Annotated in this window: 150 protein-coding genes and 2 pseudogenes; 89 read left to right on the plus strand and 63 right to left on the minus strand. The window is 52.6% G+C overall.

The genetic code is table 11. The features are described from left to right. The 3 genes from CRP01_RS27615 to CRP01_RS27625 form a co-directional block, all read left to right on the plus strand. Positions 1 to 912 (plus strand): IS3 family transposase (locus CRP01_RS27615; RefSeq protein ID WP_099153296.1); only part of this gene is annotated, 912 nt, incomplete at its 5' end. A gap of 360 nt (positions 913 to 1,272) precedes the next feature. Next, positions 1,273 to 3,192, plus strand: coding sequence for a threonine--tRNA ligase (gene thrS / locus CRP01_RS27620; protein WP_099153297.1), 1,920 nt, complete (start codon positions 1,273 to 1,275; stop codon positions 3,190 to 3,192). 290 nt (positions 3,193 to 3,482) lie between these two features. Further along, complete coding sequence (locus CRP01_RS27625) at positions 3,483 to 3,815, plus strand: T9SS type A sorting domain-containing protein (protein ID WP_099153298.1); 333 nt, start codon at positions 3,483 to 3,485, stop codon at positions 3,813 to 3,815. A gap of 87 nt (positions 3,816 to 3,902) precedes the next feature. Here CRP01_RS27625 and CRP01_RS27630 read toward each other — a convergent pair whose 3' ends face one another. Together CRP01_RS27630 and CRP01_RS27635 are read right to left on the minus strand one after the other, a co-directional pair. Continuing rightward, positions 3,903 to 4,349: a response regulator gene (locus CRP01_RS27630; protein WP_099153299.1), complete on the minus strand. Its 447-nt coding sequence runs from the start codon at positions 4,347 to 4,349 to the stop codon at positions 3,903 to 3,905. Between the two features lie 21 nt (positions 4,350 to 4,370). Continuing rightward, a complete protein-coding gene (locus CRP01_RS27635) occupies positions 4,371 to 7,064 on the minus strand; it encodes a PAS domain-containing sensor histidine kinase (protein ID WP_099153300.1) in 2,694 nt (897 codons plus the stop codon). A gap of 281 nt (positions 7,065 to 7,345) precedes the next feature. On the opposite strand from CRP01_RS27635, the gene CRP01_RS27640 reads away from it, so the two are divergent. Then, positions 7,346 to 7,789, plus strand: coding sequence for a CBS domain-containing protein (locus tag CRP01_RS27640; protein ID WP_099153301.1), 444 nt, complete (start codon positions 7,346 to 7,348; stop codon positions 7,787 to 7,789). Positions 7,790 to 7,935: 146 nt separating this feature from the next. On the opposite strand, the gene CRP01_RS27645 is transcribed toward CRP01_RS27640, so the two are convergent. The 3 genes from CRP01_RS27645 to CRP01_RS27655 all read right to left on the minus strand — a co-directional run bounded on the left by CRP01_RS27645 (position 7,936) and on the right by CRP01_RS27655 (position 12,772). Next, a complete protein-coding gene (locus CRP01_RS27645; RefSeq protein ID WP_099153302.1) occupies positions 7,936 to 8,868 on the minus strand; it encodes a UDP-3-O-(3-hydroxymyristoyl)glucosamine N-acyltransferase in 933 nt (310 codons plus the stop codon). A gap of 96 nt (positions 8,869 to 8,964) precedes the next feature. Then, positions 8,965 to 11,787, minus strand: a complete 2,823-nt coding sequence (gene carB, locus CRP01_RS27650) for a carbamoyl-phosphate synthase large subunit (RefSeq protein ID WP_099153303.1) — start codon at positions 11,785 to 11,787, stop codon at positions 8,965 to 8,967. A gap of 289 nt (positions 11,788 to 12,076) precedes the next feature. Next, entirely contained in the window at positions 12,077 to 12,772 is a 696-nt protein-coding gene (locus CRP01_RS27655) for a uracil-DNA glycosylase family protein (RefSeq protein ID WP_170110563.1), read from the minus strand. A 121-nt stretch (positions 12,773 to 12,893) separates the two neighbouring features. On the opposite strand from CRP01_RS27655, the gene CRP01_RS27660 reads away from it, so the two are divergent. Together CRP01_RS27660 and CRP01_RS27665 are read left to right on the plus strand one after the other, a co-directional pair. Further along, positions 12,894 to 13,307, plus strand: a complete 414-nt coding sequence (locus tag CRP01_RS27660) for a transposase (protein ID WP_099153305.1) — start codon at positions 12,894 to 12,896, stop codon at positions 13,305 to 13,307. 2 nt (positions 13,308 to 13,309) lie between these two features. Beyond that, on the plus strand, positions 13,310 to 14,179 hold the full coding sequence (locus tag CRP01_RS27665) for an IS3 family transposase (RefSeq protein ID WP_170110564.1): 870 nt from the start codon (positions 13,310 to 13,312) through the stop codon (positions 14,177 to 14,179). Positions 14,180 to 14,348: 169 nt separating this feature from the next. Here the strand turns inward: CRP01_RS27665 and panC are convergent, their stop codons facing one another. Next, complete coding sequence (gene panC / locus CRP01_RS27670; protein ID WP_099153307.1) at positions 14,349 to 15,197, minus strand: pantoate--beta-alanine ligase; 849 nt, start codon at positions 15,195 to 15,197, stop codon at positions 14,349 to 14,351. A gap of 180 nt (positions 15,198 to 15,377) precedes the next feature. Here panC and CRP01_RS27675 point away from each other — a divergent pair, with 180 nt between their 5' ends. The 8 genes from CRP01_RS27675 (at position 15,378) to CRP01_RS27710 (ending at position 24,994) form a co-directional block, all read left to right on the plus strand. Further along, positions 15,378 to 16,205 carry a glycogen/starch synthase gene (locus CRP01_RS27675; protein ID WP_099153308.1) on the plus strand — a complete coding sequence of 276 codons (828 nt, stop codon included), beginning with the start codon at positions 15,378 to 15,380 and terminating at the stop codon, positions 16,203 to 16,205. Positions 16,206 to 16,511: 306 nt separating this feature from the next. Continuing rightward, positions 16,512 to 17,888 carry a DUF4270 family protein gene (locus CRP01_RS27680; protein ID WP_170110565.1) on the plus strand — a complete coding sequence of 459 codons (1,377 nt, stop codon included), beginning with the start codon at positions 16,512 to 16,514 and terminating at the stop codon, positions 17,886 to 17,888. 349 nt (positions 17,889 to 18,237) lie between these two features. After that, on the plus strand, positions 18,238 to 20,076 hold the full coding sequence (gene glmS / locus CRP01_RS27685) for a glutamine--fructose-6-phosphate transaminase (isomerizing) (RefSeq protein ID WP_099153310.1): 1,839 nt from the start codon (positions 18,238 to 18,240) through the stop codon (positions 20,074 to 20,076). Between the two features lie 82 nt (positions 20,077 to 20,158). Further along, positions 20,159 to 20,809 (plus strand): DUF4290 domain-containing protein, encoded by a 651-nt coding sequence (locus tag CRP01_RS27690; RefSeq protein WP_099153311.1) that lies wholly within the window; start codon positions 20,159 to 20,161, stop codon positions 20,807 to 20,809. 35 nt (positions 20,810 to 20,844) lie between these two features. Then, on the plus strand, positions 20,845 to 22,155 hold the full coding sequence (murA, locus tag CRP01_RS27695; RefSeq protein ID WP_099153312.1) for a UDP-N-acetylglucosamine 1-carboxyvinyltransferase: 1,311 nt from the start codon (positions 20,845 to 20,847) through the stop codon (positions 22,153 to 22,155). A 119-nt stretch (positions 22,156 to 22,274) separates the two neighbouring features. Further along, entirely contained in the window at positions 22,275 to 22,589 is a 315-nt protein-coding gene (locus CRP01_RS27700; protein WP_099153313.1) for a DUF4286 family protein, read from the plus strand. 841 nt (positions 22,590 to 23,430) lie between these two features. Beyond that, positions 23,431 to 24,246 carry an EI24 domain-containing protein gene (locus tag CRP01_RS27705; protein WP_143473558.1) on the plus strand — a complete coding sequence of 272 codons (816 nt, stop codon included), beginning with the start codon at positions 23,431 to 23,433 and terminating at the stop codon, positions 24,244 to 24,246. 4 nt (positions 24,247 to 24,250) lie between these two features. Further along, positions 24,251 to 24,994 carry a DUF1963 domain-containing protein gene (locus CRP01_RS27710; RefSeq protein ID WP_099153315.1) on the plus strand — a complete coding sequence of 248 codons (744 nt, stop codon included), beginning with the start codon at positions 24,251 to 24,253 and terminating at the stop codon, positions 24,992 to 24,994. 58 nt (positions 24,995 to 25,052) lie between these two features. On the opposite strand, the gene CRP01_RS27715 is transcribed toward CRP01_RS27710, so the two are convergent. Continuing rightward, positions 25,053 to 26,687 (minus strand): aspartate:alanine exchanger family transporter, encoded by a 1,635-nt coding sequence (locus tag CRP01_RS27715; protein WP_099153316.1) that lies wholly within the window; start codon positions 26,685 to 26,687, stop codon positions 25,053 to 25,055. A gap of 188 nt (positions 26,688 to 26,875) precedes the next feature. Between CRP01_RS27715 and CRP01_RS27720 the strand changes: the two genes are divergently transcribed. From CRP01_RS27720 to CRP01_RS27730, 3 genes are all read left to right on the plus strand, one after another. Then, positions 26,876 to 27,670, plus strand: coding sequence for an inositol monophosphatase family protein (locus CRP01_RS27720; protein WP_099153317.1), 795 nt, complete (start codon positions 26,876 to 26,878; stop codon positions 27,668 to 27,670). 10 nt (positions 27,671 to 27,680) lie between these two features. Next, positions 27,681 to 28,226 (plus strand): cupredoxin domain-containing protein, encoded by a 546-nt coding sequence (locus CRP01_RS27725; RefSeq protein WP_099153318.1) that lies wholly within the window; start codon positions 27,681 to 27,683, stop codon positions 28,224 to 28,226. A 97-nt stretch (positions 28,227 to 28,323) separates the two neighbouring features. Next, positions 28,324 to 28,866 (plus strand): LOG family protein, encoded by a 543-nt coding sequence (locus CRP01_RS27730; protein ID WP_099153319.1) that lies wholly within the window; start codon positions 28,324 to 28,326, stop codon positions 28,864 to 28,866. 398 nt (positions 28,867 to 29,264) lie between these two features. On the opposite strand, the gene CRP01_RS27735 is transcribed toward CRP01_RS27730, so the two are convergent. Continuing rightward, complete coding sequence (locus CRP01_RS27735; RefSeq protein WP_099153320.1) at positions 29,265 to 30,215, minus strand: ring-cleaving dioxygenase; 951 nt, start codon at positions 30,213 to 30,215, stop codon at positions 29,265 to 29,267. 256 nt (positions 30,216 to 30,471) lie between these two features. Between CRP01_RS27735 and CRP01_RS27740 the strand changes: the two genes are divergently transcribed. The 8 genes from CRP01_RS27740 (at position 30,472) to CRP01_RS27775 (ending at position 39,178) form a co-directional block, all read left to right on the plus strand. Then, a complete protein-coding gene (locus CRP01_RS27740) occupies positions 30,472 to 31,821 on the plus strand; it encodes a 3-oxoacid CoA-transferase (protein WP_099153321.1) in 1,350 nt (449 codons plus the stop codon). A gap of 804 nt (positions 31,822 to 32,625) precedes the next feature. Continuing rightward, positions 32,626 to 33,585 (plus strand): pepsin/retropepsin-like aspartic protease family protein, encoded by a 960-nt coding sequence (locus tag CRP01_RS27745; protein WP_143473559.1) that lies wholly within the window; start codon positions 32,626 to 32,628, stop codon positions 33,583 to 33,585. A 130-nt stretch (positions 33,586 to 33,715) separates the two neighbouring features. Continuing rightward, entirely contained in the window at positions 33,716 to 34,585 is an 870-nt protein-coding gene (locus CRP01_RS27750; protein WP_099153323.1) for a hypothetical protein, read from the plus strand. 203 nt (positions 34,586 to 34,788) lie between these two features. Beyond that, positions 34,789 to 35,490 carry a TVP38/TMEM64 family protein gene (locus CRP01_RS27755; protein WP_099153324.1) on the plus strand — a complete coding sequence of 234 codons (702 nt, stop codon included), beginning with the start codon at positions 34,789 to 34,791 and terminating at the stop codon, positions 35,488 to 35,490. Positions 35,491 to 35,539: 49 nt separating this feature from the next. Then, positions 35,540 to 36,652, plus strand: a complete 1,113-nt coding sequence (locus CRP01_RS27760) for a hypothetical protein (protein ID WP_233752773.1) — start codon at positions 35,540 to 35,542, stop codon at positions 36,650 to 36,652. A gap of 142 nt (positions 36,653 to 36,794) precedes the next feature. Beyond that, positions 36,795 to 37,574 (plus strand): alpha/beta fold hydrolase, encoded by a 780-nt coding sequence (locus CRP01_RS27765; protein ID WP_099153325.1) that lies wholly within the window; start codon positions 36,795 to 36,797, stop codon positions 37,572 to 37,574. 8 nt (positions 37,575 to 37,582) lie between these two features. Then, positions 37,583 to 38,122: a pyridoxamine 5'-phosphate oxidase family protein gene (locus CRP01_RS27770; RefSeq protein WP_099153326.1), complete on the plus strand. Its 540-nt coding sequence runs from the start codon at positions 37,583 to 37,585 to the stop codon at positions 38,120 to 38,122. Between the two features lie 177 nt (positions 38,123 to 38,299). Beyond that, positions 38,300 to 39,178 (plus strand): hypothetical protein, encoded by an 879-nt coding sequence (locus CRP01_RS27775; protein WP_099153327.1) that lies wholly within the window; start codon positions 38,300 to 38,302, stop codon positions 39,176 to 39,178. A 47-nt stretch (positions 39,179 to 39,225) separates the two neighbouring features. On the opposite strand, the gene CRP01_RS27780 is transcribed toward CRP01_RS27775, so the two are convergent. From CRP01_RS27780 to CRP01_RS27795, 4 genes are read right to left on the minus strand one after another with little or no spacing between them, the layout of a single operon-like run. Beyond that, the gene (locus CRP01_RS27780; protein ID WP_099153328.1) at positions 39,226 to 39,870 is read right to left on the minus strand and encodes a response regulator; all 645 of its coding nucleotides are present in this window, start codon (positions 39,868 to 39,870) and stop codon (positions 39,226 to 39,228) included. A 10-nt stretch (positions 39,871 to 39,880) separates the two neighbouring features. Next, positions 39,881 to 42,157: an ATP-binding protein gene (locus tag CRP01_RS27785; protein ID WP_099153329.1), complete on the minus strand. Its 2,277-nt coding sequence runs from the start codon at positions 42,155 to 42,157 to the stop codon at positions 39,881 to 39,883. Between the two features lie 11 nt (positions 42,158 to 42,168). Next, positions 42,169 to 43,395, minus strand: coding sequence for a hypothetical protein (locus CRP01_RS27790; protein ID WP_099153330.1), 1,227 nt, complete (start codon positions 43,393 to 43,395; stop codon positions 42,169 to 42,171). Between the two features lie 2 nt (positions 43,396 to 43,397). Further along, positions 43,398 to 44,078, minus strand: a complete 681-nt coding sequence (locus tag CRP01_RS27795; protein WP_099153331.1) for a carboxypeptidase regulatory-like domain-containing protein — start codon at positions 44,076 to 44,078, stop codon at positions 43,398 to 43,400. Positions 44,079 to 44,385: 307 nt separating this feature from the next. Here CRP01_RS27795 and CRP01_RS27800 point away from each other — a divergent pair, with 307 nt between their 5' ends. Beyond that, positions 44,386 to 45,462 (plus strand): PLAT/LH2 domain-containing protein, encoded by a 1,077-nt coding sequence (locus CRP01_RS27800; protein ID WP_099153332.1) that lies wholly within the window; start codon positions 44,386 to 44,388, stop codon positions 45,460 to 45,462. Between the two features lie 144 nt (positions 45,463 to 45,606). Here CRP01_RS27800 and CRP01_RS27805 read toward each other — a convergent pair whose 3' ends face one another. From CRP01_RS27805 to CRP01_RS27835, 7 genes are all read right to left on the minus strand, one after another. Next, positions 45,607 to 46,734 (minus strand): ABC transporter permease, encoded by a 1,128-nt coding sequence (locus tag CRP01_RS27805; protein WP_099153333.1) that lies wholly within the window; start codon positions 46,732 to 46,734, stop codon positions 45,607 to 45,609. A 129-nt stretch (positions 46,735 to 46,863) separates the two neighbouring features. Then, the gene (locus CRP01_RS27810) at positions 46,864 to 47,973 is read right to left on the minus strand and encodes an ABC transporter permease (RefSeq protein ID WP_099153334.1); all 1,110 of its coding nucleotides are present in this window, start codon (positions 47,971 to 47,973) and stop codon (positions 46,864 to 46,866) included. A 23-nt stretch (positions 47,974 to 47,996) separates the two neighbouring features. Then, positions 47,997 to 48,719, minus strand: a complete 723-nt coding sequence (locus CRP01_RS27815) for an ABC transporter ATP-binding protein (protein ID WP_099153335.1) — start codon at positions 48,717 to 48,719, stop codon at positions 47,997 to 47,999. An 81-nt stretch (positions 48,720 to 48,800) separates the two neighbouring features. Next, positions 48,801 to 49,697, minus strand: a complete 897-nt coding sequence (locus CRP01_RS27820; protein ID WP_099153336.1) for an ABC transporter ATP-binding protein — start codon at positions 49,695 to 49,697, stop codon at positions 48,801 to 48,803. Beyond that, positions 49,690 to 50,613, minus strand: coding sequence for an HlyD family secretion protein (locus CRP01_RS27825; protein ID WP_099153337.1), 924 nt, complete (start codon positions 50,611 to 50,613; stop codon positions 49,690 to 49,692). Before CRP01_RS27825 ends, CRP01_RS27820 begins: the two co-directional genes overlap by 8 nt. A gap of 44 nt (positions 50,614 to 50,657) precedes the next feature. Beyond that, entirely contained in the window at positions 50,658 to 51,929 is a 1,272-nt protein-coding gene (locus CRP01_RS27830) for a TolC family protein (RefSeq protein ID WP_099153338.1), read from the minus strand. A 53-nt stretch (positions 51,930 to 51,982) separates the two neighbouring features. After that, positions 51,983 to 52,597, minus strand: coding sequence for a TetR/AcrR family transcriptional regulator (locus tag CRP01_RS27835; protein ID WP_099153339.1), 615 nt, complete (start codon positions 52,595 to 52,597; stop codon positions 51,983 to 51,985). Positions 52,598 to 52,676: 79 nt separating this feature from the next. On the opposite strand from CRP01_RS27835, the gene CRP01_RS43215 reads away from it, so the two are divergent. The 4 genes from CRP01_RS43215 (at position 52,677) to CRP01_RS27850 (ending at position 59,348) form a co-directional block, all read left to right on the plus strand. Continuing rightward, entirely contained in the window at positions 52,677 to 52,811 is a 135-nt protein-coding gene (locus tag CRP01_RS43215; protein WP_143473560.1) for an ephrin type-A/B receptor, read from the plus strand. 96 nt (positions 52,812 to 52,907) lie between these two features. Next, positions 52,908 to 53,972, plus strand: a complete 1,065-nt coding sequence (locus tag CRP01_RS27840) for a Gfo/Idh/MocA family protein (protein ID WP_099153340.1) — start codon at positions 52,908 to 52,910, stop codon at positions 53,970 to 53,972. 79 nt (positions 53,973 to 54,051) lie between these two features. Beyond that, positions 54,052 to 54,786: a class I SAM-dependent methyltransferase gene (locus CRP01_RS27845; RefSeq protein WP_099153341.1), complete on the plus strand. Its 735-nt coding sequence runs from the start codon at positions 54,052 to 54,054 to the stop codon at positions 54,784 to 54,786. Between the two features lie 140 nt (positions 54,787 to 54,926). Continuing rightward, positions 54,927 to 59,348, plus strand: a complete 4,422-nt coding sequence (locus CRP01_RS27850; RefSeq protein ID WP_170110566.1) for a hybrid sensor histidine kinase/response regulator transcription factor — start codon at positions 54,927 to 54,929, stop codon at positions 59,346 to 59,348. Positions 59,349 to 60,102: 754 nt separating this feature from the next. Here CRP01_RS27850 and CRP01_RS27860 read toward each other — a convergent pair. Beyond that, positions 60,103 to 62,736, minus strand: a complete 2,634-nt coding sequence (locus CRP01_RS27860; protein WP_099153344.1) for a DNA gyrase/topoisomerase IV subunit A — start codon at positions 62,734 to 62,736, stop codon at positions 60,103 to 60,105. A gap of 356 nt (positions 62,737 to 63,092) precedes the next feature. On the opposite strand from CRP01_RS27860, the gene CRP01_RS27865 reads away from it, so the two are divergent. The 4 genes from CRP01_RS27865 (at position 63,093) to CRP01_RS27880 (ending at position 67,918) form a co-directional block, all read left to right on the plus strand. Continuing rightward, complete coding sequence (locus CRP01_RS27865) at positions 63,093 to 63,656, plus strand: RNA polymerase sigma factor (protein WP_099153345.1); 564 nt, start codon at positions 63,093 to 63,095, stop codon at positions 63,654 to 63,656. Beyond that, on the plus strand, positions 63,646 to 65,469 hold the full coding sequence (locus CRP01_RS27870) for an outer membrane beta-barrel protein (protein WP_099153346.1): 1,824 nt from the start codon (positions 63,646 to 63,648) through the stop codon (positions 65,467 to 65,469). Before CRP01_RS27865 ends, CRP01_RS27870 begins: the two co-directional genes overlap by 11 nt. 12 nt (positions 65,470 to 65,481) lie before the next feature. Continuing rightward, positions 65,482 to 65,979, plus strand: a complete 498-nt coding sequence (locus tag CRP01_RS27875; protein ID WP_099153347.1) for a GNAT family N-acetyltransferase — start codon at positions 65,482 to 65,484, stop codon at positions 65,977 to 65,979. A gap of 154 nt (positions 65,980 to 66,133) precedes the next feature. Continuing rightward, positions 66,134 to 67,918 (plus strand): serine hydrolase, encoded by a 1,785-nt coding sequence (locus CRP01_RS27880; protein WP_170110567.1) that lies wholly within the window; start codon positions 66,134 to 66,136, stop codon positions 67,916 to 67,918. 83 nt (positions 67,919 to 68,001) lie between these two features. On the opposite strand, the gene CRP01_RS27885 is transcribed toward CRP01_RS27880, so the two are convergent. Beyond that, entirely contained in the window at positions 68,002 to 70,374 is a 2,373-nt protein-coding gene (locus CRP01_RS27885) for a PDZ domain-containing protein (protein ID WP_099153349.1), read from the minus strand. Between the two features lie 237 nt (positions 70,375 to 70,611). Here CRP01_RS27885 and CRP01_RS27890 point away from each other — a divergent pair, with 237 nt between their 5' ends. Further along, complete coding sequence (locus tag CRP01_RS27890; protein WP_099153350.1) at positions 70,612 to 71,649, plus strand: chemotaxis protein CheB; 1,038 nt, start codon at positions 70,612 to 70,614, stop codon at positions 71,647 to 71,649. Positions 71,650 to 71,968: 319 nt separating this feature from the next. On the opposite strand, the gene CRP01_RS27895 is transcribed toward CRP01_RS27890, so the two are convergent. After that, positions 71,969 to 73,519, minus strand: coding sequence for an alpha-N-arabinofuranosidase (locus tag CRP01_RS27895; protein WP_233752774.1), 1,551 nt, complete (start codon positions 73,517 to 73,519; stop codon positions 71,969 to 71,971). An 862-nt stretch (positions 73,520 to 74,381) separates the two neighbouring features. Here CRP01_RS27895 and CRP01_RS27900 point away from each other — a divergent pair. From CRP01_RS27900 to CRP01_RS27935, 8 genes and pseudogenes are all read left to right on the plus strand, one after another. Further along, positions 74,382 to 77,519, plus strand: a complete 3,138-nt coding sequence (locus CRP01_RS27900) for a SusC/RagA family TonB-linked outer membrane protein (protein ID WP_099153352.1) — start codon at positions 74,382 to 74,384, stop codon at positions 77,517 to 77,519. A 59-nt stretch (positions 77,520 to 77,578) separates the two neighbouring features. Continuing rightward, positions 77,579 to 79,075, plus strand: a complete 1,497-nt coding sequence (locus CRP01_RS27905; RefSeq protein ID WP_099153353.1) for a RagB/SusD family nutrient uptake outer membrane protein — start codon at positions 77,579 to 77,581, stop codon at positions 79,073 to 79,075. A 633-nt stretch (positions 79,076 to 79,708) separates the two neighbouring features. After that, entirely contained in the window at positions 79,709 to 80,023 is a 315-nt protein-coding gene (rhaM, locus tag CRP01_RS27915) for an L-rhamnose mutarotase (RefSeq protein ID WP_099153355.1), read from the plus strand. Positions 80,024 to 80,101: 78 nt separating this feature from the next. After that, positions 80,102 to 80,557, plus strand: a pseudogene (locus CRP01_RS43490) (polysaccharide deacetylase family protein); the annotation flags it as partial. 348 nt (positions 80,558 to 80,905) lie between these two features. Next, positions 80,906 to 82,531 (plus strand): GH39 family glycosyl hydrolase, encoded by a 1,626-nt coding sequence (locus CRP01_RS42760; RefSeq protein ID WP_394337773.1) that lies wholly within the window; start codon positions 80,906 to 80,908, stop codon positions 82,529 to 82,531. 72 nt (positions 82,532 to 82,603) lie between these two features. Next, positions 82,604 to 85,579: a glycosyl hydrolase gene (locus CRP01_RS27925; RefSeq protein WP_099153357.1), complete on the plus strand. Its 2,976-nt coding sequence runs from the start codon at positions 82,604 to 82,606 to the stop codon at positions 85,577 to 85,579. A 69-nt stretch (positions 85,580 to 85,648) separates the two neighbouring features. Continuing rightward, the gene (locus CRP01_RS27930; protein WP_222845824.1) at positions 85,649 to 87,802 is read left to right on the plus strand and encodes a hypothetical protein; all 2,154 of its coding nucleotides are present in this window, start codon (positions 85,649 to 85,651) and stop codon (positions 87,800 to 87,802) included. 72 nt (positions 87,803 to 87,874) lie between these two features. Then, entirely contained in the window at positions 87,875 to 88,489 is a 615-nt protein-coding gene (locus CRP01_RS27935; protein ID WP_099153359.1) for a class I SAM-dependent methyltransferase, read from the plus strand. 75 nt (positions 88,490 to 88,564) lie between these two features. Here the strand turns inward: CRP01_RS27935 and CRP01_RS27940 are convergent, their stop codons facing one another. The 5 genes and pseudogenes from CRP01_RS27940 to CRP01_RS42480 form a co-directional block, all read right to left on the minus strand. Further along, positions 88,565 to 93,934, minus strand: coding sequence for a PKD domain-containing protein (locus CRP01_RS27940; protein ID WP_099153360.1), 5,370 nt, complete (start codon positions 93,932 to 93,934; stop codon positions 88,565 to 88,567). Positions 93,935 to 93,942: 8 nt separating this feature from the next. After that, complete coding sequence (locus tag CRP01_RS27945) at positions 93,943 to 95,148, minus strand: type IX secretion system membrane protein PorP/SprF (RefSeq protein ID WP_099153361.1); 1,206 nt, start codon at positions 95,146 to 95,148, stop codon at positions 93,943 to 93,945. Positions 95,149 to 95,282: 134 nt separating this feature from the next. After that, positions 95,283 to 95,768 (minus strand): AlbA family DNA-binding domain-containing protein, encoded by a 486-nt coding sequence (locus CRP01_RS43495; RefSeq protein WP_394337774.1) that lies wholly within the window; start codon positions 95,766 to 95,768, stop codon positions 95,283 to 95,285. 75 nt (positions 95,769 to 95,843) lie between these two features. Further along, positions 95,844 to 96,185, minus strand: a pseudogene (locus CRP01_RS43500) (cyclic nucleotide-binding domain-containing protein); the annotation flags it as partial. A gap of 722 nt (positions 96,186 to 96,907) precedes the next feature. Continuing rightward, a complete protein-coding gene (locus CRP01_RS42480) occupies positions 96,908 to 97,099 on the minus strand; it encodes a LuxR C-terminal-related transcriptional regulator (RefSeq protein WP_170110568.1) in 192 nt (63 codons plus the stop codon). A gap of 236 nt (positions 97,100 to 97,335) precedes the next feature. Here CRP01_RS42480 and CRP01_RS27960 point away from each other — a divergent pair, with 236 nt between their 5' ends. After that, positions 97,336 to 98,859: a hypothetical protein gene (locus tag CRP01_RS27960; RefSeq protein ID WP_099153364.1), complete on the plus strand. Its 1,524-nt coding sequence runs from the start codon at positions 97,336 to 97,338 to the stop codon at positions 98,857 to 98,859. Between the two features lie 36 nt (positions 98,860 to 98,895). Here CRP01_RS27960 and CRP01_RS27965 read toward each other — a convergent pair whose 3' ends face one another. After that, the gene (locus CRP01_RS27965; RefSeq protein WP_099153365.1) at positions 98,896 to 99,183 is read right to left on the minus strand and encodes a hypothetical protein; all 288 of its coding nucleotides are present in this window, start codon (positions 99,181 to 99,183) and stop codon (positions 98,896 to 98,898) included. A 591-nt stretch (positions 99,184 to 99,774) separates the two neighbouring features. Between CRP01_RS27965 and CRP01_RS27970 the strand changes: the two genes are divergently transcribed. Both CRP01_RS27970 and CRP01_RS27975 read left to right on the plus strand, forming a co-directional pair. Further along, positions 99,775 to 100,707, plus strand: a complete 933-nt coding sequence (locus CRP01_RS27970; protein WP_099153366.1) for a hypothetical protein — start codon at positions 99,775 to 99,777, stop codon at positions 100,705 to 100,707. 241 nt (positions 100,708 to 100,948) lie between these two features. Beyond that, positions 100,949 to 102,238 (plus strand): phenylacetate--CoA ligase family protein, encoded by a 1,290-nt coding sequence (locus tag CRP01_RS27975; RefSeq protein WP_099153367.1) that lies wholly within the window; start codon positions 100,949 to 100,951, stop codon positions 102,236 to 102,238. A gap of 240 nt (positions 102,239 to 102,478) precedes the next feature. Here CRP01_RS27975 and CRP01_RS27980 read toward each other — a convergent pair whose 3' ends face one another. From CRP01_RS27980 to CRP01_RS27990, 3 genes are all read right to left on the minus strand, one after another. After that, on the minus strand, positions 102,479 to 104,677 hold the full coding sequence (locus CRP01_RS27980; RefSeq protein WP_099153368.1) for a TonB-dependent receptor: 2,199 nt from the start codon (positions 104,675 to 104,677) through the stop codon (positions 102,479 to 102,481). Between the two features lie 258 nt (positions 104,678 to 104,935). After that, a complete protein-coding gene (locus CRP01_RS27985) occupies positions 104,936 to 105,325 on the minus strand; it encodes a hypothetical protein (protein ID WP_099153369.1) in 390 nt (129 codons plus the stop codon). Positions 105,326 to 105,333: 8 nt separating this feature from the next. Beyond that, positions 105,334 to 105,777: a lipocalin family protein gene (locus tag CRP01_RS27990; protein WP_143473561.1), complete on the minus strand. Its 444-nt coding sequence runs from the start codon at positions 105,775 to 105,777 to the stop codon at positions 105,334 to 105,336. Positions 105,778 to 106,133: 356 nt separating this feature from the next. On the opposite strand from CRP01_RS27990, the gene CRP01_RS27995 reads away from it, so the two are divergent. The 6 genes from CRP01_RS27995 (at position 106,134) to CRP01_RS28020 (ending at position 113,726) form a co-directional block, all read left to right on the plus strand. Next, positions 106,134 to 106,931 carry an endonuclease/exonuclease/phosphatase family protein gene (locus CRP01_RS27995; protein ID WP_099153371.1) on the plus strand — a complete coding sequence of 266 codons (798 nt, stop codon included), beginning with the start codon at positions 106,134 to 106,136 and terminating at the stop codon, positions 106,929 to 106,931. A 397-nt stretch (positions 106,932 to 107,328) separates the two neighbouring features. Then, entirely contained in the window at positions 107,329 to 108,357 is a 1,029-nt protein-coding gene (locus CRP01_RS28000; RefSeq protein WP_099153372.1) for a hypothetical protein, read from the plus strand. Positions 108,358 to 108,645: 288 nt separating this feature from the next. After that, positions 108,646 to 110,244, plus strand: a complete 1,599-nt coding sequence (locus CRP01_RS28005) for a hypothetical protein (RefSeq protein WP_099153373.1) — start codon at positions 108,646 to 108,648, stop codon at positions 110,242 to 110,244. Between the two features lie 61 nt (positions 110,245 to 110,305). Next, positions 110,306 to 110,881, plus strand: coding sequence for a phosphoribosylglycinamide formyltransferase (purN, locus tag CRP01_RS28010; RefSeq protein ID WP_099153374.1), 576 nt, complete (start codon positions 110,306 to 110,308; stop codon positions 110,879 to 110,881). Positions 110,882 to 110,941: 60 nt separating this feature from the next. Further along, positions 110,942 to 112,963, plus strand: a complete 2,022-nt coding sequence (locus CRP01_RS28015; protein ID WP_170110569.1) for a hypothetical protein — start codon at positions 110,942 to 110,944, stop codon at positions 112,961 to 112,963. A gap of 130 nt (positions 112,964 to 113,093) precedes the next feature. Further along, a complete protein-coding gene (locus CRP01_RS28020; RefSeq protein ID WP_099153376.1) occupies positions 113,094 to 113,726 on the plus strand; it encodes a laminin B domain-containing protein in 633 nt (210 codons plus the stop codon). On the opposite strand, the gene CRP01_RS28025 is transcribed toward CRP01_RS28020, so the two are convergent. After that, the gene (locus CRP01_RS28025; protein ID WP_099153377.1) at positions 113,702 to 114,643 is read right to left on the minus strand and encodes a 1-aminocyclopropane-1-carboxylate deaminase/D-cysteine desulfhydrase; all 942 of its coding nucleotides are present in this window, start codon (positions 114,641 to 114,643) and stop codon (positions 113,702 to 113,704) included. The genes CRP01_RS28020 and CRP01_RS28025 overlap by 25 nt on opposite strands. Before the next feature lie 366 nt (positions 114,644 to 115,009). Between CRP01_RS28025 and CRP01_RS28030 the strand changes: the two genes are divergently transcribed. The 3 genes from CRP01_RS28030 to CRP01_RS28040 all read left to right on the plus strand — a co-directional run bounded on the left by CRP01_RS28030 (position 115,010) and on the right by CRP01_RS28040 (position 118,340). After that, positions 115,010 to 116,404, plus strand: a complete 1,395-nt coding sequence (locus tag CRP01_RS28030) for a WGR domain-containing protein (RefSeq protein WP_222845825.1) — start codon at positions 115,010 to 115,012, stop codon at positions 116,402 to 116,404. Between the two features lie 32 nt (positions 116,405 to 116,436). Continuing rightward, positions 116,437 to 117,402 carry a hypothetical protein gene (locus CRP01_RS28035; RefSeq protein ID WP_143473563.1) on the plus strand — a complete coding sequence of 322 codons (966 nt, stop codon included), beginning with the start codon at positions 116,437 to 116,439 and terminating at the stop codon, positions 117,400 to 117,402. A 161-nt stretch (positions 117,403 to 117,563) separates the two neighbouring features. Continuing rightward, positions 117,564 to 118,340: a VOC family protein gene (locus CRP01_RS28040; protein ID WP_099153379.1), complete on the plus strand. Its 777-nt coding sequence runs from the start codon at positions 117,564 to 117,566 to the stop codon at positions 118,338 to 118,340. A gap of 60 nt (positions 118,341 to 118,400) precedes the next feature. On the opposite strand, the gene CRP01_RS28045 is transcribed toward CRP01_RS28040, so the two are convergent. From CRP01_RS28045 to CRP01_RS28070, 6 genes are all read right to left on the minus strand, one after another. Next, complete coding sequence (locus CRP01_RS28045) at positions 118,401 to 119,024, minus strand: SCO family protein (RefSeq protein ID WP_099153380.1); 624 nt, start codon at positions 119,022 to 119,024, stop codon at positions 118,401 to 118,403. A 331-nt stretch (positions 119,025 to 119,355) separates the two neighbouring features. Next, complete coding sequence (locus tag CRP01_RS28050; protein WP_099153381.1) at positions 119,356 to 119,856, minus strand: hypothetical protein; 501 nt, start codon at positions 119,854 to 119,856, stop codon at positions 119,356 to 119,358. Between the two features lie 256 nt (positions 119,857 to 120,112). Continuing rightward, positions 120,113 to 120,478: a hypothetical protein gene (locus CRP01_RS28055; RefSeq protein ID WP_099153382.1), complete on the minus strand. Its 366-nt coding sequence runs from the start codon at positions 120,476 to 120,478 to the stop codon at positions 120,113 to 120,115. Between the two features lie 188 nt (positions 120,479 to 120,666). Then, positions 120,667 to 121,029, minus strand: coding sequence for a T9SS type A sorting domain-containing protein (locus CRP01_RS28060; protein WP_099153383.1), 363 nt, complete (start codon positions 121,027 to 121,029; stop codon positions 120,667 to 120,669). Positions 121,030 to 121,368: 339 nt separating this feature from the next. Then, positions 121,369 to 121,869: a hypothetical protein gene (locus tag CRP01_RS28065; RefSeq protein WP_099153384.1), complete on the minus strand. Its 501-nt coding sequence runs from the start codon at positions 121,867 to 121,869 to the stop codon at positions 121,369 to 121,371. 47 nt (positions 121,870 to 121,916) lie between these two features. Next, positions 121,917 to 122,678, minus strand: coding sequence for a ParA family protein (locus CRP01_RS28070; RefSeq protein ID WP_099153385.1), 762 nt, complete (start codon positions 122,676 to 122,678; stop codon positions 121,917 to 121,919). 190 nt (positions 122,679 to 122,868) lie between these two features. On the opposite strand from CRP01_RS28070, the gene CRP01_RS28075 reads away from it, so the two are divergent. The 7 genes from CRP01_RS28075 to CRP01_RS28105 all read left to right on the plus strand — a co-directional run bounded on the left by CRP01_RS28075 (position 122,869) and on the right by CRP01_RS28105 (position 132,653). Further along, entirely contained in the window at positions 122,869 to 123,801 is a 933-nt protein-coding gene (locus tag CRP01_RS28075) for a TraB/GumN family protein (protein WP_099153386.1), read from the plus strand. 118 nt (positions 123,802 to 123,919) lie between these two features. Beyond that, positions 123,920 to 124,777 carry a methyltransferase domain-containing protein gene (locus tag CRP01_RS28080; RefSeq protein ID WP_170110570.1) on the plus strand — a complete coding sequence of 286 codons (858 nt, stop codon included), beginning with the start codon at positions 123,920 to 123,922 and terminating at the stop codon, positions 124,775 to 124,777. A 64-nt stretch (positions 124,778 to 124,841) separates the two neighbouring features. After that, the gene (locus CRP01_RS28085) at positions 124,842 to 125,465 is read left to right on the plus strand and encodes a hypothetical protein (RefSeq protein ID WP_099153388.1); all 624 of its coding nucleotides are present in this window, start codon (positions 124,842 to 124,844) and stop codon (positions 125,463 to 125,465) included. Positions 125,466 to 125,582: 117 nt separating this feature from the next. After that, complete coding sequence (locus CRP01_RS28090) at positions 125,583 to 125,957, plus strand: hypothetical protein (RefSeq protein ID WP_099153389.1); 375 nt, start codon at positions 125,583 to 125,585, stop codon at positions 125,955 to 125,957. Positions 125,958 to 126,355: 398 nt separating this feature from the next. Beyond that, on the plus strand, positions 126,356 to 129,610 hold the full coding sequence (locus CRP01_RS28095; protein ID WP_099153390.1) for a VPS10 domain-containing protein: 3,255 nt from the start codon (positions 126,356 to 126,358) through the stop codon (positions 129,608 to 129,610). 68 nt (positions 129,611 to 129,678) lie between these two features. After that, positions 129,679 to 131,028, plus strand: a complete 1,350-nt coding sequence (locus tag CRP01_RS28100; protein WP_099153391.1) for a M1 family metallopeptidase — start codon at positions 129,679 to 129,681, stop codon at positions 131,026 to 131,028. 161 nt (positions 131,029 to 131,189) lie between these two features. Continuing rightward, the gene (locus tag CRP01_RS28105) at positions 131,190 to 132,653 is read left to right on the plus strand and encodes an alpha/beta hydrolase-fold protein (RefSeq protein ID WP_099153392.1); all 1,464 of its coding nucleotides are present in this window, start codon (positions 131,190 to 131,192) and stop codon (positions 132,651 to 132,653) included. Positions 132,654 to 132,736: 83 nt separating this feature from the next. Here CRP01_RS28105 and CRP01_RS28110 read toward each other — a convergent pair whose 3' ends face one another. Further along, positions 132,737 to 133,555 carry a cyclase family protein gene (locus tag CRP01_RS28110; RefSeq protein ID WP_099153393.1) on the minus strand — a complete coding sequence of 273 codons (819 nt, stop codon included), beginning with the start codon at positions 133,553 to 133,555 and terminating at the stop codon, positions 132,737 to 132,739. Positions 133,556 to 133,647: 92 nt separating this feature from the next. Then, complete coding sequence (locus tag CRP01_RS28115) at positions 133,648 to 135,312, minus strand: AMP-binding protein (RefSeq protein ID WP_099153394.1); 1,665 nt, start codon at positions 135,310 to 135,312, stop codon at positions 133,648 to 133,650. Positions 135,313 to 135,613: 301 nt separating this feature from the next. Here CRP01_RS28115 and rpsA point away from each other — a divergent pair, with 301 nt between their 5' ends. From rpsA to CRP01_RS28160, 9 genes are all read left to right on the plus strand, one after another. Then, positions 135,614 to 137,890: a 30S ribosomal protein S1 gene (rpsA, locus tag CRP01_RS28120; RefSeq protein ID WP_099153395.1), complete on the plus strand. Its 2,277-nt coding sequence runs from the start codon at positions 135,614 to 135,616 to the stop codon at positions 137,888 to 137,890. 295 nt (positions 137,891 to 138,185) lie between these two features. After that, positions 138,186 to 138,899: a Type 1 glutamine amidotransferase-like domain-containing protein gene (locus tag CRP01_RS28125; protein ID WP_099153396.1), complete on the plus strand. Its 714-nt coding sequence runs from the start codon at positions 138,186 to 138,188 to the stop codon at positions 138,897 to 138,899. Between the two features lie 46 nt (positions 138,900 to 138,945). Further along, positions 138,946 to 139,626, plus strand: a complete 681-nt coding sequence (locus tag CRP01_RS28130) for a TIGR02117 family protein (protein ID WP_099153397.1) — start codon at positions 138,946 to 138,948, stop codon at positions 139,624 to 139,626. Between the two features lie 70 nt (positions 139,627 to 139,696). Then, positions 139,697 to 140,695 carry an RNA ligase, Rnl2 family gene (locus tag CRP01_RS28135; protein ID WP_170110571.1) on the plus strand — a complete coding sequence of 333 codons (999 nt, stop codon included), beginning with the start codon at positions 139,697 to 139,699 and terminating at the stop codon, positions 140,693 to 140,695. A 156-nt stretch (positions 140,696 to 140,851) separates the two neighbouring features. Beyond that, entirely contained in the window at positions 140,852 to 142,024 is a 1,173-nt protein-coding gene (locus tag CRP01_RS28140; RefSeq protein ID WP_099153399.1) for a redoxin domain-containing protein, read from the plus strand. A 209-nt stretch (positions 142,025 to 142,233) separates the two neighbouring features. Continuing rightward, positions 142,234 to 144,003, plus strand: a complete 1,770-nt coding sequence (locus CRP01_RS28145) for a mechanosensitive ion channel family protein (protein WP_099153400.1) — start codon at positions 142,234 to 142,236, stop codon at positions 144,001 to 144,003. A gap of 12 nt (positions 144,004 to 144,015) precedes the next feature. Continuing rightward, positions 144,016 to 145,122 (plus strand): LOG family protein, encoded by a 1,107-nt coding sequence (locus CRP01_RS28150; RefSeq protein ID WP_099153401.1) that lies wholly within the window; start codon positions 144,016 to 144,018, stop codon positions 145,120 to 145,122. 45 nt (positions 145,123 to 145,167) lie between these two features. Further along, on the plus strand, positions 145,168 to 145,680 hold the full coding sequence (locus CRP01_RS28155) for a class IV adenylate cyclase (protein ID WP_099153402.1): 513 nt from the start codon (positions 145,168 to 145,170) through the stop codon (positions 145,678 to 145,680). A 45-nt stretch (positions 145,681 to 145,725) separates the two neighbouring features. Continuing rightward, positions 145,726 to 146,610 carry a mevalonate kinase family protein gene (locus CRP01_RS28160; protein ID WP_099153403.1) on the plus strand — a complete coding sequence of 295 codons (885 nt, stop codon included), beginning with the start codon at positions 145,726 to 145,728 and terminating at the stop codon, positions 146,608 to 146,610. 102 nt (positions 146,611 to 146,712) lie between these two features. Here the strand turns inward: CRP01_RS28160 and CRP01_RS28165 are convergent, their stop codons facing one another. Further along, the gene (locus CRP01_RS28165) at positions 146,713 to 149,457 is read right to left on the minus strand and encodes a M43 family zinc metalloprotease (protein ID WP_099153404.1); all 2,745 of its coding nucleotides are present in this window, start codon (positions 149,455 to 149,457) and stop codon (positions 146,713 to 146,715) included. A gap of 484 nt (positions 149,458 to 149,941) precedes the next feature. Here CRP01_RS28165 and CRP01_RS28170 point away from each other — a divergent pair, with 484 nt between their 5' ends. The 4 genes from CRP01_RS28170 to CRP01_RS28190 all read left to right on the plus strand — a co-directional run bounded on the left by CRP01_RS28170 (position 149,942) and on the right by CRP01_RS28190 (position 155,543). Next, on the plus strand, positions 149,942 to 151,015 hold the full coding sequence (locus CRP01_RS28170; protein ID WP_099153405.1) for a mandelate racemase/muconate lactonizing enzyme family protein: 1,074 nt from the start codon (positions 149,942 to 149,944) through the stop codon (positions 151,013 to 151,015). Between the two features lie 87 nt (positions 151,016 to 151,102). Then, a complete protein-coding gene (locus CRP01_RS28175) occupies positions 151,103 to 152,176 on the plus strand; it encodes a DUF1611 domain-containing protein (protein ID WP_099153406.1) in 1,074 nt (357 codons plus the stop codon). A 427-nt stretch (positions 152,177 to 152,603) separates the two neighbouring features. Then, positions 152,604 to 155,000: an alpha-ketoacid dehydrogenase subunit alpha/beta gene (locus tag CRP01_RS28185; protein ID WP_233752775.1), complete on the plus strand. Its 2,397-nt coding sequence runs from the start codon at positions 152,604 to 152,606 to the stop codon at positions 154,998 to 155,000. Between the two features lie 21 nt (positions 155,001 to 155,021). Next, entirely contained in the window at positions 155,022 to 155,543 is a 522-nt protein-coding gene (locus tag CRP01_RS28190) for an NYN domain-containing protein (RefSeq protein WP_099153408.1), read from the plus strand. A 166-nt stretch (positions 155,544 to 155,709) separates the two neighbouring features. Here CRP01_RS28190 and CRP01_RS28195 read toward each other — a convergent pair whose 3' ends face one another. The 8 genes from CRP01_RS28195 to CRP01_RS28230 form a co-directional block, all read right to left on the minus strand. Then, a complete protein-coding gene (locus tag CRP01_RS28195) occupies positions 155,710 to 156,198 on the minus strand; it encodes a DUF2062 domain-containing protein (protein WP_099153409.1) in 489 nt (162 codons plus the stop codon). A gap of 489 nt (positions 156,199 to 156,687) precedes the next feature. After that, on the minus strand, positions 156,688 to 157,401 hold the full coding sequence (locus tag CRP01_RS28200) for a hypothetical protein (protein ID WP_099153410.1): 714 nt from the start codon (positions 157,399 to 157,401) through the stop codon (positions 156,688 to 156,690). A 317-nt stretch (positions 157,402 to 157,718) separates the two neighbouring features. Then, entirely contained in the window at positions 157,719 to 158,426 is a 708-nt protein-coding gene (locus tag CRP01_RS28205) for a fluoroquinolone export ABC transporter permease subunit (RefSeq protein ID WP_099153411.1), read from the minus strand. Then, a complete protein-coding gene (locus CRP01_RS28210) occupies positions 158,426 to 159,277 on the minus strand; it encodes an ABC transporter ATP-binding protein (protein ID WP_099153447.1) in 852 nt (283 codons plus the stop codon). Before CRP01_RS28210 ends, CRP01_RS28205 begins: the two co-directional genes overlap by 1 nt. Positions 159,278 to 159,355: 78 nt before the next feature. Then, complete coding sequence (locus CRP01_RS28215; RefSeq protein ID WP_099153412.1) at positions 159,356 to 159,994, minus strand: SPOR domain-containing protein; 639 nt, start codon at positions 159,992 to 159,994, stop codon at positions 159,356 to 159,358. Positions 159,995 to 160,287: 293 nt separating this feature from the next. Beyond that, positions 160,288 to 161,061 (minus strand): sulfite exporter TauE/SafE family protein, encoded by a 774-nt coding sequence (locus CRP01_RS28220; protein ID WP_099153413.1) that lies wholly within the window; start codon positions 161,059 to 161,061, stop codon positions 160,288 to 160,290. Positions 161,062 to 161,158: 97 nt separating this feature from the next. Next, positions 161,159 to 161,554, minus strand: a complete 396-nt coding sequence (mce, locus tag CRP01_RS28225) for a methylmalonyl-CoA epimerase (RefSeq protein ID WP_099153414.1) — start codon at positions 161,552 to 161,554, stop codon at positions 161,159 to 161,161. A 130-nt stretch (positions 161,555 to 161,684) separates the two neighbouring features. After that, positions 161,685 to 162,464, minus strand: a complete 780-nt coding sequence (locus CRP01_RS28230) for a glycosyltransferase family 2 protein (RefSeq protein WP_099153415.1) — start codon at positions 162,462 to 162,464, stop codon at positions 161,685 to 161,687. Between the two features lie 287 nt (positions 162,465 to 162,751). Here CRP01_RS28230 and CRP01_RS28235 point away from each other — a divergent pair, with 287 nt between their 5' ends. The 4 genes from CRP01_RS28235 to CRP01_RS28250 all read left to right on the plus strand — a co-directional run bounded on the left by CRP01_RS28235 (position 162,752) and on the right by CRP01_RS28250 (position 165,750). Then, the gene (locus CRP01_RS28235) at positions 162,752 to 163,861 is read left to right on the plus strand and encodes a sensor histidine kinase (RefSeq protein WP_099153416.1); all 1,110 of its coding nucleotides are present in this window, start codon (positions 162,752 to 162,754) and stop codon (positions 163,859 to 163,861) included. Beyond that, positions 163,848 to 164,618 carry a LytR/AlgR family response regulator transcription factor gene (locus CRP01_RS28240; RefSeq protein ID WP_170110572.1) on the plus strand — a complete coding sequence of 257 codons (771 nt, stop codon included), beginning with the start codon at positions 163,848 to 163,850 and terminating at the stop codon, positions 164,616 to 164,618. The genes CRP01_RS28235 and CRP01_RS28240 overlap by 14 nt, the downstream gene beginning before the upstream one ends. A gap of 159 nt (positions 164,619 to 164,777) precedes the next feature. After that, a complete protein-coding gene (locus tag CRP01_RS28245) occupies positions 164,778 to 165,245 on the plus strand; it encodes a lipocalin-like domain-containing protein (RefSeq protein WP_099153418.1) in 468 nt (155 codons plus the stop codon). Between the two features lie 76 nt (positions 165,246 to 165,321). Further along, positions 165,322 to 165,750 carry a nuclear transport factor 2 family protein gene (locus CRP01_RS28250; protein WP_099153419.1) on the plus strand — a complete coding sequence of 143 codons (429 nt, stop codon included), beginning with the start codon at positions 165,322 to 165,324 and terminating at the stop codon, positions 165,748 to 165,750. A 110-nt stretch (positions 165,751 to 165,860) separates the two neighbouring features. On the opposite strand, the gene CRP01_RS28255 is transcribed toward CRP01_RS28250, so the two are convergent. Continuing rightward, the gene (locus CRP01_RS28255) at positions 165,861 to 166,772 is read right to left on the minus strand and encodes an alpha/beta hydrolase family protein (protein WP_170110573.1); all 912 of its coding nucleotides are present in this window, start codon (positions 166,770 to 166,772) and stop codon (positions 165,861 to 165,863) included. 210 nt (positions 166,773 to 166,982) lie between these two features. Here CRP01_RS28255 and CRP01_RS28260 point away from each other — a divergent pair, with 210 nt between their 5' ends. From CRP01_RS28260 to CRP01_RS28275, 4 genes are all read left to right on the plus strand, one after another. Continuing rightward, positions 166,983 to 168,185 (plus strand): alpha/beta fold hydrolase, encoded by a 1,203-nt coding sequence (locus CRP01_RS28260; RefSeq protein ID WP_170110574.1) that lies wholly within the window; start codon positions 166,983 to 166,985, stop codon positions 168,183 to 168,185. Between the two features lie 117 nt (positions 168,186 to 168,302). After that, positions 168,303 to 170,381, plus strand: coding sequence for an alpha-L-fucosidase (locus tag CRP01_RS28265; protein ID WP_099153422.1), 2,079 nt, complete (start codon positions 168,303 to 168,305; stop codon positions 170,379 to 170,381). A 464-nt stretch (positions 170,382 to 170,845) separates the two neighbouring features. Continuing rightward, positions 170,846 to 171,343, plus strand: a complete 498-nt coding sequence (locus CRP01_RS28270) for a hypothetical protein (protein ID WP_099153423.1) — start codon at positions 170,846 to 170,848, stop codon at positions 171,341 to 171,343. A gap of 33 nt (positions 171,344 to 171,376) precedes the next feature. After that, the gene (locus CRP01_RS28275; RefSeq protein WP_099153424.1) at positions 171,377 to 172,774 is read left to right on the plus strand and encodes a vanadium-dependent haloperoxidase; all 1,398 of its coding nucleotides are present in this window, start codon (positions 171,377 to 171,379) and stop codon (positions 172,772 to 172,774) included. 527 nt (positions 172,775 to 173,301) lie between these two features. On the opposite strand, the gene egtD is transcribed toward CRP01_RS28275, so the two are convergent. From egtD to CRP01_RS28335, 12 genes are all read right to left on the minus strand, one after another. Continuing rightward, on the minus strand, positions 173,302 to 174,276 hold the full coding sequence (egtD, locus tag CRP01_RS28280; RefSeq protein WP_099153425.1) for an L-histidine N(alpha)-methyltransferase: 975 nt from the start codon (positions 174,274 to 174,276) through the stop codon (positions 173,302 to 173,304). A gap of 82 nt (positions 174,277 to 174,358) precedes the next feature. Beyond that, positions 174,359 to 175,636 (minus strand): ergothioneine biosynthesis protein EgtB, encoded by a 1,278-nt coding sequence (gene egtB, locus CRP01_RS28285; RefSeq protein WP_099153426.1) that lies wholly within the window; start codon positions 175,634 to 175,636, stop codon positions 174,359 to 174,361. Between the two features lie 38 nt (positions 175,637 to 175,674). Further along, the gene (locus CRP01_RS28290; RefSeq protein WP_099153448.1) at positions 175,675 to 175,965 is read right to left on the minus strand and encodes a DUF427 domain-containing protein; all 291 of its coding nucleotides are present in this window, start codon (positions 175,963 to 175,965) and stop codon (positions 175,675 to 175,677) included. Positions 175,966 to 176,233: 268 nt separating this feature from the next. After that, a complete protein-coding gene (locus CRP01_RS28295) occupies positions 176,234 to 177,091 on the minus strand; it encodes a hypothetical protein (protein WP_099153427.1) in 858 nt (285 codons plus the stop codon). A gap of 153 nt (positions 177,092 to 177,244) precedes the next feature. Next, a complete protein-coding gene (locus CRP01_RS28300) occupies positions 177,245 to 183,079 on the minus strand; it encodes an alpha-2-macroglobulin family protein (RefSeq protein ID WP_099153428.1) in 5,835 nt (1,944 codons plus the stop codon). 228 nt (positions 183,080 to 183,307) lie between these two features. Continuing rightward, positions 183,308 to 183,985: a ubiquinol cytochrome C oxidoreductase gene (locus CRP01_RS28305; RefSeq protein WP_099153429.1), complete on the minus strand. Its 678-nt coding sequence runs from the start codon at positions 183,983 to 183,985 to the stop codon at positions 183,308 to 183,310. An 86-nt stretch (positions 183,986 to 184,071) separates the two neighbouring features. Beyond that, a complete protein-coding gene (locus CRP01_RS28310; RefSeq protein ID WP_099153430.1) occupies positions 184,072 to 184,932 on the minus strand; it encodes a LytR/AlgR family response regulator transcription factor in 861 nt (286 codons plus the stop codon). Between the two features lie 94 nt (positions 184,933 to 185,026). Continuing rightward, positions 185,027 to 186,685: an FAD-dependent oxidoreductase gene (locus tag CRP01_RS28315; protein ID WP_099153431.1), complete on the minus strand. Its 1,659-nt coding sequence runs from the start codon at positions 186,683 to 186,685 to the stop codon at positions 185,027 to 185,029. A 122-nt stretch (positions 186,686 to 186,807) separates the two neighbouring features. Continuing rightward, complete coding sequence (locus CRP01_RS28320; RefSeq protein ID WP_099153432.1) at positions 186,808 to 187,668, minus strand: methyltransferase domain-containing protein; 861 nt, start codon at positions 187,666 to 187,668, stop codon at positions 186,808 to 186,810. A 134-nt stretch (positions 187,669 to 187,802) separates the two neighbouring features. Beyond that, complete coding sequence (locus tag CRP01_RS28325; RefSeq protein ID WP_170110575.1) at positions 187,803 to 188,915, minus strand: serine hydrolase domain-containing protein; 1,113 nt, start codon at positions 188,913 to 188,915, stop codon at positions 187,803 to 187,805. Positions 188,916 to 189,000: 85 nt separating this feature from the next. Then, positions 189,001 to 189,888 (minus strand): alpha/beta fold hydrolase, encoded by an 888-nt coding sequence (locus CRP01_RS28330; protein ID WP_099153434.1) that lies wholly within the window; start codon positions 189,886 to 189,888, stop codon positions 189,001 to 189,003. 386 nt (positions 189,889 to 190,274) lie between these two features. Then, positions 190,275 to 191,522: a T9SS type A sorting domain-containing protein gene (locus CRP01_RS28335; RefSeq protein WP_099153435.1), complete on the minus strand. Its 1,248-nt coding sequence runs from the start codon at positions 191,520 to 191,522 to the stop codon at positions 190,275 to 190,277. 485 nt (positions 191,523 to 192,007) lie between these two features. On the opposite strand from CRP01_RS28335, the gene CRP01_RS28345 reads away from it, so the two are divergent. The 5 genes from CRP01_RS28345 to CRP01_RS28365 all read left to right on the plus strand — a co-directional run bounded on the left by CRP01_RS28345 (position 192,008) and on the right by CRP01_RS28365 (position 195,550). Further along, a complete protein-coding gene (locus tag CRP01_RS28345; protein WP_099153437.1) occupies positions 192,008 to 192,538 on the plus strand; it encodes a hypothetical protein in 531 nt (176 codons plus the stop codon). 170 nt (positions 192,539 to 192,708) lie between these two features. Beyond that, positions 192,709 to 193,452, plus strand: a complete 744-nt coding sequence (locus tag CRP01_RS28350; RefSeq protein ID WP_099153438.1) for a porin family protein — start codon at positions 192,709 to 192,711, stop codon at positions 193,450 to 193,452. A 60-nt stretch (positions 193,453 to 193,512) separates the two neighbouring features. Further along, the gene (locus tag CRP01_RS41980; RefSeq protein ID WP_143473564.1) at positions 193,513 to 193,806 is read left to right on the plus strand and encodes a hypothetical protein; all 294 of its coding nucleotides are present in this window, start codon (positions 193,513 to 193,515) and stop codon (positions 193,804 to 193,806) included. Beyond that, positions 193,806 to 194,672 carry a hypothetical protein gene (locus tag CRP01_RS28360; RefSeq protein WP_099153440.1) on the plus strand — a complete coding sequence of 289 codons (867 nt, stop codon included), beginning with the start codon at positions 193,806 to 193,808 and terminating at the stop codon, positions 194,670 to 194,672. Before CRP01_RS41980 ends, CRP01_RS28360 begins: the two co-directional genes overlap by 1 nt. A gap of 119 nt (positions 194,673 to 194,791) precedes the next feature. Further along, positions 194,792 to 195,550, plus strand: coding sequence for a MotA/TolQ/ExbB proton channel family protein (locus CRP01_RS28365; protein WP_099153441.1), 759 nt, complete (start codon positions 194,792 to 194,794; stop codon positions 195,548 to 195,550). 119 nt (positions 195,551 to 195,669) lie between these two features. On the opposite strand, the gene CRP01_RS28370 is transcribed toward CRP01_RS28365, so the two are convergent. Next, on the minus strand, positions 195,670 to 197,007 hold the full coding sequence (locus tag CRP01_RS28370; RefSeq protein WP_099153442.1) for an alpha-L-fucosidase: 1,338 nt from the start codon (positions 197,005 to 197,007) through the stop codon (positions 195,670 to 195,672). 181 nt (positions 197,008 to 197,188) lie between these two features. Here CRP01_RS28370 and CRP01_RS28375 point away from each other — a divergent pair, with 181 nt between their 5' ends. Further along, on the plus strand, positions 197,189 to 199,603 hold the full coding sequence (locus CRP01_RS28375) for a glycoside hydrolase family 95 protein (protein ID WP_099153443.1): 2,415 nt from the start codon (positions 197,189 to 197,191) through the stop codon (positions 199,601 to 199,603). Positions 199,604 to 199,903: the final 300 nt, after the last annotated feature.

Raw genomic sequence — 199,903 nt, forward strand, 5'->3', positions numbered from 1 at the left:
AAAAAAGGCCATCAGCATCTTCTCCAAGAAAGACAGGACATCTACCGATTTATAATGAATCACGCCACTGAATTTCCTGTTGAGAAGATGTGTAAAGTATTTGGCGTAAGCCGCAGCGGCTATTATTGCTGGCGCAAGTGTGAGCAAACTGGGATGCATAAGCACAAACGTTTAGATAAGCAGATCAGGGAAATATTCAATGAGAGTGACTGCACCTATGGGAGTCCACGCATTGCTCTGGAACTGAAAAGAATGGAGGTGGAGGTGTCCGAAGCAACAGTTGCTCGTCGGATGAATGCACTCAGTATCAGGGCAAAAGCAGCCAAAAAGTATGTTGTAACAACTCAGTCCAAACACGATGAGCCAATAGCCCCTAATATCCTTAATCGTGATTTTGCCGCACAGACTCCAGCCATCAAATGGGTCAGCGATATTACCTATTTTCGAATTAATCGTCAGTGGTATTATCTGACGGTTATTCTGGACCTGGCCGATCGCTATGTAGTGGGGTGGACCATTAGCGATAGGATGAGTTCAAAGAAAACTACTGAAGCTGCTTTTAAGCGGGCAATCGCCAATCGTCCTCCCAGAAAAGGGATGATATTCCACTCCGATCGCGGAGTACAATATGCCTGCGACGATTTTCGTCGCCTGCTTAATAGCTGCGGATGCCAACAAAGCATGTCTCGGAAAGGAAACTGCTGGGATAACGCTGTAGCCGAATCCTTTTTCAAAACTATCAAAACAGAGTGCATCATGAAGCACCACTTTACCAGTAAAGAACAGGCCTTCACTGTCCTTTTTCGTTATATTGAGGGCTGGTACAATACCAAACGTATCCACTCTGGTATAGGAGGTATTTCTCCGAAAGAAATGTATTATCGATTGACTCAACTAAAACAGACAGCCTAGCCCAATTCACTGTCCACTATTCTGAGGAGTTCCATTGCTCCCAGTCTCCCCCTCTCCCAGTCTCCCCGTCACCCAGTCTCCAAATCTCCTGGTCTCCCAATCTCCCATTTCCCAAAAAATCCAATAAATCCATATTTCCCCCACCCCACGGATCCCGGATATCAGTCCGTACAAACCAAATGATCCGCCGATCACCCGCTCCTTTGCTTCCCTGCGTAAATAATCTGATCATCAATCCATTTTAAAGGAGAAAAGTCCTAATTTAGCGGCCGTTTTCAAAGAAGTGACCGTTGCTTTAGCTAATCGGGAACCAAATCCCGCGGTCACTTGTACAAATAGCAAGCGAAAAGAAATTTGACCATGATCAAGATCAGCTTTCCCGACGGAAGGGTACAGGAATACGAAAGTGGCGTATCCGCAATGGATATTGCCAAATCGATCAGTGAGGGCTTAGCCAGAAACGTATTAGCCGCCAAAGTGAACGGCGAAGTATGGGATGCCGGCCGGCCGATAACGGAAGATGCGACCGTACAACTACTCACCTGGAATGACGAAGACGGAAAAGCTACATTTTGGCACTCATCGGCTCACCTGATGGCCGAAGCGCTGGAAGCTCTGTATCCCGGTATCAAACTGGGGATTGGGCCGGCGGTGGAAGGCGGGTTCTATTATGATGTAGATCCCGGAGACCGCACCATCTCTACCGAAGATTTTAAGAAGATCGAAGATAAAATGACGGAACTGGCCCGGCAAAAAAACACCTACGAACGTCGTGAGGTGCCGAAAGCCGAAGCCATCAGCTATTTTAAAGAAAAAGGAGACGAGTATAAACTGGAGCTCCTGGAAGGCCTGAATGACGGCGAGATCACTTTTTACCAGCAGGGCAACTTCGTTGACCTTTGCCGGGGGCCGCACATTCCGAGCACCGAAAAGATCAAGGCCATCAAGCTCATGAAAGTGGGTGGTGCCTACTGGCGTGGTGACGAAAGCCGTAAACAGCTCACGCGGATCTACGGGGTGACCTTCCCGAAACAAAAAGAACTGACCGAGCACCTGGAACTGATCGAGGAAGCCAAGAAGCGTGATCACCGGAAACTGGGTGCCGAACTGGAATTGTTCATGTTCTCCGAAAGGGTAGGGCAGGGCTTACCGATGTGGCTGCCGAAGGGCGCACAGTTGCGGGATCGTCTGCAAAACTACCTGAAATCGGAACAGGAAAAGCGGGGCTACGAAATGGTGATGACGCCGCACATCGGCCACAAGCACCTCTACGAAACTTCCGGACACTGGGAGAAATACGGCGAAGACAGTTTCCGTCCCATCAAGACGCCGCGGGAAGGAGAGGAGTTTCTGCTCAAGCCGATGAACTGTCCGCACCACTGTGAGATCTACGGGGTGCGCCCGCGGTCGTATAAAGAACTGCCGCTACGCATTGCTGAATTCGGAACGGTGTATCGCTACGAGCAGAGCGGAGAATTGCACGGCTTGTCGCGCGTGCGCGGCTTTACCCAGGATGATGCCCACATCTTCTGTACGCCGGATCAGGTGAAGGAGGAATTCCTGAACGTACTGGATCTGACTACGACGGTATTATCCAAAATGGGTTTCGACAAATTTACGGCCCAGATCTCCCTGCGGGATCCGGACAATCCGGAAAAATACATCGGTACCGATGAAAACTGGGATAATGCCGAACGGGCGATCATCGAGGCCACCAGCGAAGTGGACCTGGAAACCGTTACTGCACTCGGTGAGGCGGCTTTCTACGGCCCCAAACTGGACTTTATGATCAAGGACGCCCTGGGGCGCTCCTGGCAGTTGGGAACCATTCAGGTGGACTACAACCTGCCCGACCGTTTCGAACTGGAATATATCGGACCGGACAACCAGCCGCACCGGCCGGTAATGATCCACCGGGCTCCGTTCGGTAGTATGGAGCGTTTCATCAGTATCCTGATCGAGCATACCGGCGGTAAGTTCCCGCTGTGGCTCACGCCGGATCAGTTTGCCGTATTGCCGATCAGCGATCGTTTCAACGATTACGCCGATGATATTAAGCGCAAACTGGCGCTGAAGGATATCCGCGGCTTTGTGGATGACCGCAGCGAGAAGATCGGGCGAAAGATCCGCGATACGGAATTGAAACGCGTACCGCTGATGCTGATCGTGGGGGAAAAAGAGGCCGAAGAAGGGACCGTGTCGGTTCGGAAGCAGGGTGAAGGTGATGTGGGCAGTATGAGCCTGGATGAATTCGTGGAATATTTTGAAAGCCTGCTTTAGGCGGTAAAAAATAGTTTGATCCCAGATTTACCGGTTTCCAGTTGTTCCCGGTGCCATCCGGAAATAGCGGGAAATCGGTAAAACATACCGGAAACGTGCGAACTTCTGTCTTTAAATGGGTGTTCTTATACCAAACATATAAGAATATTGCCTAATTTGTGTTAAAATTTAAATAATTCCTGTGGATGCATATTGATTTATGAGAATATTAATTTATTTTGCATGCGTTCAATATTTGTCATCCCTGGCTACCAAGAAGTAGCTCCCAAATCAGGTTCAAGCACCGATTTATGAAAAAAGCCTTACTCCTCGTATTCTGCACTTTCTGCCTCTACACGGTCACACTTGCTCAAGGAAAGCAGAGTGTAACCCGCCCTGCTTTTTCTAATAAAGTAGAGATTCAGGTGTTTCCGAATCCCGTACTCACCCATTTCAGCATCAACAACAACACGAAAGTAAAGGATATCGTGGTATTCAACCTGGTTGGAAAAGAACTTAAACGTTTCGTGTACAGTGATGACGAACGTTACTTCCTGGGAGATCTTCCCAAAGGTATCTACCTGGTACAATTCCTTGACCGGGAGAAAAATATCCTCATTACCCGTCGGATCAGTAAGCGATAAGTTGTTGGTTGTATTCTAATTCTATGTCCAATAGGTGTTTGAAACTATAAGGTGTGCTGTAGTTTCTGCAGCATCGGAAGAAACAGCTTAGTTATTAGTAGCAGAATTATTATTTAGAAAAGACCAGAACTGGCTCAAAGAGCGGACCATTCCTACAAATTTTTCAAAATCTATCGGTTTTACCACGTAAGCATTGGCGCCAAGGGCGTAACAGGCTTCCACATCTTTCTGCATCTCGGAAGAAGTGATCATGATCACCGGTACGCAGGCCCATTCGGGTTTACTGCGAATGGCTTTCAGTACTTCTATTCCGTTGATCTTCGGCATTTTTATATCGAGTAGAATAGCGGCGGGAACAGTATTCTCCCGGCCTTCGTAGCGCCCCTGATAGTTCAGGTAATCCAGCGCTTCCTGTCCGTCTCTGGCTACGGCAATGGGATGTTGCAACTGAATTTCTTCAAATGCTACCAGAAATAATTCAATATCATAAGGATTGTCATCTGCGCATAAAATCGGAGCTAATTCATCGGTCATTGGTAGTTTGAATTTTGCAGGTTACAGAATCACATAAAAGGTAGCCCCCTTACCGGGTGCAGCGGTAGCACGAATAGAGCCTCCATGTTTTTTCACGATCTGTTGCGCGTGGGCCAGGCCGATGCCCGTACCTTCAAATTCCTCTTCCTTATGCAGGCGTTGAAAAACACCAAACAGATTATCGGCATAGTCCATATCGAAGCCTACACCATTGTCTTTAATATAAATACAGTGATTATGTTCATGGTTTGGGAGGGAATTTATCTCGATGCTCGCTTCAGATTCGTTCCTGGTGTATTTTAAAGCATTGGAGATCAGATTTTCGAATACGATCTTGAGCAGATCCGGATCGCCCTGGATCGTGGGCAGAGCGCTGATATTCCACCTGACCCGGCGGCGTTCAATATCCGGTTTAAAGGTGCGGATCACTTCGGTTACGAGTCGGTTCAGATCAACGGTAGAATGGGTCATCTGCTGCCGGCCCAGCCGGGAAAAATGCAGCAAACCGTCGATCATGGTGCCCATGCGTTTGGAGGAGTTGCTGATCAGGTCGATGTATTCGATCGCACTCTTGGGCGGATCGATCAGTTTACGGCGTAGGATATTGGCAAATCCGTTGATATGCCGCAAGGGCCCCCGGAGGTCATGGGAGATGGAGTAGGCAAATGCTTCCAGGTCTTTGTTGATGTTCTCCAGTTGGACCGTCCGCTCTTTTACCAGGCTCTCCAGGTGTTCCCGGTAGCTGGTCAGTTCCATTTCCACCAGTTTGCGTTCAGTGATGTCCTGCACAATACCTACCGAAGTGAGGGGCTCACCGTCCTTATCATCCTCCTGATGGGATTTAAACCGGAGCCATTTGGTTTGCCCGTCAATAAGGATCCGGTGTTCCACGTCCAGTTTGCCCTTTATGGCCGCCTGTTCCACCGCCTGGAGCAGAATGGGCCGATCCGCTTCCGGCATCATATCGAGAAAACTTCGAAAATCCAGTGGGATCTGATCCGGAGCAAAACCGATCACATGCAGGGCCTGTTCGGACCACTCGTACTGATCGCCTTTGATATGATAGCGGTAGGGGCCGATCGCCGAGATCTCGAAGGCCTTCTGGAGGTTGCTTTCCTTTTCTTTCAGCGCCAGTTCGGCCAGCTTTCTTTCGGTAATATCCTGATTGACGCCGATCGTTTTGTATACGCCTTTATCCGGGTCCTTAATGGTCGCATAATGCGAGCACAGATAGCCGATCTCTCCGTTTTCGAAAAAGACCCTGAATTCCCGGTACCGTTGGTAGCCATCCAGGGATTGGCGACTGTAAAAGGCGGCCGCGAACTCTTCCTGAATAATATTCATATTATCCGGTAAGAGAAACCGCTCGACGTAGGTCTGGGGAGAAAAGGAATATCCGCCCATTTCCTTCGCCGTAGTCCGGTGCAGCAGTAGGAACTGATCATTCACGGTGAGCAAATTGGTGGTCTGGTCGTATTCCCAATAGCCCAGCTTGGCGATCTTGTTGGCCATCAGCAACTGGGTTTCCCGCTCCTGTTGGGCCTGCTCGGCCAGTTTGCGCTGGGTGATGTTCTGATTGGCGCCGTAGGTCCGGATGGTTTTACCTTCTTTATTCTTTACTACAAAGAAATTGACGCTCACGTAGCCGGTCTCGCCGTTCAGGTATTTGATGCGGTGTTCCAGATGTTTATTGAAGTCCGGATCCGGGGTGTCCAGAGCGATCTTGATCTCCCCGGCGATAAGATTCTTATCTTCTTCGTGGAGAAAAAGGTTGGAAAACTTTTGCGCCGACATCCGGTAGCCGCCCATTTCTTCGGCATTGGTGTGGTAAACTTCGTAGAAATGGTCGTTGAAGGTATACAGGTTCTTCTCCACATCGTACTCCCAGTACCCCAGCCCCGCGATCTTACTGGCCATGGAGAGTTGATATTCCTTGATCCTAAGTTTTTCCTCCGCCTCCTTTATGGTATTGATCTCCCGGGAGATGCCCGCCAGGCCGATGATCTCTCCGGCGGGATTGAAGAGGGGGACCTTGGTGGTGAGGGTCCAGTTGGTGTTGCCGTCGTCCAGTTCCCGGCGCTCGATCAGCCCGATGCGCGGCTTGCCGGTACGCATGATCTCCCGGTCAATGGCCATTGTTTTCTGTCCGAAGGACTCGCCGAAAAGGTCAATATCGTTTTTACCGAGCAATTCTTGATCACTGGTAGCGCCGATATCCCGAACCAACTTCTGGTTTACCCGGATCAGCCGGGCAGCCAGGTCCTTGAAATAGATGCTGTCGGGAATGCTTTCCATCAACGCATCCACCAATAGTTTTTCTTCCTGCAATTTTCTTTCGGCTTCCCGGGCCCGTGAGATATTCCGGATGAAGGCCAGCAGGAAGGTCTGTTCATCCCCCTGGAGAAAGGAAAGCTTGGTCTCCGTTTCAAATACGGTACCGTCCTTTTTCATTTTGCTTCCTTCAAAGCAGGGCGTACCGTTGTTCCGGAGATCCTGTAAATAGAGCTTCCCTTTATCGGCTGTAAAACCCACCTCGATCTCATCAAATCTAAGCTGCAGCATTTCTTCCAGGGAGTACCCCAGTTGATTACAGGCCTTATGATTGGCATCGAGCAGACACCACTCCAGATCCATGATGATGATACAATCGGGAGCCTGGTCAATTACGGATCGACACAGGGCGGCCGATAAAAATTGCTGTCTCTGGCTTTTCATGTTGTTGTCAGAATAAGATCACGGGCTTAACAATTTAGGGCCGGTATACGATTCGTTCAGTTGGCTATCCGGCCGGAAATACAGGATTTGTGACAAAACGTTCAAAAAAAGGCAAAGGTGTCAAATGGATTTTTATGGTGGAGGGAATTCCGGGAACGCGACCAGCTTTGGGCTTAGATTAGATTGGTGATCAATATAATCCAAAAGGATGATAAATGTCATATCGATTGGAACGCGATCCCACTAATTTAGTTTTCAATTAAATGATCAAATAAACTGTTATGAACCTTTTATCTCCCATCTCCAGCATTATGACCAAAAATCTGGTCACCGTCACACCTTCCGATCCGCTTACCCGGATCAAGGAAATTTTTGACGAAAAAAATATTCATCATATTCCCGTGGTTCGCTTCAAGAAGATCGTAGGGATTATCAGTAAAAGTGATTTTTCCTATTTCCTCTGGGGCTACACCAATAATGAGATGACGGATAATCTCACCAATAACCGGCTGAAAACCTGGGAAGCAGAAGACATTATGAGTACTAAACTTGCCAAAGTGGAAAGTACCGATGCCATCCGCACTGCCCTGGAAGTATTCAAGATCAACCGGTTCCATGCACTGCCCGTCGTTGACAACGACGAACTGGTTGGGATCATTACACCATTGGACATCGTCATAGCGCTGGCTAATGAGCCCATCCGTTTGCAGGACTACAGTAGTTAATAAAAAATATCGGGCTATAGGCAATCAGTGGCACGAGTGGAATACCACTCATGAACAATGGGCATTATCAGGATATCGTATGTGGGTTTTCTGGTAATAAAGTAAGGGAAGTACCGTTTGGCCCGATAAAAATAAAAAATATTTCCTTATCGGTAATAGTTTGCGAGGAATTCCGGCAGATGACGAAGTGCGGCCATTTCGCGATACATGGTGCGCACTTCTCCGGCCGGGGTGCCGAAATAGGTCTTTCCAGCTTCGAGGTCTTTGGAAACGCCTGATTTGGCCAGAATGATCGCTTTATCGCCGATCTTCAGGTTTTGGGCAATGCCCACCTGACCGTACAGGATGACCCAGTCTCCCAGAACCGTATTGCCCGCGATACCCACCTGCGCTGCGATCAGGCAGTGCTGGCCGATGCGTACATCGTGACCGATATGGATCTGGGCGTCGAGCTTGGTGCCCATTCCGATGATCGTATCGCCGGATACGCCGCGGCATACCGTGCAGCCAACCCCGATATCCACCTGGTCCTCAATGATCACGCGGCCGCAGGAGCGCCATTTCTGGTAGCCGTAGGGCGTGCGCTTGAAGTAGAAGGCGTCGGCTCCGATGCTGCATCCCGACTGGATGGTGACATCGTCGCCGATCTCGGTGTATTCGCCGATGGTCACATTGGCGTGGATATGGCAGTTCCGGCCGATCTTTACATGCTGGCCGATCACTACGTTCGGCTCGATGATGGTACTCTCGTGGATCTGCGCCGTATCGCTGACGGCCTGGGTCTGTATCGGTACCGGGCGGTAGGACAGCACCAGTTCGTTGTAAGCTTCAAAGGGATCGTCACAAACCAGTAAAGCCTTACTGGGCGGACACTTTACCTTCTTGTTGATAATGATGATACTGGCTGCGGAATGCAGCGATTTCTTGTAGTATTTTTCCACATCCACGAAAGAGATGTCACCTTTCTCCACCTGGTGAATTTCGTTGATGCCGGTGGCCATGAGCGTCTCATCGCCGATGAGTTTCGCTCCGATCATTTCGGCCAGCTTACTGACGGATACAGGCTCAGGGAGTTTCATAAGCAGGTATTTAAGCAGGGGGTACTAAGTAATAAGTCGCAAGCCTTACTGCTTGTTCAGTGAAAGACTTACGACTTACCAACTTATGACTTTTGACTATCGGGTCAAATACATATATCTCTGACGATCCAGCTCCCGGAAGAACGGATCGGATAGATCGCGAATGAACTGTATCGCCTCACCGGTAGATTTCATTTCCGGCCCCAGGTTTTTATCCACGTTGGGGAACTTATCGAAACTGAATACCGGTACTTTGATCGCGTAACCGCTGGGCTGAGGTTTGATATCGAAATCACTCAGCTTGTGGGTTCCCAGCATGACCAGCGTAGCGTACTTCAGGTACGGCACCTTGTAAGCCTTGGCGATGAAAGGCGTCGTCCGGCTGGCCCGTGGGTTCGCCTCGATCACATAAACCTTATCGTCCTTGATCGCAAACTGGATATTGATCAGCCCGCGGATGTCCAGGGCTTTGGCCAGTTTCTCGGTGTATTCCACCATGGTCGCCACCGCTTCTACGGAAAGGCTGTAGGTAGGCAGTACCGCAGAACTGTCACCGGAGTGGATACCCGCCGGTTCAATGTGTTCCATGATCCCCATGATGTGAACCTGCTCGCCGTCGCAGATGGCGTCGATCTCGGCTTCTTTGGCCCGGTCGAGGAACTGGTCGATCAGTACCTTGTTCTCCGGCATGTGCTTGAAGATGCTCAGCACGTGGCGTTCCAGCTCCTGATCGTTGATCACGATCCGCATGTTTTGGCCACCGAGTACATAGGAAGGCCGTACCAGCACCGGATAGGTGACTTCGTTGGCGATCCGCAGCGCCTCATCGGCATCGTCGGCCACACCGTAGCGGGGGTAGGGGATACCCTGTTCTTTTAGAAGATCGGAAAATGCACCGCGGTCTTCGGCCAGGTCCATATTTTTGAAGGAAGTACCGATGATCTTGATGCCTTTGTTGTGGAAGATCTCGGCCATTTTCAGCGCCGTCTGACCGCCCAGCTGAACGATCACCCCTTCCGGCTGTTCCAGATCGATGATCTCCTCCACGTGTTCCCAGAAGACCGGTTCGAAGTAGAGTTTATCGGCAACGTCGAAATCGGTAGAAACCGTTTCCGGGTTGCAGTTGATCATGATCGATTCCATACCGGCTTCCTTGATCGCCATCAGGCCGTGCACGCAGCAGTAGTCGAATTCGATACCCTGTCCGATCCGGTTGGGGCCGGATCCCAGTACGATCACTTTCTTTTTATCGGAAGCGGGGATACTTTCGTTTTCCTTATCGAAGGTGGAGTAGAAGTAAGGCGTGTGGGCTTCGAATTCCGCAGCGCAGGTGTCCACCATTTTATACGTACGACGGATACCCAGCTTTTTGCGTTGGGCCGTCACTTCTTCTTCTTCAATCCGCAACAACCAGGCGATCTGGGCGTCGGCATAACCCAGCTCTTTCAGTTCCCGGAAAAATTCTTCGGGAATATCTTCGGCCACGTTGTAACGCATGAGTTGCTGTTCCATCTTCACCAGACGCTTGATCTGCTTGATGAACCAGGGATCGATGTGCGTCAGCTTCTGTACCGTTTTCTCCGGTACGCCGAGCCGAAGGGCATCCTTCAGGCGGAAGATGCGGTCATCACTGGCCGCTTCCAGGCGTTCGAGCACGTCCTGGGTCCGGATCCATTCTTTTTTGTCCGCGCCGAGGCCCATACGGCCGATCTCCAGCGACTGGCAGGCTTTCTGGAGCGCTTCCAGGAAATTCCGGCCGATACCCATCACTTCCCCAACGGCTTTCATCTGCAGACCGAGTTCGTGGTCCGCACCGTGGAATTTATCGAAGTTCCAGCGGGGCATTTTCACGATCACGTAATCCAGGGTCGGTTCGAAATAAGCCGAAGTGGTCTTGGTGATCTGGTTTTTCAGTTCGTCCAGGTTGTAACCGATCGCCAGTTTGGCTGCGATCTTGGCAATGGGATATCCGGTAGCCTTACTGGCCAGGGCCGAAGAACGGGATACCCGCGGGTTGATCTCAATCACGATCAGCTCTTCCGTTTCCGGATTCTGAGAGAACTGGATATTACAACCACCGGCGAAATTACCGAGTGACCGCATGGCCTGGATGGCCTCATCCCGCATCTGCTGGTAAGCCGTATCGGAAAGGGTCATGGACGGCGCTACCGTGATACTGTCCCCGGTGTGGATACCCATGGGGTCGAGGTTTTCCACCGTACAGATGATCACCACGTTGTCATTGGCATCCCGCAGCAATTCCAGCTCGAATTCTTTCCAGCCCAGTACCGCTTTTTCCACCAGTACCTCGTGGGTAGGAGAGAGGTTGAGACCGCGACGGAGCGCTGCGTCAAACTTTTCCGGATCGTGGACGAATCCGCCACCGGTACCTCCAAGGGTATAGGAAGGACGGATCACCAGGGGATAGCCGATCTTCTGAGCGGCTTCCTTACCTTCCAGAAAGGAGTTGGCAATATAGGAAGGGGCCACTTTGAGCCCGATATTGATCATGTGCTGGCGGAAAGCTTCCCGGTTCTCGGTCAGCTCGATCGCGTCCAGATCCACCCCGATGAGGCGAATATCATATTTATCCCAAAGGCCTCTTTTACCGGCATCGATTGCCAGATTCAGGGCCGTTTGGCCGCCCATGGTGGGCAGGACAGCGTCAATCTGAGGCTGCTCTTGTAAAATTTGTTCAATGCTTTCAACGGTCAGCGGCAACAGGTAAATGTTGTCGGCAGTTACCGGGTCGGTCATGATGGTCGCCGGATTGGAATTGATGAGGGTAACCTCGATTCCCTCTTCCCGCAACGAACGGGAAGCCTGGCTTCCGGAGTAATCAAATTCACAAGCTTGACCGATAATAATGGGACCGCTACCTATGATCAGAACGGATTTAATGGATGTGTCTCTAGGCATGATGGATGGTTTCAATTTTGACCTCTTAAAAATGGCTAGGTCCAAATTGGGCGCAAAGTTATAAAATGCGGGGGAAGAAATCCGTGTAAGGCTTATAATTTTTCAAAAAAATTGGATAATCAACATGTTAGGTGATCGATCAGGGAAGGATCAGGTGTTAATCATCCGCTTTGCCTTGTCCCTGAGGGCCAGGTCCTTGGGAATGCTCGATGGTCGGATAAAGGCATCTTCGCTTTTAGTAAAACAGAATGCTGAAACGCCAGCGTACCGGGATGGCCTAGCCGCTCACTCAGGTTGCGGAAGCGGCCGCATCTATAGCGTAGCGAAGTTGGGTAAGGTATTCCTGTACGAATTCCTCCATTCGCTTCCGGCGGTACTGCATTACCCAACGCGGATGGGGAAGGGGAATGACCTCTCCGAAAAATCGGTGGGTGTCATTCAGCTTTCGGAAATACTCGTAATTTTTTCCCCGACCCAGGCAAAGGGCCACGGTATTGCTGACCGGAAAATCCAGCAGGGTATGCAGGTGATCGACAATGTGTGGGGTCACACGTTCCTCCAATTCCCGGTCATCGTAATAATTGTAATTCTTGCCGTCCTTTACAAAACCCAGCGGGCACAGGGAGGTAATGCAAAAATGGGGATAAAAGGCCTCCACACCGCCGAATGCTTCGATAAATTCGTAAACGAAAACGGAGGAAAGTTCGGGTTTCTTGGAAAAGGGATTGTCAATGCCGCAAACGCTTTCCAGCCGGATCGGGTCAGTGAACGGAACCCCGGTAACGGCTGCCCCGAAACGGCCCGGATTGATACCGAACAAACAAATGCGGGAGTTCCGGTCGCCGTAGTATTTCTGGTAAAAGGTAGTCAGTGCCGCCATGGTCTCCGGCCGGTCGTAGGGATAGAGTAATTCTACCGGTTCGGGAATGTCCCAGTCCGGGCTCAGTGATTGATTGAAGGCGATGATCTGGTCGGCGAAGGTCATTTTAGTTTTTTTGGTGGACGGTGGACGGTTGACGGTCGAGGGTGGACGGTCTGTGCGCGCCTGAAATAGGTTGACAAAAAAACGAGTGTACATCCACTCAAAAAACCTTAAATTCAGGCACATGAAAAAGTCAAAGAAAACTCGATCTTACCTTCGGGAACGACGCTACTTCAGCGAAGATTTTCGTCGATCCCGCGTGAAAGAATATGATGAAGGTCAGACAAGTGTCAGCGAAATTTGTCGGGTGTATGGCGTCACTAAATCGGCGGTCTATAAATGGATTAAGAAATATTCGCCTCACTACCAAAAAAGCATTACCAAGGTAGTTGAGGAAAAAAGCGAGACGCAAAAACGCCTGGCTTTAGAGCAAAAAGTCAAAGAATTAGAACAATTTATTGGCCGTCAACAGGTTCAGCTCAGTTATTATGAGAAGTTGTTAGCCACGGCTGAACAACGATACAATATTGAGCTGGAAATAAACTCCGACTGGAAGTCCTCGAATGGTTTTTCACACACCGATCCCAACACCAAATGAGTATGGAATCACTCTATCAGGTTGTGGGGATCAGCCGTCAGGGCTTCCATCAACATCGTCGACGCCTTCAGTGGCAAGAACAGCAAGTGGAGCCCATTATTGAACGGGTGAAGCATTATCGCCAATTCCATCCCCGAATGGGAGCCAGGCCCATCTATCAACTGATGAGTGCCCATAAAAATGACCAACAACTGATCGAGCATTTGGGGAGAGACAAGTTTGAATCGATATTGATTACCAACGGTTTAGGCATAGAACCGATCCGTGTTTTTCATATTACCACCTACAGTGGTGCCTTCAGGTTCCCTAATTTAACCGAAGGGCTGGAAATTAACGATATTAACCGAGTCTGGATTAGTGATCTGACCTATTACCGACTCTTGGACGGATGGGCCTATCTCACTTTTATTCTGGATCTCTATTCCCGGCGTTGCCTGGGATATGCGCTATCTCAAACCCTGGAAACCGAGCAAACCACCATGAAAGCTTTGAAAATGGCTCTAAAAACCAGAGGGGGGCACAACTTTGAACAGCGACTGATCTTTCACTCAGATGGTGGTGGCCAATACTATGATAAAGGCTTCCTGAAACTACTGCGTCAATATCAGATCGTCTCCTCAATGGCTGAGTGTGTTTACGAAAATCCTCATGTGGAGCGATTTCACAGTACCGCAAAAAATCAATATCTCATCCCCTGGGGTGTCAACTCGGTTTGTCAACTCGAAAAACGGATGCCACAGTTCATTAAATTGTATAACCAGATGAAACCACATCGAAGCCTTAAGGGCAAAAGCCCGCTCGATTTTGAACAGTTTATTCAACAAATTCCGCTATGTCAAAGACCGGTGGAGTTATTTAAAAAAATAACCTAATTTTTATTCATCAAGCGAGTGGAATGTACACTCGTTTTGTGTCAACCTATGTTAGGCGCGCACAGTAGACGGTCGACGGTGGGTGGTTGACGGTCGATGGTGGATGGAGTCGTCAACCGTCAACCGTCTACCCCTGACCGTCCACCGTCGACCATCAACCGTCGACCCCCTATCCCCTAACAATCACATTATCAATCAGCCGCACATCACCGGCCCAGGCGGCCACGCAGGCGACAATATATTTAGACTCCTTAAAGGAAGAGACGGGTTGCAGGGTTTTTCCATCTACGATCTCCAGGTACTCGGGGCGGAAGCCGGCCTGTTCCAGTTGGTTGTGGGCCCAGGTTTTCCATTCGGCTACTGACCGTTCCTCGCTATCCTGTTTGATCTGGGACAGTATTTCGTGGATTAGGGGCGCTTTGCTGCGGAACTCCGGACTGAGCCGAACATTCCGTGAACTCATGGCCAGACCGTCGGCCTCACGGACGATGTCGGCCATAACGAGTTCGACGGGCAACTCCAACTGGCGGATCATTTCCTGGATGATGGCCTGTTGCTGAAAGTCCTTCTGCCCCATGTAAAGGCGGTCCGGCAGCACCAGTTGCAGCAGCCGGTGGACCACCTGCATTACGCCCGCAAAATGGCCGGGGCGAAATGCGCCTTCCATGACCTCGGCGAGCTGGCCGAGCGAAACGTCCACTCCGGTATCCAGTCCCTCCGGGTAAACTTCCCCGACGGCGGGCAGAAACAACGCATCACAACCGGAATTAACCAGTAGTTCGATGTCCCGCGCCGGAGTCCGGGGGTACTTTTCCAGGTCCGTATGATCGTTGAATTGAGTGGGATTGACAAATATGCTACAGACCGTAAAGGTGTTGGCGGCCGCGGACTGGTCAATGAGTGACAGATGGCCGGCGTGCAACGCGCCCATGGTGGGCACAAAACCGATCTTTCGGTTGTGTCCGCGCACAGTTTGTAACCAGTTTTGCAGATCTTCGGATCGTTGAAACAAATACATAGATCTAAAACATTCTTCGAAAAGACGGGCTTGAAAAACAATCGCGCTAATATAGATGTTTTTTGTTTGTAGGCTCATTAAGTAGCCAGAATTGCCGAAAGTCGGTGGATTTTCGTAACTTTGCGTCTTGTTCATTGAGATTCAGCGATCTGCTATTAAATAAAACATACTACAAGATCTATGGATAAAAAGAAAGTGCTGATTGTGACGCAGGAGATGGATCCGTATACTAATCTTTCAACCATCTCTGAGATCGCCCGAAAGCTGCCTCAGTACGTTCAGGAAAACGGGATGGAAATCCGCGTGTTGATGCCCAGGTTTGGTACAATCAATGAAAGGCGTCATCGTTTGCATGAAGTGGTTAGATTATCAGGAATGAACATTATCGTTGACGATGATGATTTCCCGTTGATCATAAAAGTAGCCTCCTTGCCGGAAGCGCGCATGCAGGTCTATTTCTTGGATAACGAAGATTTCTTCAAGCGTAAGCAAGTTTTTAAGGACGAGAACGGGGAGCCATTCGAGGACAACCCCGACCGCATGGTCTTTTTCTGCAAAGGCGTTATTGAAACCGTCAAGAAATTTGGCTGGCCGCCCGATATCGTACACTGTCACGGCTGGATGACCAGTCTGATCCCCTTGTATCTGAAAACGGCATACAAGACCGAGCCGCTGTTCCAACAGTCCAAAGTGATCTACTCGATCTACGACAACGATCTGCAGCAGGCCTTCTCCGATCAGTTCGCAGTAAAAGCATCCATCAACAACCTTACGGAGTCCGATCTGGGTGCTTACCAGAACGGTACCGGCGTCAACCTGAATAAGGGCGCGGTGAAGTACGCGGATGCCGTTGTGATCGGAAGCGAAAACCCACCCAGCGGTTTGTCCAAATTACTGGATGAGCAGGATAAACCTGTGCTGAAAGCGCCGGCGAGTGAGGAAGACGATTACCTATCTGCCTACATCGAGTTTTACAATACCTTACTGGAAGAGGAAGTAAATCCTTAAGAAAGACGATTGTTTCCTGCTGAAACGCAATGATCCACCGCCTGACCTCCAAATGGTTGGAGGTCGGTTGGGTGCGATCGGTTTTGCCCGGGGATCCAGAGAGTCTGTGAACAGTGGCCACATGGCCGAAACTGATCACGAACTGCCGGATACCGGGCAAAATGGATTAATAATAGATGTATTGTCGAAGACATAAGTCTGTTCTTTTTTCCAGATACTTATGTCGGAGTACAACCCCGCAGTGCTCATACGGCGTCTTTATCGGAGTTGAAGTATGAGAACCTGCAAATGAATAACAATATGCAAATGAATAATTTTTGGGAACGGTTGTTCCCAGTTACTATAATTTTCGCATTTTTTCTGGGAAGTTGCGCCGATCCCACCTTCGTTGGAGAAGACATCCTGGACGACGACCGGATCAACGCCACTTTTACGGACACGATCACTATTGAGTCCCGGACCGTTCGAGGTGATTCGGTACTGACCTACTCGCCCGGTCCGATCTGGCTGTCTGCCTATCTGCTGGGAGATTATCAGGATCCGATCTTCGGAAATACTTATTCCGAGATCTACGCGCAACCGACGCTCGAACTTTCCCAGCTTTCTTACCTGCGTCCGGATTTCGAAAAAGCTTCTCTGGATTCTGTAGTGTTGGTACTGCCGTACAACGGGGACGGATTCTACGGAAATACCGAGCAGCAATTCAGCATCAACGTATACGAACTGATGGACAGTATGAGCCGGGATTCGCTGTACTATTCCGCGAGCAAGCTGGCTACCGGTACGCTGATCGGCAGCAAGACCTTTACGCCCAGCCTGGACAGTGTAACCTTTATTGACTACCGGACCACCTCACCGGATACCGTCTCTTTATCCCAACTGCGTATTCCGCTGGAAGGGATCTTTGGCCGCAGACTGATCTTTGCCGATACCAGTAATTATCTGACCAATGCCGACTTCCTGCGGTTTTTCCGCGGTGTGTCGATTCAACCGTCGACCCCGACGGACGGGATGATCAGTTTCGATCTGGTACCGACTAACGGTGCTTACGATGCGGGTATCTACGTTTACTTTAAGCGGGATACGATCCCTACTCAATATCGTTTCCCGATCTCCTACAGCTCTCCGGTGTCGGCTTATATGAATAATGACTATACCGGCTCGGTGGTGGAACCGGCGATCGGCAATGCTGATTTCTCCGATTCTCTGGCTTTTGTACAGGGAACGGAGGGACTATTGCTGGAGTTGAATTTCCCGAACCTGGAAGGCCTGCGCGACGTGGTGGTCAACAAGGCTGAACTATTGGTACCCGTCGCCTCCGTATCCGGAGATAATCCGGACCTTTTTCCGTCGGCCGAACGGCTCTATGCATTCTACTACAATGAGGATGCGATCGGCAACTACGTGCCCATCGATGACGTATTGCTTCCGAACTCCGGAGTGATCGATGTGGTATTCGGCGGACTGGTGGAAGAAGGCGCTAACGGCGAACCGGACATTTACCGGCTGAATATTTCCGCCTGGTTCCAGGAAATGCTCAAGGACGATCGCGAATCGGATATTCCGGATGTGATCTATCTGACACCTTCGCCCCGCTCCGAACGGGTTTCCCGTTCTATTCTTTACGGAGCACAGCACCCCCAATATCCGATCAAACTGAATCTGACCTATACCTCGCAGTAAGCGCACCAATACCGGATCCTGGTATCGCCGGAAGCCGGAAATTGCCCCCGCCGTCTAGTGGATGAATATGCAGACGGCGGGGGCAATATGTAATATCCGAACGATTGCAACGTTTGAAACTAGTGCTTCTGCTACCCAAATAAAATATCACCTAATTATCCGGCTACTGTTCCGTCCTCTTGGCACCACCGGGCATTTTTGCCCAAAAAAATGGCGCCGCTCAGAGAACAGTTGACGGAACAGTGAGTTCCTCTACTATAAATAGAATTGATGCCGTTCCGGAACGACAGGTCCCGAACGGCTTCCATCGTTTCATCAGCTAATACTGATAACCTCAAATCGCTAAATTATGTGTGGAATAGTCGCTTATGTAGGTCCACGAGAAGCTTATCCCATTTTAGTCAAAGGATTACACCGGCTGGAATACCGGGGCTACGACAGCGCCGGAGTGGCCATTCTGGATGATGATATCCAGGTTTATAAAAAGAAAGGCAAGGTGAGTGATCTCGAAGATCACGTATCGGAGAAAAAGCACCGCGGGCATGTGGGTATCGGTCACACCCGCTGGGCTACCCACGGCGCCCCGAACGACATAAACGCGCATCCGCACGTATCCGGCAACGGACGTCTGGCGCTGGTACACAACGGCATCATCGAGAATTACGGTTTGTTGAAAACGGCCCTGGAAAAAGTAGGGCATACTTTCGAGACCGAAACCGATACCGAAGTGCTGGTACACCTGATCGAAGAGATCCAGAGCCGGGAATCGCTGCCCCTGGAAGAGGCGGTACGGGTGGCCCTGACCCGCGTAGTAGGTGCGTACGCCATTGCGGTAGTGGACCGCGATGAGCCCGAAAAGATCGTAGCGGCCCGTAAGGCCAGTCCGTTGGTGATCGGTGTCGGGGAGAACGAATTTTTCCTGGGCTCGGACGCAACGCCCATCATTGAATATACCCGGAAGGTAGTCTACCTGAATGACGAAGAGATCGCCCTGATCAGTAAAGACGGTATTCTTTCCATTAAAACGATGGGTAACGAAGAACAGCATCCGGCCATTCAGGAACTGGATATGAAACTGGAGAGCCTGGAAAAAGGCGGTTTCGAATACTTCATGCTGAAGGAGATCCACGAGCAGTCCAAAACGATCTCCGACTGCATGCGGGGCCGGATGAACGCCGAAGAAGGCTGGATCCACCTGGGGGGGCTGGAAGAGTTCAGCAACAAATTGCTGGATGCTCAGCGGTTTATTATTGCGGGATGCGGCACATCCTGGCACGCGGGCCTGATCGGTGAATATCTTTTTGAGGACCTGGCCCGGATCCCGGTGGAAGTGGAGTATGCCTCTGAACTGCGCTATCGCAACCCGATCATTTCCGAAAAGGACGTGGTTATTGCCCTGTCCCAGTCCGGAGAGACTGCGGATACCCTGGCCGCTCTAGAACTGGCCAAGTCGAAGGGGGCGATGATCTACGGCATCGTCAATTCCGTAGGTTCCTCCATCGCCCGGCTCACGGATGCGGGCTCCTACATCCACGCCGGTCCGGAGATCGGAGTGGCCTCTACCAAGGCGTTTACCGGGCAGGTGACACTGCTGAGTATGATGGCCCTGAGCCTCGCCCGGAAGCGGGGTACGATCTCTCAGACTTACTTCCTGCAACTCCTGCACGAACTCAGCTACATCCCGGCCAAAGTGGAACGGGTACTGAAGAATGAAAATAAAATTAAGTTTATCGCTTCAGAAATAAAAGACAGCGCAAATGCACTATATTTGGGGCGGGGTTATAATTTCCCGGTAGCGCTGGAAGGCGCCTTGAAACTCAAGGAAATTTCGTATATTCATGCCGAAGGATATCCGGCTGCTGAAATGAAACACGGGCCGATCGCTCTGATCGATGAGCACATGCCCGTTATCGTGATCGCCACCAACCGAAGTGCCTACGATAAGATCGTTTCCAATATTCAGGAAGTAAAGGCCAGAAACGGATATGTCATTGCCATCGTTACGGAAGGAGATGAGACCATAAGTCAAATGGCCGATAGCGTAATTGAAATTCCGGATACAGAAGAGCCACTGACACCGCTTCTATCAGTTATTCCACTGCAATTGCTATCTTATCATATCGCCCTTATGCGGGGATGTAATGTAGACCAGCCCCGAAATCTGGCAAAATCAGTAACGGTTGAATAACCCCCACAAGCCCGAAGCTTGTCCTTGTAGAATTAACGTAAATTTCGCTGCGCCGCAGCGCCAACAAAAGTAAAACAATCAAATGGGAGAGAGAGAATGGAGTATGGCTTACAACTCCGAAAGAGATAACCTGATCATCCCCGAGTACGGACGCCACGTGCAGAACCTGGTCGAAGAAGCCAAATTGATCGAGAACCCGGCAGAGCGTCAGGTGTTCGTGGAGAAGATCGTAGATCTGATGATGCAGATCCATCCCCAGAGTCGGAATATAGAAGACTATATTGATAAACTGTGGAAACACGTTTTTCGCATCAGCAATTACGACCTGGAAGGTGTGATGCCGCCCAATGGCGTACTCCCTACCTCCGAGGATGCCGCCAAACGTCCGGAAATGATCAATTATCCGGAATCCGAAGCCAAATTTCGCCACTACGGGCATAACGTACAGCATTTGATCAAAAAAGCGATCGAAATGCCCGAAGGCCCCAAAAGAGATGGTTTCGTGGCGGTGATCGCTTCCTATATGAAACTGGCTTACCGCACCTGGAATAAGGAACACTTCGTAAGTGACGAGGTAGTGAAGAGCGATCTGGAATCATTGTCCAATGGCAAATTGGTGCTGAAGGAAGAACTCATGCAGGAAACCAATAACAATAACAATCGCAGACGGAAGCGCCCTTCCAATTCCGGAGGAGGCAAACGCTCCCGCTCTTCTTCACGTAGACGCCGATAGATCTTCCGGCGATCCCCAATGATTAACCTACATACATGACCAACGAATCTTTTGCCGTAACCGGCGGCAGGTCTCTGCGCGGTGATCTGGTCCCTCAGGGCGCCAAGAACGAAGCCCTGCAGGTGCTTTGCGCCGTACTGTTAAGTGCAGAACCTGTAACTATTGCCAACGTTCCGGAAATTCGCGACGTAGCCATGCTGCTCGATCTCCTGCGCGGACTGGGCGTTGAAGTTGAAAAATTAAATTCGGATACCTACCGTTTTACCGCCCGGGAAGTGGATCTGGACTACGTTCAGTCCGATGCCTTCGAAGACAAAGCCCGCCGCATTCGCGGCTCGGTGATGCTGATCGGGCCTCTGCTGGCCCGCTACGGACGGGCCTTCCTGCCCAAACCCGGTGGAGACAAGATCGGTCGCCGCCGCCTGGATACCCACTTTTTGGGATTGCAGCAGTTGGGCGCTCAGTTCGATTATGACGTCGATCGCAACCAGTATTCCGTCACGGCTAAGAAACTGAAGGGAACCTATATCCTGATGGATGAGATCTCCCTGACCGGTACGGCCAATGTGATCATGGCGGCCGTGCTGGCGGAGGGCGTGACGCGGATCTACAACGCCGCCTGCGAGCCTTATATCCAGCAGTTATGCCGGATGCTGACCCGCATGGGCGCCAAAATCGAAGGACTGGGCTCCAACTTACTGGCCATTACCGGCGTGGAAGAATTGGGCGGCACAGAACACCGCATCCTGCCCGATATGATCGAGATCGGTAGTTTCATCGGTCTGGCGGCCATGACCCAGTCGGAGATCACCATCAAAGACGTTCAGGTACACGAACTGGGGATCATCCCCCGGGTATTTGAGAAAATGGGGGTCCAACTTGAGATCAAAGGTGATGATATCCATATTCCCTACCAGGAAGAATACGAGATCCAGACCTTTATCGACGGATCGATCATGACCATTTACGATGCGCCCTGGCCGGGCTTTACGCCGGACCTGATGAGTATCATTCTCGTGATGGCGACTCAGGCCAAAGGCAGTCTGCTGGTGCATCAGAAGATGTTTGAAAGCCGCCTCTTCTTTGTCGATAAGCTGATCGATATGGGTGCTCAGATCATCCTTTGCGATCCGCATCGCGCAACCGTGATCGGCCTCAACCGGAGATTTCAGTTACGGGGTATTGAAATGACCTCACCGGATATTCGCGCCGGAGTAGCCCTCCTGATCGCGGCCCTTTCCGCCAAAGGGACCAGCATCATTCATAACATCAACCAGATCGATCGCGGTTACCAGCGCATCGATGAACGCCTGCGGGCGATCGGTGCCCAGATCGAACGGGTCTAAACCGCTTCGGGACGCAGGATACTGCTGAATAAGGGGGCGACCGGAATTACCCGGACCAGGTGTAGCTCATGCCTGGTCCGGGTAAGCTATTCTCTTTTCTCAATCATCAATTCGCTCGCATGATACTCTACAACATAACCATCAAGGTCGAACAGAGCGTTCACGACGACTGGCTGCAGTGGATGCAGCAAGCCCAGATCCCTGCCTACATCAATACCGGATTGTTTACGGAATATAAGTTTTGCCGCATCATGGGCGATACGGATGAGCACGGTGTGACCTATGCCCTGCAATTCGTCAGTAAGGATGAGAAGACCTTTCAGATCTACCAGCAGTTACATGCCAAACGACTGCAAAATCTACAGGCAGAGCGTTACCCCAATAAATATGTGACTTTCCGGACCTTGATGGAAGTCGTGGGGCAATCGAAATAATAACTTACCGTCAAGGGAATTTCTCCGGCCGCGAAAATATCCCGTTCCCAAAAATACAGCGGCCGGTATCCGTTGCGTAATGCTGGATACCGGCCTGCTAATTGTTTCTCCGGATTTGGTGTGCCGGATATAACCGTTCCAACGAGGGAAAAGTTATCCGTAATTACAGCGGGTGATTTCCGGGTGAGTCCTGCTCACTTCCGTGCCCGGTTGCTTGCACCGGGTCGATAAATTGTTTTCAAAAGGTTTTCCGGGGGATGTCAGTTGGGAAGTGTCCGAAGGCATTTTCCCATTTTAATTTCAGTCGGTTGCTTATAAGATGCAGTTCGGTTCTGATCCCCCTATGTCCGCATCCTTTTTTTCAAAACAAATAGATCCGGCAGTTCCGGAAACTATTCAGAACATCACGTGCCAGCCGGAAAAAAGTAAAAAGGCCCACAAATTGTCGGTGAGCCTTTTTGGGAAATATTGACTAGTACGTGATGTGTTGATGGGATTTGTGCAAACTTCTTGGTCTTGGTTACAGGGGTAGACGTCGCTGTGCAAAGAAAGGGTTGGGCGCATATGCCATTTTTTAGGATCTTTCTTTAGGATATGCAGGGTATTAAGTCAATTTGTGCTACTAATCAGCCAATTAGCAAGAGCGTAATTTTTACAGTTCTATTTGCCAAAAAGCCCTTTTTCGGAGCGATTGATTTCCATCTATCTAAAAAAAAGGGTAGCTTATCTAAAAAGTAGGCTCTGCCGGAGCAAAAATCCTTTTTTAGCAAGCGGTTGGAAAAAGCCGAAAAATACTTAATTTAGTTACCCTACGAACATGACCGTAAAGCCTTCATTCAGCATGCAACTCAGACCTCTTCGCGTATATACCCGCCAATTCGGATTCTCACTGGCCATTTTGCCGCGTACCATATCATTTATTCGCGAGCAAAAGATATGGAAAGGGATGTTGTCTTACGGTTGGGTAGCCCGCCTGTTTATTATTATTGCTTTGCTGGGCGGACTAAAGTTCATATCCCTTTTTGTAAACTGGATCAACAAGGTCTTTGGAGCCAATGATGCGGCAGAAGCCATCGCTACGATGGGACTTTTTGCGAAAGATCTGGCCTTGGGAAGCTACGAAATGCTGTTCTCCTCCGGGTCTAAGTATATCATGTTGATCCTGTTGGAGGTCGTGGTATTTCACTTTGCCCGCCGGACTCTGGAGATACTCACCGGCAATGAAGCTAAGGCCGGTTGGAAAGATTTTGTGGATGCCCAGATCCGGATGATCAAGGTGGCTTTTCGGTGTTGGGTGCTGGAAATGATCGTTTTAACGATCTTGAGCGTAGTATTCGGCATTTTCAGTATCCTCGATTTTATCGAGCCCGTGCTTGCCCTGGCGGTACAATCTTACTTCCTCGGATTTGCGGTGGTCGATAACTATAACGAACAATTCGGGCTCAGCATTAAGGAAAGTGTGGCCTACGCCTGGCAATATCTGGGGGTAGTGATGGCCCTGGGCTTGTTCTTCTATATTATGTTATTAATTCCTTTCATCGGCACGGTTGCCGGTCCCTGTATTGCGGCCGTAGCGGTCTGTATCATTATGTACAAATTGTCGGACCTGCACACCATGAAGGATAAACCGGCCGTTGACCTGGAAGAAATAGTTTAGTACGATGGGGCTTTTTGATTTTTTCCGCAAGAAGACCCCCAAACTGACCGAAACCGAACGTCAGGAGTTGCTAACGCGAACCAAAACGGCTTGCGAAACCCTGGCCCGCCCGGCGGCATTAGCCCAGCTCGGTGGTTTTCGACCGACCGGCGATCCGCTGACTTCCCGTTTTTCCGGAGACTTTGTCATGCTGGAATCCGAAAGCTGGCCGGTATACGAGGAGCAGCCCCTGACCTCCATTTTACAGATCAATCTTTCCGAATTACCCTTTATCCCTCCGGCCCTGGAGGGCTATCAGCTTATTACCATCTTTATTGATACCCAAGAACCACCCCACGCTACGCCGATGGGGGACGGCTGGGTGATACGCTTGTATTCTTCCACCGCGGGGCTCCTTCCCCGTGCGAACCCGGTTCGGAAATCCAGGCTCAAATCCTTTGAGATACAATGGCAGTATAGCCCGACGGAATGCCCGGACTGGGAAGATGCCGATGCCCGGATCGATCTATCCGAACTCCAATTGCTGGATGATGCCGGCGAAGCTTTATTGGAAACTTTCACCAATCACGAACTGACCAAGATCGGTGGCTGGCCCAGCCTGATCCAGCACCAACTGGAAATGGATGCCGATGATTTTGTGATCCAGATCGGTTCCGAACCCAAAGCGAACTGCAATTGGATAGACGGTGGCAATATTTACCTGGGACTGGTCGACGGGCAGTGGCAGATTGAATGTCAGTTCCATTAGTATGCTTTACCAGCTGAACTGCGCTTCTAGCTGTTCGTGGCCTGCCCTGCCATCGAGATCATCCGATCAGCCAACCGAACAGCACCTGCACCAGGATGAGCTTCACGATCATGGAAACCGGAAAGATCATGGTAAAACCCGCATTGGGTAGTTTGTTACCCGCCAGGGTTGTAGAGTACTCCAGCACGGCCGGTTGATTGGACAACATGCCCGAAAGGAGTGAATAGGGGATTTTTAAGAATTTGTAACCCACGAACAGACCGGCAATAGCGGTGAAAAAGCTGATTACCCAACCGGCACCAAAAAGGAAAAGTCCGTCACCCTGCAGCAGGGTATTCAAAAAGGTATGGCCCGAGCGAATGCCGATACCGGCCAGCAGCAGAATGAGCCCCATCTGGCGCAGGGTGAGGTTGGCGCTGTAGGGCAGTGTCCAGACGACCGGGCCGCTGCGACGCAGGGCGCCCAGCAACAAACCGACGATCAGCGGGCCTCCGGCAAAGCCCAGCTTGAAGGAAAAATCGCCGGGCAGTTGGAAACTGATCATGCCGAGCAACAGCCCGAGGGCCATGCCCGAGCCGAAGGACAAGAGATCGATCTGGCTGAGGTCATCGTAAGAATTACCGAAGATCTCGGCGATTGCCGGCAGATCCTTCCGGCGGGCCACCACGAGGACCTGATCTCCCAGTTCCAGAATAGTATCGCCGTTGGCCAGCAGGTCCATGTCGCCCCGTTTTACCCGGGTGATGATGGCCGAGTATTTCTCAGCGAGGTTCAGCGAAGCGATCTTCTGGCCGGCAACGACCGGATTCGATACGAATAAGCGTTGGGCATCAAAAACCGTTCGGTCAAACGACAATTCGGTCTCCAGCTTTTCGCCGATCAATGCGGTGGCTTCTTTCACCGTTTCTTCGTTTCCCACCAGCACCATCTGGTCGTTGATCTGCAGGGTGGTATCCATATTGGGCAGGAAGGAGGATTCGCCCCGCTTCATCCGGCCGAACACCAGATTGCTGGAAAAATGCTGAAACAGATCCCGGATCGTGTGCATGGTGAGTTTGGGGTTCGTTACCTCTACCGACCAGCGGGTAAGGTTCTCATTGACGGGATACAGGCTTTGTAAACGCCATTCTTCCTTTCTGAAATCCACTTTCAGCCAGCGCCGCATCAGCCCGATGGCCATCATGCCGCCGAGTACCCCCATTGGATAGGTAATGGAATAGCCGACTACAGCATTATCCGTAAAAGCATCCCGGTCCACTACATTGGGCGATTTGTTGATGAGGTCCAGCAGACCGGCGAGTGCCGGCGTATTGGTATTGGTACCCGAAAGCATCCCGGAGGAGGTGGCGGCATCCAGATTCCAGAGAAAATGGAAACCCGCCGTGATCAGGCCCGAAAAGCTGATCACACCGAGAATGAAAAGCGAATTGGTGAGGCCGTGTTTTTTAAAAGTATGGAAAAAGCCGGATCCGCTGCTGATCCCGATCGTGTACACAAACATCGACAGGCCCAGCACAATGATGATCTGGGGTACGGATAACTCAGGATCCAGGGCTCCGAAGCCCAGGCCGACGAACAGCACCGCCGCCGAACCCAGCTTGGCACCACCTATGGAGATCTTACCGACCAGGTAACCAATGGCTGAGACGACGAACAGGAGCAACAGTGGACTTTCTTTAAAGGCTTCAATCATAAGCTGGTGTTCTAATGGGTGCAAAGTTAAAAGGAATCGGATAGGGGATTGCTACCGCGGCCCATAAATTGACTAACTTTACCCTCCCATAATGAACCCTGTAAGCGGATTGCCGGTCCTTCGGTCGAACAAATGATCAAATTGTGCCGGATTCGGGATTTACTGCTTACGACTAACGACAGATCTACATGTCTTCAACTTACGCCCGGCTGTGCCGGGAAGCACAACGCATCGTTATCCACACGAGTGAATTTATCCAGGGAGAACTCGGCAAGGTGAAAAACAAACAGATTGAAACCAAAAGCCTGAACAGCCTGGTCAGTTACGTGGATAAAGAAGCCGAGGAGCAATTGGTCACCGGCCTCAGCGAGCTGCTACCCGGTTCCGTCTTTATCACCGAAGAGGATACCATCGACAATCAGGATGGCGAATGGCAATGGATCATCGATCCGCTGGACGGAACGACCAATTTCCTGTATCAGATCCCGATATTCTGCATCAGCGTGGCGCTTCGCTACCAGGACGAACTCGTTCTGGGGGTAGTCTATGAGATCAACCGTAAAGAGTGCTTCTACGGCTGGAAAGGGGGTGGTGTTTTTCTCAATCAGATCCAGGTGAAAGTGCGTAAGAACGACGATCTGGCCGATTCACTGCTGGCTACCGGATTTCCCTATTACGATTACGAACGGACCGATGCGTACCTGCAGTGTCTGAAATATTTCATGCAAAATACCCGGGGCATCCGCCGGATGGGCGCCGCTGCCGTCGACCTGGCCTACGTAGCCGCCGGAAGATTCGACGGATTTTTTGAATACAGTCTGCAACCCTGGGACGTAGCTGCCGGAGCATTCCTGATCCAGGAAGCCGGAGGCGTGATCACGGATTTTAAGGGGGGAGATAACTTCCTGTTCGGCAACGAAACGATCGCCGCCAGTCCGAAGGTCCACGCCGCCATGTTATCGGTGATCGATAAGGCATTCTAGATCCGCAGCTATGCGTCGAAAAACTCTCTGGAAGGGCCTGCTGATCAGTTTACTCCTGCTGGTACTTTTTCGTGGCGTATTGTATCGGGCCTTTATTCAGTACCAGATCGTGGGAACGCGGGAATTTTCGGAGATCACAGATGAAGCGCTCGCAAAAGATATCCGTCGCCGAACCGCCGGAAAAGAGCTGAACACGAAAGAGATCCTGGAAGTCAGCCGTCGTCTGACCGATCGGAGTCTGACCTTTACCACCGGAGAAAGCAGCAACGAAACGAATGCAGTATACCGGGCCGGAGCCGCTAACTGTATCGGGTACGCGGCCCTGTACGCCGCAACGGTAAGCTTTATCGCCGAAGACCAGGGCGTGCCCTTACTGGCGCGTCAGGTAGTGGGGAAACTGGAATTGCTGGGCTGGGATCTGCACGCTGTTTTTGGCAACCATCCTTTCTTCCGGGATCACGATTTTGTGGAGATCCGGGGCGCGCAAAGCGACGAGTACTACTACGTTGATCCAACGGTTAGCGATTACCTGGGCATCCGATTTGTCCGGCATTGATTGATCAATGTAAAATCAATGAACTTCCGCTACATTTTGAGATAGTAGAGATCATAGCAAAACCCGAAATATTTTATTGTAACCCAAACAGATCGTCATGAGCGCAGCGAACACCGTTTGTATCTACTGCGGAGCCCACAGCGGCAATTCCGAAGCTATCGTCACCCAGGCTAGAGAACTCGCTGCCTTGCTGGCCAATCGAGGATTCGACCTCGTTTACGGCGGTGGCAACAGTGGGCTGATGGGGATCGTTGCCAACGAATTTTTACAGGCAGATCGCAAAGTGGTCGGCATTCGCCCTCAGAAGCTGATCAGGGATGAGTTTGCCCACCCGGGGATTACCGAACTGATCGTGGTGCAGGATATGCACGAGCGAAAATTGAAGATGATCGATGCGGCCGACATTCATATTGCGTTGCCCGGAGGAGCCGGCACGCTCGATGAGCTTATCGAAGTATTCACACAAACGAAGATCGGTTTTGTCCGGAAAACCTGCGCGATCCTCAACACGGATCACTACTACGACGAGTTGTTAGCTTTTTTTGATAAGATGGTACGCTTTGCGTTTTTGCGCCCCGAAGACCGCAATTTGCTGGTGGTGGAAAATTCACCGGCCGATCTGGTCAGCCGCTTAGGTTGATGGTAGGTTTTGACTGATTACCTAGTGAGGAACATTAATAATTTAAGACCAGAAATGACAGAATTTCACCGCAACCTGTCCCGCCACAGGGCAACTGCGCAGCGGTCGGGAAGTCGCCGAAATGCTAAGCTTGTTAATGAATTTGCCGTCGGCAAATTCACTAACCTTTGCGTTCTTAACCGTTAATGTCGCAAAAGATCGAAAAATTTGCTGATGCAAATTTTCTCGAAAGAAGTCATTGTAAAACTTCGCGGCTTCGCGGCTTCGCGGCCTTCGCGGTGAAGACAAGCTTTATTAATTTTCAATGTTCGATACTACCTAATCAGTCAGGTCTAAAAGAGAGAGGAGTCCGCATAAGTTACGCCATTGGCCATATACCTCATCCCATTTCCCAGCCGCTAGTTCCGAATATATTTCAGCAAATTGGCTTCAATACGGTCCCGGTTGGGTTCCTGCCAGGCCGGCAATTTGAGTGCGGTACCCAGTTCTTCCCGGGATTCATCCACCATAAAACCCGGACCTTCGGTCGCCACTTCGAAAAGTACACCGCCGGGGATCCGGAAATAGATCGACTGAAAATATTTACGATCCATCACCCGGGTGACCTTCAGCCCAAATTCCTTTTCCATTTTTTCTTTGATCTTCATGGAATCCTCCAACTGCGCGACCCGATGGGCAACATGGTGAACCGTACCGATACCATTGATACCCGGTTCTGCGGCGGGGGCCGCCCGTACGATCAGTGAATTGCCCGGGCCACCGGTTCCGGATTCCAGCAGGGTCAGTTCGCCGTCGGTTTGGACCGTCCGGTAACCAAAGATTTCCAGAAAGCGGATCGTTGTCGGCGCATCCTGGATCAAAAGCGTGACATTGTGCATGCCGCGAATAGCTTGCGCTTTGCTCACTTCCCGGTAGGCCCAGAGTGGTTCACGGTCATCAGCTCCGGCTTCCATCAGGTCGAGTCTCAGTCCGGAAGGATCTTCGAACTCAAGTACGGGCTGACCGAAGCGTTGGGTTTCGGTGGCCGTCACCCCGTGGTCCTGTAGCCGCTTTTTCCAAAAGCTGAGGGTGCCTTCCGGGATGGAAAAGGAAGTCTGGTAAACCTGCCCGCTGCCGATAGTTCCCTGCCGGACCCCCTGCCCCTTGTAGGGGAAAGTGGTGAAAATGGTGGAAGGCGAACCGATCTCATTGCCGTAATAGAAATGGTAGACCTTTTCATTATCGAAGTTAACGGTCTCTTTCACCAGGCGGAGACCGAGCGTCTTGGTATAAAAATCGTAATCTTCCTGGGCATCATTCACCGTGGCGGTAACGTGGTGGATGCCTTTGATCAGTCCTTTAATGTCCATGTTCAAGATTTTGGTTACGGCTTGCAATGGATCCGGACACCGGAACCATCTCTTAATAAAACCGGTCGGGAATCATCCGGTTTAAATTTTCTAGCCATCACCGGTGATGCCCGATCTCTGAATAACAAAATGGATACCCTCTTGTTTATATTGTGAACATTTGTGCGTTATTTGAACAAGGTTTTCGCATATTTATGCTACCGGCGATACTGTGATGTCGGTAGGATCCGAGATGATCTCAAAAATTTATAGGACTATGAAAGACGTTCCCGTAATTTCCATTGAAGCGGCAGTTGCCAAAGTTAAAGACGGCGATACCCTGCTTTGCGGTGGGTTCGGTATGACCGGAAATCCGGTACACCTGCTGAACGCGCTGGCGGAAACAGATAAAAAAGAACTCACTTACGTCGGAAATAATGTGGGCGAACCGAGCCTGGGCGGTGGTCGTCTGCTGCTGAACGGTCAGATCAAAAAGATGATCGGCTCGTACTTTACCAGTAATCCGGATGCGGTAAAGGCGGCCCAAAGCGGGCAGGTGGCTTACGAATTGTTACCCCAGGGGAGCCTGAGTGAGGCCATACGGGCCGGCGGAATGGGGATCGGAGGTTTTTATACGCCGACGGCGGTGGGTACCGTATTGGCCGATGACCGCGAAGTCCGGCGACTGAATGGGGTGGATCAGGTCTTTGTACCGGCCATTCGGGGGAATGTGGCATTTATCCGGGCCTGGAAAGCGGACACGGCCGGCAATCTCACCTACCGCCTGACCGAACAGAATTTCAACACGGCCATGGCTATGGCGGCCGATCTGGTGATTGCCGAAGTGGAGGAGATCGTTCCGGCGGGGGAGCTGGACCCTAATCACATCCACACCCAGGCCTGTTTTGTGGATTTCCTGGTGGAAGCCAAACTGAAAGAAGAGGATCTCGGATCATCCGCATCGGTAAAAAGCAGTCTGAAAAAGGTAAGCGATACACGGATGAATATCGCCCGGCGGGCTTTCCGGGAACTGGAGCATGGCAATGTAGTGAACCTGGGCATCGGCATTCCTACGCTCATAGCCGACCTGATCAAACCGGAGGACGGCATCATCATGCATACGGAAAATGGTATGCTCGGGGTTGGTCCGGAACCGGAAGACGGCAGCGGGGCTATGAAAAACCCGGTAAATGCCGGAAAGATCCCGGTGACGGCCCTGGACGGGGCCAGTTATTTCGACTCGACGACCTCCTTCGGGATGATCCGCGGCCGGCACGTCGATGTGGCGATCATGGGCGGTCTGCAGGTTGACAGCCGGGGCAATCTGGCCAACTGGGCGGTACCGGGCAAACCCCTGCTCGGGGTAGGGGGCGCGATGGATCTGGCATCCGGTGCCCGAAAACTGATCATCACGATGCGCCATCTCAACCGGGACGGCTCGGCCAAGATCGTGGAAGAATGCGATCTGCCGCTGACCGCCCTGCAGGCGGTGGATGTGGTGATCACCGATCTGGCGGTCTTTGTTTTTGAGGACGGGGCACTGGTCCTGCGGGAACTGATGCCGGGGGCGACTTTGGAGCAGGTCAGGGCCGGTACAACGGCTACTTTTCGGGAGGACCTGGTGTAAAAATCGAGGATTTCTGAATTACGGTCGCTGTTAATGAGCGCTCTGCAGGGCATTGCACATTTGATCACCATTCTCCAGGGGAAATAAATGTCATTTTAACAATTAATTAAGTTTAAACTGGTGATTTGTCCAGGGCCTCAGCAGGGTTTTTGATAATTTTCTAAAAATCAAATATTTAAGATTAATAGTGTTTTTAGATATAATAAAATTTTACCGATATTTCTCATTGGGTAATAGACTTCTGGTTAATTAAACAGGAATTTTGGTTAGAATACTGTTAGAAAAGAATGATTTATAAGTGTATCTTGTACCCTTATTAATTCGATCGGTAGCCCCGGCAATTGTTATCTGGCCGGACTTCAGCAAGTAGTACAAAAAAAATTCCAACATACACCGACGAATTAGCAGGGGCTTCCTTCTCTGGAAGTTTCGACCATCCCCCATCCTTCACAAATGTGATCTTGATTATTCCGGACGGCCCCGTGTTGCCCGGAGGGATTGTTTATTGCTCTTTGGATAAGAGCGAATCGGCAAACTTATTCGTCAGGACCATGATCTTCCTGGATCTCCCGGCACCGATAAGTTTGAACCCCTGCAAGTTTAAACTTCACCTTCAACAAGCGGACTAATCTTTCAAGCAAGGCATTAAAAAACGCAGCTTGCCGTAATGCTACTGTCATTTCGGGCAGAAAGACTGACGTGAAACTGGTCTGATCCTGACGAGGCAAACCCCTGCAGGATACGACCACTTTATGTCGGCATAGCATTTGGCAACGGATTGTTCACCCGTTTAATGCCATTATTATGAAACCAAATTTTACTCCGCTTAAGTCTTTTGTTTTACTGCTTATGCTGATCCTGCCCGGGGCAATATCTTCCCAGGATATCGAATTTGCTGTGCTGCCTTTCAATCGCGTCGGTAATCTTATCTACGTGGAAGCGATTGTGGACGAACAGTCCGGCTATTTCCTGATCGATACCGGTTACCGGGGCGTACTGCTGAACAAAACGTACTACGACGGTATGCCGACCGACCTGCATCTGCAGGGATCGAACGGCATCGGTGGGCGACTGGAATACAAGAATGTCGACCTGCGTCTGGGACTGCTGAACGTAGAAAACATCGATGCAAATGTGGCCGACCTGAGTAAGCTGACCCAATCGATCGGTATTCCCCTGCACGGTATGATCGGGAGCACCTTTTTTCAGGATTTTGAACTCATGATCGATTACAGGAATAATAATGTGGTATTGATCAAACTGGATCGGAACGGGGAAAAGACCGTAGAGCTACCCACCATTGTTGCCCCGACGGATACGCTTTCTTTCCATTTTAAGGGACACCTACCGGTGATCTCCGTGCATATCGGGGGACGGGAATTCCACCTCGGGATCGATACCGGCGCCGCTGCCAATCTTTTCCGGTCCGACAGTTGGTCCAAACTGGAGGAATTTGTCTGGGACGAAAGAGAACAATTCCTGCGTGGATTGGGAACAATGCGCCGGAAAACCAAATCCGGAATGCTCTCCGAAGTGCATTTCGAAGACATTCCTTTTCGTTCCATGCGGACCCTGTTCGGCAATATCGGCCACATCAACCGGGATCTGGCCGGACCTAATCTGGACGGCATTGTAGGTTACGAATTTTTGCACCAGTATACGATGGCTTTCAACTACCGGAAACAGGAATTGTACCTGTGGCGGGTTGAGCCGATTGAGGATGCCGCTGAGGTGGATTATACCGCTGACAATCGGGATAAGTAATCCATTGAACGGGGTGTGAGTCGGATCGAACCGCGACCGACTCGTATTCCGGTATTTGCTACTGCGGTAGGGGCATTAGTACGGAAAGCGCATCCTTTGTATATTCGGGAAGGATTTTCCAAAAGAAGGTATGGGAAATAAGTCCACCGGTCCGGCCGCAGACGCTATACCTTCTTCCATCATAACGGCCCTCAGCATGCTCCTTACCAAAAGACTGTTCAATCGGATCCGGCAGATCAACTGGAATATGATCCTGTTGGAATTATTCATCGTGTTTGTCGGGGTTTACCTGGCTTTTCTGCTCGGTAATTACCAGGAAAAAAAGCGGATCGCCTCGGAAGCCGAAAAGATCTACACCAGTCTGAAAGTTGAGCTGGAAGGCATCCGTTTCAATTTTCCCCAGCGGGCAGCTTACCAGCGCAGTCGGAATGTAGAGTGGGATTCGCTCTGGGACCAGGGAGGTTATGCCCCGCTTTACCAATGGCGGTATATACAACCGCAGTACGATTTCACCACTATTGAATACGCCCTGAAAGCCCAGGGAAGTACGATCGTCAACTTCGAACTCTACGAAAGCCTGACCGAACTCTACCAGGGCATTAAACGCCTGGAGCACCAGGAACTGCTCCTGACCGATATCGGCATGGAATACCGGAACGTACCCGCCGATTCGAACATGCCGACGGATGAGCTGGCTATTCGCAATGCCGATAACCGCCTGCTCTTCTATAAATTTATCGATCTGTCGAAACTGAGGGCGGAAGTACTGGGCGAACTGGTCACCCACGCCAACAACAGTCTGCAGATCATCGATAACCGGCTGGGGAAGGACGATCGCCGGCGGATAGAAATGGACCTGATCCGTGAAAATCTGCCCCGATTGATAGCCGGACGCGACCTGCCGGAGGCCATGATCAAAAAGCAGATCGAGCAACAGTTTCCCAGCCTGCGGGAACGGGATATCCGGCAACTGATGGAGGAATTACCGGGTGATAAATAGCCGGCGGCTATGTAGGTCGGTTGGTATCTGCCAACGCCCTGAAGGGAGCTGCGGCCCCGTTTTTTTACCAAAAATGCCGGTCGGGCGTTTGCTCCGCGACAATTCTCCGGATCTTCGGTTTTCAATTTCTGCTCTCCGAACAATCATCGGCTAAACCGATTACAGGTTTAAAGAGCCCTTTCTTATTTGACGATATCCCACACATGGAAAACCAGGAATCAACCGGATCGGTGCAGCAAAGCCGTCTGCCGCTGTATATCAGTGCAGGCATTTTAGTGAGTTTGGTAATACTGTATTTCGCAGTTCCCGGAGTAAAAAGTTTTTTGAATGAAGCCTACAGCGTACTGACCAGCCAAAATGAAGACCGCATCTCCAAGTGGGTGGAACAACTGGGCTTCTGGGGCCCCCTGCTGATCATCGTCGGTATGATCGTACAGATGTTCCTCATCATTGTGCCCTCTCCCTTGCTGATGTTGGTCTCGGTTCTGGCCTACGGAAAGATCTGGGGCGTTTTAATATCGGTAACGGCCGTGCTGGTCGCTTCCTCCATCGGCTACCTGCTGGGTTCGCTGTTGGGGGAGGTCAGCGTGGAAAAAGTGATCGGGGAAAAGAAAAAAAGAAAACTGGAATCCTTTGTGGAGCGGTTCGGGGTCTGGGCGATCATTCTGTTCCGACTGATCCCTTTTCTGTCCAATGACGCCATCAGCTTTGTCGGTGGCCTGCTGGGCATGCGGTACATCAAATTCATTACGGCTACCGCGATCGGTATTGCTCCCCTGGCCATTCTGATCGCCTATTTCGGTGAAAATAATCACCGCCTGAAAAACGGTTTGATCTGGATCGCAGCGATCGGGATTGTGTTTTTTATCGGCTACTACTTTTACCAAAAGCGGCAGCGGGACTAAATAGCATTTTTAAAAAGTTCGTACATTGTTTGAAACGAAACGATCAACAATGAACACCAACCTGCTCAGAAAGATCCTGGCCGGCTTCTTCTTGCTGGCCCTGATCCTGCCCGCCTGCCGGCACTCCTCACCGAAAACCAGCGTTTCCATCGTTGGGGAAGCTTTTCATATCAATGGTCAGCCCACTTACGCCGGCCGCAGCTGGCGGGGAAATAAGATCGAAGGTCTGCTCTTCAATTCCCGGATGGTGCAGGGTATCTTCGACGATCTGAACCCGGAAACGGCCGTCCGCTGGAAATACCCGGATACGGATACCTGGGATCCCGACCGGAATACGGACGAATTTGTCGCGGCCATGGCCGACTGGCAGGCCCACGGGCTCCTGTCCTTTACCATCAATCTGCAGGGAGGCAGCCCGATGGGCTACGGAAATAAAAACTGGTACAACTCGGCCTACGAAGAGGATGGAGCCCTGCGCCCGACCTATATGGCGCGACTCAAAAAGATACTGGACCGGGCGGATGAACTGGGCATGGTGCCCATCGTGGGCTTGTTTTACTTCGGACAGGACCAGTTCCTGGCGGACGATGAAGCGGTGAAACGGGCTGCGGAAAATGCCGTCGACTGGATGCTGGAGCAGGGCTACCGGAACATCCTGATCGAAGTAGCGAACGAATGCGATAACCGCGGCTACGAGCGGGAGATCATCAAGGCCGACCGCATCCACGAGCTGATCGAGCTGATCAAAGGCCGCACGAAAGACGGCTTTCGCTTTCCGGTCAGTACCAGTTACAACGGCGGCCGAATTCCACGGGAGAATGTCGTTCGTTCGGCCGATTTTATCCTGATCCACGGGAACGGCGTCAGCGATCCACAACGGATCACCGAAATGGTGGCCGAGACCAAAGCGGTACCTGGCTTTCGACCGATGCCCATCGTTTTCAATGAGGATGACCACTACGGTTTCGAGGCGGATACCAACAACCTGGTGAACGCAGTGCGGGCCTATGCTTCCTGGGGATATTTTGATTTCAGACGGGACGGAGAAGCTTTTGCCTCCGGCTACCAGAGCGTACCGGTCGACTGGCGGATCAACGCTCCCCGAAAGATCGCTTTCTTCGAAAAGGTCCGGGAAATCACCGCTTATCCCCGGCGACCTTAAGGACCGTTCCGAGCCCGGCGGCAACCGGAACTTTCCCGGTTGATGGTGGCGTTTCCGCTAAAAGGATTTATTTTGCAAGTCGGCGATCGTCAGGGAAAGCGATCGTGCGAAAACAATAAACACAAGATTTTGTTTCCTTCCTGTGCTACACTTTACGACATATAAGCAAGATAAACATACCGAATGGGTGACCTTCGTACACGGTGCGGGCGGCAGTAGCTCGATCTGGTTCCGGCAATTGCGCGATTTTCGCAAGCACTTCAATGTGCTGCTTGTCGATCTACGCGGGCACGGCAAATCCAAAAAGCCGATCTACGAAAAACTGAAGGAGTATACCTTCGATAAGATCGGGGACGAGGTCATTGAAGTGCTGGATCATCTGCAGATCCGGTCCACGCATTTTGTCGGGATCTCTCTGGGGACCATCATCATCCGGGAGATCACCGAGCGGTATCCGGAGCGTACCCGGAGTATGATCATGGGGGGCGCAGTCATGAAACTGAATCTGCGTGGCCAGATCCTGATGCGACTGGGTGTTTTGCTGAAATCGGTAGTGCCTTATCTCCTGCTCTATCGCTTTTTTGCCTTCATCATTATGCCGCGCAAGAAGCACCGCGAATCCCGTAACCTCTTTATCAACGAAGCGAAAAAGCTCTACCAGAAGGAATTTAAACGCTGGTTTACCCTGGTGGCCGAGGTCAATCCGCTGTTGAAATGGTTTCGGATCAAAGACGCGGGTATTCCTACGCTGTACATCATGGGCTCCGAGGATCACATGTTCCTGCCGTCCATTACCAAACTGGTGCAGGATCACGATTCTTCGGAATTGTTCGTCATTCCCGACTGCGGGCACGTCGTCAATGTAGAGCGGCCGGATGTGTTCAACAACAAAGCCATTCATTTTCTCCAACAGTTGGATTAAGCTATCGTATGGATCTTTTTGAATCAGTACAACTGGAATTGTCGCGGAGCAATGCCGATCGTCGACACCCATTCCGTTTTTTCTATCTGGCCACCTTCGGGGATTATCCGGAAGTAAGAACGGTGGTGAAACGGGATTTCTCCGCAGCGGATTGGAGTGTATCCTTCTTTACCGACGCCCGTTCGCCGAAAGTCGGGCAGATGGAGCAGAATGACCGGGTCTCGGCGCTATTCTATCACCCCAAGCGGCAGTTACAGTTACGCATGAAAGGGCAGGCCCAACTGATTACGGCGGAGGATGCGGATTTTGGGGACTATCTGGAACAGGCCCGGCAGACTTCCGGCCTCAAAGATTATCGCTCGCTGCTGGCCCCGGGTACGGAGATCGAGGGGGAGGCCCCCGAAAAATCGGACGAAGCACTGCACTTTCTGGCCATCCGTGTTGTGCCCGTTTCCCTGGATGTACTGCAACTGGGAAAAGAACAGCACCTCCGCCGAGCTTACCGACGGGTGGGGGAGGAGTGGCAGCGTACTGTTCTGGTACCCTGACCTATCTGCGTCCGAAAAGCTAAAGACTGCGGCCGGCCGTGGTAAACTTTCCGGACTGAAAAGCGCATAAACTGGGGACTTTCCGGTAATTTTGGTCGAAATGTAACCGGATTGATAACCCCATTACCTACCTGCTGACCCATAGCCTCAGCTGTAGTTTGGAAAGAAAAGTATTCCATGAGAATTTTGGTTTTAGCGCTCCTGGCAGTCATCGTCCTGTCCTTCCCGGCCTGCCGTTCTGCGGCACCGGATCAAGCTGCAAAAATATCCCTGCTTACCCGTTTTCTGCCCCAAAAGGTCTATCACACCACGGTTGAAATAAATTCTACTTCCACAATCGAATTTGGCGGAGACGAAGAGATCATCGAGCGGATCAAAGCTCTCGGAAGCGGATCGGGCGTGGAAACGGAAGCCATGCAGACCCTTAAAACGATAAGCTATACCGGCGCGGCGGATCAGACGGGAATATTTCCCGTCACCATGGTGTACGAAGATGTTACCACCGTCCAGAAGGTCAACGGAGCGGAGCAAGACAGCAATCCCAGCCCCCTGCAGGGAATGAAGCTGTACGGCCGGATAAAAGACGGCCGGGAAATGAAAATAGATTCCATACCGGGAGATGGGATCAGCGAACAGTTCAAAAATACGCTGAAAACTTCCATCGAAGCGTCGACGGCGCAAACTTTATTACCGGATACTTTACTCGGTATCGGGGAATCCTTTTCCCAGGAAGTGCCCATGAGTATTCCGATCGGTGGAGCCCAGCCGGTCCAATTATTCGTCAACACCAAAAGAACGCTCACCAAAGTGGAGGGCGATCTGGCTTATTTTGATCTCGTCCAGTCGGTTCGCCTGGATATGAGTATGGATCAGGGCAACGTACAGGCCAGTGGCCAGGGTACCGGTTATGCGATCCAGGATCTGAAAAAGTTAAACGTTGTTGATTATATGGGAGAGCTCGCGATCGATATGGTCCTGCAGATCAATGGCCTGGAAATGAACACCAAGGTGGTAAGTATCAGCCGGGTTCGATCGGAGATCGCAGATCGGGACTAAAACCGGAAGTAGATCGTAGAGAGACGGCATTGATCCCGGCGGTGAGGTCAATCTTTCAGCAGGTTGAATTCGAAAGCCTTTTTCACCAGACCAGCCACGTTTTTGGCGTTCAGTTTTCGCAGCAGGGTTTTCCGGTGGGTGGTCACTGTGGTGGGGGAGATGAACAGCTTGTCCGCAATCTCATCGGTGGTGTATTCTTCCACGATCAGTTTTAATACTTCTTTTTCGCGACGGGTCAGTTTTTGAATAAAATCGGAGGTTTTGGGTTTCTTGGGCGCCAGTTTGCCGGCCAGTAGGGCTTCCATAACTTCCTTGCTGAAATAGCGGTCTCCGCCCATAACCGTCCGGACGGCTTCCAGCAGTTCTTCCTGGCCGGTATTTTTCAGCAGGTAACCATCCACTCCGGCATTGATCATTTTATTGATATAACCCGTGTTGCTGTACATGGTGAGCGCAATGATCCTGGGGCTGTCCTCCTGCTTTTTGAGTTCCTGGCAGATATCGAAGCCGCTCTTATCCGGCAGGTTGATATCCAGCAGAATGAGGTCTACCGGATGCTCCCGGACGACAGACAGGGTGCTTTCTCCGCTGTTCGCTTCGTATAGCGTACCGATTTCGGCTTCTCCTTCGAGCAAACCCCGGAGGCCGTCAATAATGATCTGGTGATCGTCTACCAATAATATGTTTGCCATCTGAAAAGATTTATTGTTCCGGTAGCGGTAGCTGCACCGTGAAGGTACTGCCGCTGCCTATGGTCGAATCCACGTCTAGTGTGCCTTGCAAATAATTTATTCTGGACTGAATGTTATCCAGACCGATGCCTTTTTTCGTTTTCGCGATATCAAAACCTTTGCCGTCGTCCTCAACCACGAGAATGACTTCATCATCTTCCACCGTCAACTGTACGATCACTTCGCGGGCATCGGCGTGGTTGACGATATTTTTCAGCATCTCCTGGGTGATCCTCAGCAGGGTGATCTTCAGGATGTCGGGCAGGGCTTCGTCGGAGCCGAAGGACATGAAATGGAATTCCGCGTTGTGGTTCAGAGACAGATTGCGGCACATATCCTCGATCGCAAAGAACAGACCCTGCTGTTCCAGTACGTAGGGCGTCAGGTTGTGGGAGATCTCCCGTACGGTAGTACAGGCCGTATCGATGAGCGACTCCGCTTTCTGGTAGGTCTGGAGCTTCTCCGCTTCCGGCAGTTTCCTTTTGATGCCGTTGATCTGCATTTTTACCGTTGCGAGAATGGCGCCCAGACCGTCGTGAAGTTCCTGGGCAAAACGCTTGCGCTCTTTCTCTTCTCCTTCGATAATGGCTTTCAGCCGCTGGGTCTCTTTTTCCTTTTCGAGGATCGCGATCCGCTGTTGGTTGAGCTGCTTGTTTTTCCAGTAAATAAAGAACAGCAGGAGCGCGAGCAGGGCCAGCAGGGCCAGTCCGGCCGCCAGCATCAGCAATTGATTGTTTTTTTTGAGAATGGCCAGTTGCTGGGCATTGATCCTTTCGTTCTGTTGGGCGATCTCCTTATCCTTTTTTTCGATATTGAAGCGGGCGTCGAGTTCCTTGATCACCCGGGTACGGTCGATGGAGGTAAGGCTGTCTTGGAGCTGATTGAACTCCTGACTAAACGCCAGTGCCTGCCGGTAATCGCCGGCCCGGCCGTAAGCTCCGGCCAGCAGTTCACAGATCTCCTGCAGATGCTTTTTATCGTCCATGATGGAAAACGCCTCGTAGCATTCTTCCGCGTAAGCGATCCCCCGGCTCAGATTGCCCTGCTCAATCTCCAGTCCGGCCAGCGCCTGTTTGATCGAGAGCGAACTCAGCGGATCCCGGGAATGCTTGCGAATATCCAGCGCTTCTAGGAGCAGTTCCCGCGCCTGGTTAAAATCCTGTCCTTCCTCGTATACCTGACTCAGCCGGATCAGTAGATCCGCGGTGTTGGTCTTGTTGTTCAGTTCCTGGTAAATGGCCAGCGCCGCTTCGTAGTTACTAATGGCGTTCTCTTTTTTATTCTGAAGCAAAAAGAAATCTCCCAGTTTTTTATAACAGTTGGCCTCGGCAAATTTCCGGTCCTTCAGGTGGGCCAGATTCAGTGCCTGTTGGTAGTAATTCTCGGCGGTTACCCACAGACTCTGGGCCGCGTGGATGTCGCCGATCTCGGAATAAACGGTGATGATGGAAAAGGTGTCCCGTTCGGTTTCGGAAAGCTGGAGCGCAGACATCAGGTGTTGCTGCGCATTTTCGTAATCGCCGCGTTCGCGGTACAGTTTACCCAGTGCGATGTAATCACTTAGCAGTCCCTCCGTATCCGACATGGCCAGTTTGATCTCCAGCAGCTGGTTAAAATACTGGATCGCGGAATCCAGTTGGCCGAGCGCATGGTGGCTGGTAGCGATCTGATTGATGATCTCTTTGGTCTCGCTTTCGTTGCCGTCCTGCCGGGCGTAGTGCAGGGCCGACTTCAGGTTGACGATGGCACTGTCGGTCTGTTGCCGGAAATTGAGCATATCCGCTTTCTTCTGGTAAGCGGTACTCAGCGGCCGGTAAAAATTACTGCTGCGGGCCAGCGGAATGAATAGATCGTACAGCGAATCGGCCTGGTCAAACTCCTGCTCAAAGTAGAAGTATTCCCCTTCCATGAAGTAAGCCATGGCGAGGCCCGGCTCGTATTCGGCCAGCTCAAACTCCTCAATTGCTTCCTGAAAAGAAGGATAATTACCGGTCTCTTCCGCGATCAACCACCTGGCCGCAGTTTTGTAAAAGACGGCAATGCCCCTGGTCTTCGGATCTCTGGATTTTTCCAGGATCTCGTTACAGCGTTCAAATGTAGTATCGAAGTCTCTTTTTTCCAGAGCTTCCTCAATGACCCGAAAGGCGGCCGGGCTATCTTCCAGAATGAGCAGATTAGTCTGACCGTGGATACGGCCGATAAACGCCAGAAAAATCCCCAAACCGTAAACGAGCCACCTGTTAGTCAAATCATATCTTTTTAGTAATGTGCCGTTAGTGCCAATCGAAAAGTGCGCTGCCGGTTATCCCAGCTTTTCCGGTCGACGTGCTGGGTGGAAACCGCCGCCCTCACCAGCAGGAACGAAGTAATATCATAACCGATGGCCAGAGAATGCCGCAATACATCGTTGTCCCATTCCAGGTCCTGATAGCCGGACGCCCGACTGAAATTCAGATGGTCGATCCGGTAGGCGATGTAGCTTCCGGGCAAGACCGGCGGCTCGTATTTAAGATCGAGATAGACCGCCAGGTTATTCAACTGGCGGGCCGCCTGCCCGGGATCAAATCCGTTGGCATCTTTATCGAATTCGGGTACGGTATAGGAGACCCGCATGAGTTCTCCGGATAATTCGAAAAAACCGCTACCCAGCTTGAAATCCGTTCCGATCACCGTTTGGGTGTAAGCGCTCAGATCAGAGAGTTGCTCATTCAGGACCGCAGATTGCATAAACGCGCCGCGGCTGAAGGAAATACCCTGTTCCCAGAAGTATACGGGACGAAGCTGAAGCCGGGAGACCAGTCCGATCTGCCAGGGATCGGTCAGGTTCGTTTTGGCATTAGCCGCGCCGTTGACGACCGCGATTTTCCAATTTACGACAGCGGGCTTAATATTCCAACTAAACATGGCTCCGGTAGCGTATCCGCCGTAATAAAGGTTCGCGCTGCCCCACTGCACCTGTTCGCCGATCTTGATCTTCTCCACGTCTCCCATGTTGGGTAAAAAGCCGATCCGTTCGGAAATATTCACGTAATAAGAGTAGGCCAGCGGTAACCCGATAAAATTGCGGTCGGTCGATAACTGCTTTTCATTGAACGAACCGAAAGGGTTGACGAACCTGCCCGCCGTCAGGCCGAATTTGCGTTTGTCCGACACCCACTGCACATACAGCTGGGGCACACTGAATTTGTCCAGTTTGCGGCCCAGGTCGCGTTCCAGGGACAAACGCGCATTGAAGGACCAGGTCTGTCCGATATCCATCTTGCCCAGCAGGTTGAGCTGACTGATACCCAGCCGGGCTTCGGTATGCTCGGCGTCGATCTCATTGTAGTAGTAATGGGATTTATCACCCGCCCGGGAAAATTCGAGATCGCCCAGGGCATTGAACTGGAACACGGTCTGAGCGGGCAACAGACCCAATAAAAAGAACAGGCAGCCGAAAAGCAGTAGCGATTTCCGGCCCGAAAGAAGAGGTAGTCTTGATCGCATGCTTAGGGGCGTTTATTTAATTTGAAATCCATTTTGAAGACCTGACCACCCCGTACCTCAATTTCGGATACTTCGTCGTCGCAACTGGGGTGGAATACCTCGACCCGGTAGCGGCCGTCCGGAAGGTTTTTCATTGAAAAGGTCCCGTCTTTACCGACCCGGCAGAAATAGGGGGTATCGAAGGAAAGGATCTTCGCGCTCATGTGGGAGTGTATGTCGCACATGAGATTGATCACGCCCTGCTTTTTGATCTTGATGCTGTACGGTACGTTGGGGGCCCGGCGGCCGATGTTAAAGCGCGAGCCCGGCGTATGGGACTGCACATTGTGGAAGAATTCGTCCTCGTTGAGAAAATGCACTTTGGAGCCGACCACTACGGGCAGAATGAGCGGCAGGAAGGTTTGCTCGGTCTGGGTGACGTACGCGTCTTCGGTCGGTTTAAGCTCCGGTTCAAAATCCAGTGGATGAAAACTGATGATCACATTCCGGTCCGGGGTAGCCATCGGGTCAGCCGAATGCATAATCTCGGTACCATCCTTATTGTATCCTTTCCCTTTGGACCATACCTCGGGGCAATCCATTGACACTACGGTGCCTTCCACCACATTGACGTCGTAGTGGAACGGAGAAAGGGCAAACGCCAGGAAAAGAAGGGCGGCGCCGATTAAAATTAATGATCTCATGTTAGTTTGTTTTAGATGATTGGGTCCAGTGTAGATCCGGTAGTAAAGCGGTCATACATTCTTGTTGATGGAAATTAGAAAAAAAAAGGGACAAAGAAAGTTCCCGGGGCACCAAAAAGCCGATATGAGAGAATAGCACAAGGATTTGCAATAATAACTAAAGTGGAAACCGGCCGCATAGCCTCCCCATAAATGAGGATATTGCTCTAACCCCCAAAAGGGTGGATGTTCGGTCTGGGTATTTCGGGCACCTTTGTAGTATCAGTAATTGAAAAATCCTATTGACTAACTTATAAACCTAAACACCATGAAAATTACGAAGATCCGCTTTACGAAGATCCAGCTTCAGCTTACTATGGCCCTATTGGCGTGTTTCCTGATCGGCACCATGGCCAAGGCGCAGCCCGCAAACCGCTTCCTAAGCAATAATGCCGTACAAACTACCTTTCAGGCGAAGCAGAAACAGGGACCGGCCACCAATTTCCCGGATCGTTATAACCTGCCCGAGAAATACCGTCCGGCGTTTGAAAATATGCCGGTATGGAGACTCCAGTTGCGGGTGCATACCGCCAATAAAGAGAATGCCGGTACCGATGACGAAGTGTATACCCAGCTTACCAGTGCTGCGAGCAGCCTGTACTATCTGGATCGCGCCGGGGACGATCGCGAACGTAACAAAGTGAATACCTACGAGATCGTTGATCCCAACATCCGGACCATTTCCGATATCAAAATGCTTAAACTGACGATCAAAGGCAGCGACGGCTGGTGTGTGGACCGGATCGAACTCCTGGTAAACGGCGTCAGTGCTCCCATTTTTAGAAAATCCATCAGTTCGGGCAAATGGCTGGACCGGGGTTCCGGGAAAACGCCCAGTTTGTACATTTCCGGCTCCGAAATGAGAAGATACCCCGCTTGGAAATACACTTCCGCCAATAGGGCGATCTGGTTGCCGCCGAGCATCATTCGCCGGGCCACGCTGGAAGCGATCGTGGAGTCCTACGTAGGGCACATGATGAACGCCGAACCCGATATGAGAAAACTGGAATTCGGTAAAAAATACGGCCGTGCCTACGTGGAAGCCAAGCCGGCCGGTGGCAACAAACTGCATTTTGACCTGGATCTGGTCTACGATACGACCATCGACCTGGAAACGGACGTTGATTTTGATCTGGTAGTTTCCTGTGATAACAAACAATTGAATCTGCGCGCTCAGAACGTCAAGGCCCAGGTGAACGTACCGCTCATTACAAGGCTGATCCGGATCTTTAAATCGGATTTTGCCAAAATGAAACTCTATGCGATCAATTTCGGTAGCTCAGGAGTGCCGTACTGCCCGAGCCTGCGGGTGACCTCGGCCGGTGATATCACCATTCGCCCGTAATACCGATTAGATACCTGAAATCCCATAGCTAAATGACTGGCAGTTCGTCCCGGTGGCCTTTTTGGTTGCCGGGGTGTTTTTTTTGGACAGGTGTGAGGGGGCAGGTGTCAGGTGTCAGGAGAGAGGGGGGAGGTGTCAGGGGTGTCAGGCTCCTGTTTTTCGGTAGGTCCAGACGGCCAGCGTTCCGAAGAACAGGCTAACGATGGCCATCGCCACGAAGTGTTCCTGGACATCCGCAAAAGTGCTGCCTTTGAGCATGACCTGCCGCATGACCTCCACAAAATGAGCGATGGGATTGGGGTAGGTCAGATACTGCGCCCACTGTGGCATACTGTCGATCGGGGTGAAGAGGCCACCCATCAGAATGAAGATCATCATAAAGAACCAGGCGATGAACATGGCCTGCTGCTGGGTGTCGGCCATGGTGGAGATCAGCATTCCGATGGCCAGTACGGCGAGCAGATTGAGGACACAAAATCCGAAAATGAGCCAGATACTGCCGATAATCGGGATGTTGAAGATCAGTTTGCCCGCTATCAGGCCGATGGCCAGGTCGAACAGTCCGATCAGCAGAAAGGGCAGGAGTTTCCCGAGGATTAGCTGGTATTTCCGAATGGGGGTCACGTTCAGTTGCTCGATGGTGCCGATCTCCCGTTCCCGGACGACGTTCATCGCGGTCAGGACCAGGATCAGGATGGTGACCAGCGTGCCGAGGATGCCGGGTACCATGAAAGTCCGGTAATCGAGCAGGGGGTTGTACCAGTGCTGAAAATTGACTTCAATGCGTCCCTGGCCGGCGGTCATGGCCAGAATCTGTGGGGCGATCTCCGCCCGTACTTCCCGGTTGAAATCCTGGATCACCCGGTTGGCGTAGCCGTTGGCAATACCGCCTTTGGAGCCGTTCACGGCGTTCACCAGCAATTGCATATCGGCCCGCTGCAGCCGGTAAAGGTCGCGCTCCATGCCGGCGGGGATCAGCAGCACGATGTCGGCTTCATCCTTCTGCAGCAGCAATTCTGCGTCCTGCAGGTTTTGCGGTGCCCCGCTGAGCAGGAAATAGGTAGAAGCCGCGAATTTTTGGGTCAGCCGCCGGGAATACGTGGAATGGTCCTGATCGTAAATGGCTACTTTGAGGTCTTTCACCTCATTACTCGCCGCAAAGGACAGCACGATCAACTGTACCACCGGCACAACGGTCAGCAGCGGCAGCATGGCCTTATTGCGGAACACCTGCAACAATTCTTTCCGGATCAGAACGAGTATAGTACGCATTTGCTGATAATTTTAAACTTTGAAAATTCAAGCTTTTGCTTTCGACCTAAAAATTGAATTAGCTAAAATCCAATCCCCCCCTCACCAAGTCACCAAGTCTCCCCTTCACCCAATCTCCCCCTCACAAACTCACCCCCCCAGTCGAATACTAAAATTCTTCCAGCTCAGCAGCAAAAAGAACACCGTCATACCGAGCAAAACGACCATTTCATTCCAGATAAAGGTCAGCGCGCTGCCTTTCAGCATGACGTCCTTCAGCATGATGATGAAATATTTGGCCGGGATAATGTTACTCAAATACTGCAGAATGACCGGCATGCTCTCAATCGGGAAAATGAAACCCGACAGCAGCATGGTCGGCATCATGAGCATGATCAGGGAGATCATCATGGCGGACTGTTGCGTAGTGGTGCGGGTAGAGATCAGGATACCCAGGGCCAGCGCCATCAGGATAAAGACCAGCGAGAGCCCCAGCAACAGCCACAAACTGCCTACGATCGGAACCTTAAAAACGAAATAACTCACCGCGAGAATGATCACGGTATTGATCAAAGACAGCAGGATATACGGCGTTACCTTGCCCAGGATAATGGTCATGGGCGAAAGCGGCGATACCAGGAGAAGTTCCATGGTGCCAAGTTCTTTCTCCCGGGCGATGGTCAGGGAGGTCATCATGGCAGAGACCAGCATCAGGATCAGGGTCATAACGCCCGGTACGAACATGAACACACTCAGCAATTCGGGATTGTAGACCATGCGGGAATCGACGCTGATCTGAAAGGGTAGGGGCCGGTTATCAGTCTGTTCTCTTTGAAAACCCTGAACGATGGCACTGGCGTAGTTGACCAGCGTATTCGCCGTATTGGGGTTGGTGCCGTCCGTGATCAGCTGGATGTCGGCCGTGCGGCCGCTGTAGTAAGTAGCTCCGAAGTCCGCCGGAATGATCACAGCCATTTTGATCTCGGCGTCCTGAAAAGCCCGCTCCACCTGATCGCGACTCTGGTAGGTATACGCCAGGGAAAAATGCCCGCTGGCTTCGAGCCGGGTGATCAGTTCGGTGCTCAGCGCATCTTTTGACTGGTCCCATACGCCGATGTCGGCACCCTTGAATTCATTCGTTACCGCGTAGCCGAACAGAATGATCTGCACCACCGGCATCCCGAACAGGATGAGCAGGGTACGGCGATCCCGCAGGATGTGGTAGAACTCTTTTCGTACGAATGCAAAAAACGATTTCATAGCTCTTGGTTTTGGGCGGGACTTTATCCTCTGGCCAGTTTGACAAAAACTTCATCCATCGATCTCGCCTCAAATGAATCTTTCAAACCGGAGGGCGTATCCAGCGCGGCGATGTTACCATCCACCATAATGGAAACCCGGTCACAGTATTCAGCTTCGTCCATATAGTGGGTGGTCACGAAGATGGTCGTTCCCCGGTCGGCGGCGGCGTAGATCATTTCCCAGAATTCCCGGCGGGTGATCGGGTCGACCCCTCCGGTAGGTTCATCGAGGAAAACGATCTCCGGATTGTGGAAGGAGGCCAGTGCAAAGGCCAGGCGTTGTTTCCAGCCCAGCGGAAGGCTGGCTACCAACTGTTTTTTTACGGATCCGATCTGCAGTTCCTGCAGGAGTTGCTCCGTTTTGGATTTGATCACGGAGCGGGACAAACCGTAGATATTGCCGAAAAACCAGATGTTTTCCCCGACGGTAAGATCCTCGTACAGCGAGAATTTCTGACTCATGTAGCCGATGTGCCTTTTGATCTGCTCAGGCTGGGTGCGCACATCGTAACCGGCTACGGAAGCTTGCCCCGCTGTGGGTTGGGAAAGGCCGGTAAGCATCCGCATGGCGGTGGTTTTCCCGGCACCGTTGGCACCCAGAAAACCGAAGATCTCTCCTTTTTTTACCGAAAAACTGATCGCATTGACGGCGGTGAAACTGCCGAATTTTTTGGTCAGTTGATCGGCCTGTATGACGTATTCCATGGTTGATGGTATTGGATTGGGAATGCCGCTGGGTGCATCCCTGCTTTTTAGGGCTTATCCGGTCTATTTGGGGCCGTAGGCCTACAGGTTCATAAAACAGTCTTCAACGGTGGCCTCCGTTGGGCGGACCACCACTTCGCGGTGTTGCCGTGCGGCCAGAAATTCCCGGATATCCATCGGGTCGACCGGATGCCGGGTACTGAGGTGCAGGAATTCTCCGAAAGGGAAAACCGATCGGGTAGGGGAATATTCCCGCAGATCCTGCAGCAGTTGATAGCGATTTTGGGCCCCCACCTCAAACAACGGGTGCGGATAGGCGGCCGTCAGTTCATCGGGCGGCGCAACGGACAGGATCCGACCCTGGCGGATGAGGCCGATCCGATCACAAAGCTGGGCTTCATCCATATAGGGGGTAGAGACCAGAATGGTGATGTTCTTGGCCTTGAGCCGTTGGAGCATCTCCCAGAATTCCTGCCGGCTGACGGCATCCACGCCGGTGGTCGGTTCGTCGAGAAACAGCACCCGGGGAGCGTGGATCAGCGCGCAGGATAAGGCCAGTTTTTGCTTCATACCGCCGGAAAGCTGTCCGGCCCGCCGTTTGCGAAACGGCTCGATCTGCTGGTAGATATCCTTGATGAGGTCGTAATTCTCTTCGATGGAGGTCCCAAAGATGGTGGCGAAAAACCTGAGGTTTTCCTCCACGGTCAGATCCTGGTACAGCGAAAACCGGCCGGGCATATAGCCCAGGTGCCGGCGGATCTGCCGGAAGTCACGTACGACGTCCCAACCGGCCACCGTTGCGTCACCGGCATCCGCAAGCAGCAAAGTGGCCAGGATGCGGAAGAGAGTGGTTTTTCCGGCTCCGTCCGGACCGATCAGGCCGAACAGTTCACCGCTTTGGATGTCCAGATGAATATCCTGCACAGCCTGCACCTTTCCGTAGGCCTTACTGATCCCGTTGACTTGTATGCTATTCATGGCTGCTGACGATTGGTTTGGACGCCAGCCAGACTTCTCCGGGCATACCGATCTTCAACATGCCGTCAGTATTGGGAACATCGACTTTGGCCGCGTAGACCAGGTTGACGCGTTCTTCCCGGGTCTGGATGGTTTTGGGCGTGAATTCTGCTTCGCTGGCGATCCATTCGATCGTTCCCCGGTAGCTCCGCATCGGAGCCTCTCCCGGCTGGTCGATCAGGACCTCTACTTCCTGCCCAAGCTGGATATTGCTGAGCTGGTTACCACTGAAATAGGCCCGCAGCGTGACCGTATCGAGCGAGGCGATCCGGTACAGCGCCGTGCCGAAATGGGCCATTTCATTGCCTTTGGCCATCTTGGTCAGCACCGTCCCGCCGATCGGATTGTAGATATAGCACTTGCGCATCTGTTCGTCGAGTACCGCCAGTTGGGCGTACAGCGGATCGGCTTCGCTCAGAATGCCTCGGTTGGCATCGTTTACCCGTTGGCGGGCGGATTCGATCTGCTTGGCCACCACATCGATCTGGGCCTGGATATCATCCAGTTGCTTGGGCGTAGCGGCCTTATCGGCCAGCAGGGCTTCCACCCGCGCTTTTTCCCTTTCCAGACTCCGGGTTTGCTCACGGAGCACCTCGATCTCCGGGAGCGGACTGCGGGTTTTGGCGGCCAGGGCCGCAATGGTTGCCTTGATCTGTAACTTTTGGAGATGCAGTTGGGTGGTATCGATCAATCCGACCAGCCTACCGGCCGCCAGTGGCTCGCCTTCTTCCACGTTCAGGTAGAGCAGCCGGCCGTTGGCTTCCGCTCCGATGATGGTGGGATCGGCCTCGAAATTTCCGTAGGCATCGGCTCTTTCTGCTTCCGGCTGGCAGGCTACGAAGCTGAGCAGGATCAATAGGATGGGTATATTTTTCATTGGTTGATTATTGTATTCTGGTTAAAGGTCTGATCAGTGGTGGTTTACAGCAGCCCTTTTTGGGTGAGGTAATCGATCTTGAGTTGCAGCAGTTGCAGCTGATACAGTTCCTGGTTCATTTTAGTCTGGGTAATCGCATTGGACTGGATCAGGTAGTCATTGGTGGTGGCCACGCCGTGCTCCAGTTGGGAAGCAGTTTGCTCCAGTAGTTCTTCCTGCAAAAGTTGGATGGCCTCGCCCTGTTCAATAAGTTGTTGTAGCTTGTTTTCATCGGCGATATACTGGCCATCCAACACATCAAGGTTATGCAGGTAGGTAGCTTTTTGGGTATCGATCCTTTTAGCTTGTAATTCGAGCAATTGATGATCTTTTTCCTTTTTCCCCCAGTCGACGATATTCCAGCGAAACTGAACACCGGCCAGAGCGAACGGACTAAGATCGGTATCAAAAAAGTTCAGGGGGTTGGCGTAGCCGGCTCCGGCCCGGACGAATGCGCTCAATTGCGGTCGCCGCTGCGCATCCAGTATGGCCTGCTGACTGAATACCTGTAATTTTTGTTGCTGGAATAAGGTCAATTCCGGCCGTTCGGCCGCGGCGGGAATGATGGTTCCCGGCAGATCGGGCACGATTAGGCTGGTGCGGCCATCCAGCAGACGGCCGATGAAATAGCTCAGGCTGGCCATTTGCCGGTCGATGCCGGCCGCCAGTTCCTTCCGTTTGCTGTCCAGACGGAGCAGCTCTACCTGCAGCTTGGTGACCTCGCTGGGTAGTACAACGCCTTCACGCTGCCCGGCCTGTAATTGGTTGAGCCGGACTTCGAGGTCGGCCCGCGTCTGGAGTAAAATGCTGTCCTGGGACCGGCCGAGCAGGATACCGAAGAACAGTTGGTTCACCCGCTGTTTTAGTTGCGCCACTTCAACTTCCAGGGATTGCTTTTTGACTCCCAGTTGGGCCAGCTCGATCTGCTTTGCGGCTTCAATCCGTCCACCATCGTAGAGGGTGTAGCTGGCCTCCAGGGTGGTTTGCCCGTTCAGCTTAGGTTGGCTGATCCTTTCGCCGTTGGGCAGGCTGAAAGGTACCTCTACACTTTCCGACTGATAGGTAGCCTGGGCGTTCCAGCTGATCTGGGGACGTCGGCCGAGGTCCAGCTTTTCCAGTTGCAGGCGGGTAATGGCCTCGTCGATCTCTCCTTGTTCGAGTAGGGGATAATTGGTCCGGGCCAGCGACTGACATTCCTCAAGCGTAAGGGATTGTGCGCTGAGCAGTACCGGAATCAGGGCTAATCCGATGAAGATGATCCGTGTGATATTTTTCATTTTATCGAATGGTTTAACTAACTGGTTAACTCAGGGGTAAAAAATTTTACAATTTATTCGACCTCCAAAGCGGCATGGATAAATCGTTTGATCATTTCGGCCCGGTCGTCCATCATCTGGTCCCAGTTAAGGTCGTCCATCTGGGTAACGGATTGGATGATCGGTCTGGCAACGAACGGGAAAACGCACATGGAGAGAATATTCATGAAGAGGTGCATGGGCACAAAGGTCCTGATCTCCTTTCTTTCCATGGCTTCCATGATCTCCATCATCAGTCTGGCAACATTGGGCAACCCCGGATTGGCGGTGACCTTTTGCACAAAGCGATCCGGATTCTGACTCAGTTCGTGGATGACAAAGAGCGGTATATGTGGGTGTCGCCTGATGTTGGAAATGTATTCATCTACGAAGGCGTCGATTTTTTCCAGCACACTTCCCTCCAGGTTGAGCACGGCGTTCAATTTGGGCATGATCTCCTGAAACACCTCTTCAAAGATCTTTTCGAATAGCTGATCCTTGGAACGGAAGTAGTAGTGCAGCAAAGCCTTATTGATGCCCCCGGCTTCTTCGGCAATCTCCTGCATCCGGGCTCCGGCGTATCCTTTTTGCACGAATATCGACTTGGCAGCGTCCTTGATCCGGTCTTCCGTAGATTGGTCTTTTGGCATTGGTCAAATGGTTTAACTAAATGGTTAAAACAAAAGTAGGGGGTTTCCCGGAAAGATGCAAGTGTTAAAATCAAAAAAAATGAAATCACCCTTTCGGGCCTGCCGTTCATACCATAAGAAAACTCGCTCTTTTGCAGCACTCACCCGGGCCGGATTTTATTCGGCCTATTTTTTTTCCGATATTGGCGCGCAAATTCTTTGGAATGAAGAATAAGAAGCAAGGCACGAGGCGCAAAGCGATAATCTGCAACACCCTACCCACTACCTTCTTATCCAACGTTCCTCATTGCTCATTCCTGAAATTAACGATATGTCTAATTCTCCTCTTCGCGTATTAGTAGCCGGTTGCGGTAATATGGGGACCTCCCACGCCCGGGCTTACCACCAGTTAGCCGATTTTGAAATTGTAGGTCTGGTAAGCCGTGGGGAAGCCAGCCGGGAGCGCCTTTCCCAGGAGCTGGGTGGGTATCCCACCTTCGGCGATTACCACGAAGCACTGGCGGCTACCCAGCCGGATGTCGTCTCCATCAACACTTATCCAGAGACCCACGCCGAGTATGCCAAGGCTGCTCTGAAAGCCGGCGCGCATGTTTTTGTAGAAAAACCGTTAGCGAACACGGTGGAAGAATGCGAAGAAATTGTCAGTGCCGCCAAAGCGGCCAACCGCAAGCTGGTGATCGGCTATATCCTGCGGGTACATCCCGCCTGGAAAGCCTTCATCGGTAAGGCCCAAACACTGGGTAAACCCCTGGTCATGCGGATGAACCTCAACCAGCAGAGTAGCGGGAAAACCTGGGGAACCCACAAGCAGTTGATGAAAACGATGTCTCCCATCGTAGACTGCGGTGTACACTACGTGGATGTGATGTGCCAAATGACCGAATCCCGGCCGATCCGCGTAAGCGCCATCGGAGCGCGCCTGACCGATGAGGTGGCGTCGGATATGTACAATTACGGTTGCCTGCAGGTGACTTTTGCGGACGGTTCGGTGGGCTGGTACGAAGCCGGCTGGGGACCGATGATGAGCGAAACGGCCTTTTTCATCAAGGACGTGGTGGGCCCGAAAGGCTGCGTAAGCATCGTGGAAAGAGACAAAGCTTCCGATGATATTGACAGCCACACCAAGACCGGAACACTTCTGCTGCACCACAGCGAACTGGGAAGTGACGGAGAATTCGCCAAAAAAGATGAACTGATCGACACTTCGGACGAGCCGGATCACGACGGACTGTGTCTGCTCGAACAGGAATACCTGCTGCGGGCCATCCGGGAAGACGTCGACCTGACCAGTCATATGGAAGATGCCGTAAACAGCCTGCGCATCGTACTGGCTGCGGATGAATCTTTCAAAACGGGTAAAACGGTCGAACTGTAAGCGCCCGATCGGCACTGCCCAATTCAAGAGCGGGTGGTCTGTGCTGCCGCCGGACCACCCGCCCCAAAATTCCCGCCCCATGAAGGATAACTTTTCCCGTCAATCCGGCGCTTACGCCAAATTCCGGCCGGTTTACCCTCCCGAACTCTATCAGTTTATTTTCGGACAGCTCACCCATTTCGACCGGGCCTGGGACTGCGGTACGGGCAACGGGCAGGTAGCAGCTGCACTGGCCACCCGCTTCGGCGACGTGGAGGCTACGGATATCAGCGCCCAACAGCTGGAGCGGGCGGTTCGGAAGCCGAATATCCACTACAGTTGTCAGGCGGCTGAGACAGCTGATTTTCCGGCAGATCACTTTGATCTGATCACGGTAGGGCAGGCCATCCACTGGTTCGATCACGATCGGTTTTATCCCAAAGTGCAAGAGGTGTTGAAAACCGGCGGAGTACTGGCTGAATTTGGTTACCGCCTGTTCCGGTCCACTCCGGCGATCAATGAGGTGATCGATCATTTTTACCAGGAGATCATCGGCCCGTACTGGGATGAGGAACGCCGGCATATTGATGACGGTTATGCGCGCATTCCCTTTCCGCTCGAGCCTATTCCTGCACCCGTACTTTTCATGGAATACCGCTGGACCTGGGATGAACTTTTGGGATATCTCTCTACCTGGTCGTCGGTGCAGCATTACCTGCGGCAGCGGAAAACAGATCCGGTAGCGCTGATCCGCGCCGAACTGGAAAAAGCATGGGCTGGAGCGGACCACCGGGGTATCCGGTTTGAGATCCTGCTGCGCATTGGGAGAAAGTGAAAATTTAAAAATAGGGCCCTTCCATCTTTCCCGAGCATTTCGTATCTTTATTAGCCAGATTCTCAATGGTATAGGTTGCACTCCTTCATTTTTGAATGGTTGCCCCCATCCATATTTCCTGTAAAAAACTAAATGGGAGTATGCGCCTCAGCTTTTCGATCTTTCTGTTCCTCTGTATGGTTTGTTCATCCTGTTCGGAAAAAAAGCACGCTGACGAAGATTCGGCGACTTTCGTTTCCAGCGCTACCGATGCAGTGGAAACGCCGGAAGAGGCTCCGAAGGCGCGAGCTATTGCCGTAAGTACGAAAACCTTCCAGGCGGAGCGGGCCCAGCAACCCCGCGAAATTCCCCTGCAAAATAATCCCCGCAATGTGCGGGCCCGCGTTAACCGGTATCCGGTACGCAGTAAAACCGAATCACAGAAGACCGAAGCCCTCGTTACCCTTACCCCCGGAAAAAATGGAATGCCGGAGGCTAAATCCAAAACTGCGGGTGTGCACATAGAGCCGGTCCGGCTTACCGAACCCGTCACGGCCCTTCCCCCGCGGATGAAAGACGCGGCCATTTATGACATTCAGTATCTGGATGTGGATCAGGGGTTGATCTCTTCCTATATCCGGACCATCATGTCGGATCGCTTCGGCAATCTGTGGTTCGGCACTTCCTACGGCGTCAGTCGGTACGATGGCAATACCTTTATTCATTTCACCAGCAAATCCGGTCTGACCGATGATTCGGTCATTTCGATCCTGGAAGATAGTAGCGGTGATCTCTGGTTCGGTACCCACAAGGGCGTGACGCGTTACGATGGCAATTACTTTTACCACTATACCGCAGAGCAGGGGTTTGGCGACGTTACCGTACGTGATATTCTGGAAGACGGGCAGGGCAATCTGTGGTTCGGGACCACTGAGGGCGTAATTCGCTACGACCGGAACAGTGACCCGGCTACCTTTACCCGATACACGACCGAACATGGCCTGATCGACAATCACATCCTCTGTATGCTGGAAGATGACCGCGGCTATATCTGGTTCGGTACCTTCGAAGGACTGACGCGCTATGACGGTAACGGGTTTACCAATTATACGACCACTGCCGGGTTGAAAAGCAACAAGATCCTGTCCATGTACAAAGACAGCCACGGTGATCTGTGGTTCGGTATGGACGCCGGGGTAAGCCGTTACGACGGTACTAGTTTTACCCATTACTACAACAGCAGCGGGTTATTTGACGAAGAAGTTGTCGCTATTCTGGAAGACCAGCGCGGCAACCTCTGGTTTGGTACCAGCAAAGGCCTGAGCCAGTATGTATCCAGGTACGACGAAGGGACCATGACCCACTATACCACCGAAGAAGGACTGAGTAATGACCGGGTCCGCTGTTTGTGGGAGGACCGGGAAGGCAATCTCTGGTTCGGTACCGGTGGGGGCGGTATCAACCGACTCAAGGGAGCCGGATTTGCGCATTTTACCACCGAAGAAGGATTGACCGACAACGGCGTGGTATTCATTCACGAAGATCGCAAAGGCTCCCTGTGGCTGGGTACCGATAAAGGGCTTAGCCGCTACCTTGACAATAAGTTCGTCCATTATACTACCCGGGAAGGGCTGATCAGTAATGATGTGCACTGTGCGCTGGAAGATCGAGCGGGCGACATGTGGTTTGGGACGAAGCGCGGGCTTTCCCGCTTCAACGGTAGCAGTTTTAGCAATTATAACCTCCAACAGGGGCTGCCGGACACGAATATCATTTCCCTGCTGCAGGATAGCAAGGGAATGATCTGGATGGGCACCGGCTCGGGCATGTGTCGCTTTGCTCCGGACACTCCCGGCCAGAACAATTTACGGCTGACCGTCGAGGACGGACTGGCGGCCAATAAGGTCGACAAAATGATCGAGGACCGGTCCGGAAAGATCTGGATGGCAACGGAGGAAGGGCTGAATGTTTATGATCCGGCGCAGGGCGGGCAATTGCGACGCTTCACCAAAGCGGACGGATTGCTCAGTGAACACATCGTATCCCTCCTGGAAGATAGCGACGGACAGGTCTGGATCGGTACGGCCGGCGGTCTTAATCTCTATCGCCCGCAGGCGGAGGGGAAGCAGTTCGCGGATTATACTACCCAGGATGGGTTGAGTAACAATTACATCTGGTCTATTCTGGAAGACCGGGAGAAGAATATCTGGGTCAGTACGGAAAAAGGTATTACCCTGTTGAAACCGAACGGTAGAAACCAGACCGGCATTAATAAAGGTGGTCCGCCGACCTTTGACTTTTTCATCTTCGATAAAGGGGACGGTCTCAAGCGGCTGGATTTTCACGCCAACAGTGTGTGTCTGGATCTGCAGAACCGCCTCTGGTGGGGATCGGAAGGGGCAACCATGCTGGATCTGACCCAGTTCAAACTGGCGACCCGGCCGCCGCAAAATCTGATGATCACCCACATCGAGGTCAATCAGCAGTTTGTAGATTTTCGGCGACTGAACGACGACCGGGGCAGCAGTAAGCTCAAGTTCGAAAAGGCACTGGCCACTTCTTTCGATTCGGTGGTAGCCTATTACAACTACCCCGCGTACATGGACCTGCCGCACGATCTTAATCACCTGACTTTTCACTTCTCGGCTATCGACTGGGGGCGTCCGCACCGGATCGAATACCAGTATTACATGGAAGGCCTGGAAGAAACCTGGAGCAATACCGGGATGGAGCCGAGAGTGAACTACCGAAATTTGTCCAGTGGGCACTATGTGTTCAAGGTCCGGGCCCGAGGTGATGCACAGGAATGGAGTGAAGCTTTTGAATATCCTTTTCACATCCGCCCGGTATGGTATGCCAGTGGGTGGGCATTCGCCATTTACATACTATTGGTCCTGGGTGCCTTGTACTCCGTGTTTTATTTCTGGAAAAGACGCTGGCTACTGCGGAACGAACTGCTGCGGGAGCAGGCCGAATCGAGCCGCATGAAAAAGCGGGAGATCTTTCGCAGTCAGTTATATACCAATCTGACCCACGAGTTCCGTACGCCGCTGAACGTCATCCTGGGCATGTCCGAGCAGATCGAAAGCGATCCCGACCGGCATTTGCGGGAAGGCCTGCCGCTTATTCAGCGGAACGGCGAACAATTGCTGCGGCTCATCAATCAACTGCTGGACCTGGCCAAACTGGAAGATCGTTCTTTCCAATTGCACCTCCAGCGGGGAGATATAGTCTCCTACCTGCACTACTATACGGATTCCTTCAGAGCCTACGCCCGCAGCAAAGGCGTGACCCTGCACTTCGAAACGGAGGTGAAAAAGGTGATCATGGATTATGACCCCGAACAGGTTGGGCATATTCTCACCAATCTCATCTCCAATGCGGTAAAGTTTACTTCCTCCGGTGGTCACGTTACCGTACGGGTTGATCGCAGCAATGCCGATCTGAACATCGAGGTAGCGGATACGGGGATCGGGATCGATAAAGCGGATCTTTCCCAGATCTTTGAACGCTTCTATCAGGTGGATTCTTCCAGCACCCGGAGCGGAGAAGGGACGGGCATCGGGCTGGCGCATACCCGCGAGCTGGTCCATCTGATGGAAGGCAAGATCGATGTGAATAGTGCCCCGGGCCAGGGGACCACTTTCCGGATCCATTTGCCGATCCGGATCTCCGAAAATACCGAACTGATCGTACCGGCGCAGGAATCTGCGGCCGAGATCGAGGAAAAGGCCCGGATCATTGCTCCCAGTTTTCCGGTGATCGAAGAGATCAGTGAGATCCGGCATCCCGCCGAACCGGACCGGAAAGCCCTGCCGCGGGTATTGATCGTGGAGGACAATCACGACTCCATGACCTATCTGGTAAGCTGTCTGGCTGACCGCTACGAGATCGACCTGGCCAACAACGGGCAGATGGGGATCGAGAAAGCGCTGCAGCACATCCCGGACCTGATCATCAGCGATGTGATGATGCCGGACAAAAACGGCTATGATCTCTGCCGCTTCCTGAAAAACGACGAGCGCACCAGTCACATACCGGTCATCCTGCTGACGGCAAAAGCAGACCGGGAATCCAAGATCAAAGGACTGGAATACGGCGCCGATGCCTATCTCTACAAACCTTTCCACAAAAGGGAACTGCTGGTACGACTGGAGGCGATGATGGACAAGCAGCGAAAACTCCTGGATCATTTTGCCCAGAAGTTTAAAAACGGTCTGGTGGAGGCACCGGGGGAGCGCGAATCCCAGGAAAAGGTTATGACCAAAGAGGAAATTTTCGTAGAGCGTATCCGGGAGATCGTGGAGCTGAATTATGCCGACGAGAATTTCTCCATGATGGATATTTGTGAGGAGATCAGCATGAGCCGCTCCCAGCTTTATCGCAAAATGAAGGCCATTACCAATATATCTCCGTCCGATTTTCTGCGAACCTACCGCCTGGAAAAGGCCAGGATCCTACTAAAAACGACCGATCTAAATGTCACCCAGGTTGCATATGCTACCGGATACAAGGATCTTTCCCACTTTTCCAAGTCTTTTCAGGAGGTATTTGGGTATCCCCCCAGCGATATCGTTAAATAGCTGGTTTTTAACGGGTTGATGTAGGGGTTTGGGTAGGGCGCCCGGTAGGTTGCAGGCGCGATGCAACCATTTCACAATTTTTTGCACCGAATTGACAAGGATAATTCTGTGAAATGGATCGATCTTTACGGGGTACAATAAACAACGTATATAGCTACAGCCTAAATCCACTTCGAAATTACTGCAAACTCCGGTAAGACTTCACGTCTACAAATCTTTTCCCTAGAGTTAAAAAAGGAATAAAAGGGCGCTCCCTTTGACCTAAAACCCTATTTAAATACCTGAACACCGGTATTGTTTCAATTGCAAATTGGAAAAGCTCAACCTGAGATCCATATTGATCGTACCCCAAAAAACGTAGAGCTTTCCACATTGGTGCGAACTGCCTTCCGTCACTCCCCAGGCATCCGTACGGATGCCGGCGGTAAAGGCACAAGCCACCAGGTAGCGTATATAGAGAATGGAGGTGAAATTTCAAAAGATCAACGTGGAGCCACTACGTTTGGAGATTTTAGCTCGCATTCTCTATGACCTACTTGCTTTTGAAGATCCTTTTTTCCAGAGAAGTATTTCGGAAGTGAAACTAGATCCGGGCAATGCCAACCCGCTAACGTTGGCACTGCACTCAAAAGCTGAAGTAACTTGTGTTATCAGGCTTTTGCTAGACCTCAGTTAGCTTTACTAAACCTCAGTTTTAAATTTTAAAAGGCCGGAAAGTGAGCACTTTCCGGCCTGTTTTTTTGCCTTACCGGTCTTAGTCAAACAGTTTTTTCTGTCCGTTGTCTTCGATGTCGAAATCAACACTATCTCCGGCCTGCAGCTTATCTTTCCCCGTACCGCTTTTCTCGGCCTGGGGCTTTTCCTTTTTAATCTCTTTCACGGTGGTGACCTTATAGTCGCTCAGTTTGTTACCCAGCGCTTTCCAGCCTTTGGTATCCATGAATTCGGCAACATTCAGGCTTTCTTCCACTTTGCCTTCCTTGGTGCGGTAGGCATAGATCAGTTCGTCCACTTCTTCGGTGGAGACATAGAGCAGTTTGGTGCTGCGGTGATCCGTGAGGAAGGCAAATCGCTGATCCAGGGTACTGGTCTCGATCTGGAACCGCTTAACCATGGTCCAGCTTTTACCACCTTCGTAGTAAACGACATTGACGATAGCTTCCGGATCAAATTTTGTGATGTGCATGACCTCTTTGGCATCAAACTTCTTGTTCAGGTCCAGCTCCATCAGTTCGTATTCCCCGCTTTTGTAAATGGCGAGGATATGGTCTCCGGTATCAAAACCGCCGAGGTAAATGCCTCTTTCGTCCGTATTCAGCCGGCCGCTCACTTCATCCATCCAGATCTTGATAGCGCCCAGGGTGGATTTACCCACCTCTTTCAGGGTGATGTTCAGTACCGGATGGCGGGTCAGTATATTTCCGTTAGCACTACGACCTTTGATGCCCAACTCGCCAAAGTCGAAATCAAAGATCTTCTTCTTGGCCTTGGACCCCTGCCGTAGTTTTACGGTAATGATCTCTGCTTCACCATTCGGGTTGGCACTGAAGTAGAGCACTTTGGATCCCTTCGTACCTTTAGTGAGATCGTAAGGACGGTCGCGGGTGATGGCCTTTACATTGAACCTTTTGGCCATGGACCGGCCACTTTTTCCGTCAAGATAGACCATATTATAAGTCGTCCGTTCGTCACCTTTTTTCCAGACGTCCACGTGCATGATATCCTTGCCGATAAAGGTTTTGTCGGCGATCCGGGTGACCATGAACTTACCGTCTTTCAGGAAAACGATGATGTCATCGATATCCGAGCATTCGGTTACAAACTCATCTTTTTTCAGGCTGGTACCGATAAACCCTTCCTTGCGATCAACGTACAGTTTGGCATTGTTAACCACAACCGCTACGCGCTGGATCGTATCGAAAGTAGTGATCTCCGTCTTCCGCTCTTTACCCTTACCGAATTTATCGAGCAGGCGTTCGAAATACGCAATAGCGTAATCGGTCAGGTGAGCGAGGTGGTGTTCCACCTCCTTAAGTTCTTCTTCCAGTTTGGCGATCAGTTCATCGGCCTTGAAGGAATTGAACTTGGAGATGCGCTTGATCTTGATCTCCGTCAGGCGTACGATATCGTCTTCGGTAACGTCGCGCAGCAGGTGGAGTCGTTTGTCACTGGGTTTCGGCTTTTCGCTGGGGCCGACCACGTATTTTTTCAGTTCCCTGTCGATGGTCTCGATAACCGCTTCCCAGGTTTCACACTCTTCGATCTCCCGGTAGATGCGATTCTCGATGAATATTTTTTCCAGACTCGCAAAATGGAGTTTTTCCTCCAGCGCTGCTTTCTGGATCTCGAGTTCCTGCCGCAGCAGATTTTTGGTGTTGAAGGTGGAATGCCGCAGGATCTCTTCTACCGTCAAGAAGTGCGGTTTGTCATCAATGATCACGCAGGCATTCGGCGAAATGGATACCTCGCATTTGGTGAAGGCGTAAAGCGCATCGATCGCAACGTCCGGTGAAACGTCGGGAGCCAGCTCCACGAGTATTTCAACATCGGCGGCCGTATTGTCGATCACCTTTTTGATCTTGATCTTTTTCTTGTCGTTGGCCTTGATGATACTGTCGATCAGGGAAGTAGTCGTTTCCGCGTAAGGCAGTTCGCGGATAGCCAGCGTACTCTTGTCTACCTTGTCGATCCGGGCCCGCACTTTCACGCGGCCGCCCCGTTTGCCGCCATTATAATCGCTGACATCGACAAAGCCACCCGTATCGAAATCCGGGTAGATCTTCACCTTTTTGTCTTCCAGGATCTTGATGGAGGCTTTGATCAGTTCAATAAAGTTGTGGGGAAGTATCTTGGTAGAAAGACCGACGGCAATACCGTCTGCGCCCTGGGCCAGCAGCATGGGGAATTTCATGGGCAGCGCCACGGGTTCCCGTTTCCGGCCGTCGTAGGAAAGCTGCCATTCGGTGGTCAGGCTATTGAAGGCCACTTCCAGCGCAAACTTGGTCAGACGGGCTTCGATGTACCGGGAGGCCGCCGCGCTGTCGCCGGTGCGGTTATCACCCCAGTTCCCCTGGGGGTCGATCATCAGGTCCTTCTGACCCAGATTGACCAGGGCATCGCCGATGGCGGCATCCCCGTGCGGGTGGTACTGCATCGTCTGTCCGATGATATTGGCTACTTTGTGGTAGCGCCCGTCGTCCATCTCCTTCATCGCGTGCAGTATGCGCCGTTGTACCGGCTTCAGACCGTCGTCGATACCGGGCACCGCCCGTTCGAGAATTACGTAGGAGGCATAATCCAGAAAGTAGTCCTTATACATCCCCTTGAGGGTGATGATCTGATCCTGTCCGTCGCCGTTTGGTGGAATGGAGGTTAAGTTATCACTCATACTCGTGCTTCCTTGCTGTCAGTTTTGTGCTAAAAGGGGTGTGAAATTACGGAATAATGCCGTCCCGCGAATGTAAATCTAATTTTAAACATCGTCCCGGTCAATCCGGAAATGACGAAGAAAACCGTAAAATTCCTATCCGGCAAAGGTAAGGATTTTACAACTATTAACAAAAAATTTGGTTTTTGTAATTTTAAAACATTATAAAATTGTTTTTTACCCTCTAAATTTAGGCCGGAAGGCAGCAAATCCGGGGCACGGGACGTTGTCGTATTGGTGTCAAAGTCAGTCGAAAAGCTGTCGTCCCTGGTGGTTTATTCCGGTAAACCATTTAACTTAGTAGCCAACTCAGAACCATGGATATTGCTTTGCAGTATAATTTCGAAGAAAAGGACCTGATAAAGGCCTGTATCCGCAGGGAACGGTGGGCACAAAAAATGCTGTACGAAGAGTTCTACAGCCAGATGATGGGCGTATGCCTGCGCTACTCCAATCATCAGGAAGATGCCCTCGATATTCTGCACGAAGGGTTTATCAAGGTTTTTAAAAACGTTGGTAAGTATCAACCGGGGACCTCATTGTCCGCCTGGATCAGGCGGATCATGGTCAATACAGCTATTGATTATTATCGCAAGACGATACGCAGACGGACCGAAGACATTGAAGAGGCCTACGATCTGAGCTACGACGAAGCTGATGCCATCAGCCAGTGTTCGGAGCAGGAGATCCTGGCGGCCATTCAGGAATTGTCACCTGCCTACCGGGCAGTATTTAACCTTTATGTCATCGAGGGATATTCCCACCGGGAGATCGCTCAGACATTGGATATCACGGAGAGTACATCGAGATCGAACCTGGTAAAAGCCAGAATGAAGTTAAGAGAGATGTTAGGTCCTAGAAATTACGGATATGAAGGATAAGCCAAACAAGTTGGACGACGTCATCCGGGAGAAGATGACCAACTTGGGTTCGTCTTACCGGCCCGAGAACTGGGACCGGCTGAGCGAACGTTTGGATGCAGAGGAGGCCGGGGCCGATCCTTTAGACGATATTGTACGCGGTAAACTGACCAATCTGGCCGCTCCCTACCGGCCCGAGACCTGGGACTGGATGAACGACCGCCTTGATGCCCAGGAGGCTACACCCGATCCGCTGGATGAGGCTGTACGCAGTAAAATGGCCAATCTGGCCGCTCCCTACCGTCCGGAAACCTGGGACTGGATGAACGACCGCCTGGATGAGATTGACGAAGGATCTCCCGCCGGAGCGGAAATGCAGACCATGGACGAGGCAATCTACGACCGGATGCATCGCCTGGAAAAACCCTACGATCCGAACCACTGGCCCATGCTGCTCAAAAAGCTGGAGGCCAATGCCTACGTCGGGGAACGCATCGTGCGCTACAAAGCCATGGAGCTTTCTCTTTTGGTATTGCTGTTGCTCACCTTCATTCGCCTGCCTTTCCCCACTGAAAATAATATACCACAAACAAAACAACCTTTCCATCAGGCCCGGCCGCAGGCCAAAGAAGGCCGTGAAAGTGCCGCTGATCGTACCATAGCGAAAGCCGATACCGATGCTTCCGCCTCGGATGTTGCTGATCGTGCGGCTACCGAAAACGCTGCCGGTACGGCGGTTGCCGGGGCCGAAGCGGCCACGGCGGATAACGCCCGTTCCGAACTGGCCGCTCTTGATCCGGAGCAGTCTCCGACTATCGGCCCGGAGTTCGCTGAGAGCCGGACCCCCGATGGCGATAAACTGGAAGGGGCTGTTTACAAAGAAGTAGCCGATCTGTCCAGACTGCCTTCCGAGACCCGCGAGCTGCCCGTTCCCAATCAAAAGATAACGGCGGATATTTTCCCGAATTCCGATGAGCCCAAGCTGGATCACAACGTGATGGGGATGAACCCGTCGAATGTACTCGGGGTGCTGGCTTATCTGCCTACCGGAATGGCCCATCCGCTCTGCCTGACCTGCAAAGGAAAACTGGATAAGGAAGCCAAAATGGCCAAGCAGTCTACCTTCATTCGCATCGGTATGCAGGGAGGGCCGGACTACAATCGCGTCATTACACCCTCCACTCTCGCCCGAGGAAAATACTACCAGGACGATCGCTACTCACTGGGCTACAGCGGTGGCCTGACCATCGGTCTGGAAAAAGGTCGGGTAGAACTCGAAACGGGCCTGATGTACTCTAACAAGCGATACTACTCCCTGCCGATCCTGGTACTGGACGGTAGCGTGGAAGATGGCTTCTTTGGCGACGGTACCAAGCAGTTTGACCTCGACGTCTTCCAGGTGCCGCTGAATTTCCGGTACAATTTCTTACGGAAAAACCGCTGGCGCATCTACGCCATGGCCGGTATGTCGCTGCACGTAACGACCCAGTCCAATTACTACCTGGCCGAACCGGATGGTTTTACCACGGGAGAATTCCGGCCTACACCAAGCCGGCCGGGTGAAGATAATTCCGGGCGCAATGCTCCTTCCATCAAATCGCAATTCGATAACTTCACGCAGGGATGGCTGGAAGGCGGAAGCCTTCGGGAAAACAGTTACCTGAGTGGGAACGTCGGTTTCGGCATCGAGCGATTCCTGACGGATTACTGGAGTATTTACGCACAGCCTACTTACAATCATTCCCTGATCTATTTCAACAAAGGGCTTGGTCCGTATTACGATCGTATCCATACCAACTCCCTCATCTTTGGATTTAAGGTAAGACTGAAGTAAACCGCAACCGCGATGGCCAGTCTGCAAATTCGTCCGGCAACAACTGCTGATCTGGAGGCTGTCTGGCACCTGTGGAAGACCATCATGGACCAGAAGGTCTATTTCCCCTACGACGATACTTATACCCGGGAGCAGATCGAAGAAAGCTGGATCAACCTGTCCAATGCCATCTTCGTAGCCGAAACGGAAACGGAAATTGTGGGAGCCTATATTCTCAAACCCAACCAGCCCGGTTACGGAAAGCACATTGCGAATGCAGCCTATATGGTGGATACACGGGCTAGGGGGCAAGGCATCGGTGATCAGTTGTGCGCCCATTCGGTAGCCGCCGCCCGTACGCTGGGATACCGGGGGATGCAATTCAATCTCGTTGTCAGTACCAATAAGGCCGCTATCCGCACCTGGCAGGCCAATGGTTTTTCGATCATCGGAACGGTTCCGGGCGGATTTTACCAGGAGGGCCTGGGATACGTGGATGCCCATATCTTTTTTATGGACCTTACCCGCTAGCGTGGAGTAGTAGGCCGCCCGCCAGCTTCCCTGAATGATCCTTTATCCGTTCAAGGCTGTTTTCTGGAGGCCGTTGCCTACCGTACTTAGATAAAATGTTTATTTCCGGATTTACTTTTCTATTTTCCTCTTTTCACCCGACAAAATGGAAAGTATGGAAAAAAAGATACTCGCCCCGGCAGTAGCCGGGTTGATGTTACTGCTCTTCACCTTACCTTCTTTATCCGCGCAGGAATTTCAATTGAACGCGTCCGCGGTGGATAGCCTAACCGAATTCGTGGCCGCTACCGGCGCCAATAAAATGCTGCTCTACCAGGATGGCAAACTGGTGAAAAGCTGGGCGGACGAATCCTGCCGGGAACCGATGAATACGGCCTCCATGGTTAAATCCTGGACCGGTCTGGTGATCGGCATCCTGGTGAACCAGGGAAAGATCAAAAGCGTCCGGGATCCGGTTTGCGATTACCTGCCCGAATGGCGGGCGGGCTGTGACAGTAACGTAACGGTGGAACAGCTACTGACCATGTCGGCGGGCATCGATCGGCGGCCGGCGGCCAGTTCGGTACTCGCCCAAAAGGATATGCGGGCCTTTGTGCTGGACTTGCCTCTGGATCGAACTCCGGGAACGCGCTTCAGCTATTCCAACGAAAGTGTGCAGCTATTGGGTGCATTGATCGAAAAGGCCGCCGGGCAAGCTGCGGGTACCGTATTCCGGGAGTTACTTTTTGAACCCCTTGGGATGTCGGATACCCATCTGGTAAAAGATGAGGCGGGTAACGATATCACCTACGGAGGCGCGATGACAACGGCTGAAGATGCCGCCCGGATCGGCCAGTTGATGCTGAACGGCGGCCGGTATCAGGGACGACAGCTGGTGCCCGCAACCTGGGTAAACCAAAGCACGACTCCTTCCGCAAAGGCGGCTTATTACGGCTATTTGTGGTGGATAGATACCGCCCAGGATAATTACGCGGCCATGGGCGATTTCGGTCAGATGACCATCGTATTTCCCAAAGAACGTCTGTTGCTGATCCGGCAACAATCCTGCCGCAACAATGATCCCAGTCAGAATATGAACTGGATGGGGCCGGATTTTCTGAAAATGATCCGCAATACGGTCCGGACGGAAACTACGGACCCTGGTGATATGCCCGATCCCGGGAAATTGTTGCTGGGGTACGACGATCTGCCCCGCTCGCAAGTAATGGTGGTGGGCACGCATCACTTTCGGCAGGAAGATCATTACGATGAACTCGATGCGGAAAATCAGCAGCAGCTGGAAAAACTGGCGGATGCGCTGGCGGCATTCCGGCCGACGAAAGTGGTGTTGGAATGGGAACCCCGACTTACCGAAAGAGCGAATCAGCGCTACTCCGATTTTCTAAACGGAGCGCTGTCCATCGATAGCCTGACCAATGAAACCTACCAGCTCGGATTTCGGCTGGCGCGGAAGATGGGGCACGAACGCCTCTATCTTTTTGACGATCAGACCGAATTCATCGGCTCTCTGGAGGGTTTTACCTTTGATAAATTCGGGGAATACGCCAAGGCCAATGATGACGGCTTTTACAATGTGCACGAATCCGTACTGATCGAGCGCTTCGGTAAAAACCAGGAAGCACTGGATGGCCTGTCTCTTTACGACCGGCTCCTGGTGATGAATTCACCGGAGGCAGGAACGATCAACGCCCAGCGCATGCACATGTACGAGATCCGGGTGGGTATTCAAAAGAACTGGATGGGGCCCGACTGGCTCGGACGCTGGTACCGGCGGAATGTCCGGATGGTGGCCAATGTGCTGCAATTCAGTGAGCCCCCGGAGGACCGTATTCTGATCATTGTCGGGGATAATCACAAATGGGTACTGGACCAGTTATTTGCGTTTTCGCCGGATTTTGAACTGGTATCGAGCTACGATTATCTGCAGCGGGGACGTTAGACGGTAGAGGAGAAGGAGCAAGTATAATCATGACCTGCAAGGGCATTCCGTATTCGAATTGGTTTTCCAGGGAGTCAGTCTGGTTATAGCTTTATATCCAGTTTATGCTGTTCCTGGTTTCGTATGTACGAAAGCTCGATAGCTCCTCGCCAGCTTTCCCCCTGATAGTGTTCCATGAGCTGGGCGACCCGCTCGACCGGATGGTTATTGAGCGAAATGAGAACATCTCCGGCTTGCAGGCCCACCTTGCCGGCCAGGCTTTCTGCGGGTACGGTTCGCACCATTACCCCTTTATCGCTGTCGAGGCCGGCGGCTGAGCGTTCTCCCAATCCCCGGATATCACTGACCTGAGCGCCGAGGAAATCCACGAGGGGTGAACTGCTTCCTGCTTTTGGAAGAAAGAACAGCGGCGCGGAAATCTCCGGAGTATCCGCCATCGCCCGGAGCTTTGGATCCATAACGCCGAAGGAATCCATGGGGAAGTTCTCGAATCCCAGCGCGAGTGCCGGTGAGGCGTCTGCCACCCGGAAATCTCCGGTACCGGGGTCCAGAAAATCTGGATTGCCGTAGCCTCCGTGGGTATCCAGTCCCAACTCGTGGGACCGGCTGAGTGCGGCCGAATCGGGCAGCAGGTTGTAATCGATCTCATCCCCCCAGCCGTTCAGGCGGATCGGTTTGTACCAGGTCATCACAATATTGCGCCGGAAGACATCGTGACTGCCCTCAAACCAGACATGCGGGTGGAAGGAGTTATTGATCATGATATTATTCTCAACCGTCCGGTGGAAGCCTTCGCGGAGTTTGATACCGCCGTTCAGGCAGAGATTATTGTAGATATGGTAATTGCTCGATCCGTCGTCCAGATCAATATCCCAGCCGTGATCGCAGCGGAAGCGGTTATTGCGAATAGTGGTGGTATTTTGGGCATCGAGCAGGATGAGCCCGGGTTCCGCACGGGTAAGGCTATCCATGATCTGTCGGTTGGGGTGCCAGAAACGGTCTCGTCCCCAGGAGTTGAATGCACCGTGATCGCCGGTTTCCAGCACGGTGTTGAATACATCGTTGTATTCGATCATATGGCCGCCCCAGGTACCCTCGCTCACATTGATGCCGGCCCGGGGTGTATTGTAGATGGTATTGTGGCGCAGGGTGATCCCGGAGGCCATCGAGATCTGTACGCCGGCTACCTGTTTTTCGATAGTGTCGATATCGCGTATCAGATTCCCTTCGATCAAAGCCTGAGCGGGATAGTCGTTGTTTTTGGGCCCCGGTTCACGATCCAGTTGATCGGCCGCGACCCATTCGTGGTATTCAAAACTGGGAGAACGAACAGCTTCGGGGCTACCGACCAGTGCAATGGCGCTGGCCCCGATCTGTTCGAAAAGGTTGGTGGAAATGTTGGTTTTTCGGTTGTACTGATTGACAAACACGGCGTTTCCACCCAATTGTCGAAACTGATTATGTTGGATTAGTATATTCTCGGTGCCTTCCAGTAGCAGGGCTCCTCCCCGGTAGATGGCCCAGTCGCTCCGCAGCAGCGGCTCTTTGGTGCGCATGTAAGTGCTGCGGGTATGCCGGAATTCCAGACCGGCTACGGTAATGTCATGTACTGGTGCATCTTTGGAGCCCCGAAATTCAAACAGGTGTTCCAGCGAAGCGATCTCGGCCCGGGACGTATCGGGGTCAAGATCAGGGGCCGGAAAATAATAGAGTCTTTCCTCCGCATCATCGTAATACCACTCCCCGGGAGCATCCAGTTCTTCCCGGATGTTTTCCACAAAGCGGAATTCCCGGTGCATACCCATCTGCCGGTTATTTTGGAAGCCACCTTCCAGCGTGGCTTCTCCGGCTGCGTTCACGCCGGTGATCCGATAGTGATAGCCACCCCATTCCGCGCGGTGCATGGCGTGAAGTACGCCGGTTTCCGGTCGGGACCAGGTGCTGATCCGTTCCGGAGCGATCGCGTCGGTGGCGTAGCCGTTGTAGATCAAAATGTCCGGGTCATAATTCGGGTAGCGGGCCCGGATCTGTTTGCGGCCGTTCAGATACAACTGATCGAACGGCTGATCGGCCTTTAGTTCCGCCTGCAGCAATGGCCCTTCCCCCGCTGACCAGTTCAGTTCCAGATGTCTGGCTCCGGAGATCGTTACTGCTTCATCCCGGTAAGCCGTCAACTGCAATGGATGTTCCGGAGTGCCCGAGTGAATGGCATCGAACACCAGTGGCCGATCCAGATAATAGGTGCCCCGGCGGAGATAGATGGTCAGGTCCGATTCGGGATCTTTTTCCCGAAGGTCTTTCACCAGCTCAAGGGCGCGTTGCAGGCTTTGCAGCGGTGCATTTTGTTGTCCACTATTCTGATCGTTACCATCAGGAGCTACAAAAATTTCCTGCCTGTTTCCTCCACAGGAGTTGAATAGCAAACTGATCAGAATTAAGTAGGGTATAAGGCGCATTCAGGGGAGATTTGTTTCGGCAATTTTCCTTAACTGAAAGAAAGTTCTAATTTCTATATAAGTCCGTATCGCTTCTACCTATAGATTTGCCAACCTTATGCAGATTTTTGCTCATTTGGGTAATTCTGGGGGAATACGGCAATTATACTGGTCTGGAATCTAACTTTTAACGCCAGAGACAGGTTACTTAGGAAATACAACCGGGATCGTGAGATCCGGGTATTATCCCTTAAACCAATGAAAGAAGATACCAGAATCGTTGTTATCGGGACCTCGGCCGGCGGCCATGATGCACTCAGAGCGTTATTCAAAGATATTCCAGCGGATATCAATGCGATTTTTCTAGTGGTTCAGCACGCTGCCACGAACAGTACCTCCTATTTTGCCGGATCGCTTGCTGAAGTGACGGCCTTGAAAGTACAGTACGCCGAGCAGGATATGGTGGTCGAAACCGGTAATGTATATCTGTCAATTCCGGATTTTCATTTGCTTATCAACGGCAAAAAACTCTTTCTGAGCAAAGGACCTACGGAAAACCTTTCTCGTCCGGCCATCGATCCTTTATTTAGGACTGCCGCGGCAAATTTTGGCCATCGGGTTATCGGTATTATTCTCACCGGATTACTAAATGACGGTACCAGCGGTTTACAGGCCGTGAAAAACTGCAACGGGCTGACGATAGTGCAAAACCCGAATGATGCACAGTACTCGGATATGCCGGAATTTGCCCTCAAAACGGTAAAACCGCACTTCTGCTGTAATGTAGCTGATATGGGCCAAAAGATCATCGAACTGGTAGCCTCGGATCCGCCGGAAAAAAAGGAGATCCCTAAGTACATCAAACAGGAAGCAGCCATATCCATGAAAATAGCCAGCAGAATAAGGCTGGAAGAAGAAATTGGGGAACAGGTTCCCATCAGCTGCCCGGATTGCGACGGCCCGTTATGGCTGATGGAGCACGAAAAAAACATCCCTCGTTACCGTTGCCATACGGGACATGGATTTACGCTCGAATCGCTGCTGGTAGGGCAAAGTGCAAAAATTGAAGAAAGTCTCTGGGTGGCACTGCGCACTTTGGAGGAACGCATCGTTTTGCTTGAAAAATCGGTAGCTACCAATAAAAACAGGGGGTTTAATACCCTGGTGAACAGCCTGGAAAGAAAAATTGAAGAAGCTACCAGAAGTAGGGATACGCTGAAGGAGGCGATGAACATTCCGCCCCCCAAACTTAACGAAGAAGAGTTTTTGAAAAAAGAACTTCCGGACTGCGCCTGATTAAGGGGCTTTCCAGAAACCATTTTTGCTGTCGAAAATGACGTTCTATAGATGGTTTTTGGATAGGCTCTAAAACAACTTTGGAAAATAAGGGGCCCTGGAATGTGATACCCCATGCTTGACCTGATGCTCACCCACTAGCTGTATAGCTCTCCTTTTAGTATCTAACCACAACAGATTTTTTCAAACCGGGAAGACCAGCAGACTCGGAAAAAGGGAAAAGGGCAATGCCTGTTCTCCCGCCCCCAATCTCCTGGTCACCCCGGTTTGTCATTTTGTCCAGAGTATGGAATAAACTAGTCGATTCGTATTATAAGATCTACTCCACCGCGAGCACCACTACCGAAAACGGAGGCAGAGTAACCGTCAGTTGGTCTCCATTCTTCTGAAAACCGCGGAAAGTTTTCGGTGCTATTTTGTCCGGATTATCAAAAGTATTGTGGTCACTCAGATTGGCGGACTGCAAAATGGTCCCCGAAACGGAACCTTTCTCCGTGCCGCGTACGGTAAGGCTGACCGTCCGGGCATTTTTGGCGTCGATATTCACCAGAGAAACGTGTACGTTTCCGTCGGCATCCTTAGACGCAGAAGCGGAAATCGCCGGCAGTTTCTGCCCATTGAGTTCGTAATCCACATTCTGGAGGGTCAGTGGAAGCAGTTGCGCATCCTGGTGCACGTTGTACATCTTCATCACGTGGTAGGTCGGGGTGAGGATCATTTTTTCTTCATCCGTCAGCAGTACGGCCTGCAGTACGTTGATGGTTTGGGCCAGATTGGCCATGCGTACCCGGTCGGCGTGATTGTGAAAGATATTGAGGGTCGTACCGGCGATCATGGCATCCCGCATGGTGTTTTGCTGGTAGAGGAAGCCGGGGTTGGTGCCGGGTTCCACATTGTACCAGCCGCCCCATTCGTCAACTACCAGAGCAATACGTTGGTCCGGATCGTATTTATCCATAATGGTAGAGTGGCGGGTGACCAGTTCTTCCATATGCAGGGCCCGTTGCATGGTGGTAAAGTATTGCTCTTCACTAAAGCCGGTTGCCGGCCCTTTGTTGTTCCAGTCAATCACCGAATAGTGGTGCAAGGCGAGGCCTTCCACCAGGCTGGGAGGAAGTTTCTGCATCAGTACTTCCGTCCACTTGTAGTCACCCGAACTCGCTCCGGACGCAATGCGGAAGATGCCTTCTTCATTGCGCCAGGTACTCATGAAGGTGGCGTACTTTTTATAGACATCGGCGTAGTATTCCGGCGTCATGTTCCCGCCGCAGCCCCAGGCTTCGTTGCCTACACCCCAGTATTTTACGCCCCAGGGTTCTTCGCGGCCGTTCTCCTTGCGCAGGTCGGACATGGGGCTTACGCCGCCGTGATTGACGTATTGCACCCAGTCGATCAGTTCCTGGACCTCACCGCTGCCAACATTGGCGGCCAGATAAGGTTCGGCGTCCAGCATTTCGCACATATTCAGGAAATCGTGGGTACCGAAGCTGTTGTCTTCCGTTACCCCGCCCCACCAGACGTTGACGATGGTCGGCCGGTCAGCTTTGGGGCCGATGCCGTCTTTCCAGTGATAGGTGTCGGCAAAACAGCCGCCCGGCCAGCGGAGATTGGGGACCTTGAGTTCCTTCAGGGCTTTGATGACGTCATTGCGAATGCCGTTGGTGTTCGGGATATCCGTATTGTCCTCCCCGACGTAGAAACCACCGTAGACACAGCGACCCAGGTGCTCCGCAAAATGCCCGTAGATCTGACGGCTGATCGTGTGCTCGCCCTGATCCGCATTTACGATGATCCGGCTATCCGTCTGCTGGCTGAAGGCCGGCGTCAGAGCCGCCAGCAGCAGCATTGAAAAAAATACTCGTTTAAGCATAATGGCTGATGTTTTGTAATGAAAAAATCAATCGATTTCGCAAAGCGGAGTGGTTGTTTATGCTATTGGCCGTGGCCGGGAACCGGGTATGGTTACCAACCGGCCCAATAATAGGGTTTTGTGCAGGAAAATCATAGCTGTATGGGGTTTTGAATATTGCTGACCGGAACAATGACGGACATTTCCAAACTGCAGGGCCGGTCGGTGATTCGATTGCTCCTGTTTTCACAGAATAGAACAGAACAGAATGGTTTTTGCCCCAAAGCAGAATAGACCGGAATGGTTGCCCTACCGGACAACTGTATATTGTATTTTGAAATAATATTTTGTTCTTGAAGTTTTAATCAAAATAAAAGAAAAGGAGTCTCGATAGTAAAATAAGTTAATTTTTGAGTGCCTAAGGTTGATTTTTGCACCATTTTGCAAGAGAGAATGGTTTAAATTGGCTTTACAGGCTGACCAACCACGTACGTACTGCGATTTTCTGCGATTTCATTTTTAAAGCCTGCTTTTTTAAAACTACTAACTCGGGAAGCGATCCTAACCGGTAGGTGGGATGACGGATGACGTGATCAATGGACCTGCACGATATTGATGACGTTTTTGCCGAATGAGCCCACAGAAAAGAGGATCTCAACCCGAATTCCTAAACATTTTCCCATTGCCGGAGCGCGTACGTATGCTCCGTGACCAATTCCACAGCGTAACAACCCAAACCCTCCGCCGCGAAGACTCAGATCTTTCCCGGAAGCAGCCATGGTCTGACCGCCATTGGGCGAACAGGTAGTTCATGCCTGTGGCCGAACATGGTGGTAGCCGGCTTATTACCCGTGGAGATTTTTACACCGTTAAACTTTAGTTTATGAAAATGTTAACCAACTTACAACATCGACTCTTCAGATCATTACTGTTGGTGGGATGTTGTGTGCTCTCCCTGCAATTCGGATGGAGCCAGCGAATGGTATCCGGAACGCTAACCGATGCGGAGTCGAACGATCCGCTGATCGGTGCCAATGTAGTAGTGAAAGGTACCTCCACCGGTACCATTACCGATTTTGACGGAAGATATTCCCTGGAGATCCCGGACGATGCGACCACGCTGGTATACTCCTACACCGGCTATACGCCCAAAGAGATTGAAGTCGCCGGCCAGAGTGTGATCAATGTACAATTGAGTTCCGGCACCATCCTGGACGAAGTGGTCGTGATCGGTTACGGTACCCAGAAGCGGGCCGATATTACCGGAGCGGTAGCCCGCTTCGAAGCTGAGCGCCTGGAAGAGCGCCCCATTGCCCGGGTGGATCAGGCACTGGTGGGGCAATTGGCCGGAGTACGGGTGCAGCAGACCAGTGGTTTGCCCGGTGCCGGTTTTAAGGTACAGATCCGCGGTACGGGATCTATCAATGCGAACAATCAGCCACTGTACGTGATCGACGGCTTTCCGCTGGAAGTCTCCGAGCAGAACGCCAACGGCGGTTTCGGTGCCGGAAACCCGCTGGATAACCTCAATCCGAACGATATCCAGTCCATCGAAGTACTGAAGGATGCCGCCGCTGCCGCTATTTACGGTTCCCGGGCTTCCAATGGGGTTGTACTGATCACGACCAAATCCGGACAGGCCGGCAAAGCCCGGATCAACCTGAACGTTTCCTACGGTTTCAATGAAACGGCGAAAAAGCTGGACATACTGAATGCCGAGGAGTGGATCGACCGCGCCTCCGAAATGATCGATAATGCCTGGGTTAATTCCGGTGCCGGCCGCACGGCCGACCAGACTTCCGCCGAACGCCTGCAGATCCTGGGGGGCGCCTTCAACCGGGGTCTCATCAAGGATGACCGCTGGTCCCAGCCCGGCCATCCCGGACTGGTATTCATCGACTGGCAGGATGAGATGTTCCGTAGGGGTTCCATGCAGAATTATCAGCTTTCCGCTTCGGGTGGCAATGAATATGTGAAGTATTACGTATCCGGCGATTACCTGGATTCCGAAGGGATCGCCATCGGTGTGGGTTACAAGCAATATTCGGCCCGGGCCAATGTGGAGGTGAACGCCAGCGACCGCCTGACGCTGGGGATCAATCTGTCGCCGTCCTATTCGATTGCCAGTGATCCGGGGGTAGAAGGCAAAGACCAGCAGATGCACATTGCCGTCGGTATGGTACCTATCTCGGAGGATACCGTCGGTCTGGACGTTAACGTGGGCAACAACACGCCCTACACCTGGGGCAGCTCCCGTTCCAGCCCGATCCGCGTGATCGAAAATACCATCGGTGACCGCAAGATCTTCCGTACGCTGGGCACCGTTTACGCCCAGTACAATCTGCTGGACGGTCTGGATTTCCGGACCAGTTTCAACCTCGATCACGCCGATCAGACCAACAAAGACTACACACCAGCCTGGGTAACGCGCAACCGCACTGCCGGTGGCCGCTACAGTGGATATCGTCGCCAGACCTTCGTTAATGAGAATACCCTCTCTTTCAGCAAAACGCTGGGCGGGCTGCACAATCTCTCCGCGGTGATCGGTACTTCTTACAATACGTCGAAATTCGACAATTACGATATCCGGGTGGCCGGTGGATTCAATTCCGAGGTGATCACCACCCTGAACGCCGCCAACATCAACGCGGGCGGAACGTACACACGGGAAACGAAAAATACCCTGATCTCCTACTTCGGTCGTTTGCAGTACAACTTCAACGATCGCTATCTGCTCGCGGCCTCGCTGCGGCGCGACGGTTCCTCCCGTTTCGGGCCGGATACCAAATGGGGCGTATTCCCCTCCGTGTCGGCCGGATGGCGCGTGTCCGAAGAGGCGTTTATGGAAAATGTCGACCTGATCAGCAGCCTGAAAGTGCGGGCAAGCTGGGGGATCTCCGGCAACAACGGTATTGGTGATTACTCCCACGTATCGCTACTCAATTTCGCAAATTACACCTTCGGCGGCAATCTGGCTCCCGGACAGGTTCCCGGCAACTTTGCCAACCGCTCCCTGGGTTGGGAAGAATCCGAGACGATCGATATCGGTCTGGACGTCGGCCTGTTCGAAAACCGGGTGTTTGCCTCTTTCGACTATTACACCAAACGGAATACCGATCTGCTGCTCAATATTCCGGTACCGACTGCTATCGGCTTTTCTTCCGCACTGACGAATATCGGCGAAGTGCTCAACAAAGGCTGGGAGGTAGAACTATCGACCCGCAACCTGACCGGCGAACTGGGCTGGAATACCAGCATCAACTTTAGCCACAACTCCAACGAAGTGGTCCAGCTCGGACCGGAAAATACCCCGATCCTGGGCGGCGCCTTCGATATTACCCACAACATCCTGATGGTGGGCGAACCGATGTACAGCATTTTCGTGGTACAGCAGGACGGCATTCTTTCCCAGTCGGATATTGACGGTGGTGCGGCCCTCTACGGCAACCAGCAGGAAGGTGATCCCAAATACGTCGATGCGAACGGTGACGGGGTAATCTCTCCCGACGACCGGGTGCTTTCCGGGCATCCCAATCCGGACTACGTCTGGGGCATCACCAATACTTTCAGTTATAAAGGATTCGATCTGAGCTTCCTCTTCCAGGGCCAGTGGGGCGGAGTGATCTACTCTACTTTCGGACGGGCTATGGACCGTACCGGACAGGGTTTCACCGATAATACCCTGGGTTTCCACCGCGATCGCTGGCGTTCTCCGGATAATCCGGGAGCGGGCGAAAGGGGAAAGGCGAGCTCCAGCTTTGGCCGGATCAAAAATACGGACTGGTTGTACCCGAACGACTACTGGCGACTGAGAAACCTGACCCTGGGGTATAACCTGCAAAATGTACTGAACAGCAATCTGGTGAGCAACGCCCGTATCTATCTGACGGCGGAAAATTACTTCGGCGGAGATAAGTACCTGGGTGGGTTTAATCCCGAAGCGGTGAACAACAGCGGCGATGACTACGGTGCGTTCCCATTGCCCAAGTCCATCATTTTTGGCCTCAACCTCACTTTCTAAGGGAGGTTGCCGGCTAGAACGTGGACTTGAATTGAACATTTTTAAAAAGAAAAATTATCATGAGAAATATAGTTCCTTTTCTAATGCTACTGCTGGGCATCGTGGGCTGCGAGGGAGACCTGGATCTGGCGCCGATCTCCGATGCGGGTAGCAACGGTTTTTACAATACGGAGGATGATTTCATACAGGCGATCAACGGGACCTACGAGACACTGCGGTTCCATCCGGATCGCTACGTCGACCTGGATGAATGCCGCTCGGATAACATCTACACCCCGGGACAGTCCGGAGTACGCGACTGGAATGCGATCAACAATTTCCAGAATACCCTGGCTACGCTGGGTACCATCCGCAACGTCTGGAACGACTGCTTTAACGGCATCATGCGGGCGAATACGGTACTGGATCGGCTGGAGGAAAACGGCAGCGTGATCTCCGACGCCAATCTGCGGGCCCGGATCGAAGGGGAAGCCAAATTTCTTCGCAGCTTGCTCTATTTCGATATGGTGAAGTGGTTCGGCAAATTACCGCTGTTCGAGAGTTTTGTAACACCTTCCGAAGCCCTTTCCATCGGCCGCAGTCCGGTAGAAGATATTTACGCCCTGATCATTTCCGATCTGGAATACGCGGCGGCTAATTTGCCCGCATCTTACGGTGGTGCCGATGCCGGTCGGGCGACTTCAATGGCCGCCAAAAGTATTCTGGCCAAGGTATATCTCACCCGCTCCGGTCCGGAATTGCACCCGGACGGCCCCTGCCTGGGCACCAATGAGTACGGCCAGGCGCTCGATCTGCTGAACGAAGTGATCAACAGCAATCGTTTTGAAATGCTGGATGATTACGCCGCGATCTTCGACTACAACAACGAAGGCAACAAGGAGATCGTCTGGGATATTCAGTACATCAGCGGTGGACTGGGCGTTGGGGCGCTGTTTCCGACCGCTTATTACGATGAAGCCTGGGCGCGCGTCAACCTGCCTTTCGCCGGTGGGAATCCCGGTGACGGTACCAAAGATATTTCCGAGGACCTGCTGTCGGCCTACGCGGCGGGAGATCTGCGCGTGGAACCAACTTTCCTCCTGGATTATACCGATGATGCCGGTACGCTGATCGATGCGCAGTTCTACGATAAATTCATGGACGTCAGCAAGGCCGGTGGTGACCGCTTCGACTGGCCGATCAATTACCCGCTGATCCGCTATACCGATATCCTGATGATGAAGGCCGAATGTATCCTGCAGGGTGCTTCCGGTTCCCAGGATGAGGTGGACGCCATCGTCAATGCGGTGCGGCAGCGTGCCGGTCTGGCCCCGGTTTCCAATGTAAGTCTGGACATGTTGCTGGAAGAGCGGAGGAAGGAATTCGCCGGTGAAAATACCCGCTGGAATGTGCTGGTCCGCACCGGTAAGGTACTGGATGTGATGAATGCCTGGATCGCTCAGGAAGACGCTTCCGGAAAAATGGAACAAGTAACGGCCAATGATATCATCTACCCGATCCCGCAGGATCAGCTGGATGTGAAACGCGGGCTATACGAGCAGAATCCGGGTTATTAAGGGAAGCTGGGATGTTCGGATTTTTGGATTAGATCCGAACATCCTAAGCCCCCGGTAAAAAAGCGTGATCTACATTAGTGAAAGGCCATCGGCCGGGTTTTGGCCGGTGGACTCACCCCATTGGTGCTTCGACCGGGATCGTTTTACAACAATATCCTGAGTCCGAAGTACCAATTGGGGTTTTGTGCTTTCTGCCGATAGATCAGAAAACCGAATGCGGGGCGGCGCAGCTGGGAATTCCGGAAAAGAACGTATCTTTTGAGGATCTATGCCCCGAAATGGTGCTGTCGGTAAGTGGGAAACAAGAAATGCCAGTCCTTATTAATAAGGATTTTAACGCGCTTCATACGGAGAGGGATGTCCAGTTCTAAACAATGGTTTAAGATTTTTGCAATCGCAATGTCAATTGCAACTGCAATAGCAGGTAAGCAACAACTGTTTGGTCTATCATCGATCTTTTCGCCTGTTTTTGAGTGGATGAAATTGCTGTTGCCATTTTATTATTTGAAAACTGAACTACCCTAATATTTAGGGCCGTAGGACAGACCGGCTACAGGATTGGTTCCTCTTCCACAAAACGATACTCCTGAAAATATCGAGATTATAAATCACAAATACAGATCACGAGAATACATGCAACGTAACGCCTTTACCATGCAACTCAAACCCGGCTTCGAAGCCGAGTACAAAAAACGACACGATGAGATCTGGCCGGAACTTTCGGCTTTCCTTTCCGAATCCGGAATTCAGGATTACTCCATTTACCTGGACCGGAAAACACTAACGCTTTTCGCCGTGCAAAAGCTGGCGGACGACTTTGATCCGGAAGCCATACCGCAACATCCGATCGTAAAAAAATGGTGGGCCTACATGGCCGATATCATGGAAACCAATCCGGATAATTCGCCGGTGACGGGCGCTCTGGAAGAGGTGTTTCATATGGATTGAGCGGCGGACTGCTTTTTCCATACCGAGGGCGACTTTTCCCTCAACCACAAAACAATCGAGAACCAACCGTAAAAAATGATGAGAAGATCTTTGCTCCTGCTTTTGGTATGTATCTGTATCGGGATCCAATCCTACGCCCAGTCTACAGATCACTTGTTGAAACCCATTCCCGACAAACTGGTGGTCCTGACTTTTGACGACGGGGTGAGTACCCACGCCACCTACGTCGCGCCGCTTCTGAAAAAATACGGATTCGGCGGCAGCTTTTACGTTTGCGAATTCCCCCCCGATTTTGAGGATAAACACAAGTACATGACTTGGGAGCAGATCCGGGGATTACACGACCTGGGGTTTGAAGTCGCCAATCACACCGGTCGGCATACGCATCTCGACGAAGTAGATGAAGTGGGGATCACCCGCGAACTGGAATACATCGAAGATCGCTGCGCCCAGTACGGCATTCCCAAGCCGAATACTTTTGCTTATCCGGCCTACTATACCAACCCGAAGGCGATTCCCATTATGGCCAAAAAGGGCTACACCTTCGCGCGGATCGGCGGAGGCCGTCCCTACGACCCCAGGGTGGATCATCCCTATTTTATTCCCAGTTACAGTACAACGGGAGATGATAAATTGCGGGTACTGGAAGCCATTCAGCAGGCCCGGGACGGTAAGATCGTTGTACTGACTGTGCACGGTGTGCCGGATTACGCCCACGATTGGGTGACCACACCGCGCGATCTATTCGAAGCTTACCTGCAATACCTGCGGGACAATCAGTATAAAGTAATCAGTCTGGCGGACCTGGCGGAGTACATCGATCCGGTAGCTGCCCGCAAAAATATTCCGGCTACGGTCCCGGACCCGAAAGGTAAACCGGTCGTGCTGCCGGAAACGGTTGGTATTAATATCGATTACGGGAAAACGGTTGGCGATATGGATCCGGTGTACGCCTGGTTTGGCCACGATGAGCCCAATTACACCTACATGAAAGACGGCCGTAAATTGTTGTCCGGGCTGGCGGATCTGAGTCCGGTACCCGTGTACGTACGTACCCACAACCTGCTGACCACCGGCGACGGCAGTCCGGCGCTGAAATGGGGCTCCACCAACGCCTACACCGAGGATGAGCAGGGGCGGCCGGTGTACGACTGGACGATCGTGGACAAGATCTTTGATACCTACGTGGAGCGGGGTATGAAACCGCTGGTGGAGATCGGATTCATGCCCAAAGCGCTCTCTTCCAAACCGGAACCTTACCGGCACGACTGGGCACCGGGCAATCCCTACGGCAACATTTACACCGGCTGGGCTTATCCTCCGGAAGATTATACGAAATGGGCCGAACTGGTCTACCAGTGGGTCCGACACGCCGTGGATCGCTACGGGAAAACCGAAGTGGAAAGCTGGTACTGGGAACCCTGGAACGAACCAAACATCGGCTACTGGCAGGGCACCACCGAAGAATACCTCAAGCTATACGATTATACCGCCGATGCGGTGAAAAGAGCCCTGCCCACGGCCATCATCGGCGGGCCTCACTCCACCGGTCCTTCCTGGGATAAAGCGGCCGAATTTCTGGAAACTTTCCTGCAGCACTGCATCGATGGAAAAAATTACGCAACGGGGGAAAGCGGAGCCCCACTGGATTTCGTAGCCTTTCACGCCAAGGGCGGTCCGAAATTTATCGAAGACCACGTGCAAATGAACCTGGGGACACAGATGCGGGATGTTTCCCGGGGTTTTGAGATCGTCGCTTCCTTTCCGGCGTGGAAGAACCTGCCGATCGTCATCGGCGAGTCCGATCCGGAAGGTTGTGCGGCCTGCTCCATGGATGTGTATCCGCACAACGGCTACCGCAACGGGACGATGTATTCGAGTTATACCGCGGCGGCTTTCGCCCGCAAAATGGCACTGGCCGATCATTTTGGCGTCAATTTTAAAGGCGCGGTCACCTGGGCGTTCGAGTTTGAAGATCAGCCCTGGTTTCATGGCTTTCGCGACCTGGCGACCAACGGTATCGACAAACCGGTCCTGAATGTATTCCGCATGTTCGGCATGATGTCCGGTCGGCGGGCAGCAGTATCGGGAGATCTGGCCTATGATTTCCGGACGGTACGGGATTCCAGTGTGCGGGGAGCAAAAACGGATGTGAATGCCTTAGCTACGATCGGGGAGCACAGTGCCGAGATAATGGTCTGGAATTATCACGATGATGATCGTTTGGGGCCGGCGGTACCGGTAAACCTGAACCTGAGCGGTCTGCCGGACGGGAAAATGCAGGTGCAACACTACCGGGTGGACGCCACGCACAGCAATGCCTATACCGCCTGGAAAAAAATGGGATCCCCCCAGTATCCGAATTCCCGGCAGGTGGCGGAACTGGAAGCGGCCAGCGGACTCGAACTTTTAGAAAACCCGAAATGGGAAGAAACCCAAGCGGGCAAGCTGGAACTAAATATCAGCATTCCCCGGCAGGGCGTGTCGCTGTTGAAGTTGAGGTGGTAGATCTGCCGGTAATGCTCAGTTCGAGACTATTGTGTCCCCCGAAAATTATCAACAATCGTAGCGCAAAACGATATGATACCAACGAAAAAATACTTTCTTATAACGGCTATTCTGGTTGCCTGTTTATTTACTGGCTGGCTGGCCTGCACGACGGCTACCGAACTGCCTGAAGGCACCGAACCGGACTGGCCGGAGATCACCCAGACCGCCAAACCCTGGACGCGCTGGTGGTGGCACGGCAGCGCCGTGAACAAAACCGACCTGAGCCGGGAACTGGAAGCCTACCAGCAGGCCGGACTGGGTGGAGTGGAACTGACGCCCATCTTTGGCGTTATCGGTCGGGAAGATGAGTTCCTGAATTATTTGTCGCCGGAGTGGATGGACATGTTCAATCATAGTTTGCAGGAAACCCAACGCCTGGATATGGGCATGGATATGGCTACCGGTACGGGCTGGCCGTTTGGTGGCCCCTGGGTAGGTGCCGACGATGCCCCCAAGTACGTTACGCATAAGACGTATACGCTCAGCGGCGGCCAACGTCTGCGGGAAGCGATCACTTACACCCAGGAACCGGTGCTGCGGGCGGTGCGCAATCAGTTGTACCAACTGTACGGCATCTTACTTAAGGAAGGGGAAAAGCCAACCGGCTCCATGGAAAACCCGGTCCAGATCAACACTGATGACCGGCTGCGGATCGAAGATCTGGTCGAGCCGGTAGCGGCCAATGAAAACCTGCAGGCGCTGGCGCTGGACCAGGTGCGTTTTGAAAAACCCTTACCTCTCCAAAGCCTGATGGCCTATTCCAAAGCCGGTGAGATCGAAGACCTTACCGACCGGCTCGATGCCCAAGGGCAGTTAGACTGGACCGCGCCGGCCGGGGAATGGACGCTGTACGCCGTCTTCCAGGGCTGGCACGGAAAAATGGTGGAACGCGCCGCGCCGGGCGGGGAAGGCAATACCCTGGATCACTTTTCGGAACCGGCGATCCGTAATTATTTGTCGCGTTTCGATTCCGCTTTCGCCAATCAAGACATTATCGGCTTGCGTGCCTTTTTCAACGATTCCTACGAAGTGGACGACGCCCGGGGAAATGCCGACTGGACGCCTCGTTTTTTTGAAGAATTTGAAACCCGCCGGGACTACGATCTGCGGGACCACCTGCCGGCCCTGTTCGGTGATGCCCCGGACGAGAAGGAGATCGTGCGGGTGAATATGGACTTTCAGGAAACGTTATCCGATCTGCTGCTGGAAACTTTCACGCAGTCCTGGCACGACTGGGCCCACGATCAGCAGTCCATCATCCGAAATCAGGCCCACGGTTCACCCTCGAATATTCTGGATCTTTATGCGGCCAGCGATATTCCCGAAACGGAAGGGGCGGAATTGCTGATGATCAAATTTGCCTCCTCGGCCGCCCATGTGGCGGGCCGTCAACTGGTCTCTTCCGAATCGGCTACCTGGCTAAATGAGCACTTTCTTTCTTCGCTTGCGGACATCCGACGCAATCTGGAACGCTATTTTCTGGGCGGGGTTAATCACGTATTTTACCACGGTACGACTTACAGCCCGGAGGATGAGGCCTGGCCGGGGCGTCTGTTCTACGCGGCGGTCCACCTCAATCCACGCAATTCCCTCTGGAAGGATTTCGGAGCGCTGAATACCTACGCAGCCCGGGTACAGTCTTTTTTGCAGGACGGACGGCCCGCCAATGATGTATTGTTATATTTTCCCATTTACGATCGGTTTGCCGAACAGGAACCGGGAGCTATCGAGCATTTTCACGGCAAGGAGGCCGGCTTTACCGCCTCCAACATGCGGGCCAATGCGGCAACTATGCAGGAAAACGGCTTTACGTACGATTACATCTCGGATCGGCAGATCCGTGAGCTTGAGAATGCCGGTAATACCCTGACGAGCGGCGGACTAAGCTACCAGACCATAGTAATACCCGAAACGGAATACATGCCGCTGGAAACCTTTGAAAAATTGACTGTACTGGCCGAAAACGGCGCTACGGTGATCGTACACCGGCAGCTGCCGGAAACGGTGCCCGGATTAGGGACTCTGGAGGAACGCGAACAGGCATTGGCTGACCTAAAAGCCAGGCTGGACTTTAATACAGCGAACGGAGTCGAAACAGCCACACTGGGTGCCGGACTTTTTCTCCGGGGCGACAACCTGGAAGCATTACTGCTTGCAGCAGGTGTACAGAGGGAGAATATGACCGACGAAGGGCTGCAGTTTACGCGCCGAAGCCATGCGGATGGGCACCACTACTTTATTGCCAACTGGACGCAGCAGCCCATAAATAGTTGGGTGACACTCGGCGTACCGGCCGGATCGGCCTACCTGTTCGATGCCGTAAGCGGCGCCAAAGGCGTTGCAGAAACCCGTACCAATCAAAATGGGGACTTGGAAGTTCGCCTGCAATTGGGACCGGATCAAAGCCTGATTCTCAAAAGCTTCTCCACTGAGGTCGGTGGAAAACCCTATCCCTACCTGACGCCTAACGGCAATGCTCAGGTACTGGGAGGACCGTGGACGATCACATTTGCTGCCGGCGGCCCGGAATTGCCCGCATCCACCCGGATCGGGGCGCTGGGGCCGTGGACCGATCAGGAGGGAGCCGCTTTTCGGAATTTCTCCGGAACAGCTGTTTACCAGACGAATTTTTCCCGACCGGAAAGTGCCGACGGTACCAACGGCTGGATACTGGATCTGGGAAAGGTGGCCGTTAGCGCCCGGGTGACCCTCAACGGAGAGGACCTGGGAACCCGGATCGGCCCGGATTACCGGATCGTCGTACCGGCGGAAAAGATCCGGCAAGAGAATACCCTGGAAGTAGCCGTTTCTAATCTAATGGCCAATCGCATCGCGGAACTGGACCGCCAGGAAACCCTTTACAAAAAGTTTTATAATGTGAACTTCCCGGCCCGACTGCAGGAGAACCGGTCCGAGAACGGCTTATTCACCGCCGCTGGTTGGGAACCCTTGCCATCGGGACTATTGGGGCCGGTCCGGCTGCTCCCAGTCACTATAGCAGAATAAAAATTACTTTAATTTCGGCTTCGGCAGAAAGATCATTAAAAGAAAATAGCGTTGAAAAATAAGACCAACATGCACTTGAAAAGTTATTTGTTTTACCTCCTGCTGGGGACTTTCTTATATCCTGGCCTGGTTGCGGGGCAGGATGATCGTCCGATCGATCGGCAGGCCCTGGTCAGTCGACAGAATGTCCTGCTGGAAGCCGTGGACACCTTGGGCTCGCTCTCGGTGGGTAACGGGGAATTCGCCTTTACCGTGGATGCTTCGGGCCTGCAGACCTTTGCGCTGGAATACGAACAGGGCGTTTCGCTGGGCACCCAGTCGCAGTGGGGCTGGCACAGTATTCCCAACCCGGATAACTACGGGCGGGACGATGTGACGGAGCGTTACGAAACCTGCAATGACCGGGAGATCCCGGTGATGACCCAACACAGTGAAGGCCGGGCGGCCGATGCGGCCAATTGGTTGCGCAGTAATCCGCACCGACTCCATCTGGGCCTGATCGGATTGACCATCACTAAAACCAACGGCGAACTTATCAAACTTGCGGATCTGCAAGATATTGACCAGGAGCTGGATCTGTGGACGGGAAAGATCACCAGTTCGTATACTATCGAAGGCGAACCGGTCAAAGTGGAACTGTATGGCCACCAATCGGAGGATCAGATCGCCTTTCGCATCACTTCACCGCTCATCAAGGCCGGACGCCTGCGGATCTCCCTGCGCTTTCCTTACGGGAAAGAGTGCCACGTTTGCCCGGGTTACGACTGGGATGCCAACGATAAACACCAGACCAATATCATTGAGGCGGGCGGCAACGGGGTATCGCTCAAACGCTCGCTGGATTCCACCCAATACTTCGTGGATGCGACCTGGGAGGGTACCGGCATCCTCCGGGCCATGGCCAATCATCATTTTGAATTGATCCCCGGGAAAGACCAGGCGAGTTTTAGTGCCGGTATCCGCTTTCGCAATCAGGCCGCAGAGCAATCCGTCAGTGGTTTTGTCGCTACGCGGGAAAACAGCGAACAGGCCTGGCAGGACTTCTGGGCAGCGGGCGCTGCCATCGATTTTTCCGGCAGTACGGATCCCCGCGCGGCGGAGTTGGAACGGCGCATCATCCTATCCCAGTACCTGACCCGGATCCAGTGTGCGGGCTCCTTACCGCCCCAGGAAACGGGGCTGATCTTCAACAGCTGGTACGGCAAATTTCACCTGGAGATGACCTGGTGGCACGGTGTACATTTCGCCCTGTGGGATCGCATTGATCTGCTGGAAAAAAGCATGTGGTGGTACGACGACATCATAGAAAGTGCGGCCGCTACCGCAGAGTGGCAGGGTTTTGCCGGGGTGCGTTGGCCGAAAATGACGGGGCCTTCCGGTCGGTCCAGCCCTTCGAGCGTGGGTGAGTTCCTGCTCTGGCAACAACCGCATCCCCTCTACTTTGCCGAATTGATCTACCGCCAAAGACCGGAACGGGCTACCCTGGAAAAATACCGTGATATCGTTTTCCGGACGGCTGAGTTCATGGCCTCGGTGGCTCAATACAACGAAGACGACGGCAAATATCACCTTTGCCATCCGCTCATTCCCGCACAGGAGATCTTTCACGCTACCGAAACGGACGATCCGCCCTTTGAACTGGCCTACTGGCACTACGGTTTATCCGTGGCGCAGGAATGGCGGAAACGACTGGGACTGGCCCCGGATGCCGGCTGGCAACGAGTGATCGATCAACTGGCCCCGCTGCCGCAGGCTGATGCCTTGTATCTACCGGCCGCCCGGGCCTACGAAGCTTATACCGATGATGATAATCGCAGGGATCACCCTGTTGTATTGGGGGCTTACGGCATGCTGCCGCTCAGTCCGAAGATCGATCCGGAGATCATGGGCAATACGTTTGACGAGATCATGAAGCACTGGAACTGGCAGACCACCTGGGGCTGGGATTATCCGATGATGGCCATGACGGCGGCCCGCCTCGGGAAGCCGGAAGCGGCCATCGACGCTCTCTTCCTGGATGCCCAGAAGAATACCTATCTGGTCAATGGACATAATTACCAAAGCCAACGACTCCGCATCTACCTGCCGGGCAACGGTGGCCTGTTGACGGCCGTGGCCATGATGGCCGCCGGCTGGGACGGCGCGCCGGATCGACCGGCTCCGGGTTTTCCGGCTGATGGAAGCTGGCGAGTAAAGTGGGAAGGCTTGAAAAAAATGCCCTGATCGGTCAGAAACTTTATCCGGGTCTGTCGAAGATGAAAGGCAGACCTGGATATGCGATACAAAATAAAATCTATGGGGCTCTACGGTAGATATGTACTGCCCAAACTCGTCAACTGGGCCTGTCGGCAGGGGCCACCCATGCAGCAGCGCGCCAGGCTGATCCCGGCCGCTGAGGGCAAGGTGTTGGAGATCGGTATCGGTTCCGGACTGAATCTGGGTTTCTACGATGCGAAAAAAGTGCAGAGCGTAGTCGGTATAGATCCCTCGGAAGCAACCTGGCGGCAGCACGACATCGATCTGCATTCGCTGCCTTTTGCTTTTGAATTTATCGCCGCTCCGGCTGAATCCATTCCCGTAGAGGACGGCATTTTTGATACGATCGTAACAACTTATACCCTCTGTACTATTCCCGATTATGAGCAGGCTTTCGCCGAATTCCGGCGTGTACTGAAACCGGGCGGTCAACTGTTGTTCTGTGAGCACGGACGGGCACCGGATACCGGAGTAGCCAAATGGCAGGACCGCATCAATCCCATCTGGAAAAAGTTCGGTGGCGGCTGCAACCTCAACCGGAATATTCCCGCGCTGATCCGGGAAAATGGGTTTCAGATTACAGATCTGGAAACGTTGTATTTGCCCGGTTGGAAACCGGCTACTTTTAATTTTCGGGGACGGGCCAGGCTCTAAAAAAATAAAACCAGCTCTGGGTAAGGAAAAATTTATCAATTCCCGGACGGCTTTTATTAGTGAGATGCTTGGAACTCATCGGATAACATGTAGCTCTCCCTGGTACATTTTCCGGACGCCATTGGCAAATTCCACAGATGCCTCCCATACGTACACGCCCTGAGGAACCAATTTACCACGATAGATACCATCCCAGGCACCCGCGGGTCGGGTTTCTTCCAGCAGGTCGGTTCGCCAAACCTGCTCTCCCCAGGGAGCATATACGATCAGGTCGTAATCAACAATGCCTAATCCAACTGGTTTGAATACCCGATGAAGATCTTCGCCGTATTCCGGTGTCATAGCATTGTGGGCGTAAAAAGTGCCGATAAATTCCGGACTGATCACCTGGGAAACGGTATCGACACAGGTAAACGCACCATTATTATCCTGATAAGCAATCAAAGTTACTTCCAGTGGACCGTTGATGTCATATTCGTATTCAAAATCGACCGCTGTAGATTCGGTTCCGTCGCCTAGCATCCACAGAAAACGATCGGCATTAGTACTTTCGTTCTCAAAACGTACTTCGCCTTTCAGCATACTTGATTCGTTCGGAAAGGCCGTGAATGCGGCCATGGGACTGCTGTAAACTTGTATGGCTGCTGTTGAATCCAGGATGTCTATACACTGGTTGCCGTAGCGGGCAATTAGCCGGAGATCGTGCGATCCCAGTTCGGTGGCTGGAAAACTTGGGGTAGCTTCCTCACTGACCAATTGGTCGTCCAGATACCAGGAAAAGCTCAGGGCTTCCCGACTGGTATTCCGGACGCTTACCGTAAAAGGCGCGCATCCTTCGGCGGGAAGAAGTTCAAATGAAGCCCGGGGTTGCCCATTGACGACGATCTCTTGTGTCGTGGACTGTTCGCAGCCAAACTCGTTGATAGCGGTCAGCTGCACTTCATAAATATCCGGCACACTGAAGGAATGAGTAGGTTGCGTCTCCGCGGATGCTGCTCCGTCTCCGAAATCCCAGGCTAGATCGGTGGCGCCGGTCGTCTGACTGGTAAAGTCCACCGGTACGGGTGCTCCGCAGCTATCCCTTTTCGAATATTGAAAATTCACGTCCGGTTGGGGATAGACAATAATTTGCACCTGGGCTGTATCCACAGGGCATTGGTTATTACTCTGTGCGATCAGGGTAACCGGATAGGTCCCGGGAAGGCTAAACAAATGTATCGGGTCGGTAATGTCGACCGTATTGCCGTCGTTGAAGATCCATCGATACTGATCAGCATGGATGCTGGTATTGGTAAAATCGATGGAAAGGGGCGGGCAGCCTGCCCGCAGATCCGGAGAGAAGCCGGCTTCCGGAGAGGGTAAATACTCAATCACTTGTCGGATGCTGTCCCGGCAACCGGCAGCATTCTCTGCGGTCAGCATAATATCAACCGGGCCGGAATCCGGTACCCAATAAACCGGAGATCGCTGGGTGGAACGATCTTCATTTATCTTCCAGATAAACTGACCGGCATCAACCGAAGACAAGTTTTGTAGTAGCAGGCTGTCGTGTCCGGTACAAAAGCGATCATTCACTATGGCGAAGTCAGATTTCGGCGGCTCATGGACAGTGATGGTTTCGTAGAGCGTATCCGAAAAACAACCATTGGCATCGCGGGCTACCAGGGAAATGATAAAGTCACCACTTCGCTCGAAGGTAAAGGTGGGATCGGACTGGGTAGAGGCGTGCCCGTCGTGCCCAAATCCCCATAGATAGCTTGCCGCCTGCAGGCTTTCATTGGTAAACTCTACCGTTAGTGGGGCGCAGCCGATTGAATCGGAAAGGCTGAAGTGGGCCCGGGGTAAGCCGGTTACTTCGATCTGTCGACTATACGTTGCCGGGCAGTCGTTAAGTTCGGAAAATACCGTCAGGGTAACCGTAAAGTTTCCGGTAGTATCGTATCGATGTGTAGGGTTTAATTCGCTGCTGATGGTTCCGTCTCCAAAATCCCAGCGTGCACCGCTAATACCCGAGCTGGTATTTTGAAAATAAGTAGCAGCCCCCAGACATACGGAAAGCGGAGCATTGAATCCCGCCTCCGGGGCGGGCAATACCGTGATCATGGCCGTATCCAGGTCAGCTCCGCAACGGGCGGCAGCTAGCAGTACGGTATAATCCCCGGCTTCTTCCAGAAAAAACGATGGATTGGGCTGATTGCTGCTGCCAACCCGGCTACCATCCGATGCCAGTATCGACCAGCTCAGAAAAGAGCCCGGAGTGGAAGCAGAAACTGGCTGGAAATTAAATGGAGAGCAGCCCGCGCTGGTATCCAGGTCAATAAACGCTTCCACATCCGGAGGAAAGACTGTAACGGTCCGGCCGGCGGTATCTACTCCGCATGCATTGCTGGCGATGAGTGTGATCTCGTAGGTGCTGATCTCATCCGGAGGAGTCGTGTATACCGGATCGGCTGGCAGCGAATCGGTCGACGTGGTTCCATTGCCAAAGTCCCAGGAAAAAGTATCCGGGTTTCCGACTGTAGGATTAGCCAGTTCGATAATGAGGGGCGAACAACCATCATCGACGTTCAATCCGATCATGGCGGTGGGATAAGGATGTACCAATACCGAATCCTGCAGAGGCACTGTCCCGCACAAGTTATCTACTTCCAGGAGTATTCGAAAATAGGTGTCCTCGGTTATGCTATCGAGCAGGATCGGGCCGGGCTGTTCTTGTCGAATGGTATCTCCGTCAATATACCAGGTGCTGCTGATCCCATCTCCGGTGCTGGTATTGTTCAGGTTGAGTTCGAAGGCCGCGCAGCCTTCCCGTTCATCGATGGAAAATCCCGGTTTGGGTGGTTCCGTAATGTAGAGGTCTATACTGGCCGATGCACTGCACCCGGCAGCATTGGTAGACAGGTGCTCGATCGTATAATTCCCGGCGGTGGTATAGGTGTATTGGGGCGCGCAATCCGAGCGTGTATCGCCGTTGCCCAGGTCCCATGAACACTGCAGACTGGGATCGGTACTGGCTGGAAGTAGGCGAAACGTTTCGTTGATGCAGGCGGTGCCGTCGAGGATGAATCCCGGATCCGGATTGGCATTAAGTATAAAAGTACGGGTAGCGCAATCCTGACAACCGGCTACAACCTGACTTTCCAGACAATAGCGATAGATATATTGACTGTCGGTCTTGATCTGAGTGAGATCAATAATGCCGTTCTGGTCATCATTTAGGTGCTCTCCTTCCCAATAGCCTCCGGCCGGACTTTGTCCGGTTAATTGATAAGTAGATTCGGTGCTTTCGCAAATGGCTACCGGCGGCCCGGCCATCAGACTGGCACCGACGTCGATTATTTCAATATTCACCTGACCGTCCTGAGCGCAAGTGGTGCCGGCCGCATATTCATAGGTGTACGCAGCGGGTCCGCCACCCGCTGCTTTGAGGTCGATGAGACCGGTTACGGCATCGATGCCGGGCCCATCCCACACTCCTCCCGATAAATTGGTCGACAACTGCAGCATCAATTCTGAAATGCAAACACTGGTATCCTGGGGAGCCAGCATAAGCAATTCGGGTTCAGCCAGTCGGATCAATGCACTGTCCGTAACAATGCAGGCATTGTGGCGGTAGGTAAAATAAACGGTATAGTTGCCCGCAGCCAACCCACTTTGTCCGGCATTAAAGATACCCTGATCGGGGATCGTAATTCCGGGGCCTTCCCAGGTAAATTGACCGCCAGTTGGACTGGCCTGAACATTCAGCCGGGAGCCCAGGTCGATATCCTGATCGGATACGCACAGGTCAAGTTCTGGCAGACTGTTCAGTTCGGGAAAAGCTTCGGTCGTGACCATGACTTCGGCCATAACCGGGCATCCACTTGCATCCGTGAGCTCATATCGGACCGTGTCCGTACCAATGCCGGCCGATAATGGATCGTATACCCCAGTAATGGCATTGATATGGGCTCCCTGCCAGGTGCCGCCATTTGGATTGGCTGTCAGGGCTTCCGGTCCGCTGTTCTCGCAAAAGATCGGAGGTGGATCAATAGCAATAGTGGTGGAGGCGGCGATAAATATATCTTCCTGATCGCCGGACTGACAGCCGGGACTTCCGATTTCGTAGCTGATCACATAGGACATTCCGGGGGTAAGCGTAGCCGGATCAAATATTTCTAATCCAGGAGTGATTCCCGGTCCGGTCCAGGTGCCGCCGTCGATATTCGCGCTGAGTGTAATGGGGGCGGAGCCGGAGCAAATGGTATCCGGTAGGGGCGTGATCTCCGGCTGTTGTTTCTGAAAGACCAGTACATCTACACTGTCACTTACTTCTCCGCAATCGTTGGAAACGCGCAGGATCACCTTCCCATTTTCCTGGAATACGACATTGGAAAAATCTGGTCCGGAAGCAGAAGACGGGGTTCCATTGATAAAGGTCCAGTTGATCTCGGAGACGTCATTGCTGAAGTTTGGTGACAGGTCGGCGGCACTGAGGCTCAGCGTTTCGCAACCCGCTGGCGGTGCATCAATGTCGGCCAAAGGCGCCTGCCCCAACGTGAGGGTAATGGTCTTCTCTTCTACGCCGCAAACGTTGCGGGCCGTTTGGGTAATGTTGTATTCTCCGGGTTGTTTAAACCGGACATTGATGTCATTGGTAGCCAGAGTCTGGACGGTGTCAGTAAAGCACCATTTCAGCGTATCAGCGGGGGTGATGTTCCAGACGGTATTGCTGAATTCGTTGGCCCGGTCAAAAAGATCTACAGTTTTAGGTGCACAAAGATTTTCGGTCGGGTAAATAAAATCCGCCATCGGCTGTCCGACCACCTTTATCTTTCGACTGGTGGTATGCTCTCCACAGGAATTTTCCACTGTTAATTTGACCGTGTATTCTCCCGGGGAAGTGAATGGATAGCTGGGATTCTCTTCGGTGGAAGTATTACCATCGCCAAATTCCCATAAATAGGATTCCGCGTTGCAACTACTGTTAGTAGGGGTAAAGGGATCAGTTATACAGATCTCGTCGGGCGTATCTATCCGGGCAACCGGCCGCATGCGAACGGAAACGAGCGTGCTGTTCCAGTTACAACTTATGCCTTCATCGCAACGTTTGGCGCCCACAAAGCAAATGAACTGATTGAAAATAGCTCCGGTTTCGCAGCGATCGATCCCCTGAAAGTCGTATTCGTGGGTGACATTATCGTAGTTCAGCACCGTATCGATGGTACCGTCGCCCCAGTCGATATAAAATTCATCGAAATCTTTCGTGGAGCTTGTATTGGCGAGGGTGATGGTGCTGTTCTCACAAAAAACATTATTGCCGCTGGGAGCAAATGAGACAAAAACGGGACCACAGGCATCATTGTTACAGATATCAATGGTACAGTTATTATTCTGCCCAAAAAGGGTTGTGGAGAATGAGCTGATAAAAAGCAAAAGCCCAAAGATCCTTTTGATTGATTGCATAGTGCTGATTACTTTTTATACCAGATATTTTCGTAAAGTTTACGGTGACTGTTGGATACTTTGGGACAGAGGTGACGGTTTTTACCCGCCCGGAGGTCGTGTTTCCCATTTCGGCGACTACTGCACATCGGGCTGTAGGAAAGATGATAAGCGATACCAAATTCCAGGATCGGTCCAACCCGATTTTTCAGACCACTGACGCCAATAGAGTAGCTGAAACCGAGATCCAGTCGGCTTTGACTATCCGAAAGTTCTCCCAGGATCTGGTTGAACTCGATAGCAATGCTGAGCCAGTTGGTATTGGTCCTTTCCGGATTAGCCCAGCGGGAGGAATGGTAAAATACACTTAGGGCCGTCAGATTATTCCATCCGGCCCGGAGCCCGGTTTCCCAGTATTGCAATTGCTCCTGCCGCTGAAAAAATACCTGAGGACGTAGGGATATGATGTCCCGGTTGCGGTTAAACGGGTATAGTTCCACCGCGGCATGCAGGGTGTACCTGCTGGCCAGGGTGGTTCCGATCCCCAGTAAGGATTCGTCATTTCCGAACTGGCGGGGATTGATCAGGTCCAGTACATTATGCAGACTGGCTCCGTAAGTGATGTAGTAAGGCTGTCGGTTCTGGTTGCGCTCTACTACATGCTGGTTAACAAAACCCAGCGCGGGAGCAAAAAAGGTGCGGGAAGTACCGGCATCTTCCGGAATGATGAAAGTGGTCTGATTGGGATTACCGAAAGCGTCGAAAAGCCCGTATTTAAAATCGAGCTGATCAGCAAAACTGAGTTTATTGAAATCTAATCTCTTGCCACCCCACTGGAAGTTCAATCCGAAGCGGGTGGTCATACTGTGGTAGCCATCGTCAAAGAACAGGAAACTGGCTGATATTTTTCCCCCGACCATCCAGGTACGCAGCATACCCGCTCCTTCTTCATCCTGTAGCAGTTGGATGCCGTAATCGTAAATATTTTGGCAGGCGAGACTTTCTTCGTAATTGAAGAATTTGGTCTCAAACGGTTTTACCCGGGCGCTTTGCCACTGGGTTTTATATTTGGCACTGAACATGGCCGAACCGCGAATACCGGTAAAAGCGGGGTTATACCAGGACCGATTGTTGTGAAAATGGACCATAAAAGGATCCTGGGCCCCAACGGGCGACAATGAACAGCAAGCCCAAAGTAAAACTCCGGTTACATACCTGAATAATCTATAGTTCATTTAAACAGGGGTTTGTTTTAGGTGAATTGGGATCAGACCAAAAGGATCATCCTGTTGATCTTCGAAAAGATCGCGATCCGGGGTATAGGTGATTGCGAGCGGGCATTTTCGGGACTCTATACAAACCTTCCCGCCTACTTATACCGCCGCTGATAATACTTAATAATCTCACTACCCTTCTTAATATGCGTATTGGCATTACCCGTACGGACGATAAATTCCTCCTGTTCTTCCTGTTGGTTATAGGTTCGGAAAAAGACGGGTGAACGGGCTGCGTCGCAGTCGATACGTACGATGGTCTTACCGTAAATGCCTTCCAGTTCAAAATGGACCAGGTTGTTGAAAAAGGTGCCGAGGCGTAGCCGGATCAGGCTCCGGATGTCCCGCTCAAATTTGTCCAGGTCTTTGGTGGTAGCGTCCACACCGGCCACCTGCCCGCCGTCAGTTACGCCGACAAAAACTGTTCCTCCGTGGAGGTTCATGAATCCGCAGAGGGTGCGGACGATCGGGGTACGTACTTCGCGGTTTATCGAGGTTTTGAATTCCCGGCTCTCGCTTTCGCCCTTGCGGATCATTTCCTGACTGGAAAGCAGCTCTTCCTGGTAGAAATAGCTGATCATTTTTTTGGTGAGGGCCCGGACAAGTTTCAGGATCAGACTGCTGGGCAGGATCTCCGGATTAAAGAAAATTTCGCTATTGAAGACGATCAATTTGGACGGTTCCAGAGCCCGGACGGTGCCCAGGCGGTGCTTTTCGGAAAAAACGGCGATCTCTCCGAAAATATCACCGGCGATACATTCTTTGTAGTCATTACTCTTGAGTCGGATGGAGAACTTACCGTGGATAACGATAAAGAATTTTTTGCCCTCTTCTTCCACCGAAAATACCTGGTTGCCCTCGAAAAACTCCTGGGTATCCACCAGCGTGAGCAGCATCTGTTTTTCTTTCAGATTGAAAATCGCAAAATCAGGGCATCGGTCAAAGGCATCTAAAATCTCCTTTTGGTCAGGGGAGAGGGAATTGGGTGTATAGGTCATTACTTGATCATATTTAGAAGGTTTTGGGTAAAATGCTGCCGCCCTGAAGTACCGAACATTGAAAATTAATAAAACTTGGATTTACCGCAACCTGTCCCGCCACGGGGCAACCGCGCAGCGGTCGGGAAGACCGCAAAGCCGCCAAGTTTTACAATGAATTCTTTCGAAAAAATTTGCTGATGCAAATTTTTCGATCTTTATCGGCATTAACGGTTAAGAACGCAAAGGTTAGTGGATTTGCCGACGGCAAATTCACTAAAAAAGCTTAACGTCTTGGCTGCTTCGCGGTGAAATTCAGTTATTTCTGGTTTTTGATTATTAAATATTAATATTCCTCACTATAGGACGGCAGTCCGGCTATCCGGAAGGTCGATTTAAGTTGCTTTGTGACCAGTCAATGAATGTAGTTGCGGCCGTTGCGGAGAAAGGCCTTTTTGCGGGGTTTGGTTCGATAAGCGATCTTGTACATTGGAAAAAAGTGGGAAGCGTACCTTCCACTTTACCTGCCGGCAAACTGTACGCTCTCCCTATAACTAGGACTTAGGCAACCCACTGTGGGCCGCGCTCACCCGAGAAGGGTGAGATTTCCGGCAGGACTTCATTTCCACCACCAGGCTCAGCGAAAAACGCGTTGGAACAATAGGAAACATCAGGGCAAACTGGAGTCTGGAGTAGTAGTTACTATCTGACCGTTCCATGAGCGGAAGCGGCCGTTTCGGGCTTTATAGCATCTGATGCTGTTGCATGTAACGGTACAGGTCAAAGGTGCGGTTGACGTTTACTTTGCTCCGCATCCGGCGCAGGTGGGTCTGAAAAGTGTGCTCGGATATACCGAGCGCTTCGGAGGCCTGCGCGATCGTCGGATGCTTGGCCCAGGCCTTAACAATGGCCCGCTGCCGTTCGGTGAATTTCATTTTGGGTGTTTTGTCCATAGTACTATTTTTCGCTATCTTCATTTTTTTGAAAGTTTCCGGTTTATAAAAATCTCTCTGCGCTTTCTGTAGCATAAAGTTGGGATATCTGTGGCACCTTTTCCCGGACATTTTCCTGCCAGATTTTGCTGATTTTAAGAAAAAAAATTTCTGGAGTCTTCCTGAGGCTCTATAGGTATATTATTGTTTTTCAGTATTTTATATGTAATGTTTGATTTATGAGGATAACTTTTGAAGGTGAGGATTTTGCAAAAAAAGAACTTGAAAAATTTTTCGAAACTTTTGATCTGCTGACGGAATCCGAGCGGGTTCCCTTTGTCGGTTTTCTGGAATCTCCCTATTTCAACGATGAACCCCGCATAGCTTTACTCTACCAGCGCATTTTGGATAGCTGGGGCCAGGGATCGGGGCGGATGAACGGCCGGCCGTTGCTGCAGTTCGTATTTGGTGATCTGGCCGAAAAGAAGGCTAAATCCCTGCTTCGGAAATTCCTGAAGCAATTGCCGGACCTACTGCTGACCTATATGGATCACGAAGAGATCAGGACCAATAATTTGTTCGGTGATCGGGTACGGGTTATGCAATTGAAGAAGCGTGTCGATTCCGATCTGTTCCAGGGATCCGCCGCCCGGATGGAACACACCCTTGCCGGCCGTACGCCGACGCTCATGCAGCTTCAGGAATATTGGTGGTTATACCATCAGCTTTATTTCTATCAGTATGCCCAGCAGTACGACAAGCGGGATACGCAACGATTGCGGAATGCCAGTTTGTATCTGGAAGATTTTTACCAGCTTACTTCGCTGCGCTATTACTGCGAGGTACTCAACCGCGAAAGGATCGTGGGTAAGGAAAAAGGTTTTGAATCCCTGACCCAGAGCGCCGGTAAATTTATTGATGAAACGAGCTCCCGGCCAATTATCGCTTTTTACAGTATGCTGGCCCGGGTACTGCAATTTCCCAAAGACCCAAAGATCTACGAACGCTTTAAAGCTTACTATCGCGAGTATTGCGGGGAGCTGGCCAAACCCGACCAACTGGTCATGATCAAATGCGTCTTCAATGTCTGTATCCGCAATTACGAAGCGGGGAACGCCAATGGGCCGGAGGAATTGATCTTCTGGGCGAAGGAGGGCGTAGTGGAAGGAGTCTTTCTTTTCGAGAATAGCCTGTCTGACAAGGAATATCTCAACATCGCGATCGCGGCCGGCCTGGCCGGTGAACTAGCTTTTATGAAAGAATTCGTGGAGGATTACAAAGCAAAAATGGAAGAAAAGATCCGGGAACAGGCCTACCAGATGGCCCGGATCTATCTGGATTTCTTCGGTAGAGATCTACCGGCTGTTCTGGAACGCCTTTACGAATATTTTCCTCCCCAGAAATCTTTTGATCCTATCTATACACTTCGGTCCAAAGTGTTCTACATTCTTACCTATCTGATGCTTTGTATCGAAAATATGGAGGCCCCCGAAAACGAGGAAGATTACGACGACGCATTTGAGAGTCATATGCAAGCCTACCGGAAATACGTCGACCGCGCTTCCTTTCTTGATGAAGACCGGCGAGCGCCCTACAAGAAGTTTTATAATGTCTGTCAGAAAGTATTTAACTATACGACGGGCTCTCCGGACCGCCGAACCGAAGCTAACAAAGCCGCAATACTGGAAATGGTAACCGACGAAAAAGCATTGTTGGGGAGGGGAGTGCTGCTTGCTATGATCCGGGAATTAAAAACCCGGTGAAAAGCCGAAGCTTTCCACCGGGTGACCATTAACAGTCTACAGGATCAGAATATCGTCCATGACGATGCTGGTCGTATCCGGCTCGGGGCTGGATTCCAGCAAGATGGGCGTATCCTCAAAAGGGACGTCATCACAGCCGGTACATTCCGTATCATCGCCGTTCTTGGTGCAACTGCTTGCAACCAACGCCAGGAGGCAGAGTGCAATTAAACCTTTGAATACCCGGTGGATAGACCGGGGCTGTTGTTTCAATGCGGGCATAGTTGCCTCTTTCCCCTGGTCGACATTTCGACCCCGGGAAACATTCAGATTGAACCTTTCCATGTTAGTAAAAATTAAAAGTGAGGCCTACTCACTTTTTGCCTGCGGGCGCCCTCCGCAAAGGCTTTTCGGCATAACTCCTACTCGACAAATCATTGAAGAGTTACAAAAGCGTAATCCGTCATTGGTGGCTAACCGGCATAGATCGGGCTGTCCGGACGAGGCCCGAAACCGTTGATCAGACGTGCAGGTTTTGTACCAATTATTAATTACTGGTTCAAAGATAAAGGCTTCATTACTAGATGAAAAGGCGGAATCACGTTTCCTGGGGTTTACGGAAATTCTAGGAAATTTCTGTAAATTTCTCAACTTCAAAGAAGGCTATCGGACCCGCCAGAGAGATGGGTAAAAACCGTATAGCGAGCGAAATTTGCGGGCCGGATCTTTGCTATCTGACCGTATGGTGAAGTTGACAAACTAAGGGCGGAACTACAAAAATGGCCTGTAGCAATTTTAGGGTAAATGGAAGAGCAGGGTAGAAACTTTCGAAGATGCGCTGCAAGTATTAAAACCCCGCCCGAATAGGGGAGTAAGCCGTATACCGGATATTAATCGAGTACAATCATAAACATACTTTAACAACCTGGACCCATCGTGAATACTTATCAAAAACATCAGCAGATACTGCTTGCCGTCTTTAAATTTTTATCCGAGCACCCCGATGCCATGTACACCCAAAAGGAGATGACCCGAAAGCTCAAGATTCTGGGGGTGCAGGTCTCGACCGGCCAGTTCAATAAAGCCGTAAAAGAGAATCAGATCGGTAAGAAATCCCTGATCGATATCTGTCGCGGCCTGGAAAAGATCCTGGCCCTGGAATTCAATATGGCCTACGAACCCGAAAAAGATACCTTTAAGGAAAATGTTGATCCCAACTGGAAAAAGATCATCATCGGTAAGCACGAAACCCCGGAGCCCCAGCAGCATCCCAATCTTTCGGATGATCCCAACACCGCTAACTTCCTGCTGCAAAAAGGGCGGATGACGGTCACGGAAAAGGCCGATTTCATGTCTACGGCCCAGAAAGAGGTGATCCTGGTGGGCGTCCGGTTGCGGCAGTTCTGTTCCTACTTCAATAAACGGAGCGATGCGGAGTTTAAAAACCGGATCGCCCGGATACTGGAAAGGGGCGTTGACATCAACTGCTACCTGCTAGATCCGGATTGCCATGCGGCCCGTTTTTATCTGGAGGACCGGGGCGAAAGTCTGGTTGATGAAAAGAATGGAGATCAGGTGATCCTGGAAGTCATTCGGGACCTGAAGATCATCAGCCGGGAATTTACCGATAAAGGCTACAAAGGGCAGTTAAATATCTATAAGTATCGCCATATTCCCCACAACTATTTCATGGCCGTTGACGGAGATACCCCCCAGGGCAAGATTGCCGGCTCCCACTATCTGTACGGGGTGATGCGTAGTAAGGCACCGGTTTTTGCCTTCGAAAGACGGACGGATGAAGATCTGTTTGCCTTGTACTGGAAATCCCTGCAAAGTGTTTGTTCGGGCGCCCGGCAGATCGAAGTGTAAAGTGCCTGCCGTTCATGACAGTTTTCCAGAATTTGCCCGAGCCGGTGCCGAAGTGCGGACTATCGGGTGCGGAAAACGGTCCTAATCTTTAGAGGTCTTGCGGAAATTTCGGATATTATACCCCATTATCTACGCTGCTATTCAACCGGGCTATCCATTACAATCAGGATCCACTGCAACGAATTATGGAACAGATCGGCATTCGGCCCCGGCCGGATGACGGTTGCCAACACCGCAAGACATGTACCAACCCAAGATCGAAACCTTCCCCCTGGAGGAACTACGCCGGCTGCAGGATAACCGCCTGGCCGCTACCATGCACCGGATGTACGAAAAGATACCGTTCTACCGGCAGTTATTTGAGTCCAAAGGCATACATCCCAACGATATCAGGGGGGTAGCGGACCTGCACCGTCTGCCCTTTACCCGAAAAACCGACCTGAGGGATAATTACCCTTTCGCCATGTTTGCGGAGCCGATGTCCGAAGTGAGGCGCATCCACGCTTCAAGTGGAACCACCGGTAAGCCGACCGTAGTGGGATATACCCAAAATGATCTCGATATCTTTGACGATGTGGTGGCCCGTTCTCTGGTTTGTGCCGGGGCTCGGCCGGGCATGAAGCTTCACAATGCCTACGGTTACGGTCTTTTTACCGGCGGACTGGGAATGCACGGTGGCGCTACCAAACTCGGCATGGCGGTCATTCCGGTATCCGGAGGTATGACGGATCGCCAACTCACCATCCTCCAGGATTTCGGTCCGGAAGTGATTTGCTGCACCCCTTCCTACGCCCAAACCCTGGCCGAAGAATGTGCCCAACGCGGCATCGACCCGAAGGCACTGGCGGTACAATACGCCGTACTCGGCGCGGAACCCTGGACGGAGACCATTCGCCGTCAGGTAGAAAGTGGCCTGAACGTAACCGCTACCAATATCTACGGGCTCAGTGAGATCATCGGCCCGGGAGTATCCCAGGAAGATTTTGAGGAAAAAGGGACGGGCAGTTATGTTTGGGAAGATCATTTTTTCCCGGAGGTAGTCGACCGGAATACCGGTGAGCCGCTGCCGTACGGCGAAGAAGGGGTCTTGGTCTTTACGACCATCACGAAGGAGGCTTTTCCCTTGCTGCGCTACTGGACCAACGACATCTGCTCCATTAATTACGATGCAAACGCCAAACGGACGCACATCAAGATGTCGCCGATCCGGGGACGGGCGGATGATATGCTGATCATCCGCGGCGTCAACCTGTTTTACACCCAGGTAGAAGAGGTAATTGAGCAACTGGACTACCTGCAGCCCAATTACCAACTGGTCGTTCGCCGGGAACGCACCATGGATGAGGTCACGGTGCGGGTAGAAGTGGCCGAGGGCGTAAATAAAGAAGACGCCAGGCTGAAAAACCTGCTGGCCGGCAAGATCAAAAACACCATCGGTATTTCCATGGAAGTGATCCTGGAATCCTTCGGGGCCATTCCCCGCAGTGCGGGCGGGAAACTCAGTAGGGTAGTGGACGAGCGGAAATTATAGATCGGGTCCGATTGATCCTCCCGAATCCTTTTGAATTATTCAGCTGAATCGAAATAGCTTCTATTATGAGGCTGAATAGCCATTTGTTGCAAGTTGCGGGTTAGCGAGTTCCCCAAGCCGCAACTCACAACAAAAGACAGCATATTTTCTACTGGAAATCAGCTGGTTTTAGGGAGGCAAAATTTGGGATAACTGGCGCTTCTCCCATTCTCCCAATCACCCCGTCTCGTTCATCTCCCTTTAGTGATGATGTTCTTCTTCCTTAGCGAATAAATTCCAGATAAACCCACCGTTGATCACAAAACCGTCGGTTGGGGCCCAGATCTCGGCGAAGGTAGGATCGTTGACCGGCGGCCGGACGATCTCCTGGTAGCGGGATTGCCGCGTATCGATGAAATTCTCAAAATTCAGGAAGAGACTGAAGTGATTCAACTGGCGCAGGGCCATGAAGCCCACGATCCAATAGTCCCGCGTCTGGCTAAAATCACTGCGGAACTGCCGGCCGGTATAGTAAGATTCCAGTCCCAGTCGCCATTTGCCGTGTTGCTCGAATACCAGTACCGCCCCGGCGTTGTGTCGTGGCGTCAATGGCTTTTGATTATTGGTGTTGAGGTAATTGAGCCGGGCATCGATAAAGGCGTACTGGAGAAAGAGTTTGAAATCCAGATAAGTGAATTTGATATTGGTTTCAAATCCTTTACTATCGATAGTGCCGTCGGCATTTGTAAAGCGGAAGTTGGTCGGCCCTTCATTTTGCTGTAGAACGAGGGCGTCATTCAGTCGGGTATAAAAGAAAAGCTGATTGATGGAAAAAGTCACTTGGTCGCCGATCACCGTTTCGTAATTCAGGTCAACATTTCCGCCGACGGAGCGTTCTGCGGCCGTTGCCGAACTGCTGATCGGGAGTATATCCCGGAACGTGCGGCCCTCGGCTTCTTCGGTAAAAATGGTTGGTAATTTGTAGCCCAAACCACCTCCGATCCTGCCCGAAAAGCGGGGCGTAAGCTGGAACAGTAGGGAAACCCTCGGCAGGACAAAGGTGCCGTACTGGGAATTGAGATCCGTCCGCAGGCCGCTTTCCAGAGCGAGTGCATCGCTGAGGTCCCAGGTGTGTTGGGCGAATGCGCCAAGGGTAGTGTTTTCGTAGTCCCTTTTCTGGAAATTGCCGAACGAATTTTCCCGAAAGCGGTCGGTAAACAGATTGGCGCCGATGGTCCATTGGGCCCGTACGCCTTCTTTTGCATAACTCACTTCGGAAAAACTGGCCAGTTGCCGGCCGGAAAACTGGTAATTGGGAATGATGACTTCCCGGTCAAAAAAACCGACACTGTTGCGTACGCGCAACAGGGCATCATTGGCGAAGGTCCGGTCCAGGGAGAGCTGAGTGGAAAACCGCTGGGAACGGTTCTCCTCCGAGAAAGTATGCTGGGTATCCGGAGTTCCGTCAATTACCTGCAAGTCCCCGCCAATACGATTTTCCAAAGTGGTATTGACGCCCAGCCAGAGTGTGGTGTTTTCGTCGGGATACAGAAAAAACCGCGGTGTAAAGGTCAGGCTTCGCACCCGTGGGATATCGGAAAACCCGTCTTCGTTGGGATCGTAGGGCTCCTGCCGGTTAGCGGAAGCATAGAGGGATAGCCCGGCTTTTTCACCTCGCTGTGCGTAAAAGCCGTTCGCCGTGGTGCCGCCTGCACTGGTCTGGTTGAGCATCAGGCTGAGTTCCGGCCGTTCGGCAACCGGTTTTTTGGTCACCAGATTGATCAGGCCGGCAATAGCTCCGCCGCCGTAGAGGGTAGAGGCGCTGCCTTTGATCACTTCTACCTGCTGGAGATCCAACGGCGGGATCTGCATAATGCTCAGGCCACCGGAAAATCCACCGAATAAAGGGAATCCATCCTTCAGGATCTGGGTATAGCGTCCGTCCAGTCCCTGAATGCGGATGCTTTGGTTGGCCGAACTGGCTGAAGTCTGCTGCATCTGAATGCCGGTGCTTTCCCGCAGCAGCATGGCAATATTGGTGGAGTTCATCACGGCTTTTTCGGCAAGTTCTTCCGCCCCCAGAAATTCTATCCGGGTGGGGATCTCCTCGATAGTGCGGCTGCTCCGCGTGGCCGTGACGGTGATCTCTTCCATTTCCTCACCTTCCTCCAGAAAAATGGTCAGCGGATGGTCGTTCGCCAGCGGGAATTCGTAAGCTGCCCGAAAATCCTGGTAGCCGACAAAAGAAATAACGATCTCTCGGCGGCCGGCGGGGATATCTTCAATGACGACGAGTCCCTGCTCGTCGGAACTGGTGCCGAGGGCCGTACCCTCCACCTGAACCGTAGCTCCGATCAGGGGTGTTTGCGAATGCTCGTCTTTGATGTAGGCGCGAAAGCTATGCTGCGTGTAGGCCGTAGCGCTACCCAGCAGAAAAAGTATAAGAAGGTATTTATTCATAATGAAATTCGAGTTGTGGGAGGGCATCCCGGACGGTAGTGGGGCATTTCTGCCCGGCGGATATCGAAATACACCGTGCCGGTATTGGGTATCGTGGTTTTACGAATACCGGTGTTGATATCCTCATCGGGACTGCCTCTCAAACAGGTGATCTTGCAAATAAACTTTAAAAGTGGCACGGGTATCAGACCGTCGGATGTCCGTAGAGCATTTGAGCGGCGCTGATTAGTGCCAGGGCGAAATTATGACTTGGAGGGGTCAGATCTTCGGCGGATGCCAGATCGGGGAAACGACCGGCGTGGACACCGGAGACTGGAAAAGATCGTTTCGAACCAGGAAGGTATGGAAGCTCAGCACTTCCAGGCTATGGTCGGCCGTGATAAAACCCAGACAACACTGGCAGGACTGAAAAGGATTACAGTTTTCGCTGCAGGCTCCTGCGTGGGGATCCTGATGCTCACCCGCTTCATCGTTGCAGATCTCCTGGCAGCATACAGATTCAGTAACCAGGCTAAGCATACTCCAGACGGGAGCAAAAGCCAGGGTGAAAATATAAACCGATAAAAATATGGCCAGGCGTCTCATCGCCGTAAAGATAGTATAAATAACCGGCCGGTTGCGGGGAGGCGGTCGCCGTTTGGTGTCCACTTCCCAATCTATCGGACAAGTTTATAGATGATGTCTTCACCATTACTAATATCCTGGAGAAATAAAGAATCGGCCCGGAGGTCGATGATCGGAAGCAGAATGGTCTCTCCCGGCCCGATCTGGATATCAAATTTAAGGGTCTGGTTTTTCAACAAGGTCCAGGTGCCATCTACCCGGTCAGTTCCGTGGGGGCCGCTGGATTGGTAATAAGTTGCAAAATTTCCATTGGATCTGATCTCGATCGCATCGGCGTAAGCACTACTATTGAAGATCAGACCCTGAGGGCCCTCGGGAAAGGATTCCACTTCACCGGTTGCAACATTGGTGATCTCCCGGATCTCCCAGGCGCCCACCATGGATTCATCGGAAGGGAAAGTAGTCGAACTTTCCTTTTTGCAGGCAAACATTAAAAGACAAGACAGTACCAGAACAAAGTGCGTTTTTTTCATCATAATTTTATTGGCTGGTAAGTATAGACGGAGGTTAGGGGCGAAATGGTTGGGAATCTGATAAATTTTGAAATACCTTGCCGCCCCTTGTTCCGGGGCCGGAATAAAGAACAGCATCGGCCTTTTCCCGGGCATTCACTACAACTCATGCGAATCAGGAGTTAAAAGTCCCGTAGGGACGAGCTATAGGTAGCCCGTCCAATAATTCGGGAGGTTCAGCGTGCCGTAGGTACGCAATATGGTTTTACATGGCGTACCTACGGCACGCTAAGCCGGGAAATGGTCATTTTGCTACCTCCATTTTGTGCCTAAAGGCACATTTATTCTAAATTTAATTCCTGATTGGCATAACTCATACCATGGATCACATGTTATTTTTTTCCCGCTCTACCTTTTTCCTTGTTTCATTATTAAGTTTGTTTGCCTGCAAACCACAGCCGGAACCGGATCTTCGCATACTCACCTTCAACATTCACCACGGGGAAACCTATGACGGTAAAATGGATCTGGAAGCGATGGCGGAGGTCATCCGGTCGGTCAATCCCCACCTTGTCGCCCTGCAGGAAGTTGATGTCCATACTTCGCGGGTAAATGGCGTCAGCCAGATCGAGGTGCTGGCTGAATACTGTGGGATGAATTCCTACTTCGCCAAGGCACTGGACTTCGGTGGTGGCGAATACGGTAACGGAGTCCTTTCGGTTTATCCTATCCTGTCGGCAACGACCCGCCAACTTCCCAGTTCGGCCGATCGGGAGCAAAGAGTAGCGGCCGACTGTCGGATCGCGCTGCCCGGAGATACGATCCGTTTCCTCAGTACCCATCTGGATCATTTGTCGAAAAACCCGGATCGCCCGGCTCAGGCCCGGGCGCTGCTGGAGGCCTACCATAACGATCCCCTGCCTTCCATACTGGCGGGCGATCTCAACGATCGGCCGGAAAGTGAGGCACTGGAGATCCTGCAGCAGTTCTGGACGCTTTCCGGCGCTCCGGACGATTTCACCACACCGGTGGAAAAGCCGGATCGAAAGATCGATTATATTCTTTACGCTCCGAAAAACGGCTGGCGGGTGATCAGTTCCCAGGTGCTGTCGGAGCCGGTCTCGGATCATCTGGCCGTATTTACGGTATTGCGGAAGGTATCCGGCCCGGGCGTTTGATGGCACACTAACGGATAATCTTTCAAAGTGGTCTCCCCGTCTTTCTCATTTTGTCCGATAGTTTGGTGCTAATTAGTCTAAGTTGCGATGCAACTTAGGTAGAGGGTTTCCCTATCGTTAAAATGGAACAAAATCGCTCATTTTAACGGTTGCAGTCTCTCTATGCTCTACCATCTACTCTCTTCAATTCAAGTATCGCAACTTAAATTAATTAACAGTGGTCCGCAAGAATTTGAAAATCAATCTTATACTGGAAGTCCGTTAGGGATTTCCGAAAGGGGCAAAAGAATTTCCAAAAATTCCGCTAAAAAATCTTTCCCACCTGGGTACATCCAGTGCCGCTCCAACACATCCTACTGAATACGTTATCAAAACCGTTTCCAAAACCAAAGTAGAGATGAAAGTTAGAGTTATTCAGTTACCCGCAAACAGTTACCTGTTACCGAATTTTGCCGGTCTTTCTGCCAATGGCTGGAAATTGATCCTGGCATTACTGCTCCTGCTGGGGAGCACCCTTACTGCATCCGCCCAACCCAATAAGGTGGACGGTGCCCTGCACAGCTTCCTCAATTCCGATTTCATGGTGAAGATGAACGATATGAAGATCGAAGCGGAGGCAGCGGTACGCGCCTTCAAGCAGCAAAGCACGAACCTGGACCCGAATGATGTGAAAAAAGTACGGGTAGGATATGACCAGACGGCCGCCCGTTTCAACCAGGTGCTGACCAATATTAAAGCAGATTTCCTAAACCCGAAAAAACTAAAATTCATCAGCAAATTCCCCGATGACTACCTGAAAGGCCTGGAACTGGAACTGTACCAGCTTTCCGATTTCTACGCTGTGAATTTCCAGCAACCCCTGGCCGATGCCCAGGCGGAGAATGTGGACGGCGGCGCCGTTTTCCTGATCATTTCCGAATTGATCGGTCTGACTAAAGGCCTGTTCACCTACTTCGGGCAGATCCGGCAGAACTCCCGCCAGTACAACGAGGCTTACCTGCAGCAGCATTTTTATAAGCCCTACCGCATGCGCCTGTGGGATGAGGTCAATCAGGGTGGTTTCGACAGTTACAACAACTACAACAATAACAATTACTCCGATCCCACTTATATGAACACGCCGACCCAGGATATGACCCTGCCGGCTAACGAAGTGCCTTTTCCGGAGATCAACTTACAATCCCTGGACAATCTTAACCAACAAGACCAGTACCAGCAAACCGACACTTATGACGAGTGGCTGGACACCAATGAAACGGACCCCAATCAGCAGAGTGATGCCTGGATGGAAGATCCCAACTTCCAACCGGGTTCCGCTCCTGCGGATTCCACAAACCTGAAAGTGGTACCCAATCAACAACCCCAAAGTACCACTCCCGCTAAAACCCCCGCTAAGCCAAACGCTAAGAAAAAGAAAAACGGTTAACGGTATTCAGCATCCGACGCCCGCACGGCGTCGGGTCTCCCTGACCGAGACCTGAACACCCCAGTACCGAACACGAAAGGGTTTTTGATAGCGAGAGGCTTAGGCCTAAGGAGGGCTTCCGATTTGCCGGGAGTCCTCTTTTTTTGCCTCAGAGCGAAGGATAACGGCCGCTAAGGACCCACTTTGGGGCCGGCAACGTCCCCTTTATTGCATTTCCTGAATACTATTTCCCCACAATAGGTGGTTAAAGCTTAACTTTGATCTAAACTTTAAGCATTATTTGATCACATGAGTTGGAAGCATTTAGTTATCTGTCTTAATTTTCTGGTCCTTAGTACCTTTTCTTCGAATGCGCAACAGGATGTTCGTCCGGCCACCATCAACTGGGGTGAAGAACTCCGGGAGCCGGCCGGCACCACCATCGAGCGCATCATCACCGCCGGTTCGTGGGGCGCGTACGTCCTGCGGCGCAAAACTGGCAACACTTTCACCGGAGAACAATTGTTTGTGGAGCAATACGACGGCCGCATGCACCTGAAGCGTTCCCAGAAAGTGGACCTGCGCTATAAGGGCAAAAAACGGGAATTTGAAGACCTGATCTGGTCGAACGGCAAATTGTACCTCCTGACGAGTTTCAACAATGAAGCCAAAAAGAAAAATTATCTCTTTGCCCAGGAGCTGGATCGCCGGCTGTTGCCCAAGAAGAACCTGCAACTGATCGGAGAGATCGATACCCGGGATAAATTCCGGGAAGGGGTCTTCGACGTAGCGGTGTCCCGCGATAGTTCAAAATTGCTGGTCTACAACCAGCTACCGTTCAAAAAGAACGAACCGGAGCGTTTCGCGCTGCGGGTATACGATGCGGATTTTCAGGAGATATGGATGCAGGACATAACCCTGCCTTACGGTGACGGCAATTTCTCCATTGAGGAATACCGCGTCGACCGGGATGGGAATGTCTATTTGCTCGGTGTCATCTACGAAGACCGTACCCGGGTACGCCGCAACGGCAAACCTACCTACAATTATACCATACTGGCCTATACCGATAAAGGCGAGCGGGCCCAGGAATACCGCATCGACCTCGAGGATCAGTTCATTACCGACCTGACCGTTCGGGTAGGCAACGACGGCAACCTCGTCTGTGCCGGTTTCTATTCCAACAAAGGCACCTACAGCATCAAGGGGACCTGTTTCTTCCAACTGGACGTCAATACCAAGGAGATCGTTCACCTGAACCTGATGTCCTTCGATTTTGAGTTCCGGACGGAATACATGTCCGAGGGCCGGAAAGATCGCCTGGAGCGGGCCGAAGTGCAGGGCAATACGAACCGAACACCCGAACTATACCGCTACTCGCTGGATAACCTCATTCTGCGGAGCGACGGCGGAGCGGTGCTGGTAGCGGAGCAGTACTACGTTTTCCAGCAGTCTTATCGCTACTGGGACGGGACGCTGCGGTATGACAACTTCTACAACTACAACGATATCATTGTGGTCAATATCCAGCCGGACGGCGTGATCGAATGGACCACCCGCATCCCGAAACGGCAGGAAACCATGAACGACGGCGGCTATTATTCCTCCTACGCCATGGCCACCGTCCGGGATCGCTTTTACTTCGTTTACAACGATAACAGCCGGAATTATCAGGCCAACCGCAACGGAAACCGCCGCTACCTGTATAATTTCAACGGCCGATATTCAGTTGTAGTAGTATCGGAGATCACCCGGGACGGGCAGTTGAATACCTTCCCCCTGTTCACTAACCGCGATGCCGATGTGATCACCCGCCCGAAGATCTGCCGGCAAACCGGTAGCCGCCGGATGATGGTCTACGGCGAACAGGGTCGGAACTATCGTTTTGCAAATCTAGAATTTGAGTAAATCCGACTTCCAGTCGAATAAGCACAGCCGGCCGGAAGTCGGCTCTACAGACTACTAACATATGCACCGAATTGCCATATTTGCGTCGGGTACCGGAAGTAATGCCCGCAAAATCATTGAATATTTTAAAAATAAAACGGATATTACGGTAAGTTTGGTCCTGTCCAATAAAGCGAACGCCCCCGTCCTGGATATGGCGCGGGACCACGGAATAGACACACTTACGCTTACCCGCAAAGAGTTTTATGAGACCGAGCATCTTTTAGCTCAGCTACACCAACACGCGATCGATTTCATCGTACTGGCCGGTTTTTTGTGGTTGGTACCGTCCTATCTGGTGCGGGCCTACCCGCAGAAGATCGTCAATATCCATCCGGCCCTTTTGCCCAAATACGGTGGCAAGGGGATGTACGGTCACTGGGTACACGAGGCCGTGAAGGCGGCCGCAGAACCGGAAAGCGGCATGACCATCCATTTCGTTAATGAGGCTTACGACGAAGGAGCCATCATTTTTCAATCGAGTTGCCGACTGGATCCGGAAGACGATCCGGAAACGATCGCGAAAAAGGTACTCCGGCTGGAGCACGAACATTTTGCTCCGGTCATAGAACAACTTATTTTAAAACAAGAACGTTGAATGTGCTATATGTGCGATAAAAAATTCCCAATTATGATAAGGCATTTGATAATCATGTCGATGGCATTGCTACTGTGCACCGGGCTGTTTGCCCAGAAGTCAATGAGCTGGAAAAAGCATAGAAAACTGGCCGAAGACCTGATGGAACAGGGAGAGTATTACGAGGCCGCCCAGAACTTTGAAGCAGCCTGGGAGCAAAAGAACAAAAAAACAGAACTGATCTATCAGGCAGCGGAAGCCTATTACCTGGTAAATGACTACCGGGCGGCGGCTGCGGCCTACCAACATGTTTCCGACCGGCAGGATCTCGATCCGGTGATCGGACTGAAATACGCCCGGAGTCTGAAGCAGGACGGACAGTACGACAAAGCCATCGCGGCTTTCGAAGCGGTGTCTGCCACCTATACCGGACAGGATAAAGTGATCCTCGAGGACATTATAAAGATGGAGATCCAGGGAGCGGAAATGGCCGGACAACTGGCCGCCCGCCAGGATCGGAACATGGACCTGAAATACCCCGGTAGTTCCATCAACTCAGACGAAGAGGACTTCGCCCCTTATCCCGTAACGCCGGATCTGCTGTATTTCTCCTCCAGTAAAGGTGGTAAAGCCCGGATCTATTCTTCCCAGCGCCAGGGCATTGCCTGGAGCCAGGCGGATATCCCCGGCAACTTCCCGGTGATCCAGAATGGTCAGTACGCCAATGGTTCACTCAGTCCGAACGGCGATCGTTTCTACTTTACGATCTGCAATGACAGTCGCGGATGGGATCAGCTGAAGACCCGCTGCGAACTGTTCGTGATCAAGAGAGAAGGTACCAACTGGACCCAACCGGAGCGCCTGCCGGATTACATCAATATGGACGGCGTGACGGCTACCATGCCGCACGTGGTGCACATCGGCGGTCGCGAGATCATCTATTACTCCTCGAATCGCGAAGGCGGCCGGGGCGGAATGGATATCTGGTACGTGGTACGCGACCTGGGCCGCAACGATAACGATTTTACCTTCCCCGTTAACCTGGGGCCGGTAGTCAATACGCTGGGTGAAGAGATCACGCCGTTTTACGATCAGGAAGAAGGTACGCTGTACTTCGCCTCCAACGGACATCCTTCCGTCGGCGGTTTCGACGTATTCCGCAGCCTGGGTGAAGAAGTGAACTGGACGATTCCCGAAAACGCCGGTTTGCCGGTCAACTCCAGCGCCAATGATTACGGTTTTATCATCAACCGTTCCCACACTGGCGGTTTCGTGGTGTCCAACCGGCCGTTTGGCGGCGATAAGAACAATACCCGCAATGCGGATATTTTCGAATTCAATATCGGCGGCAATCGCCTGACCCTGAAAGGCAACGTTTACGATCAGGAAAACGGCGAACTGCTCGACAATATCAGCGTGACCCTCTACCAGTTGTTTGAAGACGGTACCGAAAATATGCTGATCACCAAGGACTTTTCCAGTGGCAGCTATCTGTTTGAATTATTGCCGGACCGCCAGTTCCGCGTAGAGGTCGGCCGCAATGGCTACGTGCCGCAGACGTACTCCTTCATTACCAATGATCCGGCTAATATGACCTACGGTCAGCCCATTTACCTGAGTGCCGGCGAGGTAGGTTTACCGCCTGCCACCAATCCGGGTACTACTCCGATCAATCCGCCGGTGGCGAATAACGATCCGGACGATTCCGGATTTGGGAACAACAATAATTCAAATGTGATCGAGAGCAATCCGCCCGTGACCATCAACAACAGCGGAGAGGTATATACGGCTCGGGGTACTTCCGCCAGAGATGATCTGGAGTACACTTCCACGGCTCCCCAGCACAGTGGGACTTACTACAAGATCCAGCTGGTGGCGCTGTCCCGTTTCGATCCCAACAACTCCAAGCTGGATGCCGTGCGCGGCATCGGCCGTATCGACACCGAAGAGATCGTCAATAGCGGTCTGACCCGCATCCTGCTGGCGGATTTCTTCACCGAATCGGAAGCCAAAGCGGCACTGCGCAGTGCCCGTGACACCTTTTCCAGTGCCTATATCGTCAAATACGAAGATGGTATCCGCTACGGGAAAGTAAGACTTTAAGGAGTGTGCGATGCCGGGATATATGTTCCGGCATCGCAGCCTCCAACGCTTATATCCTTTCTGGGTACAAAACCCGCCTGCCTGACACATTTAGGGGACAAGGTCTCTTTCATCACCTAAATTCTGTCAGATGAAATCAATCCTCTACCTTTTACTCTGCTTATTTTTTGGTTACCTGGCTTCGGTTGAGGCGCAGGTCAGTTCCAGTTTCGCCGATCATTCCGACCGGTGGACGATCATTCCCGCTCAAACGCAGGTGCAGTACCAGTCCGGAGGTCCGACGAACGGATACATTTTCGGATCGGATTTTTTGCTGCCGGATCAGGCGATCAACTGGTTTTTTTCCGCTCCGGCCAAATACGCCGGTAATCTTACCGCCTATTATCAAGGAGTGCTCGCTTTTCGGCTCAAATTGCTGCGTCCGGGAGACGGCCCGCTGCCCGCTCATTACGATGTGGTGATCGTCGGTGGCAAGGGTGAAGCCCTGGTCTATAAGCTCCCCAACAGCCCGGGAACGCAGTGGACGCCTTACCGCATCGGATTGCGACCGGATGATCCGAACTGGCGCGTAGTGCCCCAAAATACGCTGGCCGTAAATTCGACCGCGGCCCCGGTCTACCAGGCCAACTGGCCCAAGCCCAATGCCCGCCAGTTCTACGGCATTCTGACCAATGTTCGCAGTCTGCATATCCGCGGAGAACACGTCACTGGGGATGACGGTTGTGCGCTCGACGAAGTCTATCTGGGTAAACCTAATTTTTGATCCATACTTTCATTCCATCCCTGCAGGCCCCCCGAATGGACCACTACTATCCTGCTGCCCTTCGGGAAAACGCCTTTTCCGATCAGGTCCAGTATACCGTAAAATAATTTGCAGGTGTAGACCGGATCCAGCCGGATCCCATGCTCCCGTTCGAACTCCCGGGTAAACGCCCGGAGTTCGGGCGGGAATCTGGCGTAGCCTCCGAAATGATAATCCGTAAATACCTGCCAGTTGGTCAGATCGTCGTCCTGGCCCAGTAATCTTCTGATCTCTTTTTCCATCCAGTTGCCCTTTAGAGCCGAAACGCCCAGTACCCGGCTGCGGCGGATACAGCCCCGGATGATACCGGCCATAGTGCCGCCGGTGCCGCAGGCTACCGCCAGGTAATCGGGCAGGCTGCCGAGCTGTTGCCTGATCTCGGTGACGAGTTCTTCACAGCCCCGGAGTGCCAATTCGTTGGTGCCGCCTTCCGGTAGGACGTAACTGGCACCGAAGCGGTCGAGCAGCGATCGCAATATTTCCGGCTGATCCTTTTTTCGGTAAGTATCGCGATCCAGGTAATGCAGGTGCATGCCGTCCGCCGTAGCCTGGGCGAGGGTGGGGTTGAGCGGCTCGTGCGCTTCGCCCCGGATCACTCCGACCGTCCGGAAGCCATACCGTTTGCCCGCCCGCGCCACCGCAGCGATGTGATTGCTATAGGCTCCTCCAAAAGTGAGCAGCTGGGATTGCTGAGCTTCCCGGGCCGCCTGTAGGTTGTATTTCAGCTTACGCACTTTGTTGCCACAGAAACGGTCGTCTCCGGCAGGCTGCAGGAGGTCGTCGCGTTTCACCAACAATTCAATAGCGTGCTGGTCCAGTACTTCCGCCCAAATCTCCTGGATCGGGCTGGGAGGGTGATTTTGGAATACATCGTGCATAGCGGGAGCAAGATAAGGGTTTTAGCAGGCTGTTCCGGCTCATTCTACGATTGACCGCAGGGTGAGCGGCGGAAAAGTTGTGTGTAAACAAATTGCAGATACCTGAAGTAAGTAAATGTGTAACTTTTTTGATTACAAATTGTATTATTTTTAAAAATAATCAACAAAAAACTTGACTAATAGCCATCAAAATAGTTATATTTGACCTGTAATTCATTTGTATGTTCGCAATTTGCGAAGAGTTAGTAAGTTAGACCTTGTTTTGAGTAAGTGTGGATTATGGAGAGGTGATCAGCCTCTCCTTTTTCTCTGATCCCGTGCTGCTCGGACCCCAAAAAACTTTTTTCGCTCCAAATAGTATTGCTCATGAAATTGATCAGCCTGCTGAAGCATTGGTTGAATGCTACACCTATGTCCCCGGCTCCGGTGCCGGCTGCGCAGCAACTACAAAACCGGAAAATGGTAAAAGTGCCCACTAACTGGCAACTGGACCAATCGTCACCCGCGCCGGCGATTGTAGACAGTAAGCCGAACGCGACAGAAAAAACGCCTCTAAAAACCGCTCGTCTGATTATGGTCTCCGCTCACAACAACAACAAATTTTACGAAATGAAAGAGCAGCCCGACGGCACGTTCCTGGTCGCCTACGGGCGGGTAGGGACGGCGGGGACCTCCGTTTCCTATCCCATGCGATTGTGGGATAGGAAGATCCGGGAAAAACTGCAAAAGGGTTACTTAGACCAGACTCATCTTTTTGCCGAAGAGATCGCCCACACGGGCCTGGAAGCGATCGAGCACCCCGGTGTGCGTGGTCTGATGAGTTTTCTGGTGAATGCGGCCCGACAATCCATCCGGCACAACTATCAGGTATCGGCCGAACAGGTTACCCAGGTCCAGGTGGATCAGGCACAACTTGTTCTGGACCAACTGGTGGATCTGGGGACCAAAACCAAAGTGCCGGGCGAGATCAACGAATTGCTGCTGGATCTCTACCGCATTATTCCCCGGAGAATGCGTAAAGTTCAGGATCACCTGATCGAAGCGCTGGATACGGAGGAAGACCGGTCCGAACTGGACAATTTACTGGCTGCCGAACAGGCCACCCTGGACGTCATGCGCGGACAGGTGAAAATGAACACCCAGCGTCAGGAGCAAGGCACCGAACCCACCGACCTGTTGCGCTCCATGGGGCTCAGCGTAGAGCCCGTTACCGAAGATGCGAGCATCCGCCACATCCGGGAAATGATGGGGAAAGACGCCCGCAAATTCCACCGTGCTTACGCCGTGATCAACCACCACACCCAACGCTCCTTCGATCAGTTTCTGGAAGGCGCTGCGGATAAGGAGACCCGGCTTTTCTGGCACGGAAGCCGAAATGAGAACTGGCTGTCCATTCTGGGTAGCGGTCTGGTACTGAGGCCGGCGAATGCCGTGATCACCGGAAAGATGTTTGGTTACGGACTCTATTTCGCGGACAAGTGCCGGAAATCCCTGAATTATTCTTCCCTGCGCGGTTCCTACTGGTCCGGCGGAACCCAAAACCGGGCCTATCTGGCACTTTACGACGTCCACATCGGGAAGCCGCTGAAGATTAAGAACCATCAGGGCTGGTGCTACGAACTTACCGAAGAAAATCTGCGCAAGCGGGGTAATTACGACTCCCTTTTTGCCCAGGGAGGTGCCGATCTGATCAACAATGAATACATCGTTTACAACCAGGCCCAGTGCACCGTACGCTATCTGATCGAATTGAGGGATTAACCGAAAACGTCCACCGTCAAATTAAACTTACTATGTCCAATTCTCTACAAACATTGCAACCCGAGATCGTGTGCCAGATCACCGAAGCATTGATGTTGACACACGGTACGACTACTACCCTGGAAGTAAAAAAAGAATTGCGTGAACAAGGTTTTTTCGCCGTACAGGAAGAGGTCTCCGCTTTGATGGCGGGCCTGGCCGAGGAACGCAACTGGAAATTTTGGTCCAACGGCCGTTTTCGGGTCTATTCCTTTGCCGAGGATACGGATGAACGATTGTATCACTACCTGAAAAAAGACGATAAAAGCTGGGAGATCCTGGTGGATGGGAAATGGCAGGTTGTTTCGGAGGGGAACGCAGCCCGCACTACGCCCTGCAATTACCAGGAATTTCCCAGCAATCGCCACGCTATTGCCCATGCTGCCGGTCTGCTCATGATCCAGGAAAGCAAAGGTTATGTACCGACCATGCCACGGGGGCTCAATCTGCAGCACCGCTACCGCTACCGGGAATTCATTCGTCAGCATCCGGTGTCCTGTGTGTTGTCTTTCCGGCAGGGACTACAGAATGAGATCTATCCGGCAAAATTCCAGTTGCACGATCAGGTCGCCCATGGCGCTTTGACGGTTCACCGCCGGGTGGGTTACGCTTTTGATCTGCTGCGGGAAGATGCCCGCGCCTTCGCTCTGCCGGCCCGGGAAGTTAATGCCTGGAAAGTCGCCGATGAGTTGTTCGAAAAAGGATTTTTCTTGGGGGAAGCCCAGGTTTCCGAATCAGCCACGCTGGCGTCCGGAGAACGTATGGGCCGCTGGAATCTCCTGGAGGCCGACGAAGCGGCGAAGCGCACCGAGTTGCATCTCAAAACCTCCGGGATCTACAAAGCAGAATTCTACTATAAGAATGATCGCCGGATCGAATTGAGTTACGAAAACTGGCAACCCGAGACGGAACTCTGGCCGATGGTCTGTTTGCTGTTGGGGATCGTTGCCGATAGCTAGAAAGGTACGAGGGCTGGAACGGGGCGTCATTTTCTCGCCGCGTAGCCTGAAGCTCTCCCAATTGCTGTATCTTCCGACTGACTTTAAATGGCCTGACCGGGCACTTGCCGGCTTCAACACCGGCGCATCTTACCCGGTAGCCTGACCTAAAACCCTAAATTATGTTCTACGGCTCCGCTCCGGTCCTCTTCGTCAGGGATCTCCGCACCTCACTGGACTATTACTGTGATGTACTCGGTTTTCACCGGCCCCGGCTGTGGGGTGATCCACCGAATTTTGCCATGCCCAAACGGGAAAACATGATCCTGATGTTGTCCCAGCCGGAAGATGCTACCCGCATAGCGCCCAATCGGGACATCTGGGATCTGTACTTCTGGGTGCAGGATGCCCGGCAACTGTTTGCCGAATTCAGCGGGAAGGGGGCCGTCGTGCAACAGGAGCCCATTTACAAGTCGGAATACGGCAATCTGGAATTTATCATCGAAGACCCGGACGGCTATACCCTTGCCTTCGCCCAGGGGATGACGGAAGACGCCTTTTTTGCCGGAGAGACCCGGGAAGCAAAAGATCGCACGGAACTGCTGTATATGTGTCCGGTGCTGGCCTCCGCCGACGTAGCCCGGGATATCCGCTGGTACGAAACCAAGCTGGGTTTTAAGAATGTATTTGACAGTACGCACTATTCGGACGGACCGGCGGATTACGCCGTGCTGCGGCGACAGGACCTTATCCTGCACCTGCAAATGCAGTTTCCGCAGGACATGACGTCAACCGATGTACGGATCGAAGTGAAAAATATCGGACCCTTGTTTCGGGAATATGTGGAAAAAGGAGTGGTGGAGGAAGCGGCGATGCGACGGCAGACAGCCTGGGGCACCAATGAGTTCGGCCTCTTTGATCCCAGTGGTAACCGGATCACCTTTCTGGAAGATATTTAACAGAATGCTGGACAGCAGCGAGCCCAGATATTTTCGGCCCGCTGCTATCCGGCATTAGGTTTAGAAATCGTTGGCCAGCAGCCAGTCGATATCCTCGATCAATTCGTCCATCTTTTCGGCTACCGTGCCGTTAGCGAACGAACGGATGTGGCCGTTCTTATCCACCAGGATCACCCATCCGCTATGATCGAAGCCGCCGGGCGCATCCGGATCCTCGCGGGCAATGCTCAGGTAATCATTTGCGATGTCGTAGATGTCATCGCGGTCACCGGTTACAAAATGCCATTTGTCCGAGCTCACCGCCAGTCCGTCCGCATATTCCTTGAGGCGGGCCACTGAATCCCTTTTGGTATCAATGGTGTGCGACAGCAGCAACAGCCGATCGTCATTTTCAAAGCGGTCGTAAATCCGTAGCATTTGCTGTTTCACCTTCGGACAGATCGTCGGGCAGGAAGTGAAAAAGAAATCCGCTACGTAGGCTCTACCGTTAAAAGTAGAATTATTCACCACCTGGCTGTCCTGATCCACAAAGGAAAAGGCCGGAATAGTGTGGTAGGTGGTATCACCGGTATTCGGATCTATATCGTGGTTGCCGATAATGGGCAGTTCCTCCGGTTCTGCAGTTTCGCTGCAGGCTGCGAACAGCACCGTTAGTAGGAATAAGCTGATTGGTAGATATCTCATGATTGATGATGTTTCTTTTTAGGGGCAGGTCCCGCCGGTTGGCTACTGAGCAAATGATCCCTGCACCAACGTTTTTATAGATCAACGAGCTGGATACCCGTTGGGTCGATCGCCGGTTGAAATTTGGGGTGAAATACCCGGAAAATGACATTAATCGGACCGAACCCGGTTTCTTGGCCGCACCTTCGGATCTTTTTTTAAAAATGAGCGGTGGGGGCGGGGAGATGGGGTGATTGGGAGAAGGGGAGAAAAGGAGTGCCTTCTCCAAATCGTCTCATCATCCTGTCTTTCTAACTTTGGCCGTACAATTTCGGGCCGGAGCGATGGTGCCTTATTCTACTTCGAGCGCTTTCAGGATACTGTCGGCTTTGGCCATGCTGTTGTTCATCTCCTCCCGCACCAGGATAATGGACTGTTCCTGATCTTTGAGGTATTTAATGATCGCATCGTGGGCTTCCGACTCCTGGAGCGGTTTCAGTTGTTTGAGGTTGTGCATCCAGTCCCACATGCCTTCGTCGGCCGATTCGAGTTCCTGAATGGCGATGGATATATCGTCTTTGGTAGCCGTATCGAGCGACTCATTGCTTTCCCACTGCGTTTTCAGTGATTTGGTCAGCTGATGCATGGTTCCCATTTTAGGCATTACTTCGTCGTGAATGGCCATTACTTTATCCCAGGTCTGTTGCTGGGAGGTCAGCTGGTCCGTCGTAAACCTGGAATCACTCGTTTCCGCTGCTGTCGTTTCTTCCGAATTGGAGGTGGCTTTATTACCACAGGCCATAAAAGTTACGGAGACCAGCAGGGCAAAAGCCGAAACAAAAAATAATTTCATAGCAAATGTTTTTCAGACCGGTAAGTTAAGCAAAATGCATTATCCGGGCTGTCCTAATTGAGTTGAAGCATAGTTATGTTGAGTACTCCTCAAAAATTTTACAATAATAAAACAGCAAAGTAGATCGCATCGATCAGCCGCGGGCCGGTTTTTTTCAATGGCCCATATTAGCGGGGCCACGGAGGTGGCGGGGAGCATAAAAAAAGGGATCCCGGAATGATGCCGGGATCCCAGGGGGGATATATATCGAATTGGGTTATTCGGAAATATTGGACAAAAAGATCTGCCGGTCCTTGACCAGGATGATCTGCTTTTTGGTGGTTGCCCCCTGCCTGACTTCAAAAATGTAGCGTCCGCCGGCCAGGTTTTCCAGGTGTACTTTCGTGGAATAGCCATTGTGATTCCGAACAAATGCCCGGTAGAAGGTCGTCTTTTCGTCGATGCTCGTGATACTCACGGTGGTGTGCATTTTTTGCAGGTTCATCACCTGATACACCATGGCGTTATCGTTGACTATTTTGGTTTGCAGGTTAAAATTACTCTCCGGCTTACCGTCGTTGGCGTGCAGAGAAAAACTAATGGCCATCAGGGCGATCAGGAAGAAAGATTTGAAGATGTTCATAACACTAAGGGTTTTAATTATCATGTATATCCCCTGAATTTGGAAGGACAGAAAATGGTTACCCTTAGCCGGTAAAATTTTTTCGGAAAGTGGAAGAGACAGTAAACTTGCGGGAAGCGCCAATAAAAAATGGAGCTCCGGTACCAGACCGAAGCTCCAACGCAGTTTGAGTGTTTGGGTTAGATAGATTAACCCTTGACAGAGGATAGTTGCACTTTACTGTCCCGGACGAGGATCACCTGCGTCTTGGACTGTTCGTTTTGCTCTACCTGGATCATGTAGCGACCGTCGGTAAGTTCCTCCAGATTGATCTTGCGGATGTATCCGTTGTGATTGCGGATGTAATCCGTGAAATAAGCAGTTTCGCCATCGAGGCTCAGGATGCTTACTTTCGTTTTTTCCTGCTGCAAATTGTACAACTGGAGTACCACCACATTGCTTTCCACAACGTGGCTTTTTAGCCGTAGTTCTCCGGTTGGTTCATTGGAAGCTGAAGCATTCAGGGTCATCGCCATCAGGGCGAGTACGAAAAAAGATTTGAAGATTTTCATAAAAAGTCGGGTTTGAAAAATTTGAAATAACAGTCGATTAATCTTTGGGGAGTGTTGTTCGCAGTTAGTAGTAATGACGGTTGCTGCCCGGGATAAGTTGCAGGGAGCTTCCGTTTTAACACGTTAAAGAGTTGTTAACGCTTTTGGGTGATTGTGGGGACAAAATTGCGGAAAACGGCTTCGCCGCGCGCAATTCATTTGATAGACGGTAGCTTTTTACCGATGAATGGCAGCAGAGCGCCGGAAAGACATCCGACGTTCTTATTGATATACTGGTTTATAGCGGGAGGATCGGTTGGATAAGGAAAACAAACAGAAGGAGGAAGGTATCGGTGATGGCTACTTTTTATCCTCCTTTCCCGTTTCGTATTTCTGAATGTACTCGCCGACGATATCGTTGATGATATCCTTGAGCATGGCCCGTTCTACCCGGGCGATGTTGCGCAGTTTTTCCAGCTTCTGCGGTTCGAAAGTGAGGGTGATCCGGCGGCGTTTGGGAGCTTCTCCCTCGATCTCGATCTTGGAAGGTTCTACGGTATTGCGGATCAGCATATCCAGGCTGCTGCGACGGCGTTTGGGACGTTTGGGCTTTTCGGCGGGCTCCTGTTTTTTTACTTCCGCCATTTGCCTTTCGAAAGATTCCTCAAAAGTTTCGGACAGGAAAGATTGCAGGGAGTCGGTAAAGTCCTTGCCGCTGATCTTTTTCTTATCGGCATCGGCGGTTTCGTCCGCTTCCGGTGCACCCTGGTCGGAAGTGGTTGCTTGCTCCTGCGATTGGGTGTCCTCGATCGGATCCCCAAAGAGACTTTCAAAATTGTCGGTAAATCTTTTCTTAGCCAAAACGTTCAGGATTATGTATGATCATTGCCGCTGAATTGCTAGCTGCATCAACTGGCTTTAACTTGGGTTCGTTCCATGATCTCCTTGCAGAGACTCAAATAATCTTCCGCCCCGGAACTGGTGCCGTTGTAGGCGAAAATGTCCTGCCGTTGGGCCGGAGCTTCCGCCAGGGCAACATTGTCGCGGATATAGGTCTCGAAGACCAGGTGACCGAAATATTTCTGGATGGTTTCCACTACATCCCGGTTGAGCACTTTCCGGCCGTCGTACATCGTGGGCAGTACGCCCAGTATATCCAGCTTTTTATTCAGTCGCAGCTTCACTTTCTGGATCACCTGCTTAATCTTCGCGAGGCCCTGCAGGGCCAGGAATTCCGTTTGCAGTGGGATCAGGACGTATTCACTACTGGTCAGTGCATTCAGGGTGAGCAGGCCCAGAGAAGGCGGACAGTCGATGATCACAAAATCATAGGCGTCCCGCACCCCTTCCAGCAATTCTCTTAAGATGTATTCCCGTCCGGCTTCATTGATCAGCTCCATCTCCGCACCCGAAAGATCCAGAGTAGAAGGGACTACATCCAGCCCGGGGCGCACCGTAACGGGAGCCAGATCGGCTTCGCCGCGCAAGGCTTCGTAGAGTGTAGTGGATTGCCGGCCGACACCGAGGGAAAGCGACAGATTGGCCTGCGGATCCAGGTCAAGCAAAAGTACGCGCTTATCCAGTTCTACTAGTCCGGCACCGATATTTATTGTACTGGTGGTTTTGCCAACTCCTCCTTTATGATTCAACAACGAAATGACTATGGCCATAGGTATTCAAACTGTATTTTATCAATCGGGGGCTAAAATAGGGATTTTAATATTAATGGCGGATAGTTCGTAAATATCTTACCTTTGTACAGGAAAACACATCTATCTACGTTTTACACCTAATAAAGATACGCTACTTCGTCACTAACCTAGCGTTAAAACTATTATTTATTCCTGAAAATTATTATTGATGAAAAAATTCCTGATGTTATTAGGGGTCATGGTTTCAGCCGTGAGTATATCCTGGTCACAGTCCGAATCTGTAGCGGATTATGTACCGACGGAAAAGGCCCTGTTGTGGGAGGTCAGTGGGAATAATCTCACCAAGCCGTCCTACGTGTTTGGTACCATTCACATTATTAAGAAAGACGATTATTTTTTTACTCCGGTCATGGAGAAGGCCCTGATGAATACGGATGAGGTGGCTTTTGAGATCGACATGGAGGATATGAGTGACTTTTCCAAGATCATGGGTATGATGTCCAGTATGTATATGAAGGACAATCAGACCCTGCGCGACCTGCTGGAAGACGACGAATACGAACTGGTCAACGCCCATTTCCAGAAAATGGGACTTCCGCTGGCATTTCTGGAGCGGATCAAGCCGATGTTCCTGTCCATGATGGCCGGGGGCGGAGAAGATATGATGGGTTTTTCGATGGACGGTGAGTCCAGCTCCTCCATGGTATCCTACGAAATGCAGATCATGGAAATGGCGAAAAAAGAAAAAAAGGAGATCTCCGGTCTGGAAACGATGGAGTTCCAGATGAGTCTGTTCGATAGTATTCCCTACGATGCCCAGGCCAAAATGCTGCTGTCCAGCATCGAAGCGGAAGGTAAAAGCGAGGAAGGGGATAACCAACTGGATATGATGGTGAAAATGTACAAAGACCAGGATATCCAGGGCATGCAGAGCATTATGAAAGACGAACCCGATGCGCTGGGCGGCTACGAAGAACTGCTGCTGCAGAAACGCAACCGCAACTGGATCCCCATTATGGATAAAATGATGGGCGAAAGACCGGTATTCTTTGCGGTGGGAGCCGGTCACCTCGGCGGTGAAGAAGGCGTCATCAGCCTGTTGCGGCAGGCCGGGTATGAGGTCAAACCCGTCATGGAATAGCAGATCATCACCGATTGAAAAATCTGGAAAGGCGCAAAGGATGGGGATGTTTTCCCGTTCTTTGCGCCTTTTAGTTTTGCGTCGTATCTTTCGGACGCACCATGTATACCGGAAAAACATGAAGCAATTCACGCCCACTGATATTGAGAATTATTACGACCATACCGAAGTCCACTACCGCATGTGGTGGAACCTGGAGGAAGCGGCCGGACTGCACTACGGTATTTGGGAACCGGATACCCGTACCAATACCGAAGCTATTCTCAATACCAACGCCCGGCTGATGCGTCTGGGCGGCATCACCGCGGCGGATCGTGTGTTGGATGCCGGCTGTGGGATCGGCGGCTCCGCGCTTTTTCTGGCGGAGCAGTTGGGTTGCAGGGTAGAGGGCATCACGCTGAGCCGGCGGCAGGTAGAAACGGCCACCCGTCTGGCGGCGGAAAAGGAACTGGATGAGCTGGTATCCTTTTCCCGGCAGAATTACCTGGATACGGATTTTCCCGATGCTCATTTCGATGTGGTCTGGGCGATCGAGAGTTTTGGATCGGCGCCGGCAAAGGCGGACTTTTTCCGGGAGATGTACCGCATCCTGAAACCGGGCGGACGTATCCTCTTTGCCGATACCTTCAAACCCTACCCCTACGATATCACTACCGACAAGGATATGCTGACCATGCTTAATGGCTGGGCGATCTCCGATATCCTGGCGCTGGAAGAACTGGAAGCCATGAGCCGGGAACAGGGATTTCCTCACTTCCGGGTCGAGGATGTGAGTGCCCAGATCAAACCTTCGGTCAACCGGATCTACCGGGCGGCCCTGTTCGGCATGATCGGCACCAAGGCCTACAATCTGTTTAAGACCGCTACCTACTTCTCCCGTATTCACTACAAGACCGGACTGGCTCAGAAAAAGACCTACCGGCGCGGAAAGTGGGGATATTATTTGGTAAGTTGCACCAAAGCAAACGGGCAATAAAGTTCAGACCAGGAGCATTCGGCAGCTGTAGCCGGTTCCTGCGATAATTTGAAAAACGAACATCTTGAAACCCAGATATTACCTGTCGCTGCTGCTGTTGATCGGACTGCTGACCGCCTGTCAGCAAAAAATGGCGCAAACCGTTTCCACCGACGCCCATGCCGAGCTGTCGGCTCCCGTCCGGATGATCCGGAAGATCGAATTGCTGGAGTTGAGATCCGTCAATCTCAGTGAAGACATGTCCGTTTTTTCCACCCACGACGATGAGATCATCCTGATCGCCTATCTGCTGCAGAAAGATGCGGATAGTTTGAAGATCCTGGATGTACACCTGTTTAAGGATCTGACCTTTGATTCTTCCAAAACCAGCTACGAACTGCCGTATACCCTGGCGCCGGATACCGCCCGACTCGCTGATTGCATGGCGGCTTTTATGCTGGCCGAACTGGATAACGAAGGGACGGAATACAGCATCCGCGATACGTTCAGTCGCCGGATCACCCGCTACGTCGATGGCCGCCCGCCGAGCCGGCTGGCTGTGGATTCCCTTTTCGGAACGGATGATTTCCTGGACCTGGAATTCCTGCGCTACGACGAACCCTACCGGGAAGGGGAGCAGGAGGTGCTGTTTAAGGGCATGCAATTATTTGACCGTTTTGAATACCGTTTGACCTACCGCCTGTATTAGATGGGGCCGTATGCTGACTTAGCGCGCAGTATTGATTATATTTGGGAAACAACAACAGCAGGGTAGTCATTTTCATGCCTCCGGGTTCTCCCCGGGCGAACCGTAAAATCTTCTACTATGGTAACGGACTTACAGGAAATTGAATCTACGCTGAAAAACATCATGCTGGAGTGTGTACCGCCGCTCCAGGTAAGAAAAGAGACTCCAACGCTACTGGAACTGGCGGGCACCCGGCCGGCCATGCAGGGAAAACAAAAAGTCGACGGCTTTTATTTCGGTAGTGTAGTACCCAAACCCAAAGATATTCGCCTCTATTTTTTTCCGATCTATACCCACGTGGATGCCTTTGAAGATATTCCGGAAGGAGTCCGCAAATGCCTCAAGGGAAAAAGCTGCTTCCACATCAAAAAACTGGACGAGGAGCTGGAACGGGCCTTCCGGGAGATGGTGCAGCGGGGACTGGAACTGTACCGGAAGGATGATCTGGTTTGAGATCGCCGGGTAAAAATTAAATGATAGACTGACGTAATATTGATTTGGGAATCCTGACTGTGACCAGCACGTCAGGACCAGGCCACTGCGCGTCCTGTATAGAGCTTCCCCACCGGGGAGAATAGCCTTTCTGATGAATCATAGCACCATCCCAATAACCCATACCTCATTAAAATAGTAAGCCTTTAACCGTTAAAAGTACCATTGCTTTTTTTCTACTCTAGGTGAATTACCTAACTTTAGGAAATGATCCTTTAGACTGTTTCAAATCAGTCTCCATAAAGAATTATCCCCGGGAACCACAGCCCAAACTTGAACTAATCACAAACGACTTTTCCTATTTTTCTATAAATCACGCTCATCGCAACACCTCTGCGCGGTGATCAAAATGCACTAGTATGAAAATCCAACTGTACTTAGTCCTCTTTCTCGTTTGTACGGGTTTCGCCCTGCAGGCACAGAAAGACGACGCCTCCGTTTTATCCGAAAGTCATTTCTCCGGTTTAAAAATGAGAAACATCGGCCCGTCCTTTACTTCCGGACGGATTGCCGACATTGCCATTCATCCCGAAGATGATAACCTCTGGTACGTTGCGGTCGGTTCCGGCGGCGTCTGGAAAACCGAAAACGCCGGAGTGACCTGGGAGTCCATTTTTGATGGACAGAACAGCTACTCCATCGGTTGTGTGACCATTGATCCCAATAACCCCAGTGTGGTCTGGGTCGGCACCGGTGAAAACGTCGGGGGCCGCCATGTCGGCTTCGGTGACGGTCTCTACCGCAGTCCGGATGCCGGACGCACCTGGAAAAAAATGGGCCTGGAAACTTCCGAACACATCTCGCGGATCATCGTTCACCCCGAGGATTCCGACATTGTCTGGGTTGCGGCGCAGGGCCCGCTCTGGAGTAAGGGCGGCGACCGGGGACTATACAAAACGACCGACGGCGGTAAAAGCTGGAAAAAAACGCTGGGAGACGAGGAATGGACCGGCGTAACCGATATCGTTATCGATCCCCGCGATCCGGATGTACTTTATGCTGCCACCTGGCAGCGGCACCGTACCGTTGCGGCCTTTATGGGCGGCGGTCCGGGTTCCGGCATTTATCGTAGTACCGATGGCGGAGAACAGTGGGAGAAACTCAGTACGGGATTGCCCCGCAGTAATATGGGCAAGATCGGGCTGGCCATCTCCCCGCAGCAACCCGATGTCGTTTACGCAGTGATCGAACTGGACCGGACGACCGGCGGTCTGTACCGTTCTTCGGATCGCGGCGCTTCCTGGGAAAAAAGATCCAGTGCGGTTTCCGGGGCGACTGGGCCCCATTATTATCAGGAACTCTACGCTTCTCCGCACCAGGAGGGACGACTTTACCTCATGGACAATCGCGTACAGGTGTCCGATGACGGGGGACGTAGCTTCTCCCGGCTTTCCGAAAGCGGCAAACATTCCGACAACCACGCCCTGGCCTTTCGCCCGGATGATCCGGATTATCTGCTGATCGGTACGGATGGCGGTCTGTACGAAAGTTTTGACCTCGCCGACAACTGGCGCTTTATCGATAACATGCCGATCACCCAGTACTACAAGGTGGCCGTGGATGATGCGGAACCCTTTTACCACGTGTACGGCGGTACGCAGGATAATGGTTCCCACGGCGGTCCGTCCCGGACAGACACCGAACACGGTATCCGCAATGCCGACTGGTACAAGACCCTCGGAGCGGACGGACACCAATCCGCAACCGAGCCCGGCAATCCTAACATCATGTACGCTGAGACGCAGCAGGGCGGCCTTCACCGGGTGGATCGCCTCACCGGGGAGCAGATCTACATCCAGCCCCAGCCGGATGCCGGGGAAGATACCGAGCGCTTCAACTGGGATGCACCCATCCTCGTAAGCCCCCACGAACCGAGCCGCATTTATTTCGCTTCCAACCGGGTCTGGAAATCCGAAGACCGGGGCGATAGCTGGACGGCCATTTCCGGAGATCTGACCCGAAATCAGGATCGGGTACACCTGCCGATCATGGGACAGACCTGGGGCTGGGACGCCGCCTGGGATATGAAGGCGATGTCCAACTACAATACCATTACCTCCCTGGCCGAATCCCCGCTGCAGGAAGGGCTGATCTATGCGGGTACGGATGATGGCCGCGTACAGGTCACCGAAGATGGCGGCGCAAACTGGCGTCTGATCGAAGCGGGCAAAATGCCCGGCGTACCCGAAACGGCTTTTGTCAATGACATCAAAGCGGATCTGCACGATGTGAATACGGTCTACGTATCGCTCGATAATCACAAATACGGCGATTTCAAACCCTATCTGATGAAGAGTACGGATCGCGGGAAAAGCTGGAAATCCATCAGTGCCAATATTCCCGACCGGCACCTGGTGTGGCGGATGGTCCAGGATCACGTGGATCCGAACCTGTTGTTTGCCGCTACCGAATTCGGTATTTTCTTTACGCTGGACGCCGGTGAAAAATGGATGAAACTCAACAACGGCAGCCCGAATATCGCTTTCCGGGATCTGACCATTCAAAAGCGGGAGAATGATCTGGTGGGCGCTTCCTTCGGTCGTGGATTCTTTATTCTGGACGATTACAGTGTACTCCGCGAAATTTCCGAAGAAAAGCTGGCGCAGGCCGGTGCGCTTTTTCCCATCCGTGACGCGCTCTGGTACGTACCGCGTTCGGTGGTTAGCTCCCAGGGCGCCGGGAAATACGCGGCGGATAATCCGCCATTCGGAGCGGTCTTTACCTATCATCTGAAAGAAAGTCTGTCCACATTGAAATCCGAGCGGGAAAAGGCCGCCCGCACGGCTGCCCGCGAAGGGAAAGACGTGACCTTCCCCGCCTGGAAGGACCTGGCCGCAGAAAACCGGCAGGAAAGTCCGAAGGTCTGGCTGACGGTCAAAGACAGCGACGGCAATGTGGTGAGAAAGATCGAAGGCGCTACCACCAAGGGTATTCATCGTACGGCCTGGGATCTGACCTATCCCTCGCGTCGCGCGGTGAGTACGGACGGACGCCCGGAGTCTTCCTGGCGTAGCCGCGGTATGATGGCCGTACCCGGCCAATATACCGTTACCTTGTCCCAGCAGGTGGACGGAGAAGTAACTGTGCTGGCGGGACCGGAAACGTTTGATGTCGTGCCGCTGCGGGACGGTGCGCTGGAGGGAAGCTCACCGGCCGAGTTAACGGCCTTCCGGGAGCAACTGGAAATGTTGCAGATGCAGGTATCCGCGGCTTCCAATATCATGGAGGAAAGCATGAACAAGGTGCAGGCCATGCAGACTGCCCTGGAGCGGACTTCCGTAGAGCCCGGTAAACTGGACGGACAACTGTTCCAGCTCAAGCAGAACCTGCTCGATCTGGAGGAAAAAATGTACGGTAATCCGGCGAAAGAGGAGATAGGTGAGAGCAATCCGCCGACCGTGCAGTCACGTCTGTCCGTAGCGAGCCGGGGCATGCGCTCGACCTACGGCCTGACACCTACCCACGTCAAAAGCATGGAGATCGCACGCGAACAGTTGAAGGAGATTAAATCCGCCCTGGAGACCATCCACACGGAGGAGATCCCGAAAATGGAAAAAGCATTACAGGCAGCGGGGGCGCCCTGGATCGAAGGGCAGGCCCTGCCGAAGAATTAAACGGGGTAAAGCAGGTGCCGGGTATCAAATGCCCGGCACCTAATTTCGCCTCCTGATAACAACACCCTATGAGAAAACAACTACACCAGATGCTTCGGGCAATTATCCGTAATTGTCTGATCCTAATCTTGACCATATCCGCATTTACAACGCAGGCCCAGCCGGACAAAGACCGGCAGACGGTCGATATCCTGCATTACGAGGCAACGATCGAACCCGATATAAGCGAAAAGACGATCCGGGGAGCGGTAAGCGTACAGTTCCGATTTTTAGCGGGGAGTCCGCCCCGGCTGGAACTGGATTGTGGCCGACTGACAGTAGAGCGGGTCGTGTACCAAAAAAGCGATGTGGATTTTACCCGCAAAGGCTCCCAATTGATCATACCGTTGCCTCCCGCGAGTCTGCGGGGAAAACAAAAGGTAAGGATCTTTTACTGGGGCCAACCCGCCGGAGGGGTACAGTTTTTTCCGGAATCCCGCCAGATGTACACCGTATTTTCCACCAACCGCTGGATGCCCTGCCGAACGGCCCCCGCCGACCGGGCCAGCTTTGATCTGCAGCTTATTCTACCCCAGGGACTGACGGCCATCGCCAACGGAAAGCTGCGGTCCAAAAAGACACTGACGGGCGGAAAGGTCCAGCTCAACTGGCGGATGAAACGGGACGTTCCGGTCTACTGCTTCGGTTTTGCCATCGGCCCCCTGCACCTGATCATCGAACGGGAATACGGCGTCAAGTTCCAGTATCTTTCGGCGGATTATTCGGAAGCGGAATTGCGGGAGATCTTTCAGGAAACACCCCGGATGCTGCGGTTCTTTGAACGCAAGGCGGGAGTCCGCTATCCCGGAGCGTGTTATTCCCAGCTGTTGCCGAAGGGGCAGGTTTCGCAGGAAATGCAACATTTTACCGTCATCCGGAATACTTACGGTAAGCAGGTGCTGGAGGAAAAAGAGGACATCAATCTCGGCGCGCACGAACTGGCTCACCAGTGGTGGGGCAACCAGGTAACCTGCCGGGACTGGCGACATTTCTGGCTCAATGAGGGAATGGCGGTATTCATGTCCTCTGCCTATCGGGAATACCGTTTCGGCCGGGAGATCTATCTGGAAGACATCGAAGCTTACCGGAAAGCCTACCAGGGTGTGGCCGATAAGGAGCTGGATAAACCGTTACAGTTCCCGGATTGGGATCATCCCACTCCGGAAGACCGGACGCTGGTGTATTACAAGGGAGCTTATTTCCTGCATCTGCTGCGCGAAGAGTTGGGCGAACGCATTTTCTGGAAAGGCATCCGGCGGTATACCAAAAAGTATTTTGGCAAACCGGTGGTCAGCTCGGATCTGCAAACGATTATGGAAAAGGTAAGCCGAAAAGATCTGAGCCGGCTCTTTGCAAAATGGGTCTATCCCGCGCAGTAAACGGCCTTTTCGGGCCATTTAAACGAAAATAAATACGCTCTTGTCCACCAATAGTGTGTAAATTTATAATCTAAGCCCATGTCGGAGTAGTGCACGATTTTCCGACAATCATTGATCAGCAAGCAATTTAGCTATTGAATCTTTCAACAAAAACACCCGATATGCAATCATTTTTAATCCGGACGATCTGTCTGGTAGGCTGGATCTATATGGCGATCAGCCCGCAAAGTGTCCTGGCCCAGCCCAAAGGCGAACCCATTACCATCGGTGAAAAATTCGAAATGGAATCTTCCGTTCTGGAAGAGACCCGGCCGTACATTATCGGTCTGCCCGATGATTATGAGACGTCCGGACAATCTTACCCCGTGTTGTACCTGCTGGACGGGGACGGCCATTTCCACCACACGACCGGAACGGTTGATTTTCTGGCGCGCAACGGCCGTATGCCGCAGATGATCGTGGTGGCCATTCCCAATACCACCGATCGCACGCGCGACCTCACCCCGCCGATCCTGAAAGCGGACAAAAGCCGCTTCCCTACGGCCGGTGGTGCGGACAATATGCTGCGCTTTATCGGCGAAGAACTCATGCCGGAAATAGAAAAGAACTATCGCACCAGTCCCTACCGGGTGCTGATCGGGCATTCTTTCGGCGGATTGTTCGCCATCCACGCCATGGTGCACCGGCCGGAACTCTTCGACGCCCTGCTGGCGATCAGCCCCAGCCTGTGGTGGGATCAGCAGCAACTGGTCGAACAGGCCCGTACTTTTTTGCTAAAGAACCCGGAATACGAAGCCCGACTGTACATGACGATGGCCAACGAAGGCGGAGATATGCTCGGAGGTGCCTGGAAACTGTCGGCCGTTATGGAAGAAAAAGCCCCCGCGGGGCTGGATTGGGAGTTTCGCCTGATGGATGAGGAAGATCACGGTTCCATTCCCCATCGGAGCACCTACTACGGACTGGAGAAGATCTTCGAGGACTGGAAAGGGGTGGACGATCCACTGGTACTCTACGATCGGGGTGGCCTGGAAGCTATTACCGCCCACTACGAACGCCTGAAAAACAAATTTCAGTTGAAGGACCTGAAGGTGCCGGAGAGCCTGATCAACCGCCTGGGCTACCAGTTGCTGGCCAACAACCGCACGGAAGAAGCCATTACCGTTTTTAAAAAGAACGTAGAAGATTTTCCCAAATCTTCCAACGTTTACGATAGCCTGGGGGAAGCCTACAAAGAAAACGGCCAGAAGGAAGAGGCAGTCAAATATTACAAGAAGTCACTGGCCATCAATCCGGGCAATACCAATGCCGTGGAAATGCTGGCCTCCATGGGCGTGGACTACGAATCGGAAGACGTAAAGATCAGTCCGAAAGTGCTGCAATCCTACGTGGGTACTTATGAGGTCAATCCGGAGATGCGTCTGAGCATTACCGTGGATGGTACCCGGCTGTACGGCGAACCGAACGGCGGTGGCAAAGCGGAACTGTTCCCGATGTCGGAAAATAGATTCTACCTGAAAGTGGACGATGTGCAGGTGGAGTTCAACCGGAACGACAAGCGGGAGGTGGTAAGCATCACCGTTTATCAGAAAGGAGAGGGGATTGAGGCGAAGAAGGTGAAGTAGGCGATTGGTGATCCGGGCCGGTGTGCGTAGTGTTTATTTGTTTGCTTTGCACATCAGCCCGGATCTTTCGGGTGTAGTGAATGTTATTGCACAAACGCCACAATCCGCAACGGACCGCCGCTACCCCCCTTGATCTTCATCGGTAAAGCCACCACATAGCTGCCCATTACCGGCAAGGCTTCCAGGTTTGCCACATTTTCAAAAGCGGGAATATTGGATTGGAAGAGGATCTGATGGCTTTCAAAAAGCACGGATTGTCCGTAGTCGATGCTGGGGGTGTCCAGACCAATGGCTTTGATCTTCCGCTCGGAGGTCAGCCAGGTAGCTGCTTCCGGGTCCAGACCGGGGAAATGAAGTTTAGCCACGGCTTCCGGGCCTACTTCGTCGGTCCCCATATAATCGACCTTGTTGGGCCAGAACTTACCGTAGCCCGTTCGGAGTAGCAGTATGGCATCCTCCGGGATCGTACCGTGTTCGTTTTCCCAGTTTTGCAGATCGGCTACGCCGATGAGGTAGTCCTTGTCGGCCAGCGCCTTTTCGCTGACATCCACCACCACGGCCGTACCGGTCAGCCGATCCAGGGGGATCTGCTCCATGGACTGCTTGCCTTCGGCGAAGTGTACGGGCGCATCGAGGTGGGTACCGCCGTGCTCGGCCGCGCAGTACTGAAAGGCAGAATAGTAATAGCCGTTCTCCGTTTCTCCTTCGAAAACCGTATCCAGCACAAAGCCATTGGCGGTGGGCCAGTAGATGGTCTGCTCGTCAAAGTTATAGGTAAGGTCAATCCATTGGCCCTGGGCAAAGGGATCGACTTCCTCCGGAGCGGTTTGGGGTTGACATCCCAGCAGGCACAGGCCGGCCATTAGCCCGATGGGTAGCAGTGAATTGGTGGATAGATGCATGGTTTAGGTTTTAGGTTCCTCTTTAACTGACAAGATCTGGCAAATTATTGAAATTTACCAGATCCTGCTCCTTACTGATCAATCTGCTATGTTTACTCGTCCCGCAATTTCCGACGCAGGATCTTACCCACATTGGTTTTCGGTAATTCGGTACGGAATTCGATCTCTTTCGGTACTTTATAGCCGGTCAGGTTTTCCCGGCAGTATTCCATCAGTTCTTTTTCCTTGAGTGATTTGTCCTTTTTTACGACGAAGAGTTTCACCACTTCACCGGATTTATCACTCGGTATACCTACCGCCGCCGCCTCCAGCACTTTCGGATGAGCGGCTACCACTTCTTCCACTTCATTTGGATAGACGTTGAAGCCGGACACCAGGATCATATCTTTTTTGCGATCCACGATCTGAATAAATCCGTCTTCGGACATCACGCCGATATCGCCGGTGCAGAGCCAGCCGTCCTTGATGGTCTTGTTGGTCTCTTCCGGCCGGTTGTAGTAGCCCTTCATCACCTGGGGGCCTTTGATCTGGATCTCTCCGGTGCTGCCGATGGGTAGGGGAGAGCCGGTATCGACGTCCACAATGCGGATATCCGTACTGGATACCGGTAGACCGATGGTACCCATTCGACCGGTGCCATCCAGCGGATTGATGGTCGCTACCGGGCTGGATTCCGTCATACCGTAACCTTCGCTGAGCACGCAGCCGGTCACCTGCTGCCATTTTTCGGCTACCGGCCGTTGTACAGCCATACCTCCGCCCACGGTGATCTTCAGGGAACTGAAGTCCTGTTTGGCAAAGTCGTCGTTATTAACCAGGGCATTAAACAGGGTGTTGATCCCCGTCATCAGGGTAACCTTATAGTCCTTGAAGGCGCCCACCACAGTGGACAGGTCCCGTGGATTGGTGATCAGAACGGTGCGGGTACCGATGCTCATCAGGGCCAGCGCATTGACCGTGAAGGCAAAAATGTGGTACATGGGCAGCGGACTCAGGGCGATCTCTTCCTTTTCTTTCAGGTAAGGCATCATCCAGGCCCGGATCTGTTGCATATTGGCCACCAGGTTGCGGTTGGTGAGCATGGCCCCTTTGGCCACACCGGTCGTACCGCCGGTATACTGGTGAATGATCACGCGGTCCGGTTCGTTGGTGAATTCCTTGATCACGAATTTTTTGCCCTGCTTCAGCGCCTCCGAAAAGGTAACGGTATTGGCGATGTTGAATTTGGGCACCATCTTTTTGATGTTGCGGACCACAAAATTCACGATGGTGCCCTTAACGGCACCCAGCAATTCACCGATGCTGGTCAGGATCACGGTATTGATCTCGGTCTTACCGATGATCTTTTCCAGATTGGCGGCGAAGTTCTCGGCGATCACGATAGCCTTGACCCCCGAATCGGTAAACTGGTGTTCCATTTCCCGGGGGGTATACAGCGGGTTTGTATTCACTACCACGAGGCCGGCCCGCAGCGCACCGAAAAGCGCGATCGGGTACTGGAGCATATTGGGCATCATCAGGGCGATACGGTCCCCGGGCACCAGGCCGCGGGAATGCAGATACGCACCGAACTGGGCCGACATGTGATCCAGATAATCAAAAGTGATCTCTTTACCCATGCAGGAAAAGGCGGGCAGTTTGCGGTATTTTTCAAAGGTCTCCTCTAACAGCGCTACCAGATTGGGATAAGCATCCGCATCGATATTGGCGGGTATACCCTTGGGGTAGTTCTTCAACCAAGGCCTTTCGTCGTTCATATTGTATAATTGGTTTTAATTGTGTCGTTGATCTTACGGCAGGAACGCAATGTGGTGCGAAGTTGCCGAATATTATTTTTCATCCGGCTAAAAATACAATTTTTCATTTCCAAAATGCAAACATCTGCGGACTACAAAGTAGCTAAGGGTGGAAACGGGTTGAAACCAGTTGATTTTTAATGACTTTTATTTTTTTAACCCTGAAAAAGGCGTACCTTTGCGCGGCCTTTAACAAAGGGTTCGGAAAGTAAACACTTCCGATCGTTAGTAACCATATTGTTTAACCAAAAGCATTCTTTCAATGCTAGAAGAAAAAGATCAAGAACAACAAAACAACGAAGTGGAAGAAACGCCACAAGTTGAAACACCCGAAGAGGTGAAAGAAAAAGCAGTAGCTGCAGCCGAGGAAGCTGCGGAAGAAACTGCCGAAGAAACGCAGGAAGCCGTTGAGGAAGCTGCCGATGTGACTCACAAACAGGCAGTTGCCGAAGCTGATAATGCCGACGAAGTACTGGCTGAAGCTACCAAAGAAGGTGCCGAACTCGCCGAATCCGTAGAGGTTAGCGAAGCTGCTGTCATCGAAGAGACGGCCGTCGAAGAAGGTGTTGCCTCTCCCGATGCACAGACCGAACAGGACGCCTCTGTAGTGGACGACGCCGAGGAGGTGGAAGAGGACGAAGACGAGGATGATGACTCCGAAGACGAGGACGACGATGAAGAAGGAGACGACGATGACGACGAGGATGAAGATGAGGACGAAGATGAAGACGTTATCGATGAGACTCCGGTTCTGCACGACGACTTCAACTGGGCGCTGAGCAACAAGTACGGCATCGCTTACACCGAAGACGAGAAAGAGCAATTACTGGCGCAATACGACGCTACCCTGAGCTCCATTCTGGAAAACCAGATCGTGAGCGGTAAGGTGACCGCCATCAATGACGGTGACGTTGTATTGGACATCAACTACAAGTCTGATGGTCTGGTATCTCTGTCTGAATTCCGCGATACGCCGGACCTGGGCGTTGGTGACAGTGTCGACGTATACGTTGAGCAGCAGGAAGACGCACGCGGTCAGCTGGTTCTGTCCCGTCGTAAAGCCAAACTGCTCCGCGCGTGGGAAAGCATCCGCGACAGCTACGAAAATGGTACGGTTATCACCGGTACGATCATCAGTAAGACCAAAGGTGGTCTGATCGTTGATTGCAGCGGTCTGGAAACCTTCCTGCCCGGTTCTCAAATTGACATCAAGCCGATCATCGATTATGATGCATACGTTGGCAAGACCATGGAATTCAAAGTGGTTAAGATCAACGAAGCGATCAAGAACGCCGTGGTTTCCCACAAGGCGCTTATCGAAAGCGATCTGGCCGAACAGCGCGAGGCGATCATCGCCAGCCTGGAAAAAGGTCAGGTACTGGAAGGTCTGGTCAAGAACATCACCGATTTCGGTGCGTTCCTGGATCTTGGTGGCGTAGACGGTCTGTTGTACATCACCGATATTTCCTGGGGTCGGATCAACCACCCGAGCGAAGTATTGCAGCTCAACCAGAAGATCAACGTGGTGGTACTCGATTTCGACGAGAACAAGAAGCGGATCTCTCTGGGTCTGAAGCAACTGCAACCACATCCTTGGGAAGTACTGGACGACAAGATCCAGGAAGGATCTACCGTCAAAGGCAAGATCGTCAACATCGAGGACTACGGTGCATTCCTGGAGATCCAGCCTGGTGTAGAAGGTTTGATCCACGTGAGCGAAGTAAGCTGGAGCAACCAGCCGATCAACGCGCGTGAATACTTCAAACTGGGTCAGGAGTACGAAGCAAAAGTGGTAACCGTTGATCGCGAAGATCGCAAGATGTCTTTGTCGATCAAGCAACTGACCAACGACCCATGGGATACCATCGAAGATCAATTCCCGATCAACAGCCGTCACACGGGCGAGGTGAAAAACCTGACTCCTTACGGCGTGTTCGTAGAATTGAAAGAAGGTATCGGCGGTATGGTACACATCTCCGACCTGTCCTGGACCAAGCGTTATTCTCACCCGTCTGAGTTCACCAAAGTGGGCAACGACATCGATATCATGATCCTTGAGATCGATAAGGATAATCGCAAACTGTCTCTGGGCCACAAGCAACTGGAAGAAAACCCATGGGATACTTTCGAAAACGTATTCCCGGTAGGTTCCTACCACGAAGCTACGGTACTGCGTCGCGACGACCGCGGTGCTATCGTCCAGCTGCCTTACGGTCTGGAAGCTTACGCGCCGCTGAAGCACGTTCGCAAAGAAGACAACACGCTGGCCGAGCCGGATGAAGTACTGACTGTAAAAGTGATCGAATTCAACCGTGACGACAAGCGTATCATGGTATCTCACCTGCGTTACCTGGATGACATCCGCCGCGAGGCTGATGCCGAAGTACGCAAGCAGGTACAGGCTGAGCGCAAAGAGACGAAGAAAGCGATCAAGAAGACGCAGTCGAACGTTGAGAAGAGCACCCTGGGTGACCTGGATGTATTCTCCGAACTGAAAGACATGTTGAACACGGATGAAGAAGGTGGCGATAAGGAATAAATCCTGATCCGCCTCGAGATCCGAGGAATGATATAAAGCCCCGGGCTTCCATTGTGAAGCTCGGGGCTTTTGCGTTGGGCGCAACGGGAAGTCCGGGAATTTAAAATATTTGATTGGCGTTGTAGATCTCGGGGAGTTATAGGTTTGTGTTGAGGTGTTGAAGTGTTAATGTGTTGATGTTGGATCTGCCTGGTTGAAAATCAGCTCATTGGTATTCGATATACATGGGGGACACAATTCACCCAACGCTTCCGTTTCATCGGTCCGAAGAATTGAATTAAATATAAAAATGCTTATGCAACGTCAGATCATCGCCATGGGCGGCGGCGGCTTTTCCATGGAACCGGATAATCCGCTGCTGGATGATTACATCCTGGCACAATCTAATCGGGAGTGCCCCAATATTTGCTTTATCGGTACGGCCAGCGGCGATTCGGAAGATTATATCAATCGCTTCTACGCGGCATTTAATGACCAACCCTGTACACCTGCCCATTTGCCGCTATTCAAAGATTATCCCAGGGACGTGGAAGGCTTCCTAATGGACCAGGATATTATTTACGTCGGAGGAGGGAATACCCGTAATATGTTGGTTATCTGGCGGACATGGGGTGTGGATCGGATACTTAAAAAAGCATACGAAGGTGGTACTATACTTAGTGGTCTAAGTGCGGGAGCGATCTGTTGGTTTGAGCAGGGGCTAACGGATTCTACACCAGAGGGACTAACGACCTTACCATGCCTGAGCTTACTGAACGGCAGCAATTGCCCCCACTTCGACGGTGAAGCCGAGCGGCAGGAAGTTTACAAACACAAGATCGTATCGGGCGAAATGCTGCCCGGCATTGCCTGCGACGACGGCGTTGCCCTTCATTTTGTCAATGAAGAACTGGAAAAGGTAGTATCTTCCAGGAAACAGGGCGGCGCCTACCGGTTTACGTTAGAGCAGGGCATGCTGCGGGAAGAGATCCTGGCACCCGTTCGGCTGGGTGGAGACGTGGGATCGTAGCGTACCCTATTCTGGTTTCATTTTGTATACCAAAACAGGAAAGTTTATGGCTTACCGGGCCCGGATAAAAAAGTGGGGAAAACGTCTGCTGAAAGTGGTGGCCGTAATATTGGCGCCCGTACTGCTCTACCTGCTCGCCGGGCTCATCCTATCCCTGGCTGCCACCCGACCGGAAAAACAGAACTGCTCCCAAAAGCATACCATTTACATCGGCACCAACGGCGTGCACCTCGACATCATCTTGCCCCGCGAGTTGCTGGGTGACTCGCTGAGCGGTGCTTTGTTGTCGCCGACCGATATTCGTTATCTGGCGTTCGGCTGGGGAGATAAGGGTTTTTACCTGGAAACACCCACCTGGGCGGAGCTGGAAGTTAGCGTAGCGCTCGAAGCGCTCTTCTGGAAGAGTGGCACGGCGATGCATTTGACCCATTACCGCCGGCAATACGGTAGCTGGCGTCTGATCGATTTGTGTCCGGATCAACTACAACGACTACAGACCTACATCTGGCATGGCTTCGCAAAGGACGGCGAAGGCCGGTTGATCGAGATCCCCAGAGCCGGGTATACCCGCATGGATCATTTTTTCGAAGCGGTCGGGCACTATTCCTGCCTGAAAACCTGCAACAACTGGGTGAATATCGGCTTGAAACGGGCCGGTCTAAAAACTGCCGTGTGGTCTCCCTTCGATCTCGGGGTATTGTATCATCTCCCCAGGCAAAACGAGTGAGCCGGAACTTTTTGGAAAATTTTCTGGTCTTTAGAAAAGTATTCCAAATTAGATCATTCAAAAAACGGTCGTGTTCAACAAATACAATTCTATCGAGAACTCTTACCGGAAGGAGATCCTGGACCGGATCAAAGGGCATGGTTTGTGGGAGAACGAATTCCTTGTGCAGGAAAAGGTGCACGGAGCAAATCTGAGCTACTGGACGCAGGACGGCATCCATTTTAGGGCCGCGAAACGTACGGAACTGATCGCCGACGGGGAGAAATTCTACAACTACGACAAACTGTTGGAAGCACTCAGCCCGCATTTTCAAAAAATTTGGGAAACCCTCCAACAGGAGGATCCGGAGATCAACCAAATGGGGATCTTCGGAGAGGTGATCGGTGGAACCTACCCGCACAAGGAGGTGGAAAGGGATCGTCTGGCCGTACGGGTGCAGAAGGGGATCCACTACAGTCCATCCAATCACTTTTACGCTTTCGATATCCAGATCAATGGTGATCACTTTCTCGATACGGACCGCGCCAATCAGCTATTTCAGCGCGAAGGCCTGCTGCACGCCCGAACCCTGTTCCGGGGATCGATCGAAGCGTGTCTGGAATATCCAAACGCTTTCACCAGCACGTTGCCGGACCAACTGGGACTGCCGATATTAGAACCCAATATCTGTGAAGGAGTAGTGATCCGTCCGGCGCAAACGACCTACCTCAACAACGGTATGCGGGTGATGCTCAAAAATAAGAACGAAAAATGGTCGGAAAACCGGAAGCACCACCGGGTCATCAGACCGGAAGAACCGCTGTCCGAACGAGTAGTTCAATTGCAGGAGGCCATCGCGGGTTACGTTACCGAGAATCGGCTACACAATGTAGTAAGTAAGATCGGTGAGGTCGGCGAGCGGGATATCGGGCGGGTGCTGGGCTTGTTCAATAAGGACGTATTCGAGGATTTTGTGAAGGACTACGGAACTGTGTTTACCGATCTGGAAAAAAAGGAGCAGAAGTTGATCACCAAATCTATCGGAAGATCTTCGGCGACGCTGGTCAAGCAATATATCCGTTGCCAGTAATTGGTTATAAAGTGTGTGGGGGTTAGCCGATGTGGGTGAACGCCCGGTACGACCTGATCGCTACCCCCTTCCACCTGGCAGGCCGAATACGCTGACGGAGGCAGACTTGAAAAAGTAATCAGATTGGTCTAATTTGGTGGAAAACTCAAAAAACTGATGAAACTTTCACTAGTCGCTGCTCTGATCCTTGGCTCCGTAGTATTGATGACCGCTCAAAGTCCGATCCCCATCGGCGAAAAATGTCCGCCGCTCCGGATCACCGATTGGGTGCAAAATGCCCCTCCGGAACAGGACCTGGAAAACAAGGTGATTGTCGTCGATTTTTGGGCTACCTGGTGTGGCCCCTGTCTGAAAGCGGTCCCGCATTTCAACAAACTGGTTGCTGAATTTGCCGGGGATCAACGGATACAGTTCTTATCGATGACCTACGAACGTCCGGCCAAAATAGAACGAACACTGGAACGCATCGACTTCCGCTCGGCCGTGGTGACCGATCAGGAAAACTGGACGCAGGAGGCTTTCGGCATTGCGGAGATCCCCTATACGCTGGTGATCGATGCGGCGGGAAAGCTGGCCTGGAAGGGTAACCCGGAATTCTTAACTCCCGATCATATCCGGCAGGTACTAAACGGTCAGACGCCGGAACTGCCTTCGGAGTTGGACTCCGCAGCCCCGGCGGTTGATCTGGGCAAGAGAAACATCGGCCTGAAGGAATTCGGCGCTGCCCTCAAAGACTCCACCGTACAGCGGATGTTCCAGATCATACCGAGCGCGGGACCGGGCGGTTTACGCATGGACGGCCTGCCCAAAATGTTCTATGAGGGAGGGACCAGCCTGCCAAAGATCCTTTCTTACTTTTTCGAGATCCCCCGATCCCGCATCGCCATGCCGGAAAAGCTGGCGGATCAAAACTTCAATATTGCTTTCTTTGATAAGGATCTGTTATCCCGGGCTCAGGTAGACTCCCTGATGCTGGAACGCTTTTCCGAGGAATACGGTGTCGATATCCAGTCGACGACCCGCGAGACGGATGCCCTCCGGATCGAAACCTTTGATCCGGAAAAGTTAAGGCCGGGGAGCGGGAACCAGGGTGGTTTCAGTGATGCCGGTTCGAAGTTGATCATTACCAATCAAACGATCCGGGCCACGCTGTTTGAGCTGGAAAACCGGCTGGGCGTCCCGCTGATCGACCAGACCGGACTCGATGGGAAATACGATTTCATTATTGAGGTCAGCGATAAAGAACAACTAATGGAGAGTCTGGAAAGTTACGGACTCCGGCCGGAGCCGATCCGGGCCGAACTGGAGTTTTGGACGGTTAGTTTTTAGACGAGACCATACTGACCCGGCCAATCTGTATGTATTTCTACAAGTACCGACAGCTTGGAACGCAAGATCCTTTCATGGTAGTGGTTTAGACCAGCTGCACCCTACGGCAATGCTCCGGGAGGCACTTTCCCGGCCGAAGCCGGAATGATAGTGAACATGAGGCGGTAAAATAGTTTTCAATAGACGGACACTATTAACAAAACTATTCAATGAGCCGCTTTTTAAGACCGTTTTTAACCCTTACTATTGCTTTATCTCTTGTTAACCTTTTCGCCCAGTCGCCCGCAGAGCGGCGGGATTCCCTGGAGACAGACCCCACCAAGGAGCACATCCTCGACACCACCGAAGTAAGATTGGATCAACCCTCCGCCCTCGGAGAATATAATGAAGCCTACTACCAGGTAAACTTCCTCAACCGGGGATTGCCGGAACCCAAGGCGCCCGTCAATCTGCAAAGTCCGCAGGCCTGTATGGAACAGTTTGTACTTGCCTGCCGGGAGCAGGCCTACGAGCAGGCGGCCTATGCCCTGAACCTGAACCTGCTTCCCGAAAAGATGCAACTGGATAAAGCCGCCGTACTCGCCGAAAAGCTTTATTACGTGATCGACAAACGCGTCCGCATCAGTTGGGATGAACTCCCGGACCGGCCCGATGCCCAGATCGACCACGCGGGTACCGGATCTTCCGCCCTGGTCGGTAAAGCCCGGCGAAATCTGCGACTGACCTCCCTGGCCGCCGATGGCCGGGATATCAGCCTCAGTCTGCAACGGGTAAAAAAAGAGGGAGAGCCGCCGGTATGGCTCATCTCCGCCAATACGGTGGAAAATATTGAGATCCTGTACGAAACTTACGGACCGGGTAAACTGAGTCGCTGGGTACCCCAGTGGGGAAAATTCGATATACTGGGTATTCCGGCCTGGAAATTTCTGGCCTTTCTGCTGATGACCATCGGGTGTTTCTTTCTGTATAAATTGACGCACTGGCTGATCAATCGGCTGGCCCGGAATTCCGATGAAACCTGGGTGGAGGATATCAGTCGCAAGGGAGCCACGCCGATTGCGCTGGCGGTCAGCGTTTTTGCCTTTTATCTGGTGATCAATAATTTCCTGTCCATTTCCGGAGGCTTTTCACCGTACATCTATTCCTTGCTGCTGGTCACGGTGATCGGAGCGGTCACCTGGGTGGTGATCCGGGCGATCGACTATTTTATGGATCGCTTTACGGCCAATCAGGTTGGTGATATTTCGGACGAACAGAATGCCGCATCCCGGCGCTATCTGACCTATATCTCCATTGCGCGAAAAGTGATTACCTTCATTGTGCTGGTGGTGGGCATCGGTACAGTCCTTTCCCAGTTCGATTCCCTGCAGCGGCTGGGTGTTTCGCTGATGGCTTCGGCCGGAGTGGCGACCATCATTCTGGGTATCGCCGCGCAAAGCACGCTGGGCAATATCATTGCCGGTCTGCAGATCGCCATTACCAAACCGGCCCGTATCGGCGATACGGTGTTATTTGAAGGTGAATACGGGACGATCGAAAATATTCGCTTCACCTATCTGGTGGTAAACACCTGGGACGAACGGCGGGTGATCGTTCCGCTGCGTTACTTCATTACCCATCCTTTTGAAAACTGGTCCCTCAACGATCCGCACCTGATCAAACCCATCCACATTTTTGCCGACCCTACGACCAATGTGCAAAAGGTGCGCGAAAAGTTTGCGGAATTGCTGGAAAAAGAAGAAGATTACGATGCCGAGAAAGAACCGGTGATGGAGGTCGTATCGAGTTCCAAAGATGCCATCGAGATCCGTGCGCTGTGTAGCGCCAAAGATGCATCCACGGCCTGGAAACTGCACTGCAAGATCCGGGAAGAACTGATCGCCTACATCAGCCGCCTGAACGACGGCCGTTATCTGGCCAGAGAACGCGTCCAGATTGCCGGACAAAACGGGAACGGAACCGGCCTGCACGAAAACTAAGGAAACCCATTAATGAAAGAATTCGAATCTATTCTGGAGCTGAAGGCCTATCTGACGAAGCAGGAGGTCCGGGAGATCGCGGTCCAGAACCTCGATCTCAATCAGATCGAATCGGTGATACTGAAGGTGAAATTCCGGCGCTGCCTGTTTCTGGGCTGCGTGCTCAGCAGTCGCCTGTTTGCTCATTTGCAGACGGATAACTACATCTTCCCCCACCTGGAAGTGCCCTACAATATCTATCCGAACCGACTCTACAATAGAGATACCCTCTACAATGGATACGACTACCGCCGCCCGGAAACCTATCTCCGTACGCTGGACAAAGTTGTATACGATCATTACCTGATGACGGGAAAGGAAACCCACAACATCAAGGAAACCCTGGCCCGCCGGCTCCACGATCACTCCATTACCGATTCCCTGCAGGAGTTCCTGACGGAATTTCCGGAGAAAAAAGTAGTCGCCATGATGGGCGGCCACAGTCTGAACCGGAATTCGGCCAGCTATCGTCAGATCACGGAGATCTCCCGGGAGCTGACCAAACGCGGCTATCTGATGATCTCCGGGGGCGGCCCCGGCGCCATGGAAGCGACCCATGTGGGCGCCTGGTTTGCCGGAAAACCGGAGGAGCAACTGAATGAAGCTCTGGAACTCATGGGGCAGGCACCTACCTACGCCGATGTGAACTGGCTGCCGACCGCTTTTCAGGTAATTGAGAAATATCCGCGACCGGCTTACTCCAGCCTCGGGGTGCCGACCTGGTTGTACGGGCACGAACCGCCGACACCCTTTGCGACCCACATCGCCAAATATTTCGCCAACAGTGTACGGGAAGAAGGATTGCTGGCCGTGGCCAAAGGCGGTGTGATCTTTGCGCCGGGCAGCGCCGGCACCATGCAGGAAGTCTTTCAGGATATCGCCCAAAATCACTACGAATCGTTCGGTTACGCCAGCCCCATGGTTTTCCTCAACCGGGAGTACTGGACCACCGACCGGCCGATCTATCCCGTGATCGAACTCATGCACAAGCGGGGCGACCTCAGCCATCTGGATCTGGGACTCTACGATTCCACGGAAAAGGTGATCGCACATATAGAGCGGTTCCAGGAGAAAAAGTAAATTTGCCCGTCAGCTATTTGGCTTCACCGCTTATTTGTCCAACCTATGTCTCACCTCAATATTGAAATCAAGGCCCGCACCGATCGGGCCGACGAAATTAAGGCTCTGCTCGAAGCCAATAAGGCTCGCTTTGTCGGAGTGGATCATCAGATAGATACCTACTTCGTGGTGCCGAAGGGCCGGCTTAAACTCCGGCAGGGAAAGATCGAAAAGACCCTTATCCATTACCATCGCCCGAATCAGTCCGGGCCCAAGCAATCCAAAGTTACACTACACCATCCTACCGCCGACGAGTCCCTGAAAGAAGTGCTGGAAAACGCGCTGGATACTTTAGTAGTGGTGGATAAACAAAGAGCCATTTATTTTATTGATAATGTGAAATTCCATATCGATGAGGTGCAGGGACTCGGAGAATTCGTAGAGATCGAAGCCATTGACCACGACGGAACGGTCGGACTGGATCACCTACACGATCAGTGCGAACATTTTCTACACCTGCTCGGCATCCGGGACGAAGACCTGGTCGATCAGTCCTACAGCGATCTGTTGCTCGGATAAGGATTGGGGCGTTGCCCCGGGTCATCACATTCATACCCAAGGCTTGTGAAAAAATACGCTTCCAAACTGCTGTTATTCGGCGAATACACCATCATCAACGGTTCGCGGGCTCTGGCCATTCCCTACGAGCGCTTTGCCGGGCACTGGGCGCAGGCAGCCATGCCGGATGACCGCCTGCTGGCCTTTGCCGAATACCTGGAACAGCAGGCGCATTTGCGCGCCTCTCTGGATGTGCCCGCCTTCCGGCACGCCTTAAACGAAAACCTTTTTTTCGATTCCAATATTCCCATCGGGTACGGTCTGGGGAGTTCGGGGGCACTCTGTGCGGCGGTATACGACCGTTTTGCCGTAGCTCCGATCGGCCGACAGGAGGTAGCGCAGTTTGCCGCGCTGCGCCAGCAGTTTGCCCTGATGGAAAGTCATTTCCACGGTTCCAGTTCCGGTACCGACCCGCTGATCTGCTATCTCGGCTATCCGGTGGTGATCCGTGCGGAGGGGGCGATCGACCGGGTGGATCTGCCCAATCTGCAGGATCTGCCCTTCCCATTTTTTCTGCTGGACACGGGGCTTCCCCGTTCTACCGGTCCATTGGTGAATACCTATCTCGCGAACTGCGAAAAAGCGGATTATGCCGAACGGATCTCCCGTACGCTGACTCCGGAAGTTAACGCGCTGATCGAAGCTTTCCTGACGGGGAACTGGCAAAAGGTAGGGGAGGGGATGCGTACCGTCAGTGTATTTCAGTACGAACATTTTTCGGAAATGATCCCGTCGGATCTGCGGGCCGTCTGGCAGCAGGGACTGGATTCCGGAGCATATACCCTCAAATTGTGCGGTGCCGGTGGTGGCGGCTTTCTGCTTGGAACGGCAAAGGACCAGGCTGCTCTCGACCGTCTGGCCCGGACGCACACCTGCATCCCACTCTGGTAGGCCGGATCGGCCTGTTTGCAAACAAAAAAAGTGCATCCCGACTGATATCGCCGGAATGCACCCCTGATCGTTAACTCCGGGTTAACGATGTCCAAAACGTAATTAGCGACTCACCACAAAACGTTGGGTGTGCGGCTGTCCGTTATGCTCGATCACCAGCAGGTAGGTACCGGCCGGCAGATGATCTACCCGCAGACTCTGCTGGTTGAAACCCGCATCAATCGGCCACTTTGCCGACTGAATGGTTTTACCGAGCAGATCCACGATCCGCCAGTTAACATCCGTACTTTCCTTACTTTCGTAAACCACGGTAAGCTGATCCCGGGTAGGATTCGGGAAGGCCTGGATCGTTTCGCGGGTATCCGCCCGACTCACCCGTGTTACTTCCCGGCTGCCGGCCGACAGGCAGAAACTGGTCGTCTCCGAACTGCCGAAAGAACTACCCGATGCCAGCACCGTGCCGTTATCCGTAGTGAAACTATAGGAGCCGTTGCCGTAAGAACAGCAGATCCCGTCGCCATAGGCATCGAAGATCGTGAAATCGTAACATCCGTAAGGGATGCAGCCGGTCAGGGTGATGGTCGATCCGTCGGGTTCGCTGTCGTAGGTGCCGCCGCTGTAGACCACTGCACCGGAACCGTCGGTGATCTCCCAACTGGTTTCCTCGGGATAATTATCGAACGTGATCGAAAGCGTTACGTCCGTACAGTCGCCCGTACCCGGGTTTCCGCCGCCACCGGTGCTGGTTGACAGTTCGAGGGCATCGATGGCCATATCTCCCTGCCAGGTCGTGCCGGTGATGCCGACGAAGCGCAGCTCCACACTGCCGCCGAGATAAGCGGCCAGGTTGACGGAGGCCTCCTGCCAGGAATTACCCTGGTTGCCGGAAAGGGACCAGACGGAGCTCCAGTTGCCGCCGGACGGACGGGCTTCGAGACTCAGACTACCCATATTGCTGGCGCCGTACAGATGGTATTGGAAGATGAAAGTCGCCTGGCTTTCTCCGCTCAGGTCAAAACAGGGCCCGTTCAGCACAGCGCTCAGGTTGGAATAATTTGGCGATGAGGATTCGATATAAGCGTAGTAGCTGCCTTCAACGGCCGAGCTGGGGCCGGTGGTGCCGGAAGGCGTACCGCCGGAAAGCCGTAGCCAGTCAAAATCATCACTGTTGTCCTGGGACCAGTCGCCGAAGCTGCTTTCAAAGCCTTCATCGTAGGGGAAAGTGGATACGCTGGTCGTACAGCCGCCGCCACCGCCGGGATTGCCGCCACCGCCACCGGTAGTCAGGCTGATCTCGTCTACACCCATATCGCCCTGCCAGGTAGCGCCCGTGGTGCCCACAAAGCGAAGTTGTACGGTTTCGCCCAGATAGCTGGCCAGATCGACGGATGCGGATTGCCAGGAGTTACCCTGATTACCCGAAACGGACCAGATCGTGTTCCAACCGCCGCCGTCAATTTTGGCCTGCAACTGCAGTCCGCCCATATCCGCGGCTCCGTACAGATGGTATTCAAAAGCAAAGCTGGCGGAGGATTCTGCGCTCAGGTCAAAACAGGGACTGTTCAAAATGCTGCCCAGGCTTGGGTAATTCGGGGATGAAGCCTCGGTAAATACGTACCAGCTGCCGCCGGCCGCGCCCGATGGACCCGTATTGCTGGAGGGCGTTCCTCCGGAATTGCGGCTCCAGTCGAAATCATCCGCTGAAGACTGGCTCCAGCCTCCGAATCCACTCTCAAATCCTTCGTTGTAGGGGAAACTGGAAACGGTCGACGCACAGCTCAGACCGCCACCGCCGGTACTGGTACAGGCCGTGGAGTTGGCCAGTATACCCCGCCGTGGACTGTTTTGCAGGACCGTCTGCATGCGTGCTTTCTGGTCGCCGGTGAAGATATTCATACAGTCATCGTAGGAATAATCCATGTAGTTCTCCACCATGTCCTGCACCCCGTCGCAGGTAGTGCTGTTGGGACAGCCGCTGGCGGGCCCAGTTGCCTCCGGCGTATCGTTGCAATAGTCGGTGCCGCAGGTCTGGTCTCCCCAGATGTGGCGCAGTCCGAAGAAGTGGCCGATCTCATGCGTGCCCGTCCGGCCTTTGTTATACACGCCGGAGCCCTGGGGCGTACCGGTGCTGCCGAGGGAAGAGGTAAGCAGTACCACGCCGTCCGTGGCGGCCGCACCGCCGTTGCTGCCCAGGCCGCTGAGGCCAGAAGAACTGGGAAACTGGGCGTAGCCCAGAATGCTGCAGTTGATATCCATTACCCACACGTTGAGGTAATCGTTGGGATCCCACTGCGATTCCGGTTTGATGGTGTTCTCGATGTAGGCGTCCCCGAAATCGCCGCCGATACAGGTGCCGTAGGGTGGGGCCGACCATCCCTTCGAATTGCGATTGATGCGGTTGATCCCCGGTTCGGAGAGCGGGTTGCCGTTCGGGTCAACGGCAGCGGCGCAGAACTCGATCTCCGAATCGGCTCCGGCGGGGTGGGTGTTGTAACCCGAAGTACCCAGTATCCGGCGGAAATCATCGTTGAGTTGCTGGATCTGGGCGTTTACGTAAAGGGCGCTGATATTATCTCCGCTACCCACGGCATCGCCGTCGTGGATAATGTGGAAAATAATGGGGATAGTGGAAACGGCCCGGCCGTTGCCTTCTTTCTGGAAGGTACGTACGCGCGGAGCGAGCCATTCTTCGAATTCATCCAGCGTACCGAGCTGGGGATAGCGGGCCCTCAGTTCGGCATCGGCCTCCATGGTGTGGCAGCGCCGCAACTGGTCCTGTGCCTGGATTGGGCGAACAAAAAAGGTCGTTAATAGCAATAAGAAAATAGTGCTGATCTTTAAATGCATACTAGTCACTTTTGGAATTTTACAATAAAATATCAGGCGAAAGTGTGGTCACTTTCGAAAAATTAGCGTCAGGTCCGGCCATACACCGGACGGATTACCGGCTGTAAGTCGGGAGTACCAAAAGTTTTCTCAGGAAGTATGGTTCAACGGCCCCGGAGGGCGTGCGGGTTTAGAAAAACTATAGCGGGGGTAGTTTAGCAATGAACGTGCTAATTGAAAATGGTTAAAACAGCGTGTTTAACGTAAGCGGAGACACTTATTCAAAATCCATCTGTTCCGGCCGGGTTGCGGCTTCGAAAGATCTCATTTTTGAACAGTCGTAGTAGATGAGTTGCTATTAACGATGGAGGCACGGGCTCTGTACAGGTGCCTCTGAAGTTCCCCAAAGTTAAAAATAATCTTTGTGCACGGAAGGACTCTCCGCAAAAATGTTTGTCCGATCTAGTTAATTCTTAGTTTTGCAGATTAAGCACCAAACTGACTCATGAAAATACGTTCCGTCAAATTCTGGAAAGAAGACCTGCAACTCACCAGGCCTTATACGATCGCCTATAAGACCGTTTCTGCGGTAGACAATGTCTTTGTACTATTGGAAGCGGAAAACGGGCTGTACGGCATTGGCGCGGGTTCTCCGGCAGCCTTTGTTACCAATGAATCCATGGAGGATACCCTCGGGGCGCTGGGGCAGCACCTGGAAGCACTGACGCTGGGGCGGGACCTCCGCCAGTACCAGGCTATACTGCGGGAAAGTGTCGCCAAAATGCCGGACTGCCCGGCGGCGCGGGCGGCCCTCGACATTGCGTTGTACGATCTGTTCACCAAATATCTCGATATCCCGCTGGTCGATTTCTTCGGCCGCGTGCATGCGGGCATTCCGACTTCCGTAACCATCGGTATCAACGATCTGGAAACCACCCTCGCGCAGGCGGATGAATACGTCGCCGACGGTTTCCGCGTGATCAAACTGAAAACCGGCAATGCCGTGGAAAAAGACATCGAGATCTTCCGGAAATTGCGCGAAAGGGTCGGCCCGGAAGTGAAGATCCGGGTGGATGCCAACCAGGGCTACCAACAGGCGGATCTGGTACGTTTCCTCGAAGCCTGCCGGGACGCCGAAGTGGAATTTGTGGAACAACCCCTGCCGCGGGGCGCCTACGCCCAACTGCGCGATCTGCCCTGGGAGGTCCGGGCCCTGTGCGCTGCCGATGAGGACCTGCAGATCCCGAAAGATGCCGTTACCCTAGCCGCCGAACCGCTGCCGTACGGGATCTACAATATCAAACTGATGAAATGTGGCGGAGTGGATGCCGGTAAAAAGATCGCCGATGTCGCTTACGACCGGCAGATCGATCTGATGTGGGGCTGTATGGATGAAAGCATCGTGAGCATTACCGCCGCGCTCCACATTGCGCTGGCCTCCCCGGCTACGCGTTACCTGGATCTGGACGGTAGCTTCGATCTGGCCCGGGATCTGGTCCGTGGAGGATTCGAGCTGAAAGACGGTTGTCTGTGGCCGCTGGATAAACCGGGACTGGGAGTGGAACGGCTGGAGCAATAGCTTTAGCGCCGGTAATACCCATCCTCCACGCCCAAAAGTCCTAACCATCCAAATGTCTAACCTCTTAACGTCTCAACATCATTTGCCATGAAAAAAGAACCAGCCATCGTACTGACCAACGGCATGTTGGATAGTGATAATGCCAAAACCTGCCACGGTCTGTTGCGCGGCACCGACCGATTTGAGATCCTGGCCGTGATCGATCATCGATTTGCCGGAGAGGACGCCGGGACCATTCTGGACGGCCATGCTCTGGGCGTTCCTGTGTACGCCAGTGTGAACGATTATTTTGCCGCCGATAACCCGCAGCCGACCTACTGCGTGGTGGGCGTGGCGCTGCCCGGTGGTTTGTTGCCGGAAGATTTTCGTTCCGAACTGATCGATGCGATGCAGCACAACTGCTCACTGGTGAACGGATTGCATACTTTCCTCAGCGACGATATGGAGTTCGATACCCTGGCGAAAGAAAAGGGACTGATCCTGATGGATATCCGTAAACCCCGGCCCCGCACCGAGCTGAGTTTCTGGAACGGCTCCATCTTCGAGGTCAAAACGCCGCGAATTGCCGTCCTCGGGATGGACTGCGCCATCGGGAAACGCACCACCTGTCGCTTTCTGATGGAGGCCTGCCGCGAACACGGCATCCAGGCGGAAATGATCTTTACCGGGCAAACGGGCTGGATGCAGGGCTATCCGCACGGCTTTATCTTCGATTCCACCGTCAACGATTTCATCAGCGGGGAGATCGAAAAAGCGATCGTGAACTGTGACCGGGAAGAAAATCCGGACCTCATCCTGATCGAAGGGCAATCTGCACTACGGAATCCTACCGGTCCCTGCGGCAGTGAGTTCCTGATGTCCGGCCAGGTGAAGGGCGTCGTACTGCAGCACGCACCCGGCCGGGAATTTCACGAAGGTACGGAGCACGTAGGCTGCCCGATCCCAACGGTCGCTTCCGAGATCGCACTGATCGGAATGTACGGAGCGGAAGTACTGGCGGTAACCCTCAATGAAATGGGACAAACCGACGAACAGATGCAGGAGCACCAGCGCCGGCTGGAAGCAGAACTCGGCATTCCGGTCCTGCGGCCGCTGAAAGAAGGCGTGGATCGCCTGATCCCGGTCGTCCGGCAATTTATAGATGAAAACGGGGGCGAATAGGCCTATTCGCCCAAAAAAATTAAATTTTTTTTATTTCCAAATTATTGAAGAAAATTTGGAAAAAGGTCCTTTTGCTACCATCCAGGGGAAATGAACTGTGGTTTGGCTACCGTGATTTTCCCCGTTGGGCGAAAGCCGAGATTCGTAATATTATCGTTGGGACCTTGATTCTCACGGCGTTTTTATTATTTTCAATCGCTTTTTTCGCCATATGTTTTTTGGCAGGCAGCCGACCAAAGCATCACGTTATTATCTTATATTTTTTAAAAAAATTAGACGAAAAGTGATGTTTTCGCTTCGTAAAACCCCTAAAAACAGGGTGCCGTAATTTGATTGTTATTGGCTCCAAGCGGGAGTACGTCCCTATAATTACGCCAATTCTTCCTTATCTTTGTAGCATCCTTCACCAAAGCAATTGCCTACCATTTTGGAAAAGACAATTACAACGACCAACTTAACCGCAACTACACAACCACCGAGTGAAGAGATCTTACACGACTACTTTATTTGCTGTCTCAGTCGTGAACTGAGCACTCAGATCCGGCGGGAAGCCCTCACCGGGAAAGCCAAATTCGGCGTTTCCGATGACGGTAAAGAACTCTTCCAGGTCGCAATGGCCAAAGCTTTCCAGAAAGGAGATTTCCGATCCGACTACTACCGTGGTCACACCTTATTACTGGCACTGGATATCTGTTCACTGGAAGACCTGTTTGCGCAGTTGTATGCGGATAGTGAAAACGACCCGTTTTCCGGAGGCCGGCAGATGAATAATCACCACGCCACGCCGCTGATCGATCAGGCCGGCAACTGGATCAGCCACCTGGAGCAGTACAATCTCTCCTCCGATATTTCCACCACGGCCGGACAAATGGCCCGGGGGATCGGTCTGGCTTTTGCCTCCAAAAAATACCGTACCGCCCAACACCTGGACGCAGACTTGTTCTCCGACAAGGGCAATGAAGTCTGTTTCTGTAATATTGGCGACGCCAGTACCAGTGAAGGTGCTTTTTGGGAAACCATCAACGCCTCGGGGGTATTACAGGTGCCGCTGGCCATTACGGTGGTCGATGACGGCTACGGTATTTCCGTTCCTACCAAATTGCAGACGACCAAGGCCAGTGTCTCCAAGGTACTGGAAGGTTTCCGCGAAGAGCAGGGCGGTGACGGGATCGAAATCTATACCTGCAAAGGCTGGGACTATCCGAGCCTGCTGGAGGTGTACAAAAAAGGCATAGAAAAAGTGCGTCGGACCCACACGCCGGCGCTGTTCCATATTGACGAACTGACCCAGCCACAGGGGCATTCCACCTCTGGTTCACACGAGCGTTATAAGGATAAGGCGCGGATGAAGTTCGAGCAGCAGTACGACTGCAACCGGCAATTCCGGCTCTGGATCCTCGCCAACGACATTGCAGATGAAGAAGAGCTGGCGGCTTTGGAAGGCAAGGCCCGCAAACAGGTACGGGATGCCAAGAACAAGGCCTGGAAGCGTTACTACCTGCCCATTGAACTGAAATGGCGGGAAATTATGGAGGTGTACGAACGCCTGGTATCGCAGTTTCCGGACAACCAGCGGGCCCAGAAATGCCTGGCGGAATTCCGGGATTTCATTACTCCGGTCCGCTCGGAGATTTTCGCCAACGTGCGACGCATGCTCAACGCGTTGCGGCACGAGTCCTGTCAGGAGATCGAATGGCTGCGGGAATTTGCCGGAGAGGTGAAGGACGTAATGCAGAAGCGTTACAATACCCATCTGTACAGCGAAACAGAACGGGCGGCCATTCAGGTACGCACCATTGCTCCGACCTACGCCGATGACGCTCCGCTCCTAAACGGTTACGAGATCATCAACCGCTACTTCGAGCAGGCTTTTAAGAACCACGCCAACCTCTATGCTTTCGGCGAAGATCTGGGTAAGATCGGCGGTGTCAACCAGGGCATGGCCGGTTTGCAGGAAAAATTCGGCGAAGATCGCATTTTCGATGTCGGTATCCGCGAATGGACCATTATGGGCCAGGCATTGGGTATGGCCATGCGCGGCCTTCGGCCGATCGCCGAGATCCAGTATCTGGATTACCTTATTTACGGATTTTCTCCACTTTCCGATGATATAGCAACGCTGCGTTACCGCAGTAATAACCAACAGATCGCACCGGTCATCATTCGTACCCGCGGTCACCGTCTGGAAGGCATCTGGCACTCCGGTTCTCCGATGGGTGTTCTGCTGGGCGGACTGCGCGGCATGCACGTGCTGGTACCGCGCAACTTCGTACAGGCAGCCGGTATGTACCAGACCCTGTTGCATTCCGACGACCCAGCGGTACTGATCGAATGTCTGAACGCCTACCGTCAGAAAGAGCGGCTACCGTCCAATCTGGGGACTTACACCGTCCCACTGGGTGTACCCGAGGTATTGCGTCCCGGTACGGACGTCAGCATTGTCACCTACGGCGCCTGCGTACGGATTGCGGAAAAGGCCTGTGATATGCTGGCGGAAGAGGGCATCTCCGTAGAACTGATCGATGTGCAGACCCTGTTGCCTTTCGATCTGGAACAACGGATCGTGGAGTCTCTGAAAAAAACCAACCGCATTGTTTTCCTCGATGAGGATGTGCCCGGCGGCGGAACGGCCTATATGCTGGATGAAGTGCTGGTCAAGCAGGGCGGTTACCAATACCTGGATTCACCCCCCGTTACTATATCGGCTAAGGCACACCGGCCTCCTTACGGAACGGACGGCGACTATTTCAGTAAGCCTAATCCGGATGATGTGTACGATGCGGTTTACAGCCTGGTACACGAAGCCGAGCCCAGCCGGTTCTGATGTTTATTCGAATCAGCTATTATGAGTGAAACAACTGTAGATATTCTGATCGACCAACGCGTTGCCGTGCTGGTTGACGGTAACAATATTGAATTGAGCTTACACGATCTGGTGGGCAAGAAGAGCGCCATGATCAATTTTGATACGCTTATTCCCAAACTACTGAACAATCGTTCTCTGGCCCGTCTGATCTACTTCCGGGAAGGGAAAAGCATCTCTCCGAAACTGGCGGAGCGCCTGCTCACGCACTATCACGGCTCGGTAACTCCCTGCTACAAATCTGCCGATATTCCTCTGACGATCAAGGCTACCCAGATCGCCCAGAAAGTGGATACGATCATTATCCTGTCGGGTGATGCGGACTACGTCGAACTGGTCCGGCACTTAAAAGGGGAAGGCGTTCGGGTGGAGATCGCAGCGGTCAATAAAACGACGGCCAAGATCCTGAAAGAAGAAGCGGATCACTTCGTGGAGATCACCGAAGAGGATTGTTTTGTTTTCAAACGGACGTACAAACGGCGGAAGAAGGGGAATTCGAAATAATGTGAGATGTTTGAATTTGCCGGTGGAGGAGCGGTCCGCTGTCGGATTTAGAGCTCACCAGGAAGTATTCTTCTGGCGAGCGAGCTAAGGCGAAGCTCCTGCATTCATTGGTTATCAGGGCTGAGACGGTATTGGTGTTCCCTTCTATTGGTTCTTTCCTTTACAATTATTCACTTACTACCGGACTCGGCTGCAGAGCGGCCTCGGTGATCTGACGTCTTCTCAGCGCGAAAAACGCAGCGTAGTAAGCGATCACGCCCGCAACAGCTCCCAAAATAGTACCGCCGATAGTCATCGCCAGGATAATTCCTTTGGACTCGGACAGCAACTGGGCAATACCTTGTTGGCTGAACAGGGTATTGATATCCAGGGCAGAATCCATGCCGAGGATAAGGGAACCGACAAAATAAGTGGAACTAAAAATGATGGGTACGGTAAGCGGATTTGCCGTTAAAACGCCGATGGTGGTAGCGGCCCGGTTCCAGCGGAACAGGGATGCCAGCAACAGGGCGACGAGGACTTTCACGCATACTAATGGGGTCATTGCAAAAAATACGCCCAGGGCGAATCCTTTTGCAGCTTCTTTGGGTTCATCTCTAACTTCTTGTAACGCTCGGAGTGGATTTCCAAAGGCAACAGTTGGCCTAGTTTTCATGCTTCACGATTTCAGACATAACATAATCTATGATCGAAAAAATTGGGTGGTTTATTGCTATCAGTACGGAATTAACTAACAAAAGTTGCCGCACATGATATTAATTCCGGCTAGGGGCCTGCGAATGCTTTTTTACAGCAAACAGTAAGTAGGTGTCGGTTGTACCGGAAACCCCTCAAAATGAGTGGATAGCCGTTACGACAGTGTGTGGTTGGAGTCCAAGTGGGTAATAATTTGTTACTACATATTCCATTGATGGTATCGGACCTCGGCAACAAATAGCATTGATTAGACGAAAATAATAACAACCGGTCACTTTTAGAACACCTTCTCCGATTTTATGTTGGAAATTTGAGTTGTTTATTTCTATTTTTTTGATAATTAAGGACTTATCGCTATTCGTTTTTTTTGTCCGCGATCCGTCAATATCCCAACTGACTGCTTCCAAAGCTAAGCGGACCGGAGCGGCGGATCCTGGTTGCGTGCGGGCTAATGAAAGACCCGGCGCCGGAACTGACGGTACAACAGTCCAATGAGCAGCAGATGCGCGAGCACCCCAAGGCCAAAGAAAAGCCAGGGTATGTCTTGTTCGCCGGCCAGCGCTGCGGTGAAGTGAAAGCTCCAGAAATCCGGAATGAAACCAAGAGCAAAATGCCAGCCATCCGGCACGAAGAAACTGACGATAGGCAGCAGCAACACCAGATTGACTCCTTTGTACATGGCGAGACCTTCTACCTTGTTATCTCCGTAAGTGCTCATAAATAATACAACGGCAGGACAGATCAGCGCAAATAGCAGCGCAGCGGCAAATGCCTCTCCAACCGAAAAAGCGACCAGACCGGAAAAATAAAGCATAGCGAAGCCGAAGATCACCGCGATCATAGTAGCGGTGAACAGCCGGTAGATCAAAAAAGCGCCCGGCCCGAGCGGCAACACCCGGATCGCACTCAGCACGCCATCGTCTTTTTCGTCCAGCAACATCATGGCCATGACAAAACCGATACCGGAAACTACCTGTACCGTAAAGGCGCCGGCAATCAGCACCTGGTAGCCGTCAAAAACGGGGAAAGCAGCGATCAGTTCCGGCACCAGCCAGCGGGCCAGGGCAAACTGCGCGGCCGGCGCAACGATAAACATCACCCAGAGCAACTGCTCGCGCAGAATCTGACGAAAATCGGTGATGCTGAGGCGGATGAGATTCATGCTGTTTTATTGATTGATTTTGTTAAGTCTTCTGATGCGTTTGGTTGAGTTTTGACTGATTGCTTTTTTTTGACGGTGTTAAAGCGTTGAGGTGGAAATGTGTTAAGGTTGAAGTGTGCCAGGGTGGAAAGGTTTGCTTCCCGATATGGGTGGCCGTAAAACGGAGGCTGACCAATTCACTATCTACTATTCTGGAAAGCCCCAACTTTAACACGTTTCCACGTTCAAACATTTCCACATTTCCACATTTCCACCTTCAAACATTTCCACGTTTCCACATTCCCCGACCGTGGTTATCAATAATGCGCCGCTGTATATTAATAAAATCCCTCCTTTTCATGCAGTCGGTGCAGGGCCCAGCGAAAGGCCAGGATATTCCATACCATTAAATAAACGATCGCATAGGTCATCTGCCAGGGGGCAATGGATTCGCGACTGGCTTGTAACAATAGCAAGGTCGGCTGTACCGGGATGAGGTAAAACCAGTAGCTCTTAAATATACCGAAAAAGTCGAGTAGGGGAAGGGCTACCGGCACCATCCAGAGTCCGATCTTGATCACGTATTCGTTAAAGCTGCGGGTACCGACCACGATCACTACGCCCAGCATCGTGAATAGAGATGCCGTTAGGGTGATCCCGATACCGAGCGGGAGGGCGTTAAATTGTAGTCCCCAGGCAGCGAGCGCCATAGCCAGGCTGGCGGCCAGACCGAGCAGGGAGAAGGTGATCACTTTTGCCCCCAGGTATTCGGCCGCACGTAAGGGCGTTACGGCGAAAGCTTCCAGGGTATTTTCACTTTTTTCGAACAGGTAGACGGCTCCGGTAAACAACATACCCAGGGCCACGGGATCGTTGAAGATGAGGAACTGTACGACTTTGTCCTGGGAAGCACCGGGAATGAAATAGAAGATACCGATATAGATCAGCGTGATGGCGGCCGCAATAGTGATGATCTGGTACCGCTGCTGGCGGATCAGGTCGCCCCGAATGGCGTGTACGAGCCGGTGGCGGTTGATCGTTCCCATCAGCGGAGCCGGGTACCTGTTACCTGGATGAAGATATCTTCCAGACTGGCTTCTTCGGAGTGGATCGTTTCCAGCTGCTCTTCCTGCAGGATGCGCAGAAATTCCGGGTTCTGGCCCAGGCCGTCCAGTGGGAATATTTTGGTCTGGGGTTTTTCGTTCGTGTATTCTATCCGTACCCGCCGCTGACCGTGTTTCAGCTTGAGAGCCTTCGGCGCGTCGATCAGTCGGATCTCGCCGTCTACGATGAAAGCGACCCGATCGCAGAGTTCTTCCGCATCGTGCATATTGTGCGTGGTGATGAAAAGGGTTTTTCCGCGGGCTTTTTCCTGCAGGATGATGTCCTTCATAATGCGGGCATTGGCGGGATCCAGGCCGGAAGTAGGCTCGTCGAAGAACAGGATCTCCGGATCGTGCTGCAGGGCGCGCACGAAATTGAGGCGCATTTTCATGCCTTTTGAAAAATCGCTTACCCTTTTGCCGGCGTCCTCTTCCAGGCCGACCATTTCCAGGGATTGCCGATAGTCCCGGACCGGACGTTTATAAAAAGCGCCAAAAAACTGAAGATTTTCGAGGGCGGTCAGTTTGCCGAAATGATTGGGTAATTCAAAACCGACCCCGATGTGGTTGTAGAATTGTTTGTCCCAATTCTGGATCGGGCGATCCATTACCCGTACGTTTCCCGAAAAGTTGTGGAGTAAGCGGATCAGGATCTTTTGGGTGGTACTCTTGCCCGCTCCGCTTGGGCCCAGAAAGCCGAAGCTTTCTCCCGCGGCGATGTGAAAGCTGATGTCCTTAACGGTAAGATCCGACTTGCCGGGATAGGCAAACCGGAGTTGATCGACGTCAATCATGGGGCGATGGGAAGGGAAGTGGGAAAAGTGTACCGGACCGGAGCCCAACTACACTTTTCCCGCCTCAGGGACCGGAATTTACTGCTGGTCTTTAGCTACCACGTCATTCAGGTCAACCCGGCCGCCGTCTACATAGGCTACTACCCAGGCATCGCGCAGGCCGATCTTCTTCATGTGTTGCATCAATTCTTTGGCATTTTGGTAATCGCGGAACTGGCCCACCATTACCTTTTGCATACCATTTGCGTTTTCCAGGGTCATACTGCCGTCGGAAGAATCTAGGTCTTCGGAAATGGAAGACTTCTCGTAGGCTCCGATCTGTACGCGGAAAACGGTACCCATCATCATATCTCCGGAATTGCTGTTACCGCGGGCCTGCTCCGTAGGTGTGGCGTTGGCCATTTCCTGCAGGGCATTCTGAGCGGTAGCCAGCTGGTTGTTCAGGGCCGCATTGTTTTGTTCCAGTTGCTCCACCCGGGTACCCATCATCTGGTTTTCGGAAGTCAGCGTGGTGATCTGGGCCTGCAGTTGTTCGTTCTGTTCCCGGTACATATCGGCAGCTTCCTGCATTTCTTTCAGCTCCAATGGATTTTTACGGAGTCTTTTGGCCAGATCCTTTAATTCTTTCTTTTCTTCTTTGGACAGCTCATCCTGGGCTTGAAGGGGGGCATTCCCAAATAGAAAAACGGCTAGGAATAAAAAGGTTAGAATTCTCATCGTTTGTCGTGATTTAAGTGATGTTAAAGAGTTGGTCATCAATCAAAATACCGGTGTCAACAGTTGCGAATGCCGGTTCGCCTGATCGTTTAAAAAGGGATTGGTAGATAGGAATGTATGGTGTAGCGTGTTTAGTCATTTGTACTTTATAGCTGGGCATTTAGTTGGGTGGTCGCTGGACCTTAGCTGCAATTTGGATCTCCGGTATCGATTGCTAACCGAATTACGGCATTTTTAACGATAAAAACGGTCCGTTTGGTATATTACTTTTCATTTTGGCTCCCGTACCGGGATCAATTGAAGAAGAGTAAATGTAGATCGAACAGTTTGATAATGGCAACGATGACCATCAGGACGAGCAGGCGATAGGCCCAGATATTGGCGCTCGGAAAGCGGGAGGCATAATGGGCCATCAGGTAACCGCCCACCGTTTGTCCGATGGCCATAAAGAGGCCGAATTTCCAGTCGATGAGTCCCTGCACGTGAAAAATGATGAGTACGGGAATGGTGTAAATGGCAATGATGAAACTTTTAAGCACATTGGCGTCCAGCAGGCTGAAGCGGGCCCCGAGTACGGTAACGGCCAGGAAAATAATGCCCATGCCCATCTGAATGAATCCACCGTAGAAGCCCAGCGCCAGGAAAGCGGGGATGATAACCCATTTGGAAGGTTGCACCTCCAGATCGGTTTCCCGCAGCCAGCGGGCGGGTTTTACCAGTATGACCAGCAACATAATGATCATCAGGAAACGGAATACCTGACGGAATTGCTCATTGCTGATCTGCGTGGCCAGAATGGTACCCAGGATGGCCCCGATGATGGTGCAGATGATGTGCAGGCGACGGTTGGCAAAATCCAGTTTACCGTTGCGAAAGAATCCGTAAGTGGAAGCGGCCGTCTGGGTGAAAACACCCACGCGGTTGGTACCGTTGGCCAGATTACCGGGCAGGCCCAGCACTTCGGTGAGTATCGTAAGGGTGATCGCCGAACCGTTACCCGCAAGGGTATTGATCACGCCGGCAACGAAACTGCCCAGGAGGGCGATGATGATAGTCCAGGTATCCATGACAATCCGACCCGTGGCCGGTTAAAAGTTTAGTGTATAAGGAACCGCAATCGCCATTTTGGTGGCAAAGAATGCGTGGGTCGGTCAATCCGGAACGCTACAGGCTTTGGCAAAGCTCCACCAGCACCCCATTGGCGCTCTTCGGATGGATGAAACAAACGAGCTTGTTATCCGCTCCCCTTTTGGGCTTTTCGTTCAGCAATTGAAATCCCTCGCTCCGCAGGCGTTCCATTTCCGCTTCGATATCCTCTACCTCGAAGGCCACATGGTGGATACCTTCTCCCCGCTTTTCGATAAAGCGGGCGATCGGACTGGAGGGGTCGGTGGCCTCCAGCAGTTCCACCTTAGATTCACCGGTCTGAAAAAAAGAGGTATTCACGCCTTCGGATTCCACCCGTTCGATCTTATAGTGCGGCCGCCCCAGCAATTGCGCGAACAGCGCATTACCCGCTTCGAGGTCTTTGACGGCGATGCCGATGTGTTCTATTTTCACAGTATTGACTTTTTACAAAATGTTCCGGGCCCCAGTTAAAACCCAACCTTCAAACATTTCCACCTTCCAACGTTTCCACGTTCAAACGTTTCCACATTTCCACATTTCCACGTTCCAACGTTTAAAAAAATCACCCCATCACATCATCCTCCGGCTGGTCCCGCTTGCGCAATTCAATGATCCGCAGATAGCGCAGAAAAACGCCCCACGCCATAATGGTGCTGACGATAAAGCCAACGCGCCCGTCGAGGAAGCCCCGTTGGATGACAAAATGCTTGAAGAAACGGTAGAGGGGTTTGATAAATAAGTGGTAATAGGTTACTCTGGGAGTTTTCTCAAAATGATCCAGCGCCGACCATTCGCCGTAGCGACGGATCTTGTCCAGATACTGCCCTGAATCCTTAAAGGTATAATGCAGCAACTTGTGTTTTAGTTTACCGACCCGCAGCCCTTTCGTCTCAATTTCTTCGTGCACCTGTTTCTCGTCGTAACGGCACGCATCCCGCCGGATCAGGCGGATCACGGTATCGCCCTGCCAGCCGCTGTATCTGACCCTTTTACCCAGAAAATAATTCTGGCGGGGGATCCAGTAGCAATCCTGATCGATCTCGGGTCCGGATAGGAGCGATTTGATCTCCTCCGTCAGTTTGTCGGTCAGGCGCTCATCGGCATCCAGCAGCAACACCCATTCATTCCTGGCTTTGGGGATGGCCCAGTTCTTTTGATCCGCCGGACCGCTGTAGCTGCGCTCGTACACTTTAGCGCCCAGTTTTTCGGCAACATCCGGCGTACCGTCGGTACTGTAGGAATCGACCACAATGATCTCATCGGCCCACTGTACCGAAGCCATAGCTTCCCGGATATTGGTACTTTCATTATAGGTAGTGATAATTACACTTAAGGCTTGCATAGGTTGGTTAGTTTTCAGCCCCTAAAATACAATTGTTTGGCTGATTCCCATTTGACAACATGCTTTTCCCGGTTTACAACAAATATTAGGCATTGCCGGGCTTACTTGTTAGTTTTACCTGGAATGTGATCGGCTACCAAAAACTATACCTTAAGGGCTGTACGCCAATAGTAATAAAGGTATTGGTTAATGCTTAACGGATGGTACTGAAGACAAAGCCGTAATGAACAATCGAGCATCCTACCATGGTCAGATCTTTTTGGTCCGCTTACTAATATTCCAGAATTATGATCGAGATGTTGGATCGCCGTGATTCTTTTTCACTGTTCCGCCCCCAGTGGCTGGTATTTTGCTGGCTCCTGATCGCCCTGATCTCCACCACCGCACTGCATATGCAACGGGAGGGACTGGTCAGCTGGTGGGCTATTCTGCCGGTGAAACTGGCAGTCTGGCTCTTCTGGGGCCTGTATGCAGTACTGATCTTCCGTCTGACCCGGCAATTCGGCTGGGATCCCCGGCAACGGTGGAAGACGCTGGCCATTCATCTCCCGTTCAGTGTGCTGACGGTATTGATCCACGTGTTCTTTTACAGCTGGATCGTCTACCTGCTGAACCTGGGCGGCATGCAGGCGCTGGGCCTTACGGCCATTTTTCACTTGCTGCTTCCGGCCCTCTTCGAGTGGTATTTCATCATTTACTGGACGATCGTGATCTTTACTTTAGCCTTTGACTATTTCAGGAAATTCCGGGATCAGGAACTGCGGAGCCTGCAATTGGAAAAGCAACTGATACTGGCCCAACTTCAGGCCCTGAAAATGCAGCTCCAGCCCCATTTTTTATTCAATACCCTGAACACGATCGTATCCCAGGTTAGGCTGGATCAAAAGGAAACTGCGGTACGAATGCTGTCGGGCCTGAGTGAATTGCTGCGGATCACCCTCAAACACAGTCAACACCACTTGGTGCCGCTGTCCGAAGAGATCAGCTATGTGCAACAGTATCTGGAACTGGAAAAAGATCGCTTCGGCGACCGGCTGGATATTGGTTTCGAGATCGAACCGGCTACCCGGGAACTGGAAATACCTTCTTTTTTACTGCAGCCACTGGTAGAGAACGCCGTTTACCACGGACTGGCCCGCCAACTGAATGCCCGCGAGCTCCGGATCCGTTCCCGCCTGCAGGAGGGGCGGCTGGAGATCGAGATCTACAACGACGGCCCGGCCCTACCTACGGACTTTGATCCTGCTTACTATTCCGGGATCGGCCTGAGTAATACCATCGAGCGGCTGAGCCAGTTTTACGGGGATGATTGCACCTTTGAGATCCGCAATTCCGGTGCCGGGGTACTGGTCCGTCTCCGCCTTCCGCAAAAAAATCTTCCCCATGCGCAAACTTAGCACCCTCATCGTTGATGACGAAGCGCCCGCCCGCGATCTCGTTCGTTTATTACTGCAGCAGTATCCTTTTGTTGAGCTCCTGGGGGAGTGCGCGGATGGTCAGAGCGCGATCGAACGCATCCGGCGGGATCAACCGGAGTTGGTTTTTCTGGACATCCAGATGCCTGGGCTATCCGGTTTCGAGGTACTCCGTGCTCTGGCGGATCAGGAACTGCCCTACATAATTTTCACGACGGCCTACGATCAGTATGCCATCCAGGCTTTTGAGGTGAATGCCGTTGATTACCTCCTGAAACCCTTCACCGAAGAGCGGTTCCGACTGGCGGTCCACCGGGCCCGAACGGCCCACGAAGATCAGCTCGCCCGGCGGTGGAACCAACAAATGAAAGCCCTGCTGGAAACGTCTCCGGAACCCGCCCGACCCCGGTATCTGCAGAAGATCTCCGTTCGGGTGAATAGCCGTATCCGCTTTATACCGGTGGAGGAGATCATCTGGATCAGTGCGGAAAACCAGTATGTGCGCATCCACACGGCTACCCAAACTTACCTGTTGCGGCAATCACTCAGTCAGCTGGAGGCCGACCTGTCGCCGGAGAACTTCTACCGGACGCACCGTTCTTCCCTGGTCAATATTCACGCGATCCGCCAGATCGAACCCTACTTCAAGGGAGATTACATCCTGTATTTGCAGGATGGTAAGCAGACCAAGTTATCCCGCAAGCGGGCCGAAGGGCTGCGTCGTATCCTGCCCTGGTAGATACCACTAGCGGATCCTTGACAACACGCTGATCCCACTTCGTTAACCAGATCTCTCCATTCACAAGATTACACTGGCTTTGGGTGGCCCGCGCGGCTAACTTTATGAAAAGATCGATCCGATCGATCATTCATTACCGAATGTTTAACATCCAACGCCATGACTATTTATACTTCTGTATGCTGCTTTTTGCTCGCCCTGATCTCCTGGAGCTGCCGGCAGGATTTTGACCGCCATTTACTGGTACAGACCTACTGGCAACTGGACACGATCCGAACTGACCCCCAGCTTATCGATGGGCCCGGGGCAATGCATATGATGGAAGCCTGCGAAAAAGATGATTCCTGGCAGTTTTCGTCCAACGGACTGCTGCGGATCTATCGCGGGGAAAACCACTGCCGTCCCGACGAAAACTTCACGGACATCCTGGGGGGCTGGAATATTTCCCGGCAGGGTGACCGGCTCAGTATCCGGGAAGCGGGAGGTTTTACGACGACTTACGAGATCCGTACCCTTTCCCGGGAGCAACTTATCCTGCACTATACCGCTGACGAAGCGGAGATCATCCTGACCTACAAAAGTATTTCCGCCCGGCTGCTGGCCGGGAAAGATCGGAGCGGTGAGTAGAGGATAGTTACGGGCCCGGAACCTTTTCTTCCGGAACAAGCACACGTCATTTTTATTCATTCACAATATATTCTAAATGAGAAAGATCATGCTTATCCTATCTATGATGGGAGGGATGGCGCTTTCCGGCCACGCGCAGGAAGGTTTGGAGTCCCTCACCCAACTTATTCACCAATTTGCCACTGCCGGCGATCGACAGGACGTAGCGGCGCTGGACAAACTCCTGCACGCTGATTACCGTGTCGTCTGGAATAATGCAGCGGAAGGCAAACTCACCGTACTGAACCGGGAAGTCTATCTGAATATGGTGCGGGAGAAAAAGATTGGCGGTGATCAGCGAACCGTGTCTATCGAATCGGTCGAGCTGAGTGCTGGAGGTAATGCCCTGGTTAAAACCAGCATTAAAGGGAAACAGGCGGATTTTCAATCTCTGTTCTCGCTGGTCCAGGGGAAGGACGGCGACTGGCTGCTGGTCCAGGATCAGGTTTACATGCGAACCCGGTGATCACCCGGAAATGCACACGAAGCGGGCGGCCTTTCGGACCGCTCCGCTGTGTGTATTTTTAATGCTTACTCTTGCTTCAGGCTACTGGTTGGAGCCTCTGCACTTTTATCTCAAAATTCCATCAGGCAGTCCTCCGGTAATTCCACCTCCTCTTCTACTTCCGGAGTATAACTTCCCCGCCATTCCTTCATTTGCTGAATAAACAGAGACGGCTGGTGTACCCAGTTGAAATGACTGTAGGGTTTGCGTTCGCCGCTATCGGCGGGCAGGTGCCTATGGGTCACTCGTGCGTTCGGGAACAGTCCGAACAGGTGCTCGGCTCCTCTGCGGGGGGCGAGTTGGTCGCCTTCCAGCGAAAAGGAAAGAATGGGAGTGGTCAGCAGATGGCCCAACGAATCGTACGCCTGCCAGGTACCTTTCGGGTGGTATTTCCCTTTGGTGCCCGAGTAGCCCCAGTCGCGCATGAACGTGCGGGCTTCCCGGCGGGCAAAACCGACCTGCTCTCCCGGAAAATAGCCAAACAGACGAGCGATCCAGGGAAAGGTCTTGAACCACAGGTACATTTTCCAAGACTGGTAATCCCAGTTTTTATAGTGACAGTGGCAGGAGAAATGTTGAACCAGTCCGGTCACCTGCTCCTCGGGATGAGCGGCGAGGTAGATGCTGCCCAGTTGCCCGCCCAGGCTGTGGCCGTAGACGATGATCTCATTTTTAGGGAATTCCGAGCGGACACAATCGAACAGGGCCGGGAAATCGTAGTGCAGGATCTCTCGGTAACCGAAATCGGCGTTCCGGCCGGCCCGGATGATCGAGAGGCCCTTGCCCCGCCAGTCGGCAGTGACCACGTGGTAACCGGCTTCTACCAGCGCTTCCGCGAAGGGCGAATAGTAGGCGGCGGTCGTTCCCATGGCCGGGAGCAGCAGGACTACATCGGCGTGCGGACGTTGGGGATTAGTGAAAGCTCGTACGGTACTGGCAAATCCATCGGCGGAAAAATAGGTGATTTCTTTCGTGTACTTCATTACATCGGGTTTTTGATTCGGCCGGCATTTTCCGGCCCGGTTTTCATTCAATTTTTCACTCATCGGGTTATTGCGCAATTGGCGCTGTGTAGAGTTATCAATATTACAAAGCTATGAAAGGTTACCCCAAATGGGCTATGTTAACAGTATTCTAAGCTATGTGAAAGGGATTATTGAATGTTTGTATCTTTGGGTACAGTACGAGATCCGATGCAGAAAACCGAAACAAAATACGCTCAGTCCGGAAAGGTGAATATCGCCTACCAGATCGTTGGTGAGGGGTCGCTGGACCTGATCATCGTGGCCGGCTGGGTCACCAATGTGGAGGAGATGTGGAATATGCCGGAGCTGGCCGCGTGGCTGAACCGCCTGTCCCAATTCTGCCGCCTGATCATTTTTGACAAACGCGGTACCGGCCTGTCGGATCGCGTAGAGCCGGGGCGCCTGCCGGGCATCACCCAACGCATGCAGGATCTCCGGGCCATCGTAGAAGCGGCGGATAGCCGGGAGGTGGCCGTGCTGGGTCTTTCCGAAGGCGGACCGCTGGCTACATTGTTTGCCGTAGAATATCCGGAACTGGTCTCCCACCTGTTGTTGTACGGTAGCTACGCCCGCTGGATACCCGACGGGGAATATCCCTGGGGGCTCAGCCGGCAGCAACACCAGAAAACCCTGGAGCATATGCAATCCAACTGGGGGCAGCCAATTGGCCTGCACCTGATGGCTCCGAGCCGGGCGAATGATCCCGCCACACAGGAACGCTGGGCGACCTACCTGCGCCGCAGCGCCAGCCCGGGTACGGCCGCTGCGCTCTACCGGATGAATATCGAGATCGATATCCGGGAGGTATTACCCAAGGTGACCGTGCCGTCATTGATCCTGCACCGCACGGACGACCGCCTGATCGAGTTCGGGCACAGTCAGTATATGCACCGGCAGATCCCGGGTGCGCAGCTGGTGCAGTTGCCGGGAGATGATCACCTGCCCTGGTTCGGGGATATCACCGAAGTGATCGACGCGATCCAGTCTTTCCTGATCGGCGGAAAAGCCGTCGTCAATGCACAGGACGACATTTTAAACCCGGAAGATGTGACGGCCCTGTACCAGGTACGGCAGTTCCTGCAGGAGTCCTACGCCGAAAAATTGCAACTGAAAACCCTGGCCCGGCGTTTCGGGCTCAATCAGTATAAATTGAAATACGGTTTTCGCAAACTTTTCGATACACCGGTCATTGCCTACCAGCACCAGCTTCGATTGGAAACGGCCAAAACCATGCTGCGCACGACCGATATTCCCATCGTGGAAATTGCCGACGCGGTTGGCTACCGTCAGGCAAATAACTTTTCGGCCGCCTTCAAGCGGGAGTTCGGAATGACGCCCTCCCATTTCCGGAAATTGCAGGGAACCGGCTAGAGGATGCCTATCGCAAAGTCCGGCCTGCTCTGCTGCCGGGTCCACATTTTGTATTCCCAACTTTCCTATTTAGCTTAGGCCCTTCAAGCATTATGCGCAAATAAAATCAACCATCCAATGCGATCTACTTATTGGTTATTACCCGTTCTGACTTTACTGGCCTGCCAGCCGGCGATTGAACCTCCGGTGGCGATCGAACCTGTGCCGGAGCAAAAACAGCTCGACTGGCAGGATCTCGAATTCTACGCTTTTGTCCATTTCAATATGAACACCTTCACCAATATGGAGTGGGGATTCGGTGACGAAAGCCCCGAATTGTTCAATCCGACGGAACTGGATTGCCGGCAATGGGCTAAAGTGTGCAAAGATGCGGGCATGACGGGGATTATCCTGACGGCCAAACACCACGACGGATTTTGTCTGTGGCCTTCCGAATATACGGAGCATTCCGTAAAGAACTCCCCCTGGAAAGACGGGCAGGGCGATGTGATGCGGGAACTGGCCGATGCCTGCGAAGAGTACGGCCTGAAGCTGGGCGTATACCTCTCACCCTGGGATCGCAATCATGCGGATTACGGCAAACCCGAATACCTGACCTATTTCCGGAATCAGTTGCGGGAACTGCTCACCGATTACGGCGACGTTTATGAAGTCTGGTTCGATGGCGCGAACGGCGGTACCGGCTATTACGGCGGGGCCAATGAGGAAAGACGGGTGGACAAGCAGGCTTATTACGATTGGCAAAACACCTATCCCATCATCCGGGAATTGCAACCCGATGCGGTGATCTTCAGTGATGCCGGACCCGATGTGCGCTGGGTAGGCAATGAGGACGGCCACGCCTTTCGGACCATGTGGTCCAACCTGATGCGGGATTCCGTATATCCCGGTATGCCGGAATATTCGAGAAAATATGCTTCCGGACAGGTGGACGGCACCCACTGGGTACCCGGCGAGACCAATGTCTCCATCCGGCCGGGCTGGTACTACCACGAATACGAAGACCACAAGGTGCGTTCCCTGCCCCAACTGGTAGATATGTACTACGAATCCATCGGTCGAAACACCACCTGGCTGTTGAACTTTCCGGTGGATAAGCGCGGTCTGATCCACGAAAATGACGTGGCCCAACTGGAAAAACTAACCGAAGTGATCAAAGCGGACTTTGCCGAAGAGCTGGCGAAGGGCAATACAATCAGCGCCAGCAACGAGCGCGGCGGAGATTATACGGCCGCGGAGGCCCTGGACGAAGATCCCAAATCTTACTGGGCTGCTGAAGACGGCGTCACCGAGGCCAGTCTGACGATCAATTTTGACGAGGCGGTCACTTTCAACCGCTTGCTCGTGCAGGAAAATATCGCGCTGGGGCAACGGGTGAAAGCCTTTACGCTGGAAGCGGAAATGGACGGTAGCTGGCAGGAGATCGCTTCGGAAACCACCATCGGTTGCAAACGTATTCTCCGACTGCCGGAAACCACCGCGACTGCGGTCCGGCTGAACATTACCGACGCCAAAGCCTGTCCGACCATCGCCAATATCGAATTGTACCATGCGCCCAAATTGCTGCTGCCGCCCACGGTGGTTCGCAATAAGGCCGGTGAACTGCAACTGCAGGTGCCGGAGGAAGGCGTATCTCTTTATTACACCCTGGATGGTACCGAACCGGGAACATCGGCTACGGCCTACACCAGCCCGGTACCGCTACCCGGTCCGGCGACGGTAAAAGCGGTGGCCGTTGATGAAAATACCGGACGGACCAGTGAGGTCAGTCAGGTAGAACTGGATGTGGCCCCGACCAACTGGAAGGTGCTGAACGCCGGCACGGAGGCCGAAAAGGCTATCGACGGACTGGAAGAAAGCTGGTGGGGTTCCAAAAAGGAAGATCCGGTGAACGAACTGACGATCGACCTGGGAGAAACGCTCACGCTGCGGGGTTTCACTTACCTGCCGGTGCAAAGCCGTTACTTTTCCGGCCTGATCTCAAACTACGAGCTGTACACCAGTACCGATAACCGAAACTGGACGCAGGCCGCCGCCGGCGAGTTCAGTAACATTCAGAATAGCCCGATCTGGCAGCGCGTGACCTTTGAGGCGCAGCCGGCCCGGTACATCCGGCTTAAATCCGTCGCGACGGTGGACGGCAACCCGCCGGCTTTTGCCGAAGTAGGGGTGTTGACCGAGAGTTCGGCTAATTAAAAAATAGAGGAACTGACCGGAAAAAATATAGCGGAGTGGCGTCAACACGCCACTCCGCTATTCATTTAGGAGCAAAGCACCCGATCGGACGGCAGGGAATATTTGGACAGGCAGCTTACAATCGCTCCGTTTTCCATCTTGCGGGCGTGGAATTTTTCATTTTAAATAAGAAATTTGACGAAACTTCGCTAAAAGATCAGAGCGATCGGGAAAATAAAAGCTGGTTTGAGACTCTCCTAACAAGGTGTTTGTGGTGATCAGCCTGCTGTCGTTTTGCCCCTTCCCGCATTTACCCGCCCCACATCTGCGTTTCAACGCTACGGACTAAAGGAGGTATTCCAGAGGGTTGACCGAAGCTATTCCGGTGACCAATACTGTAAAACAGTTGTTAAAAGTCCGTGAAATCGTTGCGTTTTTGAAACTTTTCGCCCCATTATCGTAGAAAGCAGTTATAAAAAAATTGGATGATAACCAAGACTTCTTCAGTGATCTTGCTGATCGCTTTTTCCTTTTCGCCGGCCTGTAGCGGCCCCGATCAGGTGGATCTGATGCTCACTGAAAATGGAATCAAACTGCACCGGCGGGGGCAGGATTTTTACTGTCAGCTACAGGCACTGGGCCGGAAGAGCCAGACCCTGTGGGATGAGGTAGCCACCGATCTGGAAAAAGGAATACCGGAAGATCTGCCCGAGGATGAACGCAAAAACATGATCGCTATCCGCAACGCGGGCTTGATCCGCATGTTTGAAGCTTATCCAAAGTTACCGATGGAGGTGAAAGAACGGGTGGATAGAGCGGAAACTGAAGACCAGCAAATTGCCGCTGAGATGCGGATGCTGAACGACAGCCTGCGGCTATTCGACCGGAGGGTAGAACAGTTCCTGGAAGAAGTGAAAAACCTGCAGCCCGACAGCCTGGAAAGCTGGCAAAAACGGCTGATCGTCTATAACTGCGAAGACTGAATGAAACCAATTATTTGCTAAGTATATAATCTCATGAACCAACTTTTCTCTTACAGCTATAGGCCACTTCGGTGGCTTTTTCTCGGTAGTTTACTGGTGATATCCGCCTGTAGCCGGGATATTGATCTACCGCAACCGGATACCCTGGCGGTATCGGCCTATTCGGCCGAAGTCCCGCTGGCCTGGAACACGCTTTATCTCGACCTGGAGCGCTTTACGCCCGGCTACCGTCCGCCGATCTCCGCCCGCACTATTGGATACGTCGGACTGGCTGCTTACGAAAGTGTACAGGCCGGGATGAGCGATAAATACAATTCACTGGGGAATTACTTCCCCGGACTGGAATTACCCTATCTGGAAGAAGATCAGACTTACCACTGGCCGACCGTACTGACGGCAACCTACGAGCGTATGCTGGAACTGATGTTTCCCGGAGCACCGTCCGAACATCTATTCCGGATCATCCAGTTGCGCAATGAATTTTATATTCGCTTCAAACAGGAGATCCCGTCCGATGTTTTCGGCCGTTCGGTACGTTACGGCACCGAGATGGCGGATGCGGTCCACGATTGGTCCGCTTCCGATGAACTTGGGCACGAGGCCTACGATCGCAATGTCGATCTGGCCTACTCCCCACCAACCGGCCAGGGCCTGTGGCAGCCAACCTTCCCGGATTACACACCGGGACTGGTCCCGTACTGGGGGCAGATCCGGACTTTTGTAGCCGGCCCCGACGATATCGTCGATCCGCCCCTCGAATACAGTGAGGATCCCGCCTCCGCGCTGTACCTGGAGGCCATCGAAGTTCTGGAGGCCAGTGAGAGAGCCAAGGTGGATCTGGCATCCGAAGAGCGCTGGATCGCCGATTTCTGGAGTGATGACTGTCCGATCCTGACTTCCACTCCGGCCGGTCGCTGGATCGGTATCCTCAATCAGGTGATCGAATCGGAAAATAAACCCCTGGATAAGGCCCTGGAGGCCTACGCCCGGGTAGGAATGGCGCTGGCGGATGCGGGCATTCGTTGCTGGCATGAGAAATACCGTTACAATCATGAACGTCCCATCGATTACATTCGCCGGGTCATGGGAGACAATAGTTGGAATACGGTGATGTGCCCCGATGGTTCCGGACAGTTCTTTACGCCGAATTTCCCGGCCTATCCTTCCGGGCATGCGGCTTTCGGAGCGGCGGCCGCTGCGGTTATGTCCGATCTGTTCGGCAATGATTACGCAATGGTGGATAATTTTCACGCCGAACGTACCGAATTCAACGGAACGCCGCGCTCGTTTACCAACTTTCGGGAAATGGCCCGGGAAAATGCCGAATCGCGCATCCCGCTGGGGGTACATTTTCGGATGGATTCCGACGCGGGTCTGGATCTGGGGTTCAGTATTGGTGAAAAAGTGAATGCGATGCCGTGGCGGCGGTAATCGTCGGACGGCAACTCGAATGGCCGGATTTATTGAATTTTTGTATTCGAGATTGACATGGCGATTGAAAAAATTGCATGGCAATTCATATTGAACTGAACCACTCCAATATGAATTACGCCGAATTTTGTAAAAGGCGGTGTATGCCCTCAGAGAGGTCGAATATTCGTAGAAGTTAGCCTTATAAGCGTTTTCCGACTTCGCTGAGGTCGAAACCAGCATTTCGACTATTTTTCTACGAATGTTTAACCTCTACAAGGTCATTTTTGAGTTCTGAAAAAATTCAGGATGATTCATGCGAATAAGGAATTAAACTTGGAATCAATGTGCCTTTAGGCACAAAATGTAGGTAGAAAAATGACCATTTCCCGGCTTAGCGTGCCGTAGGTACGCCATGTAAAACCATATTGCGTACCTACGGCACGCTGAACCTCCCAAATTATAGGACGGGCTACCTATATCTCGTCCCTACGGGACTTTTAACTCCTGATTCGCATGATTTCATGTTCCAATTAGCGTGCTCTGCACTACTTGACCTCCCACAGGCTATCCAGAAAATAGCTCCGGTCATCGTAGAAATGTTCGACGACCTGGAAGCCGGCCGCCCGGGCCAGCGCCTCGATCTCGAACGGGCTGTATTTCAGGGAAAGTTCCACATCGATGGCTTCCCAGGCACCAAAATGGAACGTTTTGCCGATGGCCTCGATCTCCACTTCCTGTTCCTTCCGACTGATCAGATAACTCTTGGCTTCGCCCGTAATTGGCTGGTACGTCTCCCAGTGGGAAAATTCTTCCAGATCGAAATGACCTCCCAATTCGCGGTTGATCCGGGTGAGCAGGTTCAGATTGAACGCGGCGGTAATACCGGCCGGATCGTTATAGGCATTCAGGATGACCGAAGGATCTTTTTTAAGATCAAAACCGATCAGTAACTGATCACCGGGATCGAGTTGCTTGTGCAGATTTTCCAGAAAACGCAGCGCTTCCTGGCGAGTATAATTCCCGATATTGGCACCGAGAAACAAGACCACCTTGCGTTGGCCCTGTTCACTTTGTAGGCGTTCCAGCATAGCAAAGTAATCTCCCTTGAGCGGACGTACGGCGAGATCGGGCCAGCGATTCTTCAGATCATTCCTCAATACCTCGAGTACATTTTGGGAAATATCGACCGGCCGGTAAACAAAAGGCACTTCCCGGGAGAGAAAGTGCTCCAGCAGTACCTTGGTCTTGTAACCGTCGCCGGCTCCCAGTTCGATCAGTTCGAAACCCGAAGGGCCGATGGCCTCCAAAATATCGGCTTTCTGGCGATTCAGAATACTGTACTCACAATCGGTAAGGTAGTACTCCGGCATCCGCATGATCGCCTGGAACAGTTCATCCCCTTTTTTGTCGTAGAAATATTTCGAGGATAATTTTTTGGGATCGAGACTCAAACCCGCTTCCACATCGGTGGCGAAGTTCTGGTCGAATTTGACGAGGTCTGAAGTGCTGATGAATGACATGGTGGTTATTTTTTTATCCTTTTCAGGAGTCAGGAGTCAGGAGTCAGGAGTCAGGTTTGAGGTGTCAGGTGTCAGGTGCTGGTTAGCGGGCCAGTCGGATACCGGTGAACTGCCAGCGTTTGTCGGTTTGAAAAAAGTTCCGGTAAGTGGGCCGGATATGTGAGATCGGGGTCGCGCAGGATCCTCCGCGGAGCACCATCTGGTTGACCATGAATTTCCCGTTGTATTCTCCGAGCGCCCCTTTCAGTCGCGGATAGTTGGGGTAGGGGAGGTAGGCGCTTCCCGTCCATTCCCATACCTGGCCCAACATCTGGTAATCGTTCGCGTCTTTCCGTGCGGTCGGATGGCCCTGGCCGCTTTCCAGCCAGTTGCTTTCCCGGGGAATCTGGGTGTACAATTGCCGGCAGGCTACTTCCCATTCCGCTTCGGTCGGCAGGCGCATGCCGCGCCAGCGCGCGTAAGCATCGGCCTCAAAATAGCTGACGTGGGTAACCGGCAGATCCGGGTCAATGGGCTGCATGCCGCCGAGCGTATACTGGTGCCAGGTGCCGTCCTGTTGGAACCAGTACAAAGGCGCTTTCACGTCCAGTTGCTTGGCCCATTCCCAGCCTTCGGACAACCAGTATTCAAACTGATCGTATCCACCCGCCTCGATGAATTCCAGAAATTCTCCGTTGGTCACCAGGCGATCCTGGATCTCGTAGGCGTGCAGGTAGACCTTATGCACGCTCAGTTCGTTATCCCAGCAAAAGCCGTCGCCCTGGTAACCGATCTCGTAAATACCTTCTTCCACCGGAATAAACCGGGTATCTGCTGCGTATCCGGGGGCATTCCGCTCCGGCTGCGGCCGGTAAGCCGGATGCAGCGGATTGGTCCCCAGGATGTATTTAATATCAGTAAGTAACAACTCCTGATGTTGTTGTTCGTGTTGTAAGCCGATGACGAGCAACTGCTCGAGTTCGGGCGGCATCTCCCGCCCTTCGAAGGTGCGGATCCATTGCTCCAGATGCTCATCTACATGCCGGCGGTATTCCAGCACTACTTCCAGTGCCGGCCGGGTCATGTTGCCCCGGTTGCTGCGCAGTATACGCGGCCCCTGGCTCTCGTAGTAGGAGTTGAAATAATAGTTGAGTGATTTGTTGAAGTGCCGGTAATCCGGTACCTGTTCGGCGAGTATGAAATTTTCGAAGAACCAGGTCACGTGCCCCAGGTGCCATTTGGGCGGACTCACATCCATGATCGGCTGTACCACGTAATCCTCCGGCTCCAGCGGCGCACAAATATCGAGGCTCTGCTGCCGGATCTGACGGTACTGGGTGAGCAGATCGGGTTTAGTTATTTCTTGTAATTGGATGGTCATGGTTCGTTTTTTATGAAAATGTTCGGGCTGCGGTCATTTCAGGCATCCACTACTTCCACGCCGCGCCAAAAGGCCACGCGGTCTTTGATCCTGGCCGCTGCCGCTTTGGGATCCGGATAGTACCAGGCAGCATCCTGATTGGTCTTTCCGTCTACTTCGATCGTATAATAAGAGGCCTGGCCTTTCCACGGGCAGGTAGTCTGACGGGAGCTATTTTTAAAATACTCCGGTCGGATATCGGAAGGGGAAAAATAATAATTACCTTCGACGATAACCAGATCGTCACTTTCGGCAATCACCCGGCCGTTCCAAACTGCCTTTTTCTTCATTAGTGATACGATTGTGTACATAAAGTAAATCGGAAAGCCCCCCATTTTGTTCAAAACTAAATGTCCGCCCGGCTACTTTTAAAAATGGAAAGTTCGGGCTTTTGCGAGGGTTGGTACTTGCAAAAAACTGACCGTCAGCGGCGCGCAGGGTACGGCCGTCCGGTGCAAAGCGGCCAGGGGGCGGCATCCGGTTACTTTTTGACGGTATCCGATTGGCGCTCCCGGTGGCATTTACCTTAGAAATTGAACCTCCCAAGGAAGAGGGGACCTACTGTAAAAAGGATTTGGTGGCGCGAATGGCCGAGCGGAAAAATTGCAGCACTTCCTGTTGCTGATCGGCAGTTTGCTTGTGCTCGATCACATCGGAACTCTTCAGAGCAGCGCCTTTCCAGTCCTCCAGGTACCATTTACCGGCTCCTTCCAGAGCGGGCAACTGATCGTAATCCGGAGCGTCCCCTTCCGTCCAGTGGTTGACGTAGAAATAGGGCTCCGCAAAATTTTGGTCCGGAATGGCCCAGCCGATACCGATGGTTTTGGTGGCTTTACCGTCCTGATCCTGTTCCAGAGGCATGATGGCTCCCGTATCGAAGTGGTGGGGCCAGGTGCGTACGGGAGTTACGTCTTTATAGAGCCCGGCCACTTCGTTGAGTACCCAGTCGGCATTCGAACGGTAGTATATCAGTTCGTTGTGGAGGCCGGGATGGATCTCCGGGAATGCTTCTCCCTGGGCTACTGCGTGATCCGGGATATCGAAATGATCGATCAGGTTTACATTTTTACCATCTCCTCCGGTACGGGTCACGGCCTGCTGCAGCCAGATCATCAACTCCTCTTTGCTTTTTCCGGGGATGGATTTACCCTCCCGGATCCGGTTCTGGTCGTCCAGCACCAGCAGTTCGAAAGGCAGGTACCGCAACGCAGCGCGAAAACTACCGTCTACCATCTGGCCGCCCAGGGCATTGATACCGGGCAGCCATTCCAGATTGCTCTGGGAATCATCATCGGCCTTGGGTAAGAGGCTGTCGCCAACGGAGGCAACCAGCAGGGCGGCGTGGTGAATATAGGCGATAGCCTGATTGAGCTCTTCGGTGTCTTTATACGATAACTGTTTCCAGGGAGTATCCATACGGTGTTTTTGTAAATTCTGATTTGGTCCGCCAAAAGTAAGCGTTTAATCTTATCGATTGATGAAACACTCCCAAATAAGTTGAGGTTGACCGGATATTTGGATTTCGGGGCAGGACCGTTTTTCGTTACGGTCCTGCAATCCGCTGTTACCTTATTTTACTTCAAGCTTTTTCAAGGCATTCCTGCCGAAAAATACCGGGAAATACATCTGCTCCGCCCGGGCCGGATTGAGGGTGAAGCGACCGCTGAACCGAGCTTCGAGCTGCACCCGGAAAGTATGGGTGCCGGCGGCCAGACGGCTGCAGTACACCACCACTTTCTCCCGCCGGTATTCCCGCTGATCTTCCAGGCCCCAGTTGATACTCCGGTCGGCATAAGAACAACCCGCCGGGATCGGGATCTCCAGCATGACGTATTCGGCATCCAGTTCATTCTTCAGCGTGACTTCCAGCGTAGCCACCTGACCCTGTTCCAGCCCCTCCACCGTTCGTTCGTTTTGGTGCAGACGGGAAGTGATGTCGAAAATATCCGTTTTGGGTGCCGGCTGCCGGTTGTGGTACTGCTGGTAGGCGGTGACGTAAAGCGGCCCCGTACCCGTTTTTTGCAGACGGATCTCCCGGGTATCGGTGATCCGGTCCCGGTAGGGGAAACTATCCAGTACCGTACCGGCGATCTGTACCTGGTTTTTCCGGAAGGTTTTGCCCTCGGTCAGCAGATCGGGCAGGATGGCGGCCAGCACCCGGGCGGTCTCGAAGGTATTGTACCAGGCATAACGGCCGTTGGGTTGCCCGATGCCCCGGTTCTCCAGGAAATACTGGCGCGCCCGGCGCGCTTCCTCCTGTCGCCCGGCTCCTTTGAGCAGATCGTAGGCGATCAGGGTATTGGCCACCGGATGCTGGTGGCGTTGGTAGGTCCAGTAAGCGGGAAGCGGTGCGCCCCAATGCAGGGCACCATAAAGGGTTTGCTGCCGGTAAGCATCGAGGGTATCCAGTTGGTACGGCAGGTCGGCTCGTTGGCGGATGCGCGTCAGTAACAGCCGATCGTGGAGGGATAGGGATAAACTGTCCAGCCGGTTCAGGTAATCATTGTAATCCAACTGCTGCTGGAAACCCGAAAGCAGGTCTAGCGTCAGGAGTTGATCCTGTGGGCCCATTTCCGGCAGGGTATTCACCAGATAGCGGATCCCCCTTTCCTCGGCCACGGAACGTTTCGGTTCCGTCCGCGCCCATCGCAGGGCTTCCAGGACGTGGCGGGTGATCCACAAACTGGCGCTTCGGCCGGGCCACCAGCCCCAGCTTCCGTCGTCACCTTGTGCCTTCTCCAGTTTTTTAACCAGCTTGCGGACCATTCTATCCTCGTTAAATTCCTGATCGAGTTGCTGCCGGATCTGCTCCTCCAGTTTCAGAGCGATCAACCGGCTGGCGGTTTGCTCCATGCATTCATGGGGATAATCCCGGAGATAATTCAGGTCTTCCAGCAGCAATTCCAGCGTATTATCGGCGATGAACAGTTCGATGGGCAGGTCCTTGCTGAAAGAGAGATCGATGGTCGTATCTCCGTCCAGGACCAGAAAATGTCCTTCGGTCTCCATACTGCCCGGCAGCACGATGGGAATGTCCCTTTTTTCTCCATCCAGATAATTGGCCTGTTCCAGACCGTAGGTCAGCTCTACGGAGTCGACCGTCCCGCCGGCTTCGAAGCGGTAGCGATCGGTCAGGGAACTGGCCAGGCGGTGATCCCGGCGGAATAACTCCTGATCTCCCTGTCGGAAAAAGGTGGCGACGGAGAAAGTGTCCCGGGTGTAGTTGACGGCCTGTCCGACCAGGTCGACCGCATCTCCTTCCACGAGAAAACGGGGAACATTGAGGCGGGCGGTGAGCGATTTCCAGGACTGGGTACGGGCCAGGCCGACGCCGGCACGCTGTTTGCGATCCATCCCCAGTACGTAGGTGTCCCAGGCCGTAATGTTATCCGGGAAAGTTGCCTGAAAGTAAGCTTCACCCTTCCGGTCGGTGATGAGCCGGGGTTGCCAGAAGGCGTAATCCCGGAATTCGTCCCGTAGACTGCCGTCGGGTTCGGGGGCTTCGATCTCCGGTTCGGGGATACGCACGCCGGACTTTAGGGTGACCAGGTAGACGCCGTTAGCCGCCCGGGCGCCATACAGACTGAGCACGCTGGGATCATTTACGATCTCCAGGTTCTGGAGATCCTCCGGCGACAGTAACTGTAAGGCTTCCAGGGTGCTGAGCTGCCCGTTGATGAGCACTACCGGTTGATTGGCGGTGGGTTCACCCAGCCCCCGGATCAGAACACGCTGCCGGGATCCCGGCACACTGATCTCCACCCCGGCAACCCGCCCCTGCAGCTTTTGTAGGGACTGTTCGCTTACGATTTGGCGGGGACTGGCCAGGGATTGGCCGTAACCTACTACCACCACCTCATCCAGCGCCAGGGCACTCACTCCAAGAACAGCGTCGTTCCTGCGGTGCGGATCAACGACCAGATCCTGTGAATTGAAGCCGGTATAGCTGATGGATAACTGCGCCCCTTCGGCCGGCACCCAGATCTCATAGAAACCGTCAAAATCAGTGATCGTACCGAAAAGGGTCCCATTGAGCAAAATCGAGGCTCCGATCAAGGGCTCACCGGAATCATCCAGCACCTGCCCCCGGATCAGACGGCCCGTGCCTTCGTAAGGATTAAGCCGGCTGCTTGGGGAAGGAGTCGGCTGGGAAGTATCGCGGTACGGCTGGGGCGATTGACTGAGTTGATACAGCCGGTCCGGCCAGGTGCGGAACGGATCTTCACTAAAGGTCCCGTCGGACAGGTTCAGTATTAGGTTGGCATTGGGTTGCAGGGCAAATCTACTTTGCAGTACCCGGCCATCCGACCGGACCAGTACGAGTTGATAGTTGCCCGGCTCCAGACCACCGATAACGGTCCGGAGGCTCGGTACCACCCATTCGGTCCCTTTTTCGGACTGCAACACGAAAGCGATCAGCGGAAGACTGTCCGGTTCGGGAGGCAGGGCTTCGAGGTGTAGCCGTCCCTTGCCGGGCACGCGCTCCCGGGTAAAACTGGAAAAGTAAAGCGTTGGGGTAGGTTCCGGTGCTTCCCGGCGGATGTCCTCCGGGCGAAGCATCAATTCCCCGGGCCGGTGGACCTTCGGCTGCTTTTGCCGAAAATCATCGCGGAAACGTTCGGAACTGTTCCACCCGTACAGCCGTTCCCGGGTTTCAGCGATGTCGTATCTGTAGCCCGGTTCGAAAAGAAATTTTCTTTCCAGCTTTCCTCTGCGCACGTAATTGATCTCCCGGGAGGCCGCAAAGGGCACGATCAGGATGGACTCACTGCCCGGCCACTGCCGGATGGCGTGGATATTGGTCGGGCGATCCCACAGGTACTGTTCCGGATACTGCCGGCCCCGGATGAGTACCAGGGATTTTTTGCGCAGCAGGGCCAGTTCATCACCGGAAAATTGTTCCGGAATACTACGGCGACTGAGCTGGATATCCGATGTACCGTTTTCGAAACGGTCGAGGTCAATGGACAATTCCAGTTTTTTGCCCTTTTCCAGCCATACACTGTCCAGGGTGTATTCTTCATTCCGGGTTCGGACCGTGATGCGATTGTACCCCTTGCGTCCCGCAAAACTGTAGGGGGGATTGTCCTGGGAAGCATAGTAGTGTACCAGTTCGTCGTTGAGATAGAGCAGATAGACCGGCAGGGCTTTCCCGTTGCGGATCAGATAGGGCGCTACCTGAGCCACGTCCCGGTAGAAGCTATCCTGTTCCAGGGTATCCCACTGCATCCAGACGCCATTATTCTGAAAACGCATCTGGTAAAAAGGATGCCGGCGCAGATCCAGTTTCCGGAACCATTCTGCCGTCACGCCCCGTCGGTAGTATTCCGAGTTTTTTGCCGCCAGTGGTTCGAGCGAAAAATTTTCAATAGTGAAAGGTTGGCGGGCCGTTTTGTAGGGGATGGAAGGGGCGGTATAGGCCGATTGCGGATGTTTGAACTGGGCGTTGACCGCCGCTGCGGCCAGTTGTACGCCGGCCGCTGCTTTTCCCTCTGCATCTTCGACCCGGACCTTTACCTGCACGGTTTCGCCCGGACTGACCTTGGGCGGTTGTTCGATCAGGATCTCCAGCTTTTTGTCTACCCGAAAGATCTCCTGGGAGTGGGTAAGCGGTTTTTTCCAGAAATATTCGTAGCTGAGTTCCCATTGGGCCTGATTGCCGACCGGTATTTTGACCGTTCCGGCCGGTTCGGAAAAGCTGCCCCGACGGATATCCCTGGTCCGGCTTTGGAGCATCCACGTGATATGGAGTCGTCGCGGATTGGTGAACGAGACGGTGATGGTGTCCGGTTGCCAGGTGCCATTTACGGAGACCAGGCTTTCCTGCGAGCCCCAGATCTCCAGTTCCTGGCGCAGGCTGTCCAGCTTCAGTTCGTAGGTCTGAAAATATGGGCTCAGCGCCTCCCGGTAGGGCAGATCGATGGTATCCGATTCCTCCGGAAGTTCCTCCGACTGGGCACCGTAGCGCGTAAGTACAGCTCGTCCGGTCAGCGCCTGGCCGTTGCGTTCCAGGCCGGCCCGCACGGAGTCCCGTTCCAGGGTGAGGATAAGCTTGTCTGCCCGGTGGTGATGTCGGAATGATTGTTCCACCTGATGCAATTCTCCGGAAGGATGAACAAAGGTGCCGAATAAGCGCAGGCTGATATCGGCGGCAGGAAAAATGCTGTCCGGGATCATCAATTGGGTGCTTTCCTGATCTTTCAGGTTTTCCCGATGGGTCCAGAGCGTATCCGGAATGCTCAGCCGGTCGCTGTAACTGTGGTGTATTTTATCGACCATCAGCGTTAAGCGCAATTCAGCCCCGGCGATGATCTTTTCGTTCTCATCCCGTCCTTCCGCCTGTAGACTTACGGACTCTCCCCGGTGGTAAACCTCCTGCTGCAACTTCAGGGAGAAATGCGCTTCGTCCAACTCGTAATCCTCCAGCCGGAACTGGTGCTGCAGGTTTTCAAAATCATCCCGTCGGGGGTGCCAGAAATTGATGCGGTAAACGCGGTCCAATGGCAGGGTATCCTTGAGTGGCCAGATGAATTCGACACGACCGGGTTCCCGGGGACGCATCAGACTATCCACAATAATCCGGCTGCGATAGCTGGTAGGATCCTGGGAAGTGATCCGCATGGCTACCGGACGGGACCAGGGTTTTCCTCGGTTATTGGTCAGATAAGCACTCATCATCAGGGTATCGCCGGGGCGGTAAAGCGGCTGATTGGTGGCTACGTAGCCGCGAAACCCCGGTCGGCCTTTGAGGAACTGGAACGGGTTATGGTAAAAGTCCCACTCTCCCCAGCCGAATCCCCGACGAAAATAAAAGTAGGTTCGTTTCGCCCAGCGGACCGGAGCGGTGAGCCAGTAACCGACCCGGCTGCGGGTCCAGTAATGGAGCTTACGGGTAAATAACCCCTGCACACTGTTGCCGCTCAGTTCGTAGAACAAAGTATCCCGATCGATGGAAACGGTCAGCAGGCCGTCCCGGTGCCAGTTTTTTCGCCGGTAAGTTCGGGTATCCGGATCGTAAGGAATGCGGCGTTTGCCCAGTTGGATATCGGCATCCGGCCGGAGACGCCCTTCGGCATCCACCAGTTCCAGGGCGAGGTCCCGGTCGTTGTTGCGGGGCGTGAGCTGATAGGCGTAGTAGGAACGCAACTCAATTTCCAGGTCTTCCAACTGAGGTTGAACGTACAGGTAATGCCCGGGTTCCCGTTCCTGCTCCTCAAAAGTGTACAGAAAGCTGTCGATGGGCGCACGGAGTGTACCGAGATCGAGGCTGTCGTAGGGATGTTGGTAAAAATACCGGGCCTGTTGGGCGCTGATGGAAAATACGTAGGTAGGGAGATCCGGCTGACTGAAAAGGGTGCCGGAGCACAGCAGGGCGGTCCAGAGCAGTAGATGTAGTTTTTTCATATTGTCCAAGGTAAGCTATACCAGGATGCATCTGATCTTGTGGATGGCCAGGATGGCTTACCTTGATCATAAAGGATAAGGCCGATCCAACTGCACAAAATCTGATGTTGACCAGTATAAGGGTGAATCACCGCGGTGTGCCGGGGCAGTTCCGCGGTGATAAGGTTTACCTATGGATGATGATACTGCCGGAAATACATAAATACCGGCGCGTTCACTGTGGATTTGTCAGCCCGCGTACAATTCGGCCGCAGTTTCCGTTTCTCTGACCCTGCCGGGCGTGAAGAGAAATGGAATAGCCAGCGACTGGACAATGGTGATCAGCACCGCGATCTCATCGGTCAGCGCGTGGGGTTCACCGATCATGAACAGTACGGCCTGCAACGGCAATGGCCCCAGGATGATCCAGGTGCGTAGGTTGCCGGTGCTGCTGCGGGGCAGGTTTACCGTTTCCATGGTCTGGTCCTTGCGGATCACAGCTACGATCAGCAGGAGCGCCAGTAGGGCCAGGGGAAGAATAATAGCGGTGAGAGAGACGTGGACGTTCAGAGTGTCGCCGTGAAAGAGAGTGTCTCCGTGCACAAATATATCCAGCAGCAAGTTCCCCCAGAAATGGAACCACCAGGCAATCATCAGACCGTAGAACACCAGGCGGTTCTTCTGATAATAAAAGGCGTGAAACAAAGCTACGTAAAGCAGGAGAAAAGGGATGAGGATAAAATAATCCGCCGAGACGCCCGCACTGGACAACTGCCGGCCAAAATACCATTGCCCCCAGCTGTAGGAAGCGCCGTCAAAAAAGCAGCGCAGCAGCGGAAGCCACACCAGCATAAAGGTGAGGCCGATGAAGAAGAGGAGAAAGTTAAATAAGAGATTGTTCGAACGAACAGCAATCCAATTTTTCATTTTTATTACAGTTTGGTTTGCTGTCAAATTTAGGGGAGCTGCCCCGGAGCAGTCAAGTATTTCCGGGGCTTTGGGGCGAAATCCCGCTATACGGGATGAACGTCCAACTGGGCTTCCAGCGCCGGGATGTAGGAACGGGAAACGGGAACGGTATCTTCGGCTCCGGACAGGTGCAATTGCAACTGGTGGGCATTACCGGTGACCTTGCCTACCCGCCGGGTATTGACGAGAAAAGAGCGGTGGCAGCGCATGATAGCGTAATGATCCAACTGGCGTTCCAGTTTTTTCATGGTGGTGCGCAACAGACTTTTCCGGGTAATACCACTTTCCTGGTGGTAAACGAAAACGTAGTTGCCCTGGGCTTCGATGTACAGTAGCTGTTCGGGGATCAGGGCGAGATGTTCCCGGCCATTTTCGGAGGTCAGGCGGATCCGGGCATCCGTCCGTCGGCTGTTCTGGCTTCGCTCGTAGGCCGTTTTGACTTTTCGGTTTTCCAGATACAGCAGCGTTATTCCGATCGGAATGGTGCCCATAAGGGTGACATTCTGGATAAATTCGAGATAGCTTTTCAGCCGCCAATCGTGGAAATTCCCGAGCAGATTGTAAAAAAGAAATAGTACCGAAGCCAGGATCAGCAGGGAGAGGGCCAGACGGCTCAGGAAAGCCCGGCGGGTGGAGCGGCGAAATAATACCGGCGCCAGCCAGAACTCGTATATCGCGAGGGTGAACCCACCGACCAGACCAAATAATACGGTAGCCAGCAAAAATACCCCGTCGATCCGGTGGGTAGGATCGTAATTATTAACGCCAAAGGGTTGGAAGAACAGCAGGAAAAGGATAACGAAGACACTGCTGAAGATCACCAGTGTCCATTTTTCCCGACGGGAGTTGAGTAATTCGACCGGTTGTTGCCAAAACAGTTTTTTGTGATCAGTCCGCTTCGTCATATTGCTATATGGGTTGAGGTTTGACTTCCCGTGCGGGTCCGGCCGGTGGTTCCGATCAGTGTTCCGGGTACTCAAACCTCAATCCATACTCGCGCTACGATCCCGGATTCTCCAATACCTGTCCGTCCGCCAGCAATCTTTCCCGGATCTCCGAATAGGAAATATCGTGAACATCCACGCCTTTTTCCAGCGCCATGGCAGCCAGCGTACCCGCACTCTGCCCCAGGATCATAAATACCGGTTCCATCCGGATCGATCCGAAGGCGATGTGTGAACTTGAGACGGCAACCGGAACGAGCAGGTTACGGCATTCCGCTTTTTTCGGCATAATACTGCCCAGTGCGATCTGGTAGGGTTCTTTCGGGTGTACCCCAATATCGCCTTCATTCTGCACGTGTCCTTCGGGAGTGATGTACCGCTGGATATTGTGCGAATCCATGGTATAGGAACCCATGCCGATGGATTCATCCACCGGGGAGCGCCCCTGGATCTCATTTTCCGTCATGACAAAATCACCCTTCATCCGGCGGGCTTCGCGCACGTAGATCTGATGCGGCCAGTGGCCGTTATCGGCAAATTCATCTTTCGACAATCCCCACAACTTCATCTCGCTCTGGACATCCTTGGGAATGCGCGGGTCATTGGCGATAAAGTAGAGCAGTCCTTTCTGATAAGTCTCGTGTTCCTCAATGATCTCTTTGCGCCGCTCGTAGGAAGCTTCCGGATAATCGTAATTCATACCGATATTATCGAAGCTGAAGGGGCCGTGGTTATTCACATCGGTCTTCAGATTGGGAATGGCATCAAACTTGCGGAACGTTTCCCGCCAGCCGGAATCGTAGATGCGCAACAGCAATTCGTACTGGGTGGAGTCATAATCTTCCGGTTTTTCAAAAGCGATCCGGTTCGGTTCGTGTTTGGTGAGGCAGGTGCGGAAGCAGTAGGCCTGTACTTTGTTATCGCCTTCGCCTTTTTGGCCGGGGTCTGCGGTGGAAATGCGGGCGAGTACGCCGCTCGCCGGATCATCCGGCACCTTGTAGGGACTGATCTGGCGATCACTGAAGTGGTGGCCGTGGTGCAATACGCCCACCTGAATGCCGTTCCATTCCTCGCCGTAAACGCTGTTGGCTTCCCGGCCAACGTGGTAATTTACCCCGGCCGCGGCCATGAGGTCGCCTTCGTAGGTAGCGTCGATGAATACATCCGCCTTGTAGGTCTTGCCACTCAGGGTAGTGATGGAAACGATCTTGCCGTCTTCCAGTTCCACGCCGTTCTCCCGGTCCAGCCATTCATCCCGCATCACCTCGATCTGTTGTTCTTTGATGAACTCCTCGAAAGCCGCTTCGGCCACGTGGGGCTCAAAGATCCACATGGTGCGATTGGCGCCGTCAATTGCGGGAGTTCCCTGTCCGACATTGCCGTATTCTTCCTTCTTTTGCCAGCGCCAGGCATCCGCTTGCTGGTAGTGTTGGTATAACTTCTGGTAAAATTCGCGGGAAAGTCCGCCGATCACCCGCTTGTTGCCGGTATCGGTAAAACCCAGACCGGAAGAGGTAAGTCCCCCAAGGTGTTTATCCGGGCAAACGATCATGACCGACCGTCCCATGCGGGCGACCTGGACGGCCGTGGTCACGGCACCGGAAGTACCGCCATAAACGATGACGTCGGCCGAGATGGCGGAATCGTCGGATTCCGGTGTGTCCTGACAGGCCCAAAAGAACAGACAGAGTAAAAAGAGCAGGCGAAATTTCATGCTGACAAATTTTGATAAGTGGATTGGTATAGGTGGTTTGTGTTAGTGAACGGGTGGTGAAAACCAGTTGATGCTCATGCTCAAGACGTCGCCGGGCCGTTCAGCCATTAATGGGCCGGACGCTAAAGACGTTCAATTTTGAATTCGCCTTCCTCCAGGCTCGTTCGGGTCTGGAAGGCAGCGGTGAAGCGAAGGCTGTCTCCGGCCTGCACCTTTAACTCATTCAGGGGTACCAGTGTCAGGGGCATCAGGCTGTCTGTGGAATAGAAGGTGACGTTTTCACTCATCTGAACCAGGCTGGACAGTCGGGCACAGTTAACGGTTCCGCTCAACAGGGCCGGTACCTCCACACTGTGGCGGATCTCTTCCGGATTTTGCCGACTTAGATCAAATGTATTGAACACCTGGGAGGTCGTCATGATCCGGGGCTGCGGAATACCGGAAAACAATGGGATGGAGGCCGGGCAGTGCACGCCCAGGACCGTGAAATCGTAATGCCCCAGTTCGAAGGTATTGACGATCCGGCTGGGTATTGGCCGACCGCCGTCCTTCAGGATGTGTTGGGTTGCGTGGTTAAGCATGCGGATTTGCGGTTCGGTAATGCACCAGATCGACATCATTTCCACCAATAAGGTATCTACTCTTTCCGGTGGGTGAAAGGTGAGGGCATCCGCCCGGATCAGTTCAATTTTATCGGTCAGGCCCGCGCGTTCGATGTTAGCCCGGGCCATTTGGAGGATCTCCGGGTCCTGTTCTACCGCATAAACTTTCCGGCAGCGTTGGGCGGCGTAAATGGCAAAAATGCCGGTACCGGTACCGAGTTCGCAGTGGATACCGTCCGGACGGAGGGATTCGTCCAGCGCGGCGCAGATCCGGTTCACCCGTTCGGCATCCCGGATGAGTTCCAAATGGTAGGCGGGCCCGAAGTTACCGAGTGCATCGGAATAGTGGGGCGTATGGTGATCAATACGACTGTTGGACATAGTTGAGCTTGTGAGCGATTTGCGGAAAAAGAGGTCGGCGCTACGGCCGGCACAAAAGTATCTATTTTTACAACAGTTCCTAAAAACCTACCCCGCCGGACGATATCCCGATCCGGCCGCCGCAGTCGATCACCCTATTCCAGATCCAGCACCTCCTTAGCGATCTTTGCCGCCAGACTTACCCGTTCGTTCACGCCTTCCAGGTTCATGAGGATGACTACGCCGAATTGTACGTCGGGCAACAAATAGAGTACGCCGCTCACCTGCGGAGTGCCGCCACCGTGGAAAGCCTCCCGCTGGCCGTACCATTTTTCATCCGGGAAAAGTCCCCAGCCGTAGCCGTAGGCAATCGTCTCACCGCTACTGGTCTTTTGTGGGGTGAGCATCAGTTCCCGGGTATCGGCCGATACCAGTTGGGCATCCATAAAAGCGATCGCAAAATGGGCGAGGTCCGACACGGTGGTGATGAAACCGCCGGCGGGTACCTTATTGCTCATATCCACGTATTCGGAATTCAGCAGCGCGCCATCGGCGGCTTTCTGGTAACCCCGGGCCCGATTTTTGACAATGCGGTAGGGATCATCCACCTGGGTAGCGGACATGCCCGCGGGCCGGAAGAGATGCTCCTGTAAATAAGTGGCGAAAGTTTGCCCAGATGCTCCTTCCAGCACGCAACCGAGCACATTGTAGCCGTAGGTGCTGTACTGGTAACGGCTGCCGGGCTCGAACAGAAGGCTGTCCTCCTTGAAAATTTGTAAAGGCGTAACGACATCTTCGTAGTGGACTTTGCTGACGAGTTCGCGGTCGCCATCGGGCCCGCCGTAATGTCGGATCCCGCTGGTGTGGTTCAACAGCTGCCGGGTAGTGATGGGCCATTGCTTGGCGGGAAAAGCCGGACAGTATTGCTGAATTGGGGCGTTCAGATCCAGTTGGCCGCCTTCGACCAGTTGCATGATCGCCGTGGCCGTAATGGATTTTCCGATGGATGCCGTGCGGTAGACGGTGGAGGTTTTGGCCGGAACGAAATTCTCCAGGTCGGCAAAACCGTAGCCATTGGCCCAAGCCAGTTTTCCGTCCTTTACGATGGCGATGGATAGCCCCGGTATCTCGTCTTTGGCCATTTTTTCGGTGATCAGTCTTTCGATCAGATCAATGTCCGCTTGGGGAAGCGATTGGGCAGCAATGGGTGCCCGGAATAGCAAACAGGCTGAAAGGATCAGCAGGCTGATCTTGCAGTAATTTTTCATAATAAGTCGGGTTTTTAAAATTTCAGGGACTCTTGGGTATAAATTAGGCTGATTTCTATTGGTAATAAAGTTTCCTTCCACAAATCTACGCCAGATCACCGATGCGCTGAAAAAGCAATAGTTCATCCACCGTGCGGACTGGCGCTTCCACCTGTGGGTAATGCCCGATCTGCTTCAATTCCACCACCCTGGCCCTGGGGACTACTTTCCGGTAACGGGCCGCCATGTGCGCACCCGAAACGGGATCGAGCGCACCGTTGATCAGCAGCATCGGGAGCAGGGATTTCTGCAGCGCGCCCACCCATCGGTCGCGGTACTGGTTCCGTTCCTGCATATACCGAATGAGCAAGGGAATCACCGTTTTCCCTTCCTGGTGATCGATCAGTTCCCAGAATTGATCAATTTCCTCCTCGGTAGGCTGGGTATGCGGGCCGAAAATGCGTCGGAAAGTTTTCGCCAGATTGGATTTTCCCAAAAAGGGCGTCATATACCGCCCAATCGGACTGATCAGTAACTTCTGAATGGGCCGGGCCTGGTGAATGCCAGGAAATAATCCCCCGTTCAGGAAAACGACCGATTGGATATCGAAAGAAAGATCTCCCGTCAAACGCCGGGCGAGCAATTCCTGGGCTACGGTATCACCGTAGTCGTGGGCCAGAATGTGGGCCTTCCTACATCCTAATTCCTGGAGGAGGTGTTCCTGCAGATCCGCCTGTTCGGCGATGCGGTAACGATAGGGGCGGGGTTTGTCGGAAAAACCGAAGCCCAGCATATCGGCAGCAATCAGGTGGAAATGATCTGCGAGCCGATCCCAGATGCGGTACCAGTCCCAGGAAGCGGTGGGAAAACCGTGGATCAGTAATAATACCGGCTTTCCGCCGCCGGACTGCCGGTAAAAGATCTGACGGCCGTTAAAATGCAGATACTGGCCGGCCGCCTGCCACTGTTGGGGAGTAAGGAGTGTCGTTTTCATTAGTATGGGATGACAATGGATTTCCTTACAAGGTAAGGAAAATTCGTGGTTTTGGGGAGGGGGCACACCAGACCTTCTAAGTCTCGCAGACTTAGAAGGTCTTTCCATACTCACCTCACCACCAAAGCCCGCGTCCAAACCACTTTGGTCAATATAGGTACAGCGCACTGTCATAGCTACAGAATAGGAAGGGACTAATGTTTCCAGGAGCAGCGCGCCGTCCTAATGATTTTCCATATCGGTTCATCAGGTCGCTACGCTGTAACGATGGTTATTTTCGGGCCAAAGGGATGGAAAAAGTACGGTACGCGGTATCTACCTGGACAATTTAGGAGGCCCACCGGCAGACCTTCTAAGTCTCGCAGACTTAGAAGGTCTTTCCACGCTCACCGCACCACCAAAGCCCGCGTCCAAACCCGCCGTCCCTGCACCAGACTGATCCAATACATCCCGGCGGGCAGATCACTCAGGTCCAAAGCCGTGGAAAAGCCGGCCGGAGATCGCTGCCGCTGCATTTTGCCATTACTGTCGAACAATACCAACTGACTGCCGGACAGATCCTCCGCCGATTCGACGGTGACCCGATCGGTGGCGGGATTGGGGAAGATGCGGAAAACGGCGGATACTTCGGGCGACCGGACCGGCGTACCCAGCGCGCCGAGATACCAGTAGCGCTTTTGGTGGAGTTCCAGCACGGGCGGCGTCCGATCGTAATTGAGTTTTTGGTCGGTGCTGAGCAGCCGCATGCGGATGGGGTCGAACTCATAGCCACTACTTTGGTAGACCCGCAGCGAATCGCCGTTGCCACGGCGAGAATACCGGTCCGTGAGCAGTTCACCGTCCGGTTGGTAGGATTTTTCGCGTTGGAAGTCGAACAGCCAGCCTTCCTGGTAATACAGGTATTCGTGGAACTCGGATCTTACCTGACCGTCTTCATTATAGAAATAGGTCGTTCGGGGCGACCAGAAGCCGGAATAGTGGGCTTCTCTCCACAGTTGCCGGTGCTCATTGTAAAACCACTGGGAGGAATCTTTGTAGGCCCATTCACTTCCCGGACTATAACCTCTGATCTCCACGGAATCGAGCCCGAAGCGGTTGATCCTGATTTGGAAATCCCGGGTCAATCTCCACTCCCCCGTCTCGATCCGGAGCTGATATTCCCGCTTCAGGGTATCCTGCCCGGCGGCGTTGTACTCGTGGGTCCAGCGATAGGCGTAGTCCAGGGTCCAGTCCTGATCCGTATACGGAGTCTCCCATCGCTGCCTTTCTATCAGGTTCTGGAAGTCGTCGTATTGATAATCCATGCGGCTGACCGGCCGCCAGCCGGAACCGTTGATAGGCCGGTGCCAGCTGAAGGTCGTCTCGCGGATCAGATTGCCCGCGGTATCGTACGCCCAGGTCAGTCGTTCCCGGGGTACAATTTGGGTTTCGCGGTTGCGCACCTTGAAATGATCCTGCAGCACTTCCCGGCCCAGTTCGTCGTAGTGGTAGATGAATTTTTCGGTGAGTATGGAATCAAGGGGAGAGGAGAAGGTGTAGATCTCCAGTGAATCGGCGTAAAGCCCCTGATAGACCTGGGCCGGCAGCGAACCCAGGAGGGCTACTACCAGCAGTAGAGCGGTAATAAATTTCATCAGAGCAGTTGTTTATGGGATTAATAATTTCCGTTGAATATACGACTACACCGGGGGATTTTACCCGTCTATCGGGCATTTTAACGCCCTCCTGTCCAGGATTTCTTGTGATTTCCTTAAGAAAAAAAGGCCTCCCTTAATAGAATATTACGAATTGCTTTAATTGATTAACGTCTGAATAACGCAGCCATAACAGACATTAACAGGCGCTTTTTCAATCTTTGTGTCGACGATACGGTAATGGTTAGCGGGTAACCCCAAAAAACCAAACCAAAACCGGAACTGCCAAAGGGCAAAACATCCGGTCGCCCCAATTGATCAGTTTGATAGCTGAAAACCAAAGTGCCGCGCCATTACCGTTCTCCGTCAATAACACCCTAACGCTTTGCCGACCGAAAGGTGGCTGTTGATAATCCAATCCGTATTCACAGAACCCCAATTTTTTAACACGCTTGTCAATCGACAATTTGTAAAAATTAATTGCCATGAAGCAGCTACTGTCTCTTGCGTGCATGGGGGTATTGTGCCTCCTGCTCAGCAGTCAACAAGCCAATGCACAGGTTTCCCGTAAGGGAGGAAAGGATCAGCCTAAAGTGGTCCTGAAAAAAGATAAAAACGAAACTTCGGAAACGGAGCCGCGCAACGAGCGCACCCGTACCGGAACCAGTACCGATAGAACTTCTACCCCCAGCCGTACCGAAACGGGCGGCCGTACCTATCCGGACCGTCGCCAGGAGCCGACCACTACCCGTCGGGAACCCTCAACGCGCCAGGATCGCAAACGTTACCCGGAAACGGAGAACCGTTATCCGCGTACCGAGCGTCGCTATCCGTATCCCACCGGAGATCGTACCAAAAGAGATCAGCGCGGAGATCGCGCCGTCAACGGTCGTTCCCACGGTGATTACCACGATGAGCACTGCGATCACCCCGGCAAAGGACGCCACCTGGGATGGCACAAGAATAAGAACAAGCATAAAAAAGGTAAAGGCAAGGGTAAAGGCGGAAAACATTAGCCGAAAGCGGGTGATCGTGCCCGCTCCCTTTTTACCAGAATTGCAATAATAATTCCCTCAAAAATTAATTCAATATCCGGTTTACGCCTGAGGATGGATGCACCTGAATTCAATCGAAAAACCAGTTCGGAACATTCATCTTCAATCGTAAACCCTCAATCAAAGCCCTTATGAAAAAGCTAATGATTACCCTCCTCGCTTGCCTTTGTGTTGGTACGGTAGCCGTTCAGGCCCAGAGTTCGGCCTTTATCGGTGGGCAAGCCGGCGGCAACTTATCCAAATTCAGATATACCAGTGACCTGTCCGAACTGTACCCGGGCGTGGAATCGCTTTTCGGCGTGAACGCCGGCCTCACCTTCGGTGTGGAGATCAAGAACTTCACCCTGAGTAGTGGGCTGCAGTACGTTCAGAAAGGTAGCACTTATTCTACCGATAACTTTGAAGACGAGAGCGGCGTCGGTTTCTTTACCGCCCGCGAACGACTGCATTTCGTTTCCGTACCGATCCTGTTGGGTTACCGGAAATATTTCGGTGACCGTTTCGGACTTTCCGTAGCGATCGGCCCTTCCCTCAACTTCGGTTTGGGTGGAAAGATCGACGAGGAGATTGAATACTTCGGTAGCGAAGACCTGGAAACCAGTAACTACCAGGTGAAATTCGGTAAAGGGGTGAACGAAGACTACAAACCGTTACAGGTCGGTTTTCAGTTCTCTCCGGGTATGGTGTTCAAGGTGGACAAGAACAGCAAACTGACTTTCAACGTGACCTGGGATTCCGGTCTGACCGATTCTTACGGCAAGCGGTATAAGAACGCCAACGATTTCTTCTCCGCCTACGATGGCGATCAGATGAATCGTTCCACGATCTTCACCCTTGGCTACGAGCGTCACTTCTCATTCGGAGATCGGTATTAAGTCAGTCAACAGTCGGCCGGCCCGCAGCCCGGGCCGGCCAACTGGAAAAAATTTCACGATATGTTAATCTGCAATAACTGCAACTCCGTCAATGACGATCATGTCCAGAAGTGCAAGCACTGCCAGATGTCGGGCAACTTTCGCCGGCAGATGGGCGAGAACCGGAGCGATAATACGCCGGTACTCCAGATCGTAAAAGTGCTTTGCCGCAACTGTGGCAGTGATTCGCCGGGCGAGGACACCAAATGTGTTCATTGCCGGTTTCCGCTGGTCCGTCCCGCAAAGGTCGAGGTCTGGTCCGAAAAAAGCGCGGAAGTGTCATCGACGATTCCATCAATAGAAAAGCAACAATAATGTCACGGAGAAATTCATCATTTTTCAATTTGTCCTTTCTGGATCTGCTGACCAGTGCATTAGGGGCCGTGATATTTCTATTTATCATCACGCCCAAAGGAGGGGCTTCGGCCGCTCAGGTGCAACAAATGGCGGTCTATCTGGATACGGTCAATCATAAAGTATTCGGTCTGATGCCGGATAGCCTGTGGCAAAAACAGGTGGGGGATACGCTCTTCACCGTGGTGGTCGATTACCAGACCATGCCGGAGGCTTCCAAGGAAAAAGAACGGATCATCGTACTGAACGAGAAACCGACCCGGCCGGCCGAAAAGCCGACCGAAAGACCGGTGAAAGTGAGCCAGCGGGAAGAACCGCAACCCGAACCCGAAGCCAAGCCGGCAACTCCGCAGGAGCCCGAACCGAAACCCGCACCGCCGGTGCCGGTATACCGGGGAGATGCGCCTTCGGTACCCTGTGATCTTTCGTTCGAACTGGCCTGGCAGGATATTCAGGACAACGTCGATCTCTACGTTTGCAGGGATGGTAACTGTGTGTACGGTGGCCGCAAACGCGATCGCTCTATCGGACAGTGGGATAGCGGGAAATCCCGTAACCGCTTATTCGGTAACGACCTGCGTACGACCCAGGAGGCGGTCCGTCAGTTTGACGGCCTGATCCCCGGCGAGTACCAGCTGTACGCCCACTTTAAGGCCAGCGCCAAGAACCGGACGAGTATTCCGGTACGCGGCCTGATCTATACGAAAAATAAGAAAGGCGAAGAACGCGGCGAGAACTTTAGCAAAACCCTGCGCATCACCGAGGACAAAGTCCTGATCGGTAAAGTACAGGTGAAAGCGGACGGATCGTATTCGTTCAGTCGATAGCACGGTGCACGGATCCGAAACGGAACTGATCTTCCGCTCCGGACTGCAGCCCGCTTCAAATTTTAATCCAAAAAAATACATGCCGCGATTATCGGCATTCACTAAAAAATAAATCAATCATGTTCAAGTCAAAATCCATTCAACTGGTATTTAGCGTTTTACTGGCCGCCGGTGTGTGGTTATTGCTGATCGTACTCGGTAACCTGTTTTCCGGCTCGCCGGGCATCCAGCGGTTTATGGAAGCCCTGGGCGGTTCCTACGGCGGATACATCCAGGCGGCGATCTACGCGGTATTTTTCTACAGTATTTTTGAATTGATCGAAAAGCGGAAATTTATCCGCCAGCAATATAATGGTTTCAATCTGGGCCTGCTGCCGGTTAAAGACCAGCTGGTACTGTCACCGGAGGAAGTAGCCACCATCAAGTTGAACACCATCCAGATGGAGCAGAACGGCAACCAGTTTCTGGTAGCGGATTTTATCAAAAAAGCCTGTACGCAGTATCGGAATGATCAGTCGGTGAGTGAGACGCTGCAGGTATTCAATTCTCAGGTCGACACCAGCAAGGAGGAGATGGACGGCCAGCTGGAGAAGATCCGTTATCTGCTGAGCGCCATTATCTCTCTGGGTTTTATCGGTACGCTGCTCGGTTTGTCCACTTCCATCGGTATGGCCCACCTGGCCAAAACGACGGAAGGCATGCCGACCATTACCCAGCACCTGAATATGGCTTTCGATACGACCCTGGTAGCCCTGTTGGTAGGTCTGATCCTTAACTTTTTCTACCACCGCTATCTGGAAGATCTGGATACGTTCTATTCCAGAACCAAATCGTACGTGATCGACAATTTGATCAGTAGGATCTATAAAGCTGCTTAATTATATATCATGTCATTTTAGTCGTAAGCCGCAGCTTGGAGAATGATGAGCCTTTTGGGCGCTTATTCGAGACCTGCCAGCTTACGACTTTTTATTTATAGAGCGGTCAACGCCCTTCGTTAATTGCTCTCGATCACCTGTCCCCGCTCTCGGTACAATTCCACCGGGCCGTCCAGTAAAACGGCCAGTACCGTCACTTCCGGATCCAGCGCTTCTTCCGGCAGGTCGATATAACACAGACCCGGTACGGAACTCCAGTAGGCCTTCCCGACGATCTTATGGCTCAGTTTGGTACCGTTCCCCAATACCCAGATCCGGTTGATCTTGTTCTTCAATCCCTTTACGACCAATGGTCCGTTCGGCCGGTGCGGTACGAATAGATAAAGCATCGTCTTGTCTTTGGACAGGGTGGTAGGTCCGTAATAATGCCCCGGCGGAATACCTGCCTCCGTGCCGTAGATGGCATCCTGGTGTTTTTTGGTCCAGCGCCCCAGACCTTCGAGGATCTCGACCTGTTCCGAAGGAATGGTACCGTCCGCTTTCGGACCGATATCCAACAGCAGATTTCCCCCCATACTCAGACAATCGATAAAAATACGGATCACCTGGTTGACCGTCTTAAAGTTGTGATCGTTGTACTGATAGCCCCAGGAATCGTTGGTGGTCATGCACAGTTCCCAGTAAGGTTCACTGGGCGGCACGATCGGCAGCCCCTGCTCCGGCGTAGCATAGTCCCCGTAACCCTGTAGCCGGGAATTGAGTATCACACTGGGCGACCAGTGCCGCAGCGAATCGCGGAGGGCGGCGGCCTTCCACTTTTCGGCGGATTGCTCCCAGTCGCCGTCAAACCAGTACAGGTCCGGCTTAAAGCGGGTGGATAACTCCCGAAGCTGGCCGAAATTGAATTTTACAAAGCGGTCCCATTTAGCGGGATCGTTTTCGTAGCGTTTCTGATTACGGGTAAAATTGGGATAATTGGGATCCGACCAGTCCAGCAGCGAATAGTAGAGCCCCATTTTCAGGTCCCGTTTACGGATAGCGTCGACAAAAGGCGCAACGAGATCGCGGCCGGCCGGCGTTTTATCCACTACATTGAGATCGCTCTGCTCCGTATCCCAGAGTGCCACGCCGTCGTGGTGTTTGGTGGTCAAGACCGTGTATTTGGCCCCGCTTTTTTGGATGAGATCCGCCCAGTAATCCGGGTCGTAATTTTTGGCGGTAAATCCGTTCAGTTGCTTCATGTAGTCCTCGTAAGACAAATACCCATTGTAGAACGACCAGGATTCGTCTATCCCGTCTACCGCGTAAATGCCCCAGTGAATGAAAATGCCCAGTTTAGCATCCTTGAACCACTGCATACGGGCGGCAAACTCCGGGTCCGCCTTTTCCTGGCTCCGGATAGTATCCGGCAGAAAACTGCATAGACAGATTAACAGGAATAAAGATCGATAGCTCATAGTATTCTTCTAAGTTTAATTCGTCCTTAATTATCGGTCGACGGTAGGTATATGATAACCGTTTAGGATCGCCGCCTCCCCCAGCTGGGAAACTTGATCTGCATACAGTCATCAAACCCCGATCGATCGCGTCAATATACGGTCTTTTGAATATCTTGCCGGAAAGCAACCATTCAATACTATGAAAGACCAACTTACACCAGTCCTGATCCTCCTTACCCTTTTCATCACCGGCCTGACCGCCTGCGGGGATATCGCCCCGGAGCCGGCCGGCCCGGAATATAAATTATGGTACGATCAGCCGGCAGATGCCACGCTGGCCGACGATAAGAACGGCTGGAAAGATGACCCGCACTGGCTGAGCGCCCTGCCGCTGGGAAACGGTTCCCTCGGCATCATGGTCTTCGGGGATGTACACCAGGAACGTTTGCAACTCAACGAAGAGAGTATGTGGTCCGGTAGTCCGGACGATAATGATAATCCCGCCGCCCGGGAAGCGCTGGATTCGATCCGGCAGTTGCTTTTTGCCGGAAAATACCGGGAAGCCAGTGCGCTCACCCAGCAGACGCAGGTCTGTAAAGGCGCGGGCTCCGGCCACGGCAATGGCAGTACCGTACCTTTCGGTTCGTTCCAGACGCTCGGGGATCTGCATCTGGATTTCGGTACGGACGGAGCCTATCAGAATTATCAGCGGGAACTCGATCTGCAGGATGCCGTCGCCCGGGTGAGCTACGAACTGGATGGCGTGCAATACCAGCGGGAAATTTTCACCAGCCAGCCGGATCAGGTGATGGTGGCCCGATTTACGGCGGATCAGGCCGGCAAGATCTCCTTTCACTGCACGCTGGACCGGCCGGAACGTTTCCTGACCGCAGCCGAACGGGATCAACTTGTCATGCGCGGTAGTTTGAATGACGGCAAAGGTGGTAATGGTTTGGAGTACGTGATACGAGTAAAGGCCCTGACTCAGGGCGGGGAAGTCAGCTACCAGGATACCACACTGACCGTTAGCAATGCGGATGAAGTGGTCCTCCTCCTGAGCGCCTCTACGGATTATCAACTGAATGATCCGGAATTCAGCGGCCGTGATTACGAAGCGCTGACCCAACAAAATATCGATGCGGCCGCCGCCAAATCCTACGAATCCTTACTAGCCGATCATAAAGCCGAGTACGATCAGTATTACGACCGGCTGCAAATTGCCCTGAATCCGCAGGATAGCCTGCAACGCATATCCACGGATGCCCGGCTGGCGGCCTACAAGGATACGCAGCGGGACCCTTATTTGGAAGCCCTGATGTTCCAATACGGCCGATACCTGCTGATCTCCTCCTCCCGGCCGGGTACGCTGCCGGCTAATTTGCAGGGCATCTGGTCCAATAAACTGCAAACGCCCTGGAATGGGGATTACCACACAGACGTCAACATCGAAATGAATTACTGGCCGGCGGAGGTGACCAATCTCTCTGAAATGCATTTGCCTTATTTCGATCTCCTGGCTTCCCTGACGGAACCAGGTAGTAAAACGGCCCGCATCCATTACGGCGCGGAAGGCTGGGTGGTCCATCCCATCACCAATGTCTGGGGCTATACCTCCCCGGGTGAGGCGGCCTCCTGGGGCATGCATACCGGAGCGGGCGCGTGGATGTGTCAGCACATCCTGGAGCATTACCGTTTTACCGGCGATCGGCAATTTCTGGAAAATATGTTCCCGGTCCTGGAAGGTTCCGCGCGTTTCTATCTGGACTGGCTGGTGCCTCATCCCGAAACGGGAGCACTGGTGTCGGGTCCGGCCGTTTCTCCGGAAAATACCTTTATCGCTCCGGACAGCAGTCGCAGCCAGATCAGTATGGGCCCCGCCCACGATCAGCAGGTGATCTGGCAGTTGTTTTCCGATTACCTGCAGGCCGCAGAAGTATTGGAACTGGATACGGAACTCACCGCCGCTATCTCTCAGGCCCGCGGACAATTAGCCGGTCCGAGCATCGGTTCGGACGGTCGCCTGATGGAATGGGCCGAGGAATGGGAAGAAGTAGAACCGGGGCATCGCCATATTTCCCATCTGTTCGCGCTGCATCCGGGTGCTCAGATCTCTTCTCTACAAACGCCCGAACTGGCGGCGGCGGCCGGAAAATCGCTGGATCATCGGATCGCCAACGGTGGCGGCCATACCGGCTGGAGCGCCGCCTGGCTGATCCTGCAGTACGCGCGTTTGCAGGAGGCAGCGAAAGCCAAACACAGTCTGGAGACGGTCATTTCAAAAAGTACTTCTACCAATTTGTTCGGCCAGCATCCGCCTTTCCAAATGGATGCCAACTTCGGATACACGGCGGGAGTGGCGGAAATGTTATTGCAGAGCCACGCCGGGGTGATCCACCTGTTGCCGGCTTTGCCCGCCGCCTGGTCGAACGGCTGGGTCCGAGGTCTCCGGGCTCGCGGCGGCTACACAGTGGATCTGGAATGGGAAAATGGTCAACTCCTCCGGGCCCATATTAAGGCGGATCGGGCCGGAAAATCCCGGGTACAATACGGTGATCAGGTGCAGGAGGTGGATATTGCTGTGGGGGATGTGGCGGAGTTGGAGTTTGGTGGTTAATTTTTTTGTGCTTTGATGTGCTAAAGTTTGAATGTTTGAATGTTTGAATGTGGAAATGTTTTGAGGTGTTGCGGTGTTGAAGTGTTGCAAGTCGTTGAACAGTAATTTGATATATCCGGTTTTTTATAGTGGAATATCAATTCCTCCTTTGGAAAATACTGCTCAATTTTGATGATTTTGGGTAGGCCGTCCCTGTAAATTCTCCAGGAGATAGTCTTCGATATAAAATTTGGCTATTGGCCGTTTCCCTTGTGGAGTTGTAAATCCGAAGATTGATGATTCTAGGTCTATACGGTCCCA

This window comes from Flavilitoribacter nigricans DSM 23189 = NBRC 102662 (genome assembly GCF_002646595.1).
GTDB lineage: Bacteria > Bacteroidota > Bacteroidia > Chitinophagales > Saprospiraceae > Flavilitoribacter > Flavilitoribacter nigricans.

What these genes read in the sequence shown, in the direction of transcription:
- thrS (WP_099153297.1), top strand. Translation starts at nt 1,273, where the DNA reads ATGATCAAGATCAGCTTTCCCGACGGAAGGGTACAGGAATACGAAAGT.
- CRP01_RS27625 (WP_099153298.1), top strand. Translation starts at nt 3,483, where the DNA reads ATGAAAAAAGCCTTACTCCTCGTATTCTGCACTTTCTGCCTCTACACG.
- CRP01_RS27630 (WP_099153299.1), bottom strand. Translation starts at nt 4,349, where the DNA reads ATGACCGATGAATTAGCTCCGATTTTATGCGCAGATGACAATCCTTAT.
- CRP01_RS27635 (WP_099153300.1), bottom strand. Translation starts at nt 7,064, where the DNA reads ATGAAAAGCCAGAGACAGCAATTTTTATCGGCCGCCCTGTGTCGATCC.
- CRP01_RS27640 (WP_099153301.1), top strand. Translation starts at nt 7,346, where the DNA reads ATGAACCTTTTATCTCCCATCTCCAGCATTATGACCAAAAATCTGGTC.
- CRP01_RS27645 (WP_099153302.1), bottom strand. Translation starts at nt 8,868, where the DNA reads ATGAAACTCCCTGAGCCTGTATCCGTCAGTAAGCTGGCCGAAATGATC.
- carB (WP_099153303.1), bottom strand. Translation starts at nt 11,787, where the DNA reads ATGCCTAGAGACACATCCATTAAATCCGTTCTGATCATAGGTAGCGGT.
- CRP01_RS27655 (WP_170110563.1), bottom strand. Translation starts at nt 12,772, where the DNA reads ATGACCTTCGCCGACCAGATCATCGCCTTCAATCAATCACTGAGCCCG.
- CRP01_RS27660 (WP_099153305.1), top strand. Translation starts at nt 12,894, where the DNA reads ATGAAAAAGTCAAAGAAAACTCGATCTTACCTTCGGGAACGACGCTAC.
- CRP01_RS27665 (WP_170110564.1), top strand. Translation starts at nt 13,310, where the DNA reads ATGGAATCACTCTATCAGGTTGTGGGGATCAGCCGTCAGGGCTTCCAT.
- panC (WP_099153307.1), bottom strand. Translation starts at nt 15,197, where the DNA reads ATGTATTTGTTTCAACGATCCGAAGATCTGCAAAACTGGTTACAAACT.
- CRP01_RS27675 (WP_099153308.1), top strand. Translation starts at nt 15,378, where the DNA reads ATGGATAAAAAGAAAGTGCTGATTGTGACGCAGGAGATGGATCCGTAT.
- CRP01_RS27680 (WP_170110565.1), top strand. Translation starts at nt 16,512, where the DNA reads ATGAATAATTTTTGGGAACGGTTGTTCCCAGTTACTATAATTTTCGCA.
- glmS (WP_099153310.1), top strand. Translation starts at nt 18,238, where the DNA reads ATGTGTGGAATAGTCGCTTATGTAGGTCCACGAGAAGCTTATCCCATT.
- CRP01_RS27690 (WP_099153311.1), top strand. Translation starts at nt 20,159, where the DNA reads ATGGGAGAGAGAGAATGGAGTATGGCTTACAACTCCGAAAGAGATAAC.
- murA (WP_099153312.1), top strand. Translation starts at nt 20,845, where the DNA reads ATGACCAACGAATCTTTTGCCGTAACCGGCGGCAGGTCTCTGCGCGGT.
- CRP01_RS27700 (WP_099153313.1), top strand. Translation starts at nt 22,275, where the DNA reads ATGATACTCTACAACATAACCATCAAGGTCGAACAGAGCGTTCACGAC.
- CRP01_RS27705 (WP_143473558.1), top strand. Translation starts at nt 23,431, where the DNA reads ATGCAACTCAGACCTCTTCGCGTATATACCCGCCAATTCGGATTCTCA.
- CRP01_RS27710 (WP_099153315.1), top strand. Translation starts at nt 24,251, where the DNA reads ATGGGGCTTTTTGATTTTTTCCGCAAGAAGACCCCCAAACTGACCGAA.
- CRP01_RS27715 (WP_099153316.1), bottom strand. Translation starts at nt 26,687, where the DNA reads ATGATTGAAGCCTTTAAAGAAAGTCCACTGTTGCTCCTGTTCGTCGTC.
- CRP01_RS27720 (WP_099153317.1), top strand. Translation starts at nt 26,876, where the DNA reads ATGTCTTCAACTTACGCCCGGCTGTGCCGGGAAGCACAACGCATCGTT.
- CRP01_RS27725 (WP_099153318.1), top strand. Translation starts at nt 27,681, where the DNA reads ATGCGTCGAAAAACTCTCTGGAAGGGCCTGCTGATCAGTTTACTCCTG.
- CRP01_RS27730 (WP_099153319.1), top strand. Translation starts at nt 28,324, where the DNA reads ATGAGCGCAGCGAACACCGTTTGTATCTACTGCGGAGCCCACAGCGGC.
- CRP01_RS27735 (WP_099153320.1), bottom strand. Translation starts at nt 30,215, where the DNA reads ATGGACATTAAAGGACTGATCAAAGGCATCCACCACGTTACCGCCACG.
- CRP01_RS27740 (WP_099153321.1), top strand. Translation starts at nt 30,472, where the DNA reads ATGAAAGACGTTCCCGTAATTTCCATTGAAGCGGCAGTTGCCAAAGTT.
- CRP01_RS27745 (WP_143473559.1), top strand. Translation starts at nt 32,626, where the DNA reads ATGAAACCAAATTTTACTCCGCTTAAGTCTTTTGTTTTACTGCTTATG.
- CRP01_RS27750 (WP_099153323.1), top strand. Translation starts at nt 33,716, where the DNA reads ATGGGAAATAAGTCCACCGGTCCGGCCGCAGACGCTATACCTTCTTCC.
- CRP01_RS27755 (WP_099153324.1), top strand. Translation starts at nt 34,789, where the DNA reads ATGGAAAACCAGGAATCAACCGGATCGGTGCAGCAAAGCCGTCTGCCG.
- CRP01_RS27760 (WP_233752773.1), top strand. Translation starts at nt 35,540, where the DNA reads ATGAACACCAACCTGCTCAGAAAGATCCTGGCCGGCTTCTTCTTGCTG.
- CRP01_RS27770 (WP_099153326.1), top strand. Translation starts at nt 37,583, where the DNA reads ATGGATCTTTTTGAATCAGTACAACTGGAATTGTCGCGGAGCAATGCC.
- CRP01_RS27775 (WP_099153327.1), top strand. Translation starts at nt 38,300, where the DNA reads ATGAGAATTTTGGTTTTAGCGCTCCTGGCAGTCATCGTCCTGTCCTTC.
- CRP01_RS27780 (WP_099153328.1), bottom strand. Translation starts at nt 39,870, where the DNA reads ATGGCAAACATATTATTGGTAGACGATCACCAGATCATTATTGACGGC.
- CRP01_RS27790 (WP_099153330.1), bottom strand. Translation starts at nt 43,395, where the DNA reads ATGCGATCAAGACTACCTCTTCTTTCGGGCCGGAAATCGCTACTGCTT.
- CRP01_RS27795 (WP_099153331.1), bottom strand. Translation starts at nt 44,078, where the DNA reads ATGAGATCATTAATTTTAATCGGCGCCGCCCTTCTTTTCCTGGCGTTT.
- CRP01_RS27800 (WP_099153332.1), top strand. Translation starts at nt 44,386, where the DNA reads ATGAAAATTACGAAGATCCGCTTTACGAAGATCCAGCTTCAGCTTACT.
- CRP01_RS27805 (WP_099153333.1), bottom strand. Translation starts at nt 46,734, where the DNA reads ATGCGTACTATACTCGTTCTGATCCGGAAAGAATTGTTGCAGGTGTTC.
- CRP01_RS27810 (WP_099153334.1), bottom strand. Translation starts at nt 47,973, where the DNA reads ATGAAATCGTTTTTTGCATTCGTACGAAAAGAGTTCTACCACATCCTG.
- CRP01_RS27815 (WP_099153335.1), bottom strand. Translation starts at nt 48,719, where the DNA reads ATGGAATACGTCATACAGGCCGATCAACTGACCAAAAAATTCGGCAGT.
- CRP01_RS27820 (WP_099153336.1), bottom strand. Translation starts at nt 49,697, where the DNA reads ATGAATAGCATACAAGTCAACGGGATCAGTAAGGCCTACGGAAAGGTG.
- CRP01_RS27825 (WP_099153337.1), bottom strand. Translation starts at nt 50,613, where the DNA reads ATGAAAAATATACCCATCCTATTGATCCTGCTCAGCTTCGTAGCCTGC.
- CRP01_RS27830 (WP_099153338.1), bottom strand. Translation starts at nt 51,929, where the DNA reads ATGAAAAATATCACACGGATCATCTTCATCGGATTAGCCCTGATTCCG.
- CRP01_RS27835 (WP_099153339.1), bottom strand. Translation starts at nt 52,597, where the DNA reads ATGCCAAAAGACCAATCTACGGAAGACCGGATCAAGGACGCTGCCAAG.
- CRP01_RS43215 (WP_143473560.1), top strand. Translation starts at nt 52,677, where the DNA reads ATGAAATCACCCTTTCGGGCCTGCCGTTCATACCATAAGAAAACTCGC.
- CRP01_RS27840 (WP_099153340.1), top strand. Translation starts at nt 52,908, where the DNA reads ATGTCTAATTCTCCTCTTCGCGTATTAGTAGCCGGTTGCGGTAATATG.
- CRP01_RS27845 (WP_099153341.1), top strand. Translation starts at nt 54,052, where the DNA reads ATGAAGGATAACTTTTCCCGTCAATCCGGCGCTTACGCCAAATTCCGG.
- CRP01_RS27850 (WP_170110566.1), top strand. Translation starts at nt 54,927, where the DNA reads ATGCGCCTCAGCTTTTCGATCTTTCTGTTCCTCTGTATGGTTTGTTCA.
- CRP01_RS27860 (WP_099153344.1), bottom strand. Translation starts at nt 62,736, where the DNA reads ATGAGTGATAACTTAACCTCCATTCCACCAAACGGCGACGGACAGGAT.
- CRP01_RS27865 (WP_099153345.1), top strand. Translation starts at nt 63,093, where the DNA reads ATGGATATTGCTTTGCAGTATAATTTCGAAGAAAAGGACCTGATAAAG.
- CRP01_RS27870 (WP_099153346.1), top strand. Translation starts at nt 63,646, where the DNA reads ATGAAGGATAAGCCAAACAAGTTGGACGACGTCATCCGGGAGAAGATG.
- CRP01_RS27875 (WP_099153347.1), top strand. Translation starts at nt 65,482, where the DNA reads ATGGCCAGTCTGCAAATTCGTCCGGCAACAACTGCTGATCTGGAGGCT.
- CRP01_RS27880 (WP_170110567.1), top strand. Translation starts at nt 66,134, where the DNA reads ATGGAAAAAAAGATACTCGCCCCGGCAGTAGCCGGGTTGATGTTACTG.
- CRP01_RS27885 (WP_099153349.1), bottom strand. Translation starts at nt 70,374, where the DNA reads ATGCGCCTTATACCCTACTTAATTCTGATCAGTTTGCTATTCAACTCC.
- CRP01_RS27890 (WP_099153350.1), top strand. Translation starts at nt 70,612, where the DNA reads ATGAAAGAAGATACCAGAATCGTTGTTATCGGGACCTCGGCCGGCGGC.
- CRP01_RS27895 (WP_233752774.1), bottom strand. Translation starts at nt 73,519, where the DNA reads ATGCTTAAACGAGTATTTTTTTCAATGCTGCTGCTGGCGGCTCTGACG.
- CRP01_RS27900 (WP_099153352.1), top strand. Translation starts at nt 74,382, where the DNA reads ATGAAAATGTTAACCAACTTACAACATCGACTCTTCAGATCATTACTG.
- CRP01_RS27905 (WP_099153353.1), top strand. Translation starts at nt 77,579, where the DNA reads ATGAGAAATATAGTTCCTTTTCTAATGCTACTGCTGGGCATCGTGGGC.
- rhaM (WP_099153355.1), top strand. Translation starts at nt 79,709, where the DNA reads ATGCAACGTAACGCCTTTACCATGCAACTCAAACCCGGCTTCGAAGCC.
- CRP01_RS27925 (WP_099153357.1), top strand. Translation starts at nt 82,604, where the DNA reads ATGATACCAACGAAAAAATACTTTCTTATAACGGCTATTCTGGTTGCC.
- CRP01_RS27930 (WP_222845824.1), top strand. Translation starts at nt 85,649, where the DNA reads ATGCACTTGAAAAGTTATTTGTTTTACCTCCTGCTGGGGACTTTCTTA.
- CRP01_RS27935 (WP_099153359.1), top strand. Translation starts at nt 87,875, where the DNA reads ATGGGGCTCTACGGTAGATATGTACTGCCCAAACTCGTCAACTGGGCC.
- CRP01_RS27940 (WP_099153360.1), bottom strand. Translation starts at nt 93,934, where the DNA reads ATGCAATCAATCAAAAGGATCTTTGGGCTTTTGCTTTTTATCAGCTCA.
- CRP01_RS27945 (WP_099153361.1), bottom strand. Translation starts at nt 95,148, where the DNA reads ATGAACTATAGATTATTCAGGTATGTAACCGGAGTTTTACTTTGGGCT.
- CRP01_RS43495 (WP_394337774.1), bottom strand. Translation starts at nt 95,768, where the DNA reads ATGATCAGCTATTTCTACCAGGAAGAGCTGCTTTCCAGTCAGGAAATG.
- CRP01_RS42480 (WP_170110568.1), bottom strand. Translation starts at nt 97,099, where the DNA reads ATGAAATTCACCGAACGGCAGCGGGCCATTGTTAAGGCCTGGGCCAAG.
- CRP01_RS27960 (WP_099153364.1), top strand. Translation starts at nt 97,336, where the DNA reads ATGAGGATAACTTTTGAAGGTGAGGATTTTGCAAAAAAAGAACTTGAA.
- CRP01_RS27965 (WP_099153365.1), bottom strand. Translation starts at nt 99,183, where the DNA reads ATGGAAAGGTTCAATCTGAATGTTTCCCGGGGTCGAAATGTCGACCAG.
- CRP01_RS27975 (WP_099153367.1), top strand. Translation starts at nt 100,949, where the DNA reads ATGTACCAACCCAAGATCGAAACCTTCCCCCTGGAGGAACTACGCCGG.
- CRP01_RS27980 (WP_099153368.1), bottom strand. Translation starts at nt 104,677, where the DNA reads ATGAATAAATACCTTCTTATACTTTTTCTGCTGGGTAGCGCTACGGCC.
- CRP01_RS27990 (WP_143473561.1), bottom strand. Translation starts at nt 105,777, where the DNA reads ATGATGAAAAAAACGCACTTTGTTCTGGTACTGTCTTGTCTTTTAATG.
- CRP01_RS27995 (WP_099153371.1), top strand. Translation starts at nt 106,134, where the DNA reads ATGGATCACATGTTATTTTTTTCCCGCTCTACCTTTTTCCTTGTTTCA.
- CRP01_RS28000 (WP_099153372.1), top strand. Translation starts at nt 107,329, where the DNA reads ATGAAAGTTAGAGTTATTCAGTTACCCGCAAACAGTTACCTGTTACCG.
- CRP01_RS28005 (WP_099153373.1), top strand. Translation starts at nt 108,646, where the DNA reads ATGAGTTGGAAGCATTTAGTTATCTGTCTTAATTTTCTGGTCCTTAGT.
- purN (WP_099153374.1), top strand. Translation starts at nt 110,306, where the DNA reads ATGCACCGAATTGCCATATTTGCGTCGGGTACCGGAAGTAATGCCCGC.
- CRP01_RS28015 (WP_170110569.1), top strand. Translation starts at nt 110,942, where the DNA reads ATGGCATTGCTACTGTGCACCGGGCTGTTTGCCCAGAAGTCAATGAGC.
- CRP01_RS28020 (WP_099153376.1), top strand. Translation starts at nt 113,094, where the DNA reads ATGAAATCAATCCTCTACCTTTTACTCTGCTTATTTTTTGGTTACCTG.
- CRP01_RS28025 (WP_099153377.1), bottom strand. Translation starts at nt 114,643, where the DNA reads ATGCACGATGTATTCCAAAATCACCCTCCCAGCCCGATCCAGGAGATT.
- CRP01_RS28030 (WP_222845825.1), top strand. Translation starts at nt 115,010, where the DNA reads ATGAAATTGATCAGCCTGCTGAAGCATTGGTTGAATGCTACACCTATG.
- CRP01_RS28035 (WP_143473563.1), top strand. Translation starts at nt 116,437, where the DNA reads ATGTCCAATTCTCTACAAACATTGCAACCCGAGATCGTGTGCCAGATC.
- CRP01_RS28040 (WP_099153379.1), top strand. Translation starts at nt 117,564, where the DNA reads ATGTTCTACGGCTCCGCTCCGGTCCTCTTCGTCAGGGATCTCCGCACC.
- CRP01_RS28045 (WP_099153380.1), bottom strand. Translation starts at nt 119,024, where the DNA reads ATGAGATATCTACCAATCAGCTTATTCCTACTAACGGTGCTGTTCGCA.
- CRP01_RS28050 (WP_099153381.1), bottom strand. Translation starts at nt 119,856, where the DNA reads ATGAAATTATTTTTTGTTTCGGCTTTTGCCCTGCTGGTCTCCGTAACT.
- CRP01_RS28055 (WP_099153382.1), bottom strand. Translation starts at nt 120,478, where the DNA reads ATGAACATCTTCAAATCTTTCTTCCTGATCGCCCTGATGGCCATTAGT.
- CRP01_RS28060 (WP_099153383.1), bottom strand. Translation starts at nt 121,029, where the DNA reads ATGAAAATCTTCAAATCTTTTTTCGTACTCGCCCTGATGGCGATGACC.
- CRP01_RS28070 (WP_099153385.1), bottom strand. Translation starts at nt 122,678, where the DNA reads ATGGCCATAGTCATTTCGTTGTTGAATCATAAAGGAGGAGTTGGCAAA.
- CRP01_RS28075 (WP_099153386.1), top strand. Translation starts at nt 122,869, where the DNA reads ATGAAAAAATTCCTGATGTTATTAGGGGTCATGGTTTCAGCCGTGAGT.
- CRP01_RS28080 (WP_170110570.1), top strand. Translation starts at nt 123,920, where the DNA reads ATGAAGCAATTCACGCCCACTGATATTGAGAATTATTACGACCATACC.
- CRP01_RS28090 (WP_099153389.1), top strand. Translation starts at nt 125,583, where the DNA reads ATGGTAACGGACTTACAGGAAATTGAATCTACGCTGAAAAACATCATG.
- CRP01_RS28095 (WP_099153390.1), top strand. Translation starts at nt 126,356, where the DNA reads ATGAAAATCCAACTGTACTTAGTCCTCTTTCTCGTTTGTACGGGTTTC.
- CRP01_RS28100 (WP_099153391.1), top strand. Translation starts at nt 129,679, where the DNA reads ATGAGAAAACAACTACACCAGATGCTTCGGGCAATTATCCGTAATTGT.
- CRP01_RS28105 (WP_099153392.1), top strand. Translation starts at nt 131,190, where the DNA reads ATGCAATCATTTTTAATCCGGACGATCTGTCTGGTAGGCTGGATCTAT.
- CRP01_RS28110 (WP_099153393.1), bottom strand. Translation starts at nt 133,555, where the DNA reads ATGCATCTATCCACCAATTCACTGCTACCCATCGGGCTAATGGCCGGC.
- CRP01_RS28115 (WP_099153394.1), bottom strand. Translation starts at nt 135,312, where the DNA reads ATGAACGACGAAAGGCCTTGGTTGAAGAACTACCCCAAGGGTATACCC.
- rpsA (WP_099153395.1), top strand. Translation starts at nt 135,614, where the DNA reads ATGCTAGAAGAAAAAGATCAAGAACAACAAAACAACGAAGTGGAAGAA.
- CRP01_RS28125 (WP_099153396.1), top strand. Translation starts at nt 138,186, where the DNA reads ATGCAACGTCAGATCATCGCCATGGGCGGCGGCGGCTTTTCCATGGAA.
- CRP01_RS28130 (WP_099153397.1), top strand. Translation starts at nt 138,946, where the DNA reads ATGGCTTACCGGGCCCGGATAAAAAAGTGGGGAAAACGTCTGCTGAAA.
- CRP01_RS28140 (WP_099153399.1), top strand. Translation starts at nt 140,852, where the DNA reads ATGAAACTTTCACTAGTCGCTGCTCTGATCCTTGGCTCCGTAGTATTG.
- CRP01_RS28145 (WP_099153400.1), top strand. Translation starts at nt 142,234, where the DNA reads ATGAGCCGCTTTTTAAGACCGTTTTTAACCCTTACTATTGCTTTATCT.
- CRP01_RS28150 (WP_099153401.1), top strand. Translation starts at nt 144,016, where the DNA reads ATGAAAGAATTCGAATCTATTCTGGAGCTGAAGGCCTATCTGACGAAG.
- CRP01_RS28155 (WP_099153402.1), top strand. Translation starts at nt 145,168, where the DNA reads ATGTCTCACCTCAATATTGAAATCAAGGCCCGCACCGATCGGGCCGAC.
- CRP01_RS28165 (WP_099153404.1), bottom strand. Translation starts at nt 149,457, where the DNA reads ATGCATTTAAAGATCAGCACTATTTTCTTATTGCTATTAACGACCTTT.
- CRP01_RS28170 (WP_099153405.1), top strand. Translation starts at nt 149,942, where the DNA reads ATGAAAATACGTTCCGTCAAATTCTGGAAAGAAGACCTGCAACTCACC.
- CRP01_RS28175 (WP_099153406.1), top strand. Translation starts at nt 151,103, where the DNA reads ATGAAAAAAGAACCAGCCATCGTACTGACCAACGGCATGTTGGATAGT.
- CRP01_RS28190 (WP_099153408.1), top strand. Translation starts at nt 155,022, where the DNA reads ATGAGTGAAACAACTGTAGATATTCTGATCGACCAACGCGTTGCCGTG.
- CRP01_RS28195 (WP_099153409.1), bottom strand. Translation starts at nt 156,198, where the DNA reads ATGAAAACTAGGCCAACTGTTGCCTTTGGAAATCCACTCCGAGCGTTA.
- CRP01_RS28200 (WP_099153410.1), bottom strand. Translation starts at nt 157,401, where the DNA reads ATGAATCTCATCCGCCTCAGCATCACCGATTTTCGTCAGATTCTGCGC.
- CRP01_RS28205 (WP_099153411.1), bottom strand. Translation starts at nt 158,426, where the DNA reads ATGGGAACGATCAACCGCCACCGGCTCGTACACGCCATTCGGGGCGAC.
- CRP01_RS28210 (WP_099153447.1), bottom strand. Translation starts at nt 159,277, where the DNA reads ATGATTGACGTCGATCAACTCCGGTTTGCCTATCCCGGCAAGTCGGAT.
- CRP01_RS28215 (WP_099153412.1), bottom strand. Translation starts at nt 159,994, where the DNA reads ATGAGAATTCTAACCTTTTTATTCCTAGCCGTTTTTCTATTTGGGAAT.
- CRP01_RS28220 (WP_099153413.1), bottom strand. Translation starts at nt 161,061, where the DNA reads ATGGATACCTGGACTATCATCATCGCCCTCCTGGGCAGTTTCGTTGCC.
- CRP01_RS28230 (WP_099153415.1), bottom strand. Translation starts at nt 162,464, where the DNA reads ATGCAAGCCTTAAGTGTAATTATCACTACCTATAATGAAAGTACCAAT.
- CRP01_RS28235 (WP_099153416.1), top strand. Translation starts at nt 162,752, where the DNA reads ATGATCGAGATGTTGGATCGCCGTGATTCTTTTTCACTGTTCCGCCCC.
- CRP01_RS28240 (WP_170110572.1), top strand. Translation starts at nt 163,848, where the DNA reads ATGCGCAAACTTAGCACCCTCATCGTTGATGACGAAGCGCCCGCCCGC.
- CRP01_RS28245 (WP_099153418.1), top strand. Translation starts at nt 164,778, where the DNA reads ATGACTATTTATACTTCTGTATGCTGCTTTTTGCTCGCCCTGATCTCC.
- CRP01_RS28250 (WP_099153419.1), top strand. Translation starts at nt 165,322, where the DNA reads ATGAGAAAGATCATGCTTATCCTATCTATGATGGGAGGGATGGCGCTT.
- CRP01_RS28255 (WP_170110573.1), bottom strand. Translation starts at nt 166,772, where the DNA reads ATGAAGTACACGAAAGAAATCACCTATTTTTCCGCCGATGGATTTGCC.
- CRP01_RS28260 (WP_170110574.1), top strand. Translation starts at nt 166,983, where the DNA reads ATGCAGAAAACCGAAACAAAATACGCTCAGTCCGGAAAGGTGAATATC.
- CRP01_RS28265 (WP_099153422.1), top strand. Translation starts at nt 168,303, where the DNA reads ATGCGATCTACTTATTGGTTATTACCCGTTCTGACTTTACTGGCCTGC.
- CRP01_RS28270 (WP_099153423.1), top strand. Translation starts at nt 170,846, where the DNA reads ATGATAACCAAGACTTCTTCAGTGATCTTGCTGATCGCTTTTTCCTTT.
- CRP01_RS28275 (WP_099153424.1), top strand. Translation starts at nt 171,377, where the DNA reads ATGAACCAACTTTTCTCTTACAGCTATAGGCCACTTCGGTGGCTTTTT.
- egtD (WP_099153425.1), bottom strand. Translation starts at nt 174,276, where the DNA reads ATGTCATTCATCAGCACTTCAGACCTCGTCAAATTCGACCAGAACTTC.
- egtB (WP_099153426.1), bottom strand. Translation starts at nt 175,636, where the DNA reads ATGACCATCCAATTACAAGAAATAACTAAACCCGATCTGCTCACCCAG.
- CRP01_RS28290 (WP_099153448.1), bottom strand. Translation starts at nt 175,965, where the DNA reads ATGAAGAAAAAGGCAGTTTGGAACGGCCGGGTGATTGCCGAAAGTGAC.
- CRP01_RS28295 (WP_099153427.1), bottom strand. Translation starts at nt 177,091, where the DNA reads ATGGATACTCCCTGGAAACAGTTATCGTATAAAGACACCGAAGAGCTC.
- CRP01_RS28300 (WP_099153428.1), bottom strand. Translation starts at nt 183,079, where the DNA reads ATGAAAAAACTACATCTACTGCTCTGGACCGCCCTGCTGTGCTCCGGC.
- CRP01_RS28305 (WP_099153429.1), bottom strand. Translation starts at nt 183,985, where the DNA reads ATGAAAAATTGGATTGCTGTTCGTTCGAACAATCTCTTATTTAACTTT.
- CRP01_RS28310 (WP_099153430.1), bottom strand. Translation starts at nt 184,932, where the DNA reads ATGACGAAGCGGACTGATCACAAAAAACTGTTTTGGCAACAACCGGTC.
- CRP01_RS28315 (WP_099153431.1), bottom strand. Translation starts at nt 186,685, where the DNA reads ATGAAATTTCGCCTGCTCTTTTTACTCTGTCTGTTCTTTTGGGCCTGT.
- CRP01_RS28320 (WP_099153432.1), bottom strand. Translation starts at nt 187,668, where the DNA reads ATGTCCAACAGTCGTATTGATCACCATACGCCCCACTATTCCGATGCA.
- CRP01_RS28325 (WP_170110575.1), bottom strand. Translation starts at nt 188,915, where the DNA reads ATGAAAAATTACTGCAAGATCAGCCTGCTGATCCTTTCAGCCTGTTTG.
- CRP01_RS28330 (WP_099153434.1), bottom strand. Translation starts at nt 189,888, where the DNA reads ATGAAAACGACACTCCTTACTCCCCAACAGTGGCAGGCGGCCGGCCAG.
- CRP01_RS28335 (WP_099153435.1), bottom strand. Translation starts at nt 191,522, where the DNA reads ATGAAATTTATTACCGCTCTACTGCTGGTAGTAGCCCTCCTGGGTTCG.
- CRP01_RS28345 (WP_099153437.1), top strand. Translation starts at nt 192,008, where the DNA reads ATGAAGCAGCTACTGTCTCTTGCGTGCATGGGGGTATTGTGCCTCCTG.
- CRP01_RS28350 (WP_099153438.1), top strand. Translation starts at nt 192,709, where the DNA reads ATGAAAAAGCTAATGATTACCCTCCTCGCTTGCCTTTGTGTTGGTACG.
- CRP01_RS41980 (WP_143473564.1), top strand. Translation starts at nt 193,513, where the DNA reads ATGTTAATCTGCAATAACTGCAACTCCGTCAATGACGATCATGTCCAG.
- CRP01_RS28360 (WP_099153440.1), top strand. Translation starts at nt 193,806, where the DNA reads ATGTCACGGAGAAATTCATCATTTTTCAATTTGTCCTTTCTGGATCTG.
- CRP01_RS28365 (WP_099153441.1), top strand. Translation starts at nt 194,792, where the DNA reads ATGTTCAAGTCAAAATCCATTCAACTGGTATTTAGCGTTTTACTGGCC.
- CRP01_RS28370 (WP_099153442.1), bottom strand. Translation starts at nt 197,007, where the DNA reads ATGAGCTATCGATCTTTATTCCTGTTAATCTGTCTATGCAGTTTTCTG.
- CRP01_RS28375 (WP_099153443.1), top strand. Translation starts at nt 197,189, where the DNA reads ATGAAAGACCAACTTACACCAGTCCTGATCCTCCTTACCCTTTTCATC.